Annotated in this window: 194 protein-coding genes, 1 tRNA gene, 3 pseudogenes and 2 riboswitches (2 of these 200 running past the window's edge); of the genes and pseudogenes, 71 read left to right on the plus strand and 127 right to left on the minus strand. The window is 34.5% G+C overall.

Annotated elements, in window-relative coordinates; genetic code table 11:
- Positions 1–2,286, minus strand: the 5' portion of a protein-coding gene (gene mgtA / locus A9G12_RS03500) for a magnesium-translocating P-type ATPase (protein ID WP_065564475.1). It extends 423 nt beyond the left edge of the window; only the first 2,286 of its 2,709 coding nucleotides appear in the window; the start codon lies at positions 2,284–2,286; its stop codon lies off the left edge, out of view.
- A gap of 700 nt (positions 2,287–2,986) precedes the next feature.
- Between mgtA and A9G12_RS03505 the strand changes: the two genes are divergently transcribed.
- Positions 2,987–3,676 (plus strand): hypothetical protein, encoded by a 690-nt coding sequence (locus A9G12_RS03505; RefSeq protein ID WP_065564476.1) that lies wholly within the window; start codon positions 2,987–2,989, stop codon positions 3,674–3,676.
- Between the two features lie 93 nt (positions 3,677–3,769).
- Here A9G12_RS03505 and A9G12_RS03510 read toward each other — a convergent pair whose 3' ends face one another.
- From A9G12_RS03510 to hutW, 7 genes are all read right to left on the minus strand, one after another.
- Positions 3,770–5,671: a DNA topoisomerase III gene (locus A9G12_RS03510; protein ID WP_065564477.1), complete on the minus strand. Its 1,902-nt coding sequence runs from the start codon at positions 5,669–5,671 to the stop codon at positions 3,770–3,772.
- 174 nt (positions 5,672–5,845) lie between these two features.
- On the minus strand, positions 5,846–6,847 hold the full coding sequence (zntB, locus tag A9G12_RS03515; RefSeq protein ID WP_065564478.1) for a zinc transporter ZntB: 1,002 nt from the start codon (positions 6,845–6,847) through the stop codon (positions 5,846–5,848).
- Positions 6,848–6,932: 85 nt separating this feature from the next.
- Positions 6,933–7,706 carry a heme ABC transporter ATP-binding protein gene (locus A9G12_RS03520; protein WP_065564479.1) on the minus strand — a complete coding sequence of 258 codons (774 nt, stop codon included), beginning with the start codon at positions 7,704–7,706 and terminating at the stop codon, positions 6,933–6,935.
- Between the two features lie 16 nt (positions 7,707–7,722).
- Positions 7,723–8,709 carry a FecCD family ABC transporter permease gene (locus A9G12_RS03525; RefSeq protein ID WP_141674104.1) on the minus strand — a complete coding sequence of 329 codons (987 nt, stop codon included), beginning with the start codon at positions 8,707–8,709 and terminating at the stop codon, positions 7,723–7,725.
- Positions 8,710–8,756: 47 nt separating this feature from the next.
- Positions 8,757–9,395, minus strand: a complete 639-nt coding sequence (locus A9G12_RS03530) for an NAD(P)H-binding protein (RefSeq protein ID WP_065564480.1) — start codon at positions 9,393–9,395, stop codon at positions 8,757–8,759.
- A 7-nt stretch (positions 9,396–9,402) separates the two neighbouring features.
- Positions 9,403–9,906: a heme utilization cystosolic carrier protein HutX gene (gene hutX, locus A9G12_RS03535; RefSeq protein ID WP_065564481.1), complete on the minus strand. Its 504-nt coding sequence runs from the start codon at positions 9,904–9,906 to the stop codon at positions 9,403–9,405.
- A gap of 11 nt (positions 9,907–9,917) precedes the next feature.
- Positions 9,918–11,336: a heme anaerobic degradation radical SAM methyltransferase ChuW/HutW gene (hutW, locus tag A9G12_RS03540; RefSeq protein WP_065564482.1), complete on the minus strand. Its 1,419-nt coding sequence runs from the start codon at positions 11,334–11,336 to the stop codon at positions 9,918–9,920.
- A gap of 285 nt (positions 11,337–11,621) precedes the next feature.
- Between hutW and A9G12_RS03545 the strand changes: the two genes are divergently transcribed.
- The 5 genes from A9G12_RS03545 (at position 11,622) to A9G12_RS03565 (ending at position 19,215) form a co-directional block, all read left to right on the plus strand.
- On the plus strand, positions 11,622–12,473 hold the full coding sequence (locus tag A9G12_RS03545) for a heme/hemin ABC transporter substrate-binding protein (RefSeq protein ID WP_065564483.1): 852 nt from the start codon (positions 11,622–11,624) through the stop codon (positions 12,471–12,473).
- An 81-nt stretch (positions 12,474–12,554) separates the two neighbouring features.
- Entirely contained in the window at positions 12,555–14,858 is a 2,304-nt protein-coding gene (locus A9G12_RS03550) for a TonB-dependent receptor domain-containing protein (protein ID WP_081299640.1), read from the plus strand.
- A 518-nt stretch (positions 14,859–15,376) separates the two neighbouring features.
- Positions 15,377–16,228: a heme/hemin ABC transporter substrate-binding protein gene (locus A9G12_RS03555; RefSeq protein WP_065564485.1), complete on the plus strand. Its 852-nt coding sequence runs from the start codon at positions 15,377–15,379 to the stop codon at positions 16,226–16,228.
- Between the two features lie 104 nt (positions 16,229–16,332).
- The gene (locus A9G12_RS03560; RefSeq protein ID WP_065564486.1) at positions 16,333–18,636 is read left to right on the plus strand and encodes a TonB-dependent receptor domain-containing protein; all 2,304 of its coding nucleotides are present in this window, start codon (positions 16,333–16,335) and stop codon (positions 18,634–18,636) included.
- A 291-nt stretch (positions 18,637–18,927) separates the two neighbouring features.
- Complete coding sequence (locus A9G12_RS03565; RefSeq protein ID WP_065564487.1) at positions 18,928–19,215, plus strand: hypothetical protein; 288 nt, start codon at positions 18,928–18,930, stop codon at positions 19,213–19,215.
- A gap of 581 nt (positions 19,216–19,796) precedes the next feature.
- On the opposite strand, the gene A9G12_RS03570 is transcribed toward A9G12_RS03565, so the two are convergent.
- The 8 genes from A9G12_RS03570 to dusA all read right to left on the minus strand — a co-directional run bounded on the left by A9G12_RS03570 (position 19,797) and on the right by dusA (position 26,839).
- Entirely contained in the window at positions 19,797–20,072 is a 276-nt protein-coding gene (locus A9G12_RS03570) for a hypothetical protein (RefSeq protein WP_065564488.1), read from the minus strand.
- 244 nt (positions 20,073–20,316) lie between these two features.
- Positions 20,317–20,766 (minus strand): hypothetical protein, encoded by a 450-nt coding sequence (locus tag A9G12_RS03575; RefSeq protein WP_065564489.1) that lies wholly within the window; start codon positions 20,764–20,766, stop codon positions 20,317–20,319.
- 119 nt (positions 20,767–20,885) lie between these two features.
- A complete protein-coding gene (locus A9G12_RS03580) occupies positions 20,886–21,707 on the minus strand; it encodes a hypothetical protein (protein ID WP_065564490.1) in 822 nt (273 codons plus the stop codon).
- A gap of 200 nt (positions 21,708–21,907) precedes the next feature.
- Entirely contained in the window at positions 21,908–22,372 is a 465-nt protein-coding gene (locus A9G12_RS03585; protein WP_065564491.1) for a hypothetical protein, read from the minus strand.
- Positions 22,373–22,657: 285 nt separating this feature from the next.
- Positions 22,658–22,734 (minus strand) — tRNA-Arg (locus A9G12_RS03590).
- Between the two features lie 265 nt (positions 22,735–22,999).
- Positions 23,000–23,746, minus strand: a complete 747-nt coding sequence (locus A9G12_RS03595; protein ID WP_065564492.1) for a hypothetical protein — start codon at positions 23,744–23,746, stop codon at positions 23,000–23,002.
- Positions 23,747–23,791: 45 nt separating this feature from the next.
- A complete protein-coding gene (gene rep / locus A9G12_RS03600; RefSeq protein ID WP_065564493.1) occupies positions 23,792–25,807 on the minus strand; it encodes a DNA helicase Rep in 2,016 nt (671 codons plus the stop codon).
- A gap of 105 nt (positions 25,808–25,912) precedes the next feature.
- Positions 25,913–26,839 carry a tRNA dihydrouridine(20/20a) synthase DusA gene (gene dusA, locus A9G12_RS03605; RefSeq protein ID WP_081299660.1) on the minus strand — a complete coding sequence of 309 codons (927 nt, stop codon included), beginning with the start codon at positions 26,837–26,839 and terminating at the stop codon, positions 25,913–25,915.
- Positions 26,840–26,964: 125 nt separating this feature from the next.
- Here dusA and A9G12_RS03610 point away from each other — a divergent pair, with 125 nt between their 5' ends.
- The gene (locus A9G12_RS03610; protein WP_065564495.1) at positions 26,965–27,357 is read left to right on the plus strand and encodes a DUF5362 family protein; all 393 of its coding nucleotides are present in this window, start codon (positions 26,965–26,967) and stop codon (positions 27,355–27,357) included.
- Positions 27,358–27,417: 60 nt separating this feature from the next.
- On the opposite strand, the gene bamE is transcribed toward A9G12_RS03610, so the two are convergent.
- Positions 27,418–27,867 (minus strand): outer membrane protein assembly factor BamE, encoded by a 450-nt coding sequence (gene bamE / locus A9G12_RS03615; protein WP_065564496.1) that lies wholly within the window; start codon positions 27,865–27,867, stop codon positions 27,418–27,420.
- A gap of 211 nt (positions 27,868–28,078) precedes the next feature.
- Between bamE and A9G12_RS03620 the strand changes: the two genes are divergently transcribed.
- Entirely contained in the window at positions 28,079–28,690 is a 612-nt protein-coding gene (locus A9G12_RS03620) for an FKBP-type peptidyl-prolyl cis-trans isomerase (RefSeq protein WP_065564497.1), read from the plus strand.
- A gap of 16 nt (positions 28,691–28,706) precedes the next feature.
- On the opposite strand, the gene A9G12_RS03625 is transcribed toward A9G12_RS03620, so the two are convergent.
- Positions 28,707–29,924, minus strand: a complete 1,218-nt coding sequence (locus A9G12_RS03625; protein ID WP_065564498.1) for an MFS transporter — start codon at positions 29,922–29,924, stop codon at positions 28,707–28,709.
- Positions 29,925–30,061: 137 nt separating this feature from the next.
- Here A9G12_RS03625 and dapB point away from each other — a divergent pair, with 137 nt between their 5' ends.
- The 6 genes from dapB (at position 30,062) to tamB (ending at position 38,285) form a co-directional block, all read left to right on the plus strand.
- A complete protein-coding gene (gene dapB, locus A9G12_RS03630) occupies positions 30,062–30,883 on the plus strand; it encodes a 4-hydroxy-tetrahydrodipicolinate reductase (RefSeq protein WP_065564499.1) in 822 nt (273 codons plus the stop codon).
- 10 nt (positions 30,884–30,893) lie between these two features.
- Complete coding sequence (gene tadA / locus A9G12_RS03635) at positions 30,894–31,364, plus strand: tRNA adenosine(34) deaminase TadA (RefSeq protein WP_065564500.1); 471 nt, start codon at positions 30,894–30,896, stop codon at positions 31,362–31,364.
- 160 nt (positions 31,365–31,524) lie between these two features.
- Positions 31,525–32,064 carry a hypoxanthine phosphoribosyltransferase gene (gene hpt, locus A9G12_RS03640; protein WP_065564501.1) on the plus strand — a complete coding sequence of 180 codons (540 nt, stop codon included), beginning with the start codon at positions 31,525–31,527 and terminating at the stop codon, positions 32,062–32,064.
- A gap of 95 nt (positions 32,065–32,159) precedes the next feature.
- A complete protein-coding gene (locus A9G12_RS03645; protein ID WP_065564502.1) occupies positions 32,160–32,615 on the plus strand; it encodes a WapI family immunity protein in 456 nt (151 codons plus the stop codon).
- Between the two features lie 134 nt (positions 32,616–32,749).
- Complete coding sequence (gene tamA, locus A9G12_RS03650) at positions 32,750–34,468, plus strand: autotransporter assembly complex protein TamA (protein ID WP_065564503.1); 1,719 nt, start codon at positions 32,750–32,752, stop codon at positions 34,466–34,468.
- A 1-nt stretch (position 34,469) separates the two neighbouring features.
- The gene (gene tamB, locus A9G12_RS03655) at positions 34,470–38,285 is read left to right on the plus strand and encodes an autotransporter assembly complex protein TamB (RefSeq protein ID WP_065564504.1); all 3,816 of its coding nucleotides are present in this window, start codon (positions 34,470–34,472) and stop codon (positions 38,283–38,285) included.
- 57 nt (positions 38,286–38,342) lie between these two features.
- Here the strand turns inward: tamB and mnmD are convergent, their stop codons facing one another.
- Positions 38,343–39,053, minus strand: coding sequence for a tRNA (5-methylaminomethyl-2-thiouridine)(34)-methyltransferase MnmD (gene mnmD, locus A9G12_RS03660; protein ID WP_065564505.1), 711 nt, complete (start codon positions 39,051–39,053; stop codon positions 38,343–38,345).
- Positions 39,054–39,142: 89 nt separating this feature from the next.
- On the opposite strand from mnmD, the gene A9G12_RS03665 reads away from it, so the two are divergent.
- The 6 genes from A9G12_RS03665 (at position 39,143) to A9G12_RS03690 (ending at position 43,951) form a co-directional block, all read left to right on the plus strand.
- A complete protein-coding gene (locus A9G12_RS03665; protein WP_065564506.1) occupies positions 39,143–39,874 on the plus strand; it encodes a 1-acylglycerol-3-phosphate O-acyltransferase in 732 nt (243 codons plus the stop codon).
- 3 nt (positions 39,875–39,877) lie between these two features.
- Positions 39,878–40,651: a tRNA uridine 5-oxyacetic acid(34) methyltransferase CmoM gene (cmoM, locus tag A9G12_RS03670; RefSeq protein ID WP_065564507.1), complete on the plus strand. Its 774-nt coding sequence runs from the start codon at positions 39,878–39,880 to the stop codon at positions 40,649–40,651.
- A gap of 104 nt (positions 40,652–40,755) precedes the next feature.
- Positions 40,756–41,682, plus strand: a complete 927-nt coding sequence (gene rfaD / locus A9G12_RS03675; protein WP_065564508.1) for an ADP-glyceromanno-heptose 6-epimerase — start codon at positions 40,756–40,758, stop codon at positions 41,680–41,682.
- Between the two features lie 12 nt (positions 41,683–41,694).
- Complete coding sequence (gene rfaF, locus A9G12_RS03680; protein ID WP_065564509.1) at positions 41,695–42,741, plus strand: ADP-heptose--LPS heptosyltransferase RfaF; 1,047 nt, start codon at positions 41,695–41,697, stop codon at positions 42,739–42,741.
- A gap of 2 nt (positions 42,742–42,743) precedes the next feature.
- Positions 42,744–43,706, plus strand: coding sequence for a lipopolysaccharide heptosyltransferase RfaC (rfaC, locus tag A9G12_RS03685; protein ID WP_065564510.1), 963 nt, complete (start codon positions 42,744–42,746; stop codon positions 43,704–43,706).
- Positions 43,707–43,750: 44 nt separating this feature from the next.
- Positions 43,751–43,951 (plus strand): YaeP family protein, encoded by a 201-nt coding sequence (locus tag A9G12_RS03690; RefSeq protein WP_065564511.1) that lies wholly within the window; start codon positions 43,751–43,753, stop codon positions 43,949–43,951.
- On the opposite strand, the gene A9G12_RS03695 is transcribed toward A9G12_RS03690, so the two are convergent.
- The 3 genes from A9G12_RS03695 to trmA all read right to left on the minus strand — a co-directional run bounded on the left by A9G12_RS03695 (position 43,944) and on the right by trmA (position 47,485).
- A complete protein-coding gene (locus tag A9G12_RS03695; protein WP_065564512.1) occupies positions 43,944–45,353 on the minus strand; it encodes a heavy metal sensor histidine kinase in 1,410 nt (469 codons plus the stop codon). The genes A9G12_RS03690 and A9G12_RS03695 overlap by 8 nt on opposite strands.
- Positions 45,340–46,026 carry a heavy metal response regulator transcription factor gene (locus tag A9G12_RS03700; RefSeq protein ID WP_065564513.1) on the minus strand — a complete coding sequence of 229 codons (687 nt, stop codon included), beginning with the start codon at positions 46,024–46,026 and terminating at the stop codon, positions 45,340–45,342. Before A9G12_RS03700 ends, A9G12_RS03695 begins: the two co-directional genes overlap by 14 nt.
- A gap of 361 nt (positions 46,027–46,387) precedes the next feature.
- A complete protein-coding gene (gene trmA, locus A9G12_RS03705) occupies positions 46,388–47,485 on the minus strand; it encodes a tRNA (uridine(54)-C5)-methyltransferase TrmA (RefSeq protein WP_065564514.1) in 1,098 nt (365 codons plus the stop codon).
- Between the two features lie 343 nt (positions 47,486–47,828).
- Between trmA and srmB the strand changes: the two genes are divergently transcribed.
- From srmB to A9G12_RS03720, 3 genes are all read left to right on the plus strand, one after another.
- The gene (gene srmB / locus A9G12_RS03710) at positions 47,829–49,139 is read left to right on the plus strand and encodes an ATP-dependent RNA helicase SrmB (RefSeq protein ID WP_065564515.1); all 1,311 of its coding nucleotides are present in this window, start codon (positions 47,829–47,831) and stop codon (positions 49,137–49,139) included.
- Between the two features lie 125 nt (positions 49,140–49,264).
- Positions 49,265–49,867, plus strand: a complete 603-nt coding sequence (locus A9G12_RS03715) for a peroxiredoxin C (RefSeq protein WP_065564516.1) — start codon at positions 49,265–49,267, stop codon at positions 49,865–49,867.
- A 194-nt stretch (positions 49,868–50,061) separates the two neighbouring features.
- Positions 50,062–50,376 (plus strand): DMT family transporter, encoded by a 315-nt coding sequence (locus tag A9G12_RS03720; protein ID WP_065564517.1) that lies wholly within the window; start codon positions 50,062–50,064, stop codon positions 50,374–50,376.
- Between the two features lie 39 nt (positions 50,377–50,415).
- Here the strand turns inward: A9G12_RS03720 and A9G12_RS03725 are convergent, their stop codons facing one another.
- Together A9G12_RS03725 and A9G12_RS03730 are read right to left on the minus strand one after the other, a co-directional pair.
- A complete protein-coding gene (locus tag A9G12_RS03725) occupies positions 50,416–50,730 on the minus strand; it encodes a DMT family transporter (protein WP_065564518.1) in 315 nt (104 codons plus the stop codon).
- Between the two features lie 41 nt (positions 50,731–50,771).
- Complete coding sequence (locus A9G12_RS03730; RefSeq protein WP_218056566.1) at positions 50,772–51,095, minus strand: DMT family transporter; 324 nt, start codon at positions 51,093–51,095, stop codon at positions 50,772–50,774.
- A 310-nt stretch (positions 51,096–51,405) separates the two neighbouring features.
- Between A9G12_RS03730 and A9G12_RS03735 the strand changes: the two genes are divergently transcribed.
- Positions 51,406–52,077: a TetR/AcrR family transcriptional regulator gene (locus A9G12_RS03735; protein WP_065564519.1), complete on the plus strand. Its 672-nt coding sequence runs from the start codon at positions 51,406–51,408 to the stop codon at positions 52,075–52,077.
- A gap of 24 nt (positions 52,078–52,101) precedes the next feature.
- Here the strand turns inward: A9G12_RS03735 and ribB are convergent, their stop codons facing one another.
- The 7 genes from ribB to eco form a co-directional block, all read right to left on the minus strand.
- Entirely contained in the window at positions 52,102–52,746 is a 645-nt protein-coding gene (gene ribB / locus A9G12_RS03740) for a 3,4-dihydroxy-2-butanone-4-phosphate synthase (RefSeq protein ID WP_065564520.1), read from the minus strand.
- Positions 52,747–52,999: 253 nt separating this feature from the next.
- Positions 53,000–53,151: riboswitch (FMN riboswitch) on the minus strand.
- A gap of 184 nt (positions 53,152–53,335) precedes the next feature.
- Positions 53,336–54,604, minus strand: a complete 1,269-nt coding sequence (locus tag A9G12_RS03745) for a hypothetical protein (protein ID WP_065564521.1) — start codon at positions 54,602–54,604, stop codon at positions 53,336–53,338.
- A 699-nt stretch (positions 54,605–55,303) separates the two neighbouring features.
- Positions 55,304–56,122, minus strand: coding sequence for an ABC transporter permease subunit (locus A9G12_RS03755; RefSeq protein WP_442903466.1), 819 nt, complete (start codon positions 56,120–56,122; stop codon positions 55,304–55,306).
- A gap of 183 nt (positions 56,123–56,305) precedes the next feature.
- Complete coding sequence (locus tag A9G12_RS03760; protein ID WP_255306491.1) at positions 56,306–57,484, minus strand: ABC transporter permease subunit; 1,179 nt, start codon at positions 57,482–57,484, stop codon at positions 56,306–56,308.
- 18 nt (positions 57,485–57,502) lie between these two features.
- Positions 57,503–58,597 carry a putrescine ABC transporter ATP-binding subunit PotG gene (potG, locus tag A9G12_RS03765; protein WP_065564734.1) on the minus strand — a complete coding sequence of 365 codons (1,095 nt, stop codon included), beginning with the start codon at positions 58,595–58,597 and terminating at the stop codon, positions 57,503–57,505.
- A 148-nt stretch (positions 58,598–58,745) separates the two neighbouring features.
- On the minus strand, positions 58,746–59,855 hold the full coding sequence (locus A9G12_RS03770) for an extracellular solute-binding protein (protein ID WP_065564523.1): 1,110 nt from the start codon (positions 59,853–59,855) through the stop codon (positions 58,746–58,748).
- Positions 59,856–60,164: 309 nt separating this feature from the next.
- Positions 60,165–60,662, minus strand: a complete 498-nt coding sequence (gene eco, locus A9G12_RS03775; RefSeq protein ID WP_065564524.1) for a serine protease inhibitor ecotin — start codon at positions 60,660–60,662, stop codon at positions 60,165–60,167.
- Between the two features lie 105 nt (positions 60,663–60,767).
- On the opposite strand from eco, the gene ydiK reads away from it, so the two are divergent.
- On the plus strand, positions 60,768–61,820 hold the full coding sequence (ydiK, locus tag A9G12_RS03780) for an AI-2E family transporter YdiK (RefSeq protein ID WP_065564525.1): 1,053 nt from the start codon (positions 60,768–60,770) through the stop codon (positions 61,818–61,820).
- A gap of 165 nt (positions 61,821–61,985) precedes the next feature.
- Complete coding sequence (gene pssA / locus A9G12_RS03785; protein WP_065564526.1) at positions 61,986–63,341, plus strand: CDP-diacylglycerol--serine O-phosphatidyltransferase; 1,356 nt, start codon at positions 61,986–61,988, stop codon at positions 63,339–63,341.
- 245 nt (positions 63,342–63,586) lie between these two features.
- Here pssA and guaB read toward each other — a convergent pair whose 3' ends face one another.
- Positions 63,587–65,053, minus strand: coding sequence for an IMP dehydrogenase (gene guaB, locus A9G12_RS03790; RefSeq protein ID WP_065564527.1), 1,467 nt, complete (start codon positions 65,051–65,053; stop codon positions 63,587–63,589).
- A gap of 211 nt (positions 65,054–65,264) precedes the next feature.
- A complete protein-coding gene (gene ubiG, locus A9G12_RS03795; protein ID WP_065564528.1) occupies positions 65,265–65,969 on the minus strand; it encodes a bifunctional 2-polyprenyl-6-hydroxyphenol methylase/3-demethylubiquinol 3-O-methyltransferase UbiG in 705 nt (234 codons plus the stop codon).
- A gap of 371 nt (positions 65,970–66,340) precedes the next feature.
- Between ubiG and A9G12_RS03800 the strand changes: the two genes are divergently transcribed.
- Positions 66,341–67,705, plus strand: coding sequence for a sodium-dependent transporter (locus A9G12_RS03800; protein WP_218056569.1), 1,365 nt, complete (start codon positions 66,341–66,343; stop codon positions 67,703–67,705).
- 316 nt (positions 67,706–68,021) lie between these two features.
- Positions 68,022–69,896, plus strand: a complete 1,875-nt coding sequence (gene htpG / locus A9G12_RS03805) for a molecular chaperone HtpG (RefSeq protein ID WP_065564529.1) — start codon at positions 68,022–68,024, stop codon at positions 69,894–69,896.
- 350 nt (positions 69,897–70,246) lie between these two features.
- On the opposite strand, the gene A9G12_RS03810 is transcribed toward htpG, so the two are convergent.
- Positions 70,247–71,554: an MFS transporter gene (locus A9G12_RS03810; RefSeq protein ID WP_442903467.1), complete on the minus strand. Its 1,308-nt coding sequence runs from the start codon at positions 71,552–71,554 to the stop codon at positions 70,247–70,249.
- Between the two features lie 154 nt (positions 71,555–71,708).
- Here A9G12_RS03810 and A9G12_RS03815 point away from each other — a divergent pair, with 154 nt between their 5' ends.
- A complete protein-coding gene (locus A9G12_RS03815; protein ID WP_065564531.1) occupies positions 71,709–72,242 on the plus strand; it encodes a methylated-DNA--[protein]-cysteine S-methyltransferase in 534 nt (177 codons plus the stop codon).
- A gap of 160 nt (positions 72,243–72,402) precedes the next feature.
- On the opposite strand, the gene A9G12_RS03820 is transcribed toward A9G12_RS03815, so the two are convergent.
- Positions 72,403–73,662: an MFS transporter gene (locus A9G12_RS03820; protein WP_065564532.1), complete on the minus strand. Its 1,260-nt coding sequence runs from the start codon at positions 73,660–73,662 to the stop codon at positions 72,403–72,405.
- A 49-nt stretch (positions 73,663–73,711) separates the two neighbouring features.
- Complete coding sequence (locus A9G12_RS03825; RefSeq protein WP_065564533.1) at positions 73,712–75,718, minus strand: TonB-dependent receptor; 2,007 nt, start codon at positions 75,716–75,718, stop codon at positions 73,712–73,714.
- 572 nt (positions 75,719–76,290) lie between these two features.
- Between A9G12_RS03825 and A9G12_RS12025 the strand changes: the two are divergent.
- Positions 76,291–76,668: pseudogene (locus tag A9G12_RS12025) on the plus strand (methylated-DNA--[protein]-cysteine S-methyltransferase); the annotation flags it as partial.
- 112 nt (positions 76,669–76,780) lie between these two features.
- On the opposite strand, the gene A9G12_RS03835 reads toward A9G12_RS12025, so the two are convergent.
- On the minus strand, positions 76,781–77,305 hold the full coding sequence (locus A9G12_RS03835) for a low molecular weight protein arginine phosphatase (protein WP_081299644.1): 525 nt from the start codon (positions 77,303–77,305) through the stop codon (positions 76,781–76,783).
- A 337-nt stretch (positions 77,306–77,642) separates the two neighbouring features.
- Here A9G12_RS03835 and A9G12_RS03840 point away from each other — a divergent pair, with 337 nt between their 5' ends.
- From A9G12_RS03840 to A9G12_RS03850, 3 genes are all read left to right on the plus strand, one after another.
- Entirely contained in the window at positions 77,643–79,709 is a 2,067-nt protein-coding gene (locus A9G12_RS03840; protein ID WP_065564535.1) for a TonB-dependent receptor, read from the plus strand.
- A gap of 91 nt (positions 79,710–79,800) precedes the next feature.
- Positions 79,801–80,997 carry an MFS transporter gene (locus tag A9G12_RS03845; protein ID WP_065564536.1) on the plus strand — a complete coding sequence of 399 codons (1,197 nt, stop codon included), beginning with the start codon at positions 79,801–79,803 and terminating at the stop codon, positions 80,995–80,997.
- Positions 80,998–81,061: 64 nt separating this feature from the next.
- Positions 81,062–82,270: an MFS transporter gene (locus A9G12_RS03850; protein WP_065564537.1), complete on the plus strand. Its 1,209-nt coding sequence runs from the start codon at positions 81,062–81,064 to the stop codon at positions 82,268–82,270.
- A gap of 374 nt (positions 82,271–82,644) precedes the next feature.
- On the opposite strand, the gene tnaB is transcribed toward A9G12_RS03850, so the two are convergent.
- From tnaB to ilvI, 8 genes are all read right to left on the minus strand, one after another.
- Entirely contained in the window at positions 82,645–83,889 is a 1,245-nt protein-coding gene (gene tnaB / locus A9G12_RS03855) for a low affinity tryptophan permease TnaB (protein WP_065564538.1), read from the minus strand.
- Positions 83,890–83,970: 81 nt separating this feature from the next.
- The gene (gene tnaA / locus A9G12_RS03860) at positions 83,971–85,386 is read right to left on the minus strand and encodes a tryptophanase (protein ID WP_065564539.1); all 1,416 of its coding nucleotides are present in this window, start codon (positions 85,384–85,386) and stop codon (positions 83,971–83,973) included.
- Between the two features lie 463 nt (positions 85,387–85,849).
- On the minus strand, positions 85,850–86,758 hold the full coding sequence (locus A9G12_RS03865) for a lysine exporter LysO family protein (protein WP_065564540.1): 909 nt from the start codon (positions 86,756–86,758) through the stop codon (positions 85,850–85,852).
- 157 nt (positions 86,759–86,915) lie between these two features.
- Positions 86,916–87,863 (minus strand): VirK/YbjX family protein, encoded by a 948-nt coding sequence (locus tag A9G12_RS03870; protein WP_065564541.1) that lies wholly within the window; start codon positions 87,861–87,863, stop codon positions 86,916–86,918.
- Between the two features lie 232 nt (positions 87,864–88,095).
- Positions 88,096–89,397, minus strand: coding sequence for a phosphopyruvate hydratase (gene eno / locus A9G12_RS03875; protein ID WP_065564542.1), 1,302 nt, complete (start codon positions 89,395–89,397; stop codon positions 88,096–88,098).
- A 38-nt stretch (positions 89,398–89,435) separates the two neighbouring features.
- Positions 89,436–91,073, minus strand: coding sequence for a glutamine hydrolyzing CTP synthase (locus tag A9G12_RS03880; RefSeq protein ID WP_065564543.1), 1,638 nt, complete (start codon positions 91,071–91,073; stop codon positions 89,436–89,438).
- A 382-nt stretch (positions 91,074–91,455) separates the two neighbouring features.
- Positions 91,456–91,950 (minus strand): acetolactate synthase small subunit, encoded by a 495-nt coding sequence (gene ilvN, locus A9G12_RS03885; protein WP_065564544.1) that lies wholly within the window; start codon positions 91,948–91,950, stop codon positions 91,456–91,458.
- The gene (gene ilvI / locus A9G12_RS03890) at positions 91,950–93,668 is read right to left on the minus strand and encodes an acetolactate synthase 3 large subunit (RefSeq protein ID WP_065564545.1); all 1,719 of its coding nucleotides are present in this window, start codon (positions 93,666–93,668) and stop codon (positions 91,950–91,952) included. The genes ilvN and ilvI overlap by 1 nt, the downstream gene beginning before the upstream one ends.
- 301 nt (positions 93,669–93,969) lie before the next feature.
- On the opposite strand from ilvI, the gene ygfZ reads away from it, so the two are divergent.
- Positions 93,970–94,863, plus strand: coding sequence for a tRNA-modifying protein YgfZ (gene ygfZ, locus A9G12_RS03895; RefSeq protein WP_176701742.1), 894 nt, complete (start codon positions 93,970–93,972; stop codon positions 94,861–94,863).
- 96 nt (positions 94,864–94,959) lie between these two features.
- Here ygfZ and A9G12_RS03900 read toward each other — a convergent pair whose 3' ends face one another.
- From A9G12_RS03900 to ppdD, 5 genes are all read right to left on the minus strand, one after another.
- Positions 94,960–96,114, minus strand: coding sequence for a M20 aminoacylase family protein (locus A9G12_RS03900; RefSeq protein WP_065564547.1), 1,155 nt, complete (start codon positions 96,112–96,114; stop codon positions 94,960–94,962).
- Positions 96,115–96,317: 203 nt separating this feature from the next.
- Complete coding sequence (locus tag A9G12_RS03905; RefSeq protein WP_065564548.1) at positions 96,318–97,067, minus strand: prepilin peptidase; 750 nt, start codon at positions 97,065–97,067, stop codon at positions 96,318–96,320.
- Positions 97,067–98,242: a protein transport protein HofC gene (hofC, locus tag A9G12_RS03910; protein ID WP_081299645.1), complete on the minus strand. Its 1,176-nt coding sequence runs from the start codon at positions 98,240–98,242 to the stop codon at positions 97,067–97,069. The genes A9G12_RS03905 and hofC overlap by 1 nt, the downstream gene beginning before the upstream one ends.
- Positions 98,239–99,348, minus strand: coding sequence for a GspE/PulE family protein (locus A9G12_RS03915; RefSeq protein ID WP_065564549.1), 1,110 nt, complete (start codon positions 99,346–99,348; stop codon positions 98,239–98,241). Before A9G12_RS03915 ends, hofC begins: the two co-directional genes overlap by 4 nt.
- Before the next feature lie 32 nt (positions 99,349–99,380).
- On the minus strand, positions 99,381–99,812 hold the full coding sequence (gene ppdD, locus A9G12_RS03920; RefSeq protein WP_065564550.1) for a prepilin peptidase-dependent pilin: 432 nt from the start codon (positions 99,810–99,812) through the stop codon (positions 99,381–99,383).
- A 208-nt stretch (positions 99,813–100,020) separates the two neighbouring features.
- Between ppdD and ampD the strand changes: the two are divergent.
- Both ampD and A9G12_RS12625 read left to right on the plus strand, forming a co-directional pair.
- Positions 100,021–100,566: pseudogene (gene ampD / locus A9G12_RS12620) on the plus strand (1,6-anhydro-N-acetylmuramyl-L-alanine amidase AmpD); the annotation flags it as partial.
- A 12-nt stretch (positions 100,567–100,578) separates the two neighbouring features.
- Positions 100,579–100,887 carry a YqcC family protein gene (locus A9G12_RS12625; protein WP_442903468.1) on the plus strand — a complete coding sequence of 103 codons (309 nt, stop codon included), beginning with the start codon at positions 100,579–100,581 and terminating at the stop codon, positions 100,885–100,887.
- 860 nt (positions 100,888–101,747) lie between these two features.
- On the opposite strand, the gene mltG is transcribed toward A9G12_RS12625, so the two are convergent.
- Positions 101,748–102,761 carry an endolytic transglycosylase MltG gene (gene mltG / locus A9G12_RS03930; protein ID WP_141674105.1) on the minus strand — a complete coding sequence of 338 codons (1,014 nt, stop codon included), beginning with the start codon at positions 102,759–102,761 and terminating at the stop codon, positions 101,748–101,750.
- Positions 102,762–102,767: 6 nt separating this feature from the next.
- Complete coding sequence (gene alr / locus A9G12_RS03935) at positions 102,768–103,853, minus strand: alanine racemase (protein ID WP_065564553.1); 1,086 nt, start codon at positions 103,851–103,853, stop codon at positions 102,768–102,770.
- 313 nt (positions 103,854–104,166) lie between these two features.
- Here alr and A9G12_RS03940 point away from each other — a divergent pair, with 313 nt between their 5' ends.
- Positions 104,167–106,314 (plus strand): TonB-dependent receptor, encoded by a 2,148-nt coding sequence (locus A9G12_RS03940; protein WP_081299646.1) that lies wholly within the window; start codon positions 104,167–104,169, stop codon positions 106,312–106,314.
- A gap of 108 nt (positions 106,315–106,422) precedes the next feature.
- On the opposite strand, the gene A9G12_RS03945 is transcribed toward A9G12_RS03940, so the two are convergent.
- The gene (locus tag A9G12_RS03945; RefSeq protein WP_065564554.1) at positions 106,423–106,752 is read right to left on the minus strand and encodes a nitrous oxide-stimulated promoter family protein; all 330 of its coding nucleotides are present in this window, start codon (positions 106,750–106,752) and stop codon (positions 106,423–106,425) included.
- A 71-nt stretch (positions 106,753–106,823) separates the two neighbouring features.
- Between A9G12_RS03945 and A9G12_RS03950 the strand changes: the two genes are divergently transcribed.
- Positions 106,824–107,654, plus strand: coding sequence for a shikimate 5-dehydrogenase (locus A9G12_RS03950; protein ID WP_065564555.1), 831 nt, complete (start codon positions 106,824–106,826; stop codon positions 107,652–107,654).
- A gap of 63 nt (positions 107,655–107,717) precedes the next feature.
- On the opposite strand, the gene A9G12_RS03955 is transcribed toward A9G12_RS03950, so the two are convergent.
- The 4 genes from A9G12_RS03955 to ycaO form a co-directional block, all read right to left on the minus strand.
- Positions 107,718–108,488, minus strand: a complete 771-nt coding sequence (locus tag A9G12_RS03955; RefSeq protein ID WP_065564556.1) for an inositol monophosphatase family protein — start codon at positions 108,486–108,488, stop codon at positions 107,718–107,720.
- A 1-nt stretch (position 108,489) separates the two neighbouring features.
- Positions 108,490–109,917, minus strand: a complete 1,428-nt coding sequence (gene uhpT / locus A9G12_RS03960) for a hexose-6-phosphate:phosphate antiporter (protein WP_065564557.1) — start codon at positions 109,915–109,917, stop codon at positions 108,490–108,492.
- A gap of 251 nt (positions 109,918–110,168) precedes the next feature.
- Complete coding sequence (locus A9G12_RS03965) at positions 110,169–111,164, minus strand: LacI family DNA-binding transcriptional regulator (protein WP_065564558.1); 996 nt, start codon at positions 111,162–111,164, stop codon at positions 110,169–110,171.
- A gap of 136 nt (positions 111,165–111,300) precedes the next feature.
- Complete coding sequence (gene ycaO, locus A9G12_RS03970; protein WP_065564559.1) at positions 111,301–113,064, minus strand: 30S ribosomal protein S12 methylthiotransferase accessory factor YcaO; 1,764 nt, start codon at positions 113,062–113,064, stop codon at positions 111,301–111,303.
- A gap of 127 nt (positions 113,065–113,191) precedes the next feature.
- Between ycaO and A9G12_RS03975 the strand changes: the two genes are divergently transcribed.
- Positions 113,192–113,542: a DUF4282 domain-containing protein gene (locus A9G12_RS03975; protein ID WP_065564560.1), complete on the plus strand. Its 351-nt coding sequence runs from the start codon at positions 113,192–113,194 to the stop codon at positions 113,540–113,542.
- A 98-nt stretch (positions 113,543–113,640) separates the two neighbouring features.
- Here the strand turns inward: A9G12_RS03975 and tsaD are convergent, their stop codons facing one another.
- From tsaD to coaE, 4 genes are read right to left on the minus strand one after another with little or no spacing between them, the layout of a single operon-like run.
- The gene (tsaD, locus tag A9G12_RS03980) at positions 113,641–114,666 is read right to left on the minus strand and encodes a tRNA (adenosine(37)-N6)-threonylcarbamoyltransferase complex transferase subunit TsaD (RefSeq protein WP_065564561.1); all 1,026 of its coding nucleotides are present in this window, start codon (positions 114,664–114,666) and stop codon (positions 113,641–113,643) included.
- Entirely contained in the window at positions 114,666–114,863 is a 198-nt protein-coding gene (gene yacG / locus A9G12_RS03985; protein WP_335340408.1) for a DNA gyrase inhibitor YacG, read from the minus strand. The genes tsaD and yacG overlap by 1 nt, the downstream gene beginning before the upstream one ends.
- A gap of 50 nt (positions 114,864–114,913) precedes the next feature.
- Positions 114,914–115,651 carry a cell division protein ZapD gene (zapD, locus tag A9G12_RS03990; RefSeq protein WP_065564563.1) on the minus strand — a complete coding sequence of 246 codons (738 nt, stop codon included), beginning with the start codon at positions 115,649–115,651 and terminating at the stop codon, positions 114,914–114,916.
- Positions 115,648–116,265: a dephospho-CoA kinase gene (gene coaE, locus A9G12_RS03995; protein WP_065564564.1), complete on the minus strand. Its 618-nt coding sequence runs from the start codon at positions 116,263–116,265 to the stop codon at positions 115,648–115,650. Before coaE ends, zapD begins: the two co-directional genes overlap by 4 nt.
- Before the next feature lie 395 nt (positions 116,266–116,660).
- Here coaE and lexA point away from each other — a divergent pair, with 395 nt between their 5' ends.
- A complete protein-coding gene (gene lexA, locus A9G12_RS04000; protein WP_065564565.1) occupies positions 116,661–117,287 on the plus strand; it encodes a transcriptional repressor LexA in 627 nt (208 codons plus the stop codon).
- A gap of 51 nt (positions 117,288–117,338) precedes the next feature.
- Positions 117,339–117,734: a hypothetical protein gene (locus A9G12_RS04005; RefSeq protein ID WP_065564566.1), complete on the plus strand. Its 396-nt coding sequence runs from the start codon at positions 117,339–117,341 to the stop codon at positions 117,732–117,734.
- 87 nt (positions 117,735–117,821) lie between these two features.
- On the opposite strand, the gene A9G12_RS04010 is transcribed toward A9G12_RS04005, so the two are convergent.
- The 8 genes from A9G12_RS04010 to glgB form a co-directional block, all read right to left on the minus strand.
- Positions 117,822–118,544: an ABC transporter permease gene (locus tag A9G12_RS04010; protein WP_065564567.1), complete on the minus strand. Its 723-nt coding sequence runs from the start codon at positions 118,542–118,544 to the stop codon at positions 117,822–117,824.
- Between the two features lie 14 nt (positions 118,545–118,558).
- Positions 118,559–119,242 (minus strand): ABC transporter permease, encoded by a 684-nt coding sequence (locus A9G12_RS04015; protein WP_065564568.1) that lies wholly within the window; start codon positions 119,240–119,242, stop codon positions 118,559–118,561.
- 3 nt (positions 119,243–119,245) lie between these two features.
- Positions 119,246–120,034 carry an ABC transporter substrate-binding protein gene (locus tag A9G12_RS04020; RefSeq protein ID WP_065564569.1) on the minus strand — a complete coding sequence of 263 codons (789 nt, stop codon included), beginning with the start codon at positions 120,032–120,034 and terminating at the stop codon, positions 119,246–119,248.
- Between the two features lie 165 nt (positions 120,035–120,199).
- On the minus strand, positions 120,200–122,650 hold the full coding sequence (gene glgP / locus A9G12_RS04025; RefSeq protein WP_065564570.1) for a glycogen/starch/alpha-glucan family phosphorylase: 2,451 nt from the start codon (positions 122,648–122,650) through the stop codon (positions 120,200–120,202).
- 27 nt (positions 122,651–122,677) lie between these two features.
- Complete coding sequence (gene glgA / locus A9G12_RS04030; protein ID WP_065564571.1) at positions 122,678–124,120, minus strand: glycogen synthase GlgA; 1,443 nt, start codon at positions 124,118–124,120, stop codon at positions 122,678–122,680.
- A gap of 10 nt (positions 124,121–124,130) precedes the next feature.
- Entirely contained in the window at positions 124,131–125,420 is a 1,290-nt protein-coding gene (gene glgC, locus A9G12_RS12200) for a glucose-1-phosphate adenylyltransferase (RefSeq protein WP_065564572.1), read from the minus strand.
- Positions 125,421–125,429: 9 nt separating this feature from the next.
- The gene (glgX, locus tag A9G12_RS12205; protein WP_065564573.1) at positions 125,430–127,331 is read right to left on the minus strand and encodes a glycogen debranching protein GlgX; all 1,902 of its coding nucleotides are present in this window, start codon (positions 127,329–127,331) and stop codon (positions 125,430–125,432) included.
- 1 nt (position 127,332) lies between these two features.
- Positions 127,333–129,510, minus strand: coding sequence for a 1,4-alpha-glucan branching protein GlgB (gene glgB, locus A9G12_RS04045; protein ID WP_065564574.1), 2,178 nt, complete (start codon positions 129,508–129,510; stop codon positions 127,333–127,335).
- 448 nt (positions 129,511–129,958) lie between these two features.
- Here glgB and A9G12_RS04050 point away from each other — a divergent pair, with 448 nt between their 5' ends.
- The gene (locus tag A9G12_RS04050; RefSeq protein WP_065564739.1) at positions 129,959–130,720 is read left to right on the plus strand and encodes a DeoR/GlpR family DNA-binding transcription regulator; all 762 of its coding nucleotides are present in this window, start codon (positions 129,959–129,961) and stop codon (positions 130,718–130,720) included.
- 5 nt (positions 130,721–130,725) lie between these two features.
- Here the strand turns inward: A9G12_RS04050 and A9G12_RS04055 are convergent, their stop codons facing one another.
- The 6 genes from A9G12_RS04055 to rluD all read right to left on the minus strand — a co-directional run bounded on the left by A9G12_RS04055 (position 130,726) and on the right by rluD (position 139,117).
- Positions 130,726–131,532 (minus strand): HAD-IIB family hydrolase, encoded by an 807-nt coding sequence (locus tag A9G12_RS04055; protein WP_065564575.1) that lies wholly within the window; start codon positions 131,530–131,532, stop codon positions 130,726–130,728.
- 234 nt (positions 131,533–131,766) lie between these two features.
- Positions 131,767–134,337 (minus strand): ATP-dependent chaperone ClpB, encoded by a 2,571-nt coding sequence (gene clpB, locus A9G12_RS04060; protein WP_065564576.1) that lies wholly within the window; start codon positions 134,335–134,337, stop codon positions 131,767–131,769.
- Positions 134,338–134,505: 168 nt separating this feature from the next.
- A complete protein-coding gene (locus A9G12_RS04065) occupies positions 134,506–136,491 on the minus strand; it encodes a TonB-dependent copper receptor (protein ID WP_065564577.1) in 1,986 nt (661 codons plus the stop codon).
- Positions 136,492–136,645: 154 nt separating this feature from the next.
- Positions 136,646–137,086, minus strand: coding sequence for a DUF2946 domain-containing protein (locus tag A9G12_RS04070; RefSeq protein WP_065564578.1), 441 nt, complete (start codon positions 137,084–137,086; stop codon positions 136,646–136,648).
- Positions 137,087–137,366: 280 nt separating this feature from the next.
- A complete protein-coding gene (gene pgeF / locus A9G12_RS04075; protein WP_081299663.1) occupies positions 137,367–138,134 on the minus strand; it encodes a peptidoglycan editing factor PgeF in 768 nt (255 codons plus the stop codon).
- Positions 138,135–138,142: 8 nt separating this feature from the next.
- Positions 138,143–139,117: a 23S rRNA pseudouridine(1911/1915/1917) synthase RluD gene (gene rluD / locus A9G12_RS04080; protein WP_065564580.1), complete on the minus strand. Its 975-nt coding sequence runs from the start codon at positions 139,115–139,117 to the stop codon at positions 138,143–138,145.
- 93 nt (positions 139,118–139,210) lie between these two features.
- On the opposite strand from rluD, the pseudogene bamD reads away from it, so the two are divergent.
- The 6 genes and pseudogenes from bamD to infA form a co-directional block, all read left to right on the plus strand.
- Positions 139,211–139,933, plus strand: a pseudogene (gene bamD / locus A9G12_RS04085) (outer membrane protein assembly factor BamD); the annotation flags it as partial.
- A 292-nt stretch (positions 139,934–140,225) separates the two neighbouring features.
- Positions 140,226–142,808 (plus strand): leucine--tRNA ligase, encoded by a 2,583-nt coding sequence (leuS, locus tag A9G12_RS04090; RefSeq protein ID WP_065564582.1) that lies wholly within the window; start codon positions 140,226–140,228, stop codon positions 142,806–142,808.
- A 36-nt stretch (positions 142,809–142,844) separates the two neighbouring features.
- Positions 142,845–143,339: an LPS assembly lipoprotein LptE gene (gene lptE, locus A9G12_RS04095; RefSeq protein WP_065564583.1), complete on the plus strand. Its 495-nt coding sequence runs from the start codon at positions 142,845–142,847 to the stop codon at positions 143,337–143,339.
- Positions 143,340–143,346: 7 nt separating this feature from the next.
- Positions 143,347–144,351, plus strand: a complete 1,005-nt coding sequence (gene holA, locus A9G12_RS04100) for a DNA polymerase III subunit delta (protein WP_065564584.1) — start codon at positions 143,347–143,349, stop codon at positions 144,349–144,351.
- Positions 144,345–145,004, plus strand: coding sequence for a nicotinate-nucleotide adenylyltransferase (gene nadD, locus A9G12_RS04105; RefSeq protein WP_065564585.1), 660 nt, complete (start codon positions 144,345–144,347; stop codon positions 145,002–145,004). The genes holA and nadD overlap by 7 nt, the downstream gene beginning before the upstream one ends.
- Positions 145,005–145,271: 267 nt before the next feature.
- Complete coding sequence (gene infA / locus A9G12_RS04110; RefSeq protein WP_025315083.1) at positions 145,272–145,490, plus strand: translation initiation factor IF-1; 219 nt, start codon at positions 145,272–145,274, stop codon at positions 145,488–145,490.
- A gap of 129 nt (positions 145,491–145,619) precedes the next feature.
- Here the strand turns inward: infA and A9G12_RS04115 are convergent, their stop codons facing one another.
- Entirely contained in the window at positions 145,620–147,086 is a 1,467-nt protein-coding gene (locus A9G12_RS04115) for an amino acid permease (RefSeq protein ID WP_255306527.1), read from the minus strand.
- Positions 147,087–147,277: 191 nt separating this feature from the next.
- A complete protein-coding gene (locus tag A9G12_RS04120) occupies positions 147,278–147,544 on the minus strand; it encodes a YkgJ family cysteine cluster protein (RefSeq protein ID WP_065564587.1) in 267 nt (88 codons plus the stop codon).
- Positions 147,545–147,662: 118 nt separating this feature from the next.
- Here A9G12_RS04120 and yeiP point away from each other — a divergent pair, with 118 nt between their 5' ends.
- The 4 genes from yeiP (at position 147,663) to A9G12_RS04140 (ending at position 151,456) form a co-directional block, all read left to right on the plus strand.
- Entirely contained in the window at positions 147,663–148,235 is a 573-nt protein-coding gene (gene yeiP, locus A9G12_RS04125) for an elongation factor P-like protein YeiP (RefSeq protein WP_065564588.1), read from the plus strand.
- Positions 148,236–148,249: 14 nt separating this feature from the next.
- Positions 148,250–149,146 (plus strand): tRNA 2-thiocytidine(32) synthetase TtcA, encoded by an 897-nt coding sequence (gene ttcA, locus A9G12_RS04130; RefSeq protein ID WP_065564589.1) that lies wholly within the window; start codon positions 148,250–148,252, stop codon positions 149,144–149,146.
- Positions 149,147–149,396: 250 nt separating this feature from the next.
- Positions 149,397–150,224, plus strand: a complete 828-nt coding sequence (locus A9G12_RS04135; RefSeq protein WP_065564590.1) for an MBL fold metallo-hydrolase — start codon at positions 149,397–149,399, stop codon at positions 150,222–150,224.
- A 14-nt stretch (positions 150,225–150,238) separates the two neighbouring features.
- Positions 150,239–151,456, plus strand: a complete 1,218-nt coding sequence (locus A9G12_RS04140; RefSeq protein WP_065564591.1) for an MFS transporter — start codon at positions 150,239–150,241, stop codon at positions 151,454–151,456.
- Between the two features lie 37 nt (positions 151,457–151,493).
- Here the strand turns inward: A9G12_RS04140 and A9G12_RS04145 are convergent, their stop codons facing one another.
- The 9 genes from A9G12_RS04145 to rplM form a co-directional block, all read right to left on the minus strand.
- Entirely contained in the window at positions 151,494–153,680 is a 2,187-nt protein-coding gene (locus A9G12_RS04145; protein WP_065564592.1) for an extracellular solute-binding protein, read from the minus strand.
- A gap of 256 nt (positions 153,681–153,936) precedes the next feature.
- On the minus strand, positions 153,937–156,780 hold the full coding sequence (glnE, locus tag A9G12_RS04150; protein ID WP_065564593.1) for a bifunctional [glutamate--ammonia ligase]-adenylyl-L-tyrosine phosphorylase/[glutamate--ammonia-ligase] adenylyltransferase: 2,844 nt from the start codon (positions 156,778–156,780) through the stop codon (positions 153,937–153,939).
- A 132-nt stretch (positions 156,781–156,912) separates the two neighbouring features.
- Positions 156,913–157,851, minus strand: coding sequence for a CYTH domain-containing protein (locus A9G12_RS04155; RefSeq protein ID WP_065564594.1), 939 nt, complete (start codon positions 157,849–157,851; stop codon positions 156,913–156,915).
- 64 nt (positions 157,852–157,915) lie between these two features.
- Positions 157,916–159,649: an ABC transporter ATP-binding protein gene (locus tag A9G12_RS04160; protein WP_065564595.1), complete on the minus strand. Its 1,734-nt coding sequence runs from the start codon at positions 159,647–159,649 to the stop codon at positions 157,916–157,918.
- On the minus strand, positions 159,642–161,555 hold the full coding sequence (locus A9G12_RS04165) for an ABC transporter ATP-binding protein (RefSeq protein ID WP_065564596.1): 1,914 nt from the start codon (positions 161,553–161,555) through the stop codon (positions 159,642–159,644). Before A9G12_RS04165 ends, A9G12_RS04160 begins: the two co-directional genes overlap by 8 nt.
- 224 nt (positions 161,556–161,779) lie before the next feature.
- Entirely contained in the window at positions 161,780–162,190 is a 411-nt protein-coding gene (locus A9G12_RS04170; protein ID WP_065564597.1) for a ClpXP protease specificity-enhancing factor, read from the minus strand.
- Positions 162,191–162,238: 48 nt separating this feature from the next.
- Positions 162,239–162,871: a glutathione S-transferase N-terminal domain-containing protein gene (locus A9G12_RS04175; protein ID WP_065564598.1), complete on the minus strand. Its 633-nt coding sequence runs from the start codon at positions 162,869–162,871 to the stop codon at positions 162,239–162,241.
- A gap of 361 nt (positions 162,872–163,232) precedes the next feature.
- Complete coding sequence (gene rpsI, locus A9G12_RS04185) at positions 163,233–163,625, minus strand: 30S ribosomal protein S9 (protein ID WP_034915459.1); 393 nt, start codon at positions 163,623–163,625, stop codon at positions 163,233–163,235.
- Positions 163,626–163,636: 11 nt separating this feature from the next.
- Positions 163,637–164,065 (minus strand): 50S ribosomal protein L13, encoded by a 429-nt coding sequence (gene rplM / locus A9G12_RS04190; protein WP_034901369.1) that lies wholly within the window; start codon positions 164,063–164,065, stop codon positions 163,637–163,639.
- Between the two features lie 276 nt (positions 164,066–164,341).
- Between rplM and A9G12_RS04195 the strand changes: the two genes are divergently transcribed.
- Positions 164,342–164,962 carry a YrbL family protein gene (locus A9G12_RS04195; protein ID WP_065564600.1) on the plus strand — a complete coding sequence of 207 codons (621 nt, stop codon included), beginning with the start codon at positions 164,342–164,344 and terminating at the stop codon, positions 164,960–164,962.
- On the opposite strand, the gene pmrB is transcribed toward A9G12_RS04195, so the two are convergent.
- The 15 genes from pmrB to coaA form a co-directional block, all read right to left on the minus strand.
- A complete protein-coding gene (gene pmrB, locus A9G12_RS04200) occupies positions 164,943–166,031 on the minus strand; it encodes a two-component system sensor histidine kinase PmrB (RefSeq protein WP_065564601.1) in 1,089 nt (362 codons plus the stop codon). The genes A9G12_RS04195 and pmrB overlap by 20 nt on opposite strands.
- A gap of 39 nt (positions 166,032–166,070) precedes the next feature.
- Positions 166,071–166,727, minus strand: coding sequence for a two-component system response regulator PmrA (pmrA, locus tag A9G12_RS04205; protein ID WP_065564602.1), 657 nt, complete (start codon positions 166,725–166,727; stop codon positions 166,071–166,073).
- Positions 166,728–166,742: 15 nt separating this feature from the next.
- Positions 166,743–168,398 carry a phosphoethanolamine transferase EptA gene (gene eptA, locus A9G12_RS04210; RefSeq protein WP_065564603.1) on the minus strand — a complete coding sequence of 552 codons (1,656 nt, stop codon included), beginning with the start codon at positions 168,396–168,398 and terminating at the stop codon, positions 166,743–166,745.
- Positions 168,399–168,511: 113 nt separating this feature from the next.
- Complete coding sequence (locus tag A9G12_RS04215; RefSeq protein WP_065564604.1) at positions 168,512–169,051, minus strand: phosphatase PAP2 family protein; 540 nt, start codon at positions 169,049–169,051, stop codon at positions 168,512–168,514.
- A gap of 357 nt (positions 169,052–169,408) precedes the next feature.
- Positions 169,409–170,077, minus strand: coding sequence for an amino acid ABC transporter permease (locus A9G12_RS04220; protein WP_065564605.1), 669 nt, complete (start codon positions 170,075–170,077; stop codon positions 169,409–169,411).
- 3 nt (positions 170,078–170,080) lie between these two features.
- Positions 170,081–170,809 carry an amino acid ABC transporter permease gene (locus A9G12_RS04225; RefSeq protein ID WP_065564606.1) on the minus strand — a complete coding sequence of 243 codons (729 nt, stop codon included), beginning with the start codon at positions 170,807–170,809 and terminating at the stop codon, positions 170,081–170,083.
- Positions 170,810–170,813: 4 nt separating this feature from the next.
- Positions 170,814–171,641, minus strand: a complete 828-nt coding sequence (locus tag A9G12_RS04230; protein ID WP_065564607.1) for an ABC transporter substrate-binding protein — start codon at positions 171,639–171,641, stop codon at positions 170,814–170,816.
- A 262-nt stretch (positions 171,642–171,903) separates the two neighbouring features.
- Positions 171,904–172,326, minus strand: coding sequence for a nucleoside-diphosphate kinase (ndk, locus tag A9G12_RS04235; RefSeq protein WP_065564608.1), 423 nt, complete (start codon positions 172,324–172,326; stop codon positions 171,904–171,906).
- A gap of 14 nt (positions 172,327–172,340) precedes the next feature.
- Positions 172,341–174,593, minus strand: a complete 2,253-nt coding sequence (gene pbpC / locus A9G12_RS04240) for a penicillin-binding protein 1C (RefSeq protein ID WP_218056570.1) — start codon at positions 174,591–174,593, stop codon at positions 172,341–172,343.
- Between the two features lie 166 nt (positions 174,594–174,759).
- Entirely contained in the window at positions 174,760–179,877 is a 5,118-nt protein-coding gene (locus A9G12_RS04245; RefSeq protein ID WP_065564609.1) for an alpha-2-macroglobulin family protein, read from the minus strand.
- 258 nt (positions 179,878–180,135) lie between these two features.
- Entirely contained in the window at positions 180,136–180,840 is a 705-nt protein-coding gene (locus A9G12_RS04250; RefSeq protein ID WP_065564610.1) for a 7-cyano-7-deazaguanine/7-aminomethyl-7-deazaguanine transporter, read from the minus strand.
- Positions 180,841–180,895: 55 nt separating this feature from the next.
- Entirely contained in the window at positions 180,896–181,552 is a 657-nt protein-coding gene (gene queC, locus A9G12_RS04255) for a 7-cyano-7-deazaguanine synthase QueC (protein WP_065564611.1), read from the minus strand.
- Between the two features lie 27 nt (positions 181,553–181,579).
- Positions 181,580–182,053 carry a preQ(1) synthase gene (gene queF / locus A9G12_RS04260; protein ID WP_065564612.1) on the minus strand — a complete coding sequence of 158 codons (474 nt, stop codon included), beginning with the start codon at positions 182,051–182,053 and terminating at the stop codon, positions 181,580–181,582.
- Between the two features lie 4 nt (positions 182,054–182,057).
- Positions 182,058–182,102, minus strand: a riboswitch (PreQ1 riboswitch).
- Positions 182,103–182,266: 164 nt separating this feature from the next.
- Entirely contained in the window at positions 182,267–182,701 is a 435-nt protein-coding gene (locus tag A9G12_RS04265; protein WP_065564613.1) for a DUF1090 domain-containing protein, read from the minus strand.
- Between the two features lie 22 nt (positions 182,702–182,723).
- Positions 182,724–183,659 (minus strand): type I pantothenate kinase, encoded by a 936-nt coding sequence (coaA, locus tag A9G12_RS04270; protein ID WP_065564614.1) that lies wholly within the window; start codon positions 183,657–183,659, stop codon positions 182,724–182,726.
- A 171-nt stretch (positions 183,660–183,830) separates the two neighbouring features.
- On the opposite strand from coaA, the gene yihI reads away from it, so the two are divergent.
- A complete protein-coding gene (gene yihI / locus A9G12_RS04275; RefSeq protein WP_065564615.1) occupies positions 183,831–184,325 on the plus strand; it encodes a Der GTPase-activating protein YihI in 495 nt (164 codons plus the stop codon).
- A gap of 191 nt (positions 184,326–184,516) precedes the next feature.
- Complete coding sequence (gene hemN, locus A9G12_RS04280; RefSeq protein WP_065564616.1) at positions 184,517–185,920, plus strand: oxygen-independent coproporphyrinogen III oxidase; 1,404 nt, start codon at positions 184,517–184,519, stop codon at positions 185,918–185,920.
- Between the two features lie 132 nt (positions 185,921–186,052).
- Here the strand turns inward: hemN and rsmC are convergent, their stop codons facing one another.
- Positions 186,053–187,093: a 16S rRNA (guanine(1207)-N(2))-methyltransferase RsmC gene (rsmC, locus tag A9G12_RS04285; RefSeq protein WP_065564617.1), complete on the minus strand. Its 1,041-nt coding sequence runs from the start codon at positions 187,091–187,093 to the stop codon at positions 186,053–186,055.
- A gap of 87 nt (positions 187,094–187,180) precedes the next feature.
- On the opposite strand from rsmC, the gene A9G12_RS04290 reads away from it, so the two are divergent.
- The 6 genes from A9G12_RS04290 to cyaY all read left to right on the plus strand — a co-directional run bounded on the left by A9G12_RS04290 (position 187,181) and on the right by cyaY (position 190,448).
- Complete coding sequence (locus tag A9G12_RS04290) at positions 187,181–187,588, plus strand: DNA polymerase III subunit psi (RefSeq protein WP_065564618.1); 408 nt, start codon at positions 187,181–187,183, stop codon at positions 187,586–187,588.
- On the plus strand, positions 187,557–188,018 hold the full coding sequence (gene rimI, locus A9G12_RS04295) for a ribosomal protein S18-alanine N-acetyltransferase (protein WP_065564619.1): 462 nt from the start codon (positions 187,557–187,559) through the stop codon (positions 188,016–188,018). Before A9G12_RS04290 ends, rimI begins: the two co-directional genes overlap by 32 nt.
- A gap of 13 nt (positions 188,019–188,031) precedes the next feature.
- Positions 188,032–188,649, plus strand: coding sequence for a thiamine diphosphokinase (locus A9G12_RS04300; protein WP_065564620.1), 618 nt, complete (start codon positions 188,032–188,034; stop codon positions 188,647–188,649).
- A 67-nt stretch (positions 188,650–188,716) separates the two neighbouring features.
- Positions 188,717–189,517 carry a hypothetical protein gene (locus A9G12_RS04305; protein ID WP_065564621.1) on the plus strand — a complete coding sequence of 267 codons (801 nt, stop codon included), beginning with the start codon at positions 188,717–188,719 and terminating at the stop codon, positions 189,515–189,517.
- The gene (locus A9G12_RS04310; RefSeq protein WP_065564622.1) at positions 189,518–190,039 is read left to right on the plus strand and encodes a surface-adhesin E family protein; all 522 of its coding nucleotides are present in this window, start codon (positions 189,518–189,520) and stop codon (positions 190,037–190,039) included. It abuts the gene before it with no gap.
- A gap of 97 nt (positions 190,040–190,136) precedes the next feature.
- Positions 190,137–190,448, plus strand: coding sequence for an iron donor protein CyaY (cyaY, locus tag A9G12_RS04315; protein WP_065564623.1), 312 nt, complete (start codon positions 190,137–190,139; stop codon positions 190,446–190,448).
- Positions 190,449–190,518: 70 nt separating this feature from the next.
- Here the strand turns inward: cyaY and uvrD are convergent, their stop codons facing one another.
- From uvrD to pmbA, 13 genes are all read right to left on the minus strand, one after another.
- Positions 190,519–192,741 (minus strand): DNA helicase II, encoded by a 2,223-nt coding sequence (gene uvrD / locus A9G12_RS04320; RefSeq protein WP_065564624.1) that lies wholly within the window; start codon positions 192,739–192,741, stop codon positions 190,519–190,521.
- Between the two features lie 189 nt (positions 192,742–192,930).
- Positions 192,931–193,644 (minus strand): 5-amino-6-(5-phospho-D-ribitylamino)uracil phosphatase YigB, encoded by a 714-nt coding sequence (gene yigB / locus A9G12_RS04325; protein WP_065564625.1) that lies wholly within the window; start codon positions 193,642–193,644, stop codon positions 192,931–192,933.
- A 2-nt stretch (positions 193,645–193,646) separates the two neighbouring features.
- Positions 193,647–194,567 carry a tyrosine recombinase XerC gene (xerC, locus tag A9G12_RS04330; RefSeq protein WP_065564626.1) on the minus strand — a complete coding sequence of 307 codons (921 nt, stop codon included), beginning with the start codon at positions 194,565–194,567 and terminating at the stop codon, positions 193,647–193,649.
- The gene (locus A9G12_RS04335; protein ID WP_065564627.1) at positions 194,567–195,313 is read right to left on the minus strand and encodes a DUF484 family protein; all 747 of its coding nucleotides are present in this window, start codon (positions 195,311–195,313) and stop codon (positions 194,567–194,569) included. The genes xerC and A9G12_RS04335 overlap by 1 nt, the downstream gene beginning before the upstream one ends.
- Before the next feature lie 130 nt (positions 195,314–195,443).
- Complete coding sequence (gene dapF, locus A9G12_RS04340; RefSeq protein WP_065564628.1) at positions 195,444–196,268, minus strand: diaminopimelate epimerase; 825 nt, start codon at positions 196,266–196,268, stop codon at positions 195,444–195,446.
- Positions 196,269–196,313: 45 nt separating this feature from the next.
- Entirely contained in the window at positions 196,314–197,567 is a 1,254-nt protein-coding gene (gene lysA / locus A9G12_RS04345) for a diaminopimelate decarboxylase (RefSeq protein WP_065564629.1), read from the minus strand.
- A gap of 10 nt (positions 197,568–197,577) precedes the next feature.
- On the minus strand, positions 197,578–197,718 hold the full coding sequence (gene lptM, locus A9G12_RS12035; protein WP_081299649.1) for an LPS translocon maturation chaperone LptM: 141 nt from the start codon (positions 197,716–197,718) through the stop codon (positions 197,578–197,580).
- Positions 197,719–197,861: 143 nt separating this feature from the next.
- The gene (recG, locus tag A9G12_RS04350) at positions 197,862–199,955 is read right to left on the minus strand and encodes an ATP-dependent DNA helicase RecG (RefSeq protein WP_065564630.1); all 2,094 of its coding nucleotides are present in this window, start codon (positions 199,953–199,955) and stop codon (positions 197,862–197,864) included.
- Between the two features lie 5 nt (positions 199,956–199,960).
- Positions 199,961–202,069 (minus strand): bifunctional GTP diphosphokinase/guanosine-3',5'-bis pyrophosphate 3'-pyrophosphohydrolase, encoded by a 2,109-nt coding sequence (spoT, locus tag A9G12_RS04355; RefSeq protein WP_065564631.1) that lies wholly within the window; start codon positions 202,067–202,069, stop codon positions 199,961–199,963.
- An 18-nt stretch (positions 202,070–202,087) separates the two neighbouring features.
- Positions 202,088–202,378, minus strand: a complete 291-nt coding sequence (gene rpoZ, locus A9G12_RS04360; protein WP_065564632.1) for a DNA-directed RNA polymerase subunit omega — start codon at positions 202,376–202,378, stop codon at positions 202,088–202,090.
- A gap of 151 nt (positions 202,379–202,529) precedes the next feature.
- Positions 202,530–203,744 (minus strand): CinA family nicotinamide mononucleotide deamidase-related protein, encoded by a 1,215-nt coding sequence (locus tag A9G12_RS04365; protein WP_065564633.1) that lies wholly within the window; start codon positions 203,742–203,744, stop codon positions 202,530–202,532.
- A 43-nt stretch (positions 203,745–203,787) separates the two neighbouring features.
- On the minus strand, positions 203,788–205,521 hold the full coding sequence (locus A9G12_RS04370) for a SulP family inorganic anion transporter (RefSeq protein ID WP_218056571.1): 1,734 nt from the start codon (positions 205,519–205,521) through the stop codon (positions 203,788–203,790).
- Positions 205,521–206,882 carry a metalloprotease PmbA gene (gene pmbA / locus A9G12_RS04375; RefSeq protein WP_065564634.1) on the minus strand — a complete coding sequence of 454 codons (1,362 nt, stop codon included), beginning with the start codon at positions 206,880–206,882 and terminating at the stop codon, positions 205,521–205,523. Before pmbA ends, A9G12_RS04370 begins: the two co-directional genes overlap by 1 nt.
- A gap of 77 nt (positions 206,883–206,959) precedes the next feature.
- Between pmbA and yjgA the strand changes: the two genes are divergently transcribed.
- The 3 genes from yjgA (at position 206,960) to cspE (ending at position 208,713) form a co-directional block, all read left to right on the plus strand.
- Positions 206,960–207,496: a ribosome biogenesis factor YjgA gene (gene yjgA, locus A9G12_RS04380; protein WP_065564635.1), complete on the plus strand. Its 537-nt coding sequence runs from the start codon at positions 206,960–206,962 to the stop codon at positions 207,494–207,496.
- 72 nt (positions 207,497–207,568) lie between these two features.
- On the plus strand, positions 207,569–208,099 hold the full coding sequence (ppa, locus tag A9G12_RS04385) for an inorganic diphosphatase (protein ID WP_065564636.1): 531 nt from the start codon (positions 207,569–207,571) through the stop codon (positions 208,097–208,099).
- Between the two features lie 404 nt (positions 208,100–208,503).
- Positions 208,504–208,713 carry a transcription antiterminator/RNA stability regulator CspE gene (gene cspE / locus A9G12_RS04390; protein WP_065556719.1) on the plus strand — a complete coding sequence of 70 codons (210 nt, stop codon included), beginning with the start codon at positions 208,504–208,506 and terminating at the stop codon, positions 208,711–208,713.
- 114 nt (positions 208,714–208,827) lie between these two features.
- Here the strand turns inward: cspE and gapA are convergent, their stop codons facing one another.
- Positions 208,828–209,826 carry a glyceraldehyde-3-phosphate dehydrogenase gene (gene gapA / locus A9G12_RS04395; RefSeq protein ID WP_065564637.1) on the minus strand — a complete coding sequence of 333 codons (999 nt, stop codon included), beginning with the start codon at positions 209,824–209,826 and terminating at the stop codon, positions 208,828–208,830.
- Positions 209,827–210,224: 398 nt separating this feature from the next.
- Here gapA and A9G12_RS04400 point away from each other — a divergent pair, with 398 nt between their 5' ends.
- Together A9G12_RS04400 and mutS are read left to right on the plus strand one after the other, a co-directional pair.
- Positions 210,225–210,962: a cyclase family protein gene (locus A9G12_RS04400; protein ID WP_065564638.1), complete on the plus strand. Its 738-nt coding sequence runs from the start codon at positions 210,225–210,227 to the stop codon at positions 210,960–210,962.
- Positions 210,963–211,225: 263 nt separating this feature from the next.
- Complete coding sequence (mutS, locus tag A9G12_RS04405) at positions 211,226–213,784, plus strand: DNA mismatch repair protein MutS (protein WP_065564639.1); 2,559 nt, start codon at positions 211,226–211,228, stop codon at positions 213,782–213,784.
- A gap of 188 nt (positions 213,785–213,972) precedes the next feature.
- Here the strand turns inward: mutS and dld are convergent, their stop codons facing one another.
- Together dld and rlmF are read right to left on the minus strand one after the other, a co-directional pair.
- Positions 213,973–215,670 (minus strand): D-lactate dehydrogenase, encoded by a 1,698-nt coding sequence (gene dld / locus A9G12_RS04410; protein ID WP_065564640.1) that lies wholly within the window; start codon positions 215,668–215,670, stop codon positions 213,973–213,975.
- 254 nt (positions 215,671–215,924) lie between these two features.
- Complete coding sequence (gene rlmF, locus A9G12_RS04415; RefSeq protein ID WP_065564641.1) at positions 215,925–216,902, minus strand: 23S rRNA (adenine(1618)-N(6))-methyltransferase RlmF; 978 nt, start codon at positions 216,900–216,902, stop codon at positions 215,925–215,927.
- Between the two features lie 205 nt (positions 216,903–217,107).
- On the opposite strand from rlmF, the gene A9G12_RS04420 reads away from it, so the two are divergent.
- Both A9G12_RS04420 and A9G12_RS12630 read left to right on the plus strand, forming a co-directional pair.
- Positions 217,108–218,535 (plus strand): sodium:proton antiporter, encoded by a 1,428-nt coding sequence (locus tag A9G12_RS04420; RefSeq protein WP_176701743.1) that lies wholly within the window; start codon positions 217,108–217,110, stop codon positions 218,533–218,535.
- Between the two features lie 118 nt (positions 218,536–218,653).
- On the plus strand, positions 218,654–218,809 hold the full coding sequence (locus A9G12_RS12630) for a SymE family type I addiction module toxin (RefSeq protein WP_442903469.1): 156 nt from the start codon (positions 218,654–218,656) through the stop codon (positions 218,807–218,809).
- A 43-nt stretch (positions 218,810–218,852) separates the two neighbouring features.
- Here the strand turns inward: A9G12_RS12630 and A9G12_RS04425 are convergent, their stop codons facing one another.
- On the minus strand, positions 218,853–219,269 hold the full coding sequence (locus A9G12_RS04425) for a hypothetical protein (protein WP_065564642.1): 417 nt from the start codon (positions 219,267–219,269) through the stop codon (positions 218,853–218,855).
- A 166-nt stretch (positions 219,270–219,435) separates the two neighbouring features.
- The gene (locus A9G12_RS04430) at positions 219,436–220,548 is read right to left on the minus strand and encodes a VENN motif pre-toxin domain-containing protein (RefSeq protein ID WP_065564643.1); all 1,113 of its coding nucleotides are present in this window, start codon (positions 220,546–220,548) and stop codon (positions 219,436–219,438) included.
- 305 nt (positions 220,549–220,853) lie between these two features.
- Between A9G12_RS04430 and A9G12_RS04435 the strand changes: the two genes are divergently transcribed.
- On the plus strand, positions 220,854–222,836 hold the full coding sequence (locus A9G12_RS04435; protein ID WP_065564644.1) for an autotransporter outer membrane beta-barrel domain-containing protein: 1,983 nt from the start codon (positions 220,854–220,856) through the stop codon (positions 222,834–222,836).
- A gap of 417 nt (positions 222,837–223,253) precedes the next feature.
- Here the strand turns inward: A9G12_RS04435 and A9G12_RS04440 are convergent, their stop codons facing one another.
- Complete coding sequence (locus A9G12_RS04440) at positions 223,254–223,448, minus strand: hypothetical protein (protein ID WP_065564645.1); 195 nt, start codon at positions 223,446–223,448, stop codon at positions 223,254–223,256.
- Positions 223,449–223,820: 372 nt separating this feature from the next.
- Here A9G12_RS04440 and rhaS point away from each other — a divergent pair, with 372 nt between their 5' ends.
- Positions 223,821–224,645 carry an HTH-type transcriptional activator RhaS gene (rhaS, locus tag A9G12_RS04445; RefSeq protein WP_081299651.1) on the plus strand — a complete coding sequence of 275 codons (825 nt, stop codon included), beginning with the start codon at positions 223,821–223,823 and terminating at the stop codon, positions 224,643–224,645.
- Positions 224,646–224,674: 29 nt separating this feature from the next.
- Positions 224,675–225,526 carry a helix-turn-helix domain-containing protein gene (locus tag A9G12_RS04450; RefSeq protein ID WP_065564646.1) on the plus strand — a complete coding sequence of 284 codons (852 nt, stop codon included), beginning with the start codon at positions 224,675–224,677 and terminating at the stop codon, positions 225,524–225,526.
- Positions 225,527–225,562: 36 nt separating this feature from the next.
- Here the strand turns inward: A9G12_RS04450 and rhaM are convergent, their stop codons facing one another.
- The 6 genes from rhaM to rhaB all read right to left on the minus strand — a co-directional run.
- On the minus strand, positions 225,563–225,877 hold the full coding sequence (rhaM, locus tag A9G12_RS04455) for an L-rhamnose mutarotase (RefSeq protein WP_065564647.1): 315 nt from the start codon (positions 225,875–225,877) through the stop codon (positions 225,563–225,565).
- A 98-nt stretch (positions 225,878–225,975) separates the two neighbouring features.
- On the minus strand, positions 225,976–227,127 hold the full coding sequence (gene fucO, locus A9G12_RS04460) for a lactaldehyde reductase (RefSeq protein ID WP_065564648.1): 1,152 nt from the start codon (positions 227,125–227,127) through the stop codon (positions 225,976–225,978).
- Between the two features lie 16 nt (positions 227,128–227,143).
- On the minus strand, positions 227,144–228,178 hold the full coding sequence (gene rhaT / locus A9G12_RS04465; RefSeq protein WP_065564649.1) for an L-rhamnose/proton symporter RhaT: 1,035 nt from the start codon (positions 228,176–228,178) through the stop codon (positions 227,144–227,146).
- Between the two features lie 54 nt (positions 228,179–228,232).
- A complete protein-coding gene (gene rhaD, locus A9G12_RS04470) occupies positions 228,233–229,057 on the minus strand; it encodes a rhamnulose-1-phosphate aldolase (RefSeq protein WP_065564650.1) in 825 nt (274 codons plus the stop codon).
- Positions 229,058–229,070: 13 nt separating this feature from the next.
- The gene (locus tag A9G12_RS04475; RefSeq protein ID WP_065564651.1) at positions 229,071–230,321 is read right to left on the minus strand and encodes an L-rhamnose isomerase; all 1,251 of its coding nucleotides are present in this window, start codon (positions 230,319–230,321) and stop codon (positions 229,071–229,073) included.
- A 44-nt stretch (positions 230,322–230,365) separates the two neighbouring features.
- Positions 230,366–230,686, minus strand: the 3' end of a protein-coding gene (gene rhaB / locus A9G12_RS04480) for a rhamnulokinase (protein ID WP_065564652.1). Its footprint extends 1,101 nt past the window's final position; only the last 321 of its 1,422 coding nucleotides appear in the window; the start codon falls outside the window, past its right edge; it ends in the stop codon at positions 230,366–230,368.

Below are 230,686 nucleotides of genomic sequence, written 5' to 3' on the forward strand. Positions count from 1 at the left end.
TTTACGCGGTTTTTGGATAAACTCTTCATCCATTTTGTCCCATGGTAATGAGAGTTGGGAAATATCATACAGCAAATTTTGTATTAGTAAATGAATTGCTAGCATTGGTAAAAATGGTAGAAATGCACTGGCAACCAATACTGAAAAAATATTACCAAAATTAGAACTTGCTGTCATATTAAGGTATTTCATAATATTACCAAAGGTTTCACGACCACAAATCACCCCTTCTTCTAATACCATCAAGCTTTTTTCCAGCAAGATGATATCTGCCGATTCTTTAGCTATATCAGTAGCGGTATCTACCGAAATGCCTACATCAGAATCACGTAGTGCCGGAGCATCATTAATGCCGTCACCCAAGAAACCAACCGTATGACCATTATCTTGTAATAAGCGAATAATGCGTGATTTTTGTAATGGTGTGAGTTTGGCAAAAATGGTACGTTGTTCAATTTGCTCTTTAAGTTCAACATCGCCCATTTGTTCAATCTCAGTACCTAGCAGTGGAACTCCCGGTTCTAATCCAACTTCACGACAAACTTTAATGGTAATGATTTCGTTATCTCCGGTGAGGACTTTAACGCCAACACCATGTTCATTTAATGCTGAAATGGCCTCATAAGCACTCTCTTTTGGTGGATCTAAGAAAGTTAAAAACCCTCGAATAGCCAGTTCTTTTTCATCTTTTACACTATATTGTGTTTTAGTTTGTGCCGCCGGTATTTGTTTAATGCCAACCGCCAAAACTCTAAAACCATCTTTATTATAATTGTGAGCTAAAGCGATTAGATTTTGTTTACGTTGTTCATCTAATGGCAAATACTCACCATTTAAATACACATGGCTAGCAATTGATAGCATTTCTTCAACGGCACCTTTACAGATCATTAAATGATTATCATCGCCATTTTGCACCACCACGGATAAACGTCGACGCACAAAATCAAATGGTAATTCATCAATTTTAGTGTAGTGCCCAACACCTGTTTTTTTAATGGTAGTTTTTTCTTCGGCAAAACGGATAATCGCTTTATCCATTAGATTTTTCATACCACTTTGATAATAGCTATTTAACCATGCTAGTTCTAAAACCGATGGATCAATTTGGCCATTAATATCCAGATGATGCTCTAAAATGATCTTATCTTGAGTTAAGGTTCCGGTTTTATCGGTGCAAAGAATGTCCATCGCGCCAAAATTTTGAATGGCATTTAAACGTTTAACTACAACTTTACGTTTAGCCATGCCAACAGCACCTTTAGCCAGGTTGGCACTAACGATCATTGGTAACATTTCAGGGGTTAAGCCCACTGCAACCGCAAGTGCAAACAATGTTGCTTCACCCCAATCACCTTTAGAAAAACCATTAATCAACAGTACAATTGGTACCATAATTAACATAAATCGGATTAACAACCAGCTGACACTGTTAACACCGCGATCGAATGAAGTTTCTGCTCGTGAACCGACAATAGATTTTGCTAGCGTACCAAAATGAGTATCGGCTCCGGTAGCTACTACAACGGCTTTGGCGGTGCCACTAACGACGTTGGTCCCCATAAAGCACACGTTATTAACATCTAAAACATTATCTTTAGTGATTTCCGACACATCGGCTTCGTCGGTGGTTTTTTGCGAAATGGCACCTAAGGTGTCATATTTTTCTACCGGGATAGATTCACCTGTTAACACAGCTTGGCTAACAAATAGATCCCGTGATTCAATTAAACGAATATCGGCAGGGATCATATCCCCAGCGGATAGAAAAACAATATCCCCGGGTACGATTTCATTTAACGGAATTTCTATTTTTTCCGGGCTCTTAGCTTCATGAGCTCGTCGTAACACTGTTGCGGTGGTACGAATCATAGATTTCAATGCTTCGGCCGCTTTATTCGATCTGAATTCTTGCCAAAAACGTAATAAGCCACTGAGCGCCACCATAGTAACGATGATGATAATGCTAGTAACATCAGTGTCTTCACCTTGTTGTAATGGTAGCCAATAATCAGTAACAAAACTGACAATAGCTAGCACTAATAATACAAAAATAAATGGATTATTAAATGCCATTAATAATTGCATAAATACTGAAGGTACCTTTTCCCTAGCGACTTCATTTTTGCCATAGGTTTCTAAATGTGACTTGGCGGTTTCCTGAGTTAACCCGGAAAGATTAGATTGAAATTTTGCTAAAATACTATCAAGGCTATTTTGTGCCTCATGAATAGCTTTTATTTCTAATTTAGTTTCTGTCATAATTTTTGATGCGTTTTTGGTCATCTTGTGTACCTATACTTATATATTTTTTAGACAAAAGATTGCTGACCCATAATTAGCACAGTAATTATAAGTAAGTAAAATTCGTGATAAGCTAAAAATTTATTGCATGGCAAAGCTAGCTGATAAAGCTATAGCTCAATATAAATTAGCCAATTAAAAAATTATTTAAGATTTAGATACAACTTGGGGGTTCTAAATGTTTTTCAGAAAGATATAAAACACAAAACAATAAAGATTGTGCAAAATAATGTTTAGAATTTGTGTGATAGCGTGTAAAAAATTGCATATCGTTCACCATTACCGTTTTTATCAAATTCGGTTTGTGAACTGAAAAAATAGGTATTTCGACAGGTTCAGTAACCGATTGTGATTTGTTTGAATTTATCTCCCCAACTATTGGGGTGACCCGATTGAGCGTCCATATGTCTCCTATATATTTGAACTCAACACTTTGTATTTCAACTTTTCTTAGCCCTCATTTTTAACCACCTTTTATAGTTAAAAAAGTAAGAAAAGCTCAAAGGCGGGCAATTTATACGCCTTTGAGCTAAATAAGTCAACCTATAATCCCAAAATAGATAAATGATTGCCTAAAAAAAGCACTTTCGGCCTTATCATTTAGCTTTTTGTATAGAATTAATACAAGTTTTACCTAATATAAGTTACAATCATGAAAAATTTAAAGGTTAGGATTTTTGAAATGGAACTTATGGAATTACTAAATGATAATTGGTTTAATTTAGTTATTATTATTATTCTTTCTTTTATTGGATTTTTATATAAAAAACGTTCTAAAAACAATTATTTCGATAATATCATTCGCTATACTGATATTTTAGAAAAAACCCCACAACCCGAATACCAAAAAACTTATCTCAATAATATTAAGAAAAAATTATTGTGGGACAAGGTTTGCTTTTATAAATCCGGCAATATCGAAAAGGAAAGAATTGCCATATCGTTAATTAATGCCGATATTAATAATATTATTGAATTGCAACAGTTAAATTTACTTACTCAATATTTTTATATTAATCAAAAGCAAATTATGCCGCAAAAACCTTTTCTAATTAAAGAGATCATGGCTACCGGTGTTACTGCTTTGGTGGCGCTGATTATTATTCTATCTAATATTAGCGCTATCCGTCATTCTGCATGGATTGTGAGCATTATTGTGGCTATTTTAACTATTTTTATTGTGATAATTATTGGCTTGCAATTTGCTTTTAATCCACTAAAAAGATTTAATACTTATCGATTAATTCTTAAAGATAAGGACTTTTTACCAAGAGCCAATTTGGAACTTACTAATATACTTGAAGTAAATCTTGAAATTAGCCCGGATATGATTGAAGCAACAATTACTACTGATGATCAACAGCAACCTTAGTAACAATCTTATAGCTTATTAGAAACAGTCTTTATAATGTATATGTGAGGATGATTAACTTAATTTAAATAGGTCGATCATCCTTTTTTTATTTTACATCGGGGTAGATTTTATACTTAAGCGCGTGTGTTTTAGTTGGTTAACCAAATTCAAAAGTGACATATTTAGTTGTTGCATAAATTGTTGATAAGTAAACTCTTTTTTACTTATCTCTTCTAGTTGTAGCTCCCAATGTGCTGTCATATCTGGCGTCGACATAATATCCGGTAAAGAAGTGATTAAATTACGCCCTATCGGTGTGGAACGAATAGTTTTGCCTTGTCGCCGTAAAAACTCCCGTTTAAATAATAATTCAATGATGCCAGCCCTCGTTGCTTCTGTGCCTAAGCCATCGGTTTCGCGGAGTATTTTCTTTATATCAGGATCTTTAACAAAGCGAGCAATTCCTGTCATAGCCGCAAGTAAAGTCGCGTCGGTAAACGGTCTGGGTGGTTGTGTCTCTTTACTAATTAATTCAGCATCAACACACTGTACCGCCTCTCCTTTTTTGACTAATTTAGTCAATAATCCATTACTGTCATTATTATCTGATTCGGCATCGGCTTGGTTATTTTTAATTCGAAACAGTACCTTCCAACCCTCATTTAACATTTGGTTGGCTTTAGCGATAAATTTACCATTTTGAATACTGACATCGATTTGTAATTCCGCATATTTATAAGCTGGGTAAAATTGCGCTAAATATTGAGTAGCAATAACTTGATAGACGACTTTTTCATTAGTACTCAAATGATCCATCTTCGCTTTGCGTAATGTTGGAATGATGGCATGATGCGCTTCCACTTTTTTATCATTCCAAGCTTTAGAACGTAAACTAAAATCGGCATTATCTATGGCAGGTTGTAACTCACAACAATTATTGGCAATTGCCGACTTTACGCCGACTATTTGTTTTAAATGTTCTTCTGGTAAAAATCGACAATCCGATCGTGGGTAAGTGATTAATTTATGTTTTTCATACAATGACTGGCAGATATCAAGCACTTCTTGGGCACTTAAACTGTATTTTTTTGCCATTTCAATTTGTAATGCCGACAAGTTAAATGGTAACGGTGGTGCTAACTCTTTCTTTTTATTACTGACTTTATCTATTATGCCCGTTTGGTTTTTAATTCGTTGACACACATTTTCAGCCAATGCTTTAACTAATACCCGGCCTTCTTCATCTTGATAAGGTGCACACGCTTCACTAGGTTGCCATTTAGCCTTAAAGGTTTCGTTATTTTTGGTTTCTAAAACTGCATAAACTTCATAAAAAGGTTTGGGCACAAATTGTTCTATTTCTAAATCTCGCCTTACGACTAAACCAAGAATGGGTGTTTGCACTCGCCCAATGGATAAAACCCCTCGATAACCATTTTTTTGACCCACAATAGTACACAGTCGGCTCATATTAATACCATATAACCAATCGGCTCTAGCCCTGGCTAATGCAGAAATGGAAAGGGGTACAAAATCTTGATTACTTCGTAGGTGCTGTATGGATTTTTCCACGGCACTAGCATTTAAGTCACTAATTAAGCAACGTTTAATTGATTTACGTTTATCAGATGATAATTGGCAATAATTTAGGACTTCATCGACCAGTAATTGCCCTTCCCGGTCTGGATCTCCGGCATGAACTATTTGATCGGCTGATTTAATTAAATCCACCAAGACATTAAACTGTTTATTAGTATTATTTTTTGGCAGCAAGATCCATTTTTCGGGCACAATGGGTAAATCGTCAAGCTGCCACTTTTTATAACGGGCATCATAAACTTCCGGCGTTGCTTGCTCCAATAAGTGTCCAATACACCAACTAACCACATCTCCATTGCTGGCTTTGATAAAACCATTACCCTTTTGCTGTGGCTTGGGTAATACATCGGCAATGGCTCTAGCTAAACTAGGTTTTTCGGCTATAAATAAACGATAAGATTGCTTAGATTGCATAAATGTCTAGTTCTAATTAAAATTTGCAAACAACTGAAAATTCCTTTTTAACCAAAAGTTGCTAACAGCGTTTGATTATTATTGTTTAATAAAGGGTTGATAATATGTCGGATCTCAACGTTATAAAATAGCATACTTTTTAAGTCGCATTTACCTGTAAAACCATGTGCCACATTACAACCATTTTTTATACTTAAGCCAAATAACTGAACCAATACAAATCACAATAATAAGCAATACTAAGCCAACAAATGACCATTGTTGTTCATTATAAGGAATACCCGCTAAATTCACTCCCAGCAAACTAGTTAAAAACGTAATCGGAGTAAATATAATGGTAAACAGTGACATTAAATAAATGCGTTTATTGGTTGATTCGGCTAAAAAACTATTAATTTGTTCCATTAGTGAAGCAATACGAAGTAAACAACTGTCGATATCGGATACATAATGATTCTGCTGACTGGAGATATCGTGTAACCTTTGGCGGTCATTGTCATCAATCCAAGAGATTCTTTCGGTGGAAATTTTAACAAAGATATCCCGTTGTGGAGATAATAATCGGCGCAATATAAATAACTGTTTACGGACACGGCCTATTTCTTTGTGTGAAAATATCCTTTGGTTTAAAACTAAATCTTCAAGTTTAACAATTTTGTTGTGAACACTATCAAATGATTGATTAACTTGATCGCTGATTAATTCAGAAACTTGAATCAACCAATCTGCCACATCAACCGGTCCAATGCCTTTTTCTAAGTTATCTTTTAATTGAAAAATAGCATCAATTTGTTGGTGTCGCGTTGAAATAATTAAATTATCAGTGATAAAAAAACGAAAAGTGACAATCGGATCGGGTAGTTCATTTGGAATGAAGTTTACCCCTTTTAAAACCACTAAGATACCAGAATCAAAGCGAATTTCTTTGGAAATTTGGTTAGGTTTAATCAGCTCATTCTTAACAATTTCCGGTATTAAATCTGTTGAATGTATCCAATTGATAGTTTCTGGTTTAGCAAAATCTAAATGTAACCAACATGGTTGTTGTACTGTCGCTTCACTGTCATTAGTTAATGGAATTGCTTTACCTTTACCATCTAATTGACAACTAAAAACAGGTTCAGCAGCTAAAAAACGCGAAACGGGTACGACTCCAACATTATTCAAGTCAGCCATAATGCTCCACCAGCAGATTAATTTTTAACAATTATATACCTAAATTAGCTTAAAATGCAGTTACTCATACTGGTTAATTTTTTGATTATGGATTTAAATAAATTTGCGGCACTTGCGTATTTGCAGGATGCTGATAAACGCCTAATTCAACACCATACCAATGATTGATATTATTTACTGTCAAAACTTCGGCCGGTGTACCTTGCTCAACGATTCGTCCTTGATTGAGCAGTAAAATTTTATCAGCATATAAGGCAGCCAAATTTAAATCATGCAAAATGCAACATACTGCCAAATTTTGCTGGCTGGCTAATTGTTTCAATAATCGCAACGTATGTTGCTGATGATATAAATCAAGGGCAGATGTAGGTTCGTCTAGAAAGAGTAATTTTTCCGCTGGTTCTGGTTGCCATAATTGTGCTAATACACGTGCTAACTGTACTCGTTGTTGTTCACCACCAGATAAACTACGGTAATCGCGATCTGCTAATTTTAAGCAATCAGTTTGTCTCATTGTTTCATTGACAGATTCGCTAGCATAGGCTTTGCCATAAGGGGAACGCCCCATAGCAACAACTTCTTTAACTTTGAATGGAAAAGATAACTGACTCTGTTGCAACATAACTGTTCTTATTTTTGCTAATTGCTTGGTTGACCATTCAGGCAATGGCTTATTCAGTAAATAACATTCACCTGAAGATGGTAGTTGAAAACCAGTTAATAAACGTAATAAAGTTGATTTACCAGCACCATTAGGCCCAATAATTACTACTATTTCACCAGCATTGATATTTAAAGACACATCATCAATTAAAGTTCGAGTTGCACAATGAAAAGTTAAATGTTTAGCGGTTAACATATGCAAATTCCCTCTATTATTTATGTCTTAAAATCAGCCACAGGAAATAAGGACCACCAATCAAACTGGTAAAAAGTCCTACAGGAATTTCAGTAGGGGCAATTACGGTTCTGGCTAAGGTGTCAGCTAATAGTAATAAACAAGCACCACCCAACGCCGAACCGGGTAATAACCAACTATGATTGGCACCAATACGTAACCGTATCATATGAGGTACCACTAAACCAACAAAAGCAATAATGCCACTTACCGCAACAGAGGTGCCAATAAGTACCGAAGAAAGTAACAACAAATATCGTTTTATACGTTGTACATTAACACCAAGATAATGAGCATCTTCATCGCCAAGTTGTAAAATATTGAGTTGCTGAGATAGCTTAAATACACAGATTAATGACGGTATAATAAGCGACATCGCTACAAATACTAGTTCCCAAGAGCCTTTACCTAAATGCCCCATTGACCATAAAGATAATTGACGTAATTGGGATTCATCACTGATGTAACTCAGAAAACCCATTATTGCACCAATAATGGCATTAATTGCTACGCCTAATAATATCATTTTAGCCAAATTACATTGCTCATTGAGGCTATAGATATAAATCAATAAACAAATAAATAGGCTACCTATAAAAGCCGCAATCATCTTGCCATATAACATAACGATTGGAGGAAATATTGCAGGAAATATAATAGTTATTCCGACTACGAGACTGGCACCACTACTGATTCCTAGTAATCCAGAATCAGCTAATGGATTTCTAAATAAACCCTGCATTACTGCACCGGATGTGGCGAGTGCCATGCCAACAATTACCGCTAACATAATTCGCGGTAAGCGTACATTTAACCAGATATTCCACAAGGGATCATCCCATGACATATTTAGTAAATGGGAAACTGACAGTTTTAGAGCCCCTGAATTAGCCGAATAGATTATTAGCACTAGAAGAATGGCAAATAATCCCCACAACAATGAACGATGATTATACTTCCGCACCCCAAGACCTCGTTACTAATTTCAATTTAATCATATAATTATATATACTAATAGTTTATTACCAGATCGGGTTCAATAACACTGTAGACACGATTATCAAGTTGTTGGTTATCAATTTTATTAATAATTACTTTTGCCAGTTCAGTTCGATGAATAAAACCATGCACCTCTTGTTGATAATAACAACAGCCATTCCCGGTGGCATCACCGTCAACTAGGCCACCTGGTCTTAGAATTAAGTAATTTAAGTTACTGGTTTGTAACCATACTTCGGCCAAGGATTTTTCTCTTACTGCTTGACCAAATGCTTGTTTGGCCCGAGTTGATAAAAATGGCCATGAATCACCACAACCCAATGAGGTAACTAATACCATTTGTTTAATACCAACTTGTTCAGCGCAGTCAATTATAATCCGCTGCGCAATATAGTTACCGGTATTACCACCTAAAGTCGAAATAATCGTTGCGTCAGTACCTGCTAATTGACATAGTTTGGTTACCGTTGAAATATCACTGGCATCACCAAAATGAGCTTCAATCCCTTGTTGCAGTAGTTGTTTAGCAAAATCGGCGTCACGGACTAAAACAATACAACGCCATTTCGGTTGGCATTGTATTGCTAATTGAGAAATTTGATAGCCAGTCCCTAATTTGGAACTCACACCAAAAATTAATAATGTTTTCATATTGTTTTTACTTAGCCAAGTTTTTTACTAATGTTCTATATTTTTCTAACTGCTCTGTTTTCAATTGGTGTTTCTCATCTCGGCCAACAAAAATTTTAAACATTGATTGCCCAGCATGATTAAGGAAAACAATTGATGCGGTAGACATTTTCATAAATGTTCGTTCAATAAAAGCAATATATTGGCAATGTTCTGCCCTAATGTGGCCACTCAATCCTTTTTGGTGACGTAAATTAAAATATTTATCACTATGCTTGCCCGGAGGTAATTCACCTGAGATCTCAGCAATAATATCGCCAGAATGAATCAAAAACATCACATCACCCCATGTTGAAACTTCGCCCCAAACCGTATCAAAATTGTTGCCATCGACAATCTTCGCTTCCGGTAACGCTTGAATAACTTGAGTTAAAGTAACTTGATGATCTTGAGCAATTTTTTCTAATAGTTCCTCAGGATTATTTTGCATGTATTCGGCTAGTTTTTTATTAAAAGTTTGTTTATCTACCATAATAATATCCTTTAATTACGTAACGTTGTTTTGATGGTTTGTTTGTGTGGATGAGCTGCTGGCATAGCATGATTAGGTGGCATTGATGGTCTTTTTTGTGCCATTTGTTTTTGCATTTCAATATACTCAGGATTATTGAGTTGCAGTAACAGTTGTTGCAAAGCTTGCAGAATATTGCTGGACCAAAAACGCCCTGATAGTGTTAAATTCATACAACGATCCTGATCTTGCAATAAGCCAACTTGATGCCATTGTTTAATTAGTGGATCAAACAATTCACTATGTTCTGTCAGTTTAGTTAAATCAACTCTACCCTTTTCAATCCCTGCTTGTAATCGATGTAACCAATCACCTAATAGGGATTTACCGGTTAACATCATCAACGGCTTTTTACCTTGATCTAGAATTGCATAATATTGAGTTAAATCTCGATGCATCATAAATGATTGACCACCTAATCGGCCACCAGCACAAGAACCAAAGGCAAAAAAATTCGAGCCTTGTTTAATCAACGAATTATATAAATTACGTTCTCGAGTCGTTTTTGCCCAATGAGCATTAGTTAAATGCATCCAGCCTTGTTTACCTAAAAATTTAGCGCCTTGATGATAAAAATCACATTTATCCGTAACTGATGGTATGGTTATTCGATGATTTTCAACACCTTTAGCTAACGGAGTGGTGGGTAAAAGATTAAGAGAATAAAGATCGACGCCATCGAGCGGTAAATCATCCGCAATTTGTAAATCCCGTTGCCAATTATCATAATTTTGATTGGGCAAACCAAACATTAAATCACATACTAAGGCCACGCTATCGCGTAACGCGATGCGTTCAAAATTCTGAATAATTTGTTGCTCAGTCGATTGACGACCCAATTTTTGCCTAATTTTAGTGTTAAAAGTTTGCACACCAATCGAGAAACGATTAGCCCCAGCTTCAATATAACTATCAACTCGCGCATCATCAAAATCAGAAATACGGCCTTCCACCGTAATTTCACAATCCGGTGCTAACGGGGCTTTTTGCTTTAGATAAGTTATAACTCGCCCTAGTTGACCTGCGGCTAGAGCTGAAGGTGTGCCACCACCAAAGTAGATAGCATGAATTGGTGCCGATTGCATGGCTGGATTATTTATTTCTAAAGAGATTTCTTTCAATAAATAATCAACATAAATTGTAGTATCAAATTTTCGGAACGGATTTTGATAAAAACCACAAAATTGGCAATGAATATCACAAAAAGGAATGTGTATATATATTAATCTCTTTTTACCGGTTAATTCACTGTTTTGTAATATCTGCCAGTTTCTATCTACTTCCTGAGGATTGATTGGCATACTCGCTTGTAAAGGCATCACAGCCCAACGATCTTTAAAAGGTAAAACTGAATTTGCAGCAAAATATGGGCTTACGTCTAATGATTTCATGACAACAATTTCAAAACAACTATAGTTAAATTAATATTTTAAGAGATTAAATAATAATTATTATCATTAATCAATGTTTTTTTATACATATATATTTAACTATATGTTATTAAACATATTTATTTTTATTTTCTTTTTTGATTGCAATCTTTAATTAAAAATATTGTTCATTGTTACCATTTTTTGTCTTTATATTTTTAATGGCATAATAAATTTATGGTTGATAACGCTTATCATTTTCAATATAGTAGCACCCGTTTTGTAAATGGAAACAGGAAATATTCAATGAAGAAAAAAATCATTTCTCAAGTCAGTTTATTACTATTAATTTTCACTTTTAATAGTTGTATTAATTACAGTGTAGCCAAAGAAAGAATAGTAGTTGCTGGGGGATCTTTAACTGAAATTATTTTTGCTATTGGTGCTGGAGATGAAGTTGTAGGTGTTGATAAGACAAGTAATTATCCAGAAAAAGTAAAACAATTACCGCAAATTGGTTATTGGAAACTTCTAAATATTGAAGGAATTTTATCATTAAAGCCTTCTCTTTTTATTACTTTAAATGATGCCGAACCCGACAATGTTATCAGCCAAGTAAAACAAGCTAATGTAGATGTTTTAGCTTTACAACGCGTTCCAGGTACACTTGAGTTACTATATGATAACATCGACAAAATTTCAGCTAAACTGAATAAGCCAAATGAAGGCAAACAATTAATTACCCGCTTACAACAAAACTTATCGCAAATCCAAAATAACATTGCTAAGCAACCTAAAAAAACCAAAGTATTATTCCTAATGAGTATGGGTGGGACTAATGCTGTAGCAGGTAAAAATACCACAGCTGATGCGTTAATCAATATTGCCGGTGGTGAAAATCTTGCTACTCATAATAGTTATAAAAGCTATACCCCAGAATCACTTATTGCAATGAACCCGGAAGTTATCTTACTTAGTACTCATTCGGTTAATGAGATGGGTGGTATGGATAAATTAAATACGATACCAGGAATTACTGAAACCGCAGCTTTTAAAAATCACCGGATTGTAACTATTGATGATAGTTATCTATTTGGAATTGGACCAAGAGTTGATGAAATAGCAAATACTCTTTACCAAGCTTTTTACCCACAATAATTTTAAAAAATAGTAATTATATTTTAATTAATAAGAAGCAATTTAAGAAATTCGTTTAATTTTATGTTTACAAGGATTCAAATGTTTAGTTTAAAGAATTTAAAGAAAACAAGTACCTTAGCTTTAGGTTTAACTTTTGTGATACCTGCTTTAGCTACTGAAAAAACTGATGATGATAAAAATATTGATACCATCACTGTTACAGCTCATGAAGCAATTAAACAACCTGGAACTAATACCGAAATTTCCGAACAAGATATCCGTCGAGATGGTGGAACTAATTTTGGTACCCTCATGCGTTATCAACCACTTATTTCGGCGTCAGGAAGTATTTCTGGTTCAGGTAGTGGTAAAAGTAGTTGGGATAGAAGTGGCTTTACTGGCTATAATATCCGTGGTTTAGATGCTAACCGGGTCTCAATTGACATTGATGGGATGCCTTTACCTATAGCTCAAGGTCGAGTCAACTCTGTTGGGCGAGCAGGCTTTGGTTCATATGGTATTGGCCGCGATTATATTGATACCTATATGTACAATAAAGTAGATATTCAATCTGGGGCGACTTCGGTTAGTAATGCCAATAACGCGTTAGGTGGTTCGGTTTCATTCCAGACTAAAACAGCTAGTTATTATCTCTATCCAGGGAAAACCAGTTATTTTGGTTTCCAAAATAACTATGATAGTGCTGATAGAAGTTATCACCAAGGTATAACCATGGCAGGAGGTGATGATTATCTAAACGGTATATTGGTTTTAAGTCGTCGTGATGGGCAACAAACTCGCAATCATGGGGATTCGCTTAATAACTATCCGGAAAATTGGCATTCTAATTCAATATTAGCTGGATTTGGTTGGCAAATGACCAATGATCATTTACTGAATACTAACGTTGATTTTAATAGCAAAACCAAAAATTCGCATTATGATACATGGGATAAAAATGGGAAAAAGGTTGAATCATCAGATCACCAACGCAGCAAAAACAATCGCCTTAACTTAGCAATTAAAGATAAATGGCAACCAACCGATATCAGCTGGATTGATAGCTTAACTACACAGTTCAACTATCAGCGCACTAACGTATATGATGATACTGATCTACATTCAAAAACTAATGGTAATTATAATATTCAAACTAACTATAATACCAAGGCTTATAATTTCATTACTACTTTATTGAAAAACTTGGATAATCAGAGAATTAGTGCTGGTCTGAATGGTAAATGGAGTAAAGATGAATCGCCATTTTATACTTCTGCCAAACCAAGATATGGTCAGATTTTCCCTGATGGCGATTATGCAAAACCACAAGCCGATAGCCGTACATACCAATTAGGTGGATTCTTTGAAGATCGAATTAGCTTTAAAATCAAAGATAGCAATAATTACTATGTAGTACCAGGCGTAAGAGCGGTATATCAAAATACAAAACCGCGTAACCTTGAAAATATGTCTGTCACAACAGTAAACAGCTCACAGTTAAGTCAACAGTACAATAGCAATAGTGATTTCAAAGTATTACCTTCATTAGCGTTAATGTATGACTTAAAACCTAATTTAACTGCTTATTTACAATATAAACGTAGTGCCCAAATGCCGAATCAAAATCAGTTATACGGTTCTTATTTAGCACATAGTACTATGTATTTATTAGTAGGTGATTCTAATCTAAAAACAGAAACTAGTGATAATTTTGAATTAGGTTTAAAAGGGCAACCAACTCAAGGCATTACCATATCCTCTGCTGCATTTTATAATAAATATAAAAACTTCATCGCCTACACACGTTATGATAAAAACTTTGTAGGTGCTGGTAAACGTATTGTATTCCAAGCAGAAAATCGTGATAAAGCCTATATCTACGGTGCTGAATTAAGCAGTGAATTTAATCTTGGCACTTGGTTTGAATCAGTTAACGGTTTAAGTGCACGATTCGCAATTGGTTATAACCAAGGTAAATCTAAATCAAGTTATTTAGGCGATAAATATGTCGAAATGGACTCAGTAGCACCAATGAAAGCAACTATAGGTTTAGCATGGGATGATCCAAATAAACTCTATGGTGTTTCATTAATGTCAACCTTCCAAAAAGGTAAAAAAGCTGAGTCGACCAACCGTGAATCGTATGACAATAAAGGAAATCCTATTACTAATTCAGATAATGAATACTTTAGAATCGCCGGCCACGGTATTGTTGATTTAACCGGTTATGTCAACTTTACTAAAAATATAAAATTAAGTGGTGGTATTTATAATCTTACCGACCAAAAATATTGGGATTACCTAAGTAATAACAAATTATACCGTACCTCAGATCACAAATACCTTGATATGTTTACTGCTCCGGGCAGAACATTCCAATTAGGTCTGGATATCGACTTTTAATCTAGTTAAAACGATAGTTACCAATCAAAGTTAGGTTAAACCTAACTTTGATCTAGTGCTAAAATTCTAATTTCATATCCCTAATAACTAACAACAACAGCCTGTTAACAAAATCTCCAATAAGTTACTTTATAATAGCTTTATTATTTTTTATCCCTGTGTCAAAAATATATGAAAAAATTCAATTTATTAATTCTATTCCTGATTATAAAGTTCAAAAGATAAAACTGAATTTAGAGCCTAATAGGAACTTACGTCAAATGATTTCATAATTCCCATTCATAAAAACAATCTTGCAGAATTAAATAATAATTATTCTTATTTATTAATAATTTTTCCATTATTTATTTCTTATGTAATATAAATTTATTATTTATTTGAATAATAAAAACTATTTTATTTGTAGATCCTTTTTTTTGTAAAACTTCGCATAAATCATTACTAATATATTGATAATGATTATCATTTTCAATATATTAGTTAGTCTATTTCTAAATTTTCAAATGAGAAAATACAAAATGAAAAAGAAATTTATGGGAAATGTTGTATTATTCATATTCATTTTTAATATTAATAGCTTTATTAATTTCAGTTATGCAAATGAGAGAATTGTTATCGCCGGCGGCGCTCTTACTGAAATTGTGTTTGCTCTTGGTTCTGGTGATCAGGTTGTCGGCGTTGATAGCACCAGTCAATTTCCTAAAACAGTAAAACAACTCCCTCAAATTGGTTATTTAAAATTACTAAACATTGAGTCAATACTATCTCTTAATCCCTCACTAGTTATTAGTTTCAATGATACTGAAACCGATAATATTCTTCAGCAAATAACGCAAGCAAAAGTTGCTGTTTTAGCGTTGAAACGTGTACCTGCAACAATTGATTTACTTTATGAAAATATTAATAAGATTGCCGTTAAATTGGATAAACAAGAAAAAGGCCAAGAACTAATCAATCGAATTAAAAAGAATCTTTCTAACATCCAAACTCAAATAGCAACTCAACCACATAAAACAAAAGTGTTGTGCATCATGAATATGGGGGGAAGCATTTTGATTGCTGGAAAAAATACGACTACAGACGCATTAATCACTATTGCTGGTGGTGAAAATCTTGCTACCCATAACAGTGTTAAAACTTACACAACAGAATCATTAATTGCTATGAATCCAGAAGCTATTATTTTAACCACACATTCAATCAATGAATTAGGTGGTTTAGATAAAATTAATACTATTCCTGGTATCTCAGAGACAGCGGCATTTAAAAATAATCGAATTATCATTATTGATGATAGCTATTTATTTGGCATTGGACCAAGAGTAGATGAAGCAGTAAAAATACTCTTTCAAGGTTTCTACCCTCAATAAGTTTTTAGAACAAGTATTTTTATAATTTTTAATAATATTTTTATCATTTGAAGCAATAAATGAGCGCTATTGTTATTTATTACATTATTGATGAAAGGACTAGAATGTTGAATTTTAAATTTTTAAAAAATACCAGCTCATTAGCAATAGGCTTAACATTAGTATTACCAGCTCTCGCTACTAAGCCAAGCAATAGTGAAAAAGATATTGATACTATTACCGTTACCGCTCATGAAACAACAAAAAATGCCGGAACAAGTACCGAAATCACGGAACAAGATATTCGCCGTGATGGTGGAACTAATTTTGGTACCCTCATGCGTTATCAACCACTTATCTCTGCTCCTGGAAGCATCTCAGGTTCAGGCAGTGGCAAAAGTAGTTGGGACCGTGGTGGATTTACTGGTTATAATATTCGTGGCTTAGATGCTAACCGTGTTTCAATCGATATTGATGGTATGCCGTTACCCATTGCCCAAGGTCGAGTGAATGGTGTCGGTCGAGCTGGTTTTGGATCTTATGGTATTGGGCGAGATTATATTGATACTTATATGTACAATAAAGTTGATATTCAATCAGGCGCAACTTCGGTAAGTAACGCTAACAATGCTTTAGGGGGATCTGTATCATTTCAAACTAAAACCGCAAGTTATTACCTTTATCCCGGAAAAACTAGTTATTTCGGTTTCCAAAACAACTATGACAGTGCCGATAGAAGTTATCACCAAGGTATAACCATGGCAGGTGGTGATGATTATCTAAACGGTATATTGGTTTTAAGCCGTCGAGATGGGCAACAAACTCGCAATCATGGGGATTCGATTAATAGCTATCCGGAAAATTGGCACTCTAATTCAATCTTAGCTGGTTTTGGTTGGCAAATGACGGATGAACATTTACTCAACACCACAGTTGATTATAATAATAAAACCAAAAACTCGCATTATGATACTTGGGATAAATATGGTAAAGAGGTTGAATCATTAGATAAACAAAGAAGCAAAAACAATCGTTTCAACCTCGCAATTAAAGATCAATGGAAACCGACAAATATCAATTGGATTGACAGTTTAACCACTCAATTGAATTATCAACGAACTAATGTCTATGACAATACCGACCTCCGTCACAAAATTAGAGGTAATTTTAATACCCAAACGAACTACAATACCAAAGCTTATAACTTTATTACGACTTTAATCAAAAGTTACGATAACCAACGCATTAGTGCAGGTTTAAATGGTAAATGGAGTGAAGATGACTCACCATTTTTCACATCAGTTGTATCAGAAAATATCATCATTCTTCCCGATGGTCCATATAGTAAGCCACAAGCCGATAGTCGTAGTTATCAGATCGGTGGCTTCTTCGAAGATCGGATAAGCTTTAATGTTAATGATAGTAATAATTTTTATTTAGTTCCTGGTGTTAGAGCTGTTTACCAAAATACAGAACCACGTAACCTTGAAAATATGTCAGTGACGAATATTAATAGCAATCGATTAGGTAAGCAATACAATAGTAACAGCGATTTTAAAGTATTGCCTTCGATGGCATTTATGTATGATATTACCCCTGATTTTACTGCCTATTTGCAGTATAAGCGTGCTGCGCAAATGCCAAACCAGAACCAACTTTATGGCTCTTATTTAGCTCATAGTAGCATAGCTTTATTAGTAGGTGATTCAAATCTTAAAACCGAAACCAGTGATAACTTTGAATTAGGTTTAAAAGGACAACCTGTATCTGGTGTGACACTTTCATCATCAGCTTTTTATAATAAATATAAAAACTTCATCGCTTATACTCGCTATAAAAAAGATTTTTTAGGCATTGGTAATCGTATTGTTTATCAAGCAGAGAATCGTGATAAAGCTTATATTTATGGAGCTGAACTAAGCAGTGAATTTAACCTTGGTACTTGGTTTGAATCAGTTAACGGTTTAAGTGCACGATTCGCAATTGGTTATAACCAAGGCAAATCAAAATCGAGTTATTTAGGTGATAAATATATTGAGATGGATTCCATTGCACCAATGAAAAGCATTATTGGCTTAGCATGGGATGATCCGAATAAGTTTTATGGTGTAGCTATTACTGCAACCTTCCAAAAAGGGAAAAAAACCGAAGCAACATCTCGCGAAACTTATAGCAATGAAGGTAAACCAATTGCTGAATCTAAAGATGATTACTTTAGAATTGCTGGTCATGGTATTGTTGATTTAACTGGTTATATCAATATTACCAAAAATGTAAAACTAAATGGCGGGATCTACAATCTTACTGACCAAAAATATTGGGATTATCTAAGCAATCATAAATTATATAGTACTTCTGATAATAAATACCTTAATATGTTCACAGCTCCGGGAAGAACATTCCAATTAGGTCTAGATATCGACTTTTAATCTAGTTAAAACGATATTTACCAATCAAAGTTAGGTTTAACCTAACTTTGATCTAGTGCTAAAATTCTAATTTCATATCCCTAATCCCTAATAACTAACAACAACAGCCTGTTATCAAAAATCTCCAATGAGTTACTTTATAATTTCTGGATTATTTTTTATTTCTGTTTCAAAATCATTGATAGTGGTTTAAATCAAAAAAGATTCAATTTTTTAGATTGCTGATACCTTACTTTATAGCTAAACTAAGGTATCAATAGTATAAATTAGGTTAACTTAAGTGAGTTCATCATGAAAAAAATCATGTTTTTGATAATTTTTGTTCCATTTATAGTTGTAGCAAAAGTGGATGTGTCAAAAATATATGGAAAAATTAAAATTGTTGATTCTTTTCCTGATTATAAAGTTCAAGTAGTCGATTCGTTTGCTGATTTAAATGTTCAAAAAGTGGAGTCTTTTGCTGATAGAGCGGGGAAATGGCAGTTCGTTGATAGTTTTCCAGATTATAAAATAAAATTTGTAGACTCCTTCCCTGATTTCAAAATTAAGTATATTGATAGCTTTCCTAGAGTTAATTAGATAAAAGATCAGTTACATGTAACTAATAGTAAAAAGAATGCAGTTCGCCTTTTATTACAGACAAAAATAACTATATTGATATACTAACTTTAAATTAAAATACTAATTGAAGATCATAATAAAACATGGCTACAATAAAAAGAAGCCTTTTATAATGGCTTCTATGTAAACAACCAAAATTGAGAGCGTATCATAAAATATAACAATTTTTCATTAAAGCAGACCAGCAGAGTTCTAACCTAATGAATAGAAGTTATTAAGATAATACTCAATTAAATCCGGATTTTTAAAATGAATACTATAATAAAAATAATTTCTGCTTTTACTCTTATCATATCTACATTAGCTTTTATTAATGGTAGTTTTTGTTTTATTATTTATATTTTAGATGTTCTAGATCTTCATTACAGAATTACTCATTCCCGCCTAGTTAACTTTATAATAAGCTTTCAAATCATATTAACTTGTATTATTGTGGTTTCTAGTGGTTTATTACTGTCACTTAATACATTAAATCAAAAAAACCACGATTAAGTGGTTATTGATTGTTCATGCTTTAATAGAAGAATCCCAATGGTAGCTTACTTTGCAAGTCTCTCTTGAGCCATTTTTCCTGTATATACACATATGGCAGAATTAAAATTATTATAAGTAACGGCATAAGAAAAATCACAAAAATAAGCTGGATTTTTAGTCGCTATAGTGTCGCCTGCGCTACATTGATTACTACCTAAACTTTCTATTAACGTACTATTATTATCTCCTAAACAAGCTTTACCTGTTAGGCTTGTTTTATTTTCACCGCAACCGAATAATACAAAACTAACGGCCAATACAGCTAGTAATTTTTTATACATATATAATTTGCCTTCAATAATTAATTTTTGATAATTATACACAATTTAACGGTTAATAAATAAAAACTATTTTTATGTCAACGTGATAAATTTGTTTGTTTATATTCGATAAATAAAGAATAACTTTGTTACCAACCTTTTACCAAATCAGCTTAAAAATATCGTTTCTCGACTGTTGAAAACTGAGCCTTTTTATTATCTCAAATGTATGCCGAGTATTACTGTTATTTGTTCTAATAAGTAATTATTCTATTCTCGTGCAAACTCTTTCATTTTTACTTTTCGTTTTTGTTATTTCTCTGGTTAAATTTGAACAAGAATAAAACATCTCCAATTCCCAAGTAAACTTATTACTCGAATTTTTTATTAGACTTCGATTTATTATGAATTCACAATTACCTCGTTTACCTTCAATGGTTGGTTGTTTATAAACTTTATCTATATCAGTTTTAGCCGCTTCTTCGTTATTTATTTGTGCCACTAGAACACCATCAACGATTTTATAGGAGTGTTTATATTGTTCGCTTCTCTTTAAAGAATAATCAGTATATGCTTTTAATTTTGAATCGTACTTACTCTCATATTCTTTGTTGCTACAATCCCATTTACCGACAAGGTATTCTTTAGTAACTTTATCGTCACCACAGCCAGTTAAAGCGATACTAACCAGACTAATTAATAAAACCTTTTTCATACCATCTCCCTAAAATTTTCGTTAATGGTATGTTATTTAAAAGGTGGGAGCAATAAAAAACCACCCGAAGGTGGCTCTACTCAGAATACTAATTAAATATTAATTCGTAATGTATTTTGTTATTTTTGACAACTACTATCATCCACATGAACCACAAAAGGCTTTTCATCTTCAACAGAATATATATAAGATGCCCCATCTGGGAATATCATTTTTAGTTGTTGGAGTATTTTAAGCGTTGAGTCCATATTGCAGTATTTATTTACTGCTGATACTTTTAAGAAAGCTCTTAATATTTCATTATTAAAGCCATCTTTTGAAACTTTTTTAAGACTTAATTTAAAGAATAATTCATTATTATTTTTATAAACATCTTGTAAAACAGTATATTCATCTAAATCCTTAGGAATCATTTTTTTAAAACTTTCTATTATTTTATCCTGTACTAAATTCAAATCGGCTTGAAGTTTTTGATTATCCACCTTAATCCTAAAAGGATTTTCTTTATTATATTTACAAAAAGGCAAAGTATCTTTATTGGTAGTATTCAGGTAATTAACTTCTTCTTTATCAGAAGGATAACCCGGCATGTCATAAATAAGTCTTAATGCAGAGCTGTCTATGCTCTTTACTTTTAGTTTTTGTACAAATCCATCTTTAATTGATAATTGACCAACGTATATAGCTCCATTTTCTATTTTATATTGGTGAATATATTCACCATTATATAATGCTTTTTTCGCATTATTATCACAAATATAAACTTTGAAGCTAACCGTTCCATTATCATGGAAAGTAATAATATTAGCTTGGTCAAAAAACTCATACATATTCCATTTACCAATAATTTTTTCTTTAATTTCTTGGTCTGATAAATTTTGTTTATCTGTAGCAAAAATAAAAAAAGGAATAATTAAGAGAATTAACAATATTTTTTTCATATTTATTACCTTTAGGGGAATTATGCCTAATGATAACAAAAATCATTTAGAAAAGGATCTTAAATTTTATGGTTAGGTTTCTAAATGAGTTAAAAAATATTTAACTTTTTGAAGCTGTTTAATTCTAACTTGAATGCAAAAAAGCCTCTAAGTGGGGCTTAAACATTGTTTTAGTGATGAATTAATAACCTTATGGTTAATTAGTTTTTGGTTCTATTGCGTTCTACCATATTTTTTGCAATATATGTACAAAGTGGCTTAATTTCGCGATTTTTAATATAAAATAATGTAATTTTATCTAGCTCACTATTAGGCATATTATATTGTAATTCCATAGTAACAATGGATGGTCTTTTTATGTTAAGTCTATAAGAAACATCCCTCTTGCCTAGTTCTTTTAATAAAAGCTCACCTTTTTTTATTTCGTAAGTATATTTTTCATCTCCAGCAGATGTATATGTCTTATTTTTATTATCACATTTAAACAAGTACAAAGTTGCTTTACCATTATCTTTTAAGTCAAGAACATTAGCTTCATCATACGCTTCCATCATAGACCACAATCCTATAATAGTTTTTTGAGTCCATTCATCCTTTGCGTCAGTTTTATCAGCAAAAGACGGGATAGAAAAAGATAATAATATAATAATAAACAATTTTTTCATCAGCTAACCATGTAATATTTATTTTATATACAATAAGCTCTTGTTGACTTTTTATACTATTTTTTCAACACCAAGTATACAATATATCGTAGAATAATACCCAGAATATTAAGTTTAGTTCAAGGATTATTAAGTTGGTTACACGATGTTCGTTTGCATTATTAACTGACGTACTGAAACTTTAACCATAACATGGATAAGTCATAATTTGGTCACAAAATGAAGATAAAGATAATCAAGGCTTAAGCTTGGCGATAATAACTTATTGATTATATGCGTTTTAAATGGCGTCCCCTACAGGATTCGAACCTGTGACCTACGGCTTAGAAGGCCGTTGCTCTATCCAGCTGAGCTAAGGAGACAATGATGTGTAATGAAGCTAGACGCTGAGTATTATATAAAGCTATTTAGATCCGTCAATGATTTTTAATGGTTTGGCTGGTTAGATTAACAAAATATCATCAATTTACATTTTTTAGAGTCACTTACCGAACATATATTATCTATAGTGTTAATATAGCCTATTTTTAATATTAAATCTTTTATACTAAAACGTATGCTTGTTTGGAAACTTTTTTACAAATTAAGATAACCTAAACTTCATCACTGTAAATGCAATTTTTGAACTTATTCTGAAGTTACTTGACATAAATATTCACAAGGGCTTTCTTCTATCATTTTAATAATATTAGTAAATTGTGAGTTATATTTTGGTTGTTTAGCTACTACTATTTCAACTAATGAAATAATTTCTTTCTTTTTCTTTTCAGACAAAAAACGTGCGGAATTTTTAGTTGTTTTTTCAATTGTAGAGATTAATTGTTGTTTAGAATGATCTGATAAGCAATCTGGCGTAGAAACCCACATCAACACACCTGTATAAGATTGTAAGATACCTAATTGCATTTGCTTAGCACCACTCAATCTTATATCCGTTTTTTCAGCCTCTGGTAATTGTTCATAAAACTCATTAATAATTGGCAATAGAGCTGAAAAATATTCTATATTAAAACTAGTTATCAAAATTATTTCGGGTTCGAATTGTTTTATGTTTCGCGTCAAATCAATTAAACTTAAGCGTGCTTTTTTTTCAGGATTAAAAGATAAATAGTAAGCATAAACATTTTTAAGATTCTCCATAATGTTGATGTCTTCACTTAATTTATTTTTAGACAATGACACCAATAACATTGGGTCGGTTAGCTGGTTAAGAATTTTTTTACCTTCTACCATATCAAGTGTTGGTAACGTCTTTTTCTCCTCAAGTTTTTTTGCCAATTCATAAAATTGAGTAAGAGTATTTTCATAACTTTGATTTATTGCACTAGCAAAACAACATGTAAAAATCAAAATGAGACCTATTATAAGTTTCATAATTCACAATTCCTTATATGATTATTTGTAATAATTACTATTCAATTACTTTGCGCTAGCAATTTGCGCTTTGAGCATAGCGAGTCGGCTTTGACCTTGTTGCATTTTTTTCTCGGGTGATAGTTCGTTACGTTGATCTTGCCAAGTTAAATCGTCTTGTGGCAGTTCTAATAAAAAACGGCTGGGTTCAACATGAATGGTTTCTCCAAACTGTTTACGTTGGCGACTAAATGAAAATGTTAATTCACGTTGTGCCCGAGTAATGCCAACATAAGCCAGACGACGCTCTTCTTCAATATTATCTTCGTCAATACTAGTTTGGTGAGGTAATAATCCTTCCGACATACCGACTAAATACACATAAGGAAATTCAAGTCCTTTAGAAGCATGCAGTGTCATTAACTGCACCTGATCGAGTTCTTCTTCCGATTCATTGCGTTCTAACATATCGCGCAAGGTGAATCTAGCTACGGCTTGTTCTAGGGTCATTTCTTCATCAAGTTCATCACCTTGTAGCATATCATTAAGCCAGCTGACTAACTGCTCAACATTGCGCATACGCATTTGCCCGGCAGTTGGCGATGGCGAAGTTTCATAAATCCAACTTTCGTAATGAATACCATGTAACAATTCATGGATCGCTGCCATTGGTTCACTATGAGATTGTTGAATCAATGAGTCAAACCAATGAATAAATAACTGTAACGATTCCATCCGCTTGCCCGAGAGCAATTCGGTTAACCCCATATCATGACTTGCTTGAAATAAGCTAACACCGCGTTGATTAGCCCATTCACCGAGTTTTTGTATGGTAACCGGTCCGATTTCACGTTTAGGGGTGTTTATAATGCGAATAAACGCATTATCATCATCAGGGTTAGTTAATAGTCGCAAGTAAGCCATTAAATCTTTAATTTCGGTGCGTGAAAAAAATGAGGTACCGCCAGAAATTCGATACGGTATTCGATACTGCATTAACATTTTTTCGATTAAACGCGATTGATGATTGCCTCGATATAAAATGGCATATTGCCCATACTGGCTATTATTTGCAAAGCGATGACCAATTAAATCATTGACAACTTTTTCGGCTTCATGATCTTCATTATCAGCGGTAATTACTTTTATTTCCTCGCCATAACCTAATTCGGAAAAAAGTTTTTTTGCAAAAATATGTGGATTATTTTCAATTAAAATATTGGCGACTTTTAAAATTCGCCCGGAGGATCGATAATTCTGCTCTAGCTTAATGACCTCTAACTTAGGGAAGTCTTGTTTAAGTAGTACCAAATTTTGCGGCCTTGCACCTCGCCAAGAATAAATGGACTGATCGTCATCACCAACGACAGTAAATTTAGCTCTATTACCCACTAATAATTTTATAAATTCGTATTGACTGGTATTGGTGTCTTGATATTCATCCACCAATAAGTAACGCACCCTATTCTGCCATTTTTCCCGTACTTCTTCGTTAGTTTTTAATAACAGCGTCGGCAACAAAATGAGATCATCAAAATCCAAAATACTACAGGCTTTTAATTGTTTTTCATATAATTGATAACAATGAGCAAATAACTTTTCTTTATTGGTTTGCGCTCTTGCCATAGCAATGGTTGCATCAATAATATCATTCTTCCAGTTAGAAATAGTGGATCGCAATTGATTGATAAGATCTTTATCACCATCTAACCATTGCTGGGTAAGCTCTTTTAGTAAAGCGAATTGGTCATGATCGTCAAATAATGAAAAATTAGCTTTAATGCCTAGGTGTTTATATTCACGCCGAACAATATCCAACCCTAAAGTATGGAAAGTTGAGATTTTAAGCCCTCTAGTTTCTTGTTTAGTAAGTGATTGGGCAATCCGTTCTTTCATTTCGCGCGCAGCTTTGTTAGTAAAAGTAACTGCCACAATATGCCGTGGTAAATACTCTTTTACTCTTATTAAATAAGCAATTTTATTAATGATTACCCGAGTTTTTCCCGAACCGGCACCGGCTAAAACTAAGCACGGACCAGAAACATACTCAACCGCTTGTTGTTGGCTAGAATTTAGACGCACAGAATAAAGGCCATTAGGAAAATTGTTGATTAGTATATACCGATTAGCTACTTAGGTGCAATTATGGCAACTAAATAGTAACATCGGTAATCGAATGCAAAGGTATTAGCTGATAAACGTCAAAGCTTGTTCGACCACCTCTATCCCGGCACCTTGTTTATGAGCGTTTTCACTTAAATAACGGCGCCATTGTTTGGCACCTTTACGACCATTAAATATCCCCAAAGTATGGCGCATAATGTGATTAAGTAGCGCGCCATGAGTCAATTGCTGTTCAATATAAGGGTATAGCGCCTTAATGGCTAAGATAGGATCAATCGCGGTCCTATCCAAATCAAAAATTTGTGAATCAATCTGAGTGAGTAACATCGGATTTTGATAAGCTTCACGCCCTACCATTACGCCGTCAACATACTGTAAATGTTGTTTAATTTCATCAATAGTTTTAATACCACCATTAATAGCGATGGTTAAATGGGGATAATCTTGTTTAAGTTGATAAACGCGTTCATAGTCAAGCGGAGGTACTTCACGATTTTCTTTGGGACTAAGTCCTGAAAGCCATGCCTTTCGAGCATGCACAATAAAAGTATTAGTAAACGGCATAAGTGTTTCAATAAATTGGCATAAAAAAGCATAACTATCTTGGTCATCAATACCAATCCGGGTCTTAACAGTAACCGGAATATCGACTTGCTCTTGCATGGCAGCTACACATTTAGCCACCAGCTCAGCATTAGCCATTAAACAGGCACCAAACATACCATTTTGTACCCGATCCGATGGGCAGCCAATGTTCAAGTTTATTTCGTCATACCCGCGTTCTTGCGCCAATTTTGCACACTGAGCTAACGCTGTGGGATCACTACCACCTAATTGCAAACTAAGTGGATGTTCTTTAGAATTAAAAGCTAAATAATCACCCTTACCAAATAAAATCGCTCCGGTAGTAACCATTTCTGTGTAGAGTAAAGTTTGTTTAGTTAATATACGATGAAAATAACGACAATGCTTATCAGTCCAATCAAGCATAGGGGCTATGGAAAAACGGTTTAACCTAGATGGAACCAACAAAAACACCTCGACAATAATAATAAAAGTGCTATTCTATCCGCCTCATTTTGACTACGCAACAAATAAAAATATAAGGAATAAAAATGGATTTCAACCAAAACAATTTTGATCATAACAATACTATTTCTATTGAATTAAGTGAACTTTTGCAAAAAAGAATGCGGTTCATTGCCATAATGCAGCAAATTTATGGTGTTCTTTTTGTAATTGGAGGGGGGATTTCCTGTATAGGTATAATTACGGCTATTGTAGGTATTCCTATGATAATTGCAGGTATCAAGTTATTTCAATCAGGTAGTGCTTTTAGCTTAACAGCCAATGCCAAAAGAGGAGAAGACTTAGTTAATGCCATCACCCAATTAAGTTCCTACTGGAAGTTCACATTAATCGGATTTATAGCGCTAATTGTCACCTATTTACTCGTCATTATTTTGTTTGTATCATTTTTACCTTCATTTTATTATCGTGGTTATTAATGATATTTTTAATGCGGGACTTGGAAATAAAAACCTCGTTAGTTAACGAGGTTTTCTTTTTTATTCAGTTGGTTCGCTAGGTTGCTCTGGCAGATTTTCTGAATTGTTTTCATCTGATTTGAGATCATCAATAGGATCTGAAATACCTTGTTTATTCATTTCTTCTAAAGATTTAGAACCTTCTAAAGCATTAGCTTTAATATCGGTTACAATTCCCATTTCATTAAAATATACTGCAAAAGTTCTTTGGCTTACGACATCATGTTGTGGTTGTTGACGGAAAACATAGTACCAGACGTTATCACCAAAAGCCGATGTTAACATAGGTGATCCCATGATAAACACTACCTGATCTTTGGTTTGACCGACTTGTAACATATCAATAGCTTCTGTGGTTACATAATTACCTTGATTGATATCGGGTCGATACACCCAACGATCAACAATTGAACAACCACTCAATAAAACACCAGTTATAATTGCAAGTGAGGTAAATTTATGAAACTGCATTTAACTTAATCCATTTTTATAAACAAAATTTGTCATATTATCGCTGATATTTTAACTAAGTGCTAGACAAATTAACAAATTCTTCCAGAATTATCTAATAAAGTAGCAAGTAACAGGTATATATTCAAATTACAACTTGACATTTATCCGACTATCGCCAAACTACTCAAGATCATCAAAAACATTACTGATAATTAACCAAAGGTAAAAAATGAAATTAGAAACTATAGATCAAAAAGCAAGTTATGCTATTGGATTGCAAATTGGGCAACAATTAAAAGAATCAGGGTTAAACAATCTAGAATTGGATGCATTAAAGTTAGCAATGGCAGACGTATTAGCAGGTAATCAACCAGCTCTGCCTTTACAAGAATTACATGATGCGTTACGCCATGTCCACGAACAAGCAACTAAAGAAAAAGCTAAACAAGCAGAAAAAATTGCGCAGGCGGGTAAAGATTTTCTAGCTAGTAATCTTAAAAAAGATGGTATTAAATCTACAGAATCAGGCTTGCAATATGAAGTGCTTAAATCAGGTGATGGTGCTATACCTAAAGCCACTGATCATGTTCAAGTTCATTACACTGGTCAATTAATCGATGGCACAATATTTGATAGTTCAGTACAACGTGGTGAACCGGCCGAATTTCCAGTTAATGGCGTTATTCAAGGATGGGTTGAAGCATTGCAACTTATGCCAGAAGGTTCTAAATGGCGACTATATATTCCGCAAGAACTTGCATATGGTGCCCAAGGAGCAGGTGCATCCATTCCACCATATAGCGCCCTGATTTTTGATGTCGAACTACTAAAAGTTTTATAAGTATAATGGACGCTAATTAGCGTCCAGATTTTAGATTTTTCGGTAGCAAAAAAGAAATACTAGCAGCAATAAATAACAAAACACTAGCTGCTCCAAAGGCAATAAAATGAGTATGAAAATTATCATACAACCACCCACCTAACCAAGATCCTGACATAGCACCAATTTGGTGACCAAGGTAAGTTAAGCCTGAAAGTAATCCCACAATTTTAACCCCATAGATATCTGCTGTGATTGCGCTGGATAATGACAAAGTTCCAGCCCAAACTAAACCACCTAAAACAGTAATAGTAAATAATTGCCATTTAGTCACTACCAAAACTAATGCAATAAATCCGAATCCTCTAACCAAATAGATTAATGTCAAAAGATTTTTACGTTGAACAATATCCGAAAGAAAACCTAATGCCAGAGTACTAAAGATAGCTACCAAACCAATTAAACCAATCCCGTAAGAACTTGTTACTGAATCGAAGCCATGATCTATCAGCATAGGCACACCATGCGTTCCTAATAAATTCATGCTAAATCCGCAAGTAAACAATCCAAAACTTAACAGCCAAAATGGACGTGTTTGTAAAACATAACTAAGGTTGATTACTGGCGCCATGGTTGTTGGCGACACTTCTTGATTATTAAAACCTGAATTGGTTATCAAGGCTGGATTATCTTTCATAATAAAAAAAGCAATCGGCAAAGCAACAACCAAAAGTAAAACAGCGAATGCAATTAAGGTTGTTTGCCAGCCATAGATCGGGATAAAATAAGCAAACACAGGCAACATTACCGCAATACCTGCCATACTACCTGTTGATAAAATAAATAATGCTAATCCCCTTCTTTTAGTAAACCAGCTCGCCACAATAGGGGTGAAACTGACAGAACCGACAAAAGAAGTACCAAATGACAAGGCAATACCAAAAGAAAATAAGAAGTTCCAATAATCCCGAAACATCGATGCCCAAACAGTTGCAATAACTATGATAAATGCACCTAATAATAAAACGATACGAGTACCATATTTACCGACTAAATAACCAGCAATCGGCATAGCAATACCGGAAAAAAGCATACCGATAGCAATAATACCGGAAAGAACACTACGACTAAAATGAAGATCGCTAGCAATCGGCAAAAAAAACGTTCCCATACTCATGCGTAAACCACTAGAGAGTAATGTTAACAATGCAGCTGCTATGACTATATTCCAACCAAAATACCAAGGGCAACGCATAACCACATCCAATAAACAACTTTTAAAAATAAAAAGATCATAACTATAACAGTTTAATAATTATTCTGTATATAAGGTCTTTATTTTTCGCTATAATAATAGTTTATGACTAATTTAATCAAATTAAGGAACGATTTATGTCAACAGACTTGATTCGTATTGCTATAGCTGGCGCTGGTGGCAAAATGGGGCAGCAACTGATCCAGTCAGTATCACAAATTGAAGGTGTCACTTTAGGAGCCGCATTTGAACGACAAGGATCATCACTAATTGGTAGCGATGCTGGCGAACTTGCTGGCGTTGGCAATTGTGGAATAATAGTCACCGATAATCTTGAACAAGCAAAAGATCAGTTTGATGTTTTAATCGATTTTACTCGCCCTGAAGGCACACTCAACCATCTAAAATTTTGTGCACAGCATAAAAAAATGATGATAATTGGCACTACAGGTTTTGATGATGCAGGCAAACAAGCCATTATCGAAGCAGCTAAAAAAATTGCTATTGTATTTGCAGCTAACTTCAGTGTTGGCGTGAATTTAGTGCTTAAATTACTGGAAAAAGCAGCTTCTATTATGGGAGATTATGCCGATATAGAAATTATTGAAGCGCATCACCGTCATAAAGTTGATGCTCCATCTGGTACTGCATTAGCCATGGGTGAATCCATCGCAAAAGCCTTAAATTGCGATCTTAAAGACCGTGCCGTTTATTGCCGTGAAGGTCATACTGGTGAAAGGCCTCAAGGTGCAATAGGCTTTGCTACTATTCGTGCAGGGGATATTGTTGGTGAGCATACTGCAATTTTTGCTGATATTGGTGAAAGAGTCGAAATTAGTCATAAAGCATCAAGCCGCATGACATTTGCTAATGGCGCAGTTCGTGCAGCCTTATGGTTAGCAAAACAACCTATTGGTTTATATGACATGCGTGATGTATTAAATTTAAACAATTTGTAATATTATCAACATGACCGATGAATTTTGGATGCAGCATGCATTAATGCTAGCCAAACGCGCCGAAACCATAGGGGAAATCCCTGTTGGCGCAGTAATTATTGATGACAACCAACAAATTATTGGTGAAGGGTTTAACCAAGCAATTTTACAGCATAATCCATCCGCTCATGCTGAAATGATAGCTATAAAGCAGGCTGGTCAAACTATTAACAATTATCGTTTAGTTAATACAACACTTTATGTAACTCTCGAGCCGTGTATTATGTGTGCCGGTGCCATTATTCACAGTCGCATTAAGCGAGTAGTCTATGGTGCAAGTGATTATAAAACCGGTGCTGCGGGGTCATTTATAGATATTCTTGCTCATCCAGGCATTAATCACTACGCCGAAATTACTGGCGGTGTGTTGGCAGGTGAATGCAGTAATCTACTGAGCGATTTTTTTAAACAACGGCGTTTACAGAAAAAACTGACGGATTAGCATCTTGTAAAGATGTTTCAGGTAAACTATACGTTTAAATATAAAAAATCAAAATTAACAGCTATCAATTTTAAATAAAAAACAAGCTAGCTTATTCTTTTTATCCGGGAAAATTGCTAAAATCTGTTTTAATTTTAAAAAGTTAATTAGAGCATATTTAATGAAAAAACATACTTTAGCTACAATGATATCAGCGGACGATATCCAAAAACGTGTTAGTCAACTGGGTCAACAAATTAGTCAAGATTATCAGCACAGTCAAAATGAGCTTATTTTAGTTGGATTATTAAGAGGGTCATTTATCTTTATGGCCGACTTAAGCCGTGCTATCTCGGTGGGTCATGAAGTAGATTTTATGACAGCATCCAGTTATGGGAATGCGGTTATTAGTAATCGCGATGTAAAAATTTTAAAAGATTTAGACGAGGATATCCGTGACAAAGATGTCTTAATCGTAGAAGACATTATCGATACCGGCAATACCCTAAGTAAAGTAATGGCCATTTTAAAACTACGCCATCCTCGCAGTATCGAAATTTGTACCTTACTTGATAAACCATCTCGACGAGAGGTTTCAGTACCTGTAAAATATATTGGCTTTTCAATTCCGGATGAATTTGTAGTCGGTTATGGTATTGATTATGCCCAACATTACCGGCATTTGCCTTATATTGGGAAAGTTAAGTTACTTGAATCTTAAACAGTTAATTGCGAATAAAATAAACCAATAATAGATCAATCAACTCAGCATTTTTAAAATAACTATTATAAAATAGAGATTGAGGAAGTTTTCAATTGATAGCGCTACAAAATGTAGAAAATACCGTTAATTTACAATTAGATATTGTCGATTATGAATTTCCTAATGGCTCGGATAATTGGTGTTTGTTGAAAGTTATAGTTCAGCACCATAATAAAATATTTGAAAAAATAGATCCTGCATTAGAAGTTAGTGACCTTTATATTATGTACCGCTGGTTTAATGCGTTAGCACAAGGCTGTCTTCCTTCTCATTCTGTACTCTATTTTACAGAGCCTTGCCTTGAACTTAGCTTTATTTCTTATAATAATGAAGATGAAATTGTCAGAATATCAATCACACTAAATTGTGAATTAAAGCCAGATTTTGCTTTAGATGATCCGTACAATTTGATCGAAGATTGGACACTTTATTTCGATTTATCTAAAAATGTTTTTGCGTCTATACTCAAAAACATTGAGCAATGGATACAAGATTATCCATTAAGGTAAATAAATTGAAAATAAGCGACGTTTAAATAGACTATAAAATATATTATTATGTTAGATTAATGAGTCAAAAAAATTCAATAAAATTATCAAATAAAATTAACTTTTAAAGTTTAATATTACAACATGGGGTGTATGTGTCACGATTTTCCTGTTCATTATGTTTACTTTTAGTCTTGATAACGGCATCAAGTTATGCTGATATGTCGTTATCAATAAAAGGACTATCCGGTGAACTAGCCGAAAATGTTAATGCCAGGGTCTCACTAATCGCTCCTAACCGTATCAATAATTCACCTAATTTTAAACGTTATTTTGAAAGTGAAGCCCAAAAAGCCATGCGAGCTTTAGGTTATTACTCCCCTACTTTCGAATATGATGAAAAAGATCCTAAAATATTAGCTGTCAAAATATCACCAGGCGAACCTATAACCATTAAGCAATTAAATGTTAATATTGAAGGGGAAGGCCAAAATGATAAAGACTTTAAAGAATTATTAAAACAATCATTGCCTAAAATTGGTGATATTTTAAATCATGGTATTTATGAGTCTTTCAAAAAGAGTCTGCAAAACTTATCGCTAGAAAAAGGTTATTTTGATGCTAATATGCCCACTCATCAACTTGCGGTTTCTGATTCTGAACATCAAGCTTATTGGAACATTGATTTCGATACCGGGCAACGTTATAAATTTGGTGCAGTAAATTTCCACGATGTCAAAATTCGTAAAGACTACTTAGCAAATATTGTTCCTTTCAAAGAAGGGGAAGAATATACTGCAGAACAATTATCGTTGTTTAATCGCCGCCTTTCAGCTACTAACTGGTTTAATTCAGTAGTAGTTGCGCCCGAATTTGGCAAAGTATCAAATAATAAAGTATTACCTATCGATGTAGCGACTTCACCACGCAAAAAAAATAGTATGGATTTAGGCTTAGGTTACTCAACTGATAATGGAGTGCATGGTAAAATTGGTTGGAGTAAACCATGGATTAACAGTCGTGGTCAAAGTTTTCAAAGTAACCTATCGCTATCTTCTCCTGAACAAACGATCACCATGGCGTATAAAATTCCACTGAAAAGATCGCCACTTGAACATTATTACACTATCCAAGGTGGTTATAAAAAGATTGATAATAATGATACTTATTCCCGGTCATACACTTTTGGAGTATTACGCAATTGGGACAAATTCGAAGGTTGGCAAAGCGCGTTAGGTTTGAGTATGCTACGCGACAACTTTACTCAAGGTGATTCCAGTTTTAAAACCATGTTACTGTATCCTTCAATTAGCCTATCACGGATCCGTACTGATGGTAAATTATTTGCCATGTGGGGGGATTCACAACGCTATTCAATCGAATTAGCGGGTGATTCAGTAGGTTCAGACATTAATTTGGTACGATTTCAAACTCAGCAAAGTTGGATTCGCTCAATTAAACAATCGCATCGTTTTATTGCTCGGGGTAACTTCGGCATAATTCAAGCCAGTAATTTCGATCGGGTACCGCCTTCTTTCAGGTTCTTTGCTGGTGGCGATCGTAGTATTCGTGGTTTTAAATATCAATCTATTTCACCTGAAGATAAAAAAGGTAAATTAAAAGGTGCTTCTAAACTCATAACCGGATCACTAGAATATCAATATAATGTTACTGGTGCTTGGTGGGGAGCCTTATTTGTTGACAGTGGTGAAGCAATTGATAAAGTTGATAAAGCAAAATTTTATACCGGTTCCGGCTTTGGGGTTCGTTGGGCATCGCCAATTGGTCCGGTAAAATTAGATTTGGCAACTCCAGTCAATAGAAAAGATACTGGCTCTATTCACTTATATATAGGTTTAGGAACTGAGTTATAATATGGCTAATAATCCAATTAGAACCAAGAAAATAAAAAAATTAAAACGCATCCGCAAGTGGAAAAAGCGTAGTATAGTAATTTTATCTGTTTTTGTATTTCTAATTGCTTTTATTTGTATCACAATTTACACCAGCCTTGGAGTAAAACTTACCACCTTAGCCTTAAATAAATGGCTTCCGGAACTAAAAATCGCCCAAGTTGACGGTACTTTTCATGATTTGCATATTAAAGGATTTTCTCTGGAATTATCTGGTGTTAACGTCCAAATTGACGAAGCATCATTTTCACTTTCTGGATTATGTCTATTAAAAACCACTGTTTGCGTAGAACATTTTGATGCTGATGGTGTAAAAGTTACCGTTAATACCAACCAGATAGGCACTTCGGCAACCACAGATGATAAGCCTCCATCATCCCACCAACGCTTTGTTGTCAGCATGCCCCTACCAATAAAACTTGAAGAAACTCACCTGACCAAAGTTCAAGTTAATGTTGATGATATGCAATTTGGTATGACAGATTTTACCGGTAAAGCCGACTGGGTAAATGAAAAACTCTACGTCTACCCTGCTGTAGCTATTGGTTTAAACGCTATTTTTGCCGATCCTAAACCTACTCAGCCTGTACCAGAGAACTCGGATAATAATATTCCACTCAACCAAAAAATAAATCAATTATTTAATCAACCATTAATTGATTCATTACCCCAAGTTAGTATTCCACTGGATATTAATGTAACATCGTTAACTGGTGATAACTGGTTACTACATATTGGTGGTGAAGATTATCACTTTAATCAAGTAACCATAAAAACTGACATGGTGGATAATCATATTGTGGTCAAACAAGTGGATACTGATGCCAAAACTCCTTATACCGAAGGTCATGCAACAGTTTCTGGTGAAATTACTTTAGGTAATAACTGGCCAGTATTTGCTTTAGTAAAAGTCATGACCGAAAACAACCAATTGGATGGGCAATTTTCGGGTAAATTGTTGGGCGAATTATATACCAATACTAAGCTAACAGGTTTAAATAACTTACAAATTGATGGTCACATTAATTTTATCGAAAAATACCTACCGGTGATGGTTAATCTTAATGGCAAACATCTACAATGGCCAATTGAAGGACAAGCTCAATACCAACTTGATAACTTCAATTTAAATCTTGATGGCAGTGTGCAACAGTATAAATTAAATAGTCAAGGTAGTTTTAACGGTGATAATTTACCTAATATCGTTTTTGATGTATTAGGCAATGGTACTAACCAAGGCGCTACATTTGATCATGCCAAAGTTCAATTACCACAAGGTGATATCAATATTTCTGGGGATGTAAATTGGCAAACAGATTTAGTATGGAACACCAATATTAAACTCAATAATGTTGATATCAGCCAAGAACTACCAAGCTATCCAATCAAACTAGCTGGTAAATTGCAAACTAGCGGTACAGTAACTGACAACAATTGGCAATTAAACTTAGCCCAAGTAAACCTAAAAGGTAGCATTAAAAAAGCTGATTTTACTGCTAATGGCGATTTTAGCATTGATTCGAATACCAATATTGATGCTAATAATTTTAGTGTCAATTGGGGTAAAAATTTAATCAAATTAAATGGTACCACCAACAAAGGCAATCTAGATGCCAAACTAAATTTGGCTTCATTGTCATTACTGGTTGACGATATGCAAGGTAGTATTAATGGTAACATCAAAATGACTGGTGCGGTTAACGATCCTACTATTGATACCAATATCATGGTCAACAACCTAAGTTTGCCCGACATGTCGGTAGCTAAAGCTAATCTTACCAGTAAAATACAATACCAAAAACAAGTCCGTGGTCAACTTAGATTGACGGGGCAAAATATTGAATTACCAAGCTTATCGATTAAAAAAAGCGAATTGCAACTTTCGGGTAATGAAAATCAGCATACTTTAACTTTAAATAGTGATGGTGTGCCAGCATCATTAACTACAACGTTAACCGGACATCTTGATAAAGAACGTACCAAATGGACTGGCAATATTACTCGGGCATTGGTAAATTTTAGTGATAAAAATCATTGGCAACTAAACAAATCAGTAGCTCTTACTTATGATATTAACCAACAGATACCAACAATTGCGGCGCATTGTTGGCTAAATGCTAATTCAAGCATATGCTTAGATAAACAGTTAAGCGTAACTGCCAACTCTGCTACTAGCGTGACTTTAAAAGACATAGATTTGGCTAAATTACCTATTCCGAATGATGGTGAAACCAAATTGAGTGGTTATATTAATGGCAAAGTAAACATCCAATTTAACGACAGCAGTAACATCCCTATTATTAAGGCTAATATCAACAGCAATAAAGTTTATATTCAGCAAATGGTAACTAACCAATCGTTGCCAATTCCTTTCAACCTCTTTAATATTGAAGCCGAGTTTAATCAACAACAGGCCAAATTAAATTGGCGCTTTGGTTTAAATGAATTGGGTAAAATATCCGGTAATTTAACCATTGACGATCCAATGCAACAAAAAAAATTGAGTGGTCAATTAGTTATTGATAGGCTAGCTTTAGCCATTATTAATCCATTATTAGATCGCAATGACTATGCTAAAGGGGCTATAAATGGCACCATTAAATTTTCAGGTACCTTAGTGGACCCTTATTTAACTGGTGGCATTGATCTAAGGCACAGTGAAATCAAAACCAGTCAACTACCAATAGATCTTAAATCAGCCGTGATTGATATCAATTTTAATGGTAAGTCATCAACCTTAAAAGGGATCTTAACCACACAATCTGGTAACATTAATATTAATGGTCATGCGAGTTGGCATACGCTTGATAAATGGCAAGCCTCATTAACAGTCAATGGCGCAGCTATGGAAGTCAACGTCCCGCCAATGGTAGTGATGACTGTCGTACCAAACATCACCATTAAAGCCAGTCAGGACGAATTAACATTATCTGGTAAAGTAGATATCCCTAAAGGTCAAATAACCGTGGAATCCTTACCACCATCAAGCGTAGATGTGTCACCTGATGAGGTAATGCTAGATAAAAAATCTAAGGCCAATTCAGCACCAAAATTAGGCATGAAAATTAATAGCCATCTTGAAATTAATATTGGCGATCACGTCAAAGTAGATGCATTTGGTTTGAAAGCATCACTAACCGGACATTTAATTGTATTGCAAGATAATAAAGGCTTAGGCGTACATGGGCAAATACTCATTCCGAAAGGGCGATTCCAAGCATATGGACAAGATCTAATTATTCGCAAAGGTGAATTAGAATTTGCAGGTCCAACTGATCAAGTCCAACTAAACATTGAGGCCATTCGTAACCCTGATTCAATGGACAATAGTAATATCACCGCTGGGATACGTGTCACTGGTACATCAGATAATCCTAAAGTTGAAATTTTTTCTGATCCTGCTATGTCACAACAAGAAGCATTATCCTACTTAATTCGTGGTCAAGGACTTGATAGTTCTGAACAAAGTGACAATGACATGATGACCGCCCTATTAGTCGGCATAGGTACGGCGAAAACTGGTAAATATATTGGTGATATTGGTAATATCTTTGGTATCAAAAATCTAACTTTAGATACGCAAGGTGCTGGCGATAGTTCGAAAGTTGTAGTAAGTGGTTATATTCTACCTAATTTGCAGCTTAAATATGGAGTGGGAATTTTTGATTCACTTGCTGTATTTACGTTACGCTATCGATTAATGCCAAGCCTTTTCTTAGAGGCTACTTCCGGTCTTGCTCAAGCAGTAGACCTTATTTATCAATTTGAATTTAATTAGGCATAATAATAGGTGACAATTAATAATAGTGTCGTAAATTATATTAACACGGCTCAATTATTTTTTATAACCAATAAGCATTTCCCGTTTAACGCCAAAGCCTTGGCGTTTACTAACCACAAATCCAGCATTGATTAAATTACGGCGCACAAAACCTGCTGCAGTAAAAGTAGCAAAGCTACCATGACTAGCCGTTAATTGAAAACAAGCATTAAATAATGATTCAGACCACATATCCGGATTTTTAGCCGGTGAAAAACCATCAAAAAACCAAGCATCTACCAATAACTGTTGTTGGACTAAAAAATCAGGAAAATAACTGACATCACCATTAAATATAGCCAAGCTAACCTCTGTTTGCTGCCAAGATCCTTGGTCTAACTTAGTTTGTAACTGTTTGGCTAAAGAACTTAATGGTTGGTTATTTGGTATAATGCTATCATGGATCTTAACCATGTCTGACTTAGATAATGGATATTTTTCAACACTAAAAAATTTAAGTTGCTTGAGAATATGCTCAGGATGCTGTTGCCTAAATTGCAAGAAAGTATGCCATAACAGTAAAAAACTAAGCCCGGAACCAAAACCTGTCTCACCAACAATAAACTCATCACGGCAATGTTGAAGAAAACGTTGATATAAATTATTCCCCTCAATAAACACATAGTTGGTTTCGGCAATCGCCCCGTCAGTATTAAAATACACATCATTAAAATAACTCGACATAGGATTCTGGTTTTCATCCCAGAAAATGGTAGCTTTTGGCATAAAAATCCTTTCAACAACGATCTTTGATGGCGCTGTATATTAACTAAGTTTCCGTATATAATACGCCAGAATAATTGATGAGGTAAATTATGGTTTTTCTATTTCGCTTAGTTAGCGTTTTAATATTAGGGATTATTATTTGTTGTTTAGGCATAATATTTTGCTTATTTAATCCACGTAACCCTAAAAATGTCGCCCGTTTTGCACATCTATTTAGTTTCTTTTTTGCACCATTATTAGGTGTTAAAGTTGATACCCGTAAATATCCAAATATCGAAAATCTAGGCAGTTGTGTGTTTATCGCTAACCACCAAAACAATTACGATATGGTAGTTGCAGCCGAAATTGTACAAGCTAAAACCGTTACAGTTGGTAAAAAAAGCCTAGCTTGGATCCCCTTTTTCGGTCAACTCTATTACTTAACTGGTAACATCTTGCTTGATCGTAATAATAAAGCCAAAGCTCACGATACCATTAATCAAGTAGTCAATGAAATTAAACGCCGTGGCATTTCAATATGGATGTTCCCGGAAGGTACTCGTAGCCGTGGTCGTGGATTACTCCCATTCAAAACTGGCGCTTTTAAAGCCGCCATCGCTGCGGGTGTACCAATTGTGCCTATTTGTGTGTCTGACACTAACAATATCCAATTAAATCGTTTAAATAACGGTCATATGATTGTCGAAATGCTCACCCCTATTGAGACTAAAAACCTGCGCAAAGAAGATGCTCGAGTACTAATGGAACAGTGTTACCAGCAAATGGCCGACAAAATCCAACAAATCAACGCCGAAGTAAAACAACTTAATCAACAATCGTAATTCATGCATAACCAAGATCGCAATTTTGATGATATTAGTCATAAGTTTGCTCAAAACATTTATGGCACCACTAAAGGTCAAATTCGTGCTGCCATTGTCTGGCAACAATTAGAAAATATTTTGGCAACTTATCCAAAACAGCAACCGTTAACCATTTTAGATGCTGGTGGTGGTCAAGGACAAATTGCTTGTAAACTAGCTAAATTAGGTCACCAAGTAACTCTGTGTGATATTTCACAACAAATGCTAAAATTGGCTCAAACACAGGCTCAATTGGAACAGGTCTCTATTGAGTTTATTCACGGCGCTATTCAACAACTTGATAGTGCTATCAATAAGCAATTTGATTTGGTTATTTGCCATGCAGTACTCGAATGGGTTGCCGAACCTATCACTTTACTACAATCACTAAAACACCACCTAAAACCTAATGGTTACTTATCACTGATGTTTTATAACTACGATGCATTATTATTTAAAACTGTTACTTTAGGTAATTTTGGTTATATCAAATCCGGCTTGGCTAAACGCAAAAAAAAGACCCTCTCACCGGATCATCCACGCGTACCCAAAGAAGTTTATGCTTGGTTAGCTAACCTTGATTTTAAGATCACTAATGTTACCGGAATTCGCGTTTTTCATGATTACCTAATCAATAAAAGCAAAGCGCAAACTAACTTTGAACAATTATTACAACTTGAGCAGCAATATTGCCAAAGCGAACCTTACCTAAGTTTAGCCAGATATATATTAGTTACCGCCAAAAATATAAATTAGCTAACTAATAACCATTTTGCCCTAAATTGCAAATCATCACTCGAAAATTTATGTATAAATCGGTATGATAAGCACATCAATTTTATCAGTAAAGGAAAGTGATTATGATCGTTGTTACAGGTGGTGCAGGGTTCATTGGTAGTAACATTGTTAAAGGTTTAAATAATCTTGGCTATACCAATATTTTAGTTGTAGATGATTTAACCGACGGTACCAAATTTGCTAACTTAGTCGATTTAGATATTGCCGATTATATGGATAAAGACGAATTTATTGCCGCCATTATTGCTAATGACGATCTAGATATTGAGGTTATTTTTCATGAAGGCGCTTGCTCATCTACAACTGAATGGGATGGCAAGTACATGATGGAAAACAACTATGATTATTCCAAAGACTTACTCCATTATTGCTTAGATTTTAATATTCCATTTATATACGCTTCCTCTGCTGCCACATATGGTGGTCGCAGTGATAATTTTATTGAAGATCGAACTTATGAAAAACCATTAAATGTGTATGGTTATTCAAAATTCCTATTTGATCAATATGTCAGAAGCATATTACCGCAAGCCGAATCTCCAGTTTGTGGTTTCCGCTACTTTAATGTGTATGGCCCGCGTGAATCACACAAAGGCAGTATGGCCAGTGTTGCCTTCCATTTAAATACACAAATTAATAAAGGTGAAAAACCTAAATTGTTCATAGGCAGTGATAACTTTAAACGCGACTTTATTTATGTTGATGACGTAGTTAGCGTTAATTTATGGTTCTGGCAAAACAATATTTCTGGCATTTACAATTGTGGCACCGGGCGAGCAGAATCATTTCAAACCGTAGCTGATGCTGTGCTTAATTACCATCGCAAAGGTGAAATTGACTATATTCCATTCCCGGAAAACCTGAAAGGACGCTACCAAAGCTTTACCCAAGCAGATTTAACCAAATTTAGACAAACTGGTTGCCCGATTGAATTCCAAACCGTCACAGAAGGCACAACTAAATATATGCAATGGCTAAACAAGCAATAAAAGGTAACTAAAATGAAAACTCTCATTATTGGTCCTTCATGGGTTGGCGATATGATGATGTCTCAAAGTCTATATCGCACCTTAAAACAGCTTAATCCTGAGAATAAAATTGATGTCATGGCCCCCTCTTGGTGCCGAGCACTTTTGAATAAAATGCCCGAGGTTAACCAATCAATTGCTATGCCACTTGGTCATGGTGAATTTTCACTAGGTAAACGCCATCAATTGGGCAAATCCTTACGGGATGAGCATTATGATCAGGCGATAGTGTTACCAAATTCCTTTAAATCTGCTCTGATTCCTTTCTTTGCTAGGATTCCTAAACGTACGGGTTGGAAAGGTGAAATGCGTTATGTTTTACTCAACGATATGCGCAAACTTGATAAAAAGGCGTTGCCATTAATGGTGCAACGTTATGTTGCTTTAGCCTATCCTAAGCATGAAATTCATACTGCCGATGAATTACCTCAACCACTGTTGTGGCCAAAGCTTGAAGTTCAAGCCGATGAAATTACACAAACTTTAGCTAATTTTGAAATTCCCCAAGACACGCCATTAATTGGCTTTTGCCCCGGTGCCGAATTTGGGCCGGCTAAACGTTGGCCTGATTACCATTATGCAGCGCTAGCTAATCTGTTGGTTAAGCAACATGCCAAAATTTTAATTTTTGGTTCGGCTAACGATCGTGAAGTTGGTGAAAGAATTATTGCTAAAATGAATCATGGTGAGGAGTGTATTAATTTAGCGGGTAAAACTCAGCTTGAACAAGCTATTAATTTAATTGCCGCTTGTAAAGCTATTGTCACCAACGATTCAGGTTTAATGCATGTAGCAGCGGCGTTGGATCGTCCTTTAGTTGCACTTTATGGTCCAAGTAGCCCTGAGTTTACCCCACCATTATCCAATAAAGCTGAAGTAATGCGTTTGATTACTGGTTACCATCGTGTGCGCCAAGGTGATGCCGAACAAGGTTACCATCAAAGTTTGATTGATATTAAACCGGAAAATGTGTTTGAAACTTTGATGAAATTAATTGTTCGTTGCGAAAAGAGTAATTAATTATGCGTGTACTGGTAGTTAAAACCTCGTCCATGGGCGATGTATTGCATACTCTGCCGGCATTAACCGATGCGGCTAACAACCTGCCTAATATTACTTTTGATTGGGTAGTTGAAGAAAATTTTGCTCAAATCCCCAGTTGGCATTTTGCCGTCGATAAAGTTATTCCGGTAGCGATCCGCAGATGGCGAAAAAACTGGTTTGGTCAACAAATACGCCATGAACGTCAACAGTTTATTCACATGCTTCGGCAGCAACAATATGCTGCTATTATTGATGCCCAAGGCTTGATTAAAAGTGCATTCCTAATTACGCGTAAAGCACGTGGTATCAAACATGGACTTGATCGTGCTAGCATTAAAGAACCTATTGCTAGCTGGTTTTATGATATTAAGCACCATGTACCTAAACAATTACACGCTATCGAACGCGTGCGTTTATTATTTGCTGCGAGTTTAAACTATACTTGCCCTAGTACTATGGGTGATTATGCTATTGCTCGTCATTTTTTAACGACATTACCTAGCGATAACCAACAGTACCTAGTATTTTTACATGCTACCACCCGTGATGAAAAACATTGGACTGAAGCTGCTTGGCGTCACTTAATAGAATTAATCGCACCAACTGGTTTTAAAATTAAATTACCTTGGGGTGCACCACACGAACAACAGCGAGCTTTACGTTTGGCTCAAGGTTTTAATCATGTTGAAGTATTACCCAAACTATCACTTTCTGAAGTAGCAACAATTATTGCTGGCGCGAAGGCTGTGATCTCGGTCGATACGGGTTTAAGTCATTTAACTGCGGCATTAGATCGCCCTAATATCACATTATTTGGTGAAACTGATCCTCAGTTAATTGGCGGTTACGGTAACAATCAATATAGCATTATATCGCCAGATAAAAGCATGCATAGTATAACTGCCGAGCAAGTCTATAAAAAGTTAGCTAACTTTTTATAGATTTAAAAACGCATTTTTATCTATTTTGAAAAGGAATCAATTAAATGAATCAATATTGTGATCTTATCCGCGAGAAATATGTACAAATTGGTAGTAATGAACTGGGCTATGTTGAGGATGCATTGGCAGCGGTTATGCAAGTACTTGATGAAATCGCGCGTGATCAACAAGTACCCGAACTATTAAGGCAAAAAGCGGCTTATGCTGCTGCGAACCTATTAATGAGCGACTTTGACATTAGCTAATAGCTGTTGGTAAATTAATTACAAAGCGAGTGGATTGGTTATCTGATTCAACATAAATACTGCCTTTATGGGTTTCAATAATCGATTTAACAATCGCTAAACCAATCCCGGCACCGGAACCACCTTCATGACTATTGCGATGCCGTGATTGATCAACACGATAAAAACGGTCAAACAAATTGGGCAAATGTTTACTATCAATTTTAGTGCCCGGATTAGAAACGATCACTTTTATTCGTTTGTCGGTTACTTGACTTAAAGTAATAGTAATGGTTTCATTTTCCGGCGTGTAGCGAACAGCATTGGATAAAATATTAATGAATGCTCGCCCTAACATAATTTTATCTCCCTGAATATGGGAACACTGACCTTCTATATTAAAAGTAATATGTTTTTCATCAGTAAGTGGTTCAAAATAATCACATAGATTAGTAATCATTTCCAATAAATCGATATCAATTAAGTTAGGTACCAATTGTCGATTATCAGCCTGTGCTAAAAACAGCATATCAGCAATCATTTGCGACATTTTTTCATATTCTTCTAAATTAGAATATAAAATCTCACGGTATTCTTCAGTTGTTCTAGCATTATTCAACACGATCTGTGTTTGGGTGGTTAAATTAGTAATGGGAGTACGCATTTCATGAGCAATATCTGCAGTAAAATCACGTTGACGCTGAAACATATCTTCCATTCGACTAAGCATATCATTAAATGCTTGTACTAAGCTAACGTACTTAATCGGTACTGATGAAGTAGGAATGCGATAATTAAGGCTTTTTAAACTAATGCGTTCAATTTTCTTAATTAAACGATTGATTGGTTTTTGGGTAAAATAAATAGTAATCAGAGAGGCAATTAAAGCTAAAATACAAGCAATACCAATAAGTATCCCTAAACCATAACGTAAGCGACTAATAAATTCAATTTGTAAATCCCGCCCCACAGCGACAATAGTAGTATATTCTTTACCATCATCCACCTTCATGCGTGAAGCAGCAATACGGTAGGATGACTTATCCATATTGAAAATTGCGGTACGGTGTTCACTAATAATTTGTTCCAAATCTGCTGGCGTTAGAGCTATAGCGAGATTAGGACCTCGGGTCCGGTAAAGAATTTTACCACCGTCATCAATGATATAGACAAACAAGTGATGATGACCAGTTAAAATCAACAGCAAATTCTGAAAAAATTCATCACGATTATCATCTGGTGAATAATAAGACAGTTCACGTTCAATCGAAGTTATCACCGAGTTTAATTCAGTCACATTTTGTTGAATGGAAAATTTTTCAAATGAACGTTCAATTAAGTAACTGAAACAATAAAGTAGCCCACAAGTTAGTAGGCAAATAATAACTGGTAACCGGAACGAAATAATATTATTCTGTTTCATTTAAAACATCTAACTTATAGCCCATTCCTCGAACCGTATGAATTAATTTAGGTTCAAATCCGGCATCGATTTTATTGCGTAAGCGTCTAATAGCAACATCAATAACATTGGTATCACTATCAAAATTCATGTCCCAAACTTGGGAAGCAATTAATGATCTGGGTAATACTTCTCCCGGGTAACGTAAAAAATATTCTAATAATAAAAATTCTTTATTGGTTAAATCAATCCGAGTACCGGAACGAGTAACTGTTCGTTTAGGCAAATCCATAACCAAATCAGCAATGGTTAATTGGTAATTATTAACTTGCGGAACATTTCGTCTTAATAACGATTTAACACGAGCCAATAACTCGGCAAATGAAAACGGTTTAACTAAATAATCATCGGCACCAAGGTTAAGGCCTTTCACTTTATCTTCGACTCGACCCATTGCCGTAAGTAAAATAATTTGAGTATCTTTGCCAGCTTGGCGTAAAGATTCCACAATCTTCCAACCTACAATATCTGGTAACATTACATCGAGGATAATTAAATCATAATCTTCGGTCATTGCTCTATGGTAACCATCCAAACCATTATTAGTCAGATCGACAATAAACCCTGATTCAATTAGACCCTGACGGAGGTACTCACCTGTTTTCTGTTCATCTTCAACAACTAATAACTTCATTTTAACATTTCCTTCGTTGTTTTATCAGGTTATCTATATTGTATACATACCCTGTTAGCATATACGAATTATCCAAATGCTATCATGACATTTTAATGACTATTTTGTAATAATATTGTCACCATATGGTTGGTTTTGTTTTGCTATATTAGCCGCGCAATGATTCATGAGGCTAGACAGTATTGTTTCATTGTTTTATTTCCTTTCATCCATTCCTTGCAATTTAATGCAGCCCTAGTTTATCTAGGGTTTTTTTTTATTAAAACAATGCTAGTGCCAATCTCTATACAATATATCGGTAATTTTTAGTAAAACTTAAGTTATTTTACCAAAAAAATTTGATTTTAAATATGCAAATTAGTTACTTCCTTTGTAAAACCACACCTGTTTCAATATGTTGAGTATAAGGGAACTGATCAAATAACGCCAAATGTTTAATATTGTGCGTTAACGTCAATTGCTGTAGATTTTGCTGCAGTGTTTGTGGATTGCAGGAAATGTACACAATCGTTTGATATTCCTTAAGCATATCAATTGTAGCCACATCCAAACCACCACGTGGTGGGTCGACTAAAACTGTATTACACTGGTAGGTATCAAGATCAATACCGTGTAAGCGCTTAAACTCTCGTTCCTTTTTAAGAGCACAGGTAAACTCAGCAGCAGATAACCGTGCAATAATCAAATTACTAATGTTATTCACCGCTATATTATGTTGGGCAGAATAAACTGATGCTTTGGCAATTTCAGTAGCTAACACTTTACGGAAGTTTTGCGCTAATGCTATGGAAAAATTGCCATTACCACAATAAAACTCAAGCAAATCACCACTCAATCCCTTAGTTACACTAATAGCCCACTCCAACATTTTAATATTCACCACAGCATTGGGCTGGGTAAAGCTATTTTCCACTTGACGGTAACTAAAGTTGTTGCCCAGGACTGGCAATACTTCATCAACATAATCCACATCTACCGGAATTTTTTGATTGCTAGCGCGGCCAACTAAGTTAGCATTAATCCCCAAATTAGCTAATTGTTGTTTGAGATGTTGAGCTTGTAATAACCACTCATCACCTAATTTTTTATGATATAAAAGAGTTATTAATAGTTGACCACTCAAAGTGGCAAAGTAATCAATTTGGAACAGCAAATGCCGCAGTGTTTGATTATGCTGTAACAATGGCAAAATAGCCTGCATAGCTTGATTAATGAGCAGGGACGCAATAGGGAAACTATCAACGCGCACCCTTTTTTTAGTATTTTTATCATACATAATATGATAAAGCTCTTCACCATTATGCCAAATCCTAAACTCAGCCCTCATGCGGTAGTGGCTAAGTGGTGAAGTATGCACGGTTAATTCTGGTAATGAAAACTCAGATAACAGATCTGTAAGATGAGTTATTTTATTGGTTAATTGTTGATTATAAGTTGCAGTTGAAAAACATTCAGTCATATTAATTGATTACTATTAAAAATATCCGGTTTATTATTGGCAGCTAATTATGGCTAATAACATAACTATAAAAGTAACTAATTATTAAGCTACATAGTGCCAATAATTAAATAGAAAGTTAATGAAATTGAGATGCCATAATCTTAACATAAACCTACAAATATGATAAATCATATACGTAAACGTATAGCATTCCTGAAACATCTTTACAGTAAATAGTCAATATTGAAAATCAACAAAGCAAATACCCGATCATAGCGCAATAACTGATTGTAGTTCTATTGATTGCCGTTATAATGGGGCACATTATTAGTGACAGTATATTATTAACGATAAATACCTTATGACCGCACAGACTTTTTCCGAATTAGAATTAGACGACGTTTTAATTCACAATTTACAACAACAAAATATCAATTCCCCAACCGTAATCCAAGCGCAAACTATTCCGGTAGCATTAGATGGCAAAGATATTCTGGGTTCAGCGCCTACGGGGACTGGTAAGACTTTAGCTTTTTTAATCCCTGCAGTGCAACATTTATTAGACTTTCCACGTCGTAAACCCGGGCCACCACGAATATTGATTTTAACCCCGACCCGTGAACTAGCAATGCAGATTGCTGAACAAGCTAAACTGTTAACTACAACCACTAATTTAAGTATTGCAACTATTACTGGCGGCGTCGCTTATATGAACCATGCTGAAGTGTTCAGTAAAAATCAAGATATCGTCATTGCCACCACTGGTCGCTTACTGCAATATATTAAAGAAGAAAACTTCGACTGTCGCGCAGTGGAAATGCTGATTTTAGATGAAGCCGATCGCATGTTAGACATGGGCTTTGCGCCAGATGTAGAAACCATTGCCGCAGAAACCCGTTGGCGAAAACAAACACTATTATTTTCGGCAACATTAGAGGGTGAAGGCCTACATGATTTTGCTGAGCGCATTTTAAATGAACCGGTAGAGATTAATGCCGATCCATCGCGCAAAGAGCGTAAAAAAATCTTACAATTTTATTATCGTGCCGATGATTTAACCCATAAACTGGCCTTGTTGATTCACTTATTAAAACAGCCAGAATTGCAAAAAACGATTGTGTTTGTCCGTAAGCGTGAACGAGTACACGAATTAGTCACTTGGTTACACCAAGCTGGTATTAGTAGTTGTTATTTAGAGGGTGAAATGGTTCAGGCTAAACGTAACGAAGCCATCAAACGCATCAGTAACAATACCGTAAATGTATTGGTAGCCACCGATGTTGCCGCGCGCGGGATTGATATTGATGATGTAACCCATGTGATTAATTTTGATGCGCCCAAAACGGCTGATGTTTACTTACATCGCATTGGTCGCACTGCGCGAGCGGGTAAAAAAGGCACTGCCATTATGTTGGTTGAAGCCCACGATAATGAATTATTGAAAAAAATCGAACGCTACATTCAAGAACCAATTAAATTGAGAACTATTGATGAACTAAGGCCGAAAACTAAAGCCCCTAAACCGGCAACCAAGAAAAAAGTCTCACAAAAAACTAAGCAAAAACAGTTAGATAAAAAGAAAGAGCAAACTTCTAAGAAAAAGGTTAAACTTCGTCATCGCGATAGCAAAAATAAAGGCAAGCCCAAAAAGTTAATAACTGCAACCGAATAATAAACACTCACCTAATAGTTTAAACTTATAAAATTGATTGTTCATAACAGCTTGGACAATCAACTTTAATTGCTATAATGCATTAATTAATTGTTATGCATTTTAAATACCCAAGGAGAAAGATTATGACATTGGTAACCCGTCAAGCGCCAGATTTTACATCAGCAGCTGTATTAGGTAATGGAGAAATTGTAACTAATTTTAACTTAGCAAAACATATCAAAGATAAATACGCAGTAGTGTTCTTTTGGCCTATGGACTTCACTTTTGTATGCCCATCTGAAATCATTGCTTTTGATCACCGTTTAGACGAATTCAAAAAACGTAATGTTGAAGTTATTGGTGTATCTATGGACTCTGAATATGTTCATAACGCATGGCGTAACACCTCTCAAGACAAAGGTGGTATTGGTGAAGTTAAGTTCCCAATCGTTGCCGACGTTAAACATGCAATTATGCAAGCTTACGGAATTGAACACCCGGAAGCTGGTGTAGCATTACGAGCATCGTTCTTTATTGATAAATCAGGTATTGTACGTCATGAAACTATCAATGATTTACCAATTGGTCGTAATATTGATGAAATGCTACGTATTGTTGATGCCTTCCAATTCCATGAAGAACACGGTGAAGTTTGCCCGGCTCAATGGACTAAAGGTAAACAAGGTATGAAAGATAACCCTAATGGGGTAGCAAGTTATTTAAAACAACATGCTAAAGAACTTTAATAACTAAATTAATCTTACCCAAATTGGTTTACTAGTATACCGGAGTTAATCTCCGGTTTTTTATCATAAAAGTAACTTATTACAGCTCAGACAACTACCCAATACACTTTTCTGTAAATATTATTACCAAATAGCTATTTTTTGTTACTATTAGCCTTATTTAAATTAAATTAATTATTACCCAAAGGAACATTATGGCTTGGTTCATTCTTATTATTGCCGGATTGTTTGAAACTGGCTGGGCAATTGGTCTCAAATATTCAGATAGTTTTAGCAAATTAACCTCGTCAATCATTACCATAATTTTAATGATTATCAGTATAGTGCTGCTAAGTATAGCCATGAAAAATCTTCCAGTTGGAATTGCATATTTAGTGTGGACAGCTATTGGTGCAGTAGGTACGATTATTGGCGGGATAATCTTGTTTAATGATAGTTTCAGCATGGCGCAAGCTATTTGTATAGCGTTTATTATTGGTGGTGTGGTCGGTTTAAAGCTAGTATCATAAAACAATCTATAATTATTCTAACTGAATCATGCTAACTAACTACATGGTCATATGTAAGCCCACAACCCCAATAATAATAATTGCTAACCCCAATAGCCGTGCAGTATTTTTGGGTTCATTAAACAGCAACATATTGGCTAATACCGATCCCGAAGTACCAAGCCCTACCCAAACCGGGTAAATAATACTCAATTCAAGGTAGTGTAATGAAAAATAAAACAACAAAAATGAAACAAAAAAGCCTCCCCAGTATAGCACTAAACGGAGCCAATTTTTTTGTTGGGCATATAACTTAAGGCCGACAGCACCAATAACCTCAAATATCGATGCGGTAAAAATTAATAGCCATCCCATAAAATTATCCTTTACCTTTAACGCCTTATATAATCAAATACTCAACTATCGGTGCGTTTAAGTTGCACTACCCCAATAATAATTAATGCCACAAAAAAGATTTGTAACATTTGTATATCCTTACCAAATAGGAATGCATCAATAACCGTAGCTCCAATAGCGCCAACGCCAGAAAATATTGCATACACAGTGCCTGTGGGAATGGTTTTACATGCATTAGTCAAAAAAGTAAAATCGATCATAATCAAGGTGATGATAATCAGCCACTGCCATAATTCTGTGGCAATGCTAAATCCTAAAATCCAACATAATTCAAAAAAGCAGGTCAATACCACAAAAGCCCACTCTTTATTCACGCTAAACATAGCTACCCCGTTACCCTTGTTTTCGTTATTTATTGGTCGGTTTTGCTGTTATCAATAACCAGTGGTACTGACAGCAACAGATGGTTCGCAAACGTAAAAATCTGCCACCTAAAGATCTAATATAAGTTAAATTAATATTGAATATTTGCTATTATTTATTCACTGTAGAAATAATTCTACAATGAAGAAATATAAATGGCAACCCACAATTGCTGTTAAGTAAAGCCGTGACCTTAAACTAAACGTTATTTTGCACGGTCAATAATAATAGCGATATAATATCAACGCTTTTCCGCGTTTGAGATTAACCATGAAGAATCCAAATAAAATTAAAACTACCGGACCTAAAGGCTTAGCTTCGCAAACAATGGTGAATGCTGCCATTGAATTTATGGAAGCTGTAGGTGATTCTAATTTTAGTTTGCGTAAATTGGCGAGTAAAATTGCCTGTGATCCAATGTCGCTACAATACCATTTTAAATCTAAAAAAGGCTTGGAACGAGCAATGGCCGAAGAGTTAACCCGCAGGATCACTACCATTAGTGACTTAGAACCATGGGATCAACGCCTACAACATTTAGCTTATCAATACCGCGAGATCGCCCTTGCCTACCCCAACACCTTTAAATTAATGCAACAATTTTGGAGCACCGGGCTAGCCGACTACATTCGCGCCGAATATGTGTGCCAAGCACTTACCGACGCCGGTTGCAATGATAATCAAGTCACCAGTTTTTGTTTAGGTTATTACGCCTGCATAATTGGTTTAGCGGCATCAGAAGCTGGTGGACTATTGCGCCCAGCTGACGAAACCGACATCCAAGACATTAAAAAATTACCCGATCAAGGATTTGAACTAACTAAAAAACTGGCTCCCGCCTTCCAAGCCGTCGAGCCCGGACAAGTTTTTGCCTACACTGTGGATCTATTTATTGAAGGGATCAGAAAGGCATTACCAAAAAAATCACCGCCCGGCAATTAGCGGGGCGGTTAGTTAGTTATTATTTTAACCTACCATTGACTTACGGTAGGCAACAATGTCTTCTATGGTGACTACCGGTAACTTGTGTTGTTTAGCAAATTTAACCACTTCTGGTGCTCTAGCCATGGTGCCATCATCATTAGTTAGTTCGCACAATACCGCAGCGGGTTTTAAACCTGCTAAAGTCACTAAATCAATCGAAGCCTCTGTATGACCGCGGCGAGTCAGAACGCCACCTTCTCTAGCAACTAATGGGAATACATGACCTGGATGGTTTAAATCACTTGCTTTAGCATTATCAGCGACGGCAGCCTTAATGGTTGTGACACGATCAGCGGCCGAAACTCCGGTAGTCACTCCTTCGGCAGCTTCAATCGAAATCGTAAATGCGGTGTTATTTTTGCTGGTATTATTGGCAACCATCATAGGTAATTGCAACTGTTGGCAACGGCTTAAAGGTAAACATAAACACACAATCCCACTACCATAGCGAATGGTCATTGCCATTTGTGCATTAGTAATTGTTTGTGCCGCCCAAATGATATCGCCTTCGTTTTCACGATCTTCATCGTCTAAAACTAACACCCCTTGACCGGCTTTAATTGAAGCAATAGCTTTTTGAACTCGCTCAACTGGGGAGCCAAATTCCTGTAAATTAAACTGATTCATGGTAAATACCTATCTCTTTATTATTTAAAATATTTATTATTTACCTAAATAGTAATAATGGTTGGTATTACTGAATAATAACGCAGTAAACCAGTGACTTAATCAGCAATTAGTTTCTAGCCGATAAGCCTTATTATGCTCACGTTAATACAGCCCATGTTAATACTATTTATGTAGCAATAAATTAAATACCAGAATCAGGGCAAGTGCTTGACCATAGTGACTTTGCTTAACAGCAAATTATGAAAAGATAAGCAACTCTCTTTCATCCAGACTGTAACTGTCGGCTTTGGAATTTCACCAAATCTGCTAGACCTTAATATCATTGCTAATAAAGGCTAAAAATATTAAGCGCTCGTGGGCTGTACCACCGGTGGGGACTTACACCCCGCCCTGAGAATTTTGTCAGTTAACTGACATCTGTCACTATAATACAAAATGCATAAAAAAAACATGGATATTTTATTTGTGGCATCAACTTCTTAACTGTTCATATTTACTCAGTTGCCCCCGTGAGGGCAACCTCCGTTTAACTATAATAACTCATACATTTTTGGTGCGTTAGAAATCATATACCAAAGACTAAATGCTAAGGATAAACACATGTTGCTGTATGGTTGAAGTATGGAGTGTATTGGTCAAGACTACCATCCACCCCATAGACAGTATAGTACCAAACTGAAGTTGTTTCGCTAGTCCAGTATAAGTTAGTCTGACCATGACGTTTAGCAAAGTTGGCATCATAATACAACTCTATATTTCCCCATTCGGTAAAAAAACCAGCTCCAATACGACGCTGATAATGAGCTCCTCTGGTTGTGGAGTTGGTGAGTTCTTTTACTAGCGGCAGGCGATAACCCATCCCTCGGCACCAAGAATTGAGGGTATAGTACGATGTGTTTCGATTTCCTGCACCAATGAACCACTGTTTTAAGACAAAGCCATATTTTAGCGCAGCTCTACCACCACTATCGTAACCAATTAATTCGAATGTTTGCGGTAAATCTGGTTTATTAGCATCCGTGGTGCCGGTTAGCGTAACGCGGACACTATTTCCACTGGCATTAGGTGTCATGGTAGCAGTAATACCACCCAACGTAACTGATGGCCAAGTCAATGGTCCACTCCCCCCCACCATTAAATCAAAATATAAATTATTGGCACCAGTAGTTGGAAAGTTTAGATCGTAAGATGATGGAGAAGTCGATTGAATCAGAAAACCATTATTTGGACTCCATATGTCTGCAGGGCCAGCATACGAACCTCCACCATATTCCAAAATTGGTCTGGCATGACAGATGACAGGAGATGCTTTGGGGTTGATATAGTAAGTAGCGCTGCTACTCTTGAAAGTACGCTCATTCGGAGTTCCATATTGAGTAGTTAAACTACCATCAGTGCCGGTTAAAACCACTTTATAAGGTGCTTTACAAATATTTAACTTTATATCTCGTCCCACTGTTTGGTCATCATTATCAGTAATATTAACACTTAAACTACCAGTTACCTTTATACCATTTATTCCTTGACCATCACCATCATCATCTCCCCAATAGTTATTTGGCGCACCAATTAGTTCACTTAATGCTATATGATCAGTAGTTGGGGGGACTAGCATATTAATATCAGTGAAGCTTGCATCTAAATTTGGCAATTCTATTGGATTTTCTTTACTTGAGGTATTTGTTGCCGGAGTGATGCGAGTACCGTCGGATAAAGTAATACCTAATAGATCTTCAGTAGTGGTCGCTTTGGTAACCCCACCATCAAAAGTTAAATAAGGTTGACTGCCATTAATAAAATTGGCCGTACTTGCGGATAAAGCCTGAATATTAACGGAATATGGTAATAATAACATAGGTACTATGGCTAAAGATAATTTAGATAGATGTTTTAAAGACTGGATTAATCTTAAGATTAGATATGCTATTAATGATAAGTGTGACTTTAGACTACAACTTAACTGCTGGTAAAAACCAGGTAATAATGAAAGATCACCGTTCCGTGCACTTCTATTTATTCGGCTTAAGGTAAAAACAATACCTGAACTAAATCCCTGAACAAAATCGTGATTAAGAAAAGTTAAAACATTGGTTTGCCAGCGCTGGTGTCTGGTGTCTGGTGTCTATAATGATACTTCATAACATCCTGCCTGTCAATTAATTTACTGTTTTAATTCATGTTTTTATGTTTGTTTGCTTAGTTACTAAGCTAAATCCATTTTTTTAGCTTTTTAATTATAACGACTTTAAAAAAATTGACTATTTTTTTACCTAAGAGATTTGTAAAGAAATGTAAATTTCAATATTTAATTGTTCCTGTTGGGTGTGACTTTGTAAGGTTTGAGCTTTCGGAATTAGCTTATTTTTATACTGAAACATATAGTCCATTGGAAACATCTTGACAGAAAGGTAAAGGTAGGGAAATTGAAAAACAGGGATTAACACTAATCCCTGTTTGTATGGATGTAGTAAAATAGCTAATTTAAAACTCACCACCACTAACGTCGCCAACCGCCATTAAACTAAGTTAAGTGGCGGTTTTATAGTGAAAAAAATTAACGCATGCGAATTTCACGCAAGCGGCGACGTTCGGCACGGCGCATTAGCAGCCATGAAATAAAGCCAATAATTGCTACGATTAATAATATGATTGTAGCTAGCGCGTTTACTTGTGGATCGACCCCTAAACGCACTTTTGAAAATATCAGTTTTGGTAAGGTCATGGCACCAGGTCCAGTAACAAAGTTAGCAATGACCACATCGTCTAACGACAGGGTAAACGCCAGTAACCAACCTGAAACTAATGCCGGCGCGATCATTGGTAATGTAATAATGAAAAAGACTTTTAATGGATTTGCCCCTAAATCGAGAGCAGCTTCTTCAATTGACTTGTCCAATTCGCGCAAGCGGGCACTAATCACTACGGTAACGTACGCGGTACAAAAAGTTGCATGCGCCATCCAAATAGTTAATGCGCCACGATCTTTTGGCCATCCTAATACTTGCCCCATACCCACAAACAACAGTAATAAAGCCAAACCAGTAATTACATCCGGCATAACTAACGGTGCAGTGGTCATAAATGAAAACAGATTGGAACCACGGAAGCGCCTAAAACGAATAATCGCATAAGACGCTAGCGTACCTAGTATTAACGAGAATGTGGCCGCACCGGCAGCAATCGACAAACTCAGCCCAACTGCTTTAAGTAACGTTTCATTGTGAACCAATTCAAAATACCATTTGGTAGAAAATTCCGCCCATACGGTAACCAATTTTGAACTATTAAATGAGTAAATAATCAAAATAATCATTGGTACATATAAAAAGGCAAACACTACCAATAAAATTAGCCCTTTTAAACAATTACACATTAAAGCTAAAGTGACAATCGCGGTGACGATAATACTAAAGATAAAACAACTAATGTAAAAGCTACTACTACCAATTAATGTTAGTCCAGAAGCTGAGATCAAAATCGTCAATAGCATAGAGCCTAACAATGAGGAGATAAAGACGATCAAGGCTGTTCGTAAAATAATTGATAAATTATTCATTTATTTACCCCCCAATTGTCGATTTTGGAACTTATTAAAGTAGTAAATCGGCACAATTAAGATTAATAACATCACGGTGGCAACGGCTGAGGCTGCAGGCCAATCATGGTTATTAAAGAATTCTGTCCACAACTGAGTACCGATCATGATCCCTTCTGAAGGTCCTAATAGCTCAGGGATAACATACTCACCTACCGCCGGAATAAATACCAGCATACCACCTGCAATCACCCCATTTTTAGTTAATGGCACAATAATTTTGAAGAAGGTTTTAATAGGTTTACAACCTAAATCTAAACTCGCTTCGATTAAAGTGGTGTCGACTTTACTAAGTGATGTATAAATAGGTAATACCACAAAAGGTAAGTACGAATACACAATCCCTATATAAACTGCTAAATAGGTTTTCATGATGATCAGTGGATGTTCAATATCGATTAAACCTAACCATGCTAAAAAATTATTTAATAAACCATTAGGATTCAATATACCAATCCATGCATAAACACGGATCAGGAATGAAGTCCAAGATGGCAAAATAATCAACAATAATAAAATATTGCGGGTAGATGGTTTACACTGCGAAATCGCCCACGCCAATGGGTAACCAATCATTATGCACAATAATGTGGAAATGGCCGCCACTTTTAATGATTGTAAATAGGAATCAATATAAATGGTGTCACTAACTAGATTGACATAGTTACCGAAATTTAAGGCAATATTGAGCAAACCATCATCATAGCTTAATAAGTCAGTATAAGGTGGTACTGCCGCCACCATTTCGGAAAAACTGATTCTAAACACAATTAAAAATGGCAATAAGAATAATAACAACATCCATAAATAAGGAATGGCTATTACAATTAATCGCCCATAGAGCGTCATTAAATCAGAATTACTTGGTTGTTTACGCAATTGTTTAAAGGCGTAATAAATGGCCACCAAGCCAACTGGGATAAATAATATACTGCCAGCAATAATTAGCCGATAAGCAAATTTAGATGGCTTGTAATAAGTTAAATATGCGCCCAAGCATGACAACAAAAAACTCAGTGTCATGGCAGTAAATAACGCATCTAAAAATAGATTGTCAAATGCACCAGTGGTTAAAAAACGCCAATAAACATTGAGCAACACCAAGGCATTTAAAAATAAACCCAATAAAATGGATCGCATCACTATATCCTCTTCGGTTTATTCAGTAAGAACCACACAACTATCTATTTCCCAAGACAGATTCACGCTATCACCCCAAGTCGGCATCCCTTTACGGTAACGATGCTCGTTTTGTAATTGCGCAATAATAATTTGCCCACTATGTAACTTAACGTGATAAATTGATAGATCACCTAGATAGGCAATTTCCACAACTTCGCCCACCGCAAAGTTGTAACCTTCTTCTGGGATTTCGTCACACAGTTTGATTTTTTCCGGGCGTAAGGCGACTTTGAATGGCACGCCTTCAACTGCCGGCGAATCATAGTCCACTTTTAATGGATGTTTAATCATTGGGCAACCAATGATCAAGCCATCTTCTAATGTTTCTTGCAAAATACCGTCAAAGATATTAACCGAACCAATAAACTCGGCACTATAACGGCTATTCGGGTGCTCATAAATTTCTTCCGGCTCACCAATTTGGATAAATTGCCCTTTATTCATGATAGCGATGCGCCCGGCCATAGTCATAGCTTCTTCTTGATCATGAGTAACCATTACGCAAGTAGCACCCACTTGTTCTAAAATGCTCACTACTTCTAGTTGCATACGGTCGCGAAGTTGCTTATCAAGTGCGCCCATTGGTTCATCAAGTAATAATAATTTTGGCCGTTTAGCTAAACTCCTAGCTAAGGCTACACGTTGCCTTTGACCACCAGACAATTGGTGCGGTTTGCGTTTTCCGAATTGTTCCATATGCACCAAGGCTAACATTTCTTCTACGCGTTGTTTAATTTCGTTGCGGTTTAACTTGTCTTGTTTTAAACCAAAAGCAATATTTTGCTCAACCGTCATGTGAGGAAATAAAGCATACGATTGAAACATCATATTAATTGGACGATTGTAAGGTGGCACTTGTGACAAGTCTTTACCATCTAAAATAATCTGTCCGGAAGTAGGTTGTTCAAAACCTGCAAGCATACGCAACAGTGTTGATTTACCACTGCCAGACGCCCCTAATAATGCAAAAATTTCACCGGTATAAATAGTGAGATTAACATCATCAACGGCATAATAATCGTCATTGAAAACTTTAGTTAAGTTTTTGATCTCCAGTAATGGAGTTATCATCTTTTTTTTAGGCTGTACCTGAATTGTTGTTTTATTGTTCACTCTTTTTTCCTCATAACAACAAGCCAAAAAAAACGAGACGGAAAGATTAAATCAATCCTTCCGTCTATAATTAAACGAGTAATTAACTCTAAATTTACTAAATCACTTATTTACCAGTTTTAAGTTTTGTCCATGTACGGGTAATCACTCGTTCAAGTTTTGGTTCTTTAACTTTTAGAGTGAATAATTTTTCCATCACTTCTGGTTTTGGGTAAACCGCTGGATCGTTTTTCACTTCTGGTTTAACAAATTTGTCATTAGCTTCTTTATTAGCACTAGCAAAGTTAACATCATTGGTTACTTGTGCGGCAATTTCAGGCTTCATAACAAAATTTAAGAACTCATGTGCTTCATCAACATTAGCTGAATCCTTAGGAATGGCAAAGGTATCGAAAAATACTAAAGCGCCTTCTTTAGGGATCTGATAACCGATATGTACGCCATTATTAGCTTCATTAGCACGATCACGTGATTGTAAAATATCCCCTGACCAACCTAAGATCACACAAATATCACCATTAGCTAAATCAGTGATGTATTGTGAAGAATGGAAATAACGGATATCCGGTCTAACCTTTTCTAACAATTCGTAAGCAGCACCAGTATAATCTTTAGCGTCAGTACTGTTTGGATCTTTACCTAAATATTGCAAAGCACTGGCAAAAATTTCGGTCGGCGCATCTAAAAATGCTACACCGCAATCTTTAAGCTTATCCATATTTTCTGGTTTAAATACTAAATCCCAGCTATTTACTGGCGCATCTGCACCTAGACGTTCTTTGACTTTATCAATGTTATAACCAATTCCTGTAGTCATCCATACATAAGGAATGGCATATTTGTTGTCAGGATCGTGAGTTGCCATTAATTTCATTAAATTAGGATCAAGATTTTTCCAATTTGGTAACTTACTTTTATCTAGTGGTAAATAAATATCTGCTTTAATCTGCCTGGCTAAAAAACTATCTGATGGTGAAACCACATCAAAACCAGAATTACCAGCCATTAGTTTACCTTCAAGAGCTTCATTTGAATCATAAACATCATAAACCAGTTTAATACCGGTTGATTTTTCAAAATCAGTTATAGTTTGCGAACCAATTTGCCCAGCCCAATTATAAAAATGAACCACACGGTCTTTGGCTATTGCAGATTGTGAAAGTACTAGTGAAACACCAGCTACGATTGAAAGAATAGTTTTACGTTGAGTAAACATGCTCACCACTTCTCCTCTAGTTAGGGATATTACATGTTAGACACAAGCCCATTGCAAAGACACAATGAACCCCCAAATTTTACCAATCATTTGTTATAAATCAATTGGCGAAACCGAGGTAATCAGGTCAGCAAGCGTCAAAAAATTAATGACCGAATTGAGTCGACCTTGGATTACGTGGGATAAAATACCTTTTTTTTTTAATATGTCCACATAAAAAAACAAATATCATAAGTTTCAGGCCTGAATGGTCACATTTTAGCCACTCAAGCCTTAATTAATCACCAATGGCAACTAATCTGGTTAATTTTATTCGGCATTAGCCTGTAAAATTTGGGCATCAGCTTGCCAAACTCGGTATTTAACGGTTAAATCATTGGGTACATAAAACACCATTGGCAATTGACTATTATAATTCAATAAACCTAAGTTATGACCAATGGTAACAAATTGAGTTTTAGTGGCATTTTCCGGGCAGGCCATTAATGTTGAAATGGTACCTTTTTTGTTGCTTTCAACCACATAATAGTTGTAACCCCAACCGGTTAACTCTTGTTGTTTAACCACACCAGCCAACAGCTGACTATTACAATCAACATTCATCTCTTTACCAATTAACACTTCCACTCGCGCATTCGCTTCATCAGCTAACGCTGGTAAATGAATAGCATAACGCGTGTAACCTACTTCTGCTTTAGGGTACGGTGCTGTGTCGTTAGCATTTTGGTTAGTCTGAGGTAAGTTGGTTGATTTAGCACATGCGGTTAATGCCGCTGCCATTAATACTAATAACATTAACTTTTTCATTTTTTTGCCTCCATTACGATTAAACACAATGCCTATAACATAATAGGCTTTTTAATTATAAATGGGTATAATATTAACAATAAATTTAATTATTGTGGTACCAAAATGCCAGCCGAAAAAAACACTTACGATTTACTAAAATTAATTCTAAATTTACTACTAATAGGTTTACTTATTGTTATCACTTACCGAGTGGTAGAAGTTTTTATCTTTGGATTCTTCTGGGCGGTGATGGTAGTTATTGCTACTTGGCCATTAATGATCAAGATCCAACAAAAATTATTTAACAAGCGTTGGTTGTCACTGTTGGTAATGGCATTAATTTTAGCTTTTGTCTGTGTAATACCTTTTATTCTGATTATTAGTAGTGTTGCTCAAAATGGTCACTATTTAATTGAATGGGCTAGGACCCTTTCGCACAGGGAATTGCCGACCTTGGATTGGTTAAATAGCATCCCTATGTTTGGTAGCGAACTGCATCAAAAATGGTTAGATTTAATTCATACCGATGGTTCGGACTTAGTTGACACAATTCAACCTTATATTGGTTCTATGATTGGTTGGTTATTAGAGCAGGCCACTAATATTAGTATTTTCATCTTCCATGCTGGCGTGATGATTGTTTTTAGTTTGCTACTGTTTTTAAAAGGTGAACGCATTACCCGCGATGTTTACTTATTTGCCAATCGTTTATCTAAACAATACGGTGCAGACACCGTTACCCTAGCCGGTCAATCCATCCGAGCTGTTGCCTTAGGGGTTGTCGTGACTGCGATTACACTGGCATTAATTGGTGGCATTAGTTTTGTGTTAACTAAAATGCCGTTCCCGGGAATTTTAACTTTAGTCTTGTTCATCTGCTGTGTGGCACAAATTGGGCCGGTGATTGTTATGTTGGGCTGCATTGTCTGGCAATTTTGGGATGGGCATACCTTATCAGGCATTATTTTAATTATAGTGGCAATTATATTAACCACGCTTGATAGCGTAATGCGCGCGTATTTAATAAAAAAAGGTGCTGATTTACCTTTCTTACTTATTCTTTTTGGTGTGATCGGTGGCGTACTAAGTTTTGGTCTAATGGGGTTATTTATTGGGCCTGTAGTACTAGCCCTCGCCTATAAATTATTTCAAAAGTGGATTAATGAGCAAGCTTAAACAGGTTACTTTTGAATAAGTAAATAATAGCTTGCCGCCCTATTAGGCCTATTGCGATCATTTATGGTAGCTCTTAGTAAAGCGGATTTTTGCAAAAAGGATTGTTATTTTCTGGCGTAAATTATGTTATTCTACAACTTACGCTAGTTACAGACTAAATGAATTATGCGAATACCATTTATAAAATATAATCATCAAAAGCATCTTGATGAATTAACTAAAATTCAACAAAACGCCGATCAATACCATATTGCCTATGATCCTAAAAGCTACCGTTTGGCTATCCTGGATCAACTCCGCCAAGCCCAACGGCGCATTTATATTGTTGCTCTTTATTTAGAGCGTGACGAAGCTGGGAAAGAAGTGCTCGATACCCTTTACCAAATCAAACAACAACGCCCTAACCTAGACATTAAAATATTTGTTGATTGGCACCGTGCTCAACGCGGCCGAATTGGTGAGGATAAGGCACAAACTAATGCGCGTTACTATTATCAATTAAAACAACAACACCCTGACATTGATATTCCCATTTACGGCGTGCCAGTAAACCGTCGTGAAATCCTCGGGGTATTGCATCTTAAAGGCTACATTATTGACGATACCGTCATTTATAGTGGTGCTAGCATTAATAATGTTTATTTGCATAAACTTAATAGTTACCGTTATGATCGCTATCACTTTATTACCAATCCTGCCCTAGCCGACAGCATGGTAGCTTATGTTGATAATAACTTTTTGCCTTATGATGGTTTACAGCGGTTAGATGTGGCTGAACACCAAACCCGCAAACAAATTAAGACTGAAATCAAATCATTACGCCAACATTTAATGGAGGCAAGTTATCAGTACAGAGGTACTGCTGATAATAACACTTTGTCGGTAGCACCAATTGTAGGTTTAGGACGTAATAATCCTTTAAATAAAATTATTCATCATCTGATTAACTCTACTCAACAAAAAATTGTTTTTTGTACGCCTTATTTTAATCTACCAAATATTTTGGTGCGCGACATAATTCGTCTACTGCGTAAAGGTCGTCAAGTTGAGATTATAATTGGTGATAAAGTGGCTAATGATTTTTATATTCCGGAAGATCAACCTTTTAATATTTCCGGTGGTTTGCCTTACTTATATGAAATTAATTTAAGGAAATTTATTGAAAGATTACAACCTTATGTAGATAAACAGCAACTGATTATTAGATTATGGAAAGATCAGGAACAAACTTATCACCTTAAAGGCATTTGGGTTGATGATCAATGGGTCTTAATTACTGGTAATAACCTAAACCCAAGGGCTTGGCGTTTAGACTTAGAAAATGGCATTTTAGTGCACGATCCACAACAACAACTCAGCGACAAATTTGCTCAAGAACTACACGCTATTCGCCAAAAAACCACTTTGGTGAACCATTTCCAACAGATTCAAGCTAGCCAATTTTACCCTAAACCGGTACATAAATTGATAAAACGTTTGAGTAGAATCAAAGTGGATAGAATCATTAAACGATTACTGTAGTATTGTTCAATTAGTAAGATTTGTTGCATTTTAAAATTGAGTTATTTTATACGCAAACGTATAGTGCTTTGGAAACATCTTTACAGAAACATAAATATAGAAAGAATATAAACAGGGATTCGCATCAATCCCTGTTTACGCGGACAGTGGAAGGTTGTTAATTTAAAATACATTAGCAACAAACATCTTTACCGTCGCTAACAAATCACAACCTCTAAAATCTTACCAATCCTTAATTAAATTAATTAAGAACCAGCACGGTAGTTAGGTGGTTCTTTAGTGATGAGTACATCATGAACATGGCTTTCTTTCATGCCGGCACCAGTAATGCGGTAGAATCGCGATTTGGTGCGTAATTCGCCAATAGTGGCACAACCAGTAAGCCCCATACAAGAGCGTAAGCCCCCCATTTGTTGGTGAACAATTTCTTTTAGTAGGCCTTTATAGGCAATGCGCCCTTCTATGCCTTCTGGAACTAATTTATCGGCAGCATTATCGGTTTGGAAATATCGATCGGAAGATCCTTTAGCCATAGCACCTAGTGAACCCATGCCACGGTATGATTTATAGGCTCGACCTTGGAATAGTTCAATTTCACCAGGTGCTTCTTCGGTACCGGCGAACATTGAGCCAACCATCACACAAGATGCTCCGGCAGCTATGGCTTTAGCAATGTCACCAGAAAAACGAATCCCACCATCGGCAATTACCGGAATATTATATTGTTGTGCCATTTCGACCGCATCCATAATGGCACTGATTTGTGGCACTCCTACCCCGGTTACAATGCGAGTAGTACAAATAGAACCCGGACCAATACCAACTTTAACTGCATTGACACCAGCTTCAATCAATGCCTTAGCACCTTCAGCAGTAGCAATATTGCCGCCAATGATTTGTAAATTTGGGTACAGTGCTCTGGCTTGACGAATACGTTGCAACACGCCTTCGGAATGACCGTGAGACGAATCGATTAATAAAACATCGACCCCGGCTTCAACCAATGCTGCTATACGTTCTTCATTACCTGCGCCAGCACCAACGGCAGCACCAACTAATAAACGACCTTTTTCGTCTTTACAAGCATTCGGTTTTTGTTCGGCTTTATTGTAATCTTTAACGGTGATCATACCTTTTAAGTGGAATCTGGAATCAACCACTAACACTTTTTCGACTCGATGTTCATGCATTTTTTTAAGCACAATATTACGTTGTTCACCTTCGTTGACGGTGACTAAGCGTTCTTTAGGAGTCATTACAGCAGTTACAGGTAAAGATAAATCTGTCGCAAAACGCACGTCACGAGCAGTAATAATACCCACTAATTCTTGCGATTGTGTTACCACCGGAAAACCAGCGAAACCGTATTCTTTAGCCAGTTCAATTACTTGGCTAATAGTTGCCGTTGGCAATACGGTAACTGGATCTTGAACAATACCACTTTCGTGCTTTTTAACCCTTTTTACTTGGTTAGCTTGGTTTTCAACCGACATATTTTTATGAATAAAACCAATACCACCTTCTTGCGCTAAAGCAATAGCTAGCTCGGCTTCGGTTACAGTATCCATTGCAGCAGAAAGCATAGGAATGTTTAATTTGATTGTTTGGGTTAATTGTGTACTAATATCGGCAGTGTTGGGTAATACGGTAGAGTGCGCTGGAACTAGTAACACATCGTCAAATGTGAGGGCTTCTTTAACTATACGAGACATGACAATATTCACCATTGAGTTGAATTGTTGATAAAATATTGCCGAAACATTCTACCTACTTTTAGGAAAAAAGACCAGAGAAATTTAATTTTATTAGTATAAAATTGATAATTTATTGAATTAAAGTAATCGCTAAGCCAAAGTTATACTTTTAAAATCTTGTTTACACCACTCATCACTGTCGTCCGGATTAAGCTGATAGTTCAGACTTTTAACTGTTTTTTTGAGCTAATAAGATATAATTAACATCAATATTGGGACCTAATTTGAACTCATTTTTTAATAGATGATATTCCATGCCAATTACACCAGTAATTTTAAGTCCGGATTGTTCGACCCATGTCATTAATTCAGAGGGACGAATAAAACGATTAAAATCGTGAGTGCCTTTTGGTACTAGTCTGGCAATGTATTCGGCGCCTACAATTAACATTAATCTGGCTTTGTGATTGCGGTTAATGGTAGACAAAAATAGCTGTCCATTAGGTTTAAGTAATTTCGCACAAGCGTTGATGATTGAGGTGGGATCGGGTACATGTTCTAATAATTCCATACAAGTAATTAGATCATATCGATTGGGTGTTAGTTGAGATAGATCTTCAACCGTTTGTTTTTGGTAATCAATATTAAGTCCATTTTGCTCAGCATGGTGTTTCGCCACTGCTAAGGATTCTTCGGCAAGATCTATTGCTGTAACTTGTGCCCCTAACTTAGCCAAACTTTCGCTTAATATGCCACCCCCACAACCAACATCTAATACAAGTTTATCAACTAAGGAACCACATTGCTGGCGAATATAATCAACTCTTAACGGGTTGATAATGTGTAATGGTTTGCATTTTCCATTAGGATCCCACCATTCGGCCGCAAATTGTGAAAATTTATTAATTTCATTAAAGTCGATGTTTTGTGACATAAATTGTGTTTACCTAGCGTGGTAATTTAAGCAGATTATATGGCATATTCTATGTCAGCTTTACTAGCTTTGAAAGTATAGATTGATTTTTGTGACAGTGTTTTTTTAATAATTAACTAAAAAAAATTCGCTTGAGTTAGTTATTTTTTGTATTTCTAGTAATCTTTACGGGAACGTAATTTTAGACTAATTTGGTGAATTTAAATTACAAATTTGTCAATTAAGCAGTAAATTTAACCATCTATATAATTATTTACATTAAAGATTTCTTGTTTCTGTATTCATTTCGTGGCATGATCGATAGCCTTTTTTTGCATTTTTATCAATAAGACATCCAAAACAATTAGTTAAGATTTACAAGGACAAAATTAATGAGTACAGGTACGATGAAAAAAAGTCACTCACAGTGGAGTTCCCGCATGGGCTTTATGCTTGCGGCTGCAGGCTCGGCTGTGGGATTAGGTAACATATGGAAATTTCCATATATGGCAGGACAAATGGGTGGATCCGCATTTGTACTTACTTATCTACTCTTTATGTTTATGATTGGACTACCTATATTAGTTTTAGAATGGTTAATCGGGCGCCGTGGTCAAAAAAATCCAATTCATACCATGGAAGATGTTGCAGTTGCTGAAGGTCACTCTAAATCATGGCGTTGGGTTGGAATTATTGGAGTCCTGGGATCATTTTTAATCCTGTCATTTTATAGTGTGATTGGTGGTTGGGCTACCGATTACATTTTTTTAGCCGCTCAGGGGACTTTTGAAGGTGTGAACGGCGAAGTTACCGGACAAATTTTTACTGATTTCCTTGGTAATGTTAATCACCTATTAACTTGGCACACGGTGTTTATGTTTGCTACCGCATTTATTGTAGCTTTGGGTGTCGGTGCCGGTTTAGAGCGTGCTTGTAAAGTGATGATGCCAGGTTTAGGTATTTTACTATTAATTTTAGTCGGTTATGCTGCCTATGTAAGTGGTCCTTCTTTTGGTCAAGCATTCAGATTTTTATTTACCCCTGATTTCTCAGCTATTGGTGGTACTGCTATGTTAGCTGCCCTAGGTCATGCTTTCTTCAGCTTGTCTCTAGGCATGGGGATTATGATGGCTTATGGTTCTTACTTAGGTAAGGATGTTAATTTGTTGTCAACTGCCCGCACGGTGGTAATCATGGATGTTATTGTTGCTATGTTGTCTGGCTTAGCAATCTTCCCATTAGTTTTTGCTAATGGTTTAGAGCCGGGCTCCGGACCGGGACTGATTTTTGTTACTTTACCAATTGCCTTTGGTAATATGGCTGGTGGCACTATTTTAGGGGTACTATTTTTCATCTTCTTAACTTTTGCAGCGTTGACTTCATCAATTTCATTATTAGAACCAACCGTAGAATTATTAGAAGAAAAAACTCGTATGGGCCGAAAAACTGCGACTACTGTGAGTAGCTTATTTATTTGGGCTTTAGGTATTGCTTGTATTCTAGCCTTTAATGAATGGGCTGACATCAAATTATTTAATAAAAATATTTTTGATTTACTTGATTACTTAACCAGTAAAATCATGCTACCAATTACTGGTCTAGGCACAGTTATTTTTGGCGCTTGGATGATGAAACAAGATCTTATTCGCAAAGAGTTAAATTTAGGTCCATTCTGGTTTTCAATCTGGACTCTATTAACCCGTTTTATTATTCCAGTTGCCATTGTTATCATTTTGGTATTCGGATTAATACAATAAATAAATAACTATTTATTTAGATAAGGCCTTGATAATTATCAGGGCTTTTTATTTTATATTTATGATTTATTAAAAAACCATCAACTAGTTTGCGAAAATTATTCACTTCCCTTGAAATAGTTATTTTTATTCCCATATAACAATACATCAATAAATCAAACCATTAAGTTTTTAATATTTAATTACCTAAAATGTAACTGTATAAATGGTTTTGGTCACAATGGCACTAGCAATTAGCTGACACGGTGGCATAAACCAATTGTTAATGGCTTTTATGGTAATTTGAAATTGCTAATTATATTTGAGGTACTAATCAATGAGCAAATCAGGAACTGAAACTCGTGGATTTCAATCCGAAGTTAAACAAATTTTACATTTAATGATCCACTCTTTATATTCCAATAAAGAAATCTTTTTAAGAGAGCTAATCTCAAATGCATCAGATGCTGCCGATAAATTACGTTTTAAAGCACTAGAAAACCCTGCTTTATATGCTGGCGACGCCGAACTTGGTGTTAGGATTTCTTGCGATAAAGATGCAGGCACATTGACCATTGCTGATAATGGTATTGGTATGACTCGCGATGAAGTGATTGAAAACCTAGGTACTATTGCTAAATCAGGAACTAAGGCATTTTTAGAATCAATTGGTAGTGATCAAGCTAAAGACAGTCAATTAATTGGCCAATTTGGTGTTGGTTTCTATTCTGCTTTTATTGTTGCTGATAAAGTAACGGTAAGAACCCGTGCCGCTACCGCTAACGAAGATGAAGCGGTAAAATGGGAATCGGCAGGTGAAGGTGAATACACTATTTCTGACGATAGCAAAGTTACACGTGGTACCGAAATCACTCTACATTTGAAAGAAGACGAAAAAGAGTTTCTTGATGATTGGCGTTTGCGTTCAATCATTAGTAAATATTCTGATCATATTTCACTGCCAGTTGAAGTGCAAAAAACTGATGAAGAAAGCAAAGAAGTTAAATGGGAAAAAGTCAACAAAGCCCAAGCACTTTGGACCCGAAGTAAAGCTGAAATCAGCGATGATGAGTATAAAGAGTTTTATAAACACATTTCCCACGATTTTGCTGATCCATTAAGTTGGAGCCATAACCGTGTTGAAGGTAAACAAGAATATACTAGCTTGCTATATATTCCATCTAAAGCCCCTTGGGACTTGTGGAACCGCGATAATAAGCATGGGTTAAAATTATATGTGCAACGTGTGTTTATTATGGATGATGCCGAACAATTTATGCCGAACTATCTACGCTTTGTGAAAGGCTTAATTGATTCTAACGATTTGCCGTTGAATGTTTCTCGCGAAATTTTGCAAGACAACAAAGTCACCCAAAACTTACGTAATGCATGTACTAAACGTGTGTTACAAATGCTGGACAAATTAGCTAAAGACGATAAAGAACAATATCAACAGTTCTGGACAGAATTTGGTTTAGTCTTAAAAGAAGGTACCGGTGAAGACTTTGCTAATCGCGAAGCGATTGCTAAGTTATTACGTTTTGCAACTACCCATAGCGATAGCGATGCGCAAACCGTTGCCTTAGAAGATTATATTAGTCGTATGCAGGAAGGTCAGGAAAAGATCTATTATATTACTGCCGATAGCTATGCTGCTGCTAAAAATAGTCCACACTTAGAACTATTCCGTAAAAAAGGTATTGAAGTATTGTTACTTTCTGATCGCGTTGATGAATGGATGATGAGCAATTTAACTGAATTCGATGGTAAACAGTTCCAATCAATCAGTAAATCCGATGAATCTATCGAAAAATTAGCCGATCAAGAAAGTGAAGAACAAAAACAAGTCGAAAAAGAACTTGAACCATTTATTGAGCGTGTTAAAACTGTGTTGGGTGACAAGGTTAAAGAGGTTAAATTAACTCATCGTTTAACTGATACCCCGGCAATTGTAACTACTGCCGCTGATGAAATGACCACCCAAATGGCCAAATTATTTGCTGCAGCAGGACAAAAAGCGCCTGAGATCAAATATACATTCGAGATTAACCCAGATCATAGGTTGGTTAAACGAATTGCAGCTACTCAAGACCAAACTACATTTAATGACTGGATTGAATTGTTATTAGATCAGGCACTACTTGCCGAAAAAGGATCATTAACTGATCCAAGTAAATTTATACAAACTATGAATAAATTATTAGCAGAATAATTATTTACCCATTAACCCGATATTTTCCCTAATGTCGGGTTTTTTTGTTGTTTTCCCCAATTAATAGCAATAAAACTTCGTTAAAAGTGGGATACCCATTAGTAATTTTCACTTTTCTTCTTTCTATTTTAATTAGGATTCATAATACCCAAACTTCAAATAACACCAATGAAAGTTCATAACATACTAAATAATAATGTTGTTGTTACCCTTGATCCTAAAGGAAAGGAAATTAATTACTGAAATTACTAGTAATGTTTTATAAACATGAGTTACGTTGAATAAGGGAAACGCCGCTGCATAAGCTATGAAAAAATGACTCACTTTTGTGAGTCATTTTTCCTGCCAATTTAATAAGAAAAATCGTTATTTTTAGTCTCTTTAATTAACATAGTAGCAATCACACTCACTAATGAAGCTACTGAAACATAATAACCTACCCAAGCTAAACTACCTTGAGAAACCAAATAATTTGCAATAATTGGCGCAATTGATGCACCAAGGATACCACCAATACTATAAGCTGCTGACGATCCAGTATAACGTACATTTGTTGGAAATATTTCTGGTAAAAAAGCACCCATAGGCGCAAATACTATTCCCATCAAAAATAATTCTAAACATAAATAAGTCAGCACCAATAGCTCACAATCGCTAGCCATAAACTGAGTCATTACCATGCCTGAAATTGCAACTAGTAATAAACCCATTATAAGAACAGGTTTACGCCCATATTTATCACTTAACCAAGCTGAAATTGGTGTTGCTACTGCCATGAAAACAATGGCAATACATAGAAAACCTAAAAAACTTCCTTTAGCAATACCTAAATATTTAGTGCCATATTGTAATAAAAATGCAGTAGTAATATAGAATAATGTATAACATCCAACCATAGAAAATGATCCTAATGTTAATGCTTTCCAATGGTGAATAAACATATTAAATACAGGTACTTTTACCTGTTTATTGCTCTGTAATGCTTTTTTGAAAATTGGGCTTTCAACTAACTTCAATCTTACATACAAACCAATAATGACAAGCACTGCACTTAAAATAAAAGGAATCCTCCAGCCCCAATCTAAAAACTGATCGTTAGAAAGGGATAAAGTGACAATTAAAAACACACCATTTGACATTAAAAATCCGATAGATGGACCTAACTGCGGAAACATACCAAATAAAGCACGTTTATTTTCCGGCGCGTTTTCAGTCGCTAGTAAAGCAGCTCCACCCCATTCCCCACCTAGGCCTAACCCTTGAGCTAGCCGAAGTATACATAATAATAACGGCGCCCAGAAACCAATAACACTATGTCCTGGTAACAAACCTATGCCTGCTGTAGCTACTCCCATTAATATAAGTGAAAAAACTAAAGTCGATTTACGCCCTACCCGATCACCAAAATGTCCAAATAAAATTGCGCCAATTGGTCGGGCAACAAATGCGATACCAAAAGTGGCAAATGATTGTAATGCTTGAGCTGAAGGAGAACTATCAGGAAAAAAGACTGGACCAATAACTAAAGCCGCAGCGGTTGCATAAATATAGAAATCATAAAACTCAATTGCTGTACCAATAAAACTAGCCAGTGCAACTCTGGATACCGAGTTGGTAGGTTTATTACTTGCATCCATAGATTGATTAATCTCCAGTATTATTTTTTATTTTAAAATAGGGATGTTAATTATAAATATAGATTTAGTATTTACCATCTAAAATAAAAAATGTAATAACATCACACGTTATATAAGAATTAGCTATACTATTTAGTATTATGATAGTCATATAATAAAACACTAAGGAAAGATTATGTTATATACAACAAGTTATTTATCACCATTAGGTAAAATAACATTGGTCAGTCAACACGATAAACTTGTTGGTGCTTGGATTGAAGAACAAAAGCATTTTGGTGATATAGATATAGCAGTAGAAAGATCTAATTTAGCTATTTTTAATCTCACGAAAAAATGGTTAGATAACTATTTTGAAGGTAAAAAACAATCCATTAATCAATTATCACTAGCGCCACACGGTTCGCCCTTTAGACAAAAAGTATGGGATATTTTATGCCAAATCCCTTATGGTGAAGTAATAACTTATGGTGACATAGCTAAACAAATCGCATTACAAAATAATCTACACAAAATGTCTAGCCAAGCTGTTGGTGGTGCTGTCGGGCATAATCCAATCTCAATCATCATTCCCTGCCACCGTGTTATTGGAGCCAATGGCAACTTAACCGGTTATGCCGGAGGCATTGATAAAAAAATTAAATTACTACAAATTGAAGGTATTGATACCAGCAACATGGTATTCCCTAAAAAGGGATCTACGGGCTAAAGTAAAGCATATAGTAATAATTATAATCCAAAACCAAACTACCCATAGAAATACCTTAGCAATAGGGTTTGTTGCGCCTTTCTATAATTGATAACACTTTGTTAATGCTATGAAATTTTACTGATACAAACAATTTGACAGATAAAACAACAAGCAATCATTAATATTTAATAGTTGCATATTTTAACCCTATAACAAGTGGAATAAGACACAGTAAAACTAAAATTGCTGAAAAAATAAATGGATATCCATCACTGCTTGGTAATTGCAATCTGACAGTGTAATGATACATATTAGTGGCACAAACTGGACCAATAACAGTCCAAAAACTGGTAATGCATGATAATGCTCCCATCAGTAATCCTTGTTCAGAATCAGATGCTTGTGAAGAAAAAATACTGACAATAGAGGAGTTGCTTATACTTGAAAAACTATAAATAATCATCGCTACATATAATGCTAACGCACTATTTGAAAATGAGATACAAATCAAACCTAATGCAAATAAAATAAATCCTAGCACAGGAACATTACGATCATTTATTACATATCGAACCAGTTTAAGTAAAATCGTTTGTGCAAATATTGCACCGATGCCAAGGATAACGAAAGATGTAGCAATTTGGCTATCACTCCAAGCAAAACGATATTTAGTAAAGAATGGCCATAAAACAATAGCAAATTGAGTAGCAAACATAAATAAAATTTGTACAATAAACAAATAACGTAAGGCTCTATATTTAAGAAAATACATTACAGAAGATAATGGATTATCAAGTTTAAACGCCCTTCTATTGCTTTTATCTAAGGTTTCTTTAAATAAAAAAATTATACATAGCAATCCTAATAAACTTAAAAATGCGGCCACATAAAATGGGACTCTAACACCGAACCGAACTACAACCGCCGAAATAGCGGGTCCAACGACTAGACCTAAACCCATCACTCCAAAAATAAAGCCATAGTTTTGCATTTTATTTTGTTTATCACTCATATCTGCTACGCTCGCTAAAGACACAATAATTGACGAACCAGCTATTCCAGCAATAATTCTGGCTAAAAAAAGAAGGTAGAGATTATGACTAATTGCATATAAAAAATAATCTAACGTAAACGCTATAAAGCAAACAATTAAAATAGGTTTACGACCAAATTTATCAGAAATAGCACCCATAATAGGTGCAAAAAGAAATTGCATAATCCCGAAAGTAGCCAATAGCCAACCACCAATAAGTGCATTATCAACTACATTTATATGAGTGACGGACTCCAATAAAGACGGAATAATTGGACTTATTAGATACATACCGATTTGATCTAAAAAGACAGTGATTAGTAAACAAATAAATGAAATTGATAATTTCTTCTTTTGTTCATTAGATATAGGAAGTACATCACTATTACTTTTCAAGTCATTCATATTTTTTAACCTTAAATAATACCAATACTAATCACATTAATTAGCATGGTTAGAATTTCAGTTCTGTAGAAAGCCCTACTAATCTAGGTTGTTGATAAGTAGTATATCCGCCATCAATAATTTTAATTTTTTTATCAGAATCGAATACATTTTCTGTATAAAGTTTCACACTACCATGTTTAAAGTTATAAGCTAAATAGGCATTTGCTTGTGAATATCCATTAGATTTTGAATTTTTACTATTTGATATTGATGAGTAATAAGAGCCGGTATAATTCAAATTGGCCCCAATTTCAAAACCAGATGGTAATTGATAGTTTGTTCCTAAATTAAGAGTTAGAGCAGGTGAACGACTAAGTTTATTATTATTATAATTTGGGTTTTTCTTATATTCTTTAATTTTAGTTTTGAGTACACCAGCACCAGCGATAAGATTTAAATCTTCTATAGCCTGCCAGTTAATATTGAATTCTGCACCATAGGTAACTGCTTTATTTGCATTGTCAATTACTGGACTTCCGTAGATGTTAACATAAGGTAACTGTAAATTTTTATAATCATTATAAAAAAGATTAGTTGTAAGTTTTAAGCGATTATCGGGTGAAATCCAACGATGATACAACTCATAATTCCATACATATTCAGTGTCATATTTATAAGTAGTAAAAGGAGGAATAAATGAAATACCAGCACCACCTGGATTATAACCTCGTGCAATTTTAAAACCTATACGTTGAGCTTGGTCAAATAAATAGGCAATATCCAGCTTAGGTAGAAATTCCTTATCATCACTTTTATAATTTACAGCAAATAGCTTGCCTCCATTACGCGTATGTTTTTCTTGCTCATAACGGGCAGACAGATTCACTTCAATTACTTCAAGCGGATTAAATGTTATTTCACCATATACTGCTTTAGTTTTGGTTTTATCGCGATAAGTATTTCTTTGCATTAAAAAAACACTTTCATCTTGTGGAGATGTGAAATAAAACAGTCCTAATAAGCCACGATAATTATCCGTATTAAATTTAATTGTTGGTTCAACTTGAATTTGGTGTCCTTCTAAACGAGCAGGTCCTCCTGAACGTAATGCATAGCGATCTTGAACATAGTTGGCATATACTAATTTATTTGCAATCTCCATAAAATCATTGATTTGATAACCAACATCCCAGATATTGTTTGATGAACGCACTTGGAATACTGCTCGATAGGTTTCGTTTAAATTACGTGGTTTAAATTCACCTTGTGGCGTGTTAGCGTCAGTATGGGAGAATGTAAAGCGACTATAAAAATCAGGAAGAGATGATGGTAACCAATTTAATTTAGCTCTGACTGTATTGGCTTCAAATCGACCAGAATTACCAGCTGGATGATAATGAGCAAGATGTTCATAGGATTGGCGTTCCTGACGATCAACACTCAAACGAAATAATAATTCATCGTTTATTACTGGGCCAGAAAGCATAGTAGCATATTGGCGACGGTGTTGATTACCATAATCCAATTTAAATGCGCTTTCATATTCATTAACTGGATCATTACTTTGCATAATCACAGCACCAGCAATCGCATTGCGACCTTGTGCATAGCTTTGTGGACCTCGATATATCTCAATTTGTTTCATATCCCATAACGATTTTGCTCCAAAAGCGACTTCATTATAGTTTGAGCTGCTACCATCTACTAAAATATTAAAACGAGGACGAGCTCCTGTAAGGAAGGTCATAGTACCGGGTGAATTAGACCCTTCAATACCGCGAATTGTTGGTAACTCATTGCCTAAACCTGTATCAATAACATTCGGTATTTCTTTGAAAATTTGAGTTAAAGTATTTAAATCTGGGCGGCGTTCAAGTTCTTTTTTGGTAATAATATTAACACTTGAACCTGTTGCTACTTCACTACGGTCAAATTTTTCACCAACAACAATGATGACATCATCTGATGGCTCAGTTTTTACTTTATTGCTAGGTTCATTTGCCGCACTACTGACACTGTAACTACTAATCACACATAAGCTTAGTATGCTTAATTTGGTTTTCAAATTTTTCATATACAGATACACCTATTACTGTTATTTGTACATCAGACAAGAATGCATAACTAAAAACCAATCTCATACTCTGGTTATTAGTTTATTTATAGCGGTATAAAAGGAAGGAAGAATTTTAGATTCCGATATATAGCGAATATAGATATCTTAATCTCTATAAGACATCTACAAAAACAGAAATATAGTAACTAATTCTAATCCATTACCAGCTTATGAAAAACATTCTTATGCATATCTAGGACATTGTTTTTAATGAAATAACACTTTATTAAATAGGTTGTTTTTCATTATATAAATTCATATTGCTCAATAAATTAAAACTAATTATTAAAATAATAAAATGATAATGATTATCAAAATCATTATCATTTGTGTATTTTTAGCATGCCAACCTAATATTGTCAATTTTATTGATAATTATTATTTGATTATTTCAAGTTAACATTTAATAGATAAATATTAACTAATTATTGTAATTCTATGTTTTAATAACATTATGAATAATCTATTAAAAAGTTAGCTGTTTGATTTTAAATAATAGATGAATAACTCAAAAATAATACGACAGGAACAAAAAATGGTTAGATAACTATTTTGAAGGTAAAAAACAATCCATTAATCAATTATCACTAGCGCCACACGGTTCGCCCTTTAGACAAAAAGTATGGGATATTTTATGCCAAATCCCTTATGGTGAAATAATAACTTATGGTAACATAGCTAAACAAATCGTATTACAAAATAATCTACACAAAATGTCTAGCCAAGCTGTTGGTGGTGCTGTCGGGCATAATCCAATCTCAATCATCATTCCCTGCCACCGTGTTATTGGAGCCAATGGCAACTTAACCGGTTATGCCGGCGGTATTGACAAAAAAATCAAATTACTACAAATTGAAGGTATTGATTCCAGCAAATTCTTTATACCGACAAAAGGAACTGCGCTGTAATACAATGTACCAACGCAATATAAAAAGCTTACAATATCATTGTACTAAATAAAAACTGCCATTAATGGCAGTATAATTAATATTATCGTATTAAATTATAAGTTATCTAACACTATTTTTGTTTTGCTATTTTATTTAATGCTAGTGGTAAAAACTTATCTAATTGGCTTTCTACTTTTTTATAAGCCTCTAGAGGTTGTTGATATGGATCTGAAAGATCTTCGTTATCACCTGTTGAAAACTCAGCTAATGTAAATACTTTGCTTTTTGCATCTGGATATTGAGTTAATATTTTATCCTTATGTTTTTGCGTCATTGTTAATAAATAATCTGATTTAGTAATATCTTCCTTGGTTAATTGTGTTGCTTTATGTGTTGAAATATCAATTCCACGTTGTTTTAGAATTGTTACAGTACCTTGTTCTGGCGTGGTTTCCTTCGGATCCACATTAACACCTCTAGACTGAACGATAATATTTAGATCATGTTTATTAACATAATCCTTTGCCAAGGCTTCTGCCATGGGGCTTCGTCCTGTATTACCTGTACAAACAAAAGTAACAATATGCTCTAATGAAAAACAAGATGCACTAAAAAACACAAATAAACCTACTAAATATTTTCTAAATTTAAACATTACATTACCTTTTTATAAAATGTTGAAAGTGATTTATATTCAAATATTATACTATTTAAGCCGAAATACAAGCTCAGTATAACTTATTGACTTTATATATTAATTTTATATTCTCAATCTCAATCTTTCTTATATTAATCATTAAGCATATTACTGATTCTAGGATTACCACTATTCTGATCATTAACAATTTTTTTTCTATATACATCTATCAATGATGACTTCAATACTATATTTATACAATAAACGTATAAAAAATAATCTTTTTGCTTTCAAATGATAATGATAATGATTATTATTGTTGTTTCTGAATTCAAAAAACAGGAGGTTAAAAATAATGAGGATAAAGTCATTAACCAGTATTGCTCTTTTAATTAGTACCAGTGCCTTTGCTGATACTAATCAAGTAAACAATACTGATGAAGAAAAAAAAGATGTTGTTGATAATGTAATGGTGGTTACCGCTCAACGTTATGAACAATCCGCGAAAGATGTTCCGATGAGCATTAATGTATTTAATGAGAAAAAATTGAGTGATTTTGCGGTCGATAAATCTAAAGATATTTTGAAATATATACCCAATGTATCGTTATCGGGTGATGGTGGTTTTATGGCATTCCCGACCATTAGGGGCATTGGTGCCGGTATTCATAATGTAGAACAGTCGGTAGCAATTTATATTGATGATGTATATCAAGGTTCGCCAAGATCATTTGGTATGATGTTACTCGATTTAGAACAGGTTGAAGTATTACGTGGTCCACAAGGCGCCCTTTATGGTAGAAACGCTCTCGGCGGTGCCATTAAATATGTTGAACGTAAGCCGGATGAGTTCTTCACTACTGATGTTGATGTTAGTGGTGGTAATTTAGGTTATGATTTAGTTAAACTTGGCCAAAGTGTGCCTCTTATAAACGATAAATTGTACTCCAGAGTTTCAGTGGCACAACGTAACCGTGCCGGGCATATAAAAAATAGTGAAAATAGTGATCTTGGTGGCTTTCAAGATAAAGCAGCGCGAATAAAACTTTTAGGATACGTTAACGAAAATGTTGATGTGCAGACCAATTTACATTGGACTAAAGAACATGCCAGCACCGCTAACTATTTATCCGAAGAAAATGTTAAAAAAGATGCTCACTTTAATTTAGCTAAACCTTTCTTTGTTGACAAATATAATCGTGGTATTGATTTTAAAGTAAATTATATTGGTTATGATGTCGATTTTCATTCAATCAGTTCATATAATAATTACGGATTTACTGGCGACAAAGCAACAGGTAACTTTCAACCTTTCCCAACGCTTTCACAATGGTCGAATATCAATCATAAACAATTTTCGCAAGAATTTCGTTTGACTAACAAAGATAAAGACCAAAACATTATGTGGACGACTGGTTTATTCTTCTATCGTGCCGATGAAGATTACCAAAATGGATCGCAATTTAGTCCAATGCCAGCTATGAACAGTTATGCTGATAATACTACAACTAGTTATGCTATGTATGGTAAAGCAGACTTTAAAGTAGCTTCTCCATTAATTATTGGTTTAGGTGGACGTGTCACCCATGATAGAAAAACAGGTAAATATCATGTTGAAAATGGTGGTCCAATGTATAAGCCAAATGCGCGTGGTTCATTAACTAAAAATGACTTTTCCCCTCGTGTCGATTTAACATGGAAGTTAACCGATCAACTTAACTATTATGCAGCAATTTCCAAAGGTTATAAGGCTGGTGGTTTTAATGTGGCGTTTATTTCACCGGAAAAAGGTAAACACGAATATGAAGCTGAAAAATCTTGGGCCTATGAAACTGGTTTAAAAGGGGTATTTTTTGACGAGAGACTAAGTATATCCAGTGCTTTATTCTATACTGATTGGCGCAATCAACAAGTGCTAGAATATACTGGTGATACAGCCGATATTGTCAATAGCAAAAAATCGAAATCTAAAGGTGGCGAACTTGAAATTAGTTTTATCCCTATGTCAGGGCTTGATATTGGGCTAGGTGTTGGTTATACCGATGCTAAGTTTTCCGACTATCACAGTATTGTTGATAATTCAAATGCTAATGGTAAACGAATTCCATTTATTTCAAAAGTTAATGGTACCCTTTATTCAACTTACCGATTTGACTATGGTCCAGGGCAAATTATGTTACATAGTGATTTAGCTTATCACTCTAAAACTTACTTCGATTCAACCAATGAATATGCACAAAATGGTTATACATTAGCGAATTTTAAGGTTGGTTATGAACAAAATAAATGGGGCGCTTATGTGTTTGTCAATAACGCATTTGACAAATTATATCGACAAACTGGCCATGTTGAATATGGTGAAAAGATGGCTGTAATTGGCGATCCTAGAACCTTTGGTGTGCAGTTTAAAGCGAATTTTTAATCAGAATGAACCTTGTTAAAAATGCAGCTAAACCAACCATCCCGTTGGCTTAGTATGCGTTTGTTATTGTGTAGACTTAAAAGGTAATTAAATGACTGACTTAAAAAAAGGTTTTAATAGCATTTATTTTTTTATATTAATGGTTGGTGCCGGGCAATCGATCGTGTTTGCCATATTTCCACCTTTAGCGCGCGATCTAAAGATAACCGAATTACAAACAGGTTTAATAATAAGTTCGGCAGCACTGATTTCATTTTTATCATCAACATATTGGGGACGTAAAGTCGATCAGTCTGGCAGTAAAAGAGTTTTAATTGCTGGCGTTATTGGTTATGCCCTGTTTAATTTGTTATTTGCAGCTATTTTATGGTGGGCATTAGTGAGGCACATACACGTTTTAGTTACTATCATTTTATTATTGTTAACTCGTTGCCTATTTGCTATTTTTACCGCCGCAATTATGCCATCAGCACAAACCTATATTATTAATTACACCACATTAGAAGAACGTCCGGCGAAAATGGCTATAGTAGGCATGATGTTTAGTTTAGGTATGATTTTAGGCCCTGCAATTGCTAGTGTGATGATTCCTTTAGGGATTTTAATTCCGCTCATCATATCGTCAATTGTGATGTTGCTGCCACTACCCATTGCTATTAAAGCAATAGCGCAAAACAGTCATTCCAATTCAACAACCAAACCACAACATGAAAAGCTTAGCTTGTTTGATAACAGACTTAGAACGTCAGTTGTGCTTATGGGAGTGGCCTTTATTTTGTTTTCGTCCACCCAACAAACTATCGCTTTTTTTATACAAGATAGTCAACAAATAACAACTATTGAAACCGCCAAATGGGTAAGTATTGCATTTACCCTAAGTGCCATAAGCGCAGTTATTAGCCAAGGGGTTATCATCCAGCGTTGGAAGCCAATAAGTAACACCATGATTTATTTGGGCGTTGTGGCATTATTGCTATCGTTAACTTTACTATTTATATCAGCCAATATTTACCTAATATTGGTTGCCTTTGTATTTTTTGGTGTTGCAAATGGTTTTATTTATCCTGGTATTATTAGTTATGCATCACAACGCTGTGGATCCAATATTCAAGGACAAGTTACTGCAATTTTGCAGGCGGCAATGTCATTAGGCTTTATTGCCGGACCATTGATTGGATCGGGCTTATACCCGTATTTACATAATCAACTATATCTTATGTTATCCGGTATCTTAGTCATTTGTGTTTTCTATACTTTTAGTATTGATCATAAAATTAAACCACAATAAATCAATATATTAATAATTTAATTAGCCTAAGAATGGCAAAGAGCAAACTTGGAGTTTTACTATCATGAATGCTAACAAACAAAGTACTAAATCCACTTATTCATTATTATTTGGTCTGTATATAAGCCAATATTTGCCGGTTGCCTTTTTTACCGGTGCTTTACCAGCCATTATCATGATGGAAGGCGGCAAACTGGGTGATCTTGCCTATGCTTATTTATTAGGAATCATTTGGTCATTAAAATTTTTATGGGCACCACTCATCGATCGTTATTCTCCCGGAAATAAATTAAATGGTCACTACCGCAGATGGATAATACTGTTGCAATCATCGTTAGTGATCTTAATCGCTATTTGTGCTATTCCTGGCATTGAACAGCAATCTAACGTCTTATTAATCATTATGATAGCTGTTTGTTTTTTATCATCATCACAAGACATAGCTTCCGATGCTATTGCCGTTAATTTACTTAATAGCAACAACCGGGGCACTGGTAATGGCATTCAATCAGCTGGAGGACTAATTGGACAAATGATAGGCGGTGGCATTATTTTGATACTTTACCCTTACATTGGTTGGCGTTTTACTTTTGTTATTTTGGCGCTATTGGTGATGATACCACTATTTCAAATTATGCGTTTTTATGAACCACAAGGATATCAAAATAATAATACCGCTCGTTTTGGTTATATGTTTAGCTCCTTAAAACAAAAGAAGATTCTTTACGTTCTGCTGATCAATATTCTACTTAACTGCGCCATGATGGTGAGCTTTGCATTCTTAATGCCCGGATTAATGCGTAATGGTTGGGGTTTGCAAGAAATTGGTTTATCAACCAATATTATTGGGCCAATTTTTGGTATTATTGCTGCCTTATGCTGTGGCTATATGGTGAAGAGAAAAAGCTTGTTTGCAGCCCTATTTATAGTAGTTATCTTGCAAGTAACCGCCACCTTGCTGGCATTATGGTGCTTAGGCCTTAACGATATTTGGCGATTAATTAGTTGTATAGTGCAACTTATGTCATTTGGGGCCACCATGTGTTTTGTATTCACATTATCAATGGCCCACTGTAAACAAAATAATGGTGGTAGTACATTTTCGTTACTGGTTTGTATTGTAACGCTATTTTCATCAATTTTTGCCGCATATTCTTTAACAATAGCGGAATCCTTTGGTATTGAAAACCTTCGCTACCTAACGATTGCAGCAACGCTATTAGCTATTGTTATTGCCCATTTAGCTAAAAACGAACAAATTTTCAATGGCTAATAGCGCCACCTAATTAAATCAGAATAAAAACCAGGGCTTTAAATAAAAGCCCTAGCTTATTGACCTCGTTTTTCTAAACTGCCTATGCGGCATTGAAGTGCGTGATGCAATGATGTTGGCCCTAGTAACTTTTCTAAACTGCCTATGCGGCATTGAACAAATCGCACGAACTAGAAACAAAATTACAATATTTCTAAACTGCTTATAGTATTGAGTCATTTTGGTAAACTTAGGTATTTATAAACTGTTCAAGCAACACTTAATCTATTGTATAAATCAAAAAATATATAGATATCATGTTGTTGTTTTGTGTTTTTTTGATGATAAATGAGGAGTGCGAAGCCTGCGAAGAACACAGCAGCGCTTCTGCTTTCTTATTTAAACTTAGGTATGAATTCGAATGTATTTCCAAACCAACAAAAAATAACTACAAGAGCAAATATAAAAACTAAAATAGGAAGAACTTTTCCACCCCATACCGTAAATTGTTGATTTTTGAATTTAGCTCTAGATTTAATCACAATAACTGATGGTGTAATTAATGTCCATATTGTTGCACATAATCCGGCGGCTCCGATTCCATAAATAAAACCATTTGGGAAAAAAAGATACAGTAATAATGGTGGTAAAAATGTTAAAGAGACTGTTTTAAGCCTACCAATACTAGAATTGTCAAACTTAAACATATCAGCTAAGAAGTCAAATAAACCAAGTGAAACACCAAAAAAAGAACTTGCAACAGCTAAATTAGAAAATAAAAGTAACAAAAACTCAATAATTCTGCTTGAGTTACCACTAATAAATGCATTAACTAAAGAATCAACATTCCCACCTGACTCAATAATGGCTTTAAAATCATCACGAGGAATATTACCCATGGTGCAATATAGCCAAAATAAATATACGCCTAAAGCAAATAATGCACCTAAGACTATACTTATAATTAAAGTTCTTTTCTTTTTACCATAAAATATTATCAGGCTTGCTATGTTTCCATGAAACCCAAATGAAGCTAAACATACAGGTATTGCCATAAATAAATATATAAAATGAGAATTATCATTTTCTGATACATTATTAATATCAGCTAATATGGAATATTCTACTTGGAAAAATAAAGAACCAAAGACAATAACAAAAGCTATTATTTTTACAGATAGGAATAAAGAGGTAATTCTATTGGCTAACTTTGAACTAAACCATAAAATGCCAGCGACAAAAATTGTAATTAATATACCACGAATTCTATGATCAATTAAAATATCTCCTTTTTTTGATAGCGTTTCTCCGAATATAGCTGAGTTAGCAGAGATATAAGCGTATATTAAAATATATAAAACAAAAGCAACTGCAAAACTATTAATAAAATTCCATTTCTTACCAAGTAAATCTTTAGTAATGGTATTAAAATTTGAACCTACGGGATAATTTAAATTAGCCTCCAATAAAAATAAACCAGAATGAATCATAAAAAAACATGTTATTATCAGTATAAATGCTCCCCAAAAAAACCAGGTTCCAGATAATTCAACAGGAAGAGCAAACATTCCACCACCAATAACCGTTCCAGCAATAACCATAATACCCCAAAAAACGGAGGGATTTAATTCCTTTTTCATCACGTTACCTACTAAGAATAGTTAATATTTATAATAAAAAATAAGGACAGTCATCATTGATAACTATCCTTATCAAATTAATTAAACTTCTTTCAATTTTGCTGTAAAGTGACGTAATACAGCAGGTTCATAAGTAAACGTTAATCCTCTGATTTTACTCGCATTCTTTTTAACTTCTTCAAATGCTTCTATGATGAAATCCATATGAGTTTGAGTATATGTTGCTCTAGATATAGTTAATCTTAGCAGTTCAGCTGGAGATTTTAGTTGTTTACCTGTTTTAGGATCTCTTCCTAATAGGAAAGATCCAATTTCAACAGCACGAATACCACCAACTTTATATAATTCACAAGCTAATGCCTGAGCTGGAAATTGTTCAGCAGGAATATGAGGTAATAATTTTCCTGCATCAACAAAAGCAGCATGACCACCAGCTTGCTGACATACAACACCTACAGATTCAAGTCCACTAACTAGATACTCAATTTGAGTAATACGATAGCTAAGCCAATCTTGATTCATTCCATCATAAAGACCTACGGCAAGTCTTTCCATTGCACCACCCTCAAGTCCCCCATAAGTTGGAAAACCTTCTTGTAATACGCAAAGAGTTCGACAGTCAGTATAGACATCAAAATAATCATCATTTTTAAAACATAAAAGACCACCCATTGGTACCATGGCATCTTTTTTAGCTGACATCGCTAGTATGTCTGCATATTTATACGATTCAAAAGTAATTTGTTCTATTGTCCAATCTTTATATTCTTTCTCCCTTTGTTGTATAAAATATGCATTTTCAGCAAATCTTGCTGAATCCATAACAACCGGTATATCGTATTTTTGTGCAATTTTATAAACTTCTTTTAAATTATTTAAAGATACTGGTTGACCACCTGCAGAGTTACAGGTAATCGTTGATACAATATAAGGTACATTTTCAGGTCCAACATCTTTTATACCTTGTTCAAGTTTTTCGATATCAAAGTTACCTTTAAAATCACTATTAATACCTGTATCAAAAGCTTCTTTAGTATACACATTATTAACAGTACACCCATTAACTTGACTATGTCCTTGTGTTGTATCAAAAAAGTAATTGGAAAAAACAACCATTTTATCTTTTTTAAGTCCTTTATCTTTTTCTCTTTTCCTTATTAAAACTGGAATATATATCTGTTCAGCACCTCGTCCTTGGTGAGTGGGAATAGTATATTGATATCCAAAAATATTTTTTACAGCATCCGCCAATTTATAATAACTTCGACTACCACTGTAAGCTTCATCGCCTCTGAACATTGCAGCTTGCATATTTTGTGTAATAGCACCAGTTCCACTGTCAGTCAAAAGATCAATAAACACATCTTCACTATCGAGAAGAAAAGGATTCATCCCTGCGTTAAGAATAGCCGTTTCACGGTGTTCCCTTGTCGTTCTTTTGACCGGTTCAATAACACGAATACGAAAAGGTTCAGGTAAATGTTTAAATTTATGCATAATAAGGCACCTCTTAAAAAAATTAAGTATAAAAAATTGATTTTTAAATAAAATAGTAATTCTCAAGTAGAGAATTAAAATAATGAATAGAAAAAGAAAATCTAATTAGTGAGGACGATGATTAACAAGAATGGTGTCGAGATTAAACCACTTATAATGAATATTTAAATTAACTACTATTGTCATAAATGTATTCCTAGTAAAAAGAATAAATTTCTTACTAAGCTTAGTATATAGATAATAGATATTACCAAAAGGATTAATAGTTAATTATGTGATCTGTATCGTAAATATTTTTTATTTATTTTGCAACCGATTGATTTATATTGTTTTATAAAATTGCATTACTTTAATTTTTTAGAGGTTATCAAAAAACATAACATTATTATTGCTTATTAGTATTATTAGATGCAATTTCTAATTAATTAAAATAGTAAACTTACTTTTTTAATCTTTATAAAATTTATTGCATTCCATAATTAAACAAAGTCATGACGATTGGCATTAATATTGTTAGTAAAAAGCCTTGGACAATTGCTGATGGCACGATAGTTATACCAGCACCTTTTTGTAACATTGGCAAGGTAAAATCCATCGAAGTGGCACCACATAAGCCTAGTGCCGTAAGCTTATAACGTTTGATTAAGCTAGGTATTAAGATTATGGCTAATAATTCGCGTAAAATATCATTTAGAAATGTGGCGCTACCAATAATAGGGCCATGTGCTTCAGTCATTAAGATTCCCGATAACGAATACCACCCAAATCCTGATGACATTCCCAACCCTACCCGTATAGGTTGCTCTAATATTAAAGCGGCAATAATGCCCCCCAGAAAAGTACTAAAAGTAACAATGATGGTGGTAGCTATACCAACTTTGTTGAGTAGAATTTGTTTAAGTGAAATGTTATTACCACGCAGTTGTATTCCAATCAATAATAATAAAAAAACTAAGACAACTTGGATAATATTTTCAGTATATTGCCATATAAATAGAGGTATAAGCCCCACAATAAATCCTATAATTAAGGCAATACAGACTCGCAATGATTCTAAGATCATTTTAAAGCGTGACTCGAAGGTTTGATTGTTATGAGTGGTTTTCCAAGGTAAAAACAGATCAAACAGTATTAAGAATATAAAATTACCGCCGAAAGTGCATATAAACACGATCATTGTATAAAATAATATAGTTTGCAAGTTGGTGCTAAGATTATCTAGATGAGCCAGCTCCGTCCCCATGATAAAGAGAATAAAATAGACCATCCAACTAAGGATTTGGTTAATTCTTGCTATCTTTTTTTTATCTTTGAGTTTAATTAAGTAACCTAAAGATAATGGAACAAGTGCAATTAGAATACCAAAATACATATTTTATTCCCTTTATAATTTTTTATATCATACTTATTTTTAGGATAAATTTCAGACAAAATCTATTTATTCAACTTTGAGTGTTATTTACAGTATTTTAAAAAGTGCATGAATAAACGAATAATAGCTAAATACTAAAATATAACGTTCTTTAATATTAATTTTTTAATAATGCTAATTGTTTTTCAATGTTGCTTGCTAATTGATCTAGTAAAGCATAGCGATTACGATATTCTGAACGTTTTTTACTGGCAATTTCTTCTATTGATTTACGATGTATGGCATTAGGTAATATAAATAAGCCTTCAGCATCTTGTTTACCATCAATCGTTAACCAAAAATCATCATAATCAGACAGGATTCTTTCTTGGCGGCTATTATAACGCCAGTTGTTATAAACATGAGTTTTGTTACCTACAGCTGCAATTTGCGATAATTTAAAATACTGTGCAATAGTTAATGCAGCTTCTAATGCTACCCGTTTAGGGAAAAGTCCATAGCAATCTTTAGTTGCTTTTTGTACTCGAGTTCGAGCATCTTGATGCCCCGTGCCTTGTAACCCACCAATAAATAAAGTCGGTTGTTGTTGATAATATGTGATAGTAAAAGTTAATGTGGCTAAATCAATGCCGTCGTTATCATAAAAATAGAGACTGATTTCACCTTCTCTGGCAAATTTATTGCGTGCTTGCACTGCAATTTGAATGTTAGCATCATTTTTAACAGCTACATTAGCCAAAACAAAAGGAACATCTTGATTATAAAATGCTTGGGACATACTGTCTGGATGCTGAGATAAAAAATCATAATGGTAAGCTAGAGCTTGCAAACGTTCTTGTTGGTTTAGACAAGATGATAAATAAGGCCTTTGCAATTTACACGGCAAATTAGTTTGACACGAAAGATAGTAGCCAAGCAAAGGATATTGTCTTAATTTATCAAGCAATTTAAGAGTAATTGGACTCAAAAATAGAGTTCTAAAAAAAAATTTATACCGATAACTAGGTTTGATCCATAGTTCGTTTAACGGTAGTTTACCTGTACAAAGCCAGTTAAATAATTGCCATTTACTTTTTGGCTGGGACATTTTGGTAATATTATTCATAAGCAGATAAAATCAAATCGAGTTAGTTTATGTTATTTTATAGGATGACTTAATTAATAAACATTAGCTGCATATTAAAGTTAGGTCACAAAAATTGGCATTAAGAGTACAACACAATATAAATCAGTGCAACCTTCCTGATATAAGTCTATATTGAATATAGTGAAAATAAAAAACGGTGAAACTATTCACCGCTTTTTATCAATCAAATAATTATTTTATTAGTAAATAATTATTGGCCTTTAACTTCTTTTAAACCGTTAAATGGTGCTTTTGAACCTAAAGCTTCTTCAATACGGATTAATTGGTTGTATTTAGCAATACGGTCAGAACGGCTCATAGAACCAGTTTTGATTTGACCTGCAGCTAAACCAACAGCTAAATCAGCAATAGTTGAATCTTCAGTTTCACCAGAACGGTGAGAAATAACTGCAGTATAACCTGCATCTTTTGCCATTTTAACCGCAGCGATAGATTCAGTTAAGGTACCGATTTGGTTAACTTTAACTAAGATTGAGTTAGCAATACCTTTTTCAATACCTTGTTTGAAGATTTTGGTATTAGTAACAAATAGATCATCACCCACTAATTGGATTTTGTGACCTAATGCTTTAGTTTGGTATGCCCAACCTTCCCAATCACTTTCATCTAAACCATCTTCGATAGATACGATTGGATATTGTTCAGTTAAACCTTCTAAGTAATGAGTAAATTCTTGAGCAGTGAATTCTTTATTGCCTTCACCTTTTAACACGTATTTACCAGTTTCTTTGTTATAGAATTCAGAAGCGGCACAGTCCATTGCTAAAGTAATGTCTTTACCTAATACATAACCGGCTTTTTCTACTGCTTCTTTAATGCATGCTAAAGCTTCTGCATTTGAACCTAAGTTAGGCGCAAAACCACCTTCATCACCAACTGCAGTGTTCATGCCTTTAGCATGTAATACTTTAGCTAAGTTGTGGAATACTTCAGAGCCAATACGGATTGCTTCACGTACTGTTTTAGCACCAACCGGTTGAATCATAAACTCTTGCAAGTCAATATTGTTATCAGCATGTTCACCACCATTGATGATGTTCATCATTGGTAATGGCATAGAATATTGACCAGGAGTACCATTTAGATCTGCGATATGTTGATAAAGTGGCACGCCTTTAGCGGCAGCTGCTGCTTTAGCATTAGCTAGAGATACAGCAAGAATTGAGTTTGCACCTAAGTTAGACTTAAAGTCAGTACCGTCTAAATCAAGCATAATTTGGTCAATTGTAGCTTGATCTAAAGCATCTTTACCAATAACTGCTTTAGCAATTGGTCCATTAACATTTTCAACTGCTTTTAATACACCTTTACCTAAAAAGCGAGATTTGTCACCATCACGAAGTTCTAATGCTTCACGTGAACCTGTTGATGCACCTGATGGTACGATTGCTAAACCAACAAAGCCACCTTCCAAATGAACTTCGGCTTCAACAGTTGGGTTACCACGAGAGTCGATTACTTCACGACCATGTACTTTAACGATTTTCGCCATGTTATTTTCCTCTATATGACAGATAATACAAAATTAAACTATTTTTGCTGCTGTTGTTGATAATCCTTGGCAGCTTTAACAAAACTACTAAATAATGGGTGCCCATCGCGTGGCGTCGAAGTAAATTCCGGGTGGAATTGACAAGCAACAAACCAAGGATGTTCTGGATTTTCTATAATTTCGACCAATTTCCTGTCGGTTGAAAGCCCGGTCACTTTTAATCCCGCCTTAACAATTTCTGGTAATAAGTTATTGTTGACTTCGTAACGATGGCGGTGGCGCTCAGTAATTGACTCTTTTTTATACATATCAATTACTTTAGAATTCGGTTCTAAATGACAAATTTGCGAACCTAAGCGCATGGTACCACCTAGATCACTATTTTCATTACGCTGAACTACCTGTCCAGACTCATCACTCCATTCAGTGATTAAAGCAATCACCGGACTGGCACAATCTTTAACGAATTCGGTTGAGTTAGCATCTTTAATACCAGCAACGTTGCGGGCATACTCAATCATAGCTACTTGTAAACCAAGACAAATACCTAAATAAGGAATTTTCTTTTCCCGCGCATACTGAGCCGCCATAATCTTGCCTTCAACACCACGATAACCAAATCCACCTGGAATTAAAATTGCATCTAAGCCTTGCAGTAATTCTGTACCCCGTGATTCAAGATCTTCAGAATCAATATATTTAATATGCACTGTTAAGCGATTTTTTAAACCGCCATGTTTTAAGGCTTCATTAACTGATTTATAGGCATCCGGTAAAGCAATATATTTACCTACCATTCCAATTGTCACTTCACCAACAGGATTAGCTTCTTCATAAATAACTTGTTCCCACTCGGATAAATCAGCTTCGTTACATTCTAGGTGGAAGCGATTGCAGACAAAAGTATCCAGATTTTGTGATTTTAATAGTGCCGGAATTTTATAAATTGAATCGACATCTTTTAAAGAAATAACTGCACGTTCCGGTACATTACAGAATAAAGCAATTTTAGCTCTTTCATTAGCTGGAATATTACGATCGGAACGACAAATTAACACATCCGGTTGAATACCAATTGATAGTAACTCTTTAACCGAATGTTGCGTAGGTTTAGTTTTAACTTCACCTGATGATGCCAAGTAAGGCACTAAGGTTAAATGCATGAACAAGGTATGTTCACGACCAACATCCACCGCTAACTGGCGAATAGCTTCCAAAAATGGGAGTGACTCAATATCACCTACAGTACCACCAACCTCAATAATGGCAACATCAAAACCTTTAGCACCATCGATTACCCGAGACTTAATTGCATTAGTGATATGAGGAATAACTTGTACTGTTGCCCCTAAATAGTCCCCACGGCGTTCTTTACGTAGAACATCAGAATAAATACGTCCAGTAGTAAAGTTGTTTTTTCGAGACATTTTAGTTCGAATAAAACGTTCATAATGACCTAAATCAAGGTCGGTTTCTGCACCATCCTCAGTTACAAAAACTTCACCATGTTGAATCGGACTCATAGTACCCGGATCGACATTAATATAGGGATCAAGTTTTAGCATGGTGACTTTTAAATTGCGGGCTTCCAAAATTGCAGCTAGTGATGCTGCGGCAATGCCTTTACCTAAAGAAGAAACGACACCGCCTGTAACAAAAATATAATTCGTGACCATTAATACCAGACCATTTATTAATTTATTAGAATAACATTGCGCCGTTCTTTAATCATAAAATCAACACAATATTTGAAGAATCAGACGGGACAGTAGTATAACAGAAACCCGCTTAGCTCTCAATTGAATAATTAATTTTAACCAATGTTTTAGTTGAATAGGCAAGTTGATATTAGTTTGCTTTTGACTTCAAACTAAACTGGTTTATTTAATTCATCATTTGTCAGTTAAGATAATAATATAAGATGTATATTATAGTTTTAGTTATACATGCCATACCCTGATTAAATTGTAATAAATATTTTCCTTTAATTATTACCCTGCTGCGTTAATTAAAAAGGCGCAACCAGCACCTTTTTAATTATTCCATTTTTAACTACAGCTATTTAACTGTTTTTTCGCTACGCGATAAACCAATAATCCCTGAGCGAACAATTTCGATAATGTCACAAGTTTCACGGATTGAGGATAAAAATGAATCGAGTTTTTCACTGGTCCCTGCTAACTGCACCATATATTGAGTAGCAGTAACATCCACAATTGATCCTCTAAAAATATCTGCACATCGTTTTACTTCATCTCGAGCATCAGAACCTTTAGCGGCCACTTTAACTAACATTATTTCACGTTCTACATGGGGACCTTCAGTCAAATCATGAACTCGATACACATTCACTAATTTATGCAATTGTTTTTGAATTTGTTCCAGAACATGTTCATCACCTGTTGTTTGAATAGTCATGCGGTGCATGGTTGGATCTTCAGTTTGTGCAGTAGTTATCGTTTCAATATTAAAACCACGTTGTGAAAATAAGCCAATAATTCGAGATAAAGCCCCTGGTTCATTTTCAGTTAAAATTGATAATATATATCGCATTAGGTTCTCTCCGTTTTACTAAGCCACATTTCGCTCATTGAGCCACCACGAATCTGCATTGGATAAACATGCTCTGTTGCATCGGTCATCACATCCACAAAAACCAGACGATCTTTAATCGATAATGCTTGTTTGAGTTTAGTTTCTAGTTCTTCGCGTTTGGTAATAACCATACCTATGTGCCCGTAGGCTTCAGCAATCTTGGCAAAATCTGGCAATGATTCCATATAAGACGAAGAATGCCTACCTGCATAAATCATGTCTTGCCATTGTTTAACCATGCCTAAAAAACGATTGTTCAGATTTAAAATTAATATTGATAAGCCATATTGTAACGCGGTTGACAATTCTTGAATATTCATCTGAATACTACCATCACCGGTAACACAAACTACACGTTGTTTAGGAAAAGCAAGTTTAACGCCTAAGGCAGCTGGAAAACCAAATCCCATAGTGCCTAAGCCACCGGAAGTAATAAAGTGACGCGGTTTATCGAATGGGTAATAAAGCGCGGTAAACATTTGGTGTTGACCAACATCAGTTGTCACATATGCATCACCTTCGGTTAATTTATATAATACTTCAATCGCTTCTTGCGGTTTTATGTAATCCCCACTATGGCTATAAGCTAGACAATGGCGCGCACGCCAATGTTCAATTTGTTTCCACCAATCAACTAAGGCATCCAAATCGCGTTCTATATTTAATTCATCGAGTTGAGATAACATAGTTTCAACCACAACTTTAGCATCACCTACAACAGGAATGGCCGCAGGAATAGTTTTAGAAATAGAAGTAGGATCGATATCAACATGAATTATCTTAGCTTTTGGGCAATATTTTTCGACATTGTTAGTGGTTCTATCATCAAAACGCGCACCTATAGCAAATATCACATCGGCATTATGCATTGACATATTGGCTTCATATACACCATGCATCCCGATCATTCCTAAATAATGTTTATTAGTACCAGGAAAGGCACTAATTCCCATTAATGTGGACACTACTGGTAAATTTAGTTTTTCTACTAATTGCTTAATTGCTTTATCAGCTTCTGCAATTATTACCCCACCACCAACATAAAGTACTGGTCTTTTAGCTGCCAGTAATGTAGTTAAAGCTTTTTTTATTTGGCCTTTATGCCCTTGGATAGTTGGATTATAAGAACGCATTGATACTGATTTAGGATAGTGATAATTATATTTATTCGCTGGATTAACTATATCTTTAGGTAAATCAATAACTACAGGCCCCGGTCTACCTGTCGAGGCGATATAAAAGGCTTTCTTAATAATTTCAGGGATATCTTTGCTGTCTTTGACTAAAAAACTATGTTTAACTATTGGCCGTGAAATACCACTCATGTCACACTCTTGGAAAGCATCATTACCAATTAAATTACTGGCAACTTGTCCGGATAGCACTACTAACGGTACTGAGTCCATATAAGCTGTGGCAATCCCGGTTATGGTATTAGTAGCACCCGGACCAGAAGTTACTAATACAACGCCGACATCCCCGGTAGCTCTGGCATAACCATCAGCCATATGGACTGCTGCTTGCTCATGGCGAACAAGAATATGTTCAATACCACCAAGGGTATGAATCGCATCATAAATATCAAGAACACTACCGCCCGGATAACCAAATATCTGTTTTACTCCTTGGTCAATCAAAGATTGAATGACCATTTCCGCTCCTGACAGTTTCGCCATGGTTGTTACCTCCAATGTTATTGATATGTAATTTTTAAGTTTATTTTGTATTAACTTATAGTTAAAAATTAATTAAGTCAATAAACTAACTAATAAACTCGTTTTCAAGTTTATAAATAATTTTAAAAATAAAATACAAATTTTAAAACAAACAAAATATTATTAAAAATCATGCGGTTATATTGAATGATATTATTTTTCTATTTTATTGTTATTTTTAAAAATTTTATATACACTCAATAAGATTTAATTGATCTTATCTATGAAACTAGGATAATAATATTTTGAAACAGGAGTTATGATGAGCAGACTCACTTCTAAACCAATTTCACTTGCTGATTGGCAGTTAGTTAAAATATCTGGTAAAGATAATCGACAATATTTGCAAGGTCAAGTTACCAATAACATTAATAATCTTACCGAACAATCGGCATTATTTGCTGCTCATTGTGATGCTAAAGGTAAAATGTGGAGTAATTTATTATTATTTCAACGGGGACAAGATATTTACTACATTGTTCGTAAAAGTGTTGCCGAAAAACAAATTGCTGAATTAAAGAAATATGCTATTTTTTCTAAAGTTACTATTGAAATGGATACAGAATTCAATATGTTCGGCTTAACTGGTACAACCATGCCTAACGAGATTAGTACTCAAATGGCCGATAAAAATTGTTTCACTCAAAATAACATTACTTATATCAAATTACCATTACCAGAAGAAAGAATCATTGTGGTTACTCCACAGCCATTAAGTGATGATTTACTGCCATGTAGTGATTGGTTACAATTAGATTTGGAAGCTGGTTATGCCATTATAGATACTGAAAATATGGAAAGTTTACTACCTCAAGCGTGTAACTTACAATTTTTTGATGCGATTAGCTTTGATAAAGGTTGTTACTGTGGACAAGAATTGGTGGCGAGAGCACAATTCCGTGGAGCTAATAAGCGAGGACTATACCTACTATCCGGTAAAAGCGAAACATTGCCTGTAATTGGTGATAGCCTTGAATACCAAATTGATGGTAACTGGCGCGAAAGCGGACAAATTTTAGCGGCTTTAAAACTTAACAATGACCATGACATTTATGTACAAGTTGTACTCAATAATGGCATCGATGTACAAACTGTTTTCAGAATTAAAGGACAAACTACAAGCAAATTATCCTTTCATAAAATTAATCCAATTTGATTTAATGCTGTTGATTACTGACCAATATTTTTTGGAAATTGAGAATCAACAGCAATTTATGCAACGATGTTTATAGCACCAATTATTTTTTAACATCTACTTTCCTAGTTCTTGGTTGACTAAAGCTACATAATATTCCACGCCTGTAGTTAATACTTCATCATTAAAATTATAGGCGGGGTTATGTAAATTAGCACCTTCACCTGCCCCCAACCACACATAAACACCAGGTATTTTTTGTAGCATAAAGGCAAAATCTTCTGCCCCCATTGATGGTAATGGATCGATGATTAATTTGTCTTTACCGACAACATTTTGTGCAGCTTTAATGGCAATATCTGCCTGTTCAGCATAATTTACTGTAGCGGGATAACGGCGTTGGTAATCAACTTCTGCTTTGGCATCATATGTGGTGGCAATACCAGTCGCAATCTGCTTGATTCTTTTTTCTGCCATATCTTGAATTCGTGGATTCAAAGCCCTTACTGTACCACGAATAACAGCTTGTTGTGGTAATACATTCCATGTGTCACCACTATGGATTTGGGTAACACTTACCACTAATGAACTTAATGGATCTGCATTTCGGCTAACTATGCTTTGCAAAGCATTAACCACTTGTATAGCAGTTAAAATAGTGTCTTTACCTAAATGAGGAGCGGCTGCATGTGCACCAACTCCAGTAATTTTGATATCAAATACATCATACGATGCCATGATAGGACCATGAGTGATATAAAAATGATTAAGTTTCATATTCGGTTGGTTATGCAATCCATAAACAGCTTCAATGGGGAAACGGTCAAATAAACCATTGTCCACCATAACACGTCCACCACCTTCGTTTTCTTCAGCTGGCTGAAAAATAACGACTACAGTACCGGCAAAATCGCGATGTTCGGCTAGATATTTAGCAGTGCCTAGTAGCATAGCCGTATGACCATCATGACCACAAGCATGCATTTTACCTGCAATCGTAGACCGGTAATCCATTTTATTTTCTTCAAAAATATCTAACGCATCAATATCCGCGCGTAATGCAATCCAACGCCCATCTTTATTCCCTTTTATAATACCAACCACACCAGTCGGCGCAAATTCAGTATACAATTCGGTAATACCAAATGATTGTAGTTTTTCAATAATAAATTTAGTTGTATTTTTTTCTTCAAAGGCTGTTTCCGGATGTGCATGAATATGATGACGCCAAGCTATCATTTCGTTTTTAAGTGAGGTAATAGTAGTTTTCATTATTAAATCCTTAGTTTAATACTTAACTTTGAGTCAATAACTATATATATTTATAGTAACTATACCTTTATTTTTGTTTAGATAATAATAACTATTTTTACAAATATTAGTGATTTTGGTTATATGAAGAATTTTATAAAAATTAATTAGCTTTACAGTGAGTACTCATGTCTTTGTTAATAAACAACATTACTTATCTCAGGCTAGTAAGTAAAATAATAAATTACATAGCCTGAAATCAGTAAACAAGGTCCAAAAGGAATAATGGTTAATGATTGTCGTTTTAACACATAGTTCAAATACCAGTAATTGAATATGCCGATTAATGATGCAAATACCAATAATAATGGTAACCTTTCATAAGGTAGCCAAGCTCCAAATGCAGCTAATAATTTTATATCTCCCATTCCTAAGCCATTTTTTTTAGTAATTAAATAAAATAGTGATGCCGGAATTTTTAGTAATAGGTATCCCAACAAAATACTGGTTAATGCCGACTTTATAGTAATACCTGATACTTCAAAATAGGCACATATCAACCCTAGCCACATTAATGGTTGGGTAAAAAAATCAGGTAACAAATAATAATTAAAATCAATTAATGCTAACAATATAAAATAACCAGCAAAAGTCATTAAGATTATACTTTGATTATTAATACCTTTATCTACAAAAATTAACGTAAATAATATACCCATCGATAATTCTAAAATGAAGTATTGATAAGCAATGCGAGCATGACAGTAATAACAATGCCAATTTAGAATCAACCAAGAAATAACAGGAATTAACTGCCATGGAGCTAACTTAGTTCGACAATGGGGACAAGAAGAACATTCAATCGTAATAGCCAACATATACTGTAGAAATGTTTGTGAGGGTGAAAATCGGTAGTAAGCAACGTTGATAAAGCTACCAAGACAAAATCCTAAACTAGCAATTACAATTATCATTAATGGATCACATCGCCAAGTTGTAAAATTGGTAAATACATCGCCAAAATTAGTCCTCCAATAATTAATGTTAAAATCAGCATTAAAATTGGTTCAAAAGCTTGCGATAAATTATCGGTTAACCCTTGGTTTTTTTCTTGATAATAATTAGCCAATCTAGATAACATCAAATCTAATGTTCCTGATTCTTCACCGGATCTAATCAATTGGCTACATAAAGCAGGGAAAAATATTTGTCGATTCAAAACATAACTAAAACTATGCCCATGTTCGATTTTGCTGATCATCTGGTTAATTTTAGTTTGATAATGACTATTGTAGGCAGTATTTGCAGCTGCAATTAAACCAGTAAGTAAAGGAATACCTGCTTGTTGGGTAATGGACAGAGTTTGGAAAATCTGGGCCAAACAATTGGTTTGAATAATTTTACCAAACAGAGGGAGTTTTATTAACCAATAATCAATTTTAGCCCGGTAACGTAATTTTAAATACCGCTGATAAATTAAATATCCCAACAAACTAATTACTAATAAGATTAACCAATTTCTTTGCAAATAATCTGAAAAATCCATCAAGTATTGAGTAAAAATAGGTAATTGGGCATCAAAATCTCGATATATATCCGAAAATTTTGGTAATACAAATAATAACATCACCAACATCACAATAATAGAAACTGATAATAAAAAAACTGGATAACGTAGAGCCTTTTTGATACGTTTATATAGTTGGATTGATTTTTCCAACTGGATAGCTAATTGCTCAAAACTTTCATCAAGCAGACCTGTTAATTCCCCGGTAGCAATAATTTCACAATAAAGCATTGGGAAGATTGTTTGGTGTTGCAATAGCACTTGCGACAAAGGTTCTCCAGTACTGATTTGGCGTTCAATTTCCACTAGTAAATATTGCCAGTGTGGTTGCGGATGTTCGTCAGCAACTAGATGTAAACTATCAACTATCGACAATCCAGCCTTTAACATGGTAGCTAATTGCCGGGTAACAATTAATAATTCAGAACGATTAAAACTGTGGGCACTAATGCGCTTGCCTGACTTGATCCTAATTGCAATATTACCTTGTAATAATATTTGCCTTTTAGCATCTTGTGGTGAGGTTGCTATTATTTTATGTTGAGTAAAATTGGCATCATACCAATAATAAAGCCTTTTCATAATAAATCACCTAATACCCTCTGTAATTCAGCAAACGAAGTAATACCTTGTTTGACTAAATTTCTGCCAGTATTTTGTAATGTAATCATATTGATCGGAGTAATTATTTGATGATTAGTTATTTGCTGCTGAATTGCAGGTGTGATAACTAAAAATTCATATAAACCAACTCTACCTTGATAACCACCAATACAATGGTTACAGCCCATAGCAATGAAATGTGGTACCAATTGTTGATCAAGCATTATGAGTTCACTCGCTACAGCTTTACAGTGTGAACATAGTTTACGTACTAACCGTTGAGCGATTACTAATTTTAAACTTGAGGCCAATAAATAATTTTCAATCCCCATCTGATTTAATCGTGTGATTGCTTCAATACTTGAGTTAGTATGTAAAGTAGATAAAACTAAATGACCAGTTTGTGCTGCTTGAATAGCGATTTCAGCAGTTTCTTTGTCACGAATCTCACCTATCATCATTATATCCGGATCTTGCCTTAAAAAGGCTCGCAATATTACAGCAAAGGTTAAGCCAGCTTTTAGGTTAACTGGAGTTTGGTTAATACCTTCTAAAGGAATTTCAATTGGATCTTCCACACTACAAATATTGCGTTCAGTTTGATTTAGTATTTTTAATCCACTATACAAGGTAATCGTTTTACCACTCCCTGTTGGTCCGGTCACCAAAATCAAACCCTGTGGATTATTTAGGATTTTATAGAAAATAGCCAAATGTTGCTCGGTTAATCCTAAATCTTCAATGGTAAGTTTGTTTTGATAACTATCCATAACTCTCAACACAATTTTTTCACCATTGAGCACTGGTAATGTAGCGATACGCATTGCATAATGATCAATGATTAATTGACCATCTTGTGGTAATCGTTGTTCGGCAATATTTAGCTTTGCCATAATTTTTAAACGAGCTGCAATTTGTTTGGCTAATGTAAGTGGTGGTGCCAACATGTCTTGTAAAACTCCATCGATACGCATACGAATGCGGTAACTGTGTTGATAAGGTTCAAAGTGAATATCTGAGGCACGTTTTACTAATGCATCAAGCAATATCTTATCAATACTATCAACGAGTTGATCTTCTTGCATATATCAACCTTTGTTATTTCAATATTATTTAATTAGAATTTAAAAATATCTTCACAAACACTAGTTAAACTTGCATCAACAGGAGATGTTACACAAGTACGACTCCAATCTAAATTACCATCAGTCGCATTTACTGTTGGTGTTAAAGTCGTGGTTAATCCTACTAAGGCATTACGACCAACTAAAGTAATTACACCACTGGTTACTGTAACTGAAGTAACATAGTTAGTTGATTTAGATGTAGGTATACCATAACTGCCGTTATTGCAATTGGTAAGCACACCTTGTTCAATTGCACAAATTTCAATAGCGGTTTTATAAGACGTCATAGTTTGTAACATATCGGTCATAGCAGCTTTTTTTACATATCCTTGATAGGCAGGTAAACCAATAGCTGTCAAAATGGCGATCACGATAATAGCTATCATAAGTTCAAATAAAGTAAATCCAGATTGTGTAGTCATATATTTTCTCGATAAATTAGGTTAACTAAAGCAACACAAGTAGCTTTATAGCAAAAGCAAAAAATGGAATAATGTTAGCATTGGAAAAACTGGAAAGTGGGTTATAAAAGTTTTTGGCTATCTCACTAAAGTTTGTACATAATTGTGCAATATGTCGCAGATATACATAGATTAAGCAAATAAATTGCTAAAATGAGTCGGAGTTAGCATGTCATTTAAAATTATTAATGGTTGGTTACAAAACGTAAAACAGGTTATTTCACCTTTTTATAATGAACGCCCTCAAGATCAACCTATTTCGTTACTAGTGATCCACAACATTAGTTTACCGCCGAATCAATATGGTGGACCTTATGTGGAACAATTATTTACTGGTAAACTTGATCCAAACGCTGACCCTTATTTTGCTACCATTTACCAACTACAAGTATCAAGCCATCTTTTCATTCGTCGTGATGGTGAAATAATTCAATTTGTGCCTTTTGATAAGCGTGCTTGGCATGCAGGTAAGTCTCAATTTAATGGTCAAGAAAATTGTAATGATTTTTCCATTGGTATAGAGTTAGAAGGATGTGATACCGAAGATTTTACCGAATTACAATATCAACAATTAGCAACCATAACCTTGTTACTACAACAGTATTATCCTATTGTTAATATTACTGGCCATAGTGATATTGCACCTCAACGCAAAACAGATCCTGGCCCTTGCTTTGATTGGCAGTACTATAACCAATTAATTAACCAAAAAAAACAAACTAATTTAATTTTTTTACAACTTAAGCAAATCGAAGATGAAATGCAAAGAATCAAGTTATGGCAAATGACGCCACCTCATGCCGATGCCTTCTTAAGTAAAGAACCCTTTGCTATTGATACCATGGAAGCTAATGAATGGCTACAATGGATCTTTATTCCCCGAATGCGAGCATTAATTGATGCTAGTGCTAATTTACCTCAAGGGTTTGCTTTGCATCCTTATTTTGAAGAGGCTTTCAAAGAACAACACTATGAAATTGATCGATTGTTACAATTAATTAAACAATTGGATGATTTATCCGCAATTAATGATTAAAGTCAATAAACCATGTTGTAAAGAGGTTTCAGGTCAGCTATGTGTTTAAATATAAAAACTTAATACTAAGGTTATTTATTGTGCAAATGAATCATATGCGTTAAATTTGATAGAAATCAAAATTATTAGATATTTTTGATAAAAATAAACATATCGAAATGATTATCAATTAAATTATTTCTTAAATTTTAAATATCATTATTTTTTAAGTGTTTAAATATTGATAAATTTATTTATAATAAGTCTGAGTTTGAATATTTAGTAATAAAAAATGACTAAAAACTATACCATTATAACAATTTTAGCGGGAAGGCCATTCTAATGGATTAGTTGGCTTTCTTGCTATTTCTTTATATTTTTTTATGATTGTAGAAAAATAGCTTCATTTATTATAACCAATCTCGTATCTTTATGGGTTTTCTAGTTGAAAAAAATTGTTAGTTCTAACCTGATAGCAAATTAAACTCTCGATAACACATGAACCACTGCAATTGAAAATAAAAACTCCCTTAATATAGTTATATCAAAGAACCATAAAATCTTGTTCAATCCTTGTTATAACTAACACTTCCATTAATCTTTTCGTCATTCTATATAAATAAATTAGTTCATGAGTTAACAAATATTTATATATGATAATTGGTGTCGGTGATAAATTAACAATAAACCATCTTGAGCCAGTATTGAAAGCACCTAAATACATATTCAGTATGTTAAACCCAAATAGGCAAAGCAATGTGCATAAACTCTTTATAGAAATTTAAAAAACAGTTCAATAACATTGGTTAATTTAACTTTAAGTGCACAAAAAATTACCGCGTTCAGCCGCGCGGCAATTTATCTATTCACTGTATGATTTTTTATTTAGAATTTTTGCGATATTCATTAACAGCTTGTTGATGATTACTATAATTGGTTGAAAACGTATGCCCACCTGTACCATTAGCAACAAAAAATAGATAATTAGTTTTAGCCGGATGAGCAGCTGCTTCTAATGAAGCTAAACTTGGCATGGCTATCGGTGTTGGTGGTAGTCCATCAATAACATAAGTATTATATGGATTTTCGGTATCAGTTAAATCTGTGCGCCTGATAGTGCCTGTATAATTATCACCTAAACCATAAATAATAGTTGGATCAGTTTGTAATTTGATTTTAGCTTTTAAACGATTAACAAAAACTGAAGCCACGCTAGATCTTTCAGAACTTAGTCCGGTCTCTTTTTCAATAATCGAAGCAATAATTAACAATTCATATGGTGTTTTATAAGGAAGATCTTTGTCACGATTATCCCAAACTTTTTGTAGATTACTCTGCATGGTACGGTGAGCGCGTTTTAAGATATTTATATCGGAGGTATCGGCAGTATAAAGGTAAGTGTTTGGTGATAACCAACCTTCAATCGATCCTTCAATTCCTATTAATTTAGCTATTTCTTCATTTGATTTACCTTGTAATGTTTGCTGAACATAAGGGGTATTTTTAAGAACTTCTAACCAATCTTTAGCTCGTTTACCTTCAACAAATTGAATTGAAAAACTACTTTCTTTACCGGAGACTAACAATTGTAGAAAGTCTTCAACGGTCATGTGGGGTTGTAATTGATAAGTACCAGCTTTAATGGAACTTAATGACGGATCTAACCTATATAAATAAGGAAGTAAATAAGCTTTTTCCATTAAATTATTTTGCTTAATTTGTACAACTAACTGATTCAGTGAGGTGCCTTTTTTTAAGATAAACATCTGATTATCATCCGACACATGGATTGGTTGTTTAGAAAATTGATGCAGAAAATAATAACTGATACCTAGAGAACCTCCGACCACTATAGCAATCGGCAATAAAGCATATAAAAATAATTTTTTAATCATAACTATTTAATCTATATAATGGATTTTTGCGCGTTCCGTTAAGCGCGTTAACAACTCGTAAGCACTAATTCCTGTGTGCTTAGCGATCTCTTCAACAGTGAGGTCTTTCCCCCAGAATATAACTTCATCACCTGGTTTATCAATACTATCTTTGCCTAAATCAATCACTATCATATCCATAGAAACTCGACCCACAATTGGTACTCGCCGACCATTTATCAAAACTGGAGTATTTTCAGGAATACTTCTAGGATAACCATCACCATAACCCATTGCAACTACACCTAGCTTAGTATCCTTAGGACTGGTCCATGTTTGCCCATAACCTACTGATTCACCTTGTTTATGATCACGGACTACTATTAATTCTGATTTAAACGTCATTGCCGGTCTTAATTCTGCAACCGGTTGATCAAAAGGTGAAACTCCATAAATTGCAATGCCGGGGCGGATAGCATTACGATGTGACATAGGCCAAGCTAATGTACCGCCTGAAGCGGCAATAGAAATTTTACCTATCAATGATTTATCATCGATAGAATCTATAAACTTATCGAATAACTCAATTTGTTTTAATGTTTTATTAGAAGTAGCTTCATCTGCTGAACTAAAATGACTGATAATATTAATCGGTTTACGAACTGAAAAGCAATTAACTAACCGATTAAATGCGTTTTTAGCTTCATGCACATTAAAACCTAAGCGATGCATGCCAGTATCAACCTTAAACCAGGTAGTAATTTGATTATCAAAGGTTACTTTTTCTAAAGCCTCAATTTGCCATTGGCAGTGAATGACAGTTTGTATATTAAAATCAATCAAATCATCAATATTATCATGAGGGTAAAAACCTTCTAATAATACAATTGGTGTATTAATAGCACTTTGACGCAATAGCATTGCCTCTGAAAGACGTGCCACGCCAAAACAATCGACTTTAGCATGCAGTAACTGAGCTATACCTTTGATACCATGCGAATAGGCATTAGCTTTGATAATCGCAATAAGCGAACTATTGGGAGCTATTTTTCTTAAATATTCAATATTATGTAGAATTGCTTTACGTTCAATTTCTACCACAGCTATAGACATTTTCTTGGACTCTAATTTTTTATTAAATGACTATTGTAATTTTTGTTACCAATAATAACAAATATTTCTTTGTATTAGCTGTTCAATTTTTCCTGAATCTAACTCACTTAAATGTAACTATCCATACTATAAAAATGGTTTAAGATAACTAATTGAAAAAATTAATAATTATTATTTATACCAACTTATTAGCTTATTTTATTTACACCTCAAACGATAATGGTTATTATTTCGTTTTTAAAACTATAATAATTATCATTCAATGTGTAGCTAAAAATTATAGATACTAAACTAGGGAAGGATAATATCGACAATGAAATTGATGATTACTAAAAATTATATTACACCAACTTTATGCATTACTTTTTTTAACCTATTTTTTATGGCTAATGCTTTTGCTGACGAAAGAAAAAGCAATTATCATGATACGATTGTAGTTACCGCGGATCGTAATGAAAAAACGGTCTGGGATAGTTCTGTGTCGGTCAATGTTGTTAATCGAGATGAAATTGAAAAACAAAACGGTGATTCTATTGTTGAAAGTTTACGTGATATTCCCGGTGTAGAAATCACAGATAACTCTCTCGCTGGCCGAAAACAAATTATGATCCGTGGTGAAGCACCTTCACGTATTTTAATGTTAATTGATGGACAGGAAGTAACCTATCACCGTTCAGGACATGGTTCTAGTGCTGGTGTTTTGATTGATATGGAATCTGTTGAACGTATTGAAGTAATCAAAGGGCCTCATTCTGTACTTTATGGTTCTCAAGCCATTGGTGGTGTAGTGAATTTTATTACCCGTAAAGGTAGTAAAGATGGTTCACCTTTAAATGGAGATACTAAAGTCATTTATAATGGTTCAACTGATGGTTTTACTGAAATGGGTACAGTAAATGGTACTATCAATGATATCTTTGATTATCGTATAAGTGGTACCTACGCTGAAAATAAGGATCGTAAAGCTTATCGAGGAAAACTTCACGATACAGATTTTGATAACAATAGTGTGAGTTCATGGTTTGGTTTTAATCTTGATAAACATAAAATTGGATTATCTTTAGATCGTTATAAGCTTGATACTAAAACCTATAATGAAAAAGATCCTAATTCACCTGAAATCAAAGATTTTTATGTTAAAATACCAAAGTTACAACGTGAAAAAGTAGGTTTATTCTATGATTATGATGCTGATGGAGTTTTTTTGAAAAAGCTACATTATGATGCTTACGCCCAAAAGTTGAATCGTAAATTTAGAAATCATATTGAAGTATCACCAAATCCTAGAATGAATGTTGATACTAAAACAGCTACTGATGATGAACAAAAAACCTATGGCATGACATTCCAATCAGATTTCGAACCTGCTAAAAATATGAAATTAATTACCGGGATTCAATACCAACAAGATAATGTTGACCAAGATTCGCATAATAGAGTAGTCTCAAAAATGCCTATGCCGGTTGCTAGTTATACCCAAAATAAATATTTGTCCAATAAATGGCAACAATCAAGTATTTCATTATTTGGGCAAAACGATTGGGCTATTACAGATGATATTGCTTGGAATCTAGGTATTCGGCAATATTGGATACAATCCAAACTAAAAAATGGTTCAACATTAATCAATAAAAAACCTGTTATAGGACGACCGACTTCAACATACAAAATTGACGGTAAAAAGAAAGATAGTGATAATAATTTCGTGGTTTCTTCTGGTCTAACTTATTCCGGAATTAAGAATACTCAACTTAGAGCTTCATTTGCGCAAGGATATGTGTACCCTACTCTTGCTCATCTTTATGCTGTAACCTCAGCTGCAAATCAGACACTTTATGGGAACTCCAAACTCAAAGCTGAAAAATCGAATAACTACGAAATTGGATTACGTTATAACAATAATAAATGGTTAGTTGATACTGCTATTTATTATTCTGCAGCTAAAAACTATATTACTGATACAAGTTGTAATGGTTCAGCTGTTTGTGATGGAGCTTCCGGTCGGAATTTTAGTTATTATCATAATGCTAATAAAGCTAACACCTATGGTTTAGAATTTATGGCGGAATACTTAGACTTACCAGTAACACCTTACGTTAAAGGTAATTACCTACGTCGTCAGATTAAGACTAATGAATATAACACTTATGACACAGGTAATCCTCGTTTTGCAGGGAATGTTGGTGTAAGGCATACGGCCTATTTTGACAAAATAGACATTGATTCCGATCTATTTATGCGGGTTGCCACCAAAGCAACCAAAAAAAGTGATGGTTCGGCATATCATTACAGCGGGTGGTCAACACTGAATTTATCTACTTCCACTTCATTTGGGCCGCAACGTCAGTATAAAATTGGGCTTGACCTAAATAATATACTTAATAAAGATTACACCACTGCTTATGAAACTATTCCGTCAGCGAAGTTCCATGCCATAGTTAGTGCAAGTATGAAGTTCTAGAGGTTTAGTACGATAGCCTTATTATTAACTTTATTGTAATTTACAATATTATTAACTGATTGTAAGTTACAATAAAGCTCCATTCAGGTACCTCCGCAATATAATTTTCTACTTACGTATAATATTCTTATAAATATGCTTAAGCACCATAACCGGATGATAAATTATCATTCTTGGTCCCGAAAAACGCATTACTTGTTTTATTTGTTGCTTATAATCCTTGCGATAACAGTGTTTAGGGCAGCGTTCACACGTAGTTTTTTCCTCACCAAAACGGCACATAGTCAATCGCTGCATGGCGTATTGTAATAAATCACTACATTCATCACACAATTGGTTATTAAAGGGGTGATGATTTTTATGGCAATATAAATAGATCATTGCTCGCACGGTAGCCTTTTCTTGTTCTATTTGGGGACCAATATTATTTGCAACCATAATAACAACACGTCAAGTTAGAAAATGCTAAAATAAAACACATATGACTATCTTCACAAGGAATAACACCGATGGCAAGAACTATTAATAAAGATACCACTGTTTGTATGTCACTATCCGCGCGCCCAAGTAATTTTGGTACCCGCTTTCATAATTATTTGTATGAAAAGCTAAATCTTAATTATATCTATAAAGCGTTTACAACCAATAATTTGAAAGATGCTATTTATGGTATTAAAGCTTTAGCTATTCGTGGTTGTGCCATTTCTATGCCTTATAAAGAAGCCTGTATTGAATTTATTGATGAGTTAGACTCATCAGTTAAATCTATTCATTCTGTTAATACTATCGTTAATACTAATCACTATTTAAAAGCCTACAATACTGATTATATTGCTGTAGCTAAACTGATTGGGTCCAATAAAATAAATACCAATACTACTTTTGTATTAAAAGGTAGTGGTGGTATGGCAAATGCAGTTATTGGTGCTTTTTATGATGCTGGATTTAAAAATGGTATTGTAGCCGCTCGTAATCAACAAAAAGGGGAAGCTTTAGCTAAACGCTATAACTATAAATGGGTAAAAGATGAAAAAGATATTGAGCCAGACCAAGCGCAATTAATTATTAATGTTACTCCTATTGGTATGCTTGGTGGAAATGAAGTTCAAGAATTAGCCTTTCCTGAAGCAATGATAAAACAAGCCAATATTGTTTTTGATGTGGTAGCCATGCCAATTGAAACACCAATGATTCAGTATGCTAGAGATTTAAGTAAAACAGTTATTTCTGGTGCCGATGTAGCGGTATTACAAGCTGTTGAACAATTTGTTTTATATACGGGTATAAGACCTGATGATGAATTAATTAAACAAGCAGCTAATTTTGCTAGAAAAAATTAGTTTTTAATAACAGGATATAACGCAGGATGGTCTACTAACTAGACCATCCTTTCAATATTATTATTAACTAAAACATATTGTTACAATTTGTTGATGTAATTTTTCTGGAGCTACAAGTGATGACCCTTTTTCAAAGACATTGACTGACGTACCATCTGTACGTGTATATTTCAGTCCACATTCTTCGGCAATAATTTTAGCAGCAGCAATATCCCACGGGTGAACCATCATATGGATGAATGCTCCGGCTCGCCCGACAGCAATATGCACTATTTCCAATGCCGCCGATCCATAACGACGATGTCCTCGTGACTGTTGAATTAAATCAACCACCCTTGGATACGAAATAATTTCTTTAATATCACATATAATAACTTGATCATCCAACAATAAATCAGAATTAACTTGAGGAATTTTTTTGTCCTTAATATACGCACCTTCACCAGTAATTGCATGATAAAGTTCATCTCGCATTACATCATACACAATACCAAACAAAGGTTGTCCATTGTGGTATAAAGCTAAACTTATTACAAAATCTCTTCCTGTAGTAACTAAATTTGTAGTGCCATCAATAGGATCAAGTATCCAAATATAACCATCAGAATCATTAACAAAATCACCTTCTTCTCCAAGAAGACGATGATCTTTAATAAGACTAACTTTCTGTTTGAAAAAATCTTCAATCTCTCGATCAATATTTGTTACTAAATCATTAATATGACTTTTAGTATTGATTGTAATTTTTTCACTCAAGCGAATTTTTATAATTTCACCTGCATTAAGAACCCAATCTTTACCATAATTAAGCCATTCCAATCTAATTGAATCCATTTTATTTATCCTTAGCTTTTAATTGCATAGTCAGTTCTCTATCTTTACGAATATTTTTTTCCTCCAACACTGCTACTATTGCAAGAAAAATAACTGATAAAACCGCTGAAATATATAAAACATTGAATGAAGCAGACCAGCCATGTAAATTAATACCAAAAAATGTAAGTCCGTCTTTACTTGGATCGGCTATTCTTGAAATCAGAATCTTCGCCATAGAATCACCGAAGATATAGCCAAATGTTCCAGGAATCGCATTAATAACAACAGTAGCATCTTTAGGAGCAAAACCAATAATTGAAATACCGATCAATGTAACAGGACCAAAAATAAAAAATCCTTCAAAAAATAATGCGCCATAAACAACTGCAGGTATGGTCGAAAAATTATAAGCTAATAAAGGTAAAATAACTAATAATGCACAAATACAAGCAACTAATGCTCGTCGCCCATTTAATTTATCTGAAATATACCCCCATGACATTGAACCTAAAAAACCACCCATTTCCAAAAATGTTAGAGTCCAAGCAGCTTGGGCGGCTGTAAAATTCATCGCTTGAAAAGTGTACAAAGGAGCCCAATTATCAACACCAATTCGAATCATATAAACAAAAAGATTTGCTAAGCATAAAAACCATACAGCTGGGTTTTTTAATACATATTTTACTAAAATCTGCTTTTTGGTCATGTTTAAGGATTCTACATCCTTTGCTGCAATCGGTTCATCAAATATTTCTTCGGGTTTATTCCAACCCAACTCTGAAGGATCATCTTTCCCAAAAAATAATCCCCATACTCCTATGATTACAGCGATTATCACTGGAAATATAAACATTCCAGCAACATTACCATCAAAAAAGTAATTTGCCCCCCACAATGCTAAAATTCCAGATAAAGCACCCCCAATGTTATGAGATACATTCCACCAACCAATAAATCGCCCCCTCAATCTTCTTGGTGTCCATCTATTCATTGTTGAGTTTGAACATGGACCGCCTGGAGATTGACATAATCCATTAATTGACCAAAATAAAATTAAAAAACCAATTACATGACTTTCAGCCGCTAAAAAAAGACCAATACATAATGATGCAAAACACGAACAAAGCAATAATGAAGATAATACTTTTTTGGTGTTTTTTCCATCAATAAAATAACCTAAAATAACTCGACCAAGCCCATAAGCAATTGAAAATCCGACCCCAATATTACCAAGATCAGTCGTCGTAAATCCATAGTCTTTTAACAATGGTTGAGCTGCTTTAAAATTATACCTTAATAAATACATTCCAGAATAGACAATACATAGAACTAAATAAGGTTTTAAAAACTCCTTTAACCATTGTTTTCTTTGTAAAGCTATTGGAACATCTTTAACTTTAATAGATTTAATTTTATAAAAATCTACAACGCTTTGGAGAATACTCATTATTTTTCCTTTACAGTCGTGGATCATATGTAGAAATCCCTTAAAGGCAATTTCTACTAATTAATCATTAAGATAAAACAATTATTTTAAAAATAAAATAATTGAACGCGTGATCAAAAATAATTAAAAACCTATAAATATCCTTATTTAAATGATAAAAACTGGCATAAAAACTATACTAAAAATGATCACGTGACCAATATTACAATACAAATAAAAACATTTTTGTGATTGACATCAAAATAAAGGAATTAAGCTGATTTTCTAATAACTAAATTAACAGGAACAATACGATTTTCTTTTGTTCGATGATAGTTCTTCATTCTTTTTAGCAATAGTTCTACCGCGTGAAAGGCAAGTAATTCAGTATTTTGCTCAATAGTCGTTAACTGATAAGCCGCATAAGCAGTTGCAGGAATATTATCAAATCCAATAACTTTTACTTGTTTATCCAGATTATGAATTTTCAAATAATCAAGAGCCCCCATTGCTAATATATCTGTTGCGCAAAAAAGTGAATTTAATAAAGGTTGTTGTTTCAATAATTCTGCTATGCCATCCCATCCTGATTGATAATCATCTTTTAAGCAAAAAATTACTTGAGCCGACAATCGGTGCTGTGACAATATTTCTTGAAAAGCATCATACCTTTGCTTGGTACTAGAATTTTTTATACTTTGACCAATAAATCCAAACGAAGTTCCTCCTGAAGAAAGTAAATGTTCTACTGCTAATTTAGCTCCTTGGTAATTATCACAAATAATTTGATCTGCATTTTTTAGATCAGCACAACGGTTAATAAGAGCAACAGGTATTTCTTTTTTAACATATTCTTCAGCTAAATAAAGAGGTGGTGTTCCTGATGTCATAATAATCCCTGCAATATGATAACTAAGCAATTCTCGCAACGATAGATCTAACTGTTTAGGATCATCTGCATTAACTAAGATTGCAATAAAGCCTTTTAACGCTAATTGATGAACAATTGGAACCAATAATTTACTGCGAAAAGCATTTTCAAATCCCGAAGTTACAATACCAACAAAATTACTTCTACCTGTATTCATTGTTCTAGCAATGATATTAACTTGATAACCTAGTTCTTTAGCTGCAATCATCACTTTTTTTCTTTTTTCTTCAGAGACAGATGAACCTGAAGTGAATGCACGTGAGACTACGGCTCTCGAAACTCCTGCTGCTTGAGCAACATCTTGAGCTGTAATCCATTTTTTTTCTTTTTTGCCCATACGTTTCATTCTAATAAATAATTAATTATCTATACATAAAATACTATAATAATTTAAAAAGCATACAATATTTAACTAAATATAAAATAAAAATCTCTTCAAACAAAATAGATAGCAAGTATTTTCAAATAATAAATCACATCGTACTATGCAGTTTGTGATATACCGCTAACAATTTTTGGTGCATCCTAAATTGTTCAAGATTGTTATTGTTGCTGTTACCTTTTGCAGTTAAATCATCCAACCCTAAAAACTGTTTTTGTGCTGTTGCATACTGCCACATTTCATTAACACATGCAGTTCCATACATTTTGTTAAATGCGTCTTGGTAATTGGTAAATTGTTTACTACCACGTTCAATAATAAAATTAACTAACGTTTGTAAACAACGATATGCATGATTACGTTCTGGTGTAAAAATGGATTCATTCATTTCAACCGTCCAATCGATCCACAATTTTGCTTGTTTTAAATCTTTCCCTGCAAGCGCTAGCATGGCTTTTAATTCACCAATACGTAATGTTAACCACGCATTATCTTTGCCAGTTGCTATACCGAGTAGTTCACGAACGCGTGCAAAGTCATCCAAACCATCATCATCTAACTGTTCAATTATGCTTAAATACTGTTTAGCGGAACGTTTTTTATATGGCAGCGATAATATAAGTTCACGTAAATGTATTGCCATGTTGTTATTGGCAATTAATAGATCTTCTGGCAGATAGATTTCAGACATGCCTACTGCTAAAATTCGACAAGCATAAACACCTAAGTGTTCATAATCCATAATTAATACTTCAGTTTTGTTGTGCGCGAATATCGCCATTAAGTTAGCAAATTCTTGTTCAGTTGTACCCGAAAAATCCCAATCAACAAAGTCATAATCGTTCTTTTCGCTAAATAGATCCCATGAAATTAAACCACTTGAATCAATAAAATGTGTTTCTAAATTACTGAGATCAGCAACATCATCATTATCAAAACTTGGTGGTGAAAATACATCAAGATCTTTCAAACTTCGACCTTGTAATAATTCGGTAACCGTTCGTTCAAGAGCTACTCCAAAATTAGGGTGTGCGCCAAATGATGCATAGCTTGTACCATTTTGTGGGTTGAATAAAACCACACAAATAACAGGGAATTGCCCCCCCAAAGAAGCATCAAAACAATAAATCGGGAATCCTTCACTTTCAAGTGCTTTAATAGCAGACCGTACAGCCGGATAGCGATTAAGAACATTGGGCGGAATGGTCGGTAAACTAATTGCTTCAGCAATTATTTTATTTTTGGTGTAACGCTCAAAGATTTCTGACAATGCTTGTACTCGTGCCTCATTACTTGTATTACCTGCCGACATACCATTTGAGGCGTACAGATTAGCAATCAAATTAACTGGAATATAAATGGTTTTTTGATCAGATTGTTGTACGAAGGGTAATGCACAAATTCCCCGTTCATTATTACTTGATTGCAGATCAATTAAATCAGTTGCACATAATTCTTTATTTGAGTCATAAAATTTTAGTAATTTTTTAGACAGTAATCCTTTAGGTATTGAGTTATCTTTCGGAATAGCAAACCATTTTTCTGTAGGGTAATGAACAAAATTAGCATTAGCAACATCCTTACCTAAATAAAAATCGGCAAAGAAATAATTAGTAGATAATCGTTCAAAATATTCGCCTAGAGCTGATGCTAAAGCAGCCTTTTTACTGGCACCTTTACCATTGGCAAAACAAAGTGGACAGATAGTATTTTGAATATGTACCGACCATACATTAGGCACTGGATTTAACCATGATGCTTCTTTTACGTCTAATTTATACTTGGCTAACTGGAATTGAAAGTAATTTATTGAATCTTCAAGTGCGGCATCTTTGCCAAGAATATATGTTTTCATATCAAATCTCAAAAAAATTGTATATTATGTAGCGTCTTTTAACCGTGAAGTTATTCGTTTTTGAATGTATTCACTTTTGTTTTAAAAACAATTAAATAACCTTAAAATTTATTAATAGGAATGTAAAATGAAAAACAATATTAACTTAAAAGATATTTCATTTAAGGACTTTTTCTTTTTTAACAAATTATTAACACCTGTATTTATCACTATTATTTTTTGGGTTGCTATAGCTGTAATTATAGTTAGCGGGTTATCCATTATCTTGAGTAGCTTGACATTGTTCAAATATAACGCCTCTATGGGTATGATTGCTTTCTTTGGCGGAATATTTACCATCATTGGTGGACTCGTTTCAACCCGTATTGTATTTGAAATCATTTGCGTCTTATTTAATATCAATCGTAATATTGAAAAATTAGCATCAGAATCAACAGATACAAAAGAAGCAATTAATAATAACACTGATAATCAATAATAACTCATTATTTGTTGTTTAATTAATATTGATAGCTAAAACAATTAAGTGGGAATTTACTCCCACTTTTAAAATTATTCCGTATTTTCTGGTTTACTTTAACTGTAAGTTAATTCATTCAGAGACCATCTTGGCTTAACATTGATAGCCAATTCTGTTGATGTTTGCTTTTTTAGATGGATCATTCCTGCATAAGCAATCATAGCCCCATTATCAGTACAAAATTCTAATCTCGGGTAATAAACCTGCCCTTTTCGCTGTTTCATTAATTCAGCTAATTGATTACGCAATGTTATATTGGCACTAACACCACCTGCAATAACTAAGCGTTTAAATCTGGTTTGTTCAAGTGCTCGGCGCGATTTAATTACTAAAGTATCAACTAGTGCATCTTCAAACGCTCTAGCTATGTCGGCTTTAGTTTGGGGATCAATACCGTTATTTGATGTATTTTGATGGATTATGTTAGCCGCCGCGGTTTTAAGTCCGGAAAAGCTAAAATCTAATCCTGGACGATCGGTCATAGGTCGAGGGAAATGGAACCGCGAAGCATTACCTTGCTGAGCTAATTTAGAAAGTTTCGCTCCACCAGGATAATCAAGTCCAAGTAATTTAGCTGTTTTATCAAAAGCTTCACCTGCCGCATCATCAATTGATTCACCAATTAATTGATATTGACCAATTCCTGTGACACTAATTAGCTGTGTATGCCCACCAGAAACAAGTAGGGCAACAAAGGGAAATTCAGGTGGATTATCCTCCAACATTGGAGCCAATAAATGACCTTCCATGTGATGTACAGCTATTGCTGGCACATTCCAAGCATAAGCAAGTGAACGTCCAACTGAAGCACCTACCATTAATGCTCCAATTAATCCCGGACCAGCCGTATAAGCTACACCGTCAATATCTGTAGAAGTCAAATGCGCTTCTTTTAATGCGGCTTGAATTAATGGTACTGTTTTACGAATATGATCGCGTGAAGCCAATTCCGGAACTACACCACCATAATCAGCATGTAATTTAATTTGTGAGTATAGCTGGTTAGCTATTAAGCCATTTTGGTCATCATATATAGCAATACCAGTTTCATCACAAGATGTTTCAATGCCTAATACTTTCATTAATGTCTACCTGCTAAGTCTATAAGCTCATCTTCACTCCAAAGGTCTTGTTCGCTTATATCTTTGTCTGGTATACGATGTTCTTCACTCGCCCAATCACCTAAATCAATAAGTTGACAGCGTTTACTGCAAAACGGACGGTATGGGCTTTTTTCTGACCATTCAATCTCAGTTTGACAAGTTGGACATTTAACCATTGTAATAGTATGTTTATTCATGATTACCCTTTTTTATTGCTCCTACTTTATTAACAACATGCTAATTCAAATTCAATGGAATCAAGATTAATATTATCACTGGTGTCAAGTGGTAAAAAACGGATACTATAACGGGACATATGCCCGGATACTTGCGGATACACGTTTTTGTCTAACGGTACCCGAATACGGATAAGATTAACGTCACCATTAGTTTCTTGAAAAAAATTATTTGTATAGATAAAAGCTTTAAATTCACCTAACTGCCTGATTAATTGCAAACATGCCGTTAATGATTCATCAAGTAAGGATAAATGTTGTAACCAATTTTGTACTTGTTGATCTCTTTTTTCTTGTGATTGCTTAAGCCATAAATGAAATGAAGGCAAATCAAAACTACAACAACCACCAGGAATCATCAGCCGTTGTCGAATTGCAGTAATAAAACGATCATCCTTTAAACATTGTCCAAGTCTTAAAGTGGAATTGTATTTTGTGATAAATGAATCAAGTTCGTTAATTAGATTATTTAATAACTCTTGATCTACACCATCAATATTCATCCACGATAGAAGTTTTTGTTTTTGTGATTCAAGTTCTTTGACCAAATCACCTTTAACATCATTACGTTCAATAATTTCTAATAATTCAGACAATGCATGAAAAAACAATAAGGCATTATTTTGATTAAAGTGACAATGCATTTTTAATTGCTTCAATAAAAATTCGATACGTAACCAAGTACGTGTCTTTTCATTTAGAGGATGTTCAAAAACAATCTTACTCATACTAATCCATTCTTATGTTTGTTATTATTAATATACTGGTGATGTAACTTATTTACTTGTTCAGCTAATGATTTCAAATCCCCATTATTGTTGATAATATCATCAGCATGTAAGAGCCGTTTTGAAGAAGATATTTGTGACTGTATCATCTTTAGGGCTAATGTTTTATCAATATTGTCCCTTTGAATTAGACGTTTTAACTGTAACTCTACTGGTGAATCAATCATTAATACTCGATCTGCAAGGTGATGTAAATTATTTTCTATCAATAAAGGTACCACCCAAATTACATAATCAGTAGCCTGTTGCATTGCTATTTGATGTTGTGTTTCTTGTTGAATAATAGGATGTAATAAGCTATTTAACCATAACCTTTCATGATCATTATTAAAAATAATCTCGCGTAATTGTGAACGATCTAGTTCACCATTAGGTAATAAAATTTCTTGGCTAAAATGTTTAATGATTAGATTAAACGCAGGCGTACCTGATTGTACTACTTGACGGGCAATAACATCTGCATCAATAATTGGCACACCTAACTTCGCAAAAAGGTTCGCGATAGTACTTTTACCACTGGCAATTCCACCGCTAAGTGCGACAACATATGGCATGAGAAAATTTCCAATCAGATCTAACTTCTTTAATAGTATATCATACTATTATATATGATTATATATCTTGAAATCAGGTTATTAAGCCACTAAAAAACTCACTATTTAAGCTCAATAGCATAAAATTAATACAAATTAATTAATATTAAATTACCCTTTTTGTAACCTAATAAAAATATGATGTATTTTGTTATTTATCATAAAGAATAGATAAAAAAACAATAAGCCTAAAGTGATTTTTTGATATTTTATTATTTGAATAATATTAGATATATATGGTGCTTATCTAAGCTTATTGGGACTTAACTTTGAAAATAAATCAACAAAACAGTTGGTTTTATAAAATTAGCTGTATATAATCACATGTATCTGTATATAAACACAGGACAGCAATTATGAGACCTTTAACTGAACGCCAACAACAGATTTATGATCTAATAAAAGATAATATTCAAACAACAGGGATGCCCCCTACTCGAGCTGAAATAGCAAAAAAATTAGGATTCCGTTCTGCTAATGCGGCTGAAGAACATTTAAAAGCATTAGCTAAAAAAGGTGCAATTGAAATGATTGCTGGTTCTTCAAGAGGGCTTCGTCTATTGCTTGAAAATACTAATGATCAAAATGATTATGAAGGTATTCCACTCATTGGGCAAGTTGCTGCTGGTTCCCCTATTCTGGCTCAAGAACATATTGAAAGCTACTATCAAGTAGATCCTTCACTGTTTAGACCCCATGCAGACTTTCTATTAAGAGTTAAAGGGATGTCAATGAAAGATATTGGTATTTTAGATGGAGATTTGTTGGCTGTACATAAAACTCAAGATGTCAAAAATGGGCAAGTTGTAGTAGCTCGAATTGATGACGAAGTAACTGTGAAAAGGTTATCTCAAAAAGGTAAGCATGTACATTTATTAGCTGAGAATGAAGAGTTTTCCCCAATCAAAGTTGATCTAGAACAACAAAGTTTTGCTATCGAAGGTATTGCTGTTGGTATTATTCGTAATGGGGCATGGATGTAATTTAAAAGTTAGTATAAAATAACCAATAATTATTAGCTAGGAGAAAATAATATGTGGCTATTCTGGTTATTCGAATTTTTAGGCTTTATTGCCGTCCTCTTACTTATTTTTGCTTATTGCCGTTTCCGTGGAGAAAGATTCTGGTCGTTTATTTGGAAATATTTAAAATGGGTTGCTTTAGCTATTGTGATTGTATGGATATTGATTGCCATTCTTTGTCGTAACGATCTATACAATGCTACTCACTGTTATTTCCGTGGGGTAAGCATGCACTCTAATACTAAGTATTCTATCTATTTAAGTGAATGCCAAATTGAAACTCGCAGTGGTAGTTATGTACCAATTGATAGAACAAGAGCCTTACCTGGTTCTAAAGATCATGATTCTGATAATCAACACGATGACAATAATAACGATAATGACGGTGATGAGCTTTTACCAGAATAATTAATTTCGCAATCTAGATCAGGTAATTAGATTTTTTTAATTCCCTGATCTATTTAGTTTGGTATTCTAGATTATTCTCATTCTTTACTAGTTGTTCTTCACATTTGCAACTCGCACATAAGCTAAAAAATAATTTTCCAATTTTTTGAACCCCCAAATCAATATAAAACTTACACACAAATAAATGACTGCAGCAATACCAAAAGCATGAAAAGGTTGGTAAGTTTCAGCATAGATATCTTGTGCAATTTTCATTAAGTCAGGCACAGTTGCTGTAAACGCTAATGCTGTTGAATGCAACATAAAAATAACTTCATTACTATAGGCCGGCAAGGCTATACGAAAAGCTCTTGGTAAAATAATATGTCGATATAATTGAAAACGGTTAAAACCTAAGGCAGTTGCAGCTTCAATTTCACCATTTGGCACATTACGAATCGCACCGGCAAAAAATTCTGTAGTGTAGGCACAAGTATTTAAGGTAAAAGCTAGTATTGTACAATTTAAACCATTACGAAAAAATTCGTCTAAAATATAGTTTTCTTTTACTACACTTAAAGTATAAATACCAGTATAGATAATTAACAGTTGTACATATAGGGGGGTACCACGGAAAACATAAGTATACAGCCAAATTGGAAATTTAATAAATCTATTTTGTGAATTACGCCCAATGGCTAATAACAAAGATAAAGCTCCACCAATTGTTACACACAATATCAAAATCCAAAGTGTAATAGCTACTCCGGTAATATTATAACCATCAGTCCATAGCAAAGCTTGCCAATATTCTTGAAGTATTTCTATCATTGCAATTATCTTTCTTATAGTTTTGCTTTAGTAATACCGATCGAGTAATGTTTCTCGAACCATAATAAAACAATATTCGAAATCGTAGTAAAAAACAGATAGAACGCACCAGCAATTAATGCAAAAAAAAGTGGAGCGTAGGTTGCTTCCCCAACTATTTTGGTAGCTCTAACCAAATCTGATAAACCTAATAATGATACTAAAGCGGTAGCTTTTAATACCACTAACCAATTATTAGTAATGCCTGGAAGTGCAAATCGCATCATCAATGGGAACATAACATAACGAAAAACTTGTGCTTTACTTAAACCAAGAGCAAAAGCTGCCTCTAATGTCGTTTTTGGTACTGCTAAATAAGCCCCACGAAAAGTTTCTGTAAAATAAGCACCATAAATAAAACCTAAAGTAATAATGCCCGCTATTAATGGATTGATTTCAATAAAACCAATACTAAAAAAATCAGTAATACTATTAAGTAGCAATTGTAAACCATAAAAAATTAATAGCATTAACACTAAGTCAGGCACACCACGAATTAGTGACGTATAAGCCTGACAAAGTAGCGCAGTAGGTTTAAAGTTAGACAATTTACCAATGGCACAAATTATACCTAGTATCATTGCCAATACTAATGAGGCAATTGCCAAGCTGATAGTAATTAATGCACCATGACAAATTAATGGAATATAACCTTGCATTGATTATTCATTACTATTATAGATATTAAATTCAAAATATTTGTCGTTGATCTTTTTGTAAGTACCATCGGCTAATATTTCTGCTAACGCTTTATTAAAGGCTTCACGAAGTTCATTGTCACCTTTACGAAATCCTAGCCCAGTGCCAACACCAAAATATTTTTTATCAGTTAAAGCTGCTCCAGCAAAAGCAAAATCTTTACCTTGCGGTTGTTTTAGAAAAGACTCACTAGCGGTTACTTCATCCTGTAAAACTGCATCTAAACGCCCAGCAATTAAATCAGAAAAAACTTGTAATTGATTTTGATAAGGTACAATAATAACACCATTTGGTCGCCAAACTTCATTAACAAAATATTCTTGGGTAGTACCTTGTTCAACACCAACACGTTTTCCTTTCAATGATTCCACTGTTGGCAATAAATTGGCATCATTTTTAGCTACTAGTCGCGAATTTACCGCAAAAGTAGGATCAGAAAATGCAATTTGCTTTTCACGTTTTTCAGTAATAGAAAATGATGAAGAAATCATATCAATTTTACGTGATAACAGGGAAGGAACTAAGGCATTAAAATCAGTTGTAGCAAAATTACATTTAATATTAATTTTGTCACAAAGCGCCTGAGTTAGCTCAATATTAAATCCGGTAATTTGACCATTAGCATCAATATAATCAAATGGAGCATAAGAAGTATCAGAACCTATCTTTATCGATTCAGGTAATTGGGCTTGTCCAACGAAAGGTAACCATAATAAATTAATAACAAATAATGATTTTAATAGTTTTTTCATAATTAAGTCTCTGAGTAGATTGGATGTATAATATACGCTGTTCTGAATAAATTTGATAATAAAAAATAATTATAAAAATATAGAATATTATAAGAATTGCAGAATCAAATCTGCAATTCTAAATTAACTTCAACTACAAACAACTAGTAAAATCGATATTTAAATTTAGAGTTTAATTGGCTTTATACCCCAAATTTCATCAGCATATTCTTGAATAGTTCTATCAGATGAAAATTTTCCCATATTGGCAATATTAAATGCAGTTTTGCGGAACCACTGATTAGGATCTCGGTACACTTCATCAACCTTTTTTTGTACCTGATAATAAGATTCAAAGTCTGCCAGATTCTGGTAATGGTCACCAAAATTAGCAATTGCATCAAATAATCCTCGATAACGTTCTGGATTTAAAGGACTAAAATATCCAGTTGCTATTTGCGTCAATGCTTGATTAATGCGTTGATCATTTTCATAGTAATTTCGTGGATTATATATTGGACGGAGTTCTTCAACCTCTTTAGCATTATGACCAAAGATAAATATATTATCATCACCAACACTTTCTTTGATTTCAACATTTGCACCATCAAGTGTTCCAATAATTAATGAACCATTAAGGGCAAATTTCATATTGCTAGTTCCAGATGCTTCAAAGCCAGCCAATGAAATTTGTTCAGATAGATCAGCCGCTGGTATCATGATTTCTGCAAGGCTAACACTATAATTTGGTACAAATATTACTTTGAGTTTTCCATTAATCCTTTTATCGTTATTAATAAAGGTTGCCACTTCATTAATTAATTGGATAGTCTGTTTAGCCAATTTGTAAGCACTTGCAGCTTTACCCGCGAAAAAAACCACTCTTGGTACCCAGTCTGCGTCAGGGTTTGCCAGAATTTCATTATATCGAACAATAGTATGTAATAAATTTAAACTTTGACGTTTATACTCATGTATACGTTTTATTTGCATATCAAATAATGCTTCTGGATGAACAACAATATCAAGTTTATCAGCAATAAATTTAGTTAATCTTTCTTTATTCGCTTTTTTAACATCTTGTAATTCTTTTAAAAAGATAGGGTAATCAATTTTATCATTTAATTCACTAAGTAAGTTCAAATTAGTGCGCCAGTGTTTACTCAAATATTTATCTAATAAATTAGCTAAGCTAGGATTAGCCACACCAACCCAACGCCTTGGAGTAATACCATTGGTTTTATTACAGAATTTTTCGGGATATAGCTTGGCGAAATCAGCAAACAATGATTTAACCATTAAATCAGAGTGTAGTTGCGACACCCCATTAACTTTATGACTAGCAATAACCGCCAACCACGCCATTCGTACCCGTCGGCCATTATTTTCATCAATAATTGATACTCGAGACAATAACTCATTATCATTGGGTTGCAGTTTTTTGACTTCTTCCAAAAATGCATAATTAATTTTAAAAATAATTTGTAAATGGTATGGCAATACCTTACTCATCATATCAACTGTCCAAGTTTCCAGAGCTTCAGACATAAGAGTGTGATTAGTGTAAGAAAAGATTTTCTTAGCCATTTGCCAAGATTTATCGAAAGAGTAATCATAATGATCCGTTAATATTCGAATAAATTCGGGTATTGCTAATACTGGATGGGTATCATTTAAATGAATAGCGACTTTTTCAACTAAATTATCTACAGTGCCGTTTACTCGGTAATGCCGAGAAATAATATCCTGGATAGTTGCTGAAACTAGAAAATATTCCTGAGATAAACGTAGTGCTTTACCATGCATTGTTGAGTCATCAGGATAAAGAACCAGTGACACATTTTCAGAAAGAGATTTATCTTGGACCGCAGCAAAATAATCACCTTGATTAAACTTGGTAAGATCTAGTTCATCGATAGCTTTAGCTGACCATAACCGCAACGTATTCGTTACATCATTGCCATAACCAGGAATGATTTGGTCATAAGCATATGCTAATACTTTTTCAGTATCTAACCAACGAGTAATATCACCTTCTTGTTGAACTCGCCCACCAAATTCAACTTTATATTCAATACTATGACGATAAAATTCCCATGCATCAGCATGTTTTAACCAATTATCAGGAACTTCAATCTGCTGATTATCGACAATAGTTTGTTTAAACATTCCGTATTCATAACGTAACCCATAACCCCATCCTGGGTAACTTAATGTTGCTAATGAATCTAAAAAGCAAGCAGCTAAACGCCCTAATCCACCATTACCCAACCCCGGATCATCTTCAAATGAACAAAGATCTTCTAAATCAAGTCCTAATTCATTTAGCGCCTCTTTAACTTCAGAATAAATACCTGTGGAAATCATGGAATTAGATAACGTACGCCCAATAAGAAACTCCATTGAAAGGTAATAAACCTGTTTACTATCTTGTGATAACTGAGCTCTTACTGTACGTAGCCAGTCTTCTACCATCCTATCTCTAACCGTCAAAATAACTGCATTTAACCAATCATGCTTATCAGCTATAGCTGGATCCCGACCAATAGAAAAAAGTAATTTATAAATTATTGACTGTTTGATTTTTTCAACTGTTACAACAGGTGAATCATAATCTAAATTAGAAACTAATGTCATTTAATAATATCCTCCAAATAATTCGTGCTATACAGCATTATAAAGTTGTTGATATTGCTTAGCTGAATCTTGCCAACTAAAGCTTTGGCTCATTGCTCTTTGCTGCAATATTCTCCAAGTTTGTTGTGTTTGCCATAATTCAAAAGCACGATTAACGGCATAACGCAGCCCATCTTGATTACTATCAATATATGAAAAACCTGTTGCAGTTTTGTTATCTAAATTTTCATTAGTGCTATCAATTACCGTATCAGCAAGCCCACCAGTTCGATGAACTAAAGGTAATGTGCCATATTTAAGTGCATATAATTGTGTTAATCCACATGGTTCAAAACGGCTGGGTACCATTAATATGTCCGCACCAGCAATAATTCGATGTGAAAGTTCTTCGTTATAACCATAATAGATAGCAATATTATTTTGGTATTGAGGATTATTTACTAGTTTAGAAAAAGATTGATATAAATCATTATCACCACTACCTAATAAAATAAATTGCCCTCCTCTTTCAAGAATTTCCGGTAATAAAGACAAAACTAAATCCAAACCTTTTTGTTTTGTTAATCGACTAATAACACAAAATAAAGGTTGTTTATTATTGGTGTCTAAACCAAATTCGGTCTGTAAAAAATACTTATCTGTTTGTTTATTTCTTAAATTACGTTTGTTATATCTTGATGCAATTAAGGTATCTTTAGTTGAGTTCCAAACATCGTCATCAATACCATTTAAAATTCCGCTTAATCGTTGTTGTTCAGATCGAGTTAGCAATAATCCTTCAAATCCATTACCAAATTCAGCTGTGGTGATTTCTTTGGCATAAGTCGGACTAACAGTTGTAAGATGATCGGAGTAATACAGACCGGCTTTCAGATAAGAAATTTGACCATAATATTCAAGACCATTAACATCAAAATAAGACTGTGGAATTTGGATTTGCTGTAAATGGTAATGTTCGAAATTACCATAGTAGGCTAAATTATGGATAGTAAATATGCTCTTAGCATGATGATAAGGTTGTTTTAAGTTTAAATAAACACAACTTAAACCAGCATGCCAATCATGTGAGTGAACAATGTCTGGCTGCCAATAATAATCTAAACCACAAGCAAGTTCACTGGCAATCCACCCCAATAATGCAAAGCGAAGATAATTGTCAGCGTAAGCATTTTGATACATATCATGATATGGACTACCTTCTCTAGCATATAAATTTGGGGCATCAATAATATAAATCCCGATATTATTGTAATAACCGAATAGAACTGTTGCTTGCCCGGCAAAAGTATCTACTGTTTTAACTACTTGTGCATTACTAACTCCGGATTTGATGGTAGGAAAACCCGGTATTAAAATACGACATTGTTCACCTAATTTATTTAATACTTTAGGTAAAGCACCTGTTACATCAGCTAGTCCACCCGTTTTTATTAAAGGATAGAATTCAGCACAAACATGTAATATTTTCATACTCATTTCCTTATGGTTGTGCAATACCTAATTTCCGCAACATTTCACGTGTCACTAGGGTAATCCCTGATTCACTACGATAAAATCGTTTTGCATCTTCCTCTGGGTTTTCACCAATAATCATACCCTCAGGAATATAGCAGGCTCGATCAATAATACATCTTCGCAAACGGCAACGTAGTTTAATAATGCAATCAGGTGAAATAATAGAGGAATCAATAGTACAAAATGAATCTATACGAACTTTTGAAAAAATAATTGAATTAACAATCATAGAACCAGAAATAATTGAGCCTGCGCCTATCAGCGAGTTCATAGTCATCCCTTGCCCACCATCTAGATTTTGCACAAATTTAGCCGGAGGTAATGGATCAACATAAGTACGAATCGGCCAATATGGATCATAGATATCCAGTTCTGGCATAACCGATGCTAAATCTAAATTTGCCCGCCAATATGCATCAACAGTTCCCACATCACGCCAATATGGTGGTGCGGAATGATCAGAAGTTACACATGAACGATTGAATGGATGAGCATAAACTACACCCTGTTTGACGCCTTTAGGAATAATATCATGACCAAAATCATGGGTTGAAATAGGATCATCATGATCTTCTTCTAACATTTCAACTAAATAGTCGGTATTAAAAATATAAATTCCCATACTAGCTAAACAATGGTTAGAATCATCAGGCAATGAAGTCGGATTTTCAGGCTTTTCATTGAATTCAATTATTTTTTCAGATTGATCAATGGTCATCACACCTAAACCCTTGGCATCTTTTAATGGTACTTTAATACAACCCACTGAACATTTAGCCGCCTTTTTAACATGATCAAGTAACATTTTGGAATAATCCATTTTATAAATATGATCACCAGCTAAAATAACAATAAAATTAGCCCGATAACGGAGAATAATATCTAAATTTTGATAAACCGCATCACCAGTACTAACATACCAATTGCTATTTTCAACTTGCTGTTGCGCAGGTAACAGATCAATGAATTCATTCATTTCTTCATTAAAAAATGACCAACCTCTTTGAATGTGCTGAATGAGTGAATGAGACTGATATTGCGTTAACACACCGATGCGACGAATACCCGAATTAATACAATTGGATAAAGGAAAATCAATAATTCTAAATTTGCCACCAAAATGCACAGCAGGTTTTGCTCGTTTGGAGGTAAGATCTTTTAATCGTGAACCTCGTCCTCCAGCCAAAATAAGGGCTATCGATTGAGTTGGCAACTCTTTTGCTAACATCAGGTCTTGATCTAATTTATTATCCATATTTATCTCCTATTCCTGCAAAAATAATATTGAAATGGTGTGAGCATCGATTTCCCAGTTATTAATACCTTGCTGTTGTTCAACTTTTCCTAAAATACCTGTTTTAATTTTGTTTGGGGTACAGAAATTTTGTTGTACATCAGAAGGATTAATAACGATAAGCCAATTATTTGATAGTTGGATTTGTAATAGTTTGGGTACATTTTCCTGCCAGTCAGCAACAGACATTAAATTACCTTGCTGATTTAACCAACGTACATCATATTTAGTTAGACATTGAGTATTATCTTGCCACCAATAATTATGATTTAGAGCAAGAATTTGTTTCCTTATTTGGATTACTCTTTTAACATAATTAAGTAATTCTTGGTTGTTATCTTTTAGTTCTGACCAATTTAACCATGTCAATTCATTATCTTGGCAATAACCATTATTATTGCCTTGTTGGCTATTACCCCATTCATCACCTGCCAGCAACATTGGTGTTCCCTGAGATAAAAGTAGTGTCGCTAGTAAACTTTTTTGCATGGTTAACCGTTTGTGTAAAACATCAGCATTGGTTGTATCACCTTCTACTCCTAAGTTATTACTCCAATTTTGGTTATTACCGTCACAGTTATTTTCACCATTTGCCTGATTATGTTTTTTATTAAAACTTACTAAATCATTTAACGTAAACCCGTCATGGCAAGTAATGTAATTAATGGAACTGGCTGGTGTACGCCCTTGTTTATTAAACAACCAACTAGATGCAGCAAAGCGTTGGGCAAAATCGCCTAAACAGATATCCTGATGGAGCCAAAAACGACGCATCGTATCTCGATACTGATCATTCCACTCAGCAAATGGATAAGGAAAATTACCCAGTTGATAACCATCACTACCAATGTCCCATGGTTCTGCAATTAGTTTTATCTTTTGTAGAACTGGATCTTGTTGAATTGCAATTAATAAAGAAGAAACAGAATTAAATTCAGGTGTGCGGCCAAGGATTGTGCCTAAATCGAATCTAAACCCATCAATATGACATGTTAAAACCCAATAACGAAGACAGTCCATCACCCATTGAATCACTTTAGGATGCATGAATTTTAAGGAGTTACCGCAACCTGTCCAATTAATTAAATTCCCTTGGTCATCATGCCAATAATAGTTTTGCGGATCCATGCTTTTAAAATTGAATGTTGGCCCTAATGCATCAAGTTCAGCGGTATGGTTAAAAACAACATCTAAAATGACCTCAATGCCAACTTTATGAAGAGCTTTAACCATATCTTGGAACTCTGATAATGGTGCGGTATTAGGTCTTTTAGACCAATATTTTGACTCAATGGCAAAAGGTGCAATAACATTGTATCCCCAATAATTATGAAGTTTTAATTGCTGTAATCTTGGTTCATCCAGATGAAATTGAACTGGCATTAATTCAATACTGGTGATCCCTAATTGCGTTAAATAATCAATCATTACCGGATGCGATAATCCAGCATAAGTCCCACGTAATTGCTGCGGAATATTAGGATGTAATTTAGTTAATCCCTTAACATGTGCTTCATAAATAATCGTTCTTGACCAAGGAATATTTGGATTATGATCATCATGCCAATCATAATCATCAACAATAACAACACCCCATAATTGGCCATTAATGACCTCTACCGCTTTAGCATAAGGATCAAGTAATAACACTTCATTACCATCAATTCGATAACAATAAAGAGTCCCTACTGCGGTTATATTAGTAACAGATGTAAACCATACATCGCCATTTTTTTCATTAACAGGAAAAACTTGGATGGTACCATTTACCAATAAACAAAGTTCTACTTTAGTTGCTGATGCGGAAAATAAAGTAAAACTTACTTGATTAGTTTTAGCCTGATAGCTACTACCCATTGGTAAATAATCCATATTAAGCCCTCACTAAATATAAGGTAGCTAACGGTGGTACGGTTACAATAAGTGAATATGGTTTGCCGTGACTGGCAATTTTTTGGCTGGGAATAGAACCCAAATTACCTACATTACTACTTCCATAATAGATTGAATCAGTATTTAAAATTTCTTGATATTTACCAGTTTCAGATACTCCAAATTGATAGTTATAATGAACAACCGGAGTAAAATTACTAATGACAATTATTCTGTTACCTTGATTATCTATTCGTTCAAACACAAAGATTGAATTTTGATTATCATCAACGACTAACCAGTTAAATCCTGCTGGTTGGTAATCAAGTTCGTATAGCATAGGGTTTTGACGATAGATGAGATTTAAGTCTTTTATCAGTTGCGAAACACCCTGATGTAAATTATTTTTTGCTTCAGTTACTAAATACCAATCCAACTGCCCATCATGATTCCATTCATTCCATTGACCAAATTCACTACCCATAAACAGCAATTTTTTGCCTGGATAAGCCCACATAAAAGCATAATAAGCCCGCAAATTAGCAAACTTTTGCCAAGTGTCTCCAAACATTTTATTCAAAATAGAACACTTACCATACACCACTTCATCATGCGATAGCGGTAAAACAAAGTTTTCGCTATAAGCATAAGTTAAGCCAAAAGTAATTAAATTATGATGATACTTACGATAAATAGGATCTAGTTTCAAATAATTCAAAGTGTCATGCATCCAGCCCATATTCCATTTATAGTGGAAACCCAAACCATTATTTTCTGGAGGTTTAGTGACACTAGGATAATCTGTGGATTCTTCAGCAATAGTAATACAGCCTGGATAATATTGACCAATATCATGATTAACTTCTTGTAAAAATGAAATTGCTTCTAAGTTTTCCCGTCCACCATATTTGTTGGGGATCCAATCACCACTTTTACGACTGTAATCGCGATAAATCATTGAAGCAACCGCATCAAACCGGAAACCATCGATCCCATAAACATCCAACCAATACAAGGCATTGCTAATTAAATAGTTCCTTACTTCAAAACGACTATAGTTGTAAACAAGTGTATTCCAGTCTAAATGCATGCCTTCTTTTGGGTTTGGATACTCATACAATGTTGTACCATCAAACTGACGTAAACCGTGTTCATCTTCCGGAAAATGTCCTGGCACCCAATCCAATATAATATGGATACCTTGATCGTGAGCAGTCTGTAAAAAATAGGCAAAATCATCAGGTGAACCAAAGCGACTTGTCGGCGAAAATAAACCTATTGGTTGATACCCCCAAGAACCATCAAATGGATGCTCCATAATCGGTAATAATTCAAGGTGAGTAAAGCCCATATCTTTTACATATGGTAATAACTCATCAGCAAGTTCACGATAAGATAGCCACGAATTATCTTGGTGGCGTTTCCATGAACCTAAGTGCACTTCATAAATCGAGATCGGTTTATTAAAACTATTACCGATTTTAAAAGTAGCATCACATTCAGTAGGTTTAGGAAAGGCTTCAACTCTTGAAGCAGTATTAGGACGAATTTCCGTACCAAAAGCGTATGGATCTGCTTTTAAAACAATTTTATTCTGACTAGTAATAAGTTCATATTTATAAAGTTGTTTAACTTTAACTTGTGGAATGAACAGTTCCCAAACACCTGTTTCTTGGCGCAATCGCATTGGATGTTGCCTGCCATCCCAAAAATTAAAATCACCTACTACGGACACCCTTTTAGCGTTCGGAGCCCAAACCGCAAAAATTACTCCTTCAGTATCACCGATTTTAAGCGGATGAGCGCCTAACTTTTCATAAGCACGTAAGTGTTTACCTTGCTTTAATAACCAAACGTCTAGCTCTTGTAACCAAAACCAAAAACTATATGGATCATCGCGAACTTCATGATAATTTTCCCAATAAATATCTAATTGGTAAGCAAATTTTTCATTTGTATCTGGTAATACACCAATAAAAAATCCATTATTAGTAATTGGTGATAATTCTAGGAGTGGTTTGGAAGGATATTTATTTAATAAAATAATACGTTTTGCATTAGGAATAAAAACTCTAACTTCTAAGCCGAAACTGCACTCATGCATACCTAGAATAGAAAATGGATCTCGGCATTGGCCATTGATAAGATTTCTGATTTCTTGAGTGAAAGAATATTGCATATAAAGTCCTTATTATAATGAAATAAATCAAACTTCACTGGCAAGATTTTTTATTCTATTTCTAAATGCGAGTTACTATTCTAAAAATTTTAAATACAACTAATACAACTAATACAACTAATACAACTAATACAACTAATACAACTAATACAACTTAAAAATAACACGCGATTTGATTGATTAGTATACAAAAAGTGCGGGCTATTAATTAATTAATATACATAAAGTGCTAATCAAATATTTATAACATATAAAAACTTATAATAACTGGTAAATAAATTGATAAATAGTATAAAAATTTAAAGGAGTTTTTTCTCGATTATTGTAGATAACCAAAGCTTAAAGGCCTATACGATTAGCATTTTTGATATTTGGTTTTGATAAAGGTATTATGCTTACAAAATTATTACAATCATTATTAATAATTGCTAATTATTATGGAGATCACATGGTAGATTTTGATGCTTTCCCCGAACAACGACAAGCGTTTATTCAGCAAATACTTGCCGAAAAAGGGCGTGTGGTGAGTGCTGATTTAGTAAGTTTATTAAATGTTTCTGAACATACTATTCGACGGGATTTACAAAAATTAGCACGTGAAGGAATTTGCAAGCGCGTTTATGGTGGAGCTGTTAGTCAATTAAAACAATCTGCAACCTTTGAAACTAGAATGACACAATCTGTTGCCGAAAAAACTACTGTTGGCAAAAAGTGTGCTCAATTAATAAAAGCAAATTCTTGTATCTTTATAGATGCTGGCTCAACTTATTTAACCATGGCAAGTTATATTCCTAACGAAATGGAACTAACGATTGTCACTAACTCACCACAAATTGCTTCATTACTCAGTAGCCGTACGCATGGCGAACTAATTTTATTAGGAGGCAAAGTTAATCCATTAACTGGTAGCACTATGAGCACCGATACCGTTAATCAAATACGTAATATGGTGTTCGATCAAACATTTATCGGTGTTTGTGGACTTGATCCACAAGCTGGTTTAAGTGCTGTTTATTATGAAGACGCTTGCTTTAAAAAAGAGGTCATAGCTCAAAGCAACGAGGTTATAGCCGCCGTAATTGCAGATAAAATGTCACAAGTTGCACGCTATAAAGTGGCGACTTGTGAAGAAATAGATATTGTAGTCGTCAGTCGTGAATCGAATATTCAAGGCTTTGAGAATCTAAATATGCATATTGAGGTTGTTTGATACCTTCATGATTTAGCTTGCAATACTAATAATTGGCGAATGGTATTTAGTACCGCATTATCATCATTATAACCGGTAATAAATTTAGCTACTGCTTTGGTTTCGTCAAAGGCATTGCGCATAGCAAAACTATATTCAGCTTGTTCAAGTAATTCAATATCATTATAACCATCCCCAAATGCCATAGTTTCATGAGGAGTGACCTTAAGTAGCTCTTGTAATTTTTTAATAGTATTACCTTTATTGACATCAAAATCAGTGATATCTATCCATGAAGCCTCGGAAACTACCATATAAACATCTTTTTCATAATCGGTTAAATAAGATCGCGTGGTGGAACACTGGCCTGTTTCATCGTATACCGTTATCTTAATAAAATCGTCAGTTATGATATTAAAATCATTAACTTCAATAATAGTAGTATAAGATCCTCTGACTTTTGCTTTGAGCCTAGCTGGTAAGTCGGCTCTAATTACTGCTCCCATAGTAGTACAAGCAATAATAACATGGTCAGAACTTACTTGTTCCAATGTTTGTATAATTTCTCGACCCAATTCATTTTTAATAAAAGATCGATAAATAAATTCACTATTAAATTTAATAGTAGTTGCACTGTCACCAACTATCCAGATTTTTTCACTATATTTTCCAAATAGTTCTTCAACTCGGTCACATTGTTTACCTGTACAAGCTGCAAAATTCACACCTTGTGCTGCCATAAGATCATAAACTTGATCGAATAATTGCCGATCATAATCACCCTTATTGTTTAAAAAAGAACCATCTAAATCAGTAATAATCAATTTAATCATTATGTTATTCCTTAAAAAATAAAAATAAATTCATATGCAATATTATGCTAGTTTATGATACATTATGCAATATTAAAATAAATGAGATTAATACCTAAACAATATATGAACAAGTTATCAATGCATCTAAATTTTTAATGTAAATATAAAAAAGCCTGAAAACATAAAATTTTCAGGCTTTCCTTTTCTTTAATTAAGTTTGGTTATTTATCGGTGGTGAAACCAATATTAATCTTACTGTTTAGCAACAATCTGATTATCTTGTAACTCTAGCTCAATTGGTTTACCTGGTATTAATGATCCAGATAAAATTTGTTGTGCTAAAGGATTTTCGACTTCATGTTGTATTGCTCTTTTTAGAGGTCTTGCACCATAAATTGGATCAAAGCCAACTTCAGCAAGATGTCCAAGAGCAGCATCCGAAATCGATACAGTATAACCATGTTCAGCTAGTCGTTTTTCAACACGTTGTAACTGAATTTTGGCAATTGCTTTAATATTGTCTCTACCTAATGGATGGAACACTACAGTTTCATCAATTCGGTTGATAAATTCAGGTCTAAAATGTTGAGTAACCACAGTCATAACTAATGATTTCATTTCATTATAAGTTAAATCAACTTTACCTTGAATTAAGTCTGAACCCAAGTTTGAAGTCATGATAATAACTGTATTTCTGAAATCAACAGTGCGACCTTGACCATCAGTTAAACGCCCATCATCGAGCACTTGTAACAGTATATTAAATACATCCGGATGCGCTTTTTCAACTTCATCAAGAAGTACTACAGAATATGGACGACGTCTTACTGCTTCAGTTAAATAACCGCCTTCTTCATAACCAACATATCCCGGAGGTGCACCAATTAAACGAGCCACTGAATGTTTTTCCATAAATTCTGACATATCAATACGAACCATGGCATCTTCACTATCAAACATAAAATTAGCTAGCGATTTACACAATTCGGTTTTACCAACCCCTGTTGGACCTAAAAATAGAAATGATCCAATTGGTTTGTTTGGATCTGATAGTCCCGCACGGCTACGACGAATAGCATTTGCTACCGCAACCACGGCTTCATCTTGCCCAATAACGCGTTGATGTAAAGATTCTTCCATATGTAATAATTTTTCTTTTTCCCCTTCTAGCATTTTCGAAACAGGAATACCTGTCGCTTTAGAAAGGACTTCGGCGATCTCTTCATCAGTTACTTTATTACGCAGTAACTTCATGGTTTTACCTTCAAGCTGGGTAGCTTGAGCTAACTGTTTTTCTAATTCCGGGATACGTCCATATTGCAATTCAGACATCTTATTTAAATCACCAGCACGACGAGCTTGCTCGATTTCAATGCGCGCTTTATCTAAATCCGCTTTAATATGTTGAGTTCCAGAAACTGCCGCTTTCTCTGATTTCCACTCTTCGTTAAGAGATGCAAATTCTTTTTCTTTTTCATCAAGTTCATTATTTAGCATTTCTAAACGTTTTTTACTGGCATCATCAGACTCTTTCTTTAACGCTTGTTGTTCCAATTTTAATTGGATGATACGACGTTCTAAGCGATCCAAAGATTCTGGTTTGGAATCCATCTGCATACGAATACTTGAAGCTGCTTCATCAATTAAATCGATCGCCTTATCAGGTAACATACGATCGGAAATGTAACGATGCGATAATGTTGCAGCGGCAACTATTGCCGGATCAGTAATTTGGACATGGTGGTGGATTTCATAACGTTCTTTAAGTCCACGTAAAATAGCAATAGTGTCTTCAACTGTTGGTTCAGCAACATAAACTTTTTGGAATCGACGTTCTAAGGCCGCGTCTTTTTCGATATATTGACGGTATTCATCAAGGGTAGTTGCCCCAACACAGTGTAATTCACCTCGAGCTAATGCTGGTTTTAACATATTACCTGCATCCATGGCGCCATCGCTTTTACCTGCACCAACCATGGTGTGAATTTCATCAATAAATAGAATAATTCGACCTTCTTCTTTAGCCAAATCTTTCAAAACTGCTTTTAAGCGTTCTTCAAATTCTCCACGATATTTTGCCCCTGCAATTAAAGCTCCCATATCTAATGACAAAACACGTTTATTACGTAATCCTTCTGGTACTTCGCCATTAACTATTCGTTGGGCTAAGCCTTCAACTATAGCTGTTTTACCAACACCTGGTTCACCAATAAGTACTGGATTATTTTTAGTACGGCGTTGTAACACTTGTACAGTACGGCGGATTTCTTCATCACGACCAATAACAGGATCTAACTTACCTTGTTCGGCACGTTCGGTTAAATCAATAGTATATTTTTTTAATGCATCTCGTTGATCTTCTGCATTGGCATCGTTCACGTTATCACTCCCCCTTACTTGATTAATAGCTTGGGTAAAACGAGCTGAAGTTACCCCCGCTTTTTTCAAAATTTCACTTAGAGTACCCTTTTCTTCAAGCGCCGCTAAAATAAATAACTCAGACGAAATATAACTATCATTATTTTTTTGTGCTAGTTTGTCACACAAATTCATAATACGAACAAATTGTTGTGAAGGAATAACTTCACCACCAATTCCTTGTACTTGTGGGATCTTGTTAATTGCCTGTGTTAATTCTTGTTGTAATAAAGGCAAATTAGCTCCAGAACTGGTAAGTAGCGGTTTAATGCTACTGGCATCTTGCGCTAACATAGCTGCAAGCACATGTTCAGGTTCTATATATTGATTATCTTTGCCAAGAGCCATGGACTGTGCATCAGCCAAAGCTTGTTGAAATTTATTTGTTAGTCGGTCTAACCTCATATTAATATCTCCTTAGCAATAAATTTGGCTATAATGCGTCAAAACACTTAAGCCATTTGCATGGTTACTAAATGAGTGTGAATGAATAAATTTCAAGAGATTATCAACAAATTTTTTTGAGGATTAAAATTCCGTTGGCAAAGCCAACGGATTCAAGTTAGTTTTCAGTTAAAAAGCATAATGTAACTTTGCCCAAACTACTCGCCCTGGCTCCGCAATTTGCTGATTTGCTGAATAACCAAAAGTTGCTACACCACCACGATTCAGGTGTTCAACATAGTATTTATTGAATAAATTATCAACGCCCGCTGATAACCGAAATTGCTTGGTAATACTATATTCGCCATTAAGTGAAAAAATGCCGAATCCCTTACTACTAGCAAAATCTTTACCAATAACATTACCTTGATCTTTAGCAATGCGATGTTGAGAATTAACCAATCTCCACAAACCACCAATAGACCAATCATCGGTGTGGTAATGTAAGCCCAATTTCAATTCTAACGGTGGAATTTGTGGTAGTGGTTTATGATTATCACGGTTTTTAGCCCAAGAATAATTAAGCGCCATATCCGTCATAACATTGGAGGTAATGTGATAATTAACATTCAATTCACTACCCAATGTTCTTGCATCAACATTATTTACATTGTTGGATTTGCCGAGAGTAGTATAAAGAATGTAGTCATTCACCCAACCGACATAACTCGACAATTGTATATTTAATGCGTCAGTTTTATAAATTATTCCGGCATCAAGTTGCGTTGTTTTTTCTGGGTTAAGTTTTTTAAACATCTGCACTTTATTACTAGCACTAAATAATTCCCAATAATCCGGGAAGCGACTAGTATAACCTAGCCCAGTATATACAGTTGCCGCATAATCAGTAAGATCATGTTCATAACGCATAAAACCACCCGGTAACACTTTATGTCGACTCTGATTTAATTGCGTAGCATCGGCACTATAACGATCAAATCGCATACCTGAAATGATGGTATCCACATCAGATAAATAAAGGTTTAACTCACTAAATAACCCATAATTAGTGATCTTAGAATCTTTCTGCCAATTATGAGTGGTTAACATATTTCGACGAGTTTTGCTTTTGTGCGTATCTTGACGACCATCTATTCCTAATTGTAATTTGAAAATATCACTTGATTGCCAAGTAGTATTAATCCTTCCGCCAACGGTTTTTCTAGAAGGATTAGATTCCATTTTATGCATACTAACAGGGCGCAAATGGTAATTATCCATCATGTGATCAATATAATTGTAGTAAAGCTGACCTTCAAGCTTAGTTAATAGTTCAGTAATATTTGCTTGTTCAAAGCGCATACCTAAAGATTCACGTAAAAAGCGCGAACCATCCATACCCCGATCAGCATAACTGGCTTTACCATTACCTTTACCAGCGGTGAGTTCTAATGCGGTGTCTTTATTGGGAGTAAAACCTAAAGCAATATCACTATTCCAACGACTCCATTTTGAATGCACCCGGTCATTGTTACCATCATGATAATCATTAGCTTTGGCATGATTACCAATCAATCTAATGTAACCATCTTCATTACCGAATGCACCATCAAAGCTCTGATCGAAGCGACTATCAGTGCCAGCTAATAAATCCCCACGCATAAAACCATCGGCTTTTGAAAAGTGCAAAATATCTCGTTCAAATAGGACGGTGGCAGCCGATCCCATTGGTCCCCAAACTACCGTTTCAGGGCCTTTTATTACAGTTATTCTGTCATAAGTTTCAGGTGAAATATAAGAGGTTGGCGTATCCATTCTACCGCCACAACCACCCAAAATTGTACCACCATTAGTCAAGATATTAAGCCTGGAACCAAACATACCTCGGAAGACAGGGTCTCCATTAGAACCACCTTTGCGCACCAGTGAAAATCCTGAAATAGTCTTTAAATAATCAGCTCCATCACTCGCCGGTACGGGTTGCCTTGGTTTTTTAGGATCTGTTATTACCGTAAGTGGTGCGGATTGTTCCACCATGGTGACAATCATTGTATCTTGTGAAGTTTTATCTATTTTGGGATTTACTTCAGCTTCAGCATAGGCTAAGTCACTTAAAATTAACGCAATTAGCCCACTCAAATAAATTAATTTGTAATTTTTTTTATCAGTAGTCATACCGACTCCTATTGTTTTTACATACAATTAGCCTGAATTTATTAACAGTAAATAACCACTGCATAAAATCGCTGGTCATTAATTGCATATAGCACTACAACCAAAAAACTTTATGGTTATCTATTTACTGCTATTAAGATTAAATACCGCAATTTCACAACTTAAACATGAACCTACTTATTGAGTTATCACGATAAATTATTGGAATTTTAAACAAAGGAGGGGCTCGAATGAGGTGACTATTATAATGATAAGCTTTAACAAACTCTGGTGTAGAATTTTTAATAACAGAGATTGATACAAAAACTTTTATAATCGGTGCATTAACATAAATTAATACTGGTACATGCATAAACAAATCGCAATAATCACACATACTGGTCCAACTATCTGGATTAGCTGTATGTTTTACATTTTGTGTTGCATGGTGAGTTAAATCTGATTCTTTTGGAGTAACCGAAGTTGCTTGGTGGCAATGTGATGAAGATGGCTGCAGAGTATTTGCCGGTGCGGTTATTCTGGACACAAATGGAATCAGCGTTAGCAACAAAATACTAACTATACTAAGGTAACCAATGCCATTTTCACGTTTCATCAGATTATTACATCAATTTGATAACCAAACTACTGCCATAGTAACGCAAAAGCAAATCAATTTAAATGATAATCATTATCAATTTAATTAATTTACTATTTGCAGATTAAAAATCATGAAATGACATCTTGAAAAGCTAGATAGAGTAATTGGGATTATTAATAACTAGATTCAATTGATTAAATTTGTATAACTAAATTAGTTAAAAGGTACATTTAGCACATCTAAAGGTAATAATTTTATATTTAAACATATAGCACTCCTGAAACTTCTTTACGACTTATTCAAACCAAATCATCGAAGCCATTCTGCCGGTTTTATGTTCACGGCGGTAGGAGTAAAAGTTATCTTGTTCGGTATAAGTACAATAATCGCCACCAAAAATTTGTGTGACACCTGCTGCTGTTAACCGTTGTTTAGCAATTAGATACAAATCGGCTAAATATTTTTGTTCAGTTTCGTTGATTAATGTAAATGCACTGCTAGCTTGTTTAGCAACAGCTTCAAATTGTTTTTTGACTTCAATACCTACTTCAAACTTTCTAGCACTAATTGCTGGCCCCATCCAGGCAATGATCTTAGATGGTGAACAACTAAATTTACTCACGGTATTTTCTAATATACCATTACATAAACCACGCCAACCAGCATGAGCAGCAGCGACTTCATCACCGTGAGATGAACAAAATAACACTGGCATACAATCAGCAGTTAATACCACACTAACTTGTTTTGCTTTGTGAGTATATGAAGCATCGGCCTCAATGCTTGTTTTGGTATTTATTTTGCCAATAGGCGCTTGGAGTGCGATTGCTGAAATATCGAGAACAATGGTACTATGGGTTTGAGTAAGCCAATATGGTTCGCTTGGAATTTGTTCAGCTTGAATTATGCGACACCGATTTTCGGCAACATCGACGTAATTATCCCCTGTTTTATCGCCCAAATTTAAACTACTAAAGGGTGCTCTACTTACACCGCCGGCTCTGGTTGTAGTGAAAGCACGAATATTTTTAGGTGCCGACCAATAAGGATAAATGGATCTAATCATTGTAGTTACCAATCTAATTCATCTTTATGTAACTCAGTATCTTGTTGCAGTGCTTGAATTAGCTTTTGCATATCGTCAGGAATCGGTGCATGCCATTCCATTTGTTCACCAGTTACAGGATGGAATAAGCGTAACATTGTTGCATGTAACGCTTGCCTATCAAAATCACGTAAAGTTTTCATAAAGGATTCACTAGCACCTTTTGGTGGTTTAGGGCGTCCTCCATATAATGGATCACCAACTAAAGGGTGAGCAATGTGAGCCATATGTACACGGATTTGGTGTGTTCGTCCGGTTTCTAAGCGTAAACGTAGCCGGGTATGTAGCCGATATTTTTCCATTACTCGGTAATGTGTTACCGCCGGTTTACCGGTTGGAAATACTGCCATATGAGTACGTTTGGTTGGGTGCCGGGTTATCGGTTGATCCACTGTGCCACCAGCAGTAATAATGCCCATGGCTACTGCTTCGTATTCACGAGTAATTTCTCTCAATTGTAGTGATTCAACTAAATGAGTTTGGGCGGTAATAGTTTTGGCAACCACCATTAAACCCGTAGTGTCTTTATCTAATCGATGTACAATCCCGGCACGGGGCACATGCGCAATGTCGGGATAATAATGTAATAACGCATTTAATACGGTACCATTAGGATTACCGGCCCCCGGGTGTACAACTAAATCTCGAGGTTTATTAAGCACTAATATATCATCATCTTCATAGACAATATTAAGTTTAATATCTTCAGGTTGATGATAGGTTTCTTCTTCAATTTCAGCATTAATGGTTATTTTTTCACCGCCCAATACTTTTTCTTTGGGTTTGTTGATGACAATGCCATTAACCAATACTTTATCGTTAATAATCCACTCTTTAATTCGTGACCGAGAATAATCTGGGAAAAGTTCTGATAATGCTTGATCTAACCGCATTCCTAACTGGTTTTGTTCTATTTCAGTTGCTAACTTTAACTCGAGCATATGTAATTTATCTATTTTAAGCTGTTATGTTTTAGAGTATTATATACTAATCATGGCCTTTAATGTTTATTTAAATTTTGGATTAAAAACTTAATGAAATTACGTTTACACTATTTATTAGCTATTGCTATAACTGGCGCGCTAATTGGCTGTACTTCCTCAAAGCCTGATGTTGAAAATGTATCAGAATTGGAACTTCATACCAAAGCTCAACAAGAGCTTGAAAGTGGTAATTTAAAATCCAGTATCACTGTTTTAGAGACTATGGACAAAAACTTCCCGTTTGGTCCCTATTCCCAACAAGTACAACTTGATTTAATTTATGCTTACTACAAATCTGGTGATTTACCTCTAGCAATTGCATCTATTGACCGTTTTTTAAAATTGAATCCAACTCATCCTAATATTGATTGGGTCATTTATATTCGCGGTTTAACTAATATGGCGCAAGATAATAACATGATTCAAGGTTGGTTTAACGTTGACCGTTCAGATCGTGATACCGATTATGCAACGGCTGCTTTTAAAGATTTTACCTATTTGGTATCCAGCTTCCCAACTAGTAACTATGCAGCTGATGCAGAGAAACGCCTAGTATTCTTAAAAAATCGACTATCCCGTTATCAATTAAAAGTAGTTCAATATTATACTAAACGTGGTGCTTATGTTGCCGTCATTAATAGAGTTACCCAAATGTTAACTTTATTCCCGGATACCGACTCAACCAAAGAAGCTCTATTACTAATGCGTAATGCCTATAACGAGTTAGGTTTAGCCGACGAAACCCAAAAAGTAGATCAACTTATTCAGGCCAATCTTGAAAATATGCCTAAAGAAGAACAAAGATCTTTCTTATCCCGCGTTACCAGTGTATTTAATGGTAATTAACTATTTAATATAGCGGGATTATCCCGCTATTAATTTTGGTTCTGTTTCGTATTTTCCTCTCTTTAATTACCGTCTTGTTTAACAATTTTTCACTTTAAATTAAATGTTATTGCCAATAAATCCGAACCTCTATTCACATAACGTTTGTAAAAAGAATCAATAACCAATACAATTAGCAAATTATTTTTATTAGCAATAATAGATAGGACATTAATTCATCATGCAAGAACAATATCGCCCCGATGAAATCGAAGCCAAAGTGCAAAAAACTTGGCTTGAAAATAAAACATTTCATGTTACCGAAGATCCTGCCAAACCCAAATATTACTGTTTATCCATGCTACCTTATCCTTCTGGTCGGTTGCACCTTGGGCATGTTCGTAACTATACTATCGGCGATACCATTTCGCGTTATCAACGCTTAAATGGCAAAAATGTATTGCAACCAATTGGATGGGATGCTTTTGGATTACCTGCTGAAGGCGCGGCAGTAAAAAATAATACTGCACCAGCTAAATGGACCTATGAAAATATTGCTTACATGAAAAAGCAATTGCAACTTTTAGGCTTTGGTTATGATTGGGATCGTGAAGTTACTACCTGCCGTCCAGAATATTATAAATGGGAACAGTGGTTCTTCACTAAACTATACGAAAAAGGCTTAGTTTACAAAAAAACTTCTGCGGTAAATTGGTGCCCCAATGATCAAACTGTGCTTGCCAATGAACAAGTGGTTGAAGGTTGTTGTTGGCGCTGTAATACACCAGTTGAACGTAAAGAAATCCCCCAATGGTTTATAAAAATCACTGAATATGCCGAAGAGTTACTTAATGATTTAGATACTCTTGAAAGCTGGCCAGAACAAGTTAAAACCATGCAACGTAATTGGATTGGTCGTTCAGAAGGTGTGGAGTTTGATTTTACCGTTGAAAACTACGCTGATAAATTAAGAGTTTATACTACTCGTCCTGACACCTTAATGGGAGTGAGCTTTGTCTCTGTTGCTGCGGAACACCCTTTAGCACAATTAGCCGCTAAAACTAATCCTAAAATAGCTGAATTTATAGCCGAATGTAAAAATACTAAAACGGCCGAAGCTGATATGGCAACCATGGAAAAGAAAGGTATTGCCACTGGATTTTGCGCGATTCATCCTCTTACTGGGAATAAAGTTCCGGTTTGGGTCGCCAATTTTGTGTTAATTGAATATGGCACCGGTGCAGTTATGGCTGTGCCTGGTCATGATGAACGTGATTATGAATTTGCAAACAAATATAATCTACCAGTCAAACCAGTTATCTTAAATCAACAAGATGAAGCCCCAGATTTAACTGAACAAGCTTATACTGAACATGGAAAATTGTTCAATTCTGGTGAATTTGATGGTCTTAACTTTGAGCAAGCTTTCAATGCTATTGCCGATAAATTAATTGCTCTTGGAATAGGTAAGCGCAAAGTGAATTATCGTTTGCGTGATTGGGGAGTATCGCGCCAACGCTATTGGGGAGCTCCAATTCCTATGGTGACCTTAGAAGATGGTACCACTGTTCCGACACCAGAAGATCAAATACCAGTAATTTTACCAGAAAATGTGGAAATGAACGGCATCACCAGTCCAATTAAAGCCGATCCTAATTGGGCTAAAACCACCGTTAACGGTCAACCTGCACTACGGGAGACCGACACCTTTGATACATTTATGGAATCATCTTGGTATTATGCCCGTTATACATGCCCACACTATAATAAAGGTATGTTAGATGAGAAAGCGGCTAATTATTGGCTACCTGTTGATCAGTATGTAGGTGGTATTGAACATGCGATTATGCATTTACTTTATTTTAGATTCTTCCATAAATTAATGCGTGACTTTGGTCTAGTGAGTTCAGATGAGCCCGCTAAACGTTTATTGTGCCAAGGTATGGTATTAGCTGATGCATTTTATTATACCAGCCCAACCAATGAGCGTATTTGGGTATCACCAACCGAGGTTACTATCGAGCGCGATGAAAAAGGCCGTATTGCTAAAGCCGTTGATAATAAAGGCAACGAGTTGGTTCATGCCGGTATGACTAAAATGTCAAAATCGAAAAATAATGGTATTGACCCACAAGAAATGGTGGAAAAATACGGTGCCGATACTGTTCGCTTATTTATGATGTTTGCCTCACCTGCTGATATGACACTTGAATGGCAAGAATCAGGTGTTGAAGGAGCTAACCGCTTTATTAAACGTGTTTGGCGTTTAGTCTATGAACACAGTCAAAAAGGCAAAGTGATGGCACTAGATGTATCGCAATTAGATAATGAGCAAAAATCCCTTCGCCGAGAGCTACATAAAACTATTGCTAAAGTTAGCGATGATATTGGTCGCCGCCAAACCTTTAATACAGCTATTGCCGCCGTAATGGAATTTATGAATCGCTTACAAAAAGCACCACAACAAACCGAGCAAGATCGTGCCTTGATGGATGAAGCTTTAAATGCGATAGTTCGATTACTTTACCCAATGATGCCTCATGCTTGTTTTATTATGTGGCAAGCTTTAGGTCATAATGAGTCGATTGATAATACCACTTGGCCAATTGCCGATGAATCAGCAATGGTTGAAGATGAAAAACTGATTGTGGTACAAATTAATGGTAAAGTCCGTGGTAAGTTTACCGTACCTGCTAATGCAGATCAGGATTTTGTAGTCAACCAAGCCAAACAAGAAAATAATATCCAAAAATACCTAAGTGATGTAACCATTCGCAAAGTCATTTATGTACCTGGGAAATTATTGAATTTGGTTGTTAGCTAATATTTTTGGATAACTAAAAATTAGGTGATTATGTACATGAAAAAATATTTAGCACTACTTATGTTATTGGCAATATCATTAACTGGCTGTGGCTTTCATCTACAACATGAACCAGAAGTACCGGCACAATTTATGACAATGTCTTATGTAAGTTCAGACCCTTATGGCCGCTTGTCGCGCAATATCAAAGAATTATTAACCGATAATAAAGTGATATTAGTTGATAATGGTGCTTCAGATAAATACCCATCATTAAGGATAGTAAGTGAAGGTCTTTCTCGTGATACCATCTCTCTTTATCAAGATGGTAAAGCAGCAGAATATCAAATAGTGTTAACAGTTCAAGCCCAAATGGTGCTTCCTGATCAGCAAATTTACCCAATTAATGTGCGTATATTCCGTAGCTTTTTCGACAACCCGTCAGCTGCTTTAGCAAAAACAGCTGAAGAAAAGTTGATTGAGGATGAAATGTATAAACAAGCAGCCAAACAAATAATCCGTAAATTAAAATCTGTTAATGCAGTAAAATAAAATTGTTATGATTAAGATCAATGCCGATCAAATTAACAACCAATTAGGATCACCTTACTATTTAATATTGGGCAGTGATCCTTATTTACAACACAATACTTATATCCAGTTGCAAAGGGCATTTAATCAAGCTGGATTTAGTGATCAATTCAATTTTACTATCGATAATCAAACTGATTGGGTGGCCATATATGATTGCTGCCAGTCAATGAACCTATTTTCAAGTAAAACCCTTATATTTCTTGATTTTGGTGAAGGTAACTTAAATACTAACATCATTAGTAAACTTAATACGTTAAGTGAAATATTGACAGTCGAAATTGCGTTGATTATTCACTTAAGTAAAATTACTAAAGCCCAAGAAAATACCGTTTGGTATAAAAAGTTGGCAGAAAAATTGGTAGTTGTTAATTGTAATACCCCAGACATTCTACAATTACCTTTATGGATTAAAAATTACTTACAACAAAAACAAATCACCATCGAACCGCAAGCAATCGAATTACTCTGCTACTATTATGAAGGGAATTTACTAGCTTTAACCCAAATTATTGAGCAATTAAATTTACTTTATCCCAATCATAAAATTACTTATGACCAAGTTGAAAGTAATATCAATGATTCTGCTGTATTTACACCTTATCATTGGATAGATGCTATGGTTGCCCACAAAACTAAACGGGCGATACACATTTTACAGCAATTAAAAATAAATGAATTTGAGCCATTAATTTTATTACGTATAGTACAACGTGAACTAATCTTATTAATCAATCTAAAAAAATCATCACAGCAAAAAGCATTAAAACAAGTTTTTGATGAATACAAAATTTGGCAAAACAAGCGAACTATTTACACTAATTATCTTAATCGTTTGGCTATTAATGATTTATATAGTACATTAGCTAAACTAACTGATATTGAAATTAGTTTGAAGCATGATAGTCAATTACGTATTTGGGAGGCGCTTTCATCTCTCACTATGCAATTTATGGGATTAAATCAATGTTAACAGCGTTATTTGGTGGTACATTCGATCCGATTCACTATGGACACCTTCTTCCTGCTATTGCATTAACAGAAGAAGTAGGACTGAACCAAATTAGCTTATTACCTAACCATATTCCTCCACATAAACCGCAACCAGAAGCGACGACGACACAACGTTTAACTATGTTGGAATTAGCCATTGAGGATATGCCTCCCGTATTTTCTATCGATACGCGTGAGATTTTATCTGATACCACAATGCGACCTTCATACACAATTAATACATTACAACAATGGCGTATTGAAAATGGAGCCGCTGACGGATTAGCTTTTATTATGGGGCAAGATTCATTACTTAGCTTACCCACTTGGAATCATTGGCAAACACTTTTAGATTATTGTCATCTACTGATTTGCCGACGTCCTGGTTATGCTGAGAAAACCGATAATACTAAGCTACAATCCTGGATTAATAAGCACCAAACTACCAATATTCAAGATTTACATAATGCGCCCAATGGCTATATTTATTTTGCCCATACTCCCTTAGAAGACATTTCGGCAACAGAAATCAGAAAAAATATCAATAATAAAAAGAGTTGTATTAATTTATTACCACCTAAAGTTTGGCAGTATATTCATGAACAAGGTCTTTATAGTGCAAAGAAAATGTAGAAAGGGCTTTACATCTGCAACTTTTTTCGGCATTATTTCGCCGCTGTAGTTAGATATTGCTACTGGATATTGCCGTTGGCCTTTCTAGCTAGTTATTCTAAATTCAGCTGTTCTGTGTTTATACTCAATATCAGTAAATCAGATGGTAAAAAACTAACATGATTAGTTACCAAGATTGTATAAGTATAAATTCTCGTAAATATAACATCGAGAATACAATGGATGATTTGAGTATAATTAATTTGTATTTATTATTAAGAGGCCCCAATGGCAAAAGAAGATAACATTGAAATGCAAGGTACAATACTTGATACACTTCCTAACACGATGTTTCGTGTGGAACTTGAAAATGGTCATGTCGTTACAGCACATATTTCTGGCAAGATGCGTAAAAACTATATTCGTATCCTAACTGGCGATAAAGTCACTGTAGAAATGACTCCTTATGATTTATCTAAAGCTCGTATCATCTTCCGTAGTCGCTAACAATATCGTTATCAAACTTAATGGTTTTTATAATTACTAACCATCTGTGTTTATTTCTCTCTTGCTAAATAAAACACCGTCGATATTAGTCGACGGTGAAAGTGAGAATAATAATAGAATTTAAATGTATTATTTGATTCTAGAAAAATCCATTTGTTCGTACTTAACCCATTTTGTCTTTTTCACTATTTTATAAACAAAATAAATTGTTAAAAATAATGGTAAACCAATATAAGTAGCTATTACACCATTCCAATCTATTGTATCTTGTAAAAATGCTTCGTAATTTTGTCCTAGTGTAATGGTTAAGCATAAAACAAAGGCAAAAATAGGTCCAAATGGAAAACAACTTGAACGATATGGTAACTGACTAAGATCATGACCTTGAGCAATATAACCTTTTCTAAAACGATAGTGACTGATGGCAATACCTAGCCAAGCAATAAAGCCTGTCATGCCTGACATATTAAGTAGCCATAAATAAACTTGCTGATCTTTAAACATCGAGGTTAAAAAGCAAAGCATTGCCACAAAGGTTGTGGCCAAAAGAGCAACCCTAGGTACTCCAGATGAAGATAATTTGGCAAAAATTTGAGGTGCTTTACCTTCTTTGGCTAACGCATATAACATACGGGTAGACGCATATAATCCAGAGTTACCTGCTGATAGAACCGAGGTCAAAATAACCGCATTCATAATTGCCGCCGCTGATAAAAGTCCTGCATGCTGAAAAACTAAAGTGAATGGACTAACACTAATATCGCTCTCATCATTACGTAATAAATTCGGATCAGTATAGGGAATAATTAAACTAATAACTAAGATAGCAAAAATATAAAACAGCAAAATCCGCCAAAATACTTGTCGCATCGCTTTGGGAATATTTTTTTCCGGATCTTTGGATTCGCCAGCAGCAATACCAATTAACTCTGTACCTTGAAAAGAAAAACCGACCACCATGGCTACCCCAATCATTGAAGCAAACCCTCCAGCAAATGGCGCTTCACCGATTTGCCAATTTTGCCAACCGGCACTCTCACCGCCACGCAAAATGCCAATTATCATTAACAATCCAACCACGATAAAGATAACCACAGTCACAACCTTAATTAATGAAAACCAGAATTCAGCTTCACCAAAACCTTTAACAGAAATATAGTTTAAGCCAAAGATGATGGTTAAGAACAACAAGCTCCATAGCCAACTATAGTTGCCTGCATCAAACCAATATGAGATCACTAATTGTGCAGCCACCAAATCCACAGCAACTGTAATTGCCCAGTTATACCAATAGTTCCAACCAATAGCAAAACCGAATGCTTCATCGACATAACGGGCACCATAAGTTGCAAAAGTACCAGAAACAGGTAAATAAGCCGCAAGTTCTCCTAAGCTGGTCATTAGAAAGTAGACCATAATACCAATGATGGCATATGAAAGTAATGCACCACCTGGACCAGCCTGAGCAACAGTTGCTCCTGATGCTACAAATAGGCCGGTACCAATTGAACCACCAATAGCAATCATGGTTAAATGGCGTGCTTTTAAATCGCGTTTTAATTTATTCTTCATAACTATATTCTTCTTTTGAAACAGAGTAAGTTAAATGGAGTACCTAGCAGTCACCTACTCCACATTTTGTCATAACAATAAATGACTAAAAATTACCTTTATTATTATTGATATTTATCATTGAATGATGAAATGCGTTGAAGTGTATCAAAAAAAAAACTGCACGAGATAAATAATTTTAATAATACAACGAGTTTGTTAAATATAAGCAATACTTATGAGCTAGTTAGCTGTTCTAATTGAGTTAAATAATCTAAAGCCTGTTGACGGTCATCACCACACATCTCATGACAAGGCTGTAACCGTCCACAAACTAGTGGTCGGGATGATTGCCCAAATAGTTGGCATTGAAAATCGGAATTTAAATGTACGCAAGCAACTCCAGCTGGTTTACCATTAGGCATATTAGGGATTGCCGAAGAAATCGAAGGAGCAATACAGCAGGCACCACAATTGGCTCGGCATGAAAACTGTTTTGCCATATATTTTCCTTAAATTTTAATAGTTATCGATAAATTAGTGGTGACAATAGCAAGTTAGCTGTAAAATAGCGAGTTAATTTTTAACTCTATATATTAATAATCACGAAGAAAGAATATTATGGCTAAAGCAAATGAAATCAAACGTGGCGATGCTGTCACCTATAATGGCAAATTATTGTTAGTTAAAGATATTGATGTCCAAAGTCCAAGTGCTCGCGGCGCCAGTACCCTTTACAAAATGCGTTTTACTGACGTTAAAACCGGCGGTAAAGTTGAAGAACGGTTTAAAGGTGATGATATTATTGAAACTATTGAGCTGTTCCGTCGTCCAGTCAGCTTTTCCTATATTGATGGTGATGAATATGTATTTATGGATAATGAAGATTACACACCTTTTATCTTCAAAAAAGAACAAATTGCCGATGAACTGCTATTTATTCCTGAAGGGGGAATGGATGGTATTCAAGTTTTAATGGCTGATGGTGAAGTCATTGCTTTAGAACTTCCACAAACTGTAGATCTTGAAATTGTAGAAACGTCACCGAGTATTAAAGGCGCTTCCGCAAGTGCTCGTACAAAACCAGCGACATTAACAACCGGCTTAGTAATTCAAGTTCCTGAATATATTGATAACAACGAAAAAGTTAAAATCCACATCGCTGAACGCCGTTACATGAGCCGTGCTGAGTAACCAATTAATTACTAATGAATAGTTATAATCAAAATAAATTACATAAACGTTTGCGTCGCCTAACTGGCGAAGCAATTGCTGATTTCAATATGATTGAAGATGGCGATCGCATTATGGTGTGTTTGTCTGGCGGAAAAGACAGTTATACCTTGCTTGATATTCTGATGAACTTAAAAATGAGTGCACCAGTTAATTTTGAGCTTATTGCGGTTAATTTAGATCAAAAACAACCGGGCTTCCCAGAACATGTGCTACCAGAGTATTTAAACTCGCTTGGCATTGACTATAAAATTGTGCAAGAAAACACCTATGGTATCGTTAAAGAGAAGATTCCGGAAGGAAAAACGACTTGTTCACTTTGTTCTCGCTTGCGTCGTGGGATTTTATACCGCACTGCTACTGAACTAGGTGCCACAAAAATTGCGCTAGGACATCACCGTGATGATATTTTAGAAACATTGTTCTTAAATATGTTCTATGGTGGCAAACTCAAAGCCATGCCACCTAAACTGATGAATGATTCCGGCGAACATATCATTATCCGTCCACTCGCATACTGCAAAGAAAGAGACATAACTAAATATGCCGAATTTAAACAATTCCCCATAATCCCTTGCAACTTGTGCGGTTCACAACCAAACTTGCAACGGCAAGTGATTAAAGAGATGTTAACTAGTTGGGATAAAAAATTCCCAGGGCGTATTGAAACTATGTTTAGAGCAACACAAAACATTACTTTATCTCACCTTTGCGATACCAAACTATATGATTTTAAAGATATCAAAAAAGGAGAGCTTGATGCTGATGGCGGTGATACAGCATTTGATTATGAACAATTTACACCAATAGGCGGTTTTGATTCATCTGAATTAGAAGATCAAAATATGATTCTTTGGAAAGAAGCCAAATAAATATCAGACAAAAAGCTTCCGTTGAATTTCGCAGCGGAAGCGTTATTCTACTTATATATATTCTATCGATTAATGTTTAACCTCCCCATCAATTCAAACATAATTTTTTGATCTTGTTCACGTATTAACAAAAAAAACCTCATTTTTATTGTGTATTTTTGGGTAGTAAAATAAAATTGGAACGTTTCAATTTTTAGTCACTGTTTTATATAAGTGATAAAAAAACCAACGCTAAAAATAGGAGAATAATGTGAAATTACATTTTCTAGGTACCGCAGCATCAGAAGGTATTCCAAATCCTTTTTGTAAATGTGATATTTGTGAAAAAACACGTATGCAAAAAGGTAGAAATATTCGAACACGTAGCTCAGTTGTGATTGACGATATTATGCAAATTGATATTGCACCAGAATTTAGCTATCAAGTTATGAAAGAAAATATTGATGTTACCAAAATTAAAGATTTGCTTTTTACTCATACCCATCCAGATCATTTTAATGTTGGTGATCTATTCAGTAGAATGGTAGATTATGGATTTAACATTACCCATCCACTTTATATTTACGGAAATGACATCGCCGTGAATGGTTGTTTAAATGTTCTACCTGGTTATAGTCCTGAACGTTTCGTAATCAATTTAATCGTCCCTTATCAAACTATTGTTACCTCAGCTGGTTATACCATTACCCCATTACTTTCTAATCATGCTAAATGGGAGTTTTGTTATATCTATTTAATCGAAAAAGAAGGGAAAACAATTCTATATGGACATGACTCAGGTTACTTTCCGGAACTAACATGGCAATGGTTAAAAAATAGTCGCAAACAAATTGATCTAGCTGTTTTTGAATGTACTTATGGTTACAAACAAAATGATCGCACAAATAATCATATGAGTATTGAAACTGTTATAGCCACACAAAAAAGAATGCTAGATGAAGGTATTTTTCATAATACTACTCAGCTTATTACCTCTCACCATTCACATAGTAGTGGCTTTATGTACGATGAGTTATTTGAAATATTTAAACCACATAATATTGAAGTCGCTTATGACGGATTAATTAAAATTATTTAATAATGGAGTTATCTATGTTAAAAATACCACGTTTACTGGTTATGATGTTTTTACAATATTTTGTGCAAGGTGCATGGAATATGGTTATTGGCGCAGTGCTTGCCTCTTATGGATTAAAAGAAATTGTTGGTTCTACTTATTCTGTTCTGGGATTAGCAACAATTATTTCTCCTCTTTTTATTGGTATGATAGCCGATAGATTTATTGCCTCACAAAAAGTTATGGGTATTTTGCATATACTCAATGCAATTGTTTTATTTACATTACCTAATTTTGTTGAAGGTGGTAATATTGCTGGTTTCTTAATTATGATCTTTATTGTGGGATTACTATTTTATCCGACAACAGCCTTAGCTAATAGCGTCAGTTTTAGACATATTGATGGTGTCCGTTGGTTCCCTATCATTCGAGTTTTTGGTACTATCGGGTTCATGGTTGTTGGTCTAATCCTTGGTTATACAGGATTTTCTAGCTCAATTAACTCATTCCTACTTGCCTCTGGTGCATCAGTTGTCTATGGTCTTTATTGCTTTACATTACCCAATACACCACCAGCAGCAAAAGGCAAAAAATTCTCAATTCGTGATGCAATGTGTTTAGATGCACTATCACTCTTTAAAAATAAATATTTCACTATTTTTATGTTGTCTACCTTTATCTTAATGATAACTAAAACAGCTTATAGTGCATACATTCCAGTTTATTTACCCGTATTAGGATTAGAACCTGCGTCAATGATGCAAATTGCTATCGCAACAGAAGTAATTTTTATGTTCTTATTGTCCTTCTTACTTGCTCGTTTCGGCTTCAAAAAAATTATTTTATTTGGTGCAATTTGTTGGGTAATTCGTAGCTTAATGTTGTCACAAGCTGCTGTGTCAGAGAATTATATGTTCTATATCCTTGGGACCTTACTATTACAAGGTATTTGTTGGGACTTTTTCTTTACTGCAGGTGACATTTATGTCGATAAAAAAGCTGGGCCAGAGATTAAAGCACAAGCCCAAGGTTTGCGATTCATAGTTTCTAATGGCTTTGGCGTATTTATGGCGGCTTCGGTTTGTGGTTTTATCAATAACCGTGTTGTTACAGAAAAAACCTTGCCAGAAGCAGCATCTCAATGGCAAGAATTTTGGATCTATCCAGCTGTGGTTGCAGCTGTAGTCGCTATTGGTTTTTGGATTTTCTTTAAAGATAAAGATATCATTATGGAACGAAAAGCGAAAATTTAAGATTAATAATAATAAATTTTTATTTATTAAAAATACGCTAATAGTTTTTTGCAACTATTAGCGTTTTATTTTGAGTTAATTCTTGGTTAATTTCATCAATAATTCGTTCCGAGCTGTATTGTTTGTTCATCCATTTTAATAAATATTGTCCAATCGTTTTTTCAATATAGCGTAGATCTATAGGCTGGTTAGTGTCTAATTGGTTTTCTCGCACACCATGTATAAAATGTTGCTTAGCCACCTGCAACCATGGATAATAATTGATAATTCGATGATTTTGAAAAATAGTATCTCGTGCTGTTGCGCCCCCCAAAAGAGCCATCTGTTCACTAATTTCTTTTGAATATAGCCAATCAAAAAAAGATTTTACGGCAACATTTTTATTGCTATATTTTGACATACCTAACGAACCTCCACCAAATAAGGTCTTATTTCCGGGAACTGCGGCATAGCCAACTAATGGTAAAATATTTTTATGATCGACATAAGTAAATAAATTCATATAGACAATTAACATTGCTAAGCGACCTTGCTCAAATTGATTTACAGATTCTTGCCACCAAGTAGCATTAATTTTTTGTTGTGCTTGTATAAAGCATTTAAATTGAGATAATGTCGATAATGCAATGGATTTATTTAAATTTAATTGATTATTATTAATTAATTTTCCGCCTTGAGCATAATAACGTAATAAAAACTCCGAAGCGATAATTTCAGCATTACCAATCGTGACACAACTACCAAATTCAACCGGAGATTCCAGATTTTGTTGTCGATTAAAAAAAGCAGCAATTTGATCAAACTGGATAAAATCTTTAGGCACCTCTAGATGTTGCCTATATTTTTCAAAATAAGCCCTTTTTATCAATGGGTTATTAAATAAATCTTTTCGATAAAAAAGCATTTGTATACTTGGATCAAAAGGGATGGCATAAGCAATATCATTAATGTAACCAAAGCGATCGACAATTTCAGGCATATACGGGGCAAATAATGACTTTAAGTTCATATTTAACTCAATCAAAGGCTTAAGTTTTTTTGCTGCAAACCATGGTAACCCAGCCATATCGATTCGAATAATATCGATTTCTTTATGTTGTTCCAGATGATCGAGTAAACTATAAATTTCATCAAAAGGTTTAATAATTAAATTAACATCAATACCGCTCGTTTTTTTAAAATGAGGTAGCAGCTTTTTAATTGCTTCAGTAGATGGACTTGGTAAGATTAAAAAATTCAGAACTTCTGTTGTTTTTTCCACCTTTTTACTAAGAAAATTAGGTAATAATGAAAAACCTTTATTTTCCAATTTTACTGTTTTTTTACCCTCTATTAAATTGACGATTTGCTGGCTTAAGATGCCATAATTCATATGATATTGATAAAAGTCATTTTCAAAAGTAAAGTAATTATTTGCAAGTGTGTAAATAGGAGGGCATGGTTCTAAACTACCAAAAAAATTGGCATTACGTACATAATGTGCACGTTCAATGTCCATGGTGATAATTGCTTCAAAGTTTTTTTGTTGCTGAGAAAAAAAACTATATGCCAAACTATATGAACTTTCTGATGGTGTAGATTCAATACATTGTAAATCTATTGAATAATGATATTTGTTTAATAAGTTTTTAAAACCTTTTTTAAAGGAATGTGAATGAGTATGTTGATTAGAATTACTAAATAAACCAATATATTTATAATTTTGTGCCATCATCTCCTTTGCTATATCTTGCCCGGCTTTTTCATAATCCAGTGTGATGAATTGTTTTGCATTTTTTGGTTTTCGGTAAACAAAAATTATATTTTCTTTTGCTATATTAATTGTTTGATAATAACTATTGGCATTATCTAAACAACTAACTACAATAACAGCCCAATCCCGTTTAACTGCGATTTTTTGAATAAATTGTAATTCAACTTCTTTCGCATCATAAGTTAAATAAAGTGTTAATTCGTAGCCTTTTGTATTCAAAAAACTAAATAAACCATCATACAGATTTGAATATTGTCCTGATGTGATATTAGGTAGAATAACTGAAATTGTTTTGGCTGAACCCTGTTTTAAAATCTTAGCCTGCAAATTAAGTTGATATCCAAGATGTTTGGCAGCGTCTTTAACTAATTTAATTTTTTGAACACTAACATTGCCACGACCATTAAGTACATTTGAAACGGTGCCATGTGATACTCCCGCCATTTTCGCGATATCTTTGATCGTAGGCATTTGGTTGTCACTCCCAATTAACATAAAATAAAAAGACTAATTTCATTATTCTATGTGCATAATTAAGTATATGCAATCAACTATAAACTACCAACTTAAAGTTACTTAGTTATTGCTCATGCTAGTATAGAAAAAAATTGTTTGAGTTAATCTAACATATTGACTTAAACAAAGTTACTGGCAAGATGTTTCAGGTCTGCTATATGTTTAAGTATAATAAGTTAACTAATATGTTGATGATAATCTTTAAACTAATTTACTTCAACCACCTAGACCAGCTTTGATTAACAATTTGTTTTTCTTGATTAAACTTTGTGTCATCAATAGTGCTTGGTAATAATTGTAAGGACAATCGATGAATTTCATTGCGCATGTCTATATAGGCTTTCGTTAATTGTTCTGCTTCTACAGATGGCATAATTGCATAGTTGGCCGCTAACTCTAAAATCCGTACATTATCACTCCAAGTAGTCAGCTTCGGGTGTTTATGAGCATAGTTAAGCACTAAATATTGAGATAAAAACTCAATATCACCTATACCACCGGCATCGATTTTTAGATTAAATAAGTTAGCTGCTGTTGTTCCTAAATGAGCTCGCATTTTTTCACGCATTTCCCTTACTTCAGATTTAAGAGTATTTTCATCACGTACCTTACAAAGCACATTATGACGGATTTGATTAAAACGATTGATTAATTCAACTTCACCATAAATTGCCCGTGCACGAACTAAAGCCTGATGTTCCCAAGTCCATGCTTCATTCATCTGATAGTCATCAAAGGCATCTAGGCTACATGCAAGCAAACCAGCATCTCCTTGTGGACGTAATCTTAAGTCAATTTCATAAAGCACACCAAAACTAGTACGTACATTAAATAGATGGGTAATACGTTGCACTAAGCGCAAATAAAATTGACGACTATCGATCTGCTTATTACCGTTGGTTACACTATTGGCAGGGCAATCATGTAAAAACACTAAATCTAAATCTGAACCATAACCTAGTTCCCACCCACCTAATTTACCATAAGCGACCACGACTAAACCTTTGTGCCCGTCAGCTAAATGTTCTGGGCGGCCATAACGCTCAACCATTTGGTTCCAAGCCATTTGTACCACAAAGTCCAATAGAGTTTCAGCCACAAAAGTTAGATGATCACTAACCTTCATAGTGGTAAGTACATGTCCAACATCGGCTGCGGCTATATGCAATAATTGCATTTGTTTAAACTGACGTAAGGCTTCAAGTTGTTGTTCTTCATCATCAATTTGGATACGTAATAAATATTGATAAAGCTCGCTTTTATATGCATCAGGAGGAACCGTTTGATATAGCGAATTAATATCTATTAACTCATCAAGTAAAATTGGATAATGGGTCAGTTGCTCACTAATCATCGGGGATGCGCTACACAAGCGTATTAATTGCTTTAATGCAGTTGGATATTCAAGTAATAATTCTAAATAAGTAGTCCGGCTAACAATATTGATAATTAAAGGTAATATGCGTGATAGCACGGTTACTGCTTGTTGTTCTTCACTGGTAACTTCTAACAATCGCGGCATTAATTGATCGAGAATTTCCCGACCACGAACGCCAATTGTACGTTTACTAATATCGTTACGGAATTGTACTAACATTTGACATAACTGCTCGGCATCGCCATCAGAATAAGTAGTTAATACTGTTTTAACATCGCTTACTTGCAGATCTGGTACCCAAAGATCGGCAAATTTATCGTCGTATTGATTTTGATTTGCTGATGAATCTGATTCATCTTCACCAATAAGTTCGTTAAATATTAGACGATTCACTTGCATTCGTTGTAATAATTGATTTTCAAAATCAAACCAATTATCAAAGCCCATACCATTAGATAAACGAATCTGATCTAGCTCGTTTTCGGGTAAAGTTTGTGTTTGTTGATCATCAATAGCTTGTAGTAAATTTTCGCAACGTCGCAAAAAGAGATAATTGTCACGCAATGAGTGTACATCATTAGAGTTTAGTAGTGTTTCTTGTTCAATGACATTCAATGCCGATAATAATGAACGTGTTTGTAAACCAACTACTCGCCCTCCACGAATAAGCTGAAAAACCTGTACTATAAATTCAATTTCACGAATACCACCTGCACCAAGTTTTATATTATTTTTTAATCCACGGCGACGCACTTCACGTTCAATCATACTTTTCATATTTCGCAATGATTGCAACACACTAAAATCAATATAGCGGCGATAAATGAACGGTTTTAATAATTGATAAAGCTCTTGAGTATATTCATTTTGCTGACAACCAAGCACTTTAGCTTTAACCATCGCATACCGTTCCCAATCGCGCCCCTGCTCTTGGTAGTAATCTTCCATTGCCGAAAAACTTAATACCAAAGGTCCTCCTTCCCCTAGTGGACGTAATCGCATATCAACGCGGTAAACAAAACCATCTTCAGTGATCTGATCTAAAACTTTAATTACTCTTTGCCCTAACCTTGTAAAAAATACCGCATTATCGAGTTCTCGCCTACCACCTTTAGTTTGCCCATGTTCGGGATAAGTAAAAATTAGATCAATGTCAGAGGAAAAATTGAGTTCCCCACCCCCTAATTTCCCCATACCTAAGATTAGTAGTGGTTGTGCTTTACCATGAGCATCACAAGGAGTACCCCATTCTTGGCAACTCAAGTTATATAGCCAATCACGAGTGGTAACAATAATCACTTCTGCTAGCTCACTTAGTTGCATTAATATTTGTTCATCAGTACTGGTTTGGGTTAATTGTGACCACTCCAGACGAGTAAGCGACCAACGTCGGAATTGCCTTAACACTTTCATTAAAGTAATTTCATCAGTAACTGATGTGAGTTGTTGATTTAACCATGTTTGATAATAATGACGTTCATCTGCCTGTGGAAGGTTTTGTATTATGTCGCAAAGCCATATTGGGAAACGATTAAATGTATCCACCAAAAAATCACTTTGGATTAAGATATCTAGATACGCTTGCACATAAGTTGAATCACATTGAGATAATTGCACAATCACTTTTTGTTTTTGCAGTTCCAGCAGACGATTAAAGGGTTGTTTGGTTCCAGACATACACAAACTCACTTAGAAATCATTTTCATTAAATAAAAATCATCAAAATAGTATTATTCATTATAAATGACATTTATTTTTCATATAGAGTTTTTAAAACCTAATTTTCGATCACTGATAATAAGATTATTTTTATGCCAATTGTGAAATCAGCATTAACTTTAATCTAGTATTAATTTCACTGTAGGCAAAATCTACTACTGCGTTAATTGACAATAAAGCTGTTTGCCATTGGTTGAGATCAGGCTCTATGGCAACATTTTTAGCCATTAAAATCTGATTTATTTGGTTCAATATCTGTTGATAAAAAACTAAGTCATTTGTTTCTAATGCATATTCTTCATTTTGTTGCCAAAACTTTAATAATTGGGATAGATCTTGACTGATTATAGAATCAAAACTACATATTGTTAAAGGATAATTTTGTAATAGACGATAGCCTCTTGAGGCTTTGCTTTGTGAAAATAGATGTAAATGAAAACGACTTAATTCAATAGCAAAATTAAGCAGATCTTGTTTATTGCCTTGTTTAATTTCTAACTCAACTTCTAAAATAGGTTTAGATTGATGGTTTGATTCGATTTCACCTTGATCTAATGCTACTTCTATTTCACTATTAGCAAACGCAACTAACCAAGTTTGGCGTTTAAAATTAGTGGTAAATAATGGTTTGAGATCTTGTTGTAACTGCTCTACATCACAATTTTCCGGCAATGCTTGAGGTGGTAAAACGTTTAAATCAGGTATAGAGCTTGTTACAACCACATTAAACTCAGCCCGCTCATGCAAGCCTGCAATTGCTTTACCATCTTTCTTTAGCGTCAACTCAAAATGCATACCTCCATCATCTTCACTACCTCTTACTCTTAAACCACAACCATGATTACGCAAAAAATAGTCAGTGGTATCATAGTAAGTATTGGTAAGCTTTAAGTGTTTACAAACTCGTTTATTGGTGGATAGCGTTGAAAATTCAATTTCGTCGCAACTAGCCCATTGATTTAGAAAAATTTTTAACTCACCAATATCTTGTGGTCTTATTTCAAACTTTAATTCGATTTCGTTACTCATTAATCTGTTTTTTATCAATTAATTTGCTATATCATATACTGATTAATAGCAGAAATACACTTAATCAATCAATAACTGAAAAACTCTGTTTTTGTAGAGAATAAAGCTTAGCAAACAAACCATTATTAGCCATTAGCTTCTGATAATTACCTTGTTCAACAATAGTTCCATTATCTAATACAATAATTTGATCTGCTGCAATAATAGTTTTTAATCGGTGAGCTATCACGATAACTGTGCGATCTTTGACTAATTCAGCTATTGCTTGTTGGATATATACTTCATTTTCAGGATCGAGTGAAGCAGTTGCTTCATCTAGTAAGACAATTGGAGCATTTTTTAATAATGCTCGAGCAATGGAAATTCGTTGCCTTTCGCCACCAGAAAGTTTACTACCATTTTCACCAATTAAAGTATTCCAACCATCAGGTAAACGTGCGATCAACTCATCACAACGGGCTTTTTGTGCTGCATGCTTAACTTCTTCATCTGTGGCATCATAACGACCAATACGAATATTATTAAGAATCGTATCATCGAACAATATCACATTTTGGAAAACAAATGCCATGGAGCGCATTAATGTTTCAGGATCAATTTGTTTAATGTTATTATTACCAATAGTAATTTTTCCACTATTCACATCCCAAAATCGTGCAATCAATTGCAATAAGGTACTTTTACCACTACCGGAAGGACCAACAAGCGCAGTCATTTTATTAGGAGGAATAACACAACTTAAATCCATTATTACCGGGGTTTGATTATAGGAGAAATTAATATGATCGATATTTATAGTCAAATCATCAAATACAATATCATCACGCCCTTCCATAATAGGTTCTGTTTTTAGATTTTTCATTCGCTGTATAGAAACAAGCATATAAAATAATTCAGGTAATAATGTTAATACCGAAATCAGCGGTCCATAAATGCGTGAACTAACAATTACAAAGGCTAAAAATGCAATTGGGTCTAAGCTTCCATCAATCATTAATTTAGCACCAACTAATACCACTATACCTAAACCAACTTGTAAAACCATTACTGAAAGCGTGACAAATATACCTCCAATGCCTTCAAATTTAATGGCTGCCCACATCATATTTTTTAGTGATTTATCTAGGGCTTTGAATTTTTCACCACTAAGCCCGAATGCTTTGACGATTTTTATACCATCCAAGTATTCTTGAACTTGATCTGAAACGGCTAATTTGGCTTGCACGTGTTTTTCTGCCCAATGGTTCTCTATCTTTTTGCCGACAATAACAATTAACAACGATAAAGGAAGAGTACAAAAGATAGCACAAGCCATTCGCCAATCAAAAATTGCCATTAATGCACATGTAATTATGCTACTACAAGAATAACCGATTATTTGAGGTACTACATGACTCATCATGTTTTCAATGGTGGTGCAATCACCCATTATATTCGCAGTCAATTCAGATAAATCTTTGCGATTAAAAAAACTCAGAGGTAATTTACGAATACGTTCAGCAACATCAATGCGAATATTAGCCGCTTCACTATAAGCACTTTCATACGTTTTTTTATATTCTCTTTTATAGCAAAATAAGAAGATCCAAGCTGCCAGTAATCCCAATCCAGCCATTGCCCATAAATAACCTCGATTTAAGGCTAAATCACTTGTTAGTGGGGTGATAAGTATGACAATAACTTGTATTAAAATCACAAAAGGCAACATTAATGTAAGATTAGAAATAATGCAGGCAATAATTGCCTGATTTAGGTTTTTACTACCAGTTTCGGAAAGCATAAGTAAACGTTTAAACATGAGACACCTCGCCTTGATGAATAATGTCATTAGTCTCATTTGTCTGAGCAATATTAGATTGATTCATTTGCCAATCTAATGTTTGCTGATAATATTGCCACATTCGATAATAATATCCGTTATTGTTAATAAGTTGTTGGTGTTCGCCTTGTTCTACACTCACTCCCTTATCTAATACAATAATTTGTCCGGCATCTTTTATGGTTGATAACCTATGGGCAATCATAATGACGGTTTTATTTTTGATTAAGGCTTTTAATGCCAATTGGATTTGATATTCATTTTCTGGATCAGCAAATGAAGTTGCCTCGTCGAGGACCAATATTGGCGAATTTTTTAATATCGCGCGAGCAATGGCTAAACGTTGCATTTCGCCACCGGATAAGTGTAAACCTTGTGAACCAATAATCGAATCATAGCCATTAGGTAGTGCTTCAATAAAATCATGGCATTGTGCAGCTTTAGCGGCAGTAATTACCTCATCAAGTGTTGCATCGGCTTTACCAATTTTAATATTATCTAAAATAGATTGTTTAAACATAAATACATCTTGAAAAACAAAGCTAACTAAAGACAGCAAATAATCACTATTCATTTGCCTTATATCTACGCCACCAATAGTAATTTTTCCATGGTTAGGATCGAAAAAGCGTGGGATAAGTAGTGATACAGTACTTTTGCCACTACCGGATAAACCAACTAATGCCGTAATAGTGTTTTGTTTAGCTGTAAATGAAATATGGTTAATGGCATTTTTTTCTTGGAAGCTATTGCTATCGATGTTGCTTTGATCGTGCCGAATAATTGGTTCGGCGGTAGTTATTGATGTTGTCTGATAAGAAAAACTTACGTCATCAAAACAAATATCATAATTGTCGGTCATTAAACCTGTTTTCGGTTCCACTAGACATGGGGTATTTAATACTTTATCCATATTTTTAACGCTTTCGGCAGTTTGTTGCAGCCCCCTAGTTACATACATTAATTTCAAAAAAGGAACCGGCAACGCCACAGAAAAAATTAGATAAAAAATTGCTGCCAACACAAAATTAGCATAATTTTCGACGTTACCTGATAGTAGAATAATTACCAGAACAATAAATAAATAAATATTATTTAGTATCAATAAAAAACATGCCATATGATTTTTAAAGCAATAAGTAAATTTCAGGCAATATACCTGATAGGCTTTAATGGCATCATAAAAGCGTTTAAATGAAAAAAAAGTCTGATTAAAAGCTTTCACTACAGTGATACCGCGAATATATTCGACAGAAGCATTACTCATATCCACTAATCGTTTTTGATATTCTTGCATATTGGTTTTTATTTCTTTGCGACGGTAACCACTAATTAAGACCACATAAGCCAAAATAACTGGAACTAATGTTGCTAAACCTAATCGCCAATCAAAAACAGCTAAAATAACAAAAATAGTTATGGGCGCTACAAAGGATCCAACAATGTCGGGTAGCTGGTGAGCAATAAATTTTTCTATTTTTTCAATATCCTCATCAACGATTTTACGTAATTCTCCTGTCGCGTGGTTATTATGAAAACCTAGAGGTAAATGCGAAACATAACGCACAAAATTATATTTAAGACGATAAAGAGTTTTAAATGCCGCAATATGGGAAAAACATAACGCAATGAAATCAAATAACATTGCCGAAGCCGCAGCGATAAAGGCCAACCAACCATAATTAATCACTAATTCAATATTCAAAGGCGTATTATTGCCGATGCTTATAATCAATTCATACACAATAAAATAAACAGCAATAAATGGTAAAAAAGTTGTAATAGCACTTATGATTGCAAAGAAACAAGCAAAAATTATTAAAACTTTATGGGTAAATGCTAATTCCCACAATCGAGAAACCGCTGTTTTATTATGTGACTTCATAAAATGACCACTAATAAATAGAAATGATTATCATTATTTATAATGTAAAATAAAATAACAATGTTTTTTACACTCAACTTGATAAATTTTAACTATTACTGTTATGGTCAACTTTAATAATTGTAAGATTTATTCTTGTTCACTTTAAAGTTAACAAAATACTATTTATAACGTAGTCAAAGAGTAATTAATAGTAATGATTACTCTTTATTGTAAAGGTAAGATTATTTTACAACACGGAAAGGATTGTTAGGCTTTGATTCAGTTGTTACTGATTTTGGCTCTGTTGGTTCGCATGCTTCCTTATATTGTGGTTCATCTTCAAAACCAATCCCCATATTATTTTCACGTGCATAAATTGCTTCAATTGCAGCCATGGGGACAACTATATGTTGTGGTACTCCAGAAAATCTAGCATTAAATTCAATTTGTTGATTACTAGCAGAATATTGACCTACCGATTGTGGTGCGATATTTAATACAATTTGATTATTTTGCACAAACTCTTGTGGAACTAATACACCATACACCGTAGTATTAACCACAATGTAGGGTGTTAGATCATTATCTAAAATCCAGTCATAAAAAGCCTTAAATAAATAAGGGCGTCTAGGCGTCATTTGGTTAGGCTCCATATATAACCTTGCTTAATTAATATTATCAATTTGATAAAGATAAGAGATTTAAACTCTTATTTTTTTCTCATCTTCTGTCAAAGAACTAATAAATGCTGGGCGTTCAAAAATACGCGCCATATACCCAAGATAGTTTTTTTCAGCTACTTTAGGTAAATAGATATCAAGCAGAGGTAAACGCCAAAGCAAAGGAGCAAAATAACAATCACATAATGTAAAATCATCACTCATAAAATAATCTTTCTCTTTAAACATGATTGAAATAGATACTAAATCATCGAGTAGATTTTTACGAGCTTCTTTGGCTGCATTACTGTCTGGATCAGCAATAATCGTTTCATAAGCACTGTACCATTCTTTCTTCATTCGATACATGGTCAAACGAGAATTAGCCCTAACAATTGGATAAACAGGCATTAATGGTGGATGAGGGAAACGTTCATCGAGGTATTCTAACGCAATGTGCGGTTCATATAATGTAAGGTCACGATCGATTAAGGTGGGGATCGAACCATAAGGATTAAGATCCAATAATTCCTGCGGTAGATTATCTGCCGTTACCAACTCAATCTCAGCAGTTACCCCTTTCTCTGCCAACACAAAACGAATCTGATGGCCGTAAATATCTGTTGTATCACAAAATAATGTCATTACAGAACGTTTATTAACAGCAACAACCATGTTCACTCCAAATAAGCAAAATTAAAAAATAAGTTAATAGATCTCCTATTCTAACAAATTGGATAACAAAATTGTTAAAAAAATTGATTTTTCTTAATATCTTTATGTTAATAACCGTATTTTAACAAAATATTCCGGTACAAACCTTCATTTGGGTTACAACTAATAGGTTAAATTACATACAATAATCATTTAACAAATTACAATTATTATTAATTATATTAGGAATATTTTTAGAATTATCTATTATGTTAAGATCAATTGGTTGTATTACTTGTTTTTTTGAAAAAAAAACCCAGCCAATGCTGGGTTTTGAAACAAATTTGTAATTTTTTGGTAACGTTATTGTAACATTGCGCAATTAACGTTTGCTGAATTGTGGACGACGACGTGCTTTGCGTAGACCCACTTTTTTACGTTCAACTTGACGTGCATCACGAGTAACAAAGCCTGCTTGACGTAATGCAGAACGTAAGGTTTCATCATATTCCATTAACGCACGAGTAATACCGTGACGAATCGCACCCGCTTGACCTGAAATACCACCGCCTTTCACTGTGATGTATAGATCAAGTTTATCAGTCATTTCAACTAACTCTAACGGTTGCATTACAACCATACGAGCGGTATCACGACCAAAATATTGCTCTAATGAACGTTTGTTAATAACGATATTGCCACTACCTGGTTTAATAAAGACACGAGCAGCAGAACTTTTGCGGCGACCTGTACCGTAATATTGATTATCAGCCATCTTCTATCCCCTTAAATATCTAATACTTGCGGTTGTTGTGCCGCATGATTGTGCTCACTACCAGCATAAACTTTTAGTTTACGGTACATTGCACGACCAAGAGGGCCTTTCGGTAACATGCCTTTTACAGCAATCTCGATAACTTGTTCAGGATGACGTTCAATCATTTCCTTAAAAGTCGCTTCTTTTAGTCCACCGATGTAACCAGTATGACGATAATAGATTTTATCAGTGCGTTTTTTGCCTGTTACAGCAACTTTCTCTGCATTGATAACAATAATATAGTCACCTGTATCAACATGTGGTGTATATTCTGCTTTGTGTTTACCACGCAAACGGCTTGCGATTTCAGTAGCTAAACGACCTAACGTTTTACCTGCTGCATCTACAACATACCAGTCGCGTTTAACTGTTTCTGGTTTAGCTGAAAAAGTACTCATTCGTAATTATCCAAAATTTAATTAATCTCACGTTAATAAATCATTTGATTTATTTACACTTTTTGATTGCTAATATTAAAATAACTCACCCCTTCGAGTGATTAAATTAATCCTGACAATCGAAAACAGTGTTGGGAAAAACACTGTTGTAACGTGGGTTGCAATATTATACAGAAATATAATAAAAGTGCTACAAGTTAAAATAAAAAATCGTGGCGAGATAAAACACTTGCTGATAAACTCTTAAACTAAGTTTCAATTACCAATAAAATTAACATGAATAATATAATCCAACTTACTGATAAAGATTATATCAGCAAAGGCTTACACCGAAAATGTTATCATCACCCGGACGATATCAATAAATGTATTAAAGTTAATTATAATGAAGGTGCCGAAGAAGAAACCAATCGAGAAATTGCTTATTATAATCACTTAATTAAACGTAATATTAGTTGGAATGTACTGGCTAGGTATTATGGCCCGGTAACGACTAATTATGGTGAAGGTCAAGTTTTTGAGTTAATTCGTGATTATAATGGTAATACGTCTACCTCACTCGAAAAATATTTAGCCGATCAACAACTGACTGAACAATACTATGCTGCGTTAGTAGTTTCTTTAAAACGGTTAAAAGCTTCATTATTAGAAGATCGCATCATTACTATGACGATAAAAAGTAAAAATATTTTATTTCAGCATTTAACTCCTGAAAAGAACCGCCTAATTATTATAGATAATATTGGTAATTCAACTTTCATTCCTATTGCTAATTATGTCAAATTCTTTGCTACTGCAAAAATTGAACGTACTTGGCTACGCTTTTTAAAATCACTGATTAGAGAAAATCAAAATAACTCTTTTATAAGCCGTTTAGTTAACGAGGTGAATCAGTAAGTCTTAATTGAGCGATTGCTCCTTTATTATCTTGCCTATTTTTTAGAGTAAACAGTCCATGATGTAATTTAGCAATACGATTGACAATACTCAAACCCAGTCCTATACCGTTATGCTTACGATCCATACGGAAAAAGGCTTGGGTTAATTTGTCACTCTTCGATTCATCAATGCCATCACCTTCATCTTCAATCGCAATAATGGTATCTTTATTATCCTTATAACAACTAATCATAATCGTAGTTCCTTCAGGGCTATACCGATAAGCATTTTCGACCAAATTACGTACTAATAATCTAATTAATGTTTGATCACCATTAAAAACAATGTCCTCTTTAGCCATATTCCATTCAATTAGTTGATTTTTTTGCGATGATAATTCTGTTAATTCATCAGCTAAAGGGATCATAATATTTTGATAGAAATTAATTTTCTGATATTGCCCCACAGTGAATTTTTGGCTAGCTCGTGCAAGCATTAATAACTGTTCAACGGTATTAACTAACCGATCGATGCGATCAATTAATTCTTTACAATCAATATGATTTTTAGTTTCTAATAATTCTAAATGTAAACGAATACCAGCTAATGGTGTTCTCATTTCATGAGCCACATCCGCGGTAAACAAACGCTCTTGGGATAAAGTACTACTTAGCCTTACAAATAAATTATTTAACACATTAGTAATAGATGTGATTTCCCTCATATTACTAATTGGCTTGATGGGTTTTAGATTATCTTCAGTACGTTTATTCAAGTCTTGTTCAAGAACTTCAAGTGGTTTAGTAATTCGCTTAATAGCTTGATAGGCTAGAAATAACGTAGCTGTCATCATCGAAAAAGCTGAGCAAAATAAAGCAAAGATAGCTTCGAGTTCTTCTTCTTCGACCACCTCTTCTATCTTATGTTGACTTAGTGTGAGATTAACCAGAGCATCAATTTGCTCTTTACTTTCATGCCATAACCAAAATACGGTAATAATTTGACAAATAAGCATAATAGAACCTAAAGTAAAAAATAGATTCCAACGAATACTTTGTCGAATGTTTTTTAATGAGTTTGCAATCATAACGTAATTATCTAGTTCAGGTTAAAATACATCAACAACTTAAGCATTAAGCTGATACCCATAGCCACGTACTGTACGAATTAAATTTTTTCCTAATTTATTACGTAGTCCATGAATATAAACTTCAAGCACATTGGAACTTGGATCACTCTGCCAATCATATAGATCATTTTGTAATAAATCTCGATGGACTTTTTCACCTGCTTTTAACATTAAGCGAGTTAACACAATAAATTCTTTCGGTGTCAATATGACTTCATGATTATTGAGAGTTACTTTTTGTTGTTTAATATCGATAGTAATTGGACCACTACTAACCACATTATCGGCAGTACCTTGATTACGGCGGATTAACGCTCGGATTCTAGCTAACAATTCGGATAAAGCAAATGGTTTAATTAAATAATCATCAGCCCCAAGATCTAAACCTTCTACTCTATCTTCAATCGTATCCCGTGCAGTGAGAATTAAAACTGGTGTTTCGACATGACTTTTACGCCAACGCGCCAGTAATTCTAAACCATCACAATCGGGTAAGCCTAAATCTAAAATAATTAAGCTAAATTGTCCAAATTGTAGATATTGTTCAGCTTGTTTACCATTTGATGCCACTTCACAAACGTAGCCATTTGCAGTGATACCATCATAAAGCCCTTTTTGTAATAGACTATCATCTTCAACAATTAATATTTTCATGATCTTTCCATCCTCTCAGCGAGTGATTTTACAATCATTTAAGATATCCAATGAACTATTATACTCTTTAGTTTGAACATCAAAAATGCTTAATAGTGTATGAAACAAGTTATCATGCGAGAAAAGAACTTGCTTTGAATGCTGCTTAACACATTGAATATTTATATTATTTAAGTTTGCATATGGATTCGAAATCCACATAATAAATGGAACTAGAGTTTGTTGTTCTGGTGCTATTGAATAAGGAAAACTATGTAAATAAAGACCATTTTCCCCTAAAGACTCACCATGATCAGACAAATAAATAACCATGGAATTAAATTGTTTTTTCTGTAAAAGTTCAATAGTTTGATTGATAATAAAATCGGTGTAAACAATGGTATTATCATAAGTATTAACTAAACTTACTAAATCGCAATTATTGATCTGATTAGTATCACATGTAGGAATAAATTGTTTAAATCTAGCCGGATAACGCTGATAGTAATTTGGACCATGGCTACCTAACATATGCAATATAATCAAAGAGTCTTCATCAATATCATTTAATTTATTCGCTAACTCATTAATTAATACCTCATCATAACAAATTCCATCTTGACACAATTGACTGTTACTGGCTAAATATTTTTTAGTTATGTTGTTATTTTGAACTCGTGCACAAACACCTTTACAGCCCGTATTATTATCTAACCAATCGACATTAATTTTTACTTTATTTAAAATATCAAGGACATTTTCTTGGCGCGGAGCTAAACTTTCATCATAATTCTTTCGTGTCATGTTAGAAAACATACATGGGATAGAGAAGGCCGTATAAGTCCCACATGATGAAACGTTTTTGAAAGAAATAATATCATTACGCTTAGTTAAAAATGGATTCGTATCTTTAGAGTACCCATTTAGTGCAAAATTTTGACTACGTGCAGTTTCACCAACTATAAGTACTACCACAGTTTTATTGTTAATACTATGAAGATCAGTATTTGATCGATAAGCATCATTACCAATGGTTAAAAATGGTTGGTTTTTATATTTTTCAAATTGATATTGTTTATATATGGCACTGATGTAATTTGAAGGTAATAAATATTTAATAATTTTATTATTATTTCTCATAAAAGTAGCGTAGCTTTCATAAAAAACCAGAACAATCAGTCCTACTAGCAAAAATGTAATTAAAACAATAATGACTTGTTTGAATATAAAATATAAGTCAATTTTTACCGTTTTTATTTTAACTAAAATAATTAATACCGCTGGTAAAATACCTAACAACAATATGTAATTAAACAATTCAAATGTAATCAACGAGGAAGATTCAGCAGAATTAGTTTCAAGGATATTTTGCAACATACTTCTATCGATCATTACTCCAAACTTAAACATAAAATAGGAACAAATAGAACTAATTAATATCAGCGCACTCGCTACTATCTTAACTAACCACTTATTTATTAATAGACTTAATACAATGAAGTTCACACAAAAAACAACTAGAGGCATCGATAAAAAGAAACTAATATTAGCCAAAGAATCTAGCGGCAATTTAGCTAATACTTGCTTGTAATAACTCATGTTTAGAATAGTGGCTTGATAAAACGCCATTAATATAATCAGCAAATTGATTGATATTGGACAGTTGGTTATTTTTCGAATTATCTTTTTCATAAAAACTTATATTTCCAACTTACATCTATAGTCAAAACAAGTTATGGAACATGAAATTACAGTTATTTGGATTATCAATAACATATTGATATTATTTAATAATTAAATTGTTTTTATGGTATAAAAATACTAATCAGAAATTTATGAATTGTAGGCCAAAGCTTTTGTATCAACAATGCTGATATAATACTAACAATAAAACCACCAAGAATATCTAATGGCCAATGAATACCTAGATATACTCTGCTCCAACTGACTAAAATTGCCACAACAATAAACAAAAACAAAAGTTTTTTGAATCTGTTTGTATAATTTAAACCAATAACACAACATATTGCCCATACAAACACTGCATGCTGACTTGGAAAAGAACTGGTTTTGTCATGGAATAAATAATTAGTACCCACATTTACCACAAAAGGACGTGGAGAATAAAATAAATGACGAATAACAAAAGTAACTAATAATGCCAATCCTAATGTAATTACCATTTTCAGAATTAATAAGCGATAAGTTGGTTTATAAAACCAATAGATCCCCATAACTATTATTGGCAAATAAGCTAAATAATTAGCACAAAAAATAGCCAAATAAATAAACAGTTTTGATGCTTGATCTGAAGCATTAATTAGTAAAAAAAGTTTAGTGTTCATATTGTGTCACATAAAACATCTATCTAAAATTAACTATATGATTAGTCAATTTAACTAATTAAGCTTAAGAGAACCTTAATATAAATTATTTTATATAATCAATATATTATAAATCTTAATAAAATAAGAAAAATGATAATTAAAATAGAGTTCACACTCTAATGAAATAATTTTGAATTACAAATAAGTTTAATTCATTTTAAGTTACTATGTTAAATTTATTGATAGTTTTATATTAATAATAAAGATTAATGCAGAGTGGGATTAATATTTTAAATGATTAACTAGATTATAATTTATTTCCTATTTGCAATTACAACTAAAAACGTAATGACTTATATCTTAGAAATTAGTAGATCATCGATTTTCAGTAAAATAGGAAACAGCAAAATTGAATGTCCAACAAATAATGAAATAAACAATAATTACAAATAAAAATATCTCTGTTGGATATACCATACTACGATTATTCAACTGCGTAGCAACAAAAGTAAATTCTGCAACGCCTACAATATAAGCTAACGAAGTATCTTTAATTAGTGAAATCCATTGATTAATAAAGGAAGGTAACATTATTGTTAAGGCTTGAGGTAAAATAATAAACATTATTACTTGTTGTTTAGTCAAACCTAATGAAAATGCGGCTTGCCATTGTTCTTTAGCAATGGCTATCATTCCTGCATGAACTGAATGACCAATATAAGCTGCGCCAATAAAAGATAATGCAAAAATAACAGTTGCAATGGCAGGTATATCAATATTGAACATTACAGGAAGTAAAAAATAAGTCCAAAAGATCAACATAATAACTGGAATTGCTCTCAAAAAACCCAGAACCCCAATTAACAGATGACGAGAAAAACCTTTTACAACGGTTAACGCTACTCCTGCAATAATTCCTAACAAGGAAGAAAATATAATCGCGGCGAAACTCATCAATAAGGTTAAAAAGATACCGCCTGGGAAATTGCCCCACATCAAATACCCTAAGTTATTCCAAATTACTTCCAGCCCTTTGAATTCCATAATTTATAGCCCTTTATGTAACTGTAATCGCTTAGTTTGATAAATATTGCCCAACGCACCCACAATTATAATTGCCAAAATATACAATAAAGTTGCGATCGCAAAATCTTGAAAAGTTTTTAATGATTCGGTTTCAACTTGTCGAGAAACATAAGAAAGTTCTAAAACACCAATAGCCATTGTAAGCGATGAATTTTTAATGATATTCATGTATTGACCAATTAATGGGGAAAACGCAATACGTAAACTCTGTGGTAAAATAACTAAACGCATGCTTTGCCAACGAGTTAATCCTAATGCCAATGAAGCCTGAAGTTGTCCTATACTCACACCTAAAATCCCAGCTCGCAACTCTTCAGCAATAAAAGCACTGGAGTAAAAAGTTAAGCCAACTAAACCAATAATAAATTCAAATGATGGCATTTTCAGCGGAACAAAAAGCAACTGGATTTGGGGTTCGTCGAATAACCATAATTTAAATGCTACTGGTAATAAATTACCAACCCCAAAATACCAAAAAAATAGTTGTGGTAACAATGGTGAATATCGAAAAATAGAATTATAACCAACTACTGCCAGTTGCATAATTCTAATCTGACTTTGTCGAGCAATAACCAGTAGAAATCCCAGCAATGTTGACAAAATAATGGTTAATGAGGAAATAGCCAAAGTAACTAAAAAGCCATCCCACAACCACCATAAATATCGTGGTTCAAGTAATTGCTCAAACATAAGATTACTGGCCTTGTCCTATTTTGAAATCGCCACGTGGCATTGCTGATGCAGTGCCAGGACCAAACCAACGATTATAGATAGTTACTGCTTCACCATCTGCTTCAAGTTTTAATAAGATCTGATTTAATTTTTCTTTTAGTCGAGTTTCACCTTTAGGAAGTCCTATGGCTTGATATTCTTTAGTAATACTAAATGGAGAAATCTCAAAATCAGCACGTTGCTGTTCTGGCACATTGGCGAGCAAACCAATTAACTTAGCATCATCTTGAGTAATAGCTTGTACTACACCATTACGTAATGCTGCAAAAGCAAATGGAGTGTCATCATACGAAATCACTTTAGCTGACGGATATTTTTCACGTAAAGTGATTTCCATTACCGTTCCTTTATCAGCACCAATACGAATATTTTTCAAATCATCAGTAGTTTTTAATACGCCTTTGCGTGCTATAAATTTTTGCCCTGTAGCAAAATATGGCAGACTAAAATCTACTGTTTTGGCACGTTCTTCAGTAACAGTAAAATTAGCTACAATCAAATCCGCTTTTTGAGAGGTTAATAGAGGAATACGATTGGCTGGATTTGTCGGAACAAGTTCAACTTTTACATTTAGGGCTTTGGCTATTGCATTTGCATAATCAACATCAAGTCCAACTATTTTATTGGTTTTTTCATCGACATAACCAAAAGGAGGATTGCTATCAAACACTGCTATTTTGATTTGCCCGCGTTTTTCAATATCATCAAGCCGATCAGCATGTGCATAATTCACAGTGAATAATGATCCAATCAATGCAACTATGGCTAGTGGTTTAACTAAAAATTTCATTTTATTCCTCCATTAAAGACTTTTGTTTTGTACATCAAAAGTCTATCAATAAAGGATCAGTTACCTAAATAATAAATAATTACATGCTTATAACTTAACAATATATAAAAAACTATTTCATAATAAATAAAATAAATTAATAAATTAAGTTTAAAATAAGTACAAGCATTTATTGGGTAAGATTTTTACTATAAATTTGTTACATTTAACGTAAGTTACCCGACTATATCCACTCTGGACCAATCAAGTTAATCAATTACTGTTAACTAATAATTTCACTATCAACAAAGAAGTAGGCTATTTCCCGCGCAGCAGATTCTACAGAATCCGAACCATGCACAGCGTTTTCTTTTACGCTATCAGCGAAATCAGCTCGTAATGTACCTGTTAAGGCTTTTGCCGGATCAGTTGCCCCCATTAAGTCACGATAACGACTAATAGCATGTTCTGCTTGTAGAACCTGAACAACAATTGGGCCGGACATCATAAACTTAACTAAATTATCAAAAAATGGTTTACCTTGATGTTCGGCATAGAAACCTTCAGCTTGCGTTTTGCTTAGTTTTAACATTTTTAATGCAACGATTTCAAATTTAGCCTGAGTTATGCGTGTTTCAATTGCACCAATTAAGTGTTTTTTAACCGCATTGGGTTTGATGATAGACAGTGTACGTTCTATAGCCATATACGTTATCCTTATTAATCTAAAGTAAATTTTATACGACAAATTTGACCACTTTCGTCTAATAATAATAAATGTTGTAGTCCTTTTTTTACTATTGTTAAAGCAACTTTATCATTATTCTTAGATTGTGCAATAAGTTCACCATCTAAAAACCACCATTTTTGCCCTATTCCTCCTTGAGGAATTAAATCAATAGTAACCGTCTGTTGACCTGGTAAGCGCTTAATCAATTGATTATCTTGTAATCCGGTGAGCACCAGCGGTAAAAATATATCATTACCAAAAACCGGGCAATTTTTGTTAACGGGAGGTAATAACGATTGACGACGCTCTTTAGGTAATAACCAATTTTCTAAAGCCATTGGCCAAAGAGCAATAGCTTTCTTTTGAGCATCTTTACAATCGGCAGCCACTCTTTCACCTTGTTGGTTAACCCAAATATTTATCCAGCCTGAACGATAGATATTATTATTGAGTACATTTAAAGTATCGAGCGTTGGTGGAATCATATTATTAAATATCCATGCATTTTTTTGACGATGACAATTTGGATCGTTGGTAGTTAATACCTGTCCTGATGGCCAACAGATTTTTGCTTCCGTGACAGAATCTGGTTTATGCATAACTGGCAACGATCGATTTAAGCGTTGCTCCTTGTTCAATAATATAGCATTTATTTGTTGCAATATTGGCACCGCAGTTACTGCGCCATATTGACCAACCACTGGCGTTGCATCTGGGCGCCCAACCCAAATTCCAATTAAATATCGCGGATTAATACCTATGGCCCAAGCATCACGATACCCATAACTAGTACCAGTTTTATAAGCTAATTGATTATTATTAGATAACATTTGTTTAGTTATCCACGCGCTACCATCGGCAATTAGTGATTTTTCCATTAAAGGCTCATTTGGTGTAAACCGTAGGGGACTAACCTGACCATGACGAACAAAGGCACTATAACCACTAACTAAATTATCCATTCGCAGTGATGCGCCACCTAAAATATAGGAAATATTGGGATCATTGCCAGCTGATACCAATGGTAAACCTACACTAGCTAATTTACTGGCAAACCGTCTAGGTCCGTATAATTCCATTACTTGTACTGCCGGTAAATTTAATGAATTTCTTAATGCTTCAGTAGCACTAACCGGACCATAATAATCGTCATCAAAATTAGTTGGGCGATAATCTGAATTAATTCTAGGAACGTCCTGTAATAATGATTCTGAATGAATCATACCTTCATCAATAGCCATTGCATATATAAATGGTTTTAACGTTGACCCAGGTGAACGTAATGCACTAATCATGTCAACTTGTCCAAAGCGTTCACTGTCATTAAAATCAGCTGAACCCACATAAGCTTTTACTGACATATCTGTATGATCAACTACTAAAATTGCTAATGATGTTTTGGGTGGCAGTTGTTTTTTACGATTAATTGCCACATCTTCAAGAATACCTTGCAGAGAAAAATCAATAGTGGAATGAATAATATCCTTATCAGGATATTGATGGCTTAATCTCAGTGCTAATAACGGAGCTAATTGCGGAGCCTTACGCGGATAAACCCACACTTCATCTTGACGAACTTGATTAATAATTTCGGGAGTCCAGACATGATTATCAGCTAAACGATCTAATACTTTATCTCGTGCCTGTTTGGCTCTATCTGGGTACCTATCTGGTCGCAAACGGCTAGGTGCTTGCGGTAAAACTGCCAATAAAACAGCTTCACTACGAGTCAAGGCTTTAGGTTGCTTACCAAAATATGACCAACTTGCCGCACCAATACCTTCAATGGTGCCACCATAAGGGGCATGATTAATATATAAAGTTAAGATTTCTGGTTTACTATAATGCAGTTCTAACTGTAAGGTTCGGAATATTTGTTTCAATTTTCCAGTCATCGAACGGTCGTGAGGATCGAGCAATCGGGCGACCTGCATCGAAATTGTACTCCCTCCAGATACAATCTTATTATTGGTTAAATTTTGCCAAGCTGCACGCAGTAAGGATACAGGATTAATCCCGATATGTTCATAAAAGTGGCGATCCTCATAATTGAGTAATACATCAAGATAGTAATCCGGAACTTCATCTAAATTGACCGAATAACGCCAAATGCCATTATCATCTGCAAAACGCCACAGTGGGGTTTCATCTTGAGCAACTATAGTTTGTGTGGTTTTATTTTGATAAATTGTAAGTGGATATAAATAATCAGCCACGAAGAAACTAACTAAGAGAGTGACCATAAAAACCAATAAACAAATAAATATTTTAACTAAGCGCTGTTTTATTCTTGCCAAGATGTTTCAGGTCCACATAACGTTTTAGTGTTATATTACCGGCGACTTCGGTCGGCGGTAATATACTGATGATAAAATTTAACTCAATAAATAGTTTAAGCTTTAATTTAAGTTACTGTTGGGAAGCATTACGTTCAACAATTGACATTAAATCAAGCGACTTACCTATTGCGAATCGTTCCGGACGGTACATCGACTCAACATAAGGATAAGGAATCATATAATTACCGGCAGTGACCGCACGCACTAGATATGCCACCCGTTTACGATATTTATTAGTGTCAACATAATCGTGAATATCAACTGCTGCGACATACCTATCATCACGATATTCTTGATACTTAACATCATTACTATCTTCATCTTTGAGTAAATTTGCTAATTCTGGAATCGCGAGTAAATTAACACTACTATTCATTAGATTTTGATTTTCAAGCTCTAATCCTGCAGGTAAAAAATCAACAATTAGGGCATCATGAATACTTTCACGCGCAGTTACATCTAATACAATCACCAGCAAATCACCTACTGTCAATTGATCAGGTTTAATTGCATTACCTTGTAAATCATAATAATTACGATTAATAGTTAAAATATTATCATTAGCAGTCGGTACTGGCGCTTTTTTACCATAACCAGAAAGCGTAAATTTAATATACAAAGGTTCAGCATTATTTTCATTAGTAATTGTTAATCCTTTAGTCAGATCAGCAAAAGTTAATGAACGAGACAGGGCCTTAGTTACATTTTGTTCTTCATGATTAATTTTAACTTTAAATTCTTGCGCATTTTTGTGTTGTTCTAATGACCACCCTGCCATAAATAAAGCATTGAGTTCTTGAGTTGAAAAATAACGTTTATCATTTAATAAATCGGATAAATTAAACAAATAACTCGCTTGTTGATCAACGCTTAAATCATTATCAATCAATAGTGATAAAACTAAAGCTTTATCACGAATTTCACTACCATAATCACCTAACCAAGCATTATGATTATGGTAATTTGTGGTTAAAGCTTTAGTCATCAAATTGTTATAAATATTTTCAAAACCGGTAATCTTCGCGGATAAAGCCAATTGAACAATTGGCAATGGTGATAAGGCTAACGCAGCATTATTATCAAGTTGCTGTGACATACGATTAATTTCATTACGCATAGCCGAGGTAATTTTATTTTGCTGAGCCAATACCATTAATGCATAAGCTTTAGTGGCAAATTGAGCATAGTCACTAGCCACCGAATCATCATAATAACTTGGTAAATTATTAAAGGCATTAATATCATAAGTATATTGGCTTATGCGAGTCATAGCAGCATTGAGCGCAGTATCGTTAACATGATAACCTCGCTCTTTTGCTTGTAGTAAGAAATTGGTAGCATGCACAGAAAGCCAATGATCTTCATCACTTTCATTACTCCATAAACCGAACCCACCATTATTACGTTGCATAGATAAAATACGTGAAATGCCTATTTGCACTTTTTCTCGACGTTTATCGTCTGATTCAGTTTTGATCCCTAAAGCCGTAAGTTGTTCTTGATTAACATATAAAGATGGATACAATCCACTGATAGTTTGTTCTAAACAACCATAAGGATAAGCAAATAAACTTTTAATATATTGTGCAATGTTAAGCGGTGGTTGATTAGATATAACTAATTTTCCTTCAATAGTATTATCAATTAAATTAACCATATCAGAAGCTGGGAATGTCCAACTTTGACTACCATTAATGGCTACTGCATAATTTTTAGTAGTACTTGCATAGGCTGGTCTGACACCTACTTGCCATGAACGTTTAATTTGATAATCAGAACCATCATCCAACACAATACCCTTTATATTAACGGTTAACGTTCCCTCTCCATAACCATAATCAGCAGTAACTGGCACGGGTATAATTTGTCGTTGTTTACTATTAATTGTAATTGTATTTGATTTGGATATAGATTGATGAATCAAACCCGTAGTTGCAACATCAATTTGCAAGGTTTGCGGTTTTTCTGTCAAATTATTCAAATCTAATGCCAATATCGCTTGATCACCACCAGATAAAAATCGTGGTATTGATAGTTCTGTAACCACTGGTGCGGCAACAGTCATTTTTTGCTCTGTTTTACCGAAACGCTTATCATCCCAAGCTTGTGCCATCAAACGTAATTCACCATTAAAATTAGGTAATGTAAGATCAATAATACCTTCACCATCTTCATTTAATTGAATAGTTTTAAGTTGTTGAGCAACAATATTAACTTCAGTTAATGGTTTTTTACCACCTAAAGCTGTTTGACTTTGACTAAGCAATCCATCCCCACCAAAACTCATATTAACATTGCGTCCAGAGCCTTCAATAAGTTTGCCATATACATCATATAAATCGACATCATAGCGCTTACGTCCAAGAAAGGCGCTATAAGGATCAGGAGTAACAAAATTAGTTATATTTAATACGCCTGAATCAACTGCCGATAGTAATACTGTTACCTTCTGATCCTTTTGGATTAATGATTTATCCATTTTAACTTTTATTGGAATTGTTTTTTCAGGTTCAATTTTTGGTGGTGCTTCAATGGCAATATTTAATTGTCGTGATGAAGTATCAAGTGGTAAATAAAGCAAACCGATTGCTCGTTTAATTGTTTGCACGGAAGCATTGATTGATGGTCGAATAATCATAGAACTAATATAAATATCATGACGCCCCCAATCTTGAATTGGTATTTCCACATCCAATCCCTTTTCATCGACACTAATATCTTGTTTCCATAACATGCCATCATTAGTTTCAAGCGCAATATAACCTGAACCAGCAACTGGTGCTTGTACATGAACTTTGGCAGTGTCACCCACAGTATATAACGCTTTATCAATACTTAACTTAACCTGATCAGGGCGCACGGCATTAGTACCATTGGTATTATCGGACCAATTGTAACCACTCCAAAAACGCATACTACTGATAATGTTATTTTTAATATCCACCACTTCAAGCCGATACGGACCATAATTATCAGGTCGATAACTTACTTTAGTGGTGCCATTTTCCGGAATTGATAATTTCTCTTCATGAAGAGTAAATTCACTTGCATTATAATTTTGCTTCCAACCTTCATTATCAGACCAAGTCCAATAATAATCACGGCGTTCGCGAATAATACGTGCTTTTAAATCATTAGTTGCTAGTTTTTGCCCATCAGTATTAATGTATGCTACTTCAAAATCAGCAATAGCATTTTTGTCAACTGTTGGGCGCTTTTCATAACGATCTGTTGACCAATCATAATAAGCTTGCTCGGAAAATAGTGCTCGTACTGCAGGCATTTTGTTTGCTGGCCAAATGGTTTGGCTGGCATAACGAGTAACCGGGCGACCACCAGAATCGAGTAAACTAGCTTGCAATACTAGATTAATTGGTGAACGGAGATCGGTCCAATTATCACTATCAACGTTAACTTGAGTAATACCATTATTATCCAGCAACTGATCTATACCATCAAGCTGTCGATCAACACCACTATCAGTAATTGCACCAATTTTGTATTCTGGTAATTCAGAATGCGAATCAACTTTTTTCAAATAAAGGTTACCAGTTAAATCATTACCTGAAGCAGGTGCGCCATACAAATACCAACCTTTAATATTAAAATCAATAGCTTGATCTGTTACCAAAGGTTTAGTAGAAGGCGCATTTATTTCCATAGCCATACGTTCAGGTAAAAATTCTTCGACTTGAAAATAAGCATAACGATAATCATCGTCACCTAGATTAAAACGAAAACTCCATTTGCCAGTAGCTGCATCATTTGGTATAACAAAATGCCATTGATATAACCCTTTAGAATCCGGTTGAGTTTTTACCGTGAAATTGTCTACAACTCGTCCTGCAGGTGAAATAACATCAACAATAATAGGCTGTTCCGGCAATGGTTTACCATCAGCATCACGTAATAAGGCATTATATTCGATGGTTTCTTGAGGACGATATAAATCGCGTGCACCAAAGGCAAATAATTGTTTTTGATAAAAAGCACTCCCTGTCAAGTTAAATTCACTCAAATCAAGAGCGTTGCGATCCAAATTTACCAATGAATTTTGTTGCCCGTCACTAGCCGTAAGCAGTGAATAATCTTTTCCTGCCGGCAAGGTGATCTCGGCGTAACCTTGCTTATCGGTTTGAGTATTAATATTGGTACAATTTTTATTACTGTCTTGTATATTTTTGCCGCATTGCACCGTTAAATTAATATTAGCAAGCGCTTGTCCATTATCTAACGCATGGGTAATAACGGCTAATTTCCCTTTTCCATAAGCATGAACGGAAATTCCAATATTACTAATTGAAAATAAAGTAGCTGGATTAGAATAGTTATAACTACCTGCTTGATTCATCACGGCAATATATACACCTGTTGGTTGAAGTTCCGAGATGGTGGATAAATTAATTAATACGGTTTCTTGAGCATTACGTTTAGGGTTGAGATCGAAACGAGACGAAAACACCAACTCAGCATAATTATTTATTTTTTTAGAATTCCAATTAGTAAAGCGATTAATCAATCCATAATCAGACATAAAATCGGATAATTTTTCTGGTTTAATTTTGAAAAAGTTAACATCGACTTTATTTACATTAAGAGTAGTAACCGGTAAACCTGTCATAGATTTACTTGGAAGTAAAAAACCATTACTTGCAAAGCCTACCATTGGTTTACGATCTTGAGTAGTAATGTCAACTTGATAAACTTCTTTCAAGTGACTGTTATTTATCGCGGCTAACATTTTATCGATAGTTAAGGTTAATTTACGATTAGGTTCCAAATAGCGGTGCCTTAATTCCAAACCATTATCAGAAAGTTCCCATGAGCCATCAACATTACCTTTATCACGATCAACTAAACGAAGTAAGTTTGAAAAGTTTAGTTTAGGATTAATAGGAACCGAAAATGTAATAACCAATGTACTAGAACCATCAAGGATAGCTTCTGAGCTGTCAATAACCGTAAGTTGTTTATTACGGTATTCCTCAATCAATTCGGGTGTTGGCGTGAAGGTGTTTTGTGGTTGGATATTGAGATTAAGCTGCTCAACATTTGTGTTACTATCTGTAAGTTCAGATGTTGGTTGTATTTCAGTCGGTGCGGATACCGAAGTTTTTTTATCTTTATTATCACAACCGATTAATGCTAACAGCATACTTAATACAGCTAACTGCTTAACCAACCTCATTATTTTCACCCTATTCCTATTAAACAGAATTTTGATTTTTTTATCAAAATAGATTATCACTATAGTGATATTTAGCGTTGATATATTATGCACTTAGGAATCAAGTTTGGCAAAAATGTTTATACAAATTTTATCTAGACTAGATTAGTAAATACTTTTTATTAACTAGCCAAAATATTTAAAGTTAGTATAAATTTTAGTGCTAAATTAAAGCCCATTTATCAATGCTAAATGAACTTTAATTGCTTTTTGATGGATTTATTCGGTCACCGATTGGCTTTGGTTAGTGTATTGTGGTAGTGCTACTAATTTTTTTAGTAATAAATTTAAAATCACACCGTACAATGGTAAAAAGAATAATCCACAAATTAAAATTTTAAAACTATAGTCTATAAGTGCTATTTCAGGCCAATTAGTTGCCATAAACTCGTCACTACTGTTATAAAAAGCGATAGCAAAAAAGACGATAGTATCAATACCATTTCCAAAAACTGCTGATGCTGATGGCGCCACCCACCATTTTTTATTTTGTCTTAAATAGTTAAATACCGTAATATCCATTAATTGCCCAACTAAATAAGCGGAAAAACTGGCTAAGGCAATACGAAAGACAAAGTTATTAAATTCGGTCAGTGCAGCAAAGCCAAGCCAATGGGTTTCAAAAAACAACACTGAAATCACATAGGAAAATAGTAACGCTGGCATCATTACCACAAATATGATCTTTCTGGCCAAACTGGCACCAAACACCCGAATGGTTAAATCAGTGGTTAAAAAGATAAATGGGAAAGTAAAAGCCCCCCAAGTGGTGTGAAAACCAAAAATATCAAAAGGGATTTGCACTAAATAATTGCTAGAAGCTATCACTAAAATATGGAAAAAAGCTAACCAATAAAGTGCTTTGTGCCGTTGTTCACGGGTAAACTTATGTGGGATTAACCCAGCATGATCATTAACGTACATATAATTTCCTTTTTTAATGGGGTGAGAGAACCCAGTTTGAAAAAATTAACAGAATTTATTTAATGGAATGCAAATATTCTTGCAAACCTTTATCACGCAATAGACAACTTGGACATGTACCACAACCACCTTCTACGCCGTAATAACAGGTATGAGTATGCGTTCGCACATAATCAAGGTAACCTAAATCATCAGTTAATGCCCAAGTTTGCGCTTTGGTCAGATACATCAAGGGAGTGATGATATTAAAAGTATAATCCATAGCCAGATTCATAGTGACATTCATCGATTTGACAAACACATCCCGACAATCCGGATAACCACTAAAATCGGTTTCACAAACGCCAATAATAATGTCACTAATACCTTGCTGTTTGGCATAACACCCCGCTAAAAGTAAAAATAGCATGTTACGACCATCAACAAAGGTATTGGGATAGTTTCCATCTTGGGATTCCTGAATTGATTGCGAACTGTCAATCAGGGCATTATTGGTGGTTTGTTTAATGACGGATGTATCAATTATAGTTTGCTTAACACCTAGATCAGCCGCAATCCATTTGGCCTTTTCAAGCTCAATCACATGCCGTTGACCATAATGAAAACTAATAGTTTCAACATTTTGCTGACCATAATCAGCTATCGCTTGCAGCAAACAAGTGGTTGAGTCTTGCCCACCTGAAAAGATCACCAGTGCTTTACGCTGTTGCATTTTACCGTTCCAGTTAAAATTAATAGATTAACGATTATCCACTTTTTCTGGATAAAGATCGTGATTGGCTAAACGATTAACCGCAATTTGCTGCCAGCAAGTGCCAGCTTGACCATAATTAGCATAAGGATCGATAGAGATACCACCGCGCGGCGTAAATTTACCCCAGACTTCAATGTATTTCGGATCCATTAATTTAATCAGATCTTTCATAATAATATTAATGCAATCTTCGTGATAATCACCATGATTACGGAAACTAAAAAGGTAAAGTTTTAGCGACTTGCTTTCTACCATTTTGATATTTGGCACATAGGATATATAAATAGTGGCAAAGTCCGGTTGCCCGGTGATAGGACAAAGGCTAGTAAATTCAGGACAATTGAATTTAACAAAATAGTCGTTGTCAGGATGTTTATTATTAAATGTTTCGAGTATTTCGGGTGCATACGTCGACGGATAGCGAACAGACTGATCGCCTAATAAAGTGATGTTACTCATTATTAATTCCTTAGTTTTTTAACGTGGGAGGTTCACGAACCACGTAACAAGGCGCACACCATACTCTTTTTGGATAAAAAAGTCTAGTGTGACTAAGATTGTTCTATTGCATAGCTAACTTTAGTCCTGAATAACCAGAACAGTAATGGTAACTATTAATGGCACAGTTTGTAAAGATGTTTCCAATCTACTATACATTTGAGTATAAATTTTTTATTGAACGGTAATGAGTCGGTAAAATTTGGCCAATTTAGCGTTAGCTGTAGCTAACTCTGATTCGGCATCCTTTAGTTTTGCTTGTTTATCGGCAATTTTTTGTTGATTGCCTTTGGCTTGAGCTTCGGCAAGTTCTTGCTGCCTTTCTGCCACTTTAGCAGTTTTTTCACTAACTTCTTTTTTATACTCATCCTCTAGCTTAGCGATGGTACAATGAGTATTAACTTCATTCAAGGCTGTCTCTAACCCTTGTAGGCGGTAAATATTGTTATTTTTTTTAGCCAAATTGATCTGTGCTTCAATAGCTTGTTTTTTACCACCACAGGTTAACTGTTCATCTTCATCTTGATTTGCCGCATAGCTAGCCAATGAAAATAGACTCACTAATACTAAAATTGATAATTTACTGATTAATTTAGATGTAGTTTTCATAGCAATTCCTGTTAAGTTAAATTTATTTTCTTAATTGAATACTATCTACTTTGTGATCTTCACCTTTGGTTAAAATTAAGCTTGCTCTTTCCCGGGTTGGCAAAATATTTTCGATCAAATTCAATTCATTAATTTCTTGCCACACGCGATTAGCAATCTTGATTACTTCTGCTTCTGGTAACTGTGAATAGTGATTAAAATAAGAGTTTGGATCATTAAAAGCCCCGGCTCTAAATTTTAGAAAACGATTAACATACCAGCTATGCAATAATGGTAAATCAGCATCAACATAAATCGAAAAATCCACATAATCAGACACAAATACGCGATTACTTGCTTGCGGATAATTTAATGTTCCTTGTAATACATTTAAGCCTTCGAGAATCAAAATATCCGGGCAATCAACAGTAATTTCCTCATCGTCAACAATATCATAAACTAAATGAGAATAAACTGGCGCTTTTACTTCCGCTTGCCCCGATTTAACATCGGCAACAAAGTTAATTAATTTTTTTATGTCATAAGATTGCGGAAAACCTTTTTTGTTCATAATGCCACGTTCTTCAAGGCATTTATTTGGATACAAAAAACCGTCGGTAGTTACTAACGCTACTTTACGGTGTTCCGGCCAGCGCGTTAATAATGCTTGTAGTACGCGGGCAGTAGTACTTTTACCCACGGCAACACTACCGGCAATCCCTATCACATAAGGTATTTTTTGGCTTTTACCTAGAAATTTAGATAATACTACCTGTCTGGTTAAGCTATTACTAATATAATAATTAAGCAATCGCGACAAAGGTAAATAAATCTGACTAACCTCATCCATGGAAAGATCTTCGTTAATTCCTTGTAATGAACTTAACTCTTCTGGGGTTAAAGTCATTGGTACCGCATTACGCAAACTCGCCCATTCTTGACGGTTAAATTGCATATACGGGCTCAAATGATTTTTCATAATATATTTTCTTGAATTACTAATTGTTTGAATTTATATGGCTCAGATTATACATAAATTTGTTTTTTTACAATCATAAATTAGCGACAAGTGTTAATCATAGCTATCTTAATAACTTACTGCTAAAATACCCACCATTAATTTGCCATACAAATATTGAAATAAGTTTATATGTTAAAAACTAAAGCTAAAGCTAAACCCAAAACCAAGAAAAGTCGTCAAGAGATCAACGAAGAATCCCGAGAGCTTAAAAAAAAGCGTAAACATAAAGGATTGCCCAGTGGTTCACGTTTTAACAATGCTGATGGTAGCCAAAATAAAAAAACGACCAAAGCTGGAAGAGATCCCCGCTTAGGCAGTAAAAAGCCGATTTCATTAGTAACAAATGACGTCATTAATATTACTAAAGTAGCAACAGTAACAAAGGTGAGCAAACCCGCTTTATCGCCAGAACAAGAACTTGAACAACTAGAAAACGATCCTCAATTAGAGCAATTACTCGATTTTGTTGAACAAAATAGTAAGCTAACTAAAGATCAACAAGCCTATCTAGATAGTAAACTAAAGCGTATTGATGAGCTAATGCAAGAGCTAGGTTATACTGATGCTGATTTTGATGAAGATGAAAAAGCGGAAGATATAGTTAGATTACTAAAACGTAACTAATTATAGTTTATCCGCACAAGTTATAGTACATAAAAAGAGAACATAGCCAATGCCAATATTTATCATGCTTGGTTTATACTGTGGGTTATTTGTTTGCACTTTGTTAATTTTAAAAAAAACAAACCGTATTAAAATGAAAACCCAAATAAGATTACCAGCAAAAAACGTTTCAAAAAGTTATGGGAAAAGCGATGTCAAACAAAGGGTTGAATATAAATAATAGTCAAACAAAAGCGATATTTTGGGATCAAGCATTAATCGAAAAATATAATTATTCGGGTCCTAGATATACCTCTTACCCAACGGCACTGGAATTTAACGAAGAGTTTCATGAACAGGACTTTTTATCTGCTGCGCAACGCTATCCTGAACGCCCATTAGCTCTTTATATCCATATTCCTTTTTGTCATAAACTTTGTTATTTTTGTGGTTGTAACAAATTGGTTACTCGTCAGACCCATAAAGTAACCAAATATCTCGATATTCTTGATATTGAAATTGCACAGCGAGCTAAATTATTTACTAATCGTACAATAACCCAAATGCACTGGGGTGGTGGTACACCTACATTTTTAACTAATGACGAAATTAGTCGCCTTATCACCTCACTTAAGCAACATTTTAATTTTGCTGATAATGCCGAGTTATCCATAGAAATAGATCCTCGGGAAATCACCCCCCAAACAATTGATCATTTAGCCAATGTTGGTTTTAACCGCTTAAGTATGGGGATTCAAGACTTTAATCATGAGATTCAAAATTTAATTAATCGAGAACAAGATGAAAATCTTGTGCGTTCTCTAATCGAACAGGCGCGCAAAAATAATTTTCAATCAATCAGTCTTGATTTAATTTATGGTTTACCTAAACAAACGGTGACAAGTTTTACCGAAACCCTAAATAAGGTGATTGATATTTCACCCGATCGTTTAAGTGTATTCAATTATGCTCATTTACCGAATCGTTTTGCTGCGCAACGTAAAATCAAAGATAATGACTTACCCAATGCCAATCAAAAGTTACAGATTTTACAAACTAGCATTGAGAAACTAACTCAATCCGGTTATCAATTTATTGGTATGGATCATTTTGCTAAACCTACCGATGAATTAGCCATTGCACAACAACAAAACAAATTACATCGTAACTTTCAAGGCTATACCACGCATGGCGATGCTAATTTACTCGGACTTGGAGTGTCAGCAATTAGTATGCTAGGTGATAGTTATGCCCAAAACCAAAAAGATTTAAACAGCTATCAAACTCAAGTAGAACGAATCGGTAATGGTCTATGGAAAGGATTTAATTTAAATCGGGATGACATAATTCGTCGTAGTGTAATTAAACAACTTATCTGCCATTTTTATTTAGATAAAAAACAGATTGAGCAACAATATAATATTCAATTCGATGATTATTTTGATGAAGATCTAAAACTATTGGCTCCTCTGCAACAAGATGGTTTAGTCATGCTTACTCCCAATGGTATTGAAGTACCACCAAAAGGGCATTTATTGATTCGTAATATTTGTATGTGTTTTGATATCTATATGCGCAGAATAGCCCGCCAACAACAATTTTCTCGAGTGATTTAATACAGTAACCTTTTGGTTAACATACCAGATTAAGAAATGTTGTTCGTTGACTAGTGATAGGTTTTAAGTTACGGCAAGCATCCGTAACTTAATTCAAAAACAGTAGCTATTGTTATATTGCAATATCTGAGTTTAGTGACTAGCTAAATAAACTTTAAACTTGGTGGTTTGTGCAATCACTTCTACTTTACTAAAAGTTTCATCCAGTAAGGTTTGATAAGGTAAAAATGAATTTGCCACAATACATAAATGACCATTGAGCTTTAAATGTGTTTTCGCTTCCTTAATCAATGAATTAACTGCAATATAACTGGTTTCTTTGCCATCATGAAACGGTGGATTAGAAATTATTAAATGATATTTATCTGGCAAATGTGAAAAGACATCACTAGCCACCACTTGCGCTTTAATCTGGTTACTAGCCAACGTAGCCTTACTTGATTCAATTGCGACACAATTAACGTCAGATAAAGTTAACTCAATATCGGGATATAATTTGCCAATTACCGTCGCCAAAATACCTGAACCACAACCAACATCTAAAACAGAACCTTTAATAATATCCACATGTTCCAGTAGTGCATTTAATAGCAATTCACTGCCGGCATCTAACCCTTTTTGACTAAATACTCCCGGTAAACTTGTTATGGTAATTTCTTGTTTTTCGATAGTTAATTGATAACTTAACCACCACTCAGATAAATCAAATGCTAAACGGCTATCAGCATGAAAATGGTATAAACCACAACGCCTGGCACTATCTATTTTTTGAATAGTGCCAAAATCCGTTAACAATGCTTCAACACTTTTAACTCCGGTACGATTTTCACCAACAATAAAAATATTACTGTCTTTAGGCATATTATGTAATAAATAGGACAATTGAAATTGTGCTTCACTCTTGGTTTTGGGCCAGTAGTAAATTAATGTATTCATACCTGTATAAAATTCACCGTGCGGTTGTAATGAAAAAATAGTTTCTCGCCCATATGAACTATTATGTAAACGTAAATAAGTGTGAAATTGACTACAATGAATTTTTACATGCTTTGCTGGGATAATTACCGGATAACTATCTTGAATATCACCCGCGATAATTACATTTTTATCACTAAAAAAATCCTGATGACGTTCAAGTACTTGACTTGCAGGAGTATAAGCGGACGCTGCCATATTACCTCAATCAAAAAACCTTTATAAATTTAGCCTATAATTATACAATTAACCCAACTTAATCCCTAATAAAAAAGCTATCCAATAATGAACGTACAAGATTGGTATTTAAAACAGTTTAATATAACCCAATATATTTTACGCAATCCGGCCGTTTTAAAAGGTGAAATTGCAACACAGATAGGCAATGATATTCGTTTAATTGTTGTGACTAACCAACCGCCTACACAAAAAATCTATTTTGATATTTTAAAAGCGATCCAATTGAACGAAGATCAAGTAATTGTATTGACACCATCACAACTTATTATGCCAACAAACGAGATCCAAACCGTAGTTTGGTTTATTGATGTTAAACCAGATGACGCATGGTTAAATCAACTTACTATTCAAACCATTAGCTTAGATCTACTAGCTAGTGCACCACAACAAAAACGCCAACTTTGGCAACAGTTATGTCAATATGAAAACTATTTCCATCCTGAACGAACATGATTTAGCTGATGCATATCAGTTAGAATTACTTTGCCATTTAGTTCCGTGGTCAAAACAGATATTCTATTCAAACCAAGGTGACCGCTATTTAAATCTCAAAATAAGTATCGATGAGCAAATGGTCGGTTTTTGCATTTGCCAACAAGTTGCCGATGAGGCCAACCTATTTAATATTGCTATTCACCCAAAATTTAGACAGCAAGGACTAGCAAAGGATCTCCTTAATGAATTAATTTCTAGATTACTGACAATTAATCCACCCAACTCACCATCTACACTTTGGTTAGAAGTGCGTGAATCGAATCAAGTTGCGATTCAGTTATATCATTCTTTGGGTTTTAATGAGATTACTATTCGCAAAAATTATTATCCAACCGCAGATGGTAATTACGAAAATGCCATCATCATGGCTTATGCTTTAAAATTATAACAAGGAAACAACCATGATTAATAAAGCACTGCTTTTTGTAAATGGCGAACCACCACAATGTTATCCAACTAATTTAGAAAGCTATAAATATATCGCGTGTACTGATGGTGCTTATCATAACTATTTAGCTAACACTGCCATTATACCGAATTTTATTATTGGTGATTTAGATAGTTGGGATAAAGATCAACCCATTAATGAACAAATTCAGATTATTCATACCCCAGATCAAAGTAAAACTGATTTTGAAAAAGCACTACTATTCTTAGCATCTAAAGGAATAACTGAATTTTCCATTTACGGCGCAACTGGGCATGCTAGCGACCATTTTTTGGGTAATCTTTCGGTAGCTAAACATTACTATCACCAATATAAAATTATTTTTTATGATAATTATTGCCACTTTTTTTACGCTAATTGCCATGAAGTAATTAACCATGTAAAACAACGCATTATTTCGCTTTTACCAATGCCAAAGGTAACTGGCTTGACTATTACTGGTTTTGAATACCCTTTAACAGAGCAAACATTAATATTTGGCGGGTTAACCAGCGTGCGTAATAAAGCCGTGGCAGATCAAGTAGAAATTTTTTTTAAAAATGGTGATTTAATAGTTTTCGTTGAAGATTGACATTAATATTTACATTCCTTTACACTACAATATATTGGATAAAAATAAAACATCATTGGAATCTTACATGCTTTTAAAAAAAATATCAGTGTTGACGAGTTCATTATTCGTTTCCTGCATGGTATTTGCGCAAAATAATAATACGCAAACCAATACAGATAATCTTATTGACACTTTCCTTAAATGTGATGCTCAGTTCTTTAAAGAATTAGCAAAAAATAAAACCTCGTTTGAACAATTTTTTGAGTTAGCGACTACCGATAATGTTGCTTATATTCCTGTAGAAAATATTCAAAAGAATGATAAAAACAGTGTTATATTTAAAAAACCATTTTATTACAAGGGATTATCAATAACTGGTTACAAAAATATTTTTGTTGAGACCCCATTTTTAGGTCAATATTTTTATTGGGGATTCATTATCAATAATGATATAGACAAAGTACAAAGTTCTTTAAATAACATCAATTGGTCGAAATACTCTTCAAATTCATATTCGGCTAATGCACAAATTTATGACCGTAAAAATAAATCAATTAACTGGGAAAATAACCCTTATTCAATTGATGGTGTTGTTCCAAGGCAAGGAACTATTGAAAAGTCTCTTTATTTAGAACCAATATCCAATAACCAAATTCAACTTCTTTGTTCTATTCAAGGAGATTTGACCAAAGACATTTTGTATACAATTAGACCGGATATCAAACCTGCATATGAAAGCATAGAAGCAAAACAAAAAGAAATGATAAAAGCTTATAAATTAAAAAAACAGAAAGAAAAAGAGTTGCAACAACAGAATCATCAATCGCAACCAGATACCAGTATTAAAGTAAAGGAAAATGATAAACAAAAGGGAGAAAATATCTAAATGAAAAAAATATGGCTTTTATTAATTTTTCTCTCTTTTAACGTATTAAGTAATGATACTAAATCTATTACCGCGACTAGCAATGGCTCAGCAGCTATTAGCACCAACGAGGATTTACAAGATTCTAGAGTTGGCGAACAATTTATTCCAATTAAAAAAACTAAAGAAGATAATATAGTTAGTTATTCATTAATTGATAGACAATCAGTTACTTTACACCCTTATAATAAAAGAATTCGCGTTTTTAATGAAATTATTAATTTTTCACCAGAATTAGTATTTGAAAAGACAAAAGGGGAAAAAATAAAATATAAATCCATGGAGATCCAGCAATATATTAATTGTGATAAAAAAGAAATTGCTAAAGGACCTTTCAGTATATATGAAAAATATTTTGCTGAGGGCGATTTAATTGATACTAATAATACTCCGAATCGTTGGATAGCAGATAATCGCCATAGCGATGATCATCAATTACTCATCATTGCTTGTTCTCTTCCACTTGTTGAACAGCCAAAATGATTAAATTTTGGCTCATTCTTGTCTGCGTAAGTATGGTACAATTTAACGCGTTGTGCTAATATTTACGTATTGTTTTTATTAAATAGATTATATAGTTATGAATATCACTGAATTCCATGCTCTTACTGACCAACTATTTAATAATATTGAATTATTTTTAGACAACTATGCTGATGAACAAGGTTGTGATATTGACTATGAAACCCATGGAAATGTCATTACTATTTCTTTCCCTAATAACAGCAAAATTATTGTCAATACCCAAGAACCGCTGTTGCAAGTTTGGTTAGCTACACGTAAGCAAGGCTACCATTTTGATTACGTAAATAATCAATGGATATGTAATCGCACTAATGATTCATTTGACAAAATTTTTGCCGAAGCAGTTGCTGATCAAGCTAACTCTTAACCTTTATAACCACAAACATTACTAAGAAATAGGTTAAATTATAGCTTGCTACACATTTAAACTGATATCATTAAATTAAAGTTAGATTAGCGAGTTTAATCACCAACCATTTTATACCTTCATTAACAAACGCAATTTGTATACGACGGTGATCACCTTCACCATCAAGATTAATTATCGTCCCTTCACCAAAACGTTGATGTTTAACTTTACGACCTAAAATATAACCATCATTTTCACGTACCTTTTTTTGATAAGAATTTTTACGATTATTAATGAATTGCTCATTTTCATTTAATTGCTTATGTCTTGTTTCAGGAACAGAAATCATTCCGCGATAACTAATTTCATTTAGATTCTCAATAGGTAATTCAGCCAAAAAACGAGATGGTAAATTGCGCTCATCTCGTCCATAAAGTCTTCTTAATTCACATAACGTTAACGTAAGGTGTTTACGAGCACGCGTAATACCAACATATGCTAAACGTCTTTCTTCTTCCATTTTATCTACTTCTTGCATAGAACGTTGTGCAGGGAAAATACCTTCTTCAAGCCCAACTATAAACACATTGTCAAACTCTAATCCTTTGGCTGAATGTAAAGTCATTAATTGTACTGAGTCTTGCTCTTTAATCACATCGCGACTTTCTAAGGAGGTATGTGCTAAAAAAGACTCCAATACGGTTAATGTCTCACCGCTTTCACCATCTTCAATTACGGTATTTTCATTAGCACCATAAAATTGTTCGGCAGCTGAAACTAATTCTTCGAGATTTTCTAGCCTTGATTGACCTTTAATCCCAGGCTCTTGTTCATACATTTGTAGTACACCGGATAGTTTTATAATCGCCTCAAGCTGTTTATAAAATGGTAATAATCCTACTTCATCATAAATTGATTCCATTAATTCTAAGAAGCGACTAATTCCCGAACGTTGTCTTTCAGTCAATCCATTAGTCTGAATTAGCATTAAACTGGCATCCCACAAAGAAATATTATTTTGTTTGGCCGTAAGTTTAACTTTATCGAGAGTTACGTTACCAATACCGCGTGTTGGTGTATTAACGGTAGTCTCAAAAGCCATATCATTATTATGATCATGTAACAAACGTAAATAAGCCAAGGCTAATTTAACCTCTTGCCGTTCATAAAAACGAATAGAACCATAAATTTGATAAGGTAATCCTGCTTGTAATAATGTATCTTCAAAAATACGTGACTGAACATTATTACGATATAAGATCGCACAACTGGAATAAGGTTGACCTTCAATATGTCGTTTTTTAATCTCTCCAACAACAAAACGGGCTTCATCAATATCATTAAAACCGATATACAGGGATATTTTTTCTCCAATTCCGCTATCGGTCCATAAATTTTTTCCCAAACGATTCAAATTATTGGCAATTAATTTATTGGCTGCATCTAAAATAGTGCTTGTTGACCGATAGTTTTGCTCCAGGCGAATAATTTCAGTTTCTGGATAATCATTAATAAATAATTGTAAATTATCAGCATTAGCACCACGCCAACTATAAATAGATTGATCATCATCCCCTACAATCATGACATTAGCAGTAGTTCCAGCTAATTTTTGTACTAAACGATATTGAATTTGATTAGTATCTTGAAATTCATCAATTAAAATATTAGCAAACCGTTGTTGACAATAATGCAAAACATCCTGATTACGACATAAAAGTTCATAGGTACGGAGTATTAATTCAGAAAAGTCCACGTAACCGACTCGGTCACAAATTGCCTGATAATCTCGATAAATATTTTGCCACATCACTTGTTTTGGATCTTCGGCAACAATAGCATCAGCCCGTAAACCCTTTTCTTTCTGTGTTGAAATAAAAGCAACGCACTCTTTAGATGACCACTGCTTTTCATCGATCTTCAATTCGCGAAAAATTCGCTTTACTAAACGGTTTTGATCTTCAGTATCAATAAGTTGGAAATTAGCTGGCAAATTAGCTTGTTCTGAAAACATTCGTAATAAACGGTGAGTTAGGCCATGAAATGTTCCAATCCACATACTAGTATAATACCCTTCTCCAACCAATGCTCGAATACGTTCTTGCATTTCTGCAGCGGCTTTATTAGTGAAGGTCACTGCAAAAATAGAATTTGGGGAATAATTTTTTTCAAGGCATAGCCATGCTATACGGTGTACTAATACCCTAGTTTTCCCACTACCAGCACCAGCAAGAACAATAGTATATTGGCTATCGGTGGTGACAGCATTTTGTTGTTCAGTATTTAAGTCAGTTAATAATAATTTATTCATTTTTATTTCGTTTACAGTCATCCAAATTCAATACCATTAATTGGTGTTGTTTTCGTTATTATTTATATTTTCAGTATATTTTATAATGTTGCTCAGTTAATTATTTTCAATGGGACATAAAGATAGGTTATTTACTTAATACAAATATAGATAATTTAAAATACTGTCTATTTATACATGTAACATGAATTATAACAGATTATCTAATTCTGACAATTGACTTATTTCAATATGAGGTAAACACCTTGCATCAGAAAGATAGAAAATATCTTGTTCGAAAATATTAAGCCAACAAGATAAAAAACCGCTATTAATCGCTCCATCAACATCAGTAAATAAATTATCGCCAACATGCAATATTTGTCGGGATGGTATTGCTAATTTTTGTGCAGCTAATGCAAAGATTTCTGGAAAAGGTTTTGAACGACCATTCTCACCACCACGTAAAGAAAATTGAAAATAATCATGTAAACCAATTTTAGCAATCTCCACATTGCCATTAGTAATAACCGCCAAAGGATATTTAGCAGCTAACTTTCTTAACAAAGTATGGGTTGCTTGTGGTACTTGCATTTTATGTCGCCAAAAGTTAAAAGTTGCCAGAGACTCATCAAGAATATTAGGAATTTGTTCTGCTGGAATTTTAGCCTTGATTAATAGGGATTTTATTGTTTCATTTCGCCAGACAATAACATCATGATAAATTTCAGGATTAATAGTAAGTAAAGCTTTTTTTTCAGCATGAAAGCTAGTTAATGTTATATCTTTTAATTGTATATATTGCTGTAGTTGTTTTATGAGTTCATCTTCAGCTCGTTCAACAATCATACTGTTATTATATAAAGTATCGTCAAGATCAAAGGTGATAGCTTTAATACTGTCAATTGAACGATAGAAATGCATTACTACTTTCCTCTTTTAGCTCTTGGATGTGCAGAATCATAAACTTCAGATAAGTGGGAAAAATCTAAATGAGTATAAACTTGTGTAGTGGATAAATCGGCATGCCCTAATAATTCTTGTACTGCTCTTAAATCACTACTTGATTCCAGCATATGGGTTGCAAATGAATGGCGTAATTTATGTGGATGTACATGCACACTTAAACCTTGTTTAACCCCCCACTGCGCAAATCTTTTTTCTACATTACGGGGAGATATTCGTTTCCCTAACTTGGATATAAACAGTGCATCATCTTGTGGTACCAAAAAATCTCGCATTGATAACCAATGATTAATCCATTTAATTGCTTCTCGACCTAATGGCAATTTACGTTCTTTATTGCCTTTTCCCATTACGCGAATTTCGCCATCAATCAAGTTTAACTCTCGACAGTTCAGATTAACTAATTCCGAAAGGCGTAGCCCTGACCCATACATAACTTCAAGCATAGTCCTGTCACGTACAGATAAAGGATCATTATATTCAATATTAAGTAATTGATTAATCTGATCTACATCTATATTTTTGGGTAGATGCTGCCCTTGTTTAGGATTTAAAACACCACGCGCCGGGTTAGCGGGTAGTTGCTCATTTTTGACCATCCAATCACAAAAACTACGTAAAGCAGACAATCTTAAAGCTAGACTCCTAGCTTGTAAACCATTGCGTTTACTCCGACTAATTAATAATCTAACCGCCGACGAATCTAAATCATGCCAACAAGAAATCTCTACCTCTTTAGCAAGGGCAATTAATGCATACAATTGGCGTCGATAATTAATTTGGGTGTTTAAACTAAGTTGTTTTTCTGATTTTAGATAATTTAAAAAATGTTCCACAGGTTGAGTTAATAAACAATCATCCCGATCATGAGATTGTTCCATTACTCACACCCTACCTTTTTACGCATTACCCACTTAGCAATCAAAATCGGTAATATTTCACTAATTTTTTCTAGTAATAATGTCCCTTGCCCAGCTTGATAATGTTGTGGATCAGAACTAGTAAATAGCAGAACACCTAAATCACCAAACTGCCCCAGTAGAGATAAAGCAACTGAACCTACATAACCATGTTTCGGTAACAAAAAATCCAATTCTGTAGTATTTAAGGTACCTAGGTATTGATAACTATACTGTAAATGGCGTACACGAATAAAATCAAATCGTGAAGAATTAAGGGCATAATGATAATAATTCGATGGCGCATTAAGTAACCATTTATCTTCAAAAAGGTATAAATACGCACCACTTAAGCCTAGTGATTTAGCCCAAACATTCAATAGTTCAGCTAAATCATCTAAATTATCGGCTTTAATTAATTGACTTTGCAATGCCATGAATTGATTAAATAGTAATTCATTTGAACTAGCATGTTCCATCAATAAAGTAATTTCAGATTCTAATTGATTAATTTTATTGCGTTGTCTGGCCATTTGCCATTCGGGTAATGAAATACTATCTCTAATCGGGTGGGGTACTCTGATATTTTCTATAAGGCTTGCATTGCGAATAAAAAAATCAGGATGATCAAGTAAATATTTCCCGACTATTTCATCGTCTAATCTCTTAATTGAAACACTACGTCTTGGATTTTTTGCTTTCGATGTACGTGTAGTTTTCTCTACCATAATTAATCTCTTCTGTAACTTATATCACAATATTCCAAACAGAATTAAAAACTGTTTTAAATATTATTGTTCTATTATTTTATGCTTCATTTATTAAAATAGTAAGTAACTAATTAGATTAAACATAAAATCAAATTGCAATATATCCATCAAACACATGTGTTGCAGGCCCTGTCATATAAAGTGGTTGATTATTACCTTGCCATTCAATAAATAGTTTACCCCCAGGTAAATTAACATTTACAGCATTATTAAGTAGACCTTGATTGATACCAACAGCAACGGCTGCACAAGCACCAGTTCCACAAGCTTGAGTTTCGCCTACACCACGCTCAAAAACGCGTAAATTGATATTATCGCGATCGATAATATGCATAAAGCCTATATTAGCTTTTTCAGGAAAGCGTTCATGTGATTCTAATAAAGGTCCTAAGGTAGTAACTTCAGCTGTCAATATATTATCGACTTGGAGGACACAATGGGGATTACCCATTGAAGCAACACCACATAGTACAGTATGTTCTTGGGCGCGAATAATATAAGTTTTTTCTTCTTTAATGGCTTTAAAAGGTACTCTATTAGGTTCGAATATAGGTTGCCCCATATTGACTCTAACCGTTTCATCATTATTTACAGTTAATACAATATTACCTTTCATTGTACTCACTTTTAACGTGCGTTTTTTAGTTAGTCCTTTTAATCGCACAAACCTAGCAAAACAGCGAGCTCCATTACCGCATTGTTGCACTTCACTACCATCAGCATTAAAAATTCGATAATGGAAATCAGAATCAGGAGAATATGGAGGTTCCACTATCAGTAGCTGATCGAAGCCAACTCCTGTATATCTATCGGCAAGACGCTTTATCATTTCGGTTGAGAGATGAACATTTTGCGTAACCGCATCAATGACCATAAAATCATTTCCTAATCCATGCATTTTTGAAAAGTTCATCGTAAATTACCTTCTATCACAACACCATACAATGTTTATATTATGTTATAAAACTATCTCACCACGCCATAAATCTTCTAATGATTCTCGTTGACGAATGACTTGATGCTGCATATCATTTAACAACATAACTTCGGCGGGACGTGGATGACTATTATAATTGGAAGCCATGCTAAATCCATAAGCACCTGCACTACATATCACTAGCAAATCATCTTGCTTAACCGAAAGTTGCCGTTGATAAGCAAGTACATCGCTTGATTCACAAATAGGACCGACCACATTATAACTATACTTTTCATCTGTATTTTGCGATTCTTTTTCGGGTAAAACATTCATCCATGCTTGATAAAGTGCCGGGCGAATCAAATCATTCATACCAGCATCAATTATAGCAAAATGATTACCATCTTGATGTTTTGTATATTCAACTTTAGTAATTAACAAACCTGCATTAGCAACAATTGATCTTCCTGGTTCACATAAAAGTTCAATATCTGGATAATTTACTAATTTTTTGTTTAATTCTTTCATCAAAGATGAGGCCATTGGCGGTTGTTCGTCTGCATAACAAACACCTAAACCACCACCAAAATCAATATGTTCAATATGAATATTTTCAGACTTAAGTTTAGCAACCAAGGTGAGTATGCGATCTGCTGCGTCAAGAAAAGGTGATAATTCCGTTAACTGAGAACCGATGTGGCAATCAATGCCAACTATTTTAATATTCGTCAACGACACCGCTTGACGGTAAACATCCAAAGCTAATTTATAACTAATACCAAATTTATTTTCGCGCAATCCTGTTGAAATATACGGATGAGTTTTAGCATCAACATCTGGATTAATACGTAAAGAAATTGTTGCTATTTTACCAATCTGTTTAGCTACTTCATTAATACGGTATAATTCAGCTTCAGATTCAACATTGAAACATTTAATACCCACTTTTAGAGCTCGTTCAATCTCAACAACCGACTTAGCTACACCAGAAAATACAATTTTGTTAGGATTAGCACCTGCTTTTAAAACTCGTTCTAGCTCCCCCTGAGAAACAATATCAAACCCAGCACCTAATTTGGCTAGTAAACTTAATATTGCCAAATTACTATTTGCTTTAACAGCATAACAAACTAGATATTTCCGATTTACTAATGCTCGTGCGTATTCAAGATACTGTTTAGTTATATAATCCGCTGAATAAACATAAAGCGGTGTTCCATATTGTTTAGCGAGTTCAGATATAGCAATTTTATTGGCAAATAAATGACCTTTTTGATAATGTAAAAAATCCATAATATCTCCGTTAAGCAGTTTGATTCAATAAATCAACATGAACTGGGACATAAGTTTTTTCGGCAGGGTGATAAAGTGGGCCTTTTAATCCACAACCAGCTAAAGTCAATATAACTAAAAATACCGAGAGTAATTTAATAGAGGATTTCATACAATATTCACAATTATGTTATTGTTTTAGACGATAGTTACTATATTACACGATAGCCAAACTCGTGCAAAGAACAAATCATTAAAGAGATATTTATACTTAGTAAATTTTAAATATTAACAATCAATCGAAAAAATAATTATCTAAGCGTTTATATATTTTTGTCGATCAGGAAGCCAGCACTCAATTAATTGTTTAGCACTGTCAGGGTAGCTTTGTTGTATATAATAAGAAACTTTTTGTACTTCACTAATCAAATGTTGATCTCGGATTAAATCAACAACTTTAAAATTAGCTATACCCATCTGTCGAGTACCTAAAATTTCACCACTTCCACGAATTTCTAAATCTTTTTGTGCAATAACGAAACCATCATTACTGTCACGCATCACTTGCATACGTGCTTGTGCTATTTTACTTAATGGTGGTTGATACATCAGTACACAATGTGAAGCAGCGGTGCCTCGACCTACACGTCCACGTAATTGATGTAATTGTGCTAGCCCTAAACGTTCAGCATTTTCAATAATCATTAAACTGGCATTAGGGACATCGACACCTACTTCAATTACCGTTGTGGCAACTAGAAGTTGAATATTGCCTTGTTTAAAATCTTGCATTACTGTTTGTTTTTGATCTGACTTCATTTTACCATGTAGCATAGCTATTTTTAGGTGTGGTAGCCTCTCACATAACTCGGTAACTAGCATTTCTGCCGCTTGAGCATCTAGCGTTTCTGATTCTTCAACTAAAGTACATACCCAATAAACTTGACGATGTTCTAGGCAAGCCTGATTAACACGTTCAATAATCTCATCTCGTCGAGTGTTAGGAATCACCACGGTAGTTATAGGGGTTCTACCTGGTGGTAATTCATCGATAATTGATACATCTAAATCGGCATAAACCGTCATAGCTAAAGTTCGTGGTATTGGCGTTGCTGTCATAATTAATTGATGAGGAAAAATTTGATTTTTAATACCTTTTTCCCATAAGCTTAATCGTTGATTAACTCCGAAACGATGTTGTTCATCTATAATGACTAGTCCTAAAGAGGCAAATTCAACTTTATCAACAAATACTGCATGGGTTCCAATAAGCATTGTTATTGCACCATTTTTGACCCGTTCATAACGTTGTAATTTATTTTTTGTTGTTAAACGCCCGGCTAACCAATCAACCGTTATATTAAAAGGCTCAAACCACTGTTTAAAATTGTTATAATGTTGCTCAGCTAAAATTTCTGTAGGTGCCATTAACACTACTTGGCTACCATTTTCAATGGCATTTAAAGCTGCTAATGCAGCAACTAGAGTCTTACCTGAACCCACATCCCCTTGAATTAGCCGCATCATTGGGACAGGTTTTGCCATATCTTGATAAATATCTTTAATTACCCGTTGTTGAGCATTAGTAAGCTTGAAGGGTAACGTAGCTAAAAAGGGGGGGATAACTTTTTGATTAGGATGAAAAATGTGTGCTTGTTGCTGTTGATTATCTATTTTTATCATTAACATGCTTAGATGATAAGCTAACAATTCTTCAAAGATGAATCGTTTAATTGCCGGATGTTCACCTGAAGATAATAAATTAATATCAGTATCGATTGGTGGATTATGAATGATCTGCAGTGCTTGTAAAGCATCTAAATGATAATCAGCTATCTGTTGTGGTAAAACTTCGGATGGTGGGTTACGTTGCAGTAATAATAACGCTGAATGAATTGCTTTCCGAATCACATTTTGAGATAACCCATAAGTTGCAGAATATATGGGAGTATATTTTTCAGTTTCTTCATCACAACTAACGAATTTATCGTCACGATTAGTTCTAATTTTAAATTGCGGATGAATAATCTCAGGATAAATTTTACCCTGTTTTACTTCTCCATAAGCGCTAATCCATTTACCCATTATTAGAATATTTTTCATCCCCACATTGAAATGTAAAAATCTTAAAATAGCGATCCCTGTATCATCTTGAATATGGCAAACTAACATTTTTCTTCTACCAAAAGTTATTTCACTTTTAATAATGCAGCCATCAATAGTAGTAAATGCACCAGGTGAAACATCAGTTATAGCAGAAGATTTAGTGCGATCTTCATAACGTAGAGGAAAATGCAGTAACAGATCTTTGACTGTATAAATTCCTAATGAATGGAATTTATTTTCAAGTGTAGGGCCAAGGCCGGTTAATTGTATTAACGGAGTTTGGCTAAAAAGTCTACTGGACATAATAATTAATTAATATTACGAATCACACTAACAACATCTGGTTGTAGTGACATTTTACGCATTAATTCATTAAGTTGCTGAGTATTTTTTACTTCAATTTGTAGAATAATAGTGTAAATCTGTCGATCTTTTTCTTCGGTATTCAGCCATTGCAAGTGAGTATTTTCTTCATTAATAATCGAAAGAAGATGCGCTAATGACCCTTGATTACTTAAAATATCAACCCAAATTTCGGCAACAAAACGTTGATTGATATTGGAGGCCCATTTTAATGAAATATATTTTTCAGGATTATTTTGATAACCGGAAATATTTCTACACGATTCATGATGCACTGTTAAGCCCTTTTCAGTGCTGACATGACCAACGATTGGATCATTGGGAATTGGATGGCAACATTTCGCAAATGTAACTAATACTCCCTCACTACCAGTTATTACTAAGGTTTTATTCGGTTCTGATTGATTAGATAATAACTCTTTATGCTCTAAACCCTTAGCAATAAAATGGCTCATAATATTGCCTAAACCAATTTCTGCTAATACATCATTAAAAGACGATTGTTTGGATAATTCAACAATTCTGGCTATTTTCTCTGGTGAAAGTGCTTCAATACCACCCGTTTTGGCTAGGGACATATTTAATAACCGCCGGCCTAACTCAATAGCATCTTCACGTTTAAGTGTTTTAAGTGCTTGGCGAATACGTGCTCTAGCTTTAGCACTTACCACAAAATTTAGCCAATTGGCGTTAGGCCTACCTTCTGGTGAAGTTATTATTTCAACGGTTTGACCATTATTTAACGGTTGTGATATTGGATAAGGTTTACGATCAACAATCGCACCAATACATTGGTAACCAATATCTGAATGCACGGCATAAGCTAAATCAACTGCGGTTGCACCTTCAGGTAATTGAACAATGCGACCTTTGGGTGTGAATACATAAATCTCTTTAGGAAATAAATCTGATTTAACATTTTCAATAAATTCAAAAGAGTTACCCACACTTTGTTGCAGTTCTAATAGACTTTGCATCCAACGTTGTGCTTTAATTTGCGCAGTAGTATGGCTTAACTCATCGCTTTCATTATATACCCAATGAGCAGCCACACCCATCTCTGCCATCTGTTCCATGTCCTCAGTACGGATTTGAACTTCAACTGGAGTACCATGTGGACCAATTAATGATGAATGCAAAGATTGGTAACCATTCGCTTTAGGGATCGCAATATAATCTTTAAAACGATTCAAACGTGGTTTATACAAATTATGTACCAAACCAAGCACGCGGTAACATGTATCCACATCTTTAACCACAATTCGAAAAATATAAATATCCATAATTGAGTGAAAGTGTTGTTCACGCAATTGCATTTTTTGATAAATTACATAGATATTTTTTTCAATTCCTTCAACTTCAGCATCAATTTTAGCTTCTGTTAGACGTTCGCGAATTTCAGATAAAATTCGTTGAATTAATTCTTTTCTAGTACCACGAGCAGCTTCGATTACTTTCTCGATCACCTTAGCTCGATTAGGGTACATTGCAGTAAAGCCTAAAATTTCAAGCTCTGTTTTAATATGGTGAATACCTAAACGATGAGCCAGTGGAGCATAAATCTCGAGAGTTTCTTTAGCAATACGCCGTCGCTTATCTGGCCTAAGAGCCCCAAGCGTGCGCATATTATGAGTGCGATCGGCAAGTTTAATAAGAATAACACGCACGTCTTCGGTCATGGCTAGTACCATTTTCCGAAAATTTTCAGCTTGAGCCTCTTGTCGATTACGAAACTTTAATTTATCTAGTTTAGATACACCTTCAACTAAAATTGCGACATGTTTACCAAAAGTATCGGTGATGTCTTGAAAAGTGATCGCGGTATCTTCAATAGTATCATGTAAAAGAGCCGCAATAATTGTTTCATAATCTAGTCGCATATTAGCCAAAATAGTGGCAACTGCGATAGGATGAGTTACATATGGTTCCCCACTGCAACGGAATTGCCCTTCATGTGCCTTTTGAGCAAAAAGGTAAGCATCTTGGATAAGTTCAACTTGTTTAACCGGAAGATAAGATGCAACAACCTTTTTTAAGCTATCAAAATATTGCATAGGCAATTCTCGTTAAGCTTATTCGTATGAAGGTGTATTTTCGAGAAGAATCGATTCGTGCAGATTTGAACGTACTTCTGCTTCCTCATCTTGACGAGCTTGGAAATCAGCAGTATCAAGAATTTGTTTATTTACTAAACCATCTTCAATTTCGCGCAAAGCAACAACGGTTTCTTTATCATTTTCTTCAGGAAGTAAAGGTGATTTATTTTCAACTTGCAATTGACGAGCACGTCTTGCTGCTACTAATACAAGATCAAAACGATTACCAATTTTTTCTACTGCGTCTTGAACGGTTACGCGAGCCATTTTTACCCCTAATTTTTACTTAATTGAATATTTTACAAGATCTGCTATTCTACTTAATTTTGTAGGGAATTGTCTACAGCTATCTGTTTATATTTATACTAAAAAAGAAAGCTAAAATAAACAGTACTCTTATAATTGGTTACTATTTCAATTATTCTAAAACTTCTAACCAAACATTAGGTCCAATAATAGACCGATCCAATAAATAACGGCGTAATGCATCCAACGCAATTGTTGCTAGAATTCGCTGCTCCGTTTGGCGATTTTGTTTACGCCCAATATACTTAAGATTGAACTCTAACACTTGTTTCATCGTTGCAATAATTAACATAAATTGGCTATTTTTTTCTTTAAAGTTAACTAATCCTAAAGCAATATCCGCTTTTGTTTTAGTTAATGCATTTAACAAATAGTCTTTAGGCTCGGTTGTTAATAACGGGACTACTTCAGATTTAACCACCGGTGCATCACATTCGAACAGTTGATAACTAATCATCCCCGCTGATTGCTGTTCTATAACAGTCATAGTTAAATTTTTTTCGTTTAATAGCCCGGAAACTACCTTAGCTAAACCATTTTCGTTATGATAAGTAATACCCCCTTCATAAAGTAAATTATCTTTTACTAATTCCCTAAGTTCTAACCAAAGTTTATCCATAGCATTTTTTTTATGCTGCGGAGCAGTTAATTTCAATTCAATAATAGGCATTGCTGCACGATAACCAATTACTATATCTTCTGGAATATCAAGTTTAGCTTCTATTTCTGTGGCTAAGTCGCTTTCAGTGCGACCCATAGTAGTTAACCGATAACATAATGACTTTTCAACTTTAGGAAAACGCAACTTAATTTCTGACATAATCGATGTTCTGATCATTTCTTTGAATTCAGAAGGTACTCCAGGTGTAAAAAACAACATACAATCATTAAGTTGCATCTTAAACCCACAGGCTGTACCAATTGGATTATTAATTACTGTTGCGCTTTGTGGTAACATAGCTTGCTTTTGGTTACTAGCTGGCATAGTTAGGCCGCGACTAGAAAAATAACGTTCCATCTCCAGTAACCATTGTTGATTTAATACCAGAATTTCATTATTAGCCAATGCTGCTGCTTGGGCACATAAATCATCACTTGTCGGTCCTAAACCTCCATTAACAATTAATATATCATTAACTAAACTGCGTTCTTGTAAAGTTGCAATCAATTGTTGAAGATTATCACCCGTGGTAAACCGAGATGTGATTAAGAAACCTTCTTGAAAAAGAAACTCAGATAACCATGCCGCATTAGTGTCTACAATTTGACCATAGAGAACTTCGTCACCAGTGCTTAGCATTTCAATCTTAATATTGTTACATGTCATATCACGCCTTAGGTTATTTATAAAATAATTATTAAAAACAATTTTAATTAACTATATCGTCTTCTTTATTTTCCATGTGTTCTTTACTTTGCACTAATCTGACTGCGAAATAGAGATCGTAAGCAAATTCAATAAACTCTTGATCTAATTTAATGTTCATTTGCTTAAACCAATTTTTTAGTGTTTTTCTCCGTCCAGACAAAATTAAAACTACATCTCGGGCTTTTAATGATTTAACCAGTTCTTCAATGCCTGATAATACGCTTACATCTTTATAAGTAAAACACGGTATAGCATCAACAATTACATAATTAATCGGCTCATCAGCTTCGTCAATATAACTAACAATTCTACGTTTAAAATAAGCGATATTGAAATAAGTAAGTGGCGAATTAAAGCGATAAATTAAGGTATTTTTTATTGGTTGCACATCTTGACTTAGTGAATGTATTCGACCACTTGCATCAATTCCCAGAAGTTGATCTTTTGGCCTAAATACGCGACGCAAAAATAGGAATAAGCCTAACAATACTGCCAATGCCATTCCTGGAATAATACCAATAATCAGTACTGCAACTAAGGTTGATACACTAAGGTAAAATGCATCTCGATCAAATTTAAAAAAACGCCATATAGTTTGGAAGTTAATTAATGATAAAGAAGAATAAATTAAAATCACACCCAAAACACTAGTGGGAATATATTGCAAAGGAGCTAGAAAAAATAACACAACTAAGCCAATTAATATAGCGGCAATAATAGAAACTAACTGAGTTTTACCTCCGTTGGCGTCATTAACAGCCGTTCGTGAAGAGGTACCACTAACTACAAAGCCTTGAGATAATCCAGCAGCAATATTTGCCATACCAAGTGCTTTAAACTCAACATCAGCATTAGTTTCATAATTATTTTTACTAGCAAAACTACGTACAGTTATCATCATACTAACAAAGCAAATAATCGCTATGTTCAGTGATGGTACCACCAAATCACGCATTAATCCTTTATCAAAATTAAGCCAAGACTCAGCAGGAATAAAATCGCTACTGACTTGACCAATAATATGGATATTGTATTGTTCAAAGTCAATTAACCAAGAAAAAAATGTCAAAATTATTACGGCAAAAAGCGGAGCTGGATAGCGTGGTTTAAGCCTTTTTAAAGCGACTAAAATACATAAAGTAATAAATGATACCAATGCGGTACCAATATGAATTTGTGGTATTTTAAACGGCAAATAAACAACCCGCTCTATCAAATAGGAATAGTCGTAGCTAAAACCTAATGTTTTTGCTAACTGATCAACCATAATAGTTATTGAAATACCATTTAATAAACCAATCAAAATCGGCTGGCTAAGTAAATCAGCTAAAGCACCAAGATGAAGTTTCCCTGCAATAATACACCAAATACCTATCATAATGGTCAACAACACTACCAATTGCCAGCGTAAAATAGGATCATTTGCCGCCAAAGGTAACACCACAGCGGCCACTACCGCACAAGTAGCGGTGTCAGGACCAACAATAAGTTGCCGAGAGGATCCCATAAGGGCATATACTATCAGTGGTAAAATGGTAGAATACAAGCCAGCAATAGCACCAACTCCAGTTAATTCTGCATAAGCAATAGATACAGGTAAAGAAACAGCTGCCACTGATAATCCTGCTTTAATATCAAAACTTAAATATTCACGTTTATAACTTAATAAAGTACTTAGACCTGGCATCCAAGCAGTTATTTTTTGAAACAGTCTACTGTTTTTAAATTTACCCATTATAATAATGACTTCCCTGCTATACTCATATTCTCAATGAGAATTGAACCACACTGGATATTACCTCTAGTTTCAACATCATTACCGATCGCCACAATATTTTTATACATATTTTTCAAATTACCTGCAACCGTAATTTCATTAACTGGGTATTGAATTTCACCATTTTCAACCCAAAAACCGCTAGCACCACGAGAATAATCGCCGGTGACAGTATTTACGCCCTGCCCCATTAATGAAGTAATGACTAAACCTTTATGTAATTTTTTTAACATAGCATCAAAACCGGCATCAATTTGACTGGCAGAAATCAACCAATTATAAATACCACCAGCATGGCCTGTCGTTGTTAATCCAAGTTTTCTTGCGGAATAATTACCCAATAAATAAGTTTGCAATACTCCCTGTTCAACAATATTACGTTTGATAGTTTGTGTCCCTTCACTATCAAAAGGGGACGATCCGATACCTTTTAAAATATGTGGATCTTCGTAAATAGTCAGCCAGGAGGGGAAAATAGATTGACCAACACTATCTAATAAAAATGAAGATTTACGGTAAATAGATCCGCCACTAATCGCGCTAATTAAATGTCCCATTAATCCTACTGCAACATCAGCACAAAAAAGCACTGGCATTTGCATAGTAGCTATTTGTTTAGCACCTAAATGTGCAACGGTTCTCTCTGCGGCCTGTTTACCAACCCAAGTTGGGCTGGATAATTGGCTAATATCTCGGGACGACGTATAAGCATAATTACGTTCCATTTGTCCATCTTGTTCTGCGATAACGGAACAAGAAAGAGAATGAGAACTTGCACAATAACCTTGCAACATACCTAAACTATTGCCATATACATAAATACCATAGCGGCTACTGAAATAGCCACCATCACTACTATTAATTTTAGGTTGGGCTAAAGCTATTTGCTCCGCTTGTTTCGCTTGTTCAATAGCCTCATCCACATTTAAATCACTTGGATAAAACAAATCCAAATCTGGTGGATTAAATGCCATTAAATTTGCATCACCCAAGCCTGAATAAGGATCTGGTGACGTATATTGCATAATATTAATTGCCATATCAATAGTCTGTGAAATAGCTGACGGTGACAAATCATTAGTAGAAGCACTACCTTTACGTTGATTTTGATACACAGTAATAGCTAAGGCCCCATCGCTATTAAATTCAACATTTTCAGTTTCACCCAAGCGAGTACTAACACTGATACCAGTTGATTGGTTAATGGATACTTGAACTGAATCAACTCGGCGTTTTGCTTGCTTAATAGCATTTGCCACAATGGTAGATAAATTTTCTTGTTGCTGTGAAGCTTCTTTTTTTATTTGCGCAATAGTCATTTTATTATTTTCTACAAATCTGCTAGTGATACGCTATAATAAGCTAGATTTACATTTTAGTTAACAAAAGAAATCATATGAATAACCATAATGAAATTTTTATAGAACCAAATACCAACACCAATAATATTGATGATGAAATTATTTACGTTAGTAAAAGTGAAATTAAACGAGATGCCGAAGCCCTAAAAAAATTAGGTATTGAATTAGTTAATCTAAGTAAAAATGAAATCGTCAAAATCCCGCTTGATGAAGATTTACTTTATGCTATTGAATTAGCACAAAAAATAAAGAAAGAAGGCTACCGCAGACAAATCCAGTATATTGGGAAATTACTTCGTAGTCGTGATATAGAACCGATTACTCAAACTCTTGATAAGCTTAAAAATCGTCATAATCAGCAAGTGGCTATGTTTCATAAGCTAGAGAAACTGCGCGATGAATTAATTGAAACTGGCAATGCTGAAACTATTATTGAAATATTCCCAAATGCCGATCGACAACAGTTGCGCACCTTAGCTCGCCTAGCAAAAAAGGAGTTAGACTCCAATAAAACTCCGAAGACTGCCCGGCAGATTTTTCAATATTTAAAACAATTGAGTGATGCCGAATAATCTTTATAATATTAGCGGCTATTGCTTATCATTAATCAATTAATATTATTAACCAAGATAGAGGATATAAAAATGGGACTATTAAATGTACCTGCCGGTAAAGAATTACCAGATGATATTTATGTTGTGATCGAAATTCCAGCTAATGCCGATCCAATTAAATATGAAGTAGATAAAGAAACCGGTGCGGTATTTGTTGATCGCTTTATGGCTACAGCAATGTTTTACCCATGTAATTACGGTTATATCAATCATACCTTATCCCTTGATGGCGATCCAGTTGATGTATTAGTACCAACCCCTTACCCTTTACAACCAGGTTCAGTAATTCGTTGTCGTCCGGTTGGAGTATTAAAAATGACTGATGAATCAGGTGTTGATGCTAAATTAGTTGCAGTGCCACATACCAAACTTTCTAAAGAATATGATCACATTAAAGATATAAACGATTTACCTGAACTACTAAAATCACAAATCAAACACTTTTTTGAACAATATAAAGCACTTGAAAAAGGTAAATGGGTTAAAGTTGATGGTTGGGAAAATGTAGATGCAGCTCGTAAAGAAATTATGGAATCCTTTGCAAGAGCTGGAAATAAATAAAATTACCAATACGTTAATTACTGCTCTAAAACCCCTAAGTAACGATAAAATAAAGAGTCATAATATACCAATTTATGGCTCTTTATCTTCACTTTCGAAATTAATTTAATGTGGTTAAGTTGGAATAACTTGCTTTATATCAAATTACAAAGCAATATCCAAAAATTTATAAAAAACTGTAGCCTAAGTTAAAAAAATTGTCATTAATAGCTTGCTTTCGATTATGATTTATGCGGTAATAGTAACAGGCTTTTAACGACGTATATTTTTATAAAAACGGTTAACTTTATAGTGTAGTTTTTAATTACATTTTTAGTTTATGTGCTTATAAAAAATATATTGAATTATAGAGTCTACTCACGCCGAACAGGCAAAATATTAATTATTGTTAGGATGTTTAGTAAATGAATAAAAAAACTGGCCAAGTAAAATGGTTTAATGAGAGTAAAGGTTTTGGTTTTATTACACCAAGCGATGGAAGCAAAGATGTGTTTGTACATTTTTCAGCTATTTCCGGAGACGGATTTAAAACTTTAGCTGAAGGGCAACAAGTCGAGTTTTCTATCCAAGATAGCCCTCGTGGACCAGCAGCGGCCGAAGTTGTAGTTATCTAATTGATAATTACTTAATTTATATAATTTAAAAACGCTCTTTTTAAGGGGCGTTTTTTTTGCTCATAAAAAAACGGTCGTAAGACCGCTTTTTAGTTAAGTATTAATTAATGCAGATTATTTTTTAGATACAACTGCGATTAAATCTAAAACTTTATTTGAATAACCTACTTCATTATCATACCATGAAACAAGTTTAACAAAATTGTCGCTTAATTGAATACCAGCTTTGGCATCAAATACTGAAGTGCAAACTTCACCTAGGAAATCAGTAGATACAACATCATCTTCAGTATAGCCTAATACGCCTTTCATTGGGCCTTCAGCTGCAGCTTTAATTACTTTACAAATATCTTCGTATTTAGCTGGTTTTGCTAAACGTGCCGTTAAGTCAACAACAGAAACATCTGGAGTTGGAACACGGAAAGCCATACCAGTTAATTTACCGTTTAATTCAGGGATAACTTTACCTACAGCTTTAGCTGCACCAGTTGAAGATGGGATGATGTTTTGAGCTGCACCACGACCACCACGCCAATCTTTGTGAGATGGGCCATCAACAGTTTTTTGAGTTGCAGTAGTAGCATGAACAGTTGTCATTAATGCTTCAACAATACCAAAATTATCATTGATTACTTTTGCTAATGGCGCTAAACAGTTAGTTGTACATGATGCATTAGACACGATATCTTGACCAGCATAAGTTTTATCATTAACACCAATAACAAACATTGGAGTCGCATCTTTTGAAGGACCAGTTAAAACAACTTTCTTAGCACCAGCTTGGATATGTTTACGTGCTGTTTCATCAGTTAAAAATAAACCAGTTGCTTCAGCAACAACATCAACACCTACTTCGTTCCATTTTAAGTTTGCTGGATCTCTTTCAGCTGTAACACGGATTGTTTTACCATTAACGATTAGTTTGCCATCTTTAACTTCAACTGTACCATCAAAACGACCATGAGTTGAATCATATTTAAGCATATAAGCCATATATTCAACGTCTAATAAATCATTGATAGCAACGATTTCAATGTCCGAACGTTTTTGTGCTGCACGGAAAACAATACGACCAATACGTCCAAAACCATTAATACCTACTTTGATTGTCATAACAATTACCTTCTTTTTTATGTTAAATGATAAAAATAATTTGATGTAAACTACCAAATTTTTGCGTTTTATTCAAGAATATTCGAATAATTATACAATAATAAATTAAACTCAAAATTAATCTTACTAATACAACAATAATGAATTTTTAATATAAATAATGTCGAAAATCATTAATTCAATGCCGATTAAAATTTTAGCGGGAAACTGTATGAATTTTAAGTATGAGTTTATACTACTCAGATTATCAAATCTATTAACAAGAAACCACAATTATAATTAGTTTATTTTGTTTTAGAAAAAATAGTTATAACAATATAAATTAAAATTATTGGCTTAATAAATTCAACACTTTTACTATATACCTAAAACTAACTAATTAAATGTAAGGAATAATTTTGACTAACGACGTATTACAAGCCCTAAATGTATTAAAATCAAAAAAGTGGATTGATTTAACCCACACTTTTGATCATAACTCCCCCCATTTTTTTATGTTTGAAAGAGCCCAAATAAAAACATTATTTAGTCATACTGATGGCTTTCTTGCACAAGAATTTTGTTTTGCTGGCCAGTATGGTACTCATATTGATGCGCCTATCCATTTTGTACCTAATACCCGTTATCTACACGAACTAGAGCTTCACGAGTTAGTGTTACCGCTAATTGTGATTGACCAATCTCAGCGTGCACAACGCGATCCTAACTTCTCATTTTCTAAAGAGGATGTCATCACATTTGAACAAGAACATGGGCAAATTGAAGCAGGATCTTTTGTCGCTTTACGAACAGATTGGAGCAAGCGTTGGCCTTCGCAAAGTGCGATGGAAAATAAAGATGTTGATGGTAATAATCAGATTCCAGGTTGGGGAATTGACGCGCTACAATTTTTGTTCGAAGAACGTAAAATAAAAGCTATTGGCCATGAAACATTTGATACTGATTCAGCTAAAGAATTCCGTAAAAATCAGGCTTTAAAAGGTGAGTATTATGTATTAGAGCAAGATACTTACCAAGTTGAATTAATGACTAACTTAGATAAACTGCCGACTAAAGGCGCGGTTATTTTTAATATCGTTGCCAAACCAAACCAAGCTTCTGGCTTTCCTGTGAGATCGTTTGCCATCCTGCCATAATATAAACGTAAATAACCCCAAATATGCTGCTATATAAGCACATATTTGGGCTCGTTACATCAAAGCTATAAATTATTTAATTGGGATATAAAAAATTAAGATTTTCATTTTGTTATGCCATTCATGGCATCATGTTAGGATAATGACATTCTCTTGCAAAGTTTCATGTATAATGATACCAAACAATAAAAATTGTATAATTACAGTTTGTAATCATAACAACATAACCAATTGAATGTGATAAACCGATAAGAAACAATGCCATGATTAATATAGACAATTTTGAAGACCACACACCAATGATGCGTCAATATCTAAAACTCAAAGCGGAAAATCCTGATATTTTGTTATTTTATCGGATGGGTGATTTTTATGAGATGTTTTATGATGATGCTAAACGTGGTTCTCAGCTATTGGACATTTCATTGACAAAACGTGGATCTTCCAATGGTGAGCCGATTCCTATGGCTGGTGTGCCTTATCATGCAGTCGAAACCTATTTAGCCAAATTAATTTCACTAGGCGAATCCGTCGCGATTTGTGAACAAATTGGCGATCCAGCTACTAGCAAAGGCCCTGTAGAACGCAAAATAGTCCGTATAGTTACACCTGGTACAGTCAGTGACGAACTATTATTAGAAGATCGGAAGGACAATTTATTAGCAGCCATTTGGCAGGCTAAAAATCACTATGGCTATGCGACTCTAGATATTAGTTCCGGGCGATTTTTTGTTTTTGAGTGTGATACTATTGAGGCAATTCAAGCAGAATTACAACGAACCAATCCAGTTGAATTGCTTTACCCTGAAGACTTTCAAACTATACACTTGATTGAAAATCGGCAAGGATTACGCCGCCGTCCTTTTTGGGACTTTGATTTAGAAACCGCCAAACAACAACTCAATTTACAATTTGGTACCAATGACTTAGTAGGGTTTGGCGTAGAAGATTGCAGCTACGCGCTTTGCGCTGCTGGTTGTTTATTACAATATGTCAAAGATACCCAACGCACTGCTCTACCCCATATTCGCACGATTATTAAAGAATCATCTTATGACTTTGTAGTACTCGATGCTGCTACTCGTCGCAATTTAGAGATCACTGAAAACTTATCAGGTAGTACGCAAAATACCGTAGCAGAAATAATAGATAAAACTCAGACCCCAATGGGTAGTCGCATGTTAAAACGTTGGCTACATTCACCAATCCGTAATCTGACTACCTTACAAAATCGTCAAGATTCTATTGGTGAATTACAACACTATATTACCGAAATTCAGCCATTATTAAAGCAGATTGGCGATCTAGAACGCATTTTAGCTAGATTAGCATTACATAGTGCTCGCCCACGTGATTTTGCTCGTATGCGTGATGCCTATAATTTATTACCGCAACTGCAACAATTATTAACTAATTTTACTACACCTTACCTAACGAGTTTAAGCTCTAAAATTAATCAATTCGATCATATTGCTGAGCTACTAAATAGTGCTATCGTCGAAGCACCACCGGTTATTATCCGCGATGGAGGAGTAATTGCCACAAGCTATAATGCCGAATTAGACGAACTACGTAGCTTGGCTGATGGGGCTACCAATTATCTTGAACAATTAGAAATTCGAGAGCGTGAAACCCTAGGTATTGACACCCTGAAAGTCGGATTTAATGCGGTGCACGGTTACTATATTCAAATCAGCCGTGGTCAAAGTCACTTAGCACCAATCCATTATAGCCGTCGGCAAACACTTAAAAATGTTGAACGCTATATTATTCCTGAATTAAAAGAATATGAAGATAAAGTACTGACTGCAAAAAGCCGAGCCTTAGCCTTAGAAAAACAACTTTATGAGCAATTATTTGATCAGTTATTACCAGATCTTGCAGCCATGCAAGCGAGTGCTGAGGCAATAGCTGAATTGGATGTACTAACTAATTTGGCTGAACGAGCTTTAACGCTAAACTACCAACGCCCAACTTTAACTACCAAAACAGGTATTGAAATTCACGGTGGCCGTCACATAGTTATTGAACAAGTATTAACGACGCCTTTTATTGCTAATTCGTTACGCTTATCTCCTGAACGACGTATGCTCATTATTACTGGTCCTAATATGGGGGGTAAAAGCACTTATATGCGCCAAACAGCCTTAATTGTGTTACTGGCTTATATTGGTAGTTTTGTGCCAGCAACTAAAGCCGTTATTGGTCCCGTCGATCGCATTTTTACTCGCATAGGTGCTTCTGATGATTTAGCTTCTGGCCGTTCCACCTTTATGGTCGAAATGACAGAAACCGCCAATATTATGCACAACGCTACCGCACAAAGTTTAGTGTTAATGGATGAAGTTGGGCGAGGAACATCCACCTATGATGGACTGTCACTCGCTTGGGCTTGTGCTGAAAACTTAGCTAATGAAATCAAAGCGATGACACTTTTTGCCACTCACTACTTTGAACTTACCCAACTACCGGAACATATGCAAGGTGTCTACAATATCCACTTTGATGCTATTGAGCATAATAATACTGTAGCATTTATTCATGAAGTGGCCGAAGGTGCTGCTAGTAAAAGTTATGGTATTGCTGTTGCCGGACTTGCCGGGGTGCCTAAATCGATTTTGAAACGAGCTAAACAAAAACTCAAAGAGTTAGAGGTTATATCTAAACAATCTTCTAATAGTCATGTTGATACTTCTCAGCTGTCATTTGTTACTGAACCTGAACCTTCCGAGGTAGAACAAGCTTTAAGGCAGATAGATCCAGATTCACTAACAGCCAAACAAGCTTTAGACATGCTATATCAACTTAAAAAATTACTATAATGATTTGATGTGATATTATCCCGCAACAACCAGCGCGGATAATACCACTTACATTCAACTTTTATACTAAAACGTATAGCACTCCTGAAACATCTTTACAAAAATTAACATTAGTTATCCATGTGATACTTAATCCTAAGCCACCTAATAGGATCAAATTACAAAGTGGCCCAAATAACGCCATACCATTATTGCCAAAACTTTTTCTTAGATGTTTTACCAATACCCGGATTAAAACTATTAGTTGGATCAAGTTGATGATAAAAGTTTTTCAAGTCGTCATTGGCATGGTACAAATGCCCAACATTATGCTCCGCTGGATACTGTGCCCCACGTTGGTCCAAAATTTTTAACATTTCTTCTTCAACTTTGGCACAATCGGTGCCTTTTTTAGCAATATAATCCTGATGAAATACCGAACAGAAAAAATGACCATAATACAATTTATGAATAAAATGCTGGCTAATACTCTCCGGTAAGGTTTCAAACCATTGTTTATCATTACGCCTTAACGCAATATCTAAGGCAACTAAATCTTCTACCGTTTTACTATGCACACTACGGTAAACAGTGGCTGCACCAGCAGTGGCAAAGCGGTGTAACATAGCAGCTTCAGCTTCTTTCGGATTGCAACAAAAATAGCTACCATTCCTATTTTGAAAATATTCTTGTAAAAAAGCAGCGGCTTCGGCTATGCCATTATCTGCCATTTTCAAAATCAAATGATGTTGGTAACGATCGCGATAATCACGAATTGACTTAGGTAAATGATGAGGCAAAATTTTACATACCGTGACAGCAAAGCGATCAGTAAAATTATTTGGGAAAAATGGAATTTTGCTAGCAATGCGATCGATCCAGTTTTTAAAAGCATATAAGCGAGGAATAGTATCAGTGCCTAATTTTTGAATGGCTAAAAACAAGTGCTTACCATAAACTGCCGCAATATCAAAGGCATCACGATGGATATATTCGCCAGAAACAGGCAGATTATCAAACTTACCTAAAATGTGGCGACGAATATCGTCCAGTTCATTAGTATCATTGGTACCTATATAGAATACCGCAGTATCACCTTCAAGTGGGAAGGTATCCAAACGTACTGCAAATACCATTAACCTACCCGCACTACCTGAAGCTTCGTAATGCAATTCAGGATCAGCATTAAAGCGAGCCGGAGTATCGGCGTCAATTTTTCGTACATGATCACGATAATTATGATCATGTCCTAACCCAGCATCGCGTTTAATATCTTGGTCAGTATAAGTATGATTTTGTAAATTATTTAAAATAGTTTCAGGATCTTCACCAAGCTCTATCCCTAAGTGATTAACTAAATGTAACTCTCCATTTTCATCCAACTGTGCAAAAACTGCCATTTGAGTATAAGCCGGACCATGCTGAATTAAAGCGCCACCTGAATTATTACAAATACCACCCATGACCGATGCCCCAATACACGACGAACCGATCACCGAATGTGGACCACGTTGATATTTTTTTAATTCCTTTTCTAATCGGAATAAAGTACTACCTGGTAAGCAAACAACCTGTTCACCATTTTCAATCACTTGCACTCCATCTAAACGGCGAGTACTAACAATCACAATAGGACGATCATAGTCATTACCATCAGGCGTTGAACCACCAGTAAGTCCAGTATTAGAAGACTGAGTTATCACAATTACATCTGCTTCAACGCATGCTTTTAAAACTTGCCATTGCTCAACTAATGTGCCTGGTAAAACGACCGCTAATGCATCCCCCTCACCAAAACGAACGCCTTTACGATAAAGCAGCGTTTGGGACGGTTTTGTTAATGTATATTTATCACCTACAATCGCTTTAAGTTTTTCGATAAGAACTACTGGTGTGTTGGTACTCATATTAAGTTCCTTATTTATATAAAAAGACCAAATCGGATTGATTTTGACTATTTAATAATCAATACATCTTAATCAAAACATATACAATATGCTATCCAATTTTTAGGAAATGCCTGTGTCTATAGGATTGATTTATTAAAAACAACCAACTAAAAACAATTAGTTTATTGATATTTATCGATAAAAAATCAACATAGATTTTTACTATTAATATTAATGGAAAATCCTTTGATAATAATTAATCTTTCATATACTTAAACGTATAGCTCTCCTGAAACATCTTTACAGATATGCTGGCGCTCATCTGACTTGAAAAAAGTCCATGCTACTAAACGGCTTTTCTTTTGCCCTTGAGCCATCGGGATAATACTGCTCTCCACTGCAGATATTTGCTTTAATTGCTGTTTAATTACAGCTAGTGATTCTTTTTTTGAAACTAACGAAGTAAACCACAAACACTGCCGTTTGTAAGTAACACTTTCGGTAAGCATATTCGAAATAAAAGCACTTTCACCACCCTGACACCATAACTCAGCTTGTTGACCGCCAAAGTTGAGTATAGCTTTTTGGTTGGGATGATTGAATTTACCCAAATTTTTTAATTTTCTATGCGTACTGGCTAAAGCTTCTTGCGCTGAGGCATGAAATGGCGGATTACATAATGTTAGCAAATAAAACTCACGTGGTTTGATAATATTCCGAAAAATAGCCGAACTAGCAGGCTGCAATCGGCACTGTAAAGATCCTTTCAATAAACTATTAGCTTGAGTAATTAATCTAGCCACTTTAATCGCTTTAGGATTAACATCACTGCCTACAAATGACCAACCATACTCAGCACAGCCTATAATTGGATAGATTACATTAGCCCCCACACCTATATCTAAAACTTTAACTTGCTTGCCAGTAGGAATTTGGTTTTGATTATCTTGTGCCAATAAGTCAGCTAAATAGTGAATATAATCCGCGCGCCCGGGAATAGGAGGACACAAATAATCATTGGGAATATCCCAATAACTAAGTTGATAATAGTGTAATAACAAAGCTTTATTGAGCAGTTTAACAGCGATTGGATCAGCAAAATCAATTGACCTATTGCCATACTGATTTTGTTTCACTAGTGGTGACAACTCAGGTAAGGTTTGTATCAGTTCGGCAAAATGATAACCGTTGCGATGTTTATTACGTGGATGTAAATGGGATTTAATAACTGAATTTGACTGCTGTTGCATAATTTATCCAAAAGTAACATTTAGATTTATTATAAAGGCATTACAATCAATATGCGAAGTAACAATCCCAGAATTGAATCAATAGTATTATATTTATTAGTTATAACTTTAACTTAATCAACTACATTGAATCTATGCTAACAGAATTAGCCATCTATTTTAGGATTTGCTATAATTTTGCATCTTTTATCAGCTAGATAGCACTATGAACAATCGCTTTACATTATCACTCATTTCGTTGTTAGCTTTATTGTTATTACCATTTGACTTGTTGGCCCGCGATTTTAGTGGTGATGATCTTTCGTTGTTGTGGACGTTACCTTTTGTGGGGACTTTGCTATCTATTGCATTATTACCACTATGGTTACCACGACTTTGGCACTACCACTATGGCAAAATTATCATATTGTGGACATTAATGTTATTAGTATCTATGCTGGTATCATTTGGTTGGCAAACCACTATTCACTTCACCACTCACGCTATTTTAGAAGAATACATTCCTTTTATTTTACTATTGCTGGCTCTGTTCACCACTTCCGGCGGCATTTTAATTAAAAGTGATGTGATCAGCACACCAAAACTCAATGTTGGCTTGTTGGCAATTGGTACTTTGCTGGCTTCAATTATGGGCACTACTGGAGCTGCAATGCTCATGATCCGGCCTTTAATTCGAGCTAATCGGGAACGGCAACAGCGTGTACACATTATTATCTTTTTTATCTTTTTAGTAGCTAATATTGGTGGGGGATTAACCCCTTTAGGTGATCCGCCTTTATTTATTGGTTTTTTAAAAGGTGTGGATTTTTTCTGGACCATTAAACATATGTTAGCGCCGGTTTTATTAACCACCTTGTTGCTATTAGGGGTATTTTATTGCCTTGATTGCTATTATTACCGTCAACAATATGGTGAGTTAACCACAGCCCCATCAATAAAAAATACAAAAATGATTAAAATTTATGGTTATTACAACATTTGGTTATTAATTGCCATTATTATTAGTGTGTTAGGTTCAGGCATTTGGCAATCACCAATTAGTATTAGCATCCTCGGTTCACATATTAGTTTTCCTAATTTAGCGCGTAACGGTGTATTTATTGTCATTACGATAGTTTCTATTCTAATTACCCCTAAACAAGTACGAGCCGGCAATGAATTCAACTGGCAACCCATTATTGAAGTGGCAAAATTATTTATAGGTATTTTTATTACTATTGTACCAGTACTAGCTATTTTGCGTGCCGGTACTGATGGTGCTTTAGCACCTGTGGTCACATTAGTTACCGATGATCACGGGCAAACAATTAATAGCATGTATTTTTGGTTATCCGGTTTGCTTTCAGGATTTTTAGACAATGCACCAACCTATTTGGTGTTTTTTAACTTAGCCGCTGGCGACGCTTCTACTTTAATGACAATCATGGAAAAGACTTTACTGGCTATTTCTATGGGTTCGGTATTTATGGGGGCACTGAGTTACATTGGCAACGCTCCAAACTTTATGGTTAAGAGTATCGCTGATCAGCATAAGATAAAAATGCCTAGCTTTTTTGGTTATATGCAGTGGTCAATCGGCATATTAATCCCGGTATTTGTGATTAATAACCTAGTATTTTTTGTATGGCTTTAAGTTTTATTTTTGTAAAGATGTTTCAGGTGCAACATGCGTTTAAGTATAAATAACTTCCTACATTGAACATCTAAGTGTAAATCTAGTTAATAAAAGGCTTCATAAAGTATTTTACGCTATAAATTATAGTACCACAAAACAAAAAACCAACCTCAGACCGCAACTGATTATTAAAGGCTGGTGGTTGGAGCAGATAGGGTTTTATGTGGGGGGACCAGTTATCATTAAGATTGAACAGGGCAAGTTGCTGATAGAGATTGATTTGCAAGTTTAAAAATAAATAATAAATTTCCCCACAACTATGTGGGGATTATTCATTAGTAGATGGTTTCACACTGTATGCTAGATAGTTTTATATTTCTTAAAAAACCACTCATTCTATCTAGATACCAATTAAAATCTGGAATATCTTTCCCAGATAAATACTGACGATTTATTGACAATGACATAGATAAATAGTTAGGGTAAATTAATAAATTACCCCCTGATTCATTATCATAAACCATCTCTATACCGATTTTATTCATAATATTATGAGAGTTTATAAACTCATCTAAATTGAACAGATTCATGTCCATATTCAGCCAGTCATAATCATCAATATCTTTTGATGATAGATAAGTAACTATATTTTGATAATAAATATTCCAGCCATTATTTATTAGGCACTTTAATATCTCTTTAGGAGAATATTCTTTTGCAAAATTTATATCTATGCTGACTTGCATTCCCATATTAATACTCCTTAAATGGTATGTTCTTCGATGTTAACCAATCTTTAACATGCTGAGTGATAGGTGTGTTAGAATGCACTTCAAAAGAAGCACCATTTTGCTTAGCAATACTCGCATGAACTCCCACATAGGATTTAAATTTTTCAAATCCTTTACTACCCAATATTTATAGTATCTTTAAATCAGGCTCCCATTGCGTGATTATTTCAATAATTTCATTCTGAGTGGCTAATACATAATGTTTTAACTGGGGATCATCTAAATAAATATTTGAACTTTGTTCATGAAACCAAGATAAATAATTTGATTTACAACTATAATACAAACCTATGGTTAAATTTTGTTCATTTAATGTTTTTATAAAACATCCTTCATCAATTATTTTAAAAGAAAATATATATGTAAAAAATAATTGTAGTTTTATATTTTCATTATCTAAAAAAATTTTCAGTTCATGATCATTATATTCAATTTTATCCACAAATAACTCTCTTCCAAATACATAATTGATACTTTTCTTATGGTATATTTCTTCCATATTTATACGCCCATTTATCATAACGGAATTTAGTTGCAGAAGTAACTTTACCTGACTCTGATTTTTTTGAATTTCTGTTGTTGGTCGCCCATCTTTACTTTTGGTTCTTACAATAACTTGTCTACCATCAGCCAATGTACCAACTCGTCCATAATCCAAATCTATAATATTTGTAGGCTTTAAACTATCAAAGTCTAAATTAGCTTGAGACATTCCACCAGATCTTTCATATTGAGTTGTTCTGCCACTTGTTTTCCTGCCCTCTGTTGATGTTTCTATCATTTTATCTATAGTTAATGGTTTTTCTAGCTGTCCACTTAAATATAAAAGCCAACTTAATCTAGCTTGTGCAAGAGTTGCTTCTAATGTAGGAGTAATATCACCTTCCTTAATACTGTCGCTCACACCATAAACCAAACCAGCAAAAGGAATGTTATATGCTAGAGACCTTAATTTCTTTTTAACTTCATCAGATAATCTATCTCGACTAATTAATCCTGCTTCTAATTCTTTTTTAGCTATGCAGTCAGCATCACCCTTGCATTCATAATATATCTGACTCTCTGTTTCTAAAACCTGTACTACTCCTGTTTGGAATTGAATACTTTCACTGTTATCGCCTGCATATGTAAAGATATTATTCTCAAGCGCATTCTTACCGCCTGCCATTACGGTGTTTATATCTTGAACATCACCAACTAAGGCTGCTGTGGTAAGGCCAGCAGCTAGTTGTGTTAGCACACTGAGGTTTTATTTTTCATCTTCCGTTAAATCTTTTATATCTCGGTCACCATATATTATAAATTGCTGAATCGAAACAGTGTCTATATAACATTAGCATAACCGATAATTTTTAAATGATTATCATTATTATTTATAGCATTAGTTATAACACTTTATACTTAACATTAAGAAATAATTAAGAATAATCATGTTTATTATAGTTATTTTTGTCTGTTTAGTATTACCCCGCTATTGGATTGCTTTTTGTTCAACACAATTTTTCTGCTAAACTCTTTGTGAATCTAATAAAAGGAAAGGGAAAAATGAAAAACAAAATAATCGTTGGCCTAGCTTTTGCTACACCATTCACGGCTATGGCATTAGAATTAAATGGCAATCATACCTACACTGAAGAAATAAATATTCCTGTTACTCATAATTGGTATGAAGTTAATGGAATAAAATATTCAGGCATTGAAATTCAAGAAAACAGTAATACTACTTTTACAAAAAATGTCACCATCAATGAGCCTAATGAAAGCCACAATAATGATTTTAATAAAGGCATTAGAGCATGGGCGATAACAGGCTCATCAAACACTATTTTTAATGGCGATCTTAATATTAATTTGCTTGATGGTTATGCTATAGGTATCGATATGGGAGCAATTAATAGTTCGATAACGGTAAATGGAAAAACTACTATAAATGTTGATGATAAGGAAGACTCAGAAGCTATTAATATAGATGATGGCATATTAACTTTAAATGGTGAATCATTAATTAATGGTGATATTTTTGTATTCGATACAGCAATTCTAAAAATTAATAATAAATCAATAATTAATGGCGATATAGAAGCATATGATGGCGGAGTAATTGAATTACATTTGCAATCTGGCTCAAAAATAACAGGATCTATACATAGTAATGCAGACCCTGATTACCCAGAGGATGATGCTGGTACCCTCATAATGGATCTTGCTAAAAATGCGTCTTGGGATATTACTAGTAACAATTCTTATATTACTCAGTTATCAGGACAAGGAAATATAAGATTTATTAACGATAACCTTAATAATACCTATGCTAATAATACTAATAATTTCGGACAACTAGTTATTGAGAATTTAAAAGGTAGTTCTAATTTCGATCTACGTACCGACATTGTTAATAAACAAAGCGATAAAATTATTGTGACAAATTCAGCAGAAGGAACCCATACAATAAATCTGACTAATAATGGGGCTTCTAATACCACCGGTAAAGAAATATTAACCTTAGTCGAAATCGATAATAATGCAACTAATAGCGCCAATTTCAAAACTAATCACGCTGTAGAATTAGGTGGTTATCAATATGATTTGAATAAAGAAGGAAATAATTTTGTCTTGACTGGTCACCCCATAACTTCATCTGCCATGGCTAGCACCGGGTTCCTTAATGCTAATTACTTAATGAGTTATGTGGAAACACAAACACTATTAAAACGTTTAGGTGATATGCGTAATAGTGGTGAATTTGGGGATGTGTGGTTGCGTGGTTTTTCCGGTAAATTGGATTCGTTTGCCGGTGGCAAATTGAGTAAATTCGATATGAGTTACCATGGTTTCCAATTCGGTGCCGATAAACAGTTATCTGACAATTCTCCTTTTGTCGTTGGGGCTTTTGTTGGGCAAACTTATGGCGACCCCGATTACCGCAAAGGCGATGGTTCATTACGTTCATTTAATACTGGTCTTTACACCTCTTACTTAGACAATAATGGATTGTATATTGATGCTGTGGGTAAATATGCTCGTCAACGCAATCATTTTAAAGTCAAAGACACTGCCAATAATCGGGTTCAAGGTACCGGGCATACCAATGGTTTAGGCCTATCCATGGAATTAGGTAAGAAATTTAATTTCAATGAGTTTTATATTGAACCACAAACACAATTATCATATAGCCACCAAAATGGTACCACGGTGAATGCCACTAACGGTTTGCGTGTCAAATTAGGCGACTATAATTCACTTATTGGCCGGGCGTCAGCTTTATTTGGTTATGAAATTCGTAACGAAAATAATAACATCAACCTGTATGCTAAAACTGGGATTGTAAGGGAATTTGATGGTGACACTTATTATAAATTAAACAATAGTAAAGAGAGCCACTCATTTAAAGGTAACTGGTGGAATAATGGCGTGGGTGTAAGTGCGAACATCAATCACCAACACACTATTTATTTTGATTTAGAAAGCTCACCAGGGAATAAATTTGATTTATTACAAGTTAATGGTGGTTATCGCTACTCTTTCTAAATTACTACTAATATAAGCTATTCCATTATAATGGTGACCATAGCTAATCAAAGGCACATTCTTATGTTGGATGAATGTGCTTTTAACTTTTCACATACACCTTTCATTATAATTTTCTATATTACCGACTAGTTAAGTATTACTAACCAAATAAAAATGGACTAAAACATATAGCTGATCTGAAACTTCTTTACAATAGTTTTCAGTCTGTAAAGGGTTTATAGATATGGGAGGATTATAAAGTAGCAAAATATTTTCTGTTTAGATCCTAATTAAAAATCAGTCAGTTGTAAGAAACGTACGCCACAACCAACAGTTGGTAATGGAACTTAATCTGTGATTATGAATTACTAAGTATCAGAATTAACTATCAATTTTAATTAGCAAATATATAAAATCTAAGATGAAGATCTAATTTCATAAATCTAACTTATCTGCTATATATCTTAAAAGATGAGATAATTTTCTCAAATCTCCATTTATAATAATATCTTTATTAATTGAATTTAATAAAAAATCATAATCAAAAGATATTTTATGGATGCCGTCACTTTTCAATTTATTAATAATTAAATTAAATATAATTTCAATCTTATATATATCAAGAGTCATAACTAATTTTCCCTTTGTAATGTCATCTATTTTTTTTAAATACTTATTTCATGTTCCAACTATTTAATTTTAATATTTATAATTTCTTACTTAACTCTATCATTGTAAACATTTTTTCTAGCATTAGTATTACTTATGATCTATTGTCAAACTGTTCCGTTTTCTTGTCTCAACATACTTTTGTCATCGTTTTACTTTTTCTTGTTATTGTCTGGTTTTGCAAAAATGTGAGTTCTCGCACACTTTTACAAAAAAGTCACAATTTCCTATAAATTACAGCCAAAAATATATTTCCTATGTCCGAATCTTGATGGTCAGATTATTATTTCCTAAATAGAATATTCTCATTATCATTGAAGCGAGGATTATTTCATGGTACAGATGCTTTTTGATAAGGACTTTTTTGCTTGTAATGAGCAAAATATCACTATTGAACCAAGAAACCCTCAACCGGTTTATCCTGAGCATACGCATAACTTTAATGAAATTGTAATAGTAACTGGTGGGCATGGTAAGCATATTTTAAACGGTCATTTATTTGATTTATACCCAGGTATGATGTTTTACATTCATGCATCAGACTGCCATTTATACGAAAATGTGGATAATTTACATTTGGTCAATATTTTATTTAGAGATCCTGATAGATTTAATTTCATCAATGGAATTGGCGATTTGCTCCCCCAACAAGATCCTTTTCAAGCTCATTACTTTTTTGATAAAAAATGTGATCACAATATTCAAACCATTTTGACACAATTAAATCATAATGGAAAAGAATCTACGGCTTATCAGGAAAGTTTATTTTTACAATTACTGATTTTATTTAAACAAAATCAATATGTTGAAACTGGAACAGGCTCAAACGATAATCGTGTTAGGCAATTGTTACGCTGGGTACAAGTTCATTTTAAAGAGGATATTGATTGGAGCCGTGTTACCCAACAATTTTCGTTATCCTTACGTTCATTCCATCGGCATGTAAAAAATGAGATAGGCATTTCTCCCCAGAAATATTTGATAAAACTGCGGTTAGCCAATGCTTATTCACAATTAATTTATACCAATAAATCAGTGACAGCTATTGCTCAAGAGAGTGGTTTTAATGATAGTGCTTATTTTGCAACGTGTTTTAAGCAAGAATTTAATCTTACGCCACAAACATTACGTAATAACCCAGATAAACGGTATCATTAATTTTTTGGTTATACTAACAGGGATCGGTTATGCATAAATATTTACATTTATATAAGCAGGATTATTTTATTTCTGATTTGAATACCGTTACTGTTGAAAAAAGAGAACATCAAGATCCTTTTCCGTTACATGACCACGATTTTGATGAGTTGGTTGTGGTTTCTTCCGGTAATGGAGTACATATTTGGAATGACTATATTTATCCCATAACTAGCGGCGATATTTTATATATTAATCATGATGATATTCATGGTTACGAATCAGTAAATAGCCTTAAGCTTGACAATATATTATATATAAGGGGAACCTTATTTTTATCGACTATTATTGAACAGTATTTACCAAAAACTACGGCTAAACATACTGAGCGAGTGTGGCGCATTCATCCGTCATATTTAAAACAGTTATCACCTTTAATTGAACAATTATCTATTGAATCAAAAAAAAATAATTTAGCTTCTGTACATTTGTCCGAAGCTTTATTTTTACAATTTGTTATTTTACTCGATAGAATTAAACAACAACCTAATGACATTGCTCCAACAGCAACCCACCAGTTAGATATATTGTTTACCGTATTACATAATAGTATTGCTAGCCCGTTTAATTTTGAGATGTTTTGTAAAAATTATAATATTGCCAGCCGTTCACTTAGCCGATTATTTAAGCAGCAAACAGGAATGACAATCAACGGTTATTTACACAAACTACGTTTATGTAAAGCTATGTCATTACTACGCAATACATCTACAGCTATAAGTGTTATTTCGGCTGAATGTGGTTATGATGATAGTAATTATTTTTCAGCAGTATTTAAAAAAGAAACAGATCAAACGCCTTCGCAATATCGTGCCAAATTTCATAATACCAAAATACGTTGATTACTCTCTTATATATGCTTAAAGAGAGTAATTTTTTTATTTAAGGTAGAAAACTGGTACGAGTTCTTCACTTATAGGACTGTTATCAGCATTGCTTGGCATAATATCTCGCATAAATGCCCACCATTTTTGGCAAGCTGCAGTTTTAGCTACCGCATCCCAACGCTCTTCGGATTCAATCTCCACATATGCAAATAATAAATTACGTTTGCTATCTAAGAAAATTGAATAATTGTGTGCACCATGTGCTTTTAATTCTTCAACTAATTCTGGAAAAATTTCGTCATGGCGTTTTTTATATTCGGCATGCTTGTCTGGGTTAACTTGCATTATGGATGCTTTTCTTAACATCTTTATTCCCCTTTTTATATTGGCTGTTTATACCTTAGAAGGAATGGGAAATATTGCTAGATAACCCCATTCCTTTGGTATATATTTCAAGTAATTAATCAATACACTGAACGATACAATTCCTCAATTTCTTTGACCTTGGTGTCGCGAGGATTGCCGCCAGTACAAACATCATCAAAAGCAGCTTGAGCTAGTGCCGAGATATCTTCTTGTTTAACGCCAATCTCTTTTAATGTTGCCGGAATACCCACATCTTTATTAAGCTGTTTAACTGCATCAACTGCCGCCTTTCGAGCTTCTTGGATACTCAAGGTTTCGGTTCCTTGCACACCCATGGCTTTGGCAATATTACGATATTTATCTGCCGTAAATTCAGCATTATAAGCCATAATATGAGGCAATAAGACTGCATTAGCCACACCATGCGGAGTACCATAAAAAGCACCCAGTGGATGTGCCATACCATGAACTAAACCTAAACCAACATTAGAGAATCCCATACCAGCAATATATTGTCCTAATGCCATATCCTCACCACCTTTGGCAATACCTTTAACTGAATCACGTAACGAACGTGAAATCACTTCGATGGCTTTGAGGTGGAACATATCTGACAATTCCCAAGCGCCTTTAGTAATATAACCTTCAATAGCATGAGTTAGCGCATCTACCCCGGTTGCGGCTTTTAAGCTAGCTGGCATACTTGCCATCATGTCGGAATCAACAATAGCAACCGCTGGAATATCATGTGGATCTACACATACAAATTTACGTTTCTTTTCTTCGTCGGTGATCACATAGTTGATTGTTACTTCGGCTGCTGTACCTGCTGTAGTAGGGATAGCGATAGTTGGTACTGCCGGTTTTTTAGTTGGTGCAACACCTTCTAAGCTACGTACATCTGCAAATTCTGGATTATTAATTATAATACCTATTGCTTTGGCGGTATCTTGCGGGGACCCCCCACCAATAGCAATTAGATAATCAGCTCCAGATTGTTTAAAGATTTCAACACCCTTTTTTACTATTCCAATTGTTGGATTAGGCATGACTTCATCAAAAATCTGATATTTTAAGCCATTTTGATCTAATATATTGGTAACCTTAGTTGCTACTTTAAACTTAATTAAATCTTTATCGGTTACTACTAATGCTTTTTTGAAACCACGCTTTTTAACTTCATCTACAATGTGGCTGATAGAACCCGCCCCAAAATAAGAAGTTTCATTTAAGATCATACGAAAAGTCATATATTATTCCTTTTAATTAGTTAGCCATACCTAGCCCAACAATATTGGCGGCCACAATAATCACTAAACAACCGATGCAAAGTATACGTACCGGTTTTTTACCAGTGCCAAGCCATTCTTTTAATACTAGACCAACAATACCACCACATAATACATAGAAGCTCATGTGTAACATCCAACTCATGAAGCCATATTCGGTTGGGATGTTGGCGTGCCCCCAAGCATAAAAGAAGAATTGGAAATACCACATCGCACCACCAAGGATGGCAAATAGTGCATTACTAATAAGTAGAGATTTAGCCACTGACATATCGCGTTTAAAAGAAAGATCTTTTTTAGCACATAATCTAATGATACAAAAACCAAGGTTAATAATGGCACCTCCCCCCATAATTACCACGTAACTAGGTAATGCAACATAAAGATGATCAACTCCTAATTCCGCAGCTTTAGTGTGCATTGGTACTGCATAGCTCATAGCAAATGACATACCCGCTGAGAAGATCCCACACATAATTGCTAACAATAATCCTTTTTTAAGGTTAAAATCCTCAACTTGAACACCCAGTGTTTTTTCTTTTAATAGCCCAGCATAAGAAACAATTGCCACACCCACCACAGCAACAATAACGCCTAAAATAGTCATTTTGCCGCCAGTAGAAGCTATTAATTCACCAAATTTACCTTGTAGAATTGGAGTCATTAAAGTACCTACAATTAAGGTGATACCAATAGCTATACCAATCCCCATTGACATACCTAAATAACGCATGGTTAAACCATAACCAACATTACCAACACCCCACATGGCACCAAATAGGAATACCGGTATCAGCACATCAGATCCAAATGAACCATAATATGCCCAGAAGTCAGGCAGTAAAAAATAGCTAATTGACCATGGTAAAATAATCCATGAAAAAATACCTGCTACTGACCACATGGTTTCCCATGACCAATTTTGCACCTTTTTCAAAGGAGCATAAAAGCATGCTGCCGAAGTGGCACCAACAAAGTGCCAAAAAATACCTAATATAATTGAACTACCCATATATTTGCCCTTATATTTTTTTATAACTTTAAATTTGGTTTGTTAATCCACTGGTTATACTTTTAACGCATCTGCCATCGGATTAACGCCAAAACGTTCAGCCAAGTGTTTAAATTGCTCCGTAGATATTGTTTGGCGTTTGCCCCCCATGGATAACACTTTAACTAATATTTCTGCTGATTTTTCAGCGGTATCAATTAAACCAAAGGCTTCATCTAAAGTTGGTCCGGTACCAAACACGCCATGAAATGCCCATAACACTAAAGTATGTGCTGCCATCTGTTTAGCTGTGGCATAACCAATTTCATCTTTACCAGGAACCATCCACGGCACCACACCGACTCCATCAGGAAAGACTACCAAACACTCGGTACTCATTTCCCATAACAGTCTGGTTATGACTGTGCTTTCAAGCTCTAACACATAAGTTAAGGCTATTAAGTTAGTGGCATGGCAATGCATAATGACACGGTCTTTACCCTGACTGTTTTCCATACGGACAATATGTGATTGCAAATGTGCTGCTAATTCAGAGGTTGGTAAACCACCATTAATTAACCCCCACATTATGTAATAACCTTTTCCTTGTTCATCAATCTTAACCACAGCTAAAGTATCGGCTGGGTCTAATATGACATTACGGAAAAATTTGCCTGAACCTGTAACAATAAAGTATTGATTAGCAAGTTTGCTTACATCTTGAGTTAATGATTCGTGTCGAGGATTTGTATAAAAATCATTTGTAAACGAAGCCACATCACTATCGAGCAAACGTAAGCTAACATTACCACCATTACGTTCATCCCAGCCTTTTAACCACATATCATATGTGGCTTTAATCATACCTTGTACAAACCATGAAGATAGAATCTGTTGCATAGTCCTCACCTTATTAACGTTGACTTAATACTGTTTTTTCGTATTGACTAACTACATCTAACCAAGCACTACCAACTGGAACATCGTTGAGTTGACAATATTTGTCCCAAACGGCTTGCCATGGTAATGATTTTTGCTCTTCTAATAATGCTAAGCGGGAAGTGAAATCACGATCGTGTTCCATTTTTTTAAGTTTATCAGTAGGTTCTAATAGCGCTTTTAATAAACATTTTTTCATATTGCGAGTACCAATAACCCAAGCCGCAATACGGTTGATTGAAGCATCAAAGAAATCTAAACCAATATGCACGCGATCAAATAAATTGTTACGGATGATTTCACTAGCAATGTTTTGGGTTTCATCATCAAACAGTACCACATGGTCACTATCCCAACGTACCGGGCGGCTAACATGTAATAACAAATGTTCAACAAATGGCATAACTGCTGAAATTTTGTCGGAGATAACTTCAGTTGGATGGAAATGGCCAGCATCTAAACAAAGAGCAGTTTTGCGTGAAGTAGCATAAGCAAGATAAAATTCATTCGAACCGGCAGTGTATGATTCTAAACCGATACCAAATAATTTACTTTCTACTGCATCGATATGATATTTTGGATCGATTTTTTCACTAATAACTTCATCCAAAGATTCTAATAAACGTTGCCTTGGGCCAAATTTATCGATGGTAATGTCCTTCATGCCATCCGGTAACCAAATATTCATTACTGATGGTGTACCTAACTCTTTACCAAAATATTCGGACACTTTACGGCAAGCTTTACCATGTTCGATCCAAAATTGACGTATTTCTTTGTTAGTATGTGTTAACGTACCATCATTGCTCAAAGGATGAGAAAAATAAGTTGGATTAAAATCTAATCCGATTTTTTGCTGTTTTGCCCAATTTACCCAATTAGTAAAATGTTCAGGTTTCACTTCATTACGGTCGACATTTTGCTCTGATTCTAAATAACATGCATGTAAATTAAGGCGTTTAGGACCAGGTATAAGTTTAAATGCAGTATCTAAGTCAGATCTAAGTTCATCAGCAGTACGCGCTTTACCTGGATAGTTACCAGTTGCTTGTATTCCACCAGTTAAATCACCTGCTTGTTTTTCAAAACCTGCTACATCATCACCTTGCCAGCAATGAACTGAGATAGGTAATTTAGCCATCGCAGTAATGGCTGCATCTGTATCTACACCAATTTCAGCAAATCTTGCTTTAGCAATTTGGTAGGCATTATCAATTCCACTCATCGGATACTCCTTAATAAAATATATGAATTTTTTCAATTAATTAATCATTTACCCAGATCGTAATTAGTCATTGGACGGTAATATTTAGTGTCAAAATTTTGCGCAATAATTTCACGCAAGCGGGGGACATTAGGAACATCGCCTAATGAGATTAGTTGATACCCTATATTGCCTAGCGCTGAAGATTCAATTGGGCCAGCAGTTACATCAATTTTGCATAAATCAGCACATAATTGGTTCAAAAAGGCATTTTGACAACCTCCACCAACAATATGTAAGGTTTCTATTGGCTGTTTTGTTAAGGTTGATAATTCATCTATCACTGTTTTATAAAGCATAGCTAAACTATCAAAGATACAGCGTAC

The sequence above is a fragment of the Gilliamella sp. wkB112 genome (assembly GCF_001690685.1).
In the GTDB taxonomy this organism is placed as follows: Bacteria; Pseudomonadota; Gammaproteobacteria; order Enterobacterales; family Orbaceae; genus Gilliamella; species Gilliamella apicola_J.

Bases quoted from the DNA above. Each gene is read 5' to 3' on its own strand.
- eptA (WP_065564603.1), bottom strand. From the start codon at position 168,398: ATGAAAAAGATAATTCGAAAAATAACCAACTGTCCAATATCAATCAAT.
- rimI (WP_065564619.1), top strand. From the start codon at position 187,557: ATGAAAACTATTTCCATCCTGAACGAACATGATTTAGCTGATGCATAT.
- lptE (WP_065564583.1), top strand. From the start codon at position 142,845: ATGAAAAAATATTTAGCACTACTTATGTTATTGGCAATATCATTAACT.
- hutX (WP_065564481.1), bottom strand. From the start codon at position 9,906: ATGGTAGATAAACAAACTTTTAATAAAAAACTAGCCGAATACATGCAA.
- A9G12_RS03575 (WP_065564489.1), bottom strand. From the start codon at position 20,766: ATGAAAAAGGTTTTATTAATTAGTCTGGTTAGTATCGCTTTAACTGGC.
- alr (WP_065564553.1), bottom strand. From the start codon at position 103,853: ATGTCTATAGCTGTGGTAGAAATTGAACGTAAAGCAATTCTACATAAT.
- A9G12_RS03520 (WP_065564479.1), bottom strand. From the start codon at position 7,706: ATGTTAACCGCTAAACATTTAACTTTTCATTGTGCAACTCGAACTTTA.
- A9G12_RS03665 (WP_065564506.1), top strand. From the start codon at position 39,143: ATGGTTTTTCTATTTCGCTTAGTTAGCGTTTTAATATTAGGGATTATT.
- A9G12_RS03570 (WP_065564488.1), bottom strand. From the start codon at position 20,072: ATGTATAAAAAATTACTAGCTGTATTGGCCGTTAGTTTTGTATTATTC.
- A9G12_RS03865 (WP_065564540.1), bottom strand. From the start codon at position 86,758: ATGTATTTTGGTATTCTAATTGCACTTGTTCCATTATCTTTAGGTTAC.
- A9G12_RS03845 (WP_065564536.1), top strand. From the start codon at position 79,801: ATGACTGACTTAAAAAAAGGTTTTAATAGCATTTATTTTTTTATATTA.
- mnmD (WP_065564505.1), bottom strand. From the start codon at position 39,053: ATGCCAAAAGCTACCATTTTCTGGGATGAAAACCAGAATCCTATGTCG.
- A9G12_RS03560 (WP_065564486.1), top strand. From the start codon at position 16,333: ATGTTGAATTTTAAATTTTTAAAAAATACCAGCTCATTAGCAATAGGC.
- A9G12_RS03555 (WP_065564485.1), top strand. From the start codon at position 15,377: ATGAAAAAGAAATTTATGGGAAATGTTGTATTATTCATATTCATTTTT.
- A9G12_RS04020 (WP_065564569.1), bottom strand. From the start codon at position 120,034: ATGAAAAAACTATTAAAATCATTATTTGTTATTAATTTATTATGGTTA.
- A9G12_RS04170 (WP_065564597.1), bottom strand. From the start codon at position 162,190: ATGGAGCCTAACCAAATGACGCCTAGACGCCCTTATTTATTTAAGGCT.
- ilvI (WP_065564545.1), bottom strand. From the start codon at position 93,668: ATGGCGAAACTGTCAGGAGCGGAAATGGTCATTCAATCTTTGATTGAC.
- A9G12_RS04420 (WP_176701743.1), top strand. From the start codon at position 217,108: ATGAACAATCGCTTTACATTATCACTCATTTCGTTGTTAGCTTTATTG.
- rhaT (WP_065564649.1), bottom strand. From the start codon at position 228,178: ATGGGTAGTTCAATTATATTAGGTATTTTTTGGCACTTTGTTGGTGCC.
- fucO (WP_065564648.1), bottom strand. From the start codon at position 227,127: ATGACTTTTCGTATGATCTTAAATGAAACTTCTTATTTTGGGGCGGGT.
- A9G12_RS04290 (WP_065564618.1), top strand. From the start codon at position 187,181: ATGAACGTACAAGATTGGTATTTAAAACAGTTTAATATAACCCAATAT.
- A9G12_RS03800 (WP_218056569.1), top strand. From the start codon at position 66,341: ATGAGTACAGGTACGATGAAAAAAAGTCACTCACAGTGGAGTTCCCGC.
- A9G12_RS03715 (WP_065564516.1), top strand. From the start codon at position 49,265: ATGACATTGGTAACCCGTCAAGCGCCAGATTTTACATCAGCAGCTGTA.
- lysA (WP_065564629.1), bottom strand. From the start codon at position 197,567: ATGGATTTTTTACATTATCAAAAAGGTCATTTATTTGCCAATAAAATT.
- A9G12_RS04215 (WP_065564604.1), bottom strand. From the start codon at position 169,051: ATGAACACTAAACTTTTTTTACTAATTAATGCTTCAGATCAAGCATCA.
- A9G12_RS03880 (WP_065564543.1), bottom strand. From the start codon at position 91,073: ATGGTCACGAATTATATTTTTGTTACAGGCGGTGTCGTTTCTTCTTTA.
- yigB (WP_065564625.1), bottom strand. From the start codon at position 193,644: ATGCATTTCTATCGTTCAATTGACAGTATTAAAGCTATCACCTTTGAT.
- rplM (WP_034901369.1), bottom strand. From the start codon at position 164,065: ATGAGTACTTTTTCAGCTAAACCAGAAACAGTTAAACGCGACTGGTAT.
- A9G12_RS04050 (WP_065564739.1), top strand. From the start codon at position 129,959: ATGGTAGATTTTGATGCTTTCCCCGAACAACGACAAGCGTTTATTCAG.
- A9G12_RS03745 (WP_065564521.1), bottom strand. From the start codon at position 54,604: ATGTTATTATTACCATATTCCGTTAATATTCAGGCTTTATCCGCAAGT.
- ribB (WP_065564520.1), bottom strand. From the start codon at position 52,746: ATGAATCAGTTTAATTTACAGGAATTTGGCTCCCCAGTTGAGCGAGTT.
- leuS (WP_065564582.1), top strand. From the start codon at position 140,226: ATGCAAGAACAATATCGCCCCGATGAAATCGAAGCCAAAGTGCAAAAA.
- dapB (WP_065564499.1), top strand. From the start codon at position 30,062: ATGTCAACAGACTTGATTCGTATTGCTATAGCTGGCGCTGGTGGCAAA.
- A9G12_RS03850 (WP_065564537.1), top strand. From the start codon at position 81,062: ATGAATGCTAACAAACAAAGTACTAAATCCACTTATTCATTATTATTT.
- A9G12_RS04165 (WP_065564596.1), bottom strand. From the start codon at position 161,555: ATGAAGTCACATAATAAAACAGCGGTTTCTCGATTGTGGGAATTAGCA.
- lexA (WP_065564565.1), top strand. From the start codon at position 116,661: ATGAGACCTTTAACTGAACGCCAACAACAGATTTATGATCTAATAAAA.
- glgC (WP_065564572.1), bottom strand. From the start codon at position 125,420: ATGGATAATAAATTAGATCAAGACCTGATGTTAGCAAAAGAGTTGCCA.
- ndk (WP_065564608.1), bottom strand. From the start codon at position 172,326: ATGGCTATAGAACGTACACTGTCTATCATCAAACCCAATGCGGTTAAA.
- rfaD (WP_065564508.1), top strand. From the start codon at position 40,756: ATGATCGTTGTTACAGGTGGTGCAGGGTTCATTGGTAGTAACATTGTT.
- clpB (WP_065564576.1), bottom strand. From the start codon at position 134,337: ATGAGGTTAGACCGACTAACAAATAAATTTCAACAAGCTTTGGCTGAT.
- rhaD (WP_065564650.1), bottom strand. From the start codon at position 229,057: ATGCAACAGATTCTATCTTCATGGTTTGTACAAGGTATGATTAAAGCC.
- A9G12_RS03820 (WP_065564532.1), bottom strand. From the start codon at position 73,662: ATGAATGACTTGAAAAGTAATAGTGATGTACTTCCTATATCTAATGAA.
- ppa (WP_065564636.1), top strand. From the start codon at position 207,569: ATGGGACTATTAAATGTACCTGCCGGTAAAGAATTACCAGATGATATT.
- ilvN (WP_065564544.1), bottom strand. From the start codon at position 91,950: ATGCGATATATATTATCAATTTTAACTGAAAATGAACCAGGGGCTTTA.
- A9G12_RS04305 (WP_065564621.1), top strand. From the start codon at position 188,717: ATGCTTTTAAAAAAAATATCAGTGTTGACGAGTTCATTATTCGTTTCC.
- A9G12_RS03760 (WP_255306491.1), bottom strand. From the start codon at position 57,484: ATGCGATCCATTTTATTGGGTTTATTTTTAAATGCCTTGGTGTTGCTC.
- potG (WP_065564734.1), bottom strand. From the start codon at position 58,597: ATGATAACTCCATTACTGGAGATCAAAAACTTAACTAAAGTTTTCAAT.
- mltG (WP_141674105.1), bottom strand. From the start codon at position 102,761: ATGATTAAAAAATTATTTTTATATGCTTTATTGCCGATTGCTATAGTG.
- A9G12_RS03770 (WP_065564523.1), bottom strand. From the start codon at position 59,855: ATGTTTACTCAACGTAAAACTATTCTTTCAATCGTAGCTGGTGTTTCA.
- A9G12_RS03545 (WP_065564483.1), top strand. From the start codon at position 11,622: ATGAAGAAAAAAATCATTTCTCAAGTCAGTTTATTACTATTAATTTTC.
- eco (WP_065564524.1), bottom strand. From the start codon at position 60,662: ATGAAAAAGTTAATGTTATTAGTATTAATGGCAGCGGCATTAACCGCA.
- A9G12_RS04450 (WP_065564646.1), top strand. From the start codon at position 224,675: ATGCATAAATATTTACATTTATATAAGCAGGATTATTTTATTTCTGAT.
- A9G12_RS04055 (WP_065564575.1), bottom strand. From the start codon at position 131,532: ATGATTAAATTGATTATTACTGATTTAGATGGTTCTTTTTTAAACAAT.
- ycaO (WP_065564559.1), bottom strand. From the start codon at position 113,064: ATGAAAACATATATTCTTGGCAAAGATGCCGCACTTGAAGATTCAATA.
- A9G12_RS04225 (WP_065564606.1), bottom strand. From the start codon at position 170,809: ATGTTTGAGCAATTACTTGAACCACGATATTTATGGTGGTTGTGGGAT.
- A9G12_RS03735 (WP_065564519.1), top strand. From the start codon at position 51,406: ATGAAGAATCCAAATAAAATTAAAACTACCGGACCTAAAGGCTTAGCT.
- uhpT (WP_065564557.1), bottom strand. From the start codon at position 109,917: ATGAGTATTCTCCAAAGCGTTGTAGATTTTTATAAAATTAAATCTATT.
- srmB (WP_065564515.1), top strand. From the start codon at position 47,829: ATGACCGCACAGACTTTTTCCGAATTAGAATTAGACGACGTTTTAATT.
- glgP (WP_065564570.1), bottom strand. From the start codon at position 122,650: ATGACATTAGTTTCTAATTTAGATTATGATTCACCTGTTGTAACAGTT.
- ygfZ (WP_176701742.1), top strand. From the start codon at position 93,970: ATGAGCAGACTCACTTCTAAACCAATTTCACTTGCTGATTGGCAGTTA.
- A9G12_RS03720 (WP_065564517.1), top strand. From the start codon at position 50,062: ATGGCTTGGTTCATTCTTATTATTGCCGGATTGTTTGAAACTGGCTGG.
- A9G12_RS04155 (WP_065564594.1), bottom strand. From the start codon at position 157,851: ATGAGTAACGAAATCGAATTAAAGTTTGAAATAAGACCACAAGATATT.
- A9G12_RS03900 (WP_065564547.1), bottom strand. From the start codon at position 96,114: ATGAAAACTACTATTACCTCACTTAAAAACGAAATGATAGCTTGGCGT.
- A9G12_RS03950 (WP_065564555.1), top strand. From the start codon at position 106,824: ATGGCAAGAACTATTAATAAAGATACCACTGTTTGTATGTCACTATCC.
- rfaC (WP_065564510.1), top strand. From the start codon at position 42,744: ATGCGTGTACTGGTAGTTAAAACCTCGTCCATGGGCGATGTATTGCAT.
- uvrD (WP_065564624.1), bottom strand. From the start codon at position 192,741: ATGAATAAATTATTATTAACTGACTTAAATACTGAACAACAAAATGCT.
- queF (WP_065564612.1), bottom strand. From the start codon at position 182,053: ATGAGTAACATCACTTTATTAGGCGATCAGTCTGTTCGCTATCCGTCG.
- A9G12_RS03940 (WP_081299646.1), top strand. From the start codon at position 104,167: ATGAAATTGATGATTACTAAAAATTATATTACACCAACTTTATGCATT.
- pssA (WP_065564526.1), top strand. From the start codon at position 61,986: ATGCGAATACCATTTATAAAATATAATCATCAAAAGCATCTTGATGAA.
- A9G12_RS03815 (WP_065564531.1), top strand. From the start codon at position 71,709: ATGTTATATACAACAAGTTATTTATCACCATTAGGTAAAATAACATTG.
- A9G12_RS03595 (WP_065564492.1), bottom strand. From the start codon at position 23,746: ATGAAACTTATAATAGGTCTCATTTTGATTTTTACATGTTGTTTTGCT.
- coaE (WP_065564564.1), bottom strand. From the start codon at position 116,265: ATGCCATATGTTGTCGCACTTAGCGGTGGAATTGCCAGTGGTAAAAGT.
- rfaF (WP_065564509.1), top strand. From the start codon at position 41,695: ATGAAAACTCTCATTATTGGTCCTTCATGGGTTGGCGATATGATGATG.
- A9G12_RS04265 (WP_065564613.1), bottom strand. From the start codon at position 182,701: ATGAAAACTACATCTAAATTAATCAGTAAATTATCAATTTTAGTATTA.
- glgX (WP_065564573.1), bottom strand. From the start codon at position 127,331: ATGGATTATTTACCAATGGGTAGTAGCTATCAGGCTAAAACTAATCAA.
- holA (WP_065564584.1), top strand. From the start codon at position 143,347: ATGATTAAGATCAATGCCGATCAAATTAACAACCAATTAGGATCACCT.
- A9G12_RS04005 (WP_065564566.1), top strand. From the start codon at position 117,339: ATGTGGCTATTCTGGTTATTCGAATTTTTAGGCTTTATTGCCGTCCTC.
- A9G12_RS03945 (WP_065564554.1), bottom strand. From the start codon at position 106,752: ATGGTTGCAAATAATATTGGTCCCCAAATAGAACAAGAAAAGGCTACC.
- tadA (WP_065564500.1), top strand. From the start codon at position 30,894: ATGACCGATGAATTTTGGATGCAGCATGCATTAATGCTAGCCAAACGC.
- cmoM (WP_065564507.1), top strand. From the start codon at position 39,878: ATGCATAACCAAGATCGCAATTTTGATGATATTAGTCATAAGTTTGCT.
- hutW (WP_065564482.1), bottom strand. From the start codon at position 11,336: ATGAAATCATTAGACGTAAGCCCATATTTTGCTGCAAATTCAGTTTTA.
- pmbA (WP_065564634.1), bottom strand. From the start codon at position 206,882: ATGACTATTGCGCAAATAAAAAAAGAAGCTTCACAGCAACAAGAAAAT.
- A9G12_RS03505 (WP_065564476.1), top strand. From the start codon at position 2,987: ATGGAACTTATGGAATTACTAAATGATAATTGGTTTAATTTAGTTATT.
- A9G12_RS04425 (WP_065564642.1), bottom strand. From the start codon at position 219,269: ATGGGAATGCAAGTCAGCATAGATATAAATTTTGCAAAAGAATATTCT.
- pmrA (WP_065564602.1), bottom strand. From the start codon at position 166,727: ATGAAAATATTAATTGTTGAAGATGATAGTCTATTACAAAAAGGGCTT.
- rhaS (WP_081299651.1), top strand. From the start codon at position 223,821: ATGGTACAGATGCTTTTTGATAAGGACTTTTTTGCTTGTAATGAGCAA.
- dusA (WP_081299660.1), bottom strand. From the start codon at position 26,839: ATGCTTGATTGGACTGATAAGCATTGTCGTTATTTTCATCGTATATTA.
- rhaM (WP_065564647.1), bottom strand. From the start codon at position 225,877: ATGTTAAGAAAAGCATCCATAATGCAAGTTAACCCAGACAAGCATGCC.
- pbpC (WP_218056570.1), bottom strand. From the start codon at position 174,593: ATGGTCACTCTCTTAGTTAGTTTCTTCGTGGCTGATTATTTATATCCA.
- A9G12_RS04300 (WP_065564620.1), top strand. From the start codon at position 188,032: ATGATTAATAAAGCACTGCTTTTTGTAAATGGCGAACCACCACAATGT.
- A9G12_RS04310 (WP_065564622.1), top strand. From the start codon at position 189,518: ATGAAAAAAATATGGCTTTTATTAATTTTTCTCTCTTTTAACGTATTA.
- trmA (WP_065564514.1), bottom strand. From the start codon at position 47,485: ATGACTGAATGTTTTTCAACTGCAACTTATAATCAACAATTAACCAAT.
- hemN (WP_065564616.1), top strand. From the start codon at position 184,517: ATGTCAAACAAAGGGTTGAATATAAATAATAGTCAAACAAAAGCGATA.
- A9G12_RS03915 (WP_065564549.1), bottom strand. From the start codon at position 99,348: ATGCAAGAAGATCAACTCGTTGATAGTATTGATAAGATATTGCTTGAT.
- A9G12_RS04230 (WP_065564607.1), bottom strand. From the start codon at position 171,641: ATGAAATTTTTAGTTAAACCACTAGCCATAGTTGCATTGATTGGATCA.
- A9G12_RS04120 (WP_065564587.1), bottom strand. From the start codon at position 147,544: ATGGCAAAACAGTTTTCATGCCGAGCCAATTGTGGTGCCTGCTGTATT.
- A9G12_RS03700 (WP_065564513.1), bottom strand. From the start codon at position 46,026: ATGAAGTTATTAGTTGTTGAAGATGAACAGAAAACAGGTGAGTACCTC.
- A9G12_RS04365 (WP_065564633.1), bottom strand. From the start codon at position 203,744: ATGACATGTAACAATATTAAGATTGAAATGCTAAGCACTGGTGACGAA.
- A9G12_RS04070 (WP_065564578.1), bottom strand. From the start codon at position 137,086: ATGAAACGTGAAAATGGCATTGGTTACCTTAGTATAGTTAGTATTTTG.
- guaB (WP_065564527.1), bottom strand. From the start codon at position 65,053: ATGTCTCGTATAGTTAAAGAAGCCCTCACATTTGACGATGTGTTACTA.
- ubiG (WP_065564528.1), bottom strand. From the start codon at position 65,969: ATGTCACAAAACATCGACTTTAATGAAATTAATAAATTTTCACAATTT.
- htpG (WP_065564529.1), top strand. From the start codon at position 68,022: ATGAGCAAATCAGGAACTGAAACTCGTGGATTTCAATCCGAAGTTAAA.
- A9G12_RS03905 (WP_065564548.1), bottom strand. From the start codon at position 97,067: ATGATAATTGTAATTGCTAGTTTAGGATTTTGTCTTGGTAGCTTTATC.
- A9G12_RS04440 (WP_065564645.1), bottom strand. From the start codon at position 223,448: ATGACTCTTGATATATATAAGATTGAAATTATATTTAATTTAATTATT.
- rpoZ (WP_065564632.1), bottom strand. From the start codon at position 202,378: ATGGCTCGCGTAACCGTTCAAGACGCAGTAGAAAAAATTGGTAATCGT.
- A9G12_RS03530 (WP_065564480.1), bottom strand. From the start codon at position 9,395: ATGAAAACATTATTAATTTTTGGTGTGAGTTCCAAATTAGGGACTGGC.
- A9G12_RS04335 (WP_065564627.1), bottom strand. From the start codon at position 195,313: ATGGTAGAGAAAACTACACGTACATCGAAAGCAAAAAATCCAAGACGT.
- xerC (WP_065564626.1), bottom strand. From the start codon at position 194,567: ATGGAACAATCTCATGATCGGGATGATTGTTTATTAACTCAACCTGTG.
- glgB (WP_065564574.1), bottom strand. From the start codon at position 129,510: ATGCAATATTCTTTCACTCAAGAAATCAGAAATCTTATCAATGGCCAA.
- A9G12_RS03975 (WP_065564560.1), top strand. From the start codon at position 113,192: ATGAAAAACAATATTAACTTAAAAGATATTTCATTTAAGGACTTTTTC.
- tnaB (WP_065564538.1), bottom strand. From the start codon at position 83,889: ATGAAAAAGGAATTAAATCCCTCCGTTTTTTGGGGTATTATGGTTATT.
- A9G12_RS04245 (WP_065564609.1), bottom strand. From the start codon at position 179,877: ATGAGGTTGGTTAAGCAGTTAGCTGTATTAAGTATGCTGTTAGCATTA.
- glgA (WP_065564571.1), bottom strand. From the start codon at position 124,120: ATGAAAATATTACATGTTTGTGCTGAATTCTATCCTTTAATAAAAACG.
- pmrB (WP_065564601.1), bottom strand. From the start codon at position 166,031: ATGATTGCAAACTCATTAAAAAACATTCGACAAAGTATTCGTTGGAAT.
- lptM (WP_081299649.1), bottom strand. From the start codon at position 197,718: ATGAAATCCTCTATTAAATTACTCTCGGTATTTTTAGTTATATTGACT.
- spoT (WP_065564631.1), bottom strand. From the start codon at position 202,069: ATGCAATATTTTGATAGCTTAAAAAAGGTTGTTGCATCTTATCTTCCG.
- A9G12_RS04435 (WP_065564644.1), top strand. From the start codon at position 220,854: ATGAAAAACAAAATAATCGTTGGCCTAGCTTTTGCTACACCATTCACG.
- A9G12_RS03610 (WP_065564495.1), top strand. From the start codon at position 26,965: ATGGATTTCAACCAAAACAATTTTGATCATAACAATACTATTTCTATT.
- A9G12_RS03840 (WP_065564535.1), top strand. From the start codon at position 77,643: ATGAGGATAAAGTCATTAACCAGTATTGCTCTTTTAATTAGTACCAGT.
- cyaY (WP_065564623.1), top strand. From the start codon at position 190,137: ATGAATATCACTGAATTCCATGCTCTTACTGACCAACTATTTAATAAT.
- A9G12_RS03550 (WP_081299640.1), top strand. From the start codon at position 12,555: ATGTTTAGTTTAAAGAATTTAAAGAAAACAAGTACCTTAGCTTTAGGT.
- gapA (WP_065564637.1), bottom strand. From the start codon at position 209,826: ATGACAATCAAAGTAGGTATTAATGGTTTTGGACGTATTGGTCGTATT.
- A9G12_RS03730 (WP_218056566.1), bottom strand. From the start codon at position 51,095: ATGTTTAGCGTGAATAAAGAGTGGGCTTTTGTGGTATTGACCTGCTTT.
- A9G12_RS04145 (WP_065564592.1), bottom strand. From the start codon at position 153,680: ATGCCTACGATCAAAGATATCGCGAAAATGGCGGGAGTATCACATGGC.
- A9G12_RS04010 (WP_065564567.1), bottom strand. From the start codon at position 118,544: ATGATAGAAATACTTCAAGAATATTGGCAAGCTTTGCTATGGACTGAT.
- A9G12_RS04195 (WP_065564600.1), top strand. From the start codon at position 164,342: ATGAATAATATAATCCAACTTACTGATAAAGATTATATCAGCAAAGGC.
- nadD (WP_065564585.1), top strand. From the start codon at position 144,345: ATGTTAACAGCGTTATTTGGTGGTACATTCGATCCGATTCACTATGGA.
- A9G12_RS03755 (WP_442903466.1), bottom strand. From the start codon at position 56,122: ATGTGTAATTGTTTAAAAGGGCTAATTTTATTGGTAGTGTTTGCCTTT.
- bamE (WP_065564496.1), bottom strand. From the start codon at position 27,867: ATGCAGTTTCATAAATTTACCTCACTTGCAATTATAACTGGTGTTTTA.
- A9G12_RS03825 (WP_065564533.1), bottom strand. From the start codon at position 75,718: ATGAAAAATTTGAAAACCAAATTAAGCATACTAAGCTTATGTGTGATT.
- tsaD (WP_065564561.1), bottom strand. From the start codon at position 114,666: ATGAAAGTATTAGGCATTGAAACATCTTGTGATGAAACTGGTATTGCT.
- tamB (WP_065564504.1), top strand. From the start codon at position 34,470: ATGGCTAATAATCCAATTAGAACCAAGAAAATAAAAAAATTAAAACGC.
- zapD (WP_065564563.1), bottom strand. From the start codon at position 115,651: ATGAGTAAGATTGTTTTTGAACATCCTCTAAATGAAAAGACACGTACT.
- A9G12_RS03955 (WP_065564556.1), bottom strand. From the start codon at position 108,488: ATGGATTCAATTAGATTGGAATGGCTTAATTATGGTAAAGATTGGGTT.
- zntB (WP_065564478.1), bottom strand. From the start codon at position 6,847: ATGGCTGACTTGAATAATGTTGGAGTCGTACCCGTTTCGCGTTTTTTA.
- A9G12_RS04160 (WP_065564595.1), bottom strand. From the start codon at position 159,649: ATGTTTAAACGTTTACTTATGCTTTCCGAAACTGGTAGTAAAAACCTA.
- ttcA (WP_065564589.1), top strand. From the start codon at position 148,250: ATGAATAGTTATAATCAAAATAAATTACATAAACGTTTGCGTCGCCTA.
- rpsI (WP_034915459.1), bottom strand. From the start codon at position 163,625: ATGGCTGATAATCAATATTACGGTACAGGTCGCCGCAAAAGTTCTGCT.
- recG (WP_065564630.1), bottom strand. From the start codon at position 199,955: ATGTCCAGTAGACTTTTTAGCCAAACTCCGTTAATACAATTAACCGGC.
- A9G12_RS03725 (WP_065564518.1), bottom strand. From the start codon at position 50,730: ATGGGATGGCTATTAATTTTTACCGCATCGATATTTGAGGTTATTGGT.
- dld (WP_065564640.1), bottom strand. From the start codon at position 215,670: ATGAGTACCAACACACCAGTAGTTCTTATCGAAAAACTTAAAGCGATT.
- glnE (WP_065564593.1), bottom strand. From the start codon at position 156,780: ATGTCTGGAACCAAACAACCCTTTAATCGTCTGCTGGAACTGCAAAAA.
- rsmC (WP_065564617.1), bottom strand. From the start codon at position 187,093: ATGGCAGCGTCCGCTTATACTCCTGCAAGTCAAGTACTTGAACGTCAT.
- A9G12_RS03585 (WP_065564491.1), bottom strand. From the start codon at position 22,372: ATGAAAAAATTGTTTATTATTATATTATTATCTTTTTCTATCCCGTCT.
- yjgA (WP_065564635.1), top strand. From the start codon at position 206,960: ATGAATAACCATAATGAAATTTTTATAGAACCAAATACCAACACCAAT.
- dapF (WP_065564628.1), bottom strand. From the start codon at position 196,268: ATGAACTTTTCAAAAATGCATGGATTAGGAAATGATTTTATGGTCATT.
- rlmF (WP_065564641.1), bottom strand. From the start codon at position 216,902: ATGCAACAGCAGTCAAATTCAGTTATTAAATCCCATTTACATCCACGT.
- A9G12_RS04140 (WP_065564591.1), top strand. From the start codon at position 150,239: ATGTTAAAAATACCACGTTTACTGGTTATGATGTTTTTACAATATTTT.
- A9G12_RS03835 (WP_081299644.1), bottom strand. From the start codon at position 77,305: ATGTTTAAATTTAGAAAATATTTAGTAGGTTTATTTGTGTTTTTTAGT.
- A9G12_RS04475 (WP_065564651.1), bottom strand. From the start codon at position 230,321: ATGAGTGGAATTGATAATGCCTACCAAATTGCTAAAGCAAGATTTGCT.
- infA (WP_025315083.1), top strand. From the start codon at position 145,272: ATGGCAAAAGAAGATAACATTGAAATGCAAGGTACAATACTTGATACA.
- A9G12_RS03965 (WP_065564558.1), bottom strand. From the start codon at position 111,164: ATGGGCAAAAAAGAAAAAAAATGGATTACAGCTCAAGATGTTGCTCAA.
- A9G12_RS03580 (WP_065564490.1), bottom strand. From the start codon at position 21,707: ATGAAAAAAATATTGTTAATTCTCTTAATTATTCCTTTTTTTATTTTT.
- hpt (WP_065564501.1), top strand. From the start codon at position 31,525: ATGAAAAAACATACTTTAGCTACAATGATATCAGCGGACGATATCCAA.
- eno (WP_065564542.1), bottom strand. From the start codon at position 89,397: ATGGCGAAAATCGTTAAAGTACATGGTCGTGAAGTAATCGACTCTCGT.
- mutS (WP_065564639.1), top strand. From the start codon at position 211,226: ATGATTAATATAGACAATTTTGAAGACCACACACCAATGATGCGTCAA.
- A9G12_RS04065 (WP_065564577.1), bottom strand. From the start codon at position 136,491: ATGACTACTGATAAAAAAAATTACAAATTAATTTATTTGAGTGGGCTA.
- A9G12_RS04015 (WP_065564568.1), bottom strand. From the start codon at position 119,242: ATGCAAGGTTATATTCCATTAATTTGTCATGGTGCATTAATTACTATC.
- A9G12_RS03565 (WP_065564487.1), top strand. From the start codon at position 18,928: ATGAAAAAAATCATGTTTTTGATAATTTTTGTTCCATTTATAGTTGTA.
- coaA (WP_065564614.1), bottom strand. From the start codon at position 183,659: ATGAAAAATCATTTGAGCCCGTATATGCAATTTAACCGTCAAGAATGG.
- yacG (WP_335340408.1), bottom strand. From the start codon at position 114,863: ATGGTTAAATGTCCAACTTGTCAAACTGAGATTGAATGGTCAGAAAAA.
- tnaA (WP_065564539.1), bottom strand. From the start codon at position 85,386: ATGCATAAATTTAAACATTTACCTGAACCTTTTCGTATTCGTGTTATT.
- ppdD (WP_065564550.1), bottom strand. From the start codon at position 99,812: ATGACTACACAATCTGGATTTACTTTATTTGAACTTATGATAGCTATT.
- rluD (WP_065564580.1), bottom strand. From the start codon at position 139,117: ATGCTCGAGTTAAAGTTAGCAACTGAAATAGAACAAAACCAGTTAGGA.
- cspE (WP_065556719.1), top strand. From the start codon at position 208,504: ATGAATAAAAAAACTGGCCAAGTAAAATGGTTTAATGAGAGTAAAGGT.
- A9G12_RS04220 (WP_065564605.1), bottom strand. From the start codon at position 170,077: ATGGAATTCAAAGGGCTGGAAGTAATTTGGAATAACTTAGGGTATTTG.
- hofC (WP_081299645.1), bottom strand. From the start codon at position 98,242: ATGAAAAGGCTTTATTATTGGTATGATGCCAATTTTACTCAACATAAA.
- A9G12_RS03870 (WP_065564541.1), bottom strand. From the start codon at position 87,863: ATGAATAATATTACCAAAATGTCCCAGCCAAAAAGTAAATGGCAATTA.
- yeiP (WP_065564588.1), top strand. From the start codon at position 147,663: ATGGCTAAAGCAAATGAAATCAAACGTGGCGATGCTGTCACCTATAAT.
- A9G12_RS03620 (WP_065564497.1), top strand. From the start codon at position 28,079: ATGAAATTAGAAACTATAGATCAAAAAGCAAGTTATGCTATTGGATTG.
- A9G12_RS04250 (WP_065564610.1), bottom strand. From the start codon at position 180,840: ATGTACGTTAATGATCATGCTGGGTTAATCCCACATAAGTTTACCCGT.
- yihI (WP_065564615.1), top strand. From the start codon at position 183,831: ATGTTAAAAACTAAAGCTAAAGCTAAACCCAAAACCAAGAAAAGTCGT.
- A9G12_RS04370 (WP_218056571.1), bottom strand. From the start codon at position 205,521: ATGGGTAAATTTAAAAACAGTAGACTGTTTCAAAAAATAACTGCTTGG.
- A9G12_RS03695 (WP_065564512.1), bottom strand. From the start codon at position 45,353: ATGAAACAGAATAATATTATTTCGTTCCGGTTACCAGTTATTATTTGC.
- ydiK (WP_065564525.1), top strand. From the start codon at position 60,768: ATGCCAGCCGAAAAAAACACTTACGATTTACTAAAATTAATTCTAAAT.
- A9G12_RS04175 (WP_065564598.1), bottom strand. From the start codon at position 162,871: ATGGTTGTTGCTGTTAATAAACGTTCTGTAATGACATTATTTTGTGAT.
- A9G12_RS03625 (WP_065564498.1), bottom strand. From the start codon at position 29,924: ATGCGTTGCCCTTGGTATTTTGGTTGGAATATAGTCATAGCAGCTGCA.
- queC (WP_065564611.1), bottom strand. From the start codon at position 181,552: ATGCAACAGCGTAAAGCACTGGTGATCTTTTCAGGTGGGCAAGACTCA.
- A9G12_RS03690 (WP_065564511.1), top strand. From the start codon at position 43,751: ATGAATCAATATTGTGATCTTATCCGCGAGAAATATGTACAAATTGGT.
- A9G12_RS03510 (WP_065564477.1), bottom strand. From the start codon at position 5,671: ATGCAATCTAAGCAATCTTATCGTTTATTTATAGCCGAAAAACCTAGT.